The sequence below is a fragment of the Affinundibacterium amnicola genome, from assembly GCF_014284275.1.
Lineage (GTDB): Bacteria > Pseudomonadota > Gammaproteobacteria > Burkholderiales > Burkholderiaceae_D > Undibacterium > Undibacterium amnicola.
The window spans coordinates 346030-576715 of sequence record NZ_JACOFU010000001.1 but is presented as its reverse complement, the minus strand read 5'-3'; the positions used below and the strand labels follow the sequence as shown (position 1 = coordinate 576715).

The following is a 230686-nucleotide window of genomic DNA, read 5'->3' as shown; positions in this document are numbered from 1 at the left end:
CCATACGTCCATGTTCGAAGATGAAGTTACCTTTAATATCATCGATGACTGGCCAAAACGGTGCGACACCATCCTTAGCATATTCACCTGGCAGAAAATTCAATTTTCCGCCATGGATTTTGCCTTTAACGAGAAACTCGCCTTGGCGTTCTGGATCGCGGGAATTGTGTTCAAAAGGAAATTCCGCTAATGCCCCTTTCATACGAAAGACCACATCATTCGCTTTGCCGTCTAACAAAGCGGCACTCAACCAAGCACGCAAATGCTCAGGAGTTTGCGCTGGAATATAACGATTAATTGTTTTGAGATCAAAGCCCTGAACTCGACCGGTCAAATTTACTTCACCCAAATCAGATTCTCGCATCGATAAACTATGCTGACCACTCAGGCTTCCAACTGCACCATCCTGTTCAAAATCCATCTCTTGAATTTGCATTTGAAGGCGATCGTCATTTTGCAATTGCCAACGTGCTCGCATTTTGAGCCGATTAAAAGGCATCACCGGATCGACAAAATAACTCGATAGCTGCAACGTCAGATCGGTCGAATCAAGCGTGAAACTGCCACCTTTATCATTGGCGTCGATGGACCCAGATAAATTATCAAAGCCAGGGATGGCGGGAAACGCAACTTTCGCTGGTATCTTTCCTTGTTTAGGACGAGCCAGCTGTGCCTTTAATGGCTGCATTTCCAAATTACGAAACTCGCCTTGAATACGATAACTAGAAATATCCGGAAAACTACCCTGCCAACTCGCGGTAAAATTTTTAAGCACGCCTTTGGGCGCGACATCAATTAACAAACGTCGCTGATCCAAAGGAATCGGCAAATGTTCGGCAAAATTCGCCAGTGAGGCCAAATCTAAAGATTCTGCATACAGTTCAACTTTTTCCCCTTGCCCGTTTTCACCTGGGATAAAAGTTTCTTTCAAAGTCGTTGCGGGCAACACCAAACCATCTCTGGTTTGCATAGAAAAATTAACCAAGGCCAAACTATGCCCTGCTTGCCTAGACAACAGCGGCAAATATTTACGCTGCCGCGACACTTGTTCGGTGGCGATAAAACGCCCGCGTACTTGCGCCATATCCAATACTGGCAAGTCTTTTCTAAATTTTCCCAGTACATCTTGCAGATACAAATCGGCGGTAAAGTCCGCTAAACGCCCACGCTCCAGCTTAGTCCACGAACGAACACTCCCGATGCCTTTATTTAACTGAAACGGAAAAGGGAAATATTGATGGATCGCTGGCAAATCGGCTTTATTCAAATCTGAATACAATTCACCAGACCAAGTCGACAAACCCGACTTTTTCAACGCAAACACAGATTGTTGAAATTTCCCACGAACGTCTATCGGCGATGCTAAGCGAGCAGGTGGCACCGCCCTTAATGCAAACTGATGCTGATGCCAATGATTATTTAACACAAAATTGACTGAACTTAACTGCAGTGCAGGCTGCGCACGCAGTTGATCATCCCAAGTCACTTGCCCTTCTCGTATACTAATTTCGTGCTGTGCTAACACCCAGTTCAGACCAGCGTCATTCGCCGCCTTGCCATCAGTGATTTGAAGTGGAAAGCCCGCAACTTGAATTACACCAGATTTATTTCTAGACACTTGCAAATCAGGCTTAACCAACTCAACTGCTGCAAAACGAGCATCCAATACCACAATCGACCACCAAGACAAAGTAGTATTAATTTCTGGCAGGCTCAATGCTGGTTTGGCATTTTGGTCGTAAATCACCACATCACGTAAAGCGATGCGCGGATTAAATCCTTGCCAGCTTGCCTGCAGCTGCGCAATTTTTATTTGCCTACCAATCTTCTCAGAAACCAATTGCTCAATTTCTGGCTTGTAATTTTCTACATTTGGCAAAACAAGATGACGCAAACATAAGAACAAAACTGCGAAAATAAAATAGCAAACCAGTAAAAACTTGAAAGTGATTCGCAAGGACTTGCGTAAGCCGCGTCCACCATGAAATGCGGCGACAACGCAAGTCGTACGCGTCTGATGCGCGAGGCGACGCCAGCCGGACGGCGATGGTTCTTGGGATATTACCGGATCAGGGTGATTCAAAGAATTTTCCACTTTCAATGTGGAACGATCAGTGATGGCATGTCGCCAATGATGGGGCAGTCGTCTTTTAGCGTCTGCACGTTTAATCCTTCAAACAACAAGCTCATCCCCCGATTCACAACAAAAAAATGAAATCATTTAACAACAATGATCGTCTTAAAGCCTCGATAAAAATTTGCCCAAAATATACCGCGACTACGCACAATTTCAAAGCATATTTGTGATTTTTCAAATATGCTTACAATGCTGCACCGCAAATCCTCGTGCCTCATTGACTTCTTAGCGATCCGCCTCATGAATATGCATTCAACATCCAGTAGTTCACTCGACCATTCTCGCTTTGTAACACGCTGGCTTAACGCCAAAGCGAGCCGCCTGCAAGAGCTTGAGAATATATCGCAATTTGCCATCAGCAAAACAAGTTTTACTGATTTTTTACAAAATGAAATGAATCAAGGAACTTCCCTCAACGCCGCCATGCGGCGCTTGAGAAACCTGGTGTTAGCATGCCTGATCAAGCGCGACTTGAACGGATTAGCGAACTTGCATGAGGTTATTACTACAATCAGTGATTTTGCTGACTTCGTGATTCAAACCCATTTACAGCATTTGATGAACGATATGCTTGCCGCTCATGGTCAGCCAATAGGCGAGGACAGTGGAGAAACTCAGCAGTTAATCGTTCTTGGCATGGGTAAACTTGGTGGACATGAGTTAAACGTATCTTCCGATATTGATCTGATTTTTTGTTACAGCGAAGACGGTGAAACACTGGCTGGAGAAAACCAACGTAGCTTATCAAATCATGAATTCTTCAGCCGATTAGGAAAAAAACTGATCGCTGCGATTTCCGAAATTACCGAAGATGGCTTTTCGTTTCGGGTTGATATGGCTTTGCGTCCGAACGGCAATTCCGGTCCATTGGTTGCCAGCTTTGGTATGGTAGAAGACTATTTCTTAGTTCAAGGTCGTGAGTGGGAACGCTATGCTTGGGTAAAAGCCCGGGCAATCACTGGTAAGCCTGAACATATTGCCATGCTCGAAAAAATTATCTTCCCCTTTGTGTACCGACGCTACCTTGACTATGGCGTAATTGATTCACTACGCAATATGCATCATCAAATTCGTGCGGAAGTCGTACGTCAAGAAACTCGACATCCAGAACGTGGCATCAATGTTAAATTGGGGCGCGGTGGGATTCGTGAAGTTGAATTTTTAGCGCAAGTATTTCAGCTAATACGCGGTGGACGAGAAGCGATCTTACGTGACCGATCAACTCGCAACACTTTAAAAACACTGGCTGAAAAAAATATTCTTGACCAAGAAATCATTGATCAACTGATGAAGGCTTATGTGTTTTTACGCGATGTTGAACATCGATTGCAATACTTAGATGATGCACAAACCCATATCTTCCCTGCGAATCGCGCAGACCAAGACATCGTCGCTCAAATGATGGGCTACCAAGATGTGATTTCACTCAATGCTGTGCTCATCCCACATATGCAATTTGTAGCTGAACAATTCGATGCGATTTTCAAAGACAAATCGGAACAACAAGATGACGCTCTCAATACGACAAACATGTCAGCGACTGACGCCAATGAAACGATCATCTCACATTTGCAAACGCTTCATTTTAATGATGCTGAACAGGTCGCCGTACGACTAAGTAACACCTGGCAATCGGCAAAAATGCAAACCTTACCTGAAGCTAGTCAGGTAAAGCTCGCAGCCCTGATTCATAGCGCACTAAAAACAATTTCAAAGCAGGCTGAAGGACAAGCATGCACTGTTGACCGCTTATTAAATTTTATGGAGCACATCGCCCGTCGCACCGCTTACTTATCGCTTCTAAGTGAATTTCCACATGCACTACAACGGGTGATTAGAATGATGAGTGCTAGTGATTGGGCTGCAAAATTTCTCAACCGCCACCCAATTTTATTAGATGAGTTGTTAGACGAATCCGTTCTACACCAAGCGCCCGATTGGCAAGACTTTACGCTCGAAGTACAAACAGTCATGCGCGAACAACTTGGTGATGTGGAGGCACAACTAGATAGCTTACGAGAACTACACCACGCCCTATTGTTTCGATTGCTTGCGCAAGATTTGGAAGGCAAAGTCAGTGTCGAGCATTTAGCAGATTCGCTATCGAAATTGGCCGACATCATGGTGGAAGCAGTGGTTCAAGCTGCTTGGCAAACCATCGCTAGCAAACACAGGGAGACGCCGAAATTTGCTGTGATCGCGTACGGAAAATTAGGTGGAAAAGAGCTCAGTTACGCGTCGGACTTAGATCTCATTTTTTTATATGACGATGATGATCAAGACGCGCCCGCCGCATACGCGAAGTTAGCGCAACGCTTTATTACTTGGATGACGACACATACATCATCAGGGATTTTATTTGATATCGATATTGCGCTGCGCCCTGATGGCGCAAGTGGACTGATGGTGTCATCAGTGCAAGCCTTCGAGCGTTATCAAGAAAAATCTGCCTGGCTATGGGAACACCAGGCGCTAACCAGAGCGCGCTTTTGCGCCGGTGATGCGGAAATTGGCAAGACATTTGAAGCGATACGGGAAAAAGTTCTGTGCTTACCTCGCGATCCACTACAGCTAAAGAGTGAAGTAATCAATATGCGTAAAAAAATGCGTGATGCGAATCCAAATAGAAGCGAACTATTTGATCTCAAGCACGATCACGGCGGCATGATTGATATTGAATTCATGGTTCAATATTTAGTACTCCGCTACGCCAATCTACATCCTGAACTGTGCGGCAATATTGGCAATATTGCGCTATTACAGCGCTGTGGAAACTTGGGATTAATTGACTCAAAACTCGCAACGGAAACCGCTAACAGCTATCGTCTACTGCGTAAATTTCAGCATAATATTCGACTACAGGGTGAGGAGCGTGCGCGCATACAAAAAGAAAAAGTCGCCGCAGCAGTGCACTATAGTGAAGCTTTGTGGAATGATTTATTCGAAGCCGACATTTAACCCAGATTTTCCATTAGGCGCGTCTTCGAGTCTATTTGAGACGATGGTGGAAATTCTGGATTAAACGCTGTTAGTTTTTCTCATTCTTTACACAATTCTTCCACGCATAAAAAAAGCTTTGCAACGCAAAGCTTTTTTTATGCACACCAGTATCTCTGAATTTATCCCTGTGGTCGCATTCCTTGAATCAATTTCTTAACGCGACTAGCATCTGCCATACGTGAATATTTACCTTTAGAATCCAAAAACACCATCACCACGGCGCGTCCTTCAATAATTGCCTGCATGACCAAGCAACGACCAGCTTCTGCAATGTATCCGGTTTTTTGCAAACCAATATTCCAGTCAGATTTATCAACCAAATGGTTGGTTGTACCATACTCTAACAATCGTTTTCCCTTAGGATTCACAACATACTTTGTGTCGGTTGAATACTCACGAATAAGTGGATATTGATAAGCAGCGTTAATCAGTTTAACCAAATCACGCGCACTTGCTACATTCTTACTTGATAAGCCACTAGAATCGACATAATAAGTGTCATTCATGCCAAGCTGCTTGGCTTTGACATTCATCGCAGCGACAAATGCAGACAAACCACCTGGATAACTTCTTCCCAGTGCTGATGCCGCACGATTTTCTGAACTCATCAAAGCAATATGCAAAAGATCCGCACGGGATAGTTTTGCACCAATCGCCAAACGAGAACCGGTTCCTTTTTCACGATCAAGATCATCCGTGGTAATTTCTATCACCTCATCAAGATCTTGCTTTGCTTCGACAACGATTAAGCTGGTCATCAACTTAGTGATCGATGCGATAGGTAAAGATACTTCTGCATTTTTTTCAAACAAGACTTTAGAACTATCTTGATCAACGACAAATGCCGCGTTTGAAGACAAGGAAAGCGCGTCTTTAGACTGCTTCAATCCAACCGCGTCGCCCACGCTTGGGCCTTCATTATCCAAGGCTGCATAACGTATGGCTGCTTTGGATTTGGTGGTTTTTTTAGATTTTGAGACGATGAGCGTCTGCTTACTGCGTTTTGTTGATTTTTTCGCTTTGACTGATTTTGCCTGTACCAAACTACTCTTTTTCAGACTGGTTTTTTTAGAGCGCACCTGCGTATCACTCGCAGCACTGACTTGGGACACAGCAAAAACAGAAGCTAATGCAAATGCAGACAAAACCGTTTTATTCAACGAAAAACTGAACATAGATTTCACCATAGACTTCAAACGTAGTGCAACCATGTATTACTCCTTGAGGCAAAAATTTCCTAATGGAACGAAGTGTAGCAAATTCTTGATAATTCGCAAGAGAATTAAAGACTTAGCGTCACATCCTCACCAGAATTCTTCACATTTGAATCAAACGTATGCAAATGATATAAATTTTTTACACTCATTCTAGAAATTGGACAAAATCTTCGAGCCGAGCACGTTCAGTTTGTAAAGAATTTTCAATCTTATGCATGTCTGCAAACCCCAAAGACATTCCACAAACCAGCATTTCTTGTTCTGGCAATGCCAATTCCTCTTGAATGATTTTGTGGTATTGGGTAAATGCCGCCTGCGGACAAGTATCTAATCCTCGCGCCTTCGCGGCTAACATAATATTTTGCAGAAACATTCCATAATCCAGCCAAGAACCCTGCTCCATGACTCTATCGATCGTAAAAATCAAGCCTACTGGCGCATCAAAAAAACAATAGTTGCGGCCATGTTGGGCATGCATACCCTCCTTATTTTCACGTGCCAAACCAAGCAATGCATATAAGTCCCAACCAACTTTACGTCGTCTATCAATATAAGGGCTACGCCATTCGACCGGATAGTATCGATATTCTTCCGTATGCAATTTCGCTATCTCGGGGTTATTGTGCGCAGCCAAAATCTTACTCGACAGTTGTTGTAGCCGATCACCAGTCAGCACGTACACTTTCCATGGTTGCGTATTTGTCCCAGAAGGCGCGCGAGCTGCCACATCCAGAATTGCACGGATGTCCTCGACAGCAACGGGCGTGTTGAGAAATGCGCGTAAAGAACGGCGTGAACGAATAACTTGATCAACGGTCTCTTGTACTAAATTCGAAATCATCGGCTAACTCCTAAAACTCATTGTGTATAACTGGCGTATCATTGGCGTATATAAAGTGCGCAAATTTGCTCATGTAGATATGTTCTAGTCTATTGATGATTTCTGTCGCGACAGGGCTAGGTCTGAGAAAAATTTCAGCACGACAGGCAATTCTCGTGTCCGCGCAAACGCCGGCAAACTTTGCCAAATACGCTTACCATAAGGCTTAGAGATCAATCGTGGATCGCAAATCATGAGCACACCGCGATCAGTTTCATCGCGAATTAATCGGCCTGCACCCTGCTTCAAATTAATAATCGCTTCGGGTAACTGGTGATGCACAAAACCATTTAAACCCTTCTTTTCCATCGCCTCAATTCGCGCCGCTAACACGGGGTCGTCTGGTGGTGCGAATGGTAACTTATCGATCACCACCAAGGAAAGTGCCTCGCCGCGTACATCCACGCCCTCCCAAAAACTTTGCGAGCCAATGAGGACACCATTTCCCGCAGCTCGGAACCGATCTAATAATTCTGTACGTCCGGCATCACCTTGTACAAACAAGGGAAAATTTAATCCTCGTTGAGTGAATTCATCTTTCAAACGTTCTGCACAATGTTTGACCGCCTTGTTGGTTGTGCACAGTAAAAACGTGCGACCTCCAGCCGCTTCAATAATTGGCAAAGCCGCATCCACTACCGCATCGGTATACTCTCTCGAATTAGGCTGCGGCATCCCTTCTGGCACGTAAAGTACGCCCTGCTCTTGATAATTAAACGGACTCGGCCAAGTACGAGCAGGCTCATCCCATAAACCCATCTGGGACACGTAATGACTAAAATCATTTTTCACAGCCATGGTTGCGGAAGCAAAAATCCATGTGCGTGGTACGCCTTCACGCTGCTTGTTAAAAATTGGCGCGATAGATAACGGCGTCCGATGCAATTGCAACGAGACCGAATAAGCCTCAACCCATAAAACACATTCAGGCTTCGCTTTGGCAGCTTTCGAATCAGGTTCAAGTTCACGCCAATCGTCTAGCTGATCTTGCAAATCGATAGCGCGCACACGACATTGTTCAATTGTCTCAGCTCGTTCGGCTTGTTTCTCTAAAACTTGGATCAAATCACCCAGAGAGTCTTTTAATGTCTCCAGATTTGGAAAGAAATCACTAGACGGTGCAATTTGTTGCAATGACAAACGAATCGAATCTTGCGGGAAAGATAGGCGTAAATCGCGTGCAGCACGCTCAACTGGTGCAACTATCTTTGCCCATTCGGCACCATCTCGTGCATGTGATAAACCTTCAGCTAAAGTATCACGGCACAACTCAAGAATCTGCGAAGTAGAAATCGAGTCTCCAAAAAATAAGGTGGCGGTCTCAGGCAGTTGATGTGCTTCGTCAAAAATCACTGTATTGGCGGATGGTAGTAACTCAGCTATTCCAGTGTCTTTCAAAGCCAAATCAGCAAAAAACAGATGATGATTTACCACGACGACATCTGCTTGCTGCGCCTCTTTGCGCGCTTTCATAACGAAACAGTCTTGGTAGTATTGACACTCAGAGCCCATACAATTGTCTTTGGTCGAAGTCACCAAACTCCACACCGGGGCGGTCTCTGGCACTCGCGTCAACTCGGCTTTATCACCACTACTCGTCGTCTTAATAAAGCGTGAAATATCACGTAAGTAACCCACATCTTCCCGCGATGTTAGGCGACCATTTTGCAATGTGCGTTCGAGATGAAAATGGCAGAGATAGTTTGCACGCCCTTTTAATAAGGCAACAGAAACCGGAGCCCGCAACACCTTTTTGATGGTCGGGATATCGCGCAGATACAATTGATCTTGGAGATTTTTTGTCCCAGTAGAGACAATGACCTTACCGCCCCAAAGCAAGGCTGGAATAAGATACGCAAAGGTTTTACCGGTTCCGGTTCCAGCTTCTGCCAATAAAGTTTGCTGTCCAGCAATCGCTTGTCCAATCGCCTTTGCCATTTCAATTTGCGCTTGACGCGACCGATATCCTTGGATCGACGAACTCAAAAGTCCGCTATCACCAAAGATTCGTTCTACTTCAGAGTCATGAATGCCAGTGCCATTCGGTATTAAATTATGTTCAGTCAAAATAAAATGCAATCAAATACAACAAGTAGCGAGCAAGCGAATAACAAAAAATGTTTTTTCATCTTAGGCAGGAATATCTGGAGACAATTGCATTTTTAGTAGCGCAATATAGTCTTTCAACTGTAACTTACGTTTTTTCAGACGGCGCAATTGTAATTCATCATGATTTGGATCTTTAATAATTGCCTCAATCACAGAATCAAGGTCTCGATGTTCAACTTCTAATTCACAAATGCGCATTCGAATTTGATTTGTATGGTCCATAAGCTTTAAGAGCGAGTAAAATACAGCAAGTTTATTTAAAAAATTCGGAATTTCCGACTAGTGTAATCTACCACGACGTATGAGCCAATATAAGATCGAAGCAGGCACCGCTCAGCATATCGGTGATCGTAAAGAACAACAAGACCGCGTCGCACTTTTCGCAGCTCCACATGCACCAGGCCATATGATGGCTGTCGTTGCAGATGGGATGGGCGGCAAGAGCGGTGGTGCTATCGCAGCAGAACAAGTTATTCGTTCGGCCAAAATGTTATTTGATGAATTCTTCCCGGGCAATGACATCAAAAAAATGTTAGAGGCGATCGTACACGAAGCCCATACCGTCATTAAGTTATCGGCAGTTTCATCTGAAAAAGAACCTCATAGCACTTTTGTTGCGATTGTTATTTCCCCACAAAAAGCAGTTTGGGCTCATGTGGGTGATTCACGGATGTATCGCTTTGATGGCCCCAACTATGCAGAGAGGACCAAAGACCATTCTTATGTAGAGCGCTTGGTTGATGAGGGCTCCATTACGGCGGAAGAGGCAAAAAATCACAAAATGTCGAATGTCTTGGTGAATGTACTTGGATCAAAGAATGCTATTCCCTACGTCAGTTTCGGAGAAAAAGATAATCTCACCGCTGGCGATTCATTTTTATTGTGCTCAGATGGTTTGTGGCACTATTTTGCGGATATCGAGCTATCAGTTGCCGTTGGCGCAAGCACGCCACGTCAGGCTTCAGAGCTATTAATCAAAAAAGCACGTGACCGTGCAAACTCGCAAGGCGATAACGTCTCTTTTGCAATCGTTAAGTTAGTTGAACCACCTGTTGAACAGAAAACTTACATTGCTGAGAAAATGACTAGGGCTATCTAAGTTAAGCTCAAAGAAGCAATAAAAAAGCCTCACTAATTTATTTTAGTGAGGCTTTTTCTAATTCAATCTAGTAAAAATTCCGCTAGATCATCAAATTAGTTGATGTAGTTAAACAGCGACAACGATGAGGTTTTTACAAATGATTGCTGCGCGGCCTGCAATACAACCTGATTTTGATTCAACTCAGTGATTGCCTTCGCATAATCTAAATCTTGGAGCGCGGATAATTCTTGTTTATAAATCACCCCCATACTCTCACCAGCATTATTCAAATTCTCTAGCTCTTTTAGGGCGGTACCTAAACCAGTGCGCGCCAACAATACATTAGACAAGGATTTATCAATATTCGAATTAGCTTGGCTAAGATTTGCAGTTAATTCAAGCTTTTGAGGCACATTTCCTGCTGGACTCTTTAGGGTGTTAATTAAGTCCGTCAAGGTTTCAAAAATATTTTGATTACCTGGCTGAATCGAAAACTTATCATCAGGTCCCGGAGCACCAGGCGTATTGGTTAATGTGATGTCCATACCATCAACAGTCACTGTCTGCGGGCTTGTGTATGCAGTACTTGGAACCACAACCACACCAGTGGTTTTATTCGTAATTGTAAAATTCGCTCCCGTACCATCGAAAGCAACTTCATAGTTATTGCCAGTCAAATTTGCTGTCGTAGGAACATTAATTGCTGCTGTCGCCACCGCTTGACCGACATTTGATGGATTTGGCCTAACATTGAATTGCCCAGCTGACGTACGAATATTCCCAAAGATAGCGGAGCCAATATCACTGATAGGAATTTGTCGTGAGGTGTCTACCTGCAAAAACCGAGGTCCCTGATCGCCATTGTATTGCGCACCACCTTGTGTTTTGGTGTAGGGCGCGATCGTCGAAGAAAAACCAGAAAAAAGGTAAGCATCGGTACCGTCCGTTGCATTTGCAAATCCAAACAACTGGTCTAGACTTCCCTGCAATTCGTTCGCAATATAGCCGCGTTCTTGATCAGTTAAAGTGCCGTTACCTGCACTGACCACAAGTGTTTTCACATTGTGCAAAACAGTCGTGACGTTGCTTAAGGTATCCTCAGCAATACTCAAGGTATTTGTTGCATTTTTCCGATTCACCGCATACTGGTCGTTGACAGCATCTGTTTGGGAAATCACCAAAGCACGTGCTGAGCCAATTGGATCATCAGATGGATTAAGAATACGACGTCCGGATGCAATTTGCTGTTGCGTTCGATTCAAACTCACCTGCAAATCGCTGATACGCGCGCCACCGGATTCGTAGATCGTGTTGGTGCTAATACGCATAATTATTCCTCTTATCTTCCCAACGCCAATAGAGCATCAAACAACTGACTGGCAATTTGCATCAACTTTCCTGCGGCTTGATAGGCCTGTTGGTAGCGCAATAAATTTGCAGCCTCTTCATCTAAATTAACACCAGATTCGGATTGCTGTGCTTGTAATGCCTGTGTCAATAACTTGGTTTCAGCTTTGGTCGTCACTTCCATCTCGTGTGCTTTGTTACCGACATTACTGACAAATTGTCCGTAAGCACCTTGAAAACTTGTTGTGCCCGAGGCCATTGTGTTCTTGGTTTGTAATCCGGCTAAAAAAGTCGCATTTCGATTATCCCCAGAACCAGAAGGATTTCCCGTAATCTTAACGACATCACCATTTGCATATGCACCTGACACATTAAAACTTAAACCATTGAAACTGATGGTTGATCCCTCGATATAGGGAATTGGAGACCCGGCAACATACGACGTTGTCGTGCCACCATTTTTTACTGTCACGTTGGCATTGGCTGGAAAGCCAGTAAAATTATTTCCAGCAGAATTATAGGTTAAGGTCGTCGGCGTAATAGGCAAAGAACTGGCAAGTGTGAAAGTATCGCCTGCAGTTGGCGCAGCTGGATTGTCTTTGATCACAAAACTAACGCCACCATAAGTTACGGTAGCACCACTGGTATATGGCACATTGACTACTTGAGGCGGTGTTGCAGCTGGCGCTGCTGCTGCGGCAACTTCATAATTTGAAGTGACACCGCCGTTTGTTACCGAAACCAATGCACCAATAGGAAAACCAGCCAAGCTATTTGGTGCTGTCGCAAAAGTTAAATTCAGTGGCGCTGCCAAAGTGGTACTTTTATAAGAGTCACCTACGGTCACGAACCCAATCACCGCATTCGCAGAATTGCTGGTGGTAGAAACCAACGAGTTGACTACACCAGTACTAAACTTTCCACTACCTAAATTTGTACTTGGTAAGCTGGTAGTAACGGGAGTTGCCGCAGCAATTTTCGAAATATCTGTGATTGCCAAACTAATTGACGACGCCGCTTGCGCCGTTGGTCTCACCATAAACTCATCGTTGACAGTAGGCGTTACTACTGTAGGGGGAGCACCAATTGCTGCCAGATTAAAACTTAAGCCATCGACAACAGCAGGCAATGTCTCCGATGTCTGCACACTACCGTCCGACACACGCGTTATTTTGTAGTAGTTAGCCGCAGGCCCCACACCCGCTAGGTACTGGACACGATAATCACTAGTCGTCAATGCGCCAACGTCAGAAAAAGAAACAGCCATATTCGCAGTGCCAAGATTCGCACCACTAGGTGTCGAAACTGGTCCAGCAATCGAAAAGAAATCTTTACCTACCTGCCCATTTAGGTCTTGTCCTAATTTATGTTGATCATTAAATTCAGTCGCAATCGAGACAGCAACGCGGCCCAATGAATTCTTAGCCATGTCCAGTGTATTCGAACGGAACGCGAATAGACCGCCAAGTTCACCACCGGTGATGCTTTTCTCATTCAATTGAATTAAGGCGCCATTACTTTCATAAGAAACTTGAAGTCTACTTGGATCAGTTAGCGAACTTGTTGGCTGTAACACACTAACACTCGCACCCAGTACCAAAGGCTGACCAGTTCCCATGAAAATATTATATTTTCCGCCTTGATTCACGACAGAAACACTCACTAATTTACTCAATTCAGTAACCGCATTATCGCGCTGATCGAGCAAATCATTTGGTGCTGCACCACCAGATACAGATTGAGCAGTTTCAATAAAATCATTTAAATCAGCAATTTGCTTCGCATAACCATTAATACTTGTAACCGTTTGACCAATCCGATTGCTGACATCATCTGATATTTGGTCTAAACGCGCGCCCATGCTTTGAATTCTGGACGCCAGTGAGGAGCCATTCGAGAGAACTGCTTGGCGAGCGGCTGCCCCAGCAGTACCATTTGGACTGGTTGCTAGATTTTGTATAGAGCTGAAGAATTCTTGCATGGCCGGAGAGATCCCTGCAGTAGGATCCGCGACCAAATTATTAATTTGCTGGACTTGATTTAAATAAGCTGCCGCATAATTTTTTGAGGATTGGGTTGCATTAACTTGCTGTCCAATAAATTCATTGTAAATACGTCGTACTTCTCCGACAACAGTTCCTTGCCCAATAAAACTGCCGCCAACATTCTGCGCAGCCGCTGCACTTTGCAGCATTACCTGACGACTATAACCTGGAGTATTAACGTTGGAGATATTATGTCCAGCCGTGGCTATGCCCATCTGAGCCGCTGCCAACGCACTTTGCCCAATTCCTAGAATATTGGTACCCATAATTCAACCTATTCACTCAAATATAATCTTCACACTACCGTATGGAGAAAGCTTTTCTGGCTTCCGACTCTTATTTTAACGGGCCATAACAAGAAAACTTTAATTCAACAAAGATTCCGAACTAGCCTGAAAATGATTGTTGTATCACTTTCGTCAACTTTTGAGCGTATTGTGGATCCGTTGCATAACCGGCTTTTTGCAAGGCATGTGCGAACTGAGAGGCATCACCGCCATTTTGCAGCACGGATTGATAACGAGGATTATCACGAATCAATTTTGCATAATCTTTAAACGCGTCACCGTAATTATCGTAAGCGCGGAACTTCTCCACCTTCTGATATGCAACACCATTAACATACTCAGTAGTTAATGCATCAACTGTACGACCTCTCCAGTTTCCGCTAGCTTTAATTCCAAACACGTTGTGACTAGTCGAGCCATCAAGTGCTTTAATTTCATGCTTTCCCCAGCCCGACTCTAAAGCTGCTTGCCCGAGCATAAATTTGGCAGGAATACCAGTTCCCTGACTTGCCAATTCAGCATGTACTCCTAATTTCCGGGTAAATTCTTGAACATGACGAGCACTTGAATTGGATTCGATCCCGCCAGTTGAGCTAAGTAACTGCTCCGATTTTGCGGCGTAACTTTGTTGTTGTATGTATTGATTCACGCCGCCCAAACCACCTAAAGCTAAGGGTGGTGCATTTTCAGTTTGCAAAACCTGATTCATTGCATTATTCGACAGCTGTCTGACCATCGCATCTGCCAAGCCAATTCCGCGACTTGCCATTTTTTGCGACAATTGTTGATCGAGCATTGATGTGTACATACGGCTTTGTTCATTATCGAACATCCCCTCTTGGCTACCAGCTTGTCGCATCGACTTTAACATCATGCTGACAAAGAGCGCTTCAAACTGCGTTGCCGCGGCCTTCAATGCTTCGGGAGAATTATCCTTTGATGCGTGACGCAATGCGTCAAGCCCCTTGCTATCAAATGCAAGTTTTTCGGATAAATCTGCACGACCAATCATCACTTCTCCTGTTTAAATTAGGATTTACACAAATTTGCGCGGACTAAACGCGGTGCCGAAGTCAGTTCCATTGAACGGCGAGGCAAGCCCAAGAACGCCAGTGCCGATTTTACTAAACCCTATAAATTTGCTTTGCTTATCTAGGGCGTGTTGACCTAGCATCAATTCAATTAAATAATTTCTAGATCTGCACGCAAGGCACCTGAAGATTTCATCGCCTGCAAAATAGCTAATAAATCTTGCGGGGTTGCTCCAATTGAATTTAAAGCCTTCACCACATCCGCTAAAGATGCTCCCGCTTTTAGCATCAACAATTGACCACCCTCTTTCGTAATCGAAATATTTGAATTTGGTGTTGCTGCGGTTTGTCCGTTGCTCAAAGCATTTGGCTGGCTAACGGCATTGTCGGTATTGATGACGACACTCAAATTACCATGAGCGACAGCACAGGTCTCTAAGCTAACAGACTGATTCATTACAATTGAACCAGTGCGCGCGTTCAAAATTACTTTCGCAGCTGTCTGCGCAGGCGTCACTTCGATACTTTCTAATGCGCCGAGAAAAGCGACACGCTGATCATTTACCTGAGGGGCTTTCACCTGTATCACCCGACCATCAACTGCCGCAGCTGTTTCTGGACCAAATCGCTTGTTAATCGCTTCCACAACACGACTAGCTGTTGAAAAATCAGCGGTATTTAACTCAAGCTGAATTGAATTTCCATGACCTATCGGTGATGGCACAGCGCGTTCCACTGTCGCACCGCCGGATATTTTACCGACACTCAAATGATTCACCTGTGTCTGACTGCCATTGGCAGAAGCGCCAACACCGCCGACCAGAATATTTCCTTGCGCAATCGCGTAAATTTGATTGTCAGCGCCTTTAAGCGGAGTCATTAATAAAGTTCCACCTTTAAGGCTTTTCGCATTTCCCATTGATGACACAGTTATGTCTAATGTTTGCCCTGGTTGTGAAAATGGCGGTAAAGATGTTGTCACCATGACTGCCGCCACGTTCTTTAATTGCAAACTGGTACCGACAGGAATAGTTACGCCCATCTGCTGCATCATGCTAATAATACTTTGCACAGTAAATGGCGTTTGGGTGGTCTGGTCACCACTGCCATCCAAACCAACAACCAAGCCGTAACCCATTAATTGATTTTGTCGCACTCCTTGAATACCAGCCAAGTCTTTCAAACGCTCAGCATGACTTGGCGCACTCAAGACTACACAAATAGTCAAGGCCATTAATTGCCACAGCAAACGACGATATCGCTTGATGTGCAATTCAGAAAATTTAAATTTATCCATAGCACACGCTCACTTTAAAATGGTAATACGCTAAGGAAGAATCTGGTCAGCAAAGAACTTACCTCCGCCAGATCAACACGTGAAGTTGAACGATACTCAAATCTCGCGTCGGCAACCTGCGTCGAAGAGACTTGATTTGATGCGGTAATTGTTTGTGGATTCACCACACCAGAAAAACGCACAAACTCGGCGCCCTTATTGAAGGCGATTTGCTTTTCACCGCTTACCAATAAATTGCCATTTGGCAGAACATCAATCACCGTCGCGGCAATTGTGCCAGTAAATGAATTGCTGGCAGTCTCTGCACCTTTTTCATCAAACTTGGTAGAGGCATTAGTAGCAATGGAGGCCTTGGCTGTCGTCGTCGTCGGAATACCAAATATCGTTGGCGCAGCAAACGCCGCACTTCCGGATTTACTACCTGAGGAGCCAGCAGCTTTGGTTGCAGAAGTGTTTTCACTAATCGCGATCGTTAATACATCGCCTATCATGCGTGCCTTTACATCTTCAAACAAAGGTCGATAACTGGCCGCTTGAAAAATTGCGCCATTTGTTTCACGTTGATTTTTTGCACTCTGTGAATGTACTACCCCAGTCTGATGCACAATTGCTGGAGGTGTCGTACTACAAGCAGACAACACCATTCCCCCAACCATCAACCAAATCCATTTTAATATTTTCATTTTGCACTTTCTAACTGGGCGAAGACTTGACTAGCGTACTGAATCAAATAAATAAGCAAGCAGTCCATCCAATTAATCTCGCATCATAGCTGCGACAAACGTTGCAACATTTGATCAGAGGTCGTAATCGCCTTACTGTTAATTTCATAGGCACGCTGAGTTTGAATCATGCTCACGAGCTCTTCGGCCACATTCACATTTGAAGTTTCGATAAATGACTGCACCAAGAGACCGGCGCCATTCGTACCAGGTGCATTTGTTCCTGGATTGCCAGATGCTGCGGTCTCTACGTACAGATTTTCACCCAAGCTCATCAAGCCAGCAGGATTAATAAATGAGGCCAATTGAATAGACCCCACTTGAACTGGGGCGGCAGAGCCTGGTTGTGTCACAGATACCGTACCATCACGCGCTACAGTAATCGACTGTGCATTTGCGGGAATCGTAATCGCTGGTTGAATGACGAAGCCACTTGATGTCACCATCTGGCCTTGGCTGTCTACCTGAAATGAGCCATCTCGGGTATAGCCAGTCGTACCGTCCGGCATCAACACTTGAAAAAAACCCTGCCCATTGATTGCAAGATCTTTGCTATTACCTGTTTGTTGCAGATTACCTTGCGTAAAAATACGCTCAGTCGCAACAGGTCGAACACCGACACCCAGTTGCAATCCAGAAGGCAATTGCGTTTGCTGAGAACTTTGCGCGCCTGGTTGACGCACTGTTTGATATAACAAATCTTCAAAAACCGCACGTGAACGTTTAAATCCAGTGGTGCTAACGTTTGCCAGATTATTCGTGATGACATCCATTTGCGTCTGTTGCGCATCGAGGCCAGTTTTTGCAATCCATAATGAGCGTATCATGCGCTTCTCCTGTTCATTTGCAGTGTGAGATTTCGTCGCAAAACGATGACTTCACACAAATTCATGCTTTGCGATATTCTGCAATGTTTTGCATTAACTCAATGCGAGGATTTGACTAGCTTTTGTAGCGTTACTCTCGGCATTACTCAATAGCTTCATTTGCATTTCGAACTGACGAGCCAGATTAATCATCGTCACCATAGACTCAACCACATTGACATTGCTACCTTCAAGCATGCCACCCGCTACAGAAACGGCTGCATCAGCAACTGGAGCGACACCATCTTTTGTTTTAAACAGGCCATCGGCATCGCGTACAATATTTGCCTCTGGAGGGTTCACCAATTTCAAGCGTCCTAACACTTGCACCGCATTGGGTTTTGTTCCCATAGGAATACTGGAAACAGTGCCATCCTTAGCGATCGCAATCGTGACTTCTGGCGGGATTGTGATGGGGCCGGCATCCCCCATTACTGTCAAACCGCTGTGTGTTTGTAGTACACCATTTTCACTAATCTTCAAGCTGCCATGTCGCGTCATTTTTTCGCTGCCATCTTCTGCTTGCACAGCCAACCAACCTTTGCCCTGAATCGCAACATCAAGTTCTCGACCTGTATTTTGCAAACTCCCACTGGAAAAGTCTGTTCCGACAGTCGCGTCAACGACAAATGCACGAGTTGGAAGTCCTTCACTAATCACAGGTACGGCACGAAAAGAATCAATCTGCGCACGAAACCCTGTCGTTGTTGCATTCGCGAGATTATGCGATGTCGTCGCTTGCTGCTCCAGGATATGTTTAGCTCCTGTCATCGCGGTATAAATTAGTCGATCCATCGCATACCTCCCACCTCAATTTCCAAACAAAAACAGAGCACAAAATTATCGTAAATTGACCAAAGTCTGCAAAATCTGATCGATAGTTTTAATCGTTTGTGCATTGGCCTGATACACGCGCTGTGCGGTGATCATATTAACCAACTCACCGGTTAAATCGGTATTAGAATCCTCTGTGGCGTTCGAAGTTAGCAAACCCAAACTACCAGAACCTGGTGGCCCAACCAAGGCAGCTCCAGATGTGGCTGTCTCTGTCCACTGGTTGTCGCCTAGCGACTGCAAACCATTAGCATTGGTAAAATTCGCCATTACTACTTGTCCTAGCACTGATGTTTTACCGTTCGTATAGCTACCGACAATCGTGCCATCTTTCGCAGTATTAAATTTTGATAATTTGCCAGATGTGTATCCATCTTGCTTAATCGCATTCACACTAAATACCGCACCAAATTGCGTCGTCCCTGTTAAGTCATATTTCACAACAAATGGCGTTGCTGCACCCGTTAAAACAGGGATTGAAATTGAAAATGCATTTGGATCTGTCGCTGCGAATGGCGGCGTAGCGCCTGTCAACTTACCGAGGTTGTCGAATCCAACACGTCCAATAGGTACAGGTGGAGCAGGCAACACGGAACCGATCGACAAACCATCAACAGCAGCATAAACATCCCACTCAGATGTTGCTGGTGCGGTTGGAGGCGTTGCTATAGGATCTCTGCGCACATAGAAGGTTTGTAGCACATGGGAATTACCTAAGCTGTCAAACACCGCAACCGAGGTAGCATTGTTATACGACAGCGGATCTGTCAACGAGAATGCAATCGGAGTGATAACAGGTGGAGACGCAACTGGAAGTTGGGTGCCAGGAACCAAGGCACGAGAATCAAGATTCAATAATGCCGATACCGAGTCGGTGACTTTTGGAGGAATATCACTGGTATTAATATTCAAGGGAACAGCTGAACCCGTTGACAGCACGCCGTTCGTGTCAGCAGCATAACCCGTCAACTTTGCCCCTTGGGCATTCACAATATTACCTTCTTTGTCCAACGAGAACTGTCCATTTCGGCTATAGGTAATTGCACCGTTTGTCGACATCCTGAAAAAACCTGCACCGTTAATCGCGATATCCAGCGGATTATTAGTAGAGGAGATATTTCCTTGCGTGAACAGCTGTGCCACCGTCTGCACTTTGACACCAATCCCTGCACCGCCACCACCTGCACCGCTGAGAGAATTCGCATACACATCGGCAAACTGTGCTTGCGCCATCTTAAATCCAACCGTGTTTGCATTGGAAATATTATTACCAATTACGTCTAGTGATTTGGATGCAGCATTTAATCCACTCAATCCTTGTTGAAAACCCATGATACTTCTCCTCTACTTTGGACATATATTGCAAATAATGAAATCCAATTACTTGCGACTGTCTGACATATAAATAGCTCGCTTAATCAAGCTCGCCAATTCACACAAAAAAATCAAATACTTTCTTTTTCATCAAATCATGTCGATGAAAAAAACTTCATCCTCAAAACATTTGTCGCACATCAGACAGAGCCACTTCACCACCGTTCAAAATACTCAACATTGTTCCTTGTCCACCAAAAGATACGCTGGAAACAAGTCCAAAACTCAAAGGCGTCACATCAAGTTTCGTGTCACCAGCATTTGCTTTCACTTCGAAACTGTAATTACCATTCGCAGCGACCGCACCCAACTCATTTTTGCCGTCCCAGCTAACTGAATTAAACCCACTCGTCATATTATTAAAATCGAGCGTTTTTACTAAGGCGCCACTCTGATCTCGGATCTTTACCTGAATCTTGTCCGCATTTTGTGGCAAGTCGAAACCCAATACAGACTTACCATCTTTTAATTCAACATTGGTACCTGGCACCACCACGCCATGCCCGATCAGTGAAGCTGCTTGCATACTCTGGCTACTTTTAAAACTGCCGCTCATCGCGGACATCGTCTCATTTAACTTATCAATTCCAGTGACGGTTGAAAGCTGTGCCAATTGGCTAGTTATCTGCGCATTATCTAAAGGATTAAGTGGATCTTGATTTTTCATCTGCGTAACAAGCAAGGTCATAAACTTATCTTGTGCATCTTGCGCAGCACTTTTAGTTGTGCGCGAACCATTCATCGATGCGAGCAAACTTGGATCGACTGTTTGTGTTTGGGTATTGATAGTGCTCATCTTTTTTGCCTCTCTACGAGATCAGGTTTATTGACCGATACTCAAAGTCTTCAACAGCATCGACTTTGCAGCATTCATCGTTTCAACATTCGTTTGATATGAACGCGAAGCAGAAATCATATTCACCATTTCCTCAACCACATTCACATTTGGCATCGCCACATAACCCTTTTCATCCGCCAATGGGTGCTTAGGGTCATACATCATCTTTGGCGGATTTGGGTCCTCCACCACTTGTGAAACTTTCACTGCAGTAGAAGCTGGATTTGAAGTTGGCATCGCGCTAAACACCACCTGCTTTGCCTTATACGCCTGCCCATTTGAACTAGTGACGCTATCCGCGTTTGCCAGATTGCTTGAGACCACATTCAAACGCTGTGCTTGAGCACTCATCGCTGAACCGGAAACATCGAATATCTTAAATAAGGACATGATTTTTACCCTTGTGCCTTTGTATTTAACCTTGAATTGCGGAAAGCAGACCTTTGATTTGCATGTTAATCATCGTCAGGCTAGCTTCATAACGCAGTGCATTTTCTGTAAACTCATTACGTTCAACATCCATATCAACCGTATTGCCATCGACATTCCCTTGCACCTCTGGGCGAAATGCCGGCGGCAAACCTGCCACTGTTCCCGCGCGACTCATATGGGCATCAACGGTTTTACTCAGATCTGCTGCATTATTGGTTTTCAAAAGCGCTGCATTCATCGCCGCACCAAAATCAACGTCACGCGCTTTATAATTAGGCGTGTCGGCATTAGCGATATTTGAAGCAAGCAATTGCTGACGCTGCCCCCTCACGGATAAGGCGAGCTGATGAAAGCGCATATAGTCGTCTAGCTTATTCATAAACCCTCTCCGATCTAACTCAAAACATTCTGCATGACCACCAAGCAAACTTGATGGCGGTTTCCGTTAAGGTGCATAGTAAGTTGGTCGCGTCTATTTTGATCCGTAGATAAAACACGGAAAGACCTGCTTATTCTGACTTTCGAGTTCAACCACTCCGCCTAAAATACACTTACTCACTAAGCCAGTGAATCAAGTAGTTAGTCATCACTAATCGTAGCAATTGAGTTGCAACTGAGCTGCAATAACACAGCAAGCGAATGCAAAAGGGAAAAGGGAATTGAAGTGAAACACTTAAGCCGCTTAATATTCGCCATCATTATTTTGACAATGCACGCCAAGGCACTTGGACAAATTGCAACAACGCAAAGCGAACAATCGATAGCGATTTCCAAAGAAGTCGAGCGTTTTTTACGATTACAGACAAGCCAACTAAACAACGATATCGAAATTGGCGTCAAACCAATTGACTCTCGACTAAAACTACAGAGTTGTGATGAGTTAGTCGGTTTTCTTCCACCCGGCACAAAAGCTTGGGGAAAATTAACGGTTGGGGTCCGTTGCACCAAACCAAAAGCGTGGACCATTTATGTTGCCGCGCAAGTGCGTGTTTTTGGCGATTACTACGCAACCAAAAGTCCAGTTAATGCTGGACAAAAAATAACAGAGAAAGATGTAGTGAAGATTCGCGGTGAAATTAGCAATCAAGCTCCTGGCGTCATTCTGTCTATCGACAATGCAATCGGAAAGACAATGCAGTCAGGCTACCCTGCCGGCGTGAGTTTGCGAGCAGACATGTTCAAACTAATACCAATAATTCAACAAGGTCAAAGTATCAAAATTATTAGTCAAGGTGCTGGATTTCGGGTTTCAAATGACGCCATTGCACTCAACAATGCCAGCGAAGGACAGATAACTAAAGCGAAAACACAGTCTGGCGTTTTAGTGAGTGGAATTGCACGTTCTGGCGGATTCATTGAAGTTCAGTAAAGCTTACAAAAGCAATACTTTTAAATCAACATAAGAATTACTGAAATAAGGTTAAAGTTTAAAATAAGCGAGCCGTTATAAAGAGTGTAGATGTATGTTAATCCAACCTCAAAGGTAACATCGTGAAAATTAATGATTCGCTAAACTCAACCCAAGGACTTCCTAGCAGTCCTCCGGCGCCACGTGCGGATAAAGCTGGCGACAATGCGAAGGTGGTTACCACACCTTCGATCAATGTGCAGATTTCGCCCATGTCCGTGCAATTACAAACCATGCAACGCACTCAGGCAACTGGTGCGGTATTTGAAGCAAAAAAGGTCGAAGAGATCAAATTAGCAATAGCCGAGGGACGTTTCCAAGTCGATGCAGAAAAGGTCGCAGATGGATTATTGGAAACTGTCAAAGATTTACTGAATGCCAGAAGACAACCAACATGAATCAATCATTGAACAATACCGCACAAGTTTTGCAGATCATCCATCATGAAATTGATGTCATGCAGTCTTTGGCTCAACTCTTAGAAGAAGAGCAATTGGTATTGATCGATAACGAATCTGATAAATTGGAAGTTATTACGCCGAACAAAAATAGCTTGCTGAGCAAAGTTGTTGAACTGGAAAAAAGTCGAAGCCAAGTATTAGCGCAACTTGGCTTAAGCAATGATGCGGTTGGTATGAGCCAATTCCTCGCCATGAATTCGCATAACGCGGAATTAGAATTGGCATGGAAGTCGCTGCTAGCGATTTCCAGTGCTGCGCAAGAACAAAATAAAAATAATGGGCAGTTAATCAATCGCCAACTGAGTAAAAATCAAGCAGCATTAAATGTGCTACAAAGTGGCAGCGCTCATCAGGCTGGTTCTATGTATGGTGCTGATGGACAATCCAAAGTCAAATCTAACGCAAATCGTGGCATTGTTGCAGGCTAGCCATTAGACGCAATTTGCGGAATTTATAGCGCCGCCCCCTCTCAAACCTTAGCAGTCAATACGCTTCTTTAGCTGAAGTAACTTCAGTCATATCCAACTTCAAATCAAAAAAGTAAATCTGCTAGCTTAAGGCTTGATGCTAGCCTAAGGCTTGATTCCAGGGGAAACTGGAACATCAACAGGTGTTTCTGGCAATACCGAAAGAATAGTAATCGCGACACGCCGATTTCTAGCTCGCCCTTCCGCAGTTTCGTTTGAACCCACAGGAAACTTCGGACCTTGACCGACTGCCGTGATACGATTTTCGTCTACGCCATTTTCCATAAACAGACGCGCAACGGTACTTGCTCTCGTTGCCGATAATTCCCAATTTGATGGGAAAGTTGAGTTTTTAATCGGAAGATTATCGGTAAAGCCCTCAACCTGTATTGCATGACTATCTAATTTCAGTACCTCAGCAATGGCCTTCAATGCTTCAAGTGAATCAGTATTGAGCTTCGCCTCGCCCTGAGCAAAAAGCAAACTGGCATTAATTTCAATGGAAACACCGCGACTTGTTTGAGTAACACGCACTTTACCTTCGCGTACAAGTGGCTCCAGCACACTCATAATATCGCGTGCGACTTGGGTCATTTTTTCGCGCTCTTTTTTTAATGGTTCTGTATTTCTAGGGCGAATGAGCGGTAGGGTATCAATCACCGCATTTTGATGTTTTTTCAAATCCGGAATTTCGCCTGCAGCGACAACGTTTGCGCCAAATGCACCAGTCAATGAACTAGACAATACCCTGTACTTACCTTCATTAAGTGAAGAGATTGCATACATAACCACAAAAAAAGCAAAGAGCAAGGTCATGAAGTCAGCGTAAGAGACTAGCCAACGATCATGATTATCGGGTTCTTCCTGATACTTCTTACGTGCCATATAGAGAAATCAATCTAAATATTTGTGATTTGTGACTTGAGATTTCAATTAAACAAATTACGAAGCAATCATTTTTCTAGCTAGGATTTTTTCTGCCGATGATTGGACAGACGCTCTTCAACTATTCTCGGACTATCGCCTTGTGCGATACTAAAAAAGATATCCGCCAGCATTTCTCTGCGCACGACCTCTTTTCCGACAATCTCTTTGAGCTTATTCGCAATCGGCAAGAAAAACAGATTCGCCAAGCCCACGCCATAAATCGTTGCGACGAATGCAACGGCAATGCCGCTGCCCAGCTTACTTGGGTCGGTCAAGTTTTCCATGACGTGAATTAAGCCTAGTACAGCACCTAAAATCCCAATGGTCGGAGCATATCCACCTGCTGCATCCCAAATCTTGATTGCTTGACGCTGTTCCATTTCGTAAAAAGAAATATCGACATCAAGAACATCTTTAATACGCTCGGGATCAATCCCATCAACGACCAATTTCAAACCTTTTTCAATGAACGGATCTTTAACTGAATCGATATAGCGTTCCAAACTTAAAAATCCCTCACGTCGCGCCACGACACTCCAAACCAAAGCATCTTGTACATTTTTACGACTTTTATCTTCTGGCAACAACACAATCCATTTCAACAATTTAATGCCACGAATAAAGGTCGACATTCGACTTTGAAGCAATACTGCGCCAATCGTACTAACCACCACGATAACGAATGCCGCAGGCTGAACCAAAGAGGACAGCTGCCCTCCTTCAAGTAACTGTCCAGAGAGAATGCCTGTAACAACAAGAATAATTCCGATTAAGCTAGCCCGGTCCACGCCCGCTCCCTTAAAGATGCACGCAGCCGGCCGACAGCTTGGCTATGCAATTGAGAAACGCGAGATTCAGAAACACCCATCACCGCGCCAATTTCTTTCAAATTCAATTCCTGTTCGTAATACAAACCCATTAATAACTTTTCACGCTCAGGCAAACTATTAATGGCAAAAACCACCGCGTCACGAAAATCTCCGTGCAATAAGTCCTGCAACGGATCACCGGAACGGTCGTCATTACAAAAATGATCGAGAAAGTGTTCCTTGGTATCCGCATCATGAAAATCTTCGTAATACAATAATTGATGACCACCGCTTTCACCGAGTAATTCTTGGTAATCGACCAGCGTCAACTTTAAATGTTTGGCTAACTCAGTTTCCATAGGCGGCCGCCCAAGCTTTTGCTGCAGCTCGTTCATCGCATTTTCAATCTTACGCATATTTTGCCGAACGCCACGAGGTAGCCAATCACTACTACGCAATTCATCCAACATCGCACCACGAATTCGTTGAATCGCATAGGTTTCAAATTGCGCGCCATGGTTATCTTCATAGCGGTTAACAGCATCTAGCAATCCAATCATGCCGGCTTGAACCAAATCATCAACTTCAACACTAGGTGGCAATCTCGCTTTTAATTGATAAGCCAAACGCTTCACCAAGGGCGCATGCTCGGTGAGTATTGAGTTCTTATCTGATTTACCACTTGCTGTGTACATAAATTAATTAATATTCTAATGGAGCGCCTAGCTGTGACATTGCATCAAAGCGAAAACCCTGACTAGCCGTCGAAACTAATTTTTCTGCCATACGCACGAACGCATTTGCCGCTTTCGACAATGGAAAAGCATCAATGACGGCACGCCCGGACTCTGTAGCCCGAACTAAATGAACATCCGCTGGCACAAAGCCTACAAAATTTAAGTCCACCGCCAAATAACGGCGTGCGGTCACAGACAAATTTGAAAAAATCTTTTGTGCTTGCTCTCCATCGACACCAGAAACAACGATGCCGTAATTCCGTCGCCCTAAACGATTACTTAATCGCTTAATCAAGGCATAAGCATTGGTGATCGTTTTAGAGTCTGCAGAAACCTGAATAATTAACTCACTCTCGTCAAACGACGACAATAAAAAAGTATCATCTGCATTTAACGCACAATCAACCACCACCAAATCGGAACGGCTAGCAGCTAAATCAAATACTTTCGATAATTCTCGATATCCACTTTGCGGCAAACCCAAATTTTTAGGCATTACATGGGCTACTTTGGTTATCGACAATCGTGGAGAAATTTGTTTGATCACGACGTCCATTGTACGCTGTTGTCGTGCGACCTCCAACAGTGTCTGATCTGATTTTAAATTTAGCCACGCACTTAGGCTGGAATCTGTCAATTTTGCATCAACCATCAAGGTATTTTTTCCTCGATTTGCCAAAGTCGCTGACAAGTTTATCAGCATGCCATTGCTGTCAGAATCAGGTAAGGCTGAAAGAAACGTTAACACCTTCAACTTTGGCATTTCCAGCATGCGACGCAGGCCTTCCGCTTGATCACAATTAACCAAAATGCACCTCCGGTTTTCCGATTGAAGCACCTTGCTTGCCCGAAGCCATAGTTGACATTAGGAGAGGCAATTCATCATTCTGAAATTTATACGCAGAAGTTTCACGCTTCAACTTAAATGCGCGATCAACCAAATACTGTTTATTCGCGACATGTAAGTCTTCTGGAACTCGTTGACCACTCGCGACGTAATAAAGATTTAATTTCTGACGTATCACAATATCAAGCGCACCGCCTATCGTTGCGGCCTCGTCCAGCTTCGTTAAAATACATCCAGACAAACCTTCACCACGATAAGCACGCACGACTTCAGTCAAGGTTTCGCCAGTGGATGTCGCATTTAAGCAAAGTAAACGTTTCACATCGACTCCCGATCCAGACAACATTGCCACTTGTTGCGTCACCATTTTGTCGCGCTGACTTACGCCAACAGTATCAATCAACACAGTATGCTTGTTCTTTAACTCTGCTAATGCAATTTTCAGATCAGATTCATCTTTCACTGAGTGCACCATCACACCCAAAATCTTCCCGTAAATTCTTAACTGTTCATAGCCGCCAATACGATAACCATCTGTCGTGATTAAAGCGAGTTTTGATGGGCCATGACGCATCACGCAACGTGCAGCAAGCTTGGCCGTTGTTGTTGTTTTTCCGACACCCGTTGGCCCAACCAGTGCATATACACCACCTTGCTCAAGGATTTCGTTCTCATTACTGATTGTCGATAAGTTCTTCACCATGATCGACTTAACCCAATCTAGCCCTGCTTCTGCATTACCACACTCTGGCATTTTTTCCATCATATGACGTGACAAGCTCGCGCTCAAGCCAGTTGCCAGCATCTCACGTAATACATCTGATTTATAAGGCGTTTTTTGCTGCGTATTAAGCCAAGACATCTCAGACATTTTGCCTTCCAGCATATCTCTCATTGAACGAATTTCGCTCATCATTGATGCTACTTCAGCTTGACTGGGAGCCGCGAAGGCGTCTTCTTTCTTCAATACACTAGCAGGAGACTTCGCTTCAACCGACAGAAACTCAATTGATGACTTCGCGTTGGGATTAAATTGCATTGCGGTTGCAGTTGCGGTTTGCTGCGCGACGCCAGCTTCTGACGCAATTCCCGTCAAAGCTTGATCGTTCATAGCAAGAATTTCTACCTGGCCATCGACATTGCGATTCGACAGAATTACCGCGTCTTCACCCAACATCGCACGTACTTTACGCAATGCTTCTCGTGAGCTCGGTGCTATAAATTTTTTGACGTTCATCATTGCCCTCCTACCTGGCTAGTCACTCTAATTGTTTTTGTTTCTGGAAGCTCCGCATGCGACAGCACTTTCACTTGCGGCAAAGTACGTCTCAGGAAGCGTGCAAGCAATGCGCGTAAGGGTGCGGGAACCAACAAAACTGGCGTCAAGCCTAACTGTTGTTGATGCTGTGCTGCGGCTTCGGTTTGCAGTGCCAAAGTATCGGCCAAACCTGGCTCCATACTGGCGCCTTCGGCTCCATGGCCTTGTAAAGTCTGCATTAATAAACGTTCTAGACGATTATCCAAAGTCATCACCGCCAATTCATTTCCGGTCGGGAAAATCTGCTGCACAATCGCTCGTCCCAACACCACGCGAACTTGTGCGGTCAATTCGTTTGGATCTTGGGTATGCGCGCCAAATTCACTCAAGGTCTCAACAATCGAACGCATGTCGCGAATATGTACACCTTCAATTAATAAGTTTTGCAAGACCTTCTGAATGACAGAAAGCGGCAATAAACGCGGAGTTAAATCTTCAATCATCTTAGGCGACTCCTTTGCCAGATGATCGAGTAACTGTTGAACCTCATGGCGACCTAAAAGCTCTGCGGCGTTCGATGTAATCAAATGATTTAAGTGCGTCGCGATCACGGTTCCAGCATCTACGACGGTGTACCCCATTGCTTGCGCCTGTTCACGCATGGACGCATCAATCCAAACTGCTGGCAATCCAAAGGCCGGATCAGTCGTAGGCATGCCTGGCAAGCTACCCGATACCATGCCTGGATCAATTGCCAAGAATTGCCCCATGTTGGCATCGCCAGAGCCGACTTCGACGCCTTTCAAGGCGATACGATATGAGCTTGGTTTTAATTCGAGATTATCGCGAATGTGTACTGGAGGAGATAAAAAACCGATATCTTGTGCAAATTTTTTGCGAATGCCTTTGATACGTCTTAGTAACTCACCACCTTGATTCTTATCAACCAAAGGAATCAGACGATAGCCCACTTCTAATCCTAAAGTATCAACTGGCAAAATATCCTGCCAGGTTGCTTCTTCCATTTCAGGTGCCGTGGGCATTGGAGCGGGTTGATCTGCCAGCGGCACTGCCTCTGCACGCTTCTTCAGTAAATATCCAGCACCTGCCAAACTACCCGCCAAAAGGATAAAGGCGACATGTGGCATACCAGGAATGATTCCCATGCCACCAATAATCGCGGCAGTGATATACATGACTTCAGGCTTAGAAAACAGCTGATTAATAAACTGATTTCCAATATCTTGATCACTCGCTACGCGCGACACAACAATACCTGCAGCAGTGGAGATAATCAGCGAGGGAATCTGTGCTACCAAGCCATCACCAATCGCCAATAATGCATAAACCTTCGATGCTTCAGAAAAATTCATATCATGCTGAACCATGCCGACAATCAATCCGCCAACCAGGTTAATAATTGTGACCAAAATACCAGCAACCGCATCACCTTTGACATACTTACTAGCACCATCCATCGCGCCATAAAATTCTGCTTCTTGCGCTACTTCAGTGCGGCGACGACGAGCCTCATCCTCAGCAATCAATCCTGCATTCAAATCAGCATCAATCGCCATCTGCTTACCTGGCATTGCATCTAAGGCGAATCGCGCGCCAACTTCTGCGATACGTCCAGCACCTTTTGTCACAACCGAGAAGTTAATGATGGTCAAAATAATGAACACCACAATACCGACTGCATAGTTCCCGCCAATCAAAAAATGACCAAAAGCCTCAATCACTTTACCTGCGGCATCCGGACCATTATGTCCCTCAGTCAAGACCACACGAGTGGACGCCACATTCAATGACAAACGCAACATCGTGCTCACCAATAAGACAGTTGGAAAAACCATGAAATCAAGCGGTTTAACGGTGTACAAACTAGTCAATAAAATGATGATCGCCAGTGCGATATTAAAGCTAAAGAAGATATCCAAAGCAAACGCTGGCAGAGGCAAAATCATCATCGCTAACATCATGACGATCAGAACTGGGCCAGCTAAGGCTCTGGTGCCAATCCCACTCAACCATGCGGGCAGTTTTAGCGAGTTCATACAGGTGCTCCTACTTCATTTGACAATGGATCCAATCCCGTCGGGACTTGAATATTTTTAGGTTCAATAGGCGCGATGCCGCCAGATTTACGATAAGTGCGTAATTGGAAAACATAAGCAAGAATTTCCGCAACTGCGGCATATAAAGATTCTGGAATTTCATCACCTAATTCAGTGTGCTTATAAAGCGCACGAGCCAATGGTGGGGCTTCCAAAATAGGCACATTATTTTCTTTAGCGAGCTCTCGAATCTTGGCAGCAACTGCATCAGCGCCCTTCGCAATGACGCGTGGCGCACCATTACTACCATCGGCGTATTTCAGCGCCACAGAAAAGTGCGTCGGATTGGTCACAACCACATCAGCTGTCGGCACTTCAGACATCATGCGACGACGCGCCATTTCTCTCTGTTGTTGACGGATCTTCGCTTTGATTTGAGGATTACCATTTGCTTCTTTTGATTCTTGAATGACTTCCTGATGCGTCATTTTTAATTTTTCTGCATACGACCACATTTGATAAGGAGCATCAATCAATGCAATCAATACTAAACCGCCCACAATCGCAAGAAAACAGACGCCGAGCATATGTCCCATATGCGCACTTGCCTTGTCTAAAGGTTCGTAGATCAAGCCGAAAATTGCATCTTTTTGCTGCGCCACCACCAACCACGCAATCACACCCACCAAGATCGTCTTTAAAATTGCTTTCACCAATTCGATAGCCGATCTTGACGACACCATGTTGCCCATTCCGGTAATCGGATTCATACGTGAGAACTTCGGTTCCAAAGACTTGAAACTAAATAGCCAACCACCAATCAACAATGGTGATCCAAGCGCAGCAAGCAACAACAAGCCCGCGATAGGTAAAAAAGCGAGCATGACATCAATCACTGAGTCGAGTAATTGCATCGTTAGAAAATTGGCGTCAAAGGCGGCACTGCGCTCAAATGACAGACCACGCGCGAAATTTTTAGAGAGATTATGGAATAGTGTTTCGCCATAAAAATACAAGCCACCGCCCGCCGCTAGCAATACGGTGCAGGTAGATAGCTCTCTTGAACGTGGTACATCGCCCTCTTCGCGCGCCTTTTCTAGTCGCTGGGGCGAAGCTGGTTCGGTCCGTTCTAATCCGCTGTCATCAGCCATATCTTCTGTCCAATTAGATCGAAATCTAAATTAATTACCTCAGGACAAATTATTCACGAAAGTGCTCGTGACAGATCGTTTGAATAGAATGGGATTAACCCCTTATTTCAAGAACAATAGAGATCTGAAATTAGTGGATGCAGAAATGAAAAAAACTCAAACAACTGACAAATATCAATCGTTTGAGTTTTTTATGTGTAGCGAGTAAATATGGCGAAAATGATTTTGCTTTATTTACCTAATTGAATATGTTTTCTTTCAACCCACTCAATTAAGCCATAGCCATTGATTTTAGACCGCAGCAGAAATATTTTTTGCCCATACCAGTGCAGAAAGGTGGGCTTTATTGACATCAACCGGAGAAACTTTCAAGGTCTCTGCAATGGAAGAAACCAACATACTGTTAAGCTCGCATGCTTCAGCCAACGCTAGGAAAGGTCCGTAGAGACCACTTCGTGAAACTAGCGCTTCAACCACAGGTTCAGGCAATTGTATCGTCGACAAAACTTCTTCCATCGGAATACCCAATAGTCGATCTAACAGCGAAAACATACCTGCAACAAACAAGTTTTCAGCGTCACTCTTGGACATAAATGGCTGCCCAAGAATTTCAGCAAATCGACCGCGAACGATTGCGGTTTCCAATAAAACCGGTGAATTCCCACTCGTGCTAGCGGTAGCCAACAATAAAGAAAGCCAACGATAAAGCGGGCTATATCCTAAAATTGTGACCGCATGCTTTAAAGACTGTACCTCAGTGCGCAATCCAAAGCCAGCCGAATTGATGTAGCGAAGTAATTTATAAGCGAGTGCCGCATCACGCTTTACAACGGTCTCTAATTGCTGAATATCTGCATTCTTACGAATCATTTCCATTAACTGGAGTATCGTCGTCTGCGTTGTATTCAAACCTTTTTGCGCAATATTTGGTCGTGGAGTTAAATGCAACTTTCCGACAAAACTAGATAAGCCTAATGCTGCACAAGCGTCAAAATCCTGCCAGTTACCAACATTGCGTGCAATCATTTGCACGTTAGATTGTTTCAATGCGGCATACATTTTTGCCTGCGCACCCAAATTACTCGCATCAAGCTGAACTTCAAAATGGGTAATCAGCGAGAAAAACGAACGTTCAAGCGCAGAAATATCGGCATTTTTTAGACAAATTCCAAAGCCTAATGCACGCAATTCTTTAATCGCTGCAATTGATACTTCATCGGCGAAATAACGTTTAGAAAATATGAGAACCGTATTTTTCGGAGAAAGTTGACGTAAACCTTCCGCTTGTAACAAGCCAGGCACAGCCTCTAGAAAAATAACACTATCGCCAAGTAGAAAGCCTTTTTCCTCATCGTTCAATTCGTTCGCAACAAACGACATAAGAGCGCTTAATTCATCACTATCTAACTCTGCCGCCTTTACGTTATTTTGCCAAGACAATTGAAAACCAATCACGCGTTGTGAAGGGTCAAGCAGCGGCTCTCTAAGGATAAACTTTACATCACTCATAAATAATTAACTTCTCTAATGATTAAAATCCGAGACTTCCCAACAAATCATTAAGCTAGCTTTGATAATTAAGAAACGCTGACTTGTTGTCTGGATTAACTTGAGCCTCGCTTTAACTAAGCATTCTGTAAAGCTAGCTGCTTCATTTGCTTCTAAATACTGCCGCCAAAACTGCATCGATCGCTGTTCAACATCCGTGTGACATATTCACTGCATTCACTACGCTAAAGCCTGTTCTCGACGACCCACGCCAAATAGTAATGAGCTGATCGACGTAAACTATTTTTTAACAAGCAGACAAATTGCAATCACACCAAGAGCGCATCAATTCATCAGCTCATACGGAGACGCGATTACCAGCTCTCGTTATGCAATCTCAGTCGAAGAGACTTCACAAAATTAAGCAGGTTTGCCTAATTTCTCAAAAATCTTTGAAAGCTTTTCATCGAGCGTTGCAGCCGTAAATGGTTTCACCACATAGCCATTCGCACCCGCTTGAGCAGCAGCAATAATATTTTCTTTCTTTGCTTCCGCGGTCACCATTAACACTGGTAGTTTGGCTAACGCTGGATCAGCACGGATGTGTTGCAACATCGTGAGACCATCCATGTTTGGCATATTCCAGTCGGAGATCACAAAGTCAAAATCACCACTCTTCAATTTTGCCAAACCAAGCGCACCATCCTCCGCTTCGTCAACATTGGAATATCCGAGTTCTTTCAACAAATTACGCACAATCCGGCGCATTGTCGAAAAATCGTCAACTACTAAAAATTTGAGGTTTTGATCAGCCATAACTTACTCCATAAATTCACAAAGGACCGTAGTGCATATTATCGGTTATATAGACATCATTTAGTACTTCATTTACTTCCGTTACCACATTTTTTATTTTAAACACGCAATGCGCGACTGCCATGTTGGTCTAAATACTGTAATACTCTATGCGGCAATTCATTCAATGGTGCGATTTCATTAACAGCACCAACGGCAATTGCCTCTCTCGGCATACCAAATACTACACAGCTTGCCTCGTCTTGCGCAAAATTAAACGCTCCAGCATTTTTCATTTCGAGCATACCTTCTGCACCATCTTTACCCATACCTGTGAGTATTACACCAACCGCATTCTTACCAGCAAATTTTGCGGCAGATCGAAATAAAACATCAACGGATGGTCTGTGTCTATTCACAGGAGGTCCATCGTTAATTTCAGTCACATAATTCGCACCACTTCGGGCAAGTAACAAGTGCGAATGTCCAGGGGCGATATACGCATGCCCTGGCAAAATACGCTCTCCGCCCTCGGCTTCTGAAACCGATATCTTACATAAGCCATCCAAACGTTTCGCAAATGATTTGGTAAACCCCTCAGGCATATGCTGCGTAATCAAAATACCAGGACAATCGGATGGCATTTGACTTAAGAAATTCTTAATCGCTTCTGTGCCACCAGTAGAGGCACCGACAATAATCAATTTTTCACTACTGATCAGTGGATTGCGAACAGAGGGTAATACAGAAGTCGCATGCGCGCCCACCGCGCTTGTGGCAACTGGCCTTGCACGAATTTTTGCTTTTGATGCAGCGCGAATTTTATCGGTAATAATATGCGCATATTCCAACATGCCACTTTGAATTGACAACTTTGGTTTTGTAACAAAATCAACAGCGCCTAATTCTAAAGCCCGCATCGTAATTTCAGACCCTCGCTCAGTCAACGATGAAACCATAATGACTGGCATTGGGCGAAGTCGCATCAATTTTTCTAAAAAATCGAGCCCATCCATTTTGGGCATTTCCACATCTAAAGTTAAGACATCTGGATTACATTGCTTAATCAACTCGCGTGCAACTAACGGGTCGGGCGCAACCCCAACCACTTCCATATCACTCTCGGCACGAATAATCTCACTCAAAATACTTCGTATCAGTGCAGAATCATCAATGATTAATACTTTAATTTTCATTCTGCCCTCACAGTACACAATGCGCAATTTCAAAAATGAAACCTAGCGGTGCTCTCTTTATCAACATCTAAAATAAGTCAACATCACCACCAACAGGTGCACTCTTTAGTCGACTTGCGTAATCGAGCTCACGTTTTTTCAGTGTATCGTTGTGTTCCACTTTCAATTTCTTCACCAGAACTTTTCCGGTTCTCGGAAAAAAATAAACTTTTCTTGGGAAGATATCATTTAAGTCTTCAGCGATTACTCGCATGCGTTCCATACGCAAGTAATCCAACACAAACTTCGCATTTCTTTCACCCACATTAATTGCGGTAAAGCCACGTAAAACATTACCACCGCCAAACACTTTCGCTTCCATGTTTTCACGGCGAGCACCCGCTTTGAGCAATTCATTGATCAACACTTCCATGGCATAAGTACCATAACGCATGGAAGCTGATACAGGGTTATCTGAATTCTCACCACCATCTGGCAGCATAAAGTGATTCATTCCACCCACACCAGAAACACGATCACGAATGCATGCTGAAACACAAGAACCTAAAACGGTCACAATTAACATGTCTTTTCCGGTGAAATAAAATTCACCAGGCAAAATCTTTGCAGCATCACAATCAAAAGTGCGATCATAATAAACGTTAGTCGCAAAGTGCTCTTCACTAAACTGGCTCATGGATCACCCTTTATTTAAATCGTAAGAACTCGATTTCTTACTCTTCTCTTCTTTACTCGCCAGCACATAAACTGTTTTACCGCGCAATTTGAAATCATCAGAAACATAAAGAAAATTTTCTGAGTGCCCGGCAAACAAAAGTCCATCTGATTTCAACAAGGGCACAAATTTTTTCAGAATGCTTGATTGTGTCGGTTTATCAAAATAAATCATCACATTTCGACAAAAAATCACATCAAATTCACCACTCAAAGCCCAACGATCTTCAAGTAAATTTAATGACTCAAAATGAATTAAGTTCCGTAATTCTGGCCGAACCAAAACAGAGCCTTCGTTTTTCCCACGTCCTTTTAAGAAATACTTGCGAACGATATCATTTGGCAATTTCTCAATGCGATCAAGGTTATACACACCACGCGCCGCGACACTCAATACATTGGTGTCGATATCCGTCGCGATAATTTCTACATTAGGTTTAAGCGTTCCAAGTGCCTCACAAATACAAATTGCAATCGAATATGGTTCCTCACCGGTAGAACTAGCCGAACACCATACCCGCAAAGGGCCAGATTTCTTTTTTACATGTTCCGCTAAAATCGGGAAGTGATGCTCTTCACGAAAAAAAGACGTTAAGTTCGTGGTCAAAGCATTAGTAAATGACTCCCATTCATTACTACCGATCTCACGTTCCAGCATATCGAGGTAAACCGAAAACGAATTGATGCCTGTCGCGCGCAGTCTTCTTGCTAAACGGCTATACACCATTTCTTGTTTACTATCAGAAAGCGAAATACCAGCTCGCTGATAAATCAGTCCACGCACACGATCGAAATCACGTTGATTGAATGCAAATTCCTTTTCACCATCTGATCGCTCTGCTGGCTTAGCCATGCGCAATTCCTATCTAGAAGAAAACAAGGTAAGCTTTTTTAGTTCGACTAATCAGCGTTGTCCATCAATCCCATTTCTGGACTCGACATCAGCTTTTCAATGTCCACTAAAATCAACATACGCTCTTCCAGTGTTCCCAAACCAATCAAGAAATCATTATTGAACGTCGTATTCATCTCTGGCGCAGGACGAACTTGTTCCGGCAATAAAGTCATCACATCGGAGACGCTATCAACCACCATTCCAACCACTCTCACGCCAATATTGAGAATAATAACGACGGTCAGCTGATCATAGGTTGGCTCACCCAAGTTAAACTTGATGCGCATATCTACGATGGGAACAATGATCCCGCGCAAATTAATGACGCCCTTGAGAAAATCTGGTGCATTCGCAATTCGTGTAACCGCTTCATAGCCACGAATCTCTTGAACTTTCAGAATATCAATGCCATATTCTTCGTTACCAAGTGTAAAGGCCAAAAACTCATGGGTCGTGAGATCACCTTTTTCGGATTGCGACTTTTTAGATAAGTCATCAGAGCTTTGTATCATGATTCATTCCTTTTAAATCTTGTTAAACCCAAAATCTACCGTACTGAACGCAGTATTGCAGCGACATCGAGGATAAATGAAACACCACCATCACCCAATATTGTTGCGCCCGAAATACCGGGAATTTTTCTGTAATTTGATTCTATGTTTTTGACGACAACTTGTTGTTGCCCTACCAAGTCATCCACAAATAGCGCTGCTTTTTTGCCGTCAACCTCAACGATCACCGTAATCCCATTTGCAGGATCAACGTGCTTAGGCTCGATATTAAAAGTCTCAAACAAAGGAATCAAAGGTAAATATTCTTGCCGCACTTTGATCACTCTACCTTTACCGCTAATCTCTTTAATATCGTCAGATTGAGGTTGCAGAGATTCCACCACAAACCCTAAAGGCAAAATATAAATTTCTTCTCCGACCTTAATCGACATGCCATCAAGAATCGCCAAAGTCAAAGGTAAAGAAATTGTGATCGTGGTACCAAACCCTCTGGCTGAGCGAATATCAACTACACCGCCCATTTGCGTAATGTTTCGTTTTACAACGTCCATACCAACGCCGCGTCCCGAAACATCGGTGACCACGTCAGCGGTAGAAAAACCTGGTGCAAAAATTAACTGCCAGACTTCCGGATCAGACATTGAATCTGAAACATTCAAGCCGCTTTGCTTTGCCTTGGCGAGAATTTTTTCACGATGCAAACCACCGCCATCATCGCAAACTTCAATCACGATATTGCCACCCTGATGTACTGCGGACAGCGATAATTTACCAATTTCACTTTTCCCGTTCTCGAGACGGGTGGATGGCATTTCAATGCCGTGATCAATACTATTTCTGACCAAATGTGTGAGAGGATCGACGATTCTCTCAATCAATCCTTTATCTAATTCGGTGGACGCGCCGTAAGTGACAAACTCAACCTTCTTACCCAATTTATTGGCAAGATCTCGAACCATTCGAGGAAACCGGGAAAACACATAATCCATCGGCATCATTCGAATTGACATTACAGCTTCCTGAAGATCACGAGTATTGCGTGTCAAATGCGCGACACTACTCAACAATCGTTCATTTGAGACCGGATCGAGATCTTGGGTGCGTTGGGTAAGCATCGCTTGAGTAATCACCAACTCACCAATCAAATTAATAATTTGATCGACCTTTTCAATTCCTACCCGAATCGTAGTAGATTCATGACCAGCAGAATTCTTTTCTGTATCTTTCTTCACTGGATTTTTTCCAGCACTCACAATCGAATCTGGCACGGATGCTTTTTCTTGTTCTGTGCCTACCGTTGCCACAACAGCTTGATTTTCTTCTGGTGGGAACATTGATTCAATTGGCTCAAAAAAACCATATCCCAATTCATCTTCACTTAACTGTTTTTCAGCACTACTTTGTACAAACTCTTCTGCCGTAATTGTCATATTCTCGGCATCAACAATAAACGAACAAACCGCAGAAATATCATCTTCCTTACTATTCGTTTTCAGTATGATCGAATCCCAGCCTTGATTTGTTTTCTCGGTGGTTGTTGATCCCAAAAGACCAAGCTCAGAGGTCAATAAAACAAAGTCCGACGCCTTCACATGATGAAAGCTGACTCTAAAACAATGCGTATACTTTTCCAAACTTTGATCTGATTGATTCACTGGCGCCAAGGTTGGGGCAGAAACAACTTTAGGCTTCAGCTCACCTTGCACGAAGGATTGCAGCAACATCCTCACATCACCCACCGCATCTAAATCAACGGGTGTTCCCAGGCGATGCCCGTCCAGCTGCATCTTTAAAATGTCTTTTGCCGCAAGAAACGCATCGACGTGCTCGGCCGTCAAGGACATTTCACCTTTACGAATTTTATCGAGTAAAGACTCCAGTATGTGTGTCACATCAGACATGTCACTTAAGCCAAATGTTGATGCGCCACCTTTTATAGAATGCGCTGCACGAAAAATAGCGTTCAAATCTTCTGGATCTGGAGATGAGATATCAACACCCAACAATAACTTCTCTTTTTCTGCGAGAAGTTCTTCAGCCTCATCAAAAAAAACTTGGAAGAACTGACTCATGTCAATCGTCATTATTTCACCCCGTTAGTCACACAAATATCTCGCAAAATTCACTGCTTGATTAATGTTCATTCACTTCGTAGTGATTTCTTCATTAATGCTCAATCGCGACTAATTCACCAACAATTATCCAATAACTTTCTTTACTACCTCAGTCAGCTTCTGCGGATCAAAAGGTTTCACTAACCAACCATTAGCACCAGCCGCACGGCCCTTCGCCTTCATTTCATCGCTAGACTCCGTCGTCAGCATTAAAATAGGCACACGCTGATAAGTCGCCAAAGCACGCAAAGATTTAATCAGTGTCAAGCCATCCATACGTGGCATATTTTGATCCGTCAACACCAAATCTACTACTTGCCCCTTCGCTTTCTCAAGCCCATCTTGACCATCTACCGCTTCAATCACTTGATATCCAGCTGCCTTCAAACTAAATGCAACCATTTGGCGCAGGGATCCAGAATCGTCCACTGCTAAAATTGTTTTGGCCATCATTACTCCATTCAGAAAATTGAGAAGAATTCTTCACTCAACCGATACTTAAAATAACTCGATATCACCACTATTTAAATGCTGTTGATTCACTGTTTTCCGCAACAAACTTTTTAATTCAACGCTCTGTTGCTCAAGTTTTTCAGTGATTTCGTCTAAAACAACTGCAATTTCATCCATACCACCGTCAGAAGGAATAACATTCCCCACCATATCCAAGGTCGATAAAAGCTCTCGCAGTCCAGCGCTTCTTTGCACAGTTCGTGAAATCAATTGATTTGTTAAGTCTTGAAATTGAAGACTAGTCACAGCACGACTAATATGTACTGCGATGTCAGATTGAATTTGCGCTAGTTTCTCTACGTTTGCTTGCGGTATCAGTCCTGTATCAACCAAGCCTAAAATTTGTTCTTCTTGAGAGGTGATCGAGGCATGTAAATCTAAAAAATTCTCGCCTAATTTCTCAATCGCTTCGGCCAACAACAAGGTTGTCTGAATCAAATCAGTTTCAACTTCCAAAAGATGAGCAGCACCGTGATCTGAGACACCAGATAAAAGTTGCTTAACCTGTGAACCCAAGTTTTTTCTCTTTGACATGTTCAGCGTCCCATTCTGCAAACCAAACGTTGTAATTCATGCTGCATGAGTGATGCATTCAATGCGCTAAATTATTTTTTTATTTCAAGAGCTTGCTCAGTCGAACTACCTAGATCAACTTCCCCACCATCCTGTGATGCAGACAATTCAGCTTTCTTGTTCATCACAATAATACTAATGCGACGGTTAATAGGGTTCAATGGATCGTCTTTATCAAACAAAACTGACGATGAAAGACCAACGATTCTTAAAACTTTCTTTTCATCCATACCACCATAAATCAACTCACGTCTTGATGCATTTGCGCGATCAGCCGACAGTTCCCAGTTACTGTATCCAAACTCGCCACTTCCGTAAGGTGCGGCATCAGTATGACCAGATAAACTAATTCTATTCGGAACATCATTTAGTGCAAGTCCAATTTCATGCAAAATGACTTTAGTATAGGGCTGCAAATCCGCTTTAGCCGATGCAAACATAGGCCGATTTTTTTCATCAACAATCTGAATCCGCAGCCCTTCTGTTGTGATATCAAGCAAAAGTTGCTTTTTGAATTGTTTTAGTGTCGGGTTTGACTCTATCGCTGCCTCAATTTTTTCCTTTAGACCTTTAAGACGCTCCGCATCAGCCCTTGCTAACGCAGCTTCCGCTGCTTGCAAATTGTAGGTTTTCTTAACAGCCTCAATTTCACCTTTTCTAGTTTGCCCGTCACGAATGGACAAATCTTTTCCACCACCTTTAATCACACTTGAACTATCGCCACTACCATCACCACCGGCCATCGCAACTTTTAAAGGCGTCTGAAAATATTCGGCAATCCCCTGCAAATTACCTTTTGCCGTTGAGCCTAGCAGCCACATCAATAAAAAGAACGCCATCATCGCCGTAACAAAATCTGCGTATGCGATTTTCCATGCACCTCCGTGATGCCCTCCAGCGACTTTTTTAATCCGTTTAACGACAATTGGACGTAGCTCTTCATTTGCCATGATCGATCACCAATTATCTACTTCGATTTGGACTGCTTAATATGTTCTTCCAACTCAGAGAACGTTGGTCGTTCCGTTGAATAAAGCACTTTTCGGCCAAACTCAACTGATAATGCAGGAGCATATCCGTTAAGACTCGCCAACAAAGTCACTTTCACACATTGAAAAGTTTTCGAAGACTCATCTAATTTCTGCTCCAGCAAACTAGCGAGAGGTCCAACAAATCCGTAAGCTAACAGGATACCCAGGAAAGTACCAACCAAAGCTTTCGCAATCAGGATACCTAACTCAGCTGGCGGAATACCAACCGATTCCATTGTATGAACCACTCCCATAACCGCCGCAACGATACCAAAAGCAGGCAAACCATCACCAAGCTTCGCCATAAAATGGGCAGGTATAGCACCTTCATGATGGTGCGTTTCTAATTCGTTATCCATCAAATTTTCAATTTGAAAAGCATCCATATTTCCAGATACCATCAAACGCAAGTAATCGCTCAAAAATTCCATCAAATGATGATCAGACACCACCAAAGGATATTTGCTAAACAGTGGACTTTCCTCTGGCTTTTCAATATCACCTTCAATTGACATCAAGCCTTCTTTACGTATTTTAGTCAGAACGTCAAACAACATCGTCATCAGTTCCATATACATGGCTTTATTGTATTTTGATCCTTGAAAAACGGAAGGCAGCGCCTTCAATGACGCCTTAAGAGTTTTAGAATTATTGCCCACCAACGATGCCCCAACTGCGGCACCGCCAATCATCAAAAGTTCGATTGGCTGGAATAACACGGCCATGTGACCACCGGCCAGAACAAATCCACCAAACACCGAACCGCAAACAACGATATAACCCACAATAACTAACACGAGTTAAACTCCTTAATCAGTATGAACTCGACAATCTACTCATTCGAGCAACAACTCAAGAATACCAGCGATCTCATAACATTAGGCAACATTTTCCCCGATATTGCCCAAAAAATATATTTTTGTTGTTTCATTATATGCGCCAGCCATATAAATATACTCCGCCAAACTCAATTTTCACAACGATATCCGGTGTTACATCGGGAACAATAAACTCATAGCTTAAGAAAAGTGAACCTGGCGCCATTTCAGACTTCACTTTCTGCCATACAGTTAACATTGCAGCCGGGGATAAATAACAAAAAACCACATTAAATTGCGAAAGATCCAGCTGATAAAAATTACCCAATGCAAATCTCACATTTGAACGACTCACCTTCCCTCTCAAGAAACTGATCAGCCACGGTAATGGTGCAATTTCTATCCCAACAAATTGCCCATCAACTCGCCGCTCTGATAACTTAATAAGAAGCCCCCCCATCCCGCTCCCGATATCAACAAATCGAAGATCATCAACATCAGATAGTGCATCTAGCACCGGATTTAAAAGTTCTGATCTTGATGGGAAATAGGGAACTTGCGTTCTGTATGTTGACCAAAAAAGGAGAGAAGAAGCGAGCAATATACCCAAATAGAAATGAGGAGATATTTGCTGCTGAAACAAGAAATAAGCAAGAAGGGGAAAAGCGAACTGAATCGGAGCCCACCACCAATCAAATCTTAATAGCAGGGTGACGAAAGCAGCCAGAGAAGCATGCCAGAACAAGAGGGATAAAACTGAAAAAGAGACCTGAAGCTTTAATTTGATTAGGCTTAAAACTATAAATGTTATAGCCAACGAACCCAATTGTAGAATCAAGGAACGAATTCCAACTGAAAGCTTCAAAGCATTTACCTCACATGATTACCCTCATAAAATCATATCATTAGAAATCAAGCTTGAACCTACAATCTATTAATTTAACACTCGCTCAGCATCCAAAGCACGCTGTTTTTTGGTCTTACCTGCACGCGATGGCATATGGCAAAGCCCACAAGCATAATGATCATGCAAATCGAGAGAATGCCCAACAAATTGACCACCGCAATGAGTACACTTAACGAAAGAAAGCATATTTCCCTCAAAAAAGCGAACCAAAGTCCAAGCACGTGTCAGTGACAGCACTGGCTCTTCACCTTCTGGCGTTGGCATTTGCTCCTGATAGAGCTTATAGGCTTTAACAACCGCATGAATACCATCAATATCTGCATGATCACGCAGATACTTGAAAATATTCATAAATAATGAAGAGTGAATATTAGGCTGCCACGTGACAAACCAATCCGTCGAAAAAGGCAACATCCCCTTTGGAGGAGAGACACCCTTAAGCTCCTTATAAATCTTCAACAAGCGCTCTCTAGAAAGAGAGGTTTCAGATTCAAGTAACTGCAAACGCGCACCCAATTTCACCAAATCAACCGCCAACTGAATTTCATTAGCTTCATTTACGATACTTTTCGTTGCCATGTCACACCTCGATTAAATTCAAACCAAAAAACTAATTAAGCGATTTCTTCTACTTTTTGACCAGCCATCAAAATAGCTGCGTGAGAATGTGCCAGGCTGCGTTCTTTATTGTAATTTGTCAGCATACAGAGAATCGCACTATCCTCGAAACGGAAACGAGCAAGCATCATGTTGGAACCTGCCAATTTCAATATTTGCGAATTATTCATTCCCTCAATCAAATCAGCAATTTCCTTACTAATACCCAAGCGGAAAATTGCAGTTGCCTTGTCAGAACGGATCATTTGTTGCGCAAGCATCAAGTAGCTTAAATTTGCGTCACGGATCTCAGCCATCATGTCATTTGGTGTCATTTTTGCACTCCCACTTATTTGCCCTAGCGAAATGTGTTGCCAGTGAGATAGATTGTGGTGCTTAGCGAAAAATGGGTGTATCAGCGAAACTAGGGAATTGAATGCGGAAAAACGAGAAAAATCCAATAGGAGTTCATCCTACTTTGGATTATTTTAGATAAGCCATTAAAAATTTAACGACTTTTAATTTGATAGTTTTGTCTAAGACAAAATAAAGCTAAGTCAAATAAACACTGTAAAAACAAGCACTTACTAAACAAGAGAAAGATTATCTCTTAACTTCTATAAACATTATCGGCACAACTTTAGAAAACTTTAGGGTTCGCACGAAATATTTTTAAACTTTTTTTCTTACATCACTTATTTAGATTAACGGCAAAAAAAATCGCCACTTTAGGGTGGCGATAAGAAATATTTTAATAAATTATGTTGGTTTTTCGTCGAACAATATTAAATCAACATTAAAAATTGATACTCGAACGAAGTCGAAATGGATTTCCAAACACTTAGCAATTTTTGAGAATGTTTCACTGAATTTAAAAATGCTTGTAAAGCATGAAAAAGTTAGCTGAATAAATTAGGTTTGAGTTGAATCCAAGGCTGAGTCCAGCTGCCAGGCGCAGTTTCCTTGCGATGCCTTCCCAATATCTAAAATCAAATCGGCATGCGCGCGCTGCTCATGCTCATCCGCAAACAATATCGCAACATGTCTATCCTGCTCATCTAACTCAATGGTATCTACAACGACGACTTGTGCTTCAGGTTCAACTTCGATACTAAAGCTATTTTGCCCACGCGACATCGCCAAAAAAACATCCGCCAGTAACTCAGCGTCAAGTAATGCGCCGTGCAACTTACGATGCGAATTGGAAATCTCATAACGATCACACAAAGCATCCAAAGAGTTTCGCTTCCCTGGATGCAATTCCTTCGCTTGAACAAGAGTATCGACCACACCATCAACGTAGATATCTAACTTGCCTAGCCCTAATTTTTCAAATTCAGCATTCAGAAACCCCATATCAAATGGGGCATTATGAATAACCAATTCGGCACCACGCACAAATTCTAGGAATTCGTCTGCCACATTAGCAAACGTCGGTTTATCGCTTAAAAACTCAGTCGTTAAACCATGCACTGCCAAAGCGCCCTCCTCGGAATCTCGCTCTGGGTTTATGTACCGATGAAAATTATTACCTGTAAGCTTGCGGTTGACTAACTCAACACAACCTATCTCAATTACACGATTTCCTAATCGAGGATTCAAACCTGTTGTCTCAGTATCAAGAACAATTTGTCTAGTCATTGTCAAACTCAACTCTCAATTATTTACACACATCAAACACACATATCAATCTGGAACCCAAATCAATTCAATTTTAATATCGTCACCGCCAGATTCCGCCGCCTTCGACTCAATAAATGCAGCATCCATCCCAAGCAAGCCAACAAAGAATAGTTGGTCTTCAATATAAATATAAGGTAATTTTTCTCGCTGCCAAAATGGAATCTTGGCAGTTTGAAAGTGACTCTTTAGGTCACGAGATGGTCGATTTTTCCCCAGTCGCAAACGCGCCCCAACTTGGCGTTGGCGAATCACCATCGTAGACTCTCGCAGAGTATTAACAGCAACGCCACTGTCACCAGGGTGAAATCTCAATATCCCTTTAAGTTCAGGAAAATATATAGACTCTTCCCCGTTCCAAATAAAACTCAGCTCGCCTTGATGAGCACTCACATTCTGATGATCAATGAGATAAATTTTATGCTGATATCGGCAAATCGAAAAATGGCCATGACGAATCTGCACACGCGCATCGTCCCGCGCAGTCCATAGCTGCGCTTGAATTTCTGCAATTTTTGAGGTCGATGGAAGTTGTACTAAATTGCGAGACAACCAATAACGAAACAAGTGGGTTGCCCGGTCTGAATCCAGTTGATTCATCTGCGTCAAATTCAGCACATTATCCTGACCGCAACGAATCAAATCATCAGCAGCAATCTCATCCAACAGATGCTGAGCAGCGCGCACATGCTGCGATGTTCGCATCAACCGTGTTGGGAAGCCGGGAAACAATTCTTCGATCAAGGGCATTAAACGAAGTCGTACAACATTACGCGTGTAACCCGTATCCAGATTAGACTCGTCTTCCACATTGACTAACCGATTCGCCACTGCATAATTTTGTATATCCAGCTTTGATCGAGACAATAGAGGACGTCCAAGTAGCGTCAGTTTCGTTCCAAGCAGCGTTGGCGCAAAATTGCACTCATCCATGCCAGACAGCCCGCGAAGCCCAGTACCACGAAACAATTGCATCAACATGGTTTCAGCTTGATCATCTAGATGATGGGCAACTAACAGCAAGCTTACCTGATCCAGTTCGCACATACGTCCCAAAGCTTGGTAACGCTTCTGCCGGGCGACCGCCTCTATCCCCTGTCCTTCGTTCTTAACAGAAATTAATTCACATCGATATTGAACATTCAGTTCTTCGCAAATTTGCGCGCAATGCTGTTGCCATTGCTGCGCATTTGAACTCAGTCCGTGATTGACGTGATAGGCAAAGACAGGAATTTGGTTTTGCGTCGCATAACGCGAAGTCAATGCGAGAAGTACCGTAGAATCAAGGCCTCCACTGAAAGCAACTGCGATACCAGTTTGCCTGCAATCAAGACCTTGTGTTTGAATAATGCTAGTGAGTTTAGCAAAGAATATTTGCGCTAAGTCTTCGGCACTTTGGCAGTGCATTGTGCTCATTCAGAAACTCTGGTTTCCTTAAATTTGCCGTAACTCATCAACTTCTCATGCCGATTCGCCAGCAGCTCCTTGGTTTTCATCCCTTGGAACTGACGAAGCGTATCCGCTAATGCACGTTTAACTAAAGCACACATTTGCTTAGGATCTCGATGTGCGCCACCTAATGGTTCATTAATGATTTTATCGATTAATCCCATAGCTTTTAAGCGATTTGCAGTCAGGCCTAAGGCTTCAGCGGCATCGGACGCACGCTCGGAAGTCTTCCACAAAATAGACGCACAGCCTTCTGGAGAAATAACCGAATACGTTGCGTACTGAAGCATCAAGACAGCATCGCCAACCGCTAAAGCAAGCGCACCACCAGAACCGCCTTCGCCGATAATGGTCGCAATCAAAGGGACTTTAAGTTCAGCCATGACATATAAATTGTGGCCGATCGCTTCTGATTGTCCGCGCTCTTCTGCATCGATACCCGGCCACGCACCAGTTGTGTCAACAAAGGTAAACACGGGAATATCAAATTTTTCTGCCAATTTCATCAAACGCATCGCTTTGCGATAGCCTTCAGGTTTAGGCATACCAAAATTACGCATTGCGCGTTCTTTTGTATCGCGTCCTTTTTGATGACCAATCACCATACACGCCTGACCATTAAAACGTGCTAAACCACCCACAATCGCTAAATCATCCGCAAACGCGCGATCGCCATGCAATTCATGGAAGTCAGTAAATATTTGAGAAATGTAATCTAAGGTGTATGGACGCTGTGGATGGCGAGAGATTTGAGATACTTGCCATGGGGTTAGCTTGGCATAGATATCTTTGGTCAACATCTGGCTTTTCTGAGAGAGGCGATCAATTTCTTCCGAAATATCGACCGCAGAGTCATCTTGCACAAAGCGCAACTCTTCAATTTTTGTTTCGAGTTCAGCAATAGACTGCTCAAATCCCAGGAATGTCGTTTTAGTCATCGTGCCTCCTTAAAAATTCCACACGAGTTAAAGAAATAAGCTTGATTAATCAAGTTAAGCTATTTTTTTCATCCAAACTTCGCCACATATACCATGTCGCGACAGTACGCCAAGGTTCCCAATTTGCTGCGACTTCACGAATATCAATGCGTGAAACAGGCTCACAGGAAAAATAGTTCTTACTAATACCGCTTACTAGCCCCACATCATCCAAAGGCAAGATATTAGGGCGTAACAAATTAAAAATCAAAAACATTTCAGCAGTCCATCGACTAATGCCTCGTATTTGGATCAGTTCAGAGATAACAGCTTCGTCACTCATGTCGACCCAATTATCAACGTGCACCCTACCATCTTTAAAGTGGCCAGCCAAATCAAGAATATAGTCTGTTTTGCGCTTCGACAAACCTGCATCTAATAAACGCTCTTTACCAGCACTGATCACCTCGGCAGGGTTAGACTTTGGACAAACAGTTAAATACTTTTCCCACAAAACGTTGGCAGAGGTACCTGAAATCTGCTGCGCAATGATCGAGCGCGTTAGTGTCGTGAAAGGATCATCTCGACCTAGCAAATACAAATCTCCGAATTGCGGAATCAACTTGCGCAAAATACGATCACGCTTCATGAGCTCTATTTTTGCGCTTTCCCAATATTCTGGGACATGCAATTCGACATTACTACGGACGTGACTATTTTTATTCATTTATTGATCTTCCGTAATACAAAACTATACTGCGCGCACCATCTAGCCAATATCTTTTATAACAACATGCCGTGGTTATAAGGATTCAAGAAAACCGTTAATTTTACATGATAAAGCCCCGGAAAGGACTAATTTTGCCTTTAGCTTCACCAAGAAGTTTAAAATCATGCATTAAACAAATAATTAAATTAAAAGATTAATCGCATTCAAATTGCCATTCGGATCATCAGAAAAAATCAAACTAGGTAGTCTTCTATACCGAAAAATCAAGACGACACACGGTTTGTATACGAACAGTCCAAATTTTCGTATCAATCATGAGAACAATCTTACTTTTTCGCTTCAATATGACAAACTCTGCAACGCGAGCCCAAGTTTATTTGTTAAGATTGCGCCTGACCAATTTAGCAAACAAAATTGCGATTTCAATCGATCTCCAAAGACTAATTATTAGAAAAGACATTAAGTTAAATTATGCGACATTCAATAAAAACCGCATTTGCTGCAATTGCTCTCACCATTGGTTTATCCCCGCTTGCGTTTGCAGATGACGCAAGTGATGCTGGAAAGCTTTATAAGGCCGGGCAACTCAATGAAGCCATTAAAAAGATTGATGCGGTGTTGGCACAACGACCTAAAGACGCACAAATGCGCTTCTTGAAAGGCATCATCTTAACTGAACAAAATAAACAGGCAGAAGCCATCACCATCTTTAGCAAGTTAACGGATGACTATCCAGAACTGCCAGAGCCATATAATAATCTTGCTGTTTTATACGCATCGAATGGGCAATTTTTAAAAGCAAGCGCCGCATTGGAAATGGCAATCCGAACCAACCCAACGTATGGCACAGCACATGAGAATTTGGGCGATGTCTATGCGAAATTGGCTAGCCAATCCTATGACAAAGCATTGCAACTTGATTCCGGGAACCCAACTGCCAAACTAAAATTAAATTTAGTGAAAAATTTGATTGGCAACACAACTGGCGGAGTAAACCCGAAAACAGCGGTGAATAATCCAGCACCAATCGCAACAATACCGAATACACCAACCATTGCGGCGGCGCCGCCCAGCCGTGCAGCTGAACCCAAAACAACTACAGCACCAGCAACGGCGGTGGCAAAACAACCTGCCGTGAGTAACGAAAAAGAAGTCGTGCTTGATGTGGTCGAAGCATGGGCGAAAGCTTGGAGTAGCCAAAATGTCGCAAAGTATCTAGGCTACTATGCGAAAGATTTTCAAACACCCAATAAGCAATCGCGCTCAGCCTGGGCTGAAGATCGTCGTTCTAGAATTGAAGGAAAAGGCAAAATTGGTGTACGTATCGATGATGCTAACATTAGCATCGACGGCAATTCTGCAACCGTAAAGTTCAAACAATTCTACACCTCGGATCGACTCTCTTCTACTAGTCGAAAAACCTTAGTGTTGACTAAGCAAGATGGCAAATGGCTAATCAAGCAGGAGCGTTCGGGTAGCTGATGTCTTTATTCTCTCGTAGCATAGCTCCAACATCGCGGTTTGTTGGAGCCATTCCATTTTTATCTATTCCGCTCACTGCTTTTTTCTATTTTGGATCAGTTGAATTCGCCTTTGGCAATAACCATCCAAATAACAAGGTTCAATTTGTCAGCAGTAGCAAACCTGGACCAAATCCAGATTTATTGCTCATTGAAACCTATAAGCATCTCGCCAATAATGAATTAGATAAAGCACAAACAAAAGTCGACGAACTTTTACTCGCCTACCCTAACTTTCATTTAGCCTACCTGATTCGTGGTGATTTGATTGCCATGCGAACGCGTCCGGTAACGCGCTTTGGTGCAGCGAATAACGCACCAAATGACAAGCTTAAAGACTTACATGAAGAAGCAATCGCTCGCTTAAAAGCCATCACAGAGCGCCCGAACAAAGATCTTGTGCCAAGCGTGCTGCTACAAATGAGCGAAGAACAGCGTTACTCGCTTGTGATGGATGCCAAACGGGCACGCCTTTATCTTTATGAGAATATAGGCGGCATTCCCACGCTTCTCAGCGACTATTACGTCAGTCAAGGCAAACTGGGAATGGATAAATTTAAAGAGGGGGATCAACGTACTCCTTTGGGTGTTTATTACATTACCAATCGACTCCCAGGCGCCAAACTTCCGGACTTTTACGGACCGGGTGCCCTTCCCCTGAACTACCCCAACGAATGGGATAAATTGAACGGTCGAGGTGGCTCTGGCATTTGGCTCCATGGCGTACCATCAACCAATTACAGCCGCGCACCACTTGCGTCTGATGGATGCATCGTGCTTTCCAATCCCGATTTTTTGAAGATCGCGGCTACCGTTGATATAACGAAGACACCTGTGATTATCAGCGAGAAAATCAATTTCATTCCACGTGCAAATTGGCAGTCCGAAAAACTCAATGCCCGTAAATTAGTAGATAGCTGGCAGCAAAATATCGCATCCAACACGCCTGCCAATGCTATACAGCTGTACAGCAAAAATTTCAAAAATACGGCGAATGAACCTGCGTTAACTTGGCTGACAAAACAAGCATTAATGACGAGCAAACCTGTTGGAAGTATGAAGTTTCGAGAGCTATCTCAATTCAAATACCCGGGCCGCGATGAGATTATTGTCAGTAATTTTATTGTTGATATCCAGACCAGTAGAGGAGTATCCTCAAGTAAGCGACGTCAATATTGGATGAAGGAAGCAAATCTCTGGCGTATTATTTACGAGGATAACAGTCAAATTGCAGGACCGCGTGTAGAGCCTGAGCAGCTCAAAGAACTAGCTCAAACTGCGTCAAAAGAAATCTTGATACCGCCGACAAATTCGCAAGTGTCATCAGCGCAACCGGACAAGAAGACGACTACAAGCAGTCAAGTAGAAAAATCTTCTTCTGGAAAAGCAAATCAGGCGCACACTGAAATTGCACAAACTGTCAACCGCTGGCTAAATGTATGGAGCGCCAAAAATACCAAGGCTTATTTAGCGCATTACGCAAAGGATTTTCAGACGCCTAATGGCGAGACGCGAAAATCTTGGATGGAAGAACGTCGTTCGCGAATAGAGGGTAAAGGGAAAATTACCGTTAAAATTGATACGCCAACGATTGTTGTTGATGGGAATACCGCAACAGTCAAATTCAGACAAAATTATCAATCGGGCGCATTAACCGCCTCCAGCAGAAAAACGCTGACCATGATAAAACAAGATGGCAAATGGCTGATTAAACAAGAGCGCACAGGCAGTTAATTCAATACAATTTGACATTTATTACCAGAGGGATCAATTATGTTTGTTCATCTTCGTCGATATTTTCTGCAGTTTGGTATCACTGCCACATTAAGCCTTGTCGCTAGCTTTGCTTATGCACAGGCACTTCCGAAAGTGAATATCAAGACATCTGAGGGAGATATTGTATTAGAACTGTACCCTGAAAAAGCGCCAAAAACTGTGGCGAATTTTTTACGCTATGTACAAAAAGGGCACTATAACAAAACCATATTTCACCGGGTAATTGATAACTTCATGATACAAGGTGGTGGAATGACCGCTGCGATGCAAGAAAAGCCAACAGACAAACCAGTACCGTCCGAAGCAAAACTCGCCTTCGAACAAGAGCTAAAGAACGATATCGGCACCATCGCAATGGCAAGAACCAACGATCCTAATTCAGCGCGTGCGCAGTTCTATATCAATGTCAACAATAATGATTTCCTCAACTATCAGCCAATTCCTGACGGAGATCCTGTTCAAGTGTTAAAAAATGGCGAACCACTAACCCTACCTCGTTCACGCGCACTTATTTTTGCTGCGGGTTACACACCATTTGGTAAAGTAATTGAAGGATGGGATGTCGTAGAAAAAATCAAATCAACGCCAACTTCTGATGCAGGAATACATCAAAATGTACCCGTAAAACCAATCACCATTATTTCGATAAAATTACTCAAATAAATGGCTAGGTATTCCCGAGTTTGCATTGAAGTTGAAAGACGCATGCAATAACACCCATAGACCACAAAGTATTTACTTCTTACAGAGGATCATCATGGCCGTACTCCTGACTACTAACTTAGGCACAATTAAAATTGAGCTCAATGCCGAAAAAGCACCTAAGACTGTCGCAAATTTTTTATCTTACGTAGAGTCGGGTCATTACGTTGGCACGATTTTTCATCGCGTCATCGCTGGATTTATGATTCAGGGCGGTGGCTTTGAAGTTGGAATGAAACAAAAACCTACGCATAGTAATGTTGAAAATGAAGCGAGTAATGGCTTAAAAAATGTTCGTTATGCTTTAGCGATGGCACGAACCAGCGAACCACATTCCGCTTCGGCACAATTTTTTATCAATACTACTGACAATTCATTTCTAGACTATCCCGGGCAAGATGGCTGGGGATATTGTGTATTTGGTGAAGTGACTCAAGGAAAAGATATTGTGGATAAAATCTCTTCTTCTAAAACCACTCGGTCAGGTATGTTTTCTGATGTACCAGTTGAAAATATCCTGATCGAAAAAGTAGAAATCGTCTAGGCTCACGAAAAATAGCGTTTTCAGACACATTACGCTGACTAATCTATGTCAACTTCATCCCACTGCGAAACACCATCCGCAAAAGCGCAATCGGAGCCGATTGCGCTTTTTGTTTCCGATATTCACTTGTCCGAAGCATTACCAAAAACGACCACCAGTTTTCTCAATTTTTTAAATACACATGCTATTCATGCTGAACATGTGTATTTATTGGGTGATTTATTTGAGTATTGGGCCGGCGATGATGACTGTGATTCTTCGTATCATCAACAAATCATTCAGGCTTTACGCACACTGACAGATCGCGGTGTGCAAATGTATTGGATTGCAGGAAACCGTGATTTCTTGATAGGTGAACATTTTGCCAGCTTAACAGGCATTCAAATGTTAAACGATCCATGCCAACTGCTGCTTGCAGGACGACAACTCCTTGTTTCTCACGGTGATGCGCTTTGCACCGACGATGTCGATTACATGGCATTTCGATCCGCCGTACGCCAATCAGCCTGGCAGGCTCAATTTCTTACCAAACCTTTGCCTGAACGCAAAGCGATCATTGAAGGCATGCGCCACGCAAGCAATAGCGAGCAGCAGAACAAGAGTATGGCAATTATGGATGTCAATCTAAGCGCTGTATCCAAGTTGCACCAACAATTTCCCAATAGCGTCTTAATTCACGGACATACGCATCGCACGGCACTGCATCATGAGGCGGAAGGACTGCGTTATGTTCTGCCAGATTGGGATTGTGATCATGCTGACAAACCACGAGGCGGCTGGTTACAATTGACACCCGATGGTATCTTAAATTTTGTGCATCTGTAATTCGCCTCGCAAAAAACATTCTGAGTGACATCGCTTGATATGCTCTGCCAATTATGCAAGCATCGGTTTAATTGACGCGCCCCCATACACTTTTCTGCTCGCTACGGAGAATCATGAACTCACCACTTCAAACCGAACATCTCTGGATGCCTTTCACAGCGAACCGTCAATTTAAGGAAAAACCACGCCTTCTGTCTAAGGCCGAGGGTATGTATTATCAAAGTTCAGACGGACGTCAGATACTTGATGGAACTGCAGGTTTATGGTGTGTGAACGCTGGACATAACCATCCCAAGATCGTTGCGGCAATTCAGCAGCAAGCCGCCACAATGGATTTTGCCCCCACATTTCAAATGGGACATCCACTCGCTTTTGAAGCAGCCACAAAGCTGGCTGAAATAACGCCGACTGGAATGGATCGGGTATTTTTTTGTAACGATGGATCGGAAGGTGTTGATACTGCCTTGAAAATTGCACTTGCCTATCACCGGATACGTGGTGAAGCAGGACGCTTTCGTTTGATTGGACGAGAACGTGGCTACCACGGCGTTGGTTTTGGCGGCATTTCCGTCGGTGGTATTGCTGGAAATCGTAAGCAGTTTGGACCTGGGCTAAGCGGTATCGATCACTTACCTCATCCATTAGACATAACCAGAAACGCCTTCAGCAAAGGGCTACCAGTCCATGGTGAAGAGCTGGCAGGTATATTAGAAACCAGACTGTTAGCCTTACACGATCCGACAACCGTCGCTGCCGTTATTGTTGAACCAATTCAGGGTTCGACTGGCGTCATCATCCCACCAAAAGATTATCTACGACGTCTGCGCGATATCTGCAGTAAGCATGGCATTCTCTTGATTTTTGATGAAGTCATAACAGGGTTTGGTCGTCTAGGCACGGCATTTGGCGCAGACTACTTTGATGTCATACCAGATATGATCATTTGCGCCAAAGGTTTAACCAATGCGGCCGTTCCTATGGGTGCAGTTGTCGTGAATACGGCGATCTATGATAGTTTTATGGCTTCATCTCCCAAGGATAGTATTGAACTATTTCATGGTTATACCTATAGCGCGCATCCACTAGCTTGTGCGGCAGCGATTGCAACTTTAGAGGTCTATCAAGAAGAACAATTATTTGAACGTGCAGCGCAGATTGCGCCCTACTTCGAAGCCGCAGCGCATCAACTACGCGACTTACCCCATGTGAGAGATATTCGCAACCTTGGTTTAGTATGTGGCATCGAACTTAGTCCTCAAGCGGGAAAAACCACGACGCGGGCATTCGATATTTTCGAAAAATGTTTCTGGGAAAAAGATCTACTGATTCGCACCACCGGCGATATTATTGCTCTCTCGCCACCGCTCATCATTAACCATGCACAGATTGAGCAATTATTTTCAAAACTTGCCGAAGCGATTCGGGAGCACGCTAATAAAGCCAATACATCAATATAACCGCTAAACGACTGCAATAAAAAACGCTACCGAGACCTAATCCACAAATTTGTGCACTAGTTCCCTGTAGCATTTTTATCAGTCCAATATTACCAACGGGTGTAAGGATGTTTAAACAGATTCGCGTTAGCGTAGCGATGATCATGACTAACCTCCTCGCCTACCCAATTGGGAAGAATGACACTCTGCTCTTCTGAAAGTAATTCCACTTCAGCGATAATCAAACCAGCGTTATCGCCCAAAAATTCATCCACTTCCCAAACCAAGCCATCGATCGCAATCCGATAACGTTTCTTTTCGATTAGCGGCTGTTCACACAAATTGCGCAACAACTCTTCCGCATCCATTAAAGGAATCGCATATTCCCATTCACCGCGTGAAATGCCAGAAGATTTCCCCTTCATTGTCAACATGGCAGAATCTGCCTCAATTCTGACTCTAACCACACGCCCTGGTAATGAACAGATATACCCTTGCCGCATAAACACTGGTTCAGCTAGTCGTTTCCACTCATCAGAAACGACCAGGAATTTTCGCTCGATTTCTATTCCCACTACAATTAACTCTTCAAAGAAGTTAAGATGGGTTGCAACATCGCCTCACCCAGTTTCATACTACGCGCACCATCCCAACCCACTTCCAGATCTGGCATGTTCGCATTATCTTTGAACGGCAATTCCAAGGTTAATGAAACACACTTATACGTGTGTCCGATATACTTGGAAGCTAATTTAAGTAGATCTTCATTGTACTTACTGGCTTCATAACCAAACTCAGTTTGAAAATCTGGACTTGCAGCACAGAAGCTATTCACAAAAGCATTTTGCTCTTGAATTTGCTTCTCACTAAACCCCTCCAACATTTCACTTCCAGCCACAAACACATAAGGTAAGCCTTCGTCGCCATGGATATCTAAGAACAAATCGCAACCAACTTCTTCGATTTTTTTCTTAACGTAATAAACCTCAGGACTGGTTTCAATGGACGGTGTCATCCACTCGCGATTCAAATTGGCACCCGCTGCATTCGTACGCAAATTTCCGCGTACAGATCCATCAGGATTCATATTAGGCACCACGTACAAAACCGCTTTATCTAAAATTGCTCGGGCAATTGGATTAGACAAATCCAATAAGGCATTTAAAGTACCTTCCACCAACCATTCCGCCATGGTTTCACCCGGATGTTGGCGCGCGACAATCCATACTTTTTTCTCTGCTGAAGGGTTACCAACCACAACAACATTTAAATCTCGACCATCAACGGTGCTTCCCAAATCTTCCACACGAACTTGTTCAGACTGCGCAACGCTGCCTAGTAAAGCTAGGTGGCGTTCCCAGCTATAGGGTTCGAAATAGGCGTAATACACACTATCTGTTTCCGGCGTATGCTTGATCGTCATCACCTTGCCATCAAACTCCGTCTCAACACGGAACCAGTTTTCGCGATCATAACTAGCGACCGCACGATAGTTCATCCAACCATCAGGATAAGTTGCGTCACCAGCATTCAATATACGCATGGTGGCATCCTGATCGCGCGCACCTTGCAAACGGAAATAAAACCACTGCGTAAAATCAGCGTTCGAATCCTTGCGCAAATTTAATTCAATATTCTCGACATTGAGCGTACTAATCACTTCAATCGCACCGGCGTCAAAGTTTTGGCTAATCTTTATGGACATAGTCATCTCTTTTAAAAGAGTGTTCCGATAGAACACGATGGGATAATTTGCGCAATTGTCATGCACACAGCCATTATTGTGACCGCTTTTCAGGCACACTGACAATCATTAAAGTCAAATAAGAATGACTATTTTTAGTATTGACTTGAATCTTAACAATTCAATCGAAATTTCAGCAATATGCGATATGAAATTGCGTCAACAAAATGCATCCCTCACATTTTTTGATAGCGAAACAACAGCCAATGCCCTATAATTGCAGCCTCAAAGTCGGGGCGTAGCGCAGCCTGGTAGCGTACATGCATGGGGTGCATGGGGTCGCAAGTTCGAATCTTGCCGTCCCGACCAGTCATTCAAAAACTTTCTGGAAATTGATCCAGACTGCATCTGATTCAAGCAATCACTTTTTAAATCACAGCAAAAAAATCGTTCTTAATGCGTGCAGTCTTTGCACCAGTAAATTGAGCTCGCCACCATAAAACAACGCGCCGAAACGGGAGAGCTCTACCACAGAAGGTCGATACATTTACTTTTTAACTGGTTTCACGATGTGGCAATTTTCTTGCAAAAAACGTAGCGCTCCACTGTAATTAGTATCCCAATCATCCAATAAATAGGTTTGCGCTTCAGCAGAAAATTCTTGCCAATCCTCAAGTAAGCCTTCCTGCTTTTCATGCGGAACAGTGGTCTTGATCCACACTACTGCTTTTTGCACATCCAAGCCCTGTTCACGAATTTTCTTCACTATCGATTTGGCTGTCTTTTCAGGCAAACTTGTTTTTGCTGGTACATCGGTCGCAATACACAAAAGCAAGGTCAACAAAGAATCAATATCGGTTTTACCTTTAGTCAGCTTTGACCATTCTTTCGACACCAAAGCATCATAATCGGAAGTATCTTCCATTTCGTGAGCACAAATAAAATAGCGCTCTTTCAATTCGAACACCAAACGATCTAGTGAATTTTTGGCGTCAAGAATTAGCGGTAAATCACGACTTAAAATCTCATCCAACACTTGCTGGCACAAGGCTTGAAATTGATCTGGAACGTACTCTTCAGACAACAACGCGCGGGCCTGATTAGGATCAAATAGCGCACATTTATTGACTTTGTTTTTTGACTTTGCCTGCGCCCGTACCGCTTCAATAATCATCGCAAATTCAACTTGATTCTCTATTGGCGCATCAGCATCACCAAGCAAACGTTTGAGGACTCCTGTACGAATAACCGCGCCAGCCTCGACGTCTTCTTCTTGCAATTCGGATTGCGTCAGATCCATGCTGCGACCAAACCAAAATCCAGCTTCAATTTCTAAGGCATTTTGCTGGCGGTGTGCCAATAGATTACGATATTCTTGCGGCTTATCTTTCAGCGACCAGATTTCGAGAAACTCTTCCACCGAGCTCTTTTGCTCTCGTCCAAGCAAGGAATATTCAGGCATTGCATACAATGCCTTAAGCAAACCAGATCCACCGCGGGACAAACTCAGAAATGTATTATCTCGAATGATTTTTGCAGCAATATCTAAATCACCTTTTGAAGTTTCAAGTAAATACAGACTAGCCAAATTGACGATACGCTTGCGCGCTATTTCAATTTCTGGGCGCAAATACTTGCTACCAAATGCGTCGGCGATTTGCACCAGTCCTTTCGGTGCCTCTGCTTCTATTGCGTCAAGTTTGGCACGAGGAATAATGGCAAAGCGCAATCCATGACGTAGTGCCGTTTCAAAAAACGGTCGTCCATCATAGAGCGCGATAGCTTGAGATGTTTCAGACATAATCGACTCAATCAATTACAAAGCAGATTCTTCATCATCAACATCATCACCATCGTCGGTATTTTTCTTAGGAACATTAGACTCGTCATCTTCGCTCTCTTCACTGACGACCGTTTCAGCAAATTCATCGTTCTGCAAGTTGCGCAAATACACTTGATAACGAGCGCGTAACTTCATTAAGACTTCACGGAAAATTTCAGGCAATTCATAGCGTAATAAATACGTCACTTCCATCCAGTCATGGTCTTCCACACTGGCACGGTCAATTGCAGAAGCACGGGTTTCCGTATCGCGCGTCAGGCTCAATAAATCATCGTCAATCGCCTGCGTTTTATTGTCGTCGCCATATTCATACAAATCAAACGTCGCATAACGATAAAAATGCTCGACCATCTGTGTACGATCTTGCAGGTAATCCGCAATCGCGTCATAGCCGCCTTCTACTTCTGCGATTTCATACAGAAATTCAGCGGCATCAGCACCGTCACGAAATATCACAGAATTAATCATGCCACGCAGTTGCTCATGGGTCAGATCAGCATAACGCTTCTCTAATACGACCGCTTGTGCGAATTGTTCTGGGGTGACCAGCAAGTTCACTAATGACTCTTTGGACGCATCGTATTCACGAATAATCGCGAGCAAATCCTTTGCCGGAAATTCATCCAAAGCTGCCACCAGTGCTTGATCGCCCTCTGTTTCGGCTAAGGTAGCTAATGCATGTTCTGCACCGGCAATATCGCCTACCTGAATCAAACTTTGCGCTTCAATTAATGCTGGGACACTCATGTCTCTTCCTTTTTCGGTAGTTATTTTCTTCAATAACGAATTCAATATGTGATGTAACAAACAAACACCAAGCTATTTCGCTGCAATTTAATCTTTGCGATCAAAGCCTTGCTCTGCAAGCCAGTCGGCACCAGCCTCTTCAAGATCGACATCGTCACCGTCATCGCCGTCATCTCGACCATGACGACCATAATTACCATCCAGATCGCCATTTTCATGGAGCTCAGCATCTTCGGTATCTTGCTCGTCAGCGTCATCATCGTGCTCATTACTTGTCGTCGCACGTGTGTGATGACTACGACTTAAATATTCGAGGCAAGCGGTGGTCACCAAAAAGACGTCACCAGCATCTTCTGCCAATACCATCTGCGCCATTTTTTCTGCCCATGGTTCCAACTTGACAGCACTCGACAAGCTTTTCCAGCTTGGCAATTTATTCGCTTCTTTGGAGGCTAATCCCTCAAAACTTAATGGATTCATGAATAAAAAAGCGTCATGGAACGCTGGTGCCAGCATTTCTGGATTGCTTGCCATCATCGGCAAAAGAAACGCCAATTGCTCGCGTTTTTCCTTGAGGCGATGACGCATCACATCTTTACCTTCTGAATCAGAACGTAAATCGTCTAACTCAGCCTTATAGGCCAACATTAATTCTTGAAAATAGCGTGAGAATTTCACTGCAATACTCCTGACAAATAGTTCTTCCAGATTTCAGTCGCGGTCTCTAGCGGCGACTCCAACAAATTACGTCGGCGATTTTCATCATAAGACGCACGTGCCGCATCATCCGATAGCACGTCATACGCCTCTTTTACCGCATGAAATTTGATTGGTGCCAATTCCGAACTGTTGCGATCAGGATGGAACTCAGCTGCTTTTACCCGATAGGCTTTTTTGATATCGGCCAACGACGCATTAGTCGCAACACCGAGAATAAAGTAATAGTCTTTCATGTCTTATTTACTCACAATGAAAGTCATTTGAGTGACAAAACGCACTCCCCTTAAAAAAAGAAAGTGCTTATGCCCACTATAAAATACAAGAGTATCGATAAAGCACGGTAAAGCGTTTTTCAAACGCGCGCTGATCACACTCTTGATAGGATTACTCGTCGTGATGATGTCCGTGTTCGCCATGAACATGACCATGCGCAATTTCTTCTTCCGTTGCAGCACGAACCGATAAAATTTCTGCATCAAATCGCAATTTCATACCAGCCAAAGGATGATTACCATCGACAGTGACAAGACCGGCATCGATGCCAGTCACGCGAAATTGCGCTGCTTCACCTGTTTCTGGATCGCGAGTTTCAAACATCATCCCCACTTCGAGATCAGGTGGAAATAAGCCGACATCTTCCTCATGCACCAAGCTTGGATCTATCTCACCAAAAGCCTCGTCTGCTTCCATTGTAACAGTCACTGTTTGACCAATAGACTGCCCCTCTAAAGCAGCTTCCACTGCAGGTAAAATATTGTCGTAGCCACCATGCAAATACACGATAGGGTCATGATTTTTATCGATAATATTGCCTTGCGCATCGAACATGGTGTAGTTCAACGTAACTACGGAGTCTTGAGAAATTTGCATAGAAAATAATTTTAAAATAATAAATAAGTGAAAGACGAGTTTCACTGAAGTATGCATTGTAACAGAGCGTCGCCCTCTCGAATTGAGCAAAAATAAAGCAGCAAAACTGATTTGCGTTAAAGAAAAGCCTAGAAAACCCTAATAATCATGGGTTTTTCCATCATGACAAGCCAAAAAAAGAGCGCCTAGGGTAGAATTGCGCCTGTAGAAATTTTGCAGCGCCGATTGAGAATAATAGAAAGCATAATTAGAAATCGAACTCTAGTTAAGAATCTGCAAAAAGATTCAAATAACTCATGAGATTAACGAGATTACATAAGGCTGCACAAAGCTACATTACATACTGACAGTGCGAAAAATAGTAAGCCACAAACAATAAAAGCACCGCGACATAATTTAAATACCAGAGTTGTCCAAGGAAAATAATGAAACGTGTAGATGATTTTCGCCTGCGCTTAGGCAAACATGAACTTGTCCCAATTATGATTGGCGGCATGGGCGTGGACATTTCGACCGCAGAATTAGCTTTAGTTGCAGCACGTTTAAATGGCATCGGCCATATCTCCGATGCGCTGGTTCACGATGTCTCTGATCGTCGCTTTGATACCAGTTTCATCAAAGACAAAACAAAATTATACAAATACAACATCAATAATTCCGACAAAACGGATATCAAGTTCGATTTAGATTTGCTCGCTGAAGCGACCAAATTGCACGTAGGTCGCACGATGGAAGCCAAACAAGGTGACGGCATGATCTTCGTCAACTGCATGGAAAAACTCACCATGAATGGCCCGCGCGATACTTTGCGAGTACGACTGGCATCTGCACTAGATGCTGGAATCGATGGAATTACATTAAGCGCTGGCCTGCACTTAGGCTCATTTGGCTTGATGGAAGATCATCCTCGTTTCCGCGATGCCAAATTGGGAATTATCGTTTCCTCAGTTCGTGCTCTACAGTTATTTTTGCGAAAAAATGCCAAACTCAATCGCTTACCTGACTACGTGATTGTTGAAGGCCCCTTAGCGGGCGGTCATTTAGGTTTTGGTTTAGATTGGGCGAAATATGATTTACACACCATCGTCGCTGAAGTTTTGCAATATCTAAAAGACGAAAACTTGGGCATCCCAGTGATCGCGGCAGGCGGCATTTTTACTGGTAGTGATGCGGTCTCTTTTTTAGAAGCTGGTGCTGGTGGTGTGCAAGTTGCTACTCGCTTCACGGTGACCAAAGAATGTGGATTACCTGACGATGTCAAACAGGAATATTTCAAAGCCCAAGAAGAACAAATTATCGTCAATACGATTTCTCCTACCGGTTATCCTATGCGTATGCTGAGCAATACGCCAGCAATTGGTTCCAATATTCGTCCTGGCTGTGAAGCTTACGGTTACTTATTGGACGGCAATGGTGGCTGCTCATACATCGACGCCTACAATCGCGAGTTGGAAGCCAATCCTGACAATAAAGATTTTAAAGTCATGGATAAAACCTGCCTATGTACTCATATGCGAAACTTTAAATGCTGGACTTGTGGTCAAACAACTTCTCGACTGAAGGATACGACACGTCAATTGGCTGATGGCAGTTATGAATTATTGACGGCAGAACATGTGTTCCGTGACTATCAATTTAGCACCAATAACGAAGTTGCCTTGCCAATCTAGCAGATCAAAAACACCTTCGATACGCTCAATAAAAAACCCATCATGATGATGGGTTTTTTACTTTCAGGCGGTGATTAGTTTTAGCAAAGTCTCAGCGCCCTTGAATATTGTCGGACAGAGACCTTTGTTCAACTATTATGCTTTCGGCAGCAACTGCTCAATGCCACCCATGTAAGGGCGTAGCGCTTCTGGAACAAGCACACTGCCATCTTCTTGTTGATAGTTTTCCAATACAGCAACCAGCGTCCGCCCAACCGCTAATGCAGAGCCATTCAAGGTATGCACAAACTCCGTTTTACCTTGCGCGTTACGGAATCGTGCTTGCATACGACGCGCTTGGAAAGCGCCCATATTAGAAATCGAAGAAATCTCACGATAGGTATTTTGGGCTGGCAACCAAACTTCCAAATCATACGTCTTGGTTGCACCAAAGCCCATATCACCGGTGCATAAACTCATCACACGATATGGCAAGCCAAGTTTCTGCAGAATCATTTCCGCATGCCCTACCATCTCCTCCAAGGCTTCAAATGATTTCTCTGGGTGCGCCACTTGCACCAACTCGACTTTATCAAACTGATGCTGACGAATCATGCCACGCGTATCACGACCATAACTACCCGCTTCGGAACGGAAGCAAGGTGTGTGTGCCGTCATCTTAATCGGCAAACTCTCTAAAGGAAGGATCTCATCACGAACGGTATTCGTTAAGGTCACCTCCGCAGTAGGGATTAAATACAATGACTCGCCCTCGCCGTCTTGTCCGCCTTTTTTGACCGCAAATAAATCTTCTTCAAACTTCGGCAATTGCCCTGTGCCACGCATAGAATCTGCATTCACCATATACGGCGTGTAGTGTTCTGTGTAGGCATTTTCCATAGTTTGCGTATCAAGCATGAACTGCGCAAGGGCACGATGCAAACGCGCGATTCCGCCTTTCAACACCGCAAAACGCGAACCCGTTAATTTCACGGCAACGTCAAATTCCAATCCCAACTTTGCACCGACATCCACATGATCTTTAACCTCAAAGGAAAAACTTGGCGGCGTACCAAAACTGCGAACCACAACATTACCGGTTTCATCATTACCGACAGGAACTGACTCGTCCGGCAAATTTGGAATCGTCAACATAAAATCACTGAGTGCAGCTTGCACTTCACCTAAGCGTACCTCAGAAGATTTCAGCTCATCGGCAATTGCTGCCACTTCAGCCATGACTGAAGAAGCATCTTCGCCCTTGCCTTTTAACATGCCAACTTGTTTGGATAAAGAATTCCGCTTTCCTTGCAATTCTTCAGTGCGCATCTGAATTTGTTTGCGCTCATTTTCTAAAGTATTAAAGGTTGAAACGTCTAACACAAATTTACGCGTTGCCAAACGCACTGCCACAGCGTCGATGTCTTTACGGAGTAGTTGAATATCAATCATGATCTAAAAAAGAAAGTGGTGAATTGCGAACTCGGTTTTTGCACTTAAAAAACGACGAATACACAAATAAACAGGTATTGTAACAAGGCTCATGCGTTTCCTCTACGATTTCATCTGGAATCACCAAACTGAAAGAAATATGGTTCATGAAAGAACACGAAGTACGCCCAAACCAACATGCTAGTCAAAATCAGGTACTTAATATTTAATCTTTCGCAACACAACAAAAAGTTCATTGCGTTTTTTCCAAGGCATCAGATAAAACTATGTCAAATTAAGTGAAACTCTTCAAACAAAATGCGGGTAATGCTTGTCAAGAATAGGTAAGCCGTGGATAATCCCGACCTCGCATAAAAATACGCAAAAAAAATCAATTTAATTTACCTGCCCGCAATCGCGGGTTTTTTATTTAATTGATTCAGTGACTCACTAATAGGCTTTTGGATTTTTCGAAAGACCCTGGTTCGATCAAAACACTGTATTTGTTCATTTTCGCACTTTTGCTTTTGTTGTTGCCATCCAAATTTGATTGGCATTTTGTTGTCGCACTTGATTTGTTACATGAAAAACAGCTTAACACCATCCGAATCGCACATTAGCACTACGACTGTCGCTCCAGCTTCCAAGACACTCAAATTAGGCAAACCGCTCTCCATTTCAAAAAGTAAGACGCCAACGATTCAATCGGAGACTCGCACTTTTGCATTGCCCATGTTGGCAGATTCACCTGAATTAGACTCCGGTGAAATTATTAAAACACAAGTTCAGTCCGTCACAGTCGTCACCAAGCGTCGTTCACGCTTGGCGATCGTCGGTAACACTGATAGTACAAATGTGGCTGCAACAGAAGCAACTGCCATCGACATGGAAGTGCCTAGTTTAGAGAGCACAAATGTCAGCATCGTCGAATCCAATACTGAAATTGATGTAAGCAGTATTCTGGTAGTGAACGAGGAAACTCAAGCAGACCTTAGCAATGAACATGCGTATGACAATTTGCCAGCGACTTCGATGCCAACAGGTCCGGCACCCGTGATCAAAGTAAAGAAAAAGAAAATCATTGCAAAACTCACCGATGCTGCTCCTGAACAGATTCCTAGCACTGGGGACGTCGCACCGAGCGCGCCTGAAACTGCAACAGCAATCGAGACAACAAACAGAACAACGCAAGCTGCATCTGAAAAAGCGGTGACAAAAGCCCGTGTTGCAAAGGCACCGATTATCGGCAATGTAACATCGGTCACAAGTGCAGAAGTTGATACATCGGCTTACGCCTTCCCAACGGTAAAAGAAGCGGCTCGTCGTGGACGCAAACCATCGTCTCCGCAAGTTTACAACGAAGAAATTCATGCGTTTAATGCGCTTGAGTCAGCAGAATTAAAACGTGCTGCGCGTGTGCGTTCTGGTAAAGCCAGTACGAATAATGCCAGCAAAGAGCAATTAGAAGAATATCGCCAACGCTTAACCAAGTTAATTCAACTTGGTAAGGATCGCAGTTATCTCACACATGCTGAAATTAACGATCATCTGCCAGAAAATGTCGATGATCCAGAAATGATTCAAAGCATCATTAGTACATTAAATGATGTTGGTATTGCGGTTTATGATCAAGCACCTGATGCCACGATGCTACTATTGTCCGACAATGTCGCTAGCTCTGTTAGCGATGACGATGCGGAAGCAACCGCGGCAGTCGCCTTATCGACAGTTGATTCAGATTTTGGTCGCACCACAGATCCTGTTCGCATGTATATGCGCGAAATGGGTAGCGCGGAACTTCTTACGCGCAGCGGTGAAATTGACATTGCGAAACGTATTGAATCTGGTTTGAAAGACATGTTGCAAGCAATTTCTGCGTGCCCATCTGTCATTCAAGAAGTTTTAGTCACCGCAGAAAAAGTAAAATCTGATGATGTCATTATTGATGACATCATCGATGGTTTCCACGTCCCTGATAGTTTGGATATTCCAGCGCCAGTCATCTTAGCGAATGCAGATGATGACGAAGAAGAGGATGACGACGACGAAGGCGGCGCGGCAGAAACCAGCAACACGCTCAGCGCTGAGCAATTAGCGCAGATGAAAGCAACGGCCTTAGAAAAATTTGCGGCGATTAAAACTAGCTTCGATGATATGTTTGCACAAATCGAGAAGAATGCATATCAATCACCTGCCTATCAAAGCGCGCAAGAAAACGTCGCGAAAGAAATGGAAAGCATTCGTTTCAGTGTAAAAACAACTGAAAAGTGGTGCGATATTTTGCGCAAACAAATGACTGAATTACGTCAGACCGAAAAGCGCATGTTGGAATTATTGGTTGATCGCTGCGGCATGCCGCGTGCGTACTTCATCAATCATTTCATCAAAAACGCCACTAATCGTGATTGGTTAGAGCAAGAGATGGAATCCCGCGAAGCTTATGGCGCGGTGTTAAAACGTCATATTCACGCAGCTCGCGAATTGCAAGGCCGTCTGATCGTACTCGAACAAACCGCGAAATTGCCACTAGGTGATTTACGTGCGATTCATAAAAAAATGATCTCGGCCGAAAAACGTACACGCGACGCCAAAGCTGCAATGACCGAGGCAAACTTGCGCTTGGTTATTTCTATCGCGAAAAAATACATTAATCGTGGCATGCAATTTCTGGACTTAATCCAGGAAGGCAATATTGGCTTGCTCAAAGCGGTTGATAAATTTGAATATCGTCGCGGATATAAATTCTCAACCTATGCAACTTGGTGGATACGTCAGGCGATTTCACGAGCCATTGCAGATCAGGCTAGAACGATTCGTGTACCGGTTCATATGATTGAAACCATCAATAAGCTAAACCGAATTAAGCGTCAATGTTTGCAACAAAATGGTACGGAACCTGACCCAGCGTTAATCGCTGAAAAAATGGACTTACCAGAAATTAAAGTACGCGAGATCTTAAAGATTGCGAAAGAACCAGTATCTCTCGACGTACCGATTGGTGACGATGGCGATTCTCAATTGGGCGACTTCATTGAAGACAACATCACACTATCACCAATGCAAGCAGCGATGCAGGCATCGGTACAAGGCAAGCTCAAAGAAATTTTAGATGCGTTAAGTCCACGTGAGGCAAAAGTATTGCGTATGCGTTTTGGTTTAGAAATGGCTAGCGATCATACTTTAGAAGAAGTCGGCAATCAATTCGATGTGACGCGTGAACGCATTCGTCAAATTGAAGCAAAGGCGATGAAAAAATTGCGCCACCCTTCCCGTCTCGAACAGTTGAAGAGCTTACTCGAAAATAGTTAATCGAGAAAATTCAACATCGATTCATTCATTGGTCGGCAAGAAAACTACTAGCTCCCCGATTTGCTTCTATCGCGAATCGGGGAGTTTTAGTTATCAATTCAGATTACTTTAACTCAAAAATTCCAAGGTAAATTGCACCTGTAGTAAGCGCTCATGTAAAGCGCCTTCAAGCAATACAAATGGAATCCCCAGTGTATCTAAACGATTGACCAATTCATCGTGAATAATCTGACGTACAGCTGGCGATTCTCTTTGCAATCCATCTGCAATCCAAGGAAAATCAGGTGCGGTAACCAGCGTTAACGCATAGTCATGTTGCAATGCTATCCGCTGCAACTCTGGATCAACCTGCTTAAAATAGAACTGACTATACAAGGCCGTCATCAATGGCGTTGTATCACAAAATAACCATTGTTTAGCTTGTGGCAATAAGCTCTCTTCATTATTTAATTGGGTTAATGCAATCTGCAATTGATCATCTTCAAGCGGAACTCGCTTATTCAACGCAACAAATTCGCGTAAATATTCTGGCACCCAGACGGTTTTATAATGCGTCGCCAAGGCTTCAGCCAATTGTGATTTCCCTGATGATTCTGCGCCAAGAATAGCAATTCGATTCACCGCCGTCGTGCGCGTTACTTCCGACATAAAGCACTCCATGCGCGGGCACCAGCTATCGCCATTACAACAAAAATTGCATATAACAAAGCCGTGAGCATCAAGCCTTTATACAAATACAAACCAACGTATAAAACGTCAACGAGAATCCAGACATACCAATTTTCCAATTTCTTACGAGACAAAAGCAATTGTCCCAGCAAACTGCCCGCGGTCAAAAAACCATCGGCCATCGGCACATCGGTATCGGTGAATAATTTCAAGAAAAAATAAAGCAAAACAAAAATCCCGCACCAAGCTAACACAGCAATGATTCGCTCTGGCGCACGTAATCGTGTCACTGAAATGGTTTGCTGATTTTCTCCTCGCCACACCCACTGAGTCCAACCCCAAATAGAAACCAAAATAAACACAATCTGCAAGCCACTGTCGCCATACAACTTGGCATCAAAAAACACCAGGCAATACAAGGCCGATGACAAAATCGAAAACAGCCAGGCCCAGTGTATCTGCTTAATATTGAGCGCAACTGTAATGATCGATAAGATAAATGAGCTCAACTCCAGAGGACTCGTGACCCAACCCCATGCAAGTGGCAGACTTTGATTCATTGATGACTTTGCAGTAAAAATTCGTAGCGCAGCATAACAAATTTTGCATAAAAAAACATGTAATTACCTGAAAGTCATTATCTAAGCTGTAACAATGTTTGACGATCATTCGGTCCCGATCAATATACAATTCTAACTTCAATCATTTAAATCATTTACATTTATCAACTCACAATAAGGAAGTAACATGAAAAAAATTGCTTTAGCGATTGCACTCATTGGCAGCACTTGCAGCGCATCTGTGCTCGCACAAAATTCCGAAGTCAATCCATCATGGTACATTGCACCGAGCTTAAACTATACAAATACCGACAATGGTTTTGGCTTGACTAAGGATGGTCAAGGTCTAGGCTTACGATTTGGCAAAATGCTGAATCAAAGTTGGGATATTCAACTTGGTGGCATTGCCGCACGAACCAAGCAATCTGGCACCACTTACAAACAAAATTTATTAAGCGTTGACGCGCTCTATTTGCAATCTCGTGAAGCAGTGCGTCCATTCTTATTGTTTAGCGTCGGTGGACAGCACGATAAGCTTTCAAACGCGCTAAAAACAAAATCCAAGAGCTCTCCTTTTGTTGGCGCAGGTATTGGCTTGCAAGCTGCGCTCACAGAGCAATTAACACTGCAAGCAGATGTTCGTCGCAACATGGCTTACGTTAGCGGTAACGACTATAACTTCAATCGCGCCTATACCACCTATGCATCAATTGGCTTAAATTACTTCTTCGATAAAGTAGCAAAGCCAGCACCGGTTGTTGTGCCAACTCCTGCACCAGCACCAGTGGCTGAACCAACTCCAGCGCCGGTGGCACCGCCACCACCAGCACCAAAATTTGAAAAATATACTTTATCGTCAACCGAGCTATTTGCTTTTGACAGCGCAGTTTTAGCAAGTTCTCAGCCAAAATTAGATGAAATCGCCACAGCATTAAAAGCATCACCAAGCGTATCGAATGTTGTCATCAGCGGCTTCACCGATCGTTTGGGATCAGATAAATACAATCAAAAACTCTCTGAAAAACGTGCCAGTGCAGTACGTGACTATTTGGTGAGTGCGGGCGTAACAGCAGATCGCTTGAATGCCGTAGGTAAAGGCGAAGCAAATCCTGTGGTTACTTGCACAAACAAAAAGCGCACAGATTTGATCAAATGTTTAGAACCAAACCGTCGTGTTGAAATTGAACAAATGACTTTTGAACGTCGCGTGAAATAAATTCTCGCAAACGAGTAATTAGTTCGATATGTAAAAAATGGCGCTCAAGTTGAGCGCCATTTTTTCGCATGACACTTACTGTGCGGCTTTCCCTTTAACACCAGCACAATAATCTTTGCTGGCAATTGCCCCAGTAAACCAATAAAGATCCGCTTTACCAGCCTTTTTGATATAGCTATGTAAATCCAAATTATTTTCCTGAACTTCGAGCAATTGAATAATAAAAATATCTGCCTGCGGGTTTCTCTTCAATAAATGCCAAGGCGCGCCAGTATCACCCCGCACATGCTCTCCCCCAGCAATCAACATCGCTGCACTTGTTCGCAACATTGCCGTCGCCATGCTGGCGTCTTTTGCCAATTGTATGTGTAACATAGGCGTTAAAGTTTCCCGACTTTGCATACCGCAATGTGAAGTAAATATTTGATCCAGCAAATAATTTTTTAAAAAATCTGGGGGATTAACTGCGGAAGAAAATCTATCAACATCGACAAAATTCTTCTCGCCATGTTTATATACCGCACCAATAAACGCTCTGTCGATATTTCCTGCAGCGAGTGCCGATCGCTTCAAGGCTTCTTGAAAAGTGGGAGCATAAACCGCCCAATCCCAACTTCCTTTTTCGGGCCAGTTCAGAATCTTTTTCATTTGATCTAAGCTATCTACGGTCTGCAATTTACTAATTGCAAATTCGTGACTAGTATCAAGCATTTCAAATACGACTTTCCCTTGAACGCTTTGATCAACATTAGAAAAACGCTCTTGAATAAATCGACGCTCTAATTGATGATGCTCAGGGTTATCGTGTTTTTCGCCTACGAAGACATATCGATGTTGGCGCAGTAAGTCCAGTGCCTTCTTTTCTTCAACAAACTGGGCTTGAGCATTAACAATCTTACCGACCAAACTCTGTACAGTTTTACTCGATGCCTGCGATTGAGACGAGGTAATCACCAAAGTGCAGAAGAACAAAAATAAAGAATGTTTGCGCATAGTCAACTTTTCCACAAAAGAAAAATTCACTATATCTCGACGAGATGATCATCGCAAGCCATCTCATCAATTCAACATCAGATCAGCAATTGACTCGCACTAATTTATGCAAAGGTGTGAAGAGAGTGGTTTTTCGAACCGACAGAGGAAACGGTCGGTGAACTACCCGGAAAAAACCGGGCAGCACCCACCTGTCTGCCATCATACATATCGGTTGTATGTACAGCAGATAAGAATAATTTTAGAATTTTTTTATGACTAGCACATGACAAGAAACACAAAAAAACCAAACAAAAAGCCCACTAAAAAGTGGGCTTTTTGTTTAATTCGGTGGGGTGGACGATGGGGCTCGAACCCACGACAACAGGAATCACAATCCTGGACTCTACCAACTGAGCTACGACCACCACTGAATCACATGTTTCGTGCACAAGTGCACTGCAAGTGAGCCTCGCATTATACGAGGATTTGCCAATTCAAGCAAATGTTTTCAAGAATCAAGTGACAAACTTTACATTTCCCTTGTACATAAAAAAAGCCCGCTAAATACTAGCGGGCCAACATCCTATCAACAATAGGATTACAACAAACTCAACAAACAGCGTAACTATAGGGTTTTACTTACTTATTAATTTAATTTATTACAAATTATTACGAATTCAAGAATATCGATACAAGAATCTCTGCGGCAAACTATGATGATCCATACATTCGAAAAAACATCAATGAATCAACTAGCATCAGGAAGGCCACCTGGCTCCTTCTGTTGAATTTCCCATTCCATCCAGTCATCACCAAATAGTTCCGCAGGATGCGCCGTCCGATCTGCGCCGTTACCACATGCCATCGACGATGCGGCACAATACAAATCACATCCCCAGCATAAGCGTTCAGGATTTTTAGGATGGATGGGGAATTTCTTCGCCACGTTGACCTCAACAATTCAAAGAATTGGTGAAATCTACATTGGGCGCTAATAAAAACGCAATCAATACGCTGAATTGACCTGAGAAAAATTGTTTTAGCCCAAGAAAGCGCAGCAACATTGGACACTGCTTGCCAAGCGTGATTTAAACTAAGATCAGAAAACTACTGATTCTTTACAAAAAACTTAGATTGAGGCACCATGATTAGCATCTTTAACTTTGAGTAGAGCCTCTAGCAATAATGACGGATTACCAATCGCAAGTTTTTTTGTATCTGACAAGGTTTGACGGAAAGCGCGTGCGCCAATCAAACCAAAGGTTAAACCTAGCATATGTCGAGTGACACTATTTAACTTTAAGCCTTTACCACTATCACCATATTTTTCGAGCTGCTGAGAAATATAAGGCAGCATTGCCAGCACAACCTCTTCACGCGTTTTTGATGGATTCTGATCACCGTAATAGCGAGAATCAAAACTACTTAAGATGTAAGGATTATGATAAGCCTCTCTTCCCAACATCACGCCATCGACATGCAAGAGATGTTGATCAATTTCTTCAAGCGTTTTGATTCCACCATTAATAATGATTTCTAAGGTCGGAAAATCTTTCTTTAGCTGATAAGCATAAGCATATTTAAGCGGAGGAACTTCGCGATTCTCTTTTGGTGAAAGGCCTTTTAAGATTGCATTCCGTGCATGCACGACAAATGTGCGGCAACCAGCATCCGCGATCTCACCAACAAAATCACGCACAAATCCATATGAATCGACGTCATTAATTCCTATCCTATGCTTTACCGTGACGTCGATATCAACGACATCACGCATTGCTTTTACACAATCGGCAACCAAAGCTGGCTCAGCCATTAAACAAGCACCGAATGCGCCTTTCTGCACACGTTCGGACGGGCAGCCACAGTTAAGATTAATTTCGTCGTAACCCCACTCTTGACCGCGTTTTGCGGCAATAGCCAAATCAGCGGGTTCACTTCCACCTAATTGCAATGCAACGGGATGTTCCTCTTGATTAAAGTCCAAGTGCCTACCGACATCACCATGCAAAATGGCGCCAGTAGTAACCATTTCTGTATATAACCAAGTATGGCGAGAAATATGACGATGGAATAAACGACAATGTCGATCTGACCAATCCATCATGGGGGCAATAGAAATACGACGAGAGGGAATAAGAGGGAGTTTCACGGCATTAACAACGAAAAATCAAATAGGCGATATTGTACCGCGTGTCGAAATCAAACGTTCGAATATCGCCCTGATGTGATAGTCAATGATATGGATATTAGTTAATTAATCAACCAACTGAGAAATTTCCTCAGCATCGATACGTTTTTCATTCAACGATTTTTCACAAACGATACCTGCAACTTGAATCGCCGCACGCAGCTTTTCAATTTGTTCTTGCTGCGAACAGACATGTTCGGTTAACTGACGAAATGCTTTGGAAATTGGATCATCTCCATTCGCACTTAATCCATAGGCACTAAAACTCAAGATATCGCCTTCTGCATCTTTTTCTTTCACTGATTTCACGATATGTGCAGGATTACCCACCGCGGTTGCGCCAGCCGGAACTGGCTTAATCACTACCGAATTAGAACCAATTTTTGCGCCCGCCCCCACCGAAAATCCACCAAGTACTTTGGCTCCGGCGCCGACAATCACCCCCTGCTCTAAAGTTGGGTGGCGTTTCGCACCTTTTGTGAGAGATGTTCCCCCTAAAGTCACACCTTGGTAAATCGTACAATCATCACCAACGACCGCAGTCTCACCAATCACAACACCAAAGCCATGATCAATAAAAACGCGTTTTCCAATTGTGGCGCCAGGATGAATTTCGATGCCTGTGAAAATACGTGCGAGATGGGCGATAAAGCGTCCCAACCATTTCATGCCATGCGTCCAGCACCACTGCGCCCACGTATGCATCACAATCGCTTGTAAGCCCGGATAGCAGGTAATCACCTCCCAGGTATTACGAGCAGCGGGGTCACGTTGAATGATGCTAGCGATATCTTCGCGTAATTGCTTAAACATGGTAATGAAATGAATATATAGAAATTGTGCAGAGCTGCACGTTGGATAAAAAACCAAACACGAGTGTAATGTTTTTTTAGAATTGTCGCTGAACGCTGTTTAATTTCTGCATCTCTACAAATGAAATATGGACAGCGCCCAGAGAAATAATTGACTTACTGAGCTGCAATACGCTGGCGGCGTGCCTCATATAAACACACGCCAGAAGCGACTGAGACATTTAAGCTCTCGACTGAGCCCATCATAGGAATTTGCACTAACATGTCGCAGTTCTCGCGCGTCAAACGGCGCATACCTTCGCCCTCATTTCCCATCACGATCGCGATACCACCCTTAAAATCCACGTCGTATATCGTTTTTTCTACATCATCCGATGTACCAATAATCCAGATATCACGTTCTTTCAAATCACGAATCGTACGCGCCAAATTAGTGACTGTGATGTATGGCACGGTTTCGGCCGCACCACTGGCAACTTTTTCGGCTGTGGCATTTAATCCGACTGCACGATCTTTTGGTGCAATCACTGCATGTGCACCAACACCATCAGCGACACGCAAACAAGCGCCAAGATTATGAGGGTCGGTAATACCATCCAAAATCAACAGCAATGGTGGACCTTCAATTGCATCGAGCAATTCGTCCAGATTGCGTGCTAATGATAACTCCCCTGCTTTTGCCACCACACCTTGATGACGTCGCGTGCCCACGATGTTTGACAGACGCTGATCATCTGCTTGAATAATCCGAATACCAGCAGATTTTGCGGCGTGGATTAACTCTTGCATACGACGATCAGAGCGATCATTGTCGACATAAATTTCTTCTACCGACGAAGCTTCATGACGAATACGGGACGTGACGGCGTGAAAGCCAAAAATCATTTTACTTTTCATTGTGTATTTCTCTAACAGGTTTAATTCTTGGATTCGCGAAAGCGAAGACCGCCCAAACTTCAGCCGTATTCTTCAATGCTTCTTCGTAAGTCCTAAATTCTTTACTTGTGCTTTAAAAGCACTTAATTTATTTCGTTTTTTCGACGCACGTATTGAGTTGATATTTCCCTAAAAAACGATCAACGCTTTTTACGACTACTTTGAGTCGTCTTTACTTTACGTTCACTACGACTTGGTGCAACGCCAACTTTCTTGCGTTTGGTTTTATTCACTGTTGCCTCAGCGTAGACGCTCGTTTCTTTTGCCGCTTTGCCAGGTACAGATTTTACCGTCTTACTCGCAGCGCTGCGTTTAACTTGGCGCGTTTCAGCGACCTCATCCAACTCGCGTGTCTTTGGAAACCGATGGGGAACCGCGCTGCTTGCCAATGATAAATCGATTTTCCGCGCATCGATATCAACACGACTCACCACCACTTTGACTTTATCAGTCAACTGATAACGCTTACCACTGCGCTCGCCGCGCAGCTCATGGCGTGCTTCGTCGAATTGAAAATAATCTGCGCCAAGCTCAGTGATATGCACTAAGCCCTCAACGAACATTTCATCTAATTGCACAAACAGACCAAATTGCGTAACACCAGAAATCGTGCCGGTAAACTCTTCACCCAATTTACTCTTCATGTAATAACACTTGAGCCAAGCTTCAACATCGCGCGAGGCTTCATCGGCACGTCGCTCGTTGGCAGAGCAATGGGTTCCCAACATATCCCAAATAGTTTGCTCTTTTTGTTGACGCTCTTTACCGGCTGCACGATCTGCGGCCATTTGTTTGCGGGCGGCATTCGAAATAGTAGTATTCAGAATGCTGGTATCGATACCTTTTGGCTCGTACTTTTTACCTTGCAAAATCGCCTTAATGGCACGGTGCGTGAGCAAATCAGGATAGCGACGGATCGGACTTGTGAAATGCGCATAAGCATCATAAGACAAACCAAAGTGGCCAATATTATCCGGGCTATACACAGCTTGCTGCATAGAACGCAGCAGCATGGTTTGTAGCAATTGCGAGTCTGGCCGACTCTTAATCTTATCCATCAATTGCGCATAATCTGAGGCAGAAGGCTTGTCGCCGCCCATCAAATTTAATCCAACTTGGCGCAAGAAATTACGTACCTGCGTGAGTTTTTCTTTGGTTGGTCCAGCATGAATACGATACACGCCGAGATGTTCAAATTCCTGCAACAAGCTTGCTGCACAAACGTTTGCAGCCAACATACATTCTTCGATCAAACGATGGGCATCATTTCGAGTGCGCGGTAGAATTTTTTCGATTTTGCCCGCAGCATTGGCGACGATATAAGTTTCGGTCGTTTCAAAATCAATTGCACCACGGCGATGACGCGCTTTCAGTAAAACCTGGAACACTTCATACAAATGCAATAAGTGTGGCACCAAAGGCAGACGCTTATGTGCTTCTGGGCCTTTGGTATTACCTAAAATCGCCGCGACTTCGGTGTAAGTAAACCGTGCGGTGGAATGAATCACCGCAGGATAAAACTGATAGGCAGTTACCTCACCATCAAGTGAAATCACCATATCGCAAACCAGCGTCAATCGATCGACGTTCGGATTCAAAGAACACAAACCATTCGACAGTTTTTCCGGCAACATCGGGATCACGCGACGCGGGAAATAGACTGAAGTACTGCGCAATAAGGCATCTTCATCAATCGCGTCATTCGGTTTCACATAATGACTAACATCAGCGATTGCCACCAACAAACGATAGCCCTTCTCACGACCAATTTTGCATGGCTCGCAATACACAGCATCATCAAAATCACGTGCATCTTCACCATCAATCGTCACCAATGCGATATCACGCAGATCGACCCTATCCTCTAAGTCTTTAGGACCAACATCAAATGGTAGCTTGCTAGCAGCCTTTTGCGCCGCATCGGAAAACTCATGTGGCACGCCGAACTTACGCACAGCGATTTCTATCTCAATTCCTGGATCATCAATCTCGCCAAGAATTTCAACGACTTTACCAATCGCTTGTGAATATTTGGTCGGCTGCTCTACCAATTCAACACTCACCACCTGCCCGGCTTTTGCCTTTCCTGGAGAGCCTGCGAGTAAGATGTCTTGATTGATTCGATTGTCTTCTGGTGCAATGAGCCAAATACCATTTTCTTGAATCAGGCGACCAATGATATGGGTATTCGCACGTTCAAGAATTTCCGACACACTACCTTCTAAACGGCCTTTTCGATCAGTGCCAACGACACGTGCACTAACCCGATCGCCATTTAAAATACGTCCCATCTCACGTTCAGATAAGAACAAATCTGGACTGCCGTCATCCGGGGTCAAGAAACCGTAACCATCACGATGACTACTGACGCGCCCGACGATTAAATTATCTTGTGCCAATGCAGAAATATTGCCTAACTTATCCTGCGCGATCTGACCTTCGCGCTCCATTGCTTTCAGCCTTTTTGCCATGCCGTCGATCTCCTCAGGTTTCACGCCTAATTTTTTTGCAATCGATGCTGCCTTCAAACTTGTTTTTGAAGCGCGCAAGACGCCGAGAATATCTTCGCGGCTGGGGATGGGATAAAGATGTTTGTTCAAAACGGTGGTATCTCTTTTTAATGAAAGTAAAGCACATTACTTGGTAAAGACAGCCTCAACTGTCAACACAGTTTATCGGGTTAATTTAAAAATACCTAGCTTTTGCGCACTTGAATCGCTCTATCGCGGTGATTTTTTAATGCGTGAATTTTACGAATGTTCGGATGAAAGACAAACGCGCTGAGGAAGGAATTAAATCCATTGACTTTGCAGGGCATTACTTTATAATCTCGGTCTTCGTTGCCCACGTGGCGGAATTGGTAGACGCGCATGGTTCAGGTCCATGTGCCTTCGGGTGTGGGGGTTCGAGTCCCTCCGTGGGCACCACAGCATTAATTAAGAAAGCCGTTGATTCGTCAGCGGCTTTTTTTATGTAAAAAAATTAAAGTTCTACTTTAAATTTAATCAGCACAATCACAACACGATCAAACCAGCAAGCCATCGAGGAAAAAAGCGATTCAATCCATTGACTGACCGCCTCCATCCATCTGCACTCAACGATTATTTAATTTCTGCTCAAATCAGCATTTCCAATCTCTTCTAAACGCAAAGTGTCATAAATCTCGAACGGCTGATGTATCCACGGCGCGCCCTCCAAATACTCAAGATAGATATCTGGCACCACCACCGAAACGGATTTAACCCAAATCACGGCACTGGTAATGTCACTGATCTCTGGATAATGCTTACGCAACCAAGGCTGAACTTCTCTAAAGGTAATGCCGGAATCAACCAAATCATCAACCAACAACACGCGTCCACGCAAAGTTTTCTCAACACTAGCAACGCTTCCGCCGATCTGTATTTGCCCTTGGTCTTGACCAGATGATCCACGATAGGAACTAACAGAAAGTATGCTTAATGGCAGTTTAAACAGACGCGAGAAAACATCGCCTATGCGAAGCCCCCCGCGCGCCAAGCACAAAATATGGTCAAACTGTAGACCAGATTCGTGGATTTTTAATGCTAAGAGTTCAATCGAGCGATGATACTCATCCCAGGAAACCCACAAATCTTTTTGTTCAGTATTCAAGATCAACAATTTCTCAAAGTCAGTTATACAATCGGCTACAGATTTAATTACAGAAATGGGTGACGTAACACGATCGTTTCTTCACGATCAGGGCCAGTGGAAACCATATCAATCGGGACGCCCACTAATTCTTCGATACGCTTAATGTAATTACGTGCATTGACTGGCAAAGCTTCCATCGTCTGCGCTCCGACTGTGGATTCAGACCAACCTGGCATTTCTTCGTACACAGCAACACAACGTGCTGCCTCTTCGGCACCAACTGGGAAAATATCGACGGCTTTACCATCAATCGTATAGCCAGTACACAACTTAAGAGATTCCAAACCATCCAACACGTCTAGCTTAGTCAAGCACATGCCAGACACGCCATTGATTTGCACGGAACGCTTCAACAAAGCTGCATCAAACCAACCGCAACGACGCGCACGACCAGTGACCGTGCCAAATTCATGGCCCACACTCGCCAGATGCTTACCGACACCTTGGTCGGTTGGCAGTTCAGATGGGAACGGACCTGAACCTACACGTGTCGTATAAGCTTTAGTGATACCCAAAATGTAATGCAACATACTAGGACCAACACCTGAACCCGCGGACGCATTACCAGCAACACAGTTACTTGAAGTGACGAAGGGATAAGTGCCATGATCGATATCGAGCAAACTTCCTTGTGCGCCTTCGAACAACAAACTTGCGCCGTTTTTATAGGCTGCATGTAAAGCACTAGAAACGTCAGTCACCATAGGACGGATACGTGCGACATCGCGCATTGCATCGTCATAGGTTTTTTGGAAATCGACCGCTTCAGCTTTCAAGTAATTAACCAGAACATAATTGTGATATTCGAGGTTTTCTTTGAGTTTTTCAGCAAAGCGCTCTGGATTTAATAAGTCAGCGACACGAATCGCACGACGCGCGACTTTATCTTCGTAAGCAGGACCAATGCCCTTACCCGTAGTACCAATTTTCGCTGCGCCGCGAGCCGCTTCGCGCGCTGCATCCAATGCCGTGTGATAAGGCAAGATTACAGGACAAGCTTCGGAGATTTTTAAACGTGAGCAAACTTCAACACCATTCGCTTCCAACTTATCAATTTCACGCAACAAATCCGGAACCGACAAGACCACGCCATTGCCAATATAGCAGGCGGTGCCAGCACGCATAATTCCAGAGGGAATTAATTGCAAAGCCGTCTTTTGACCACCGATTACCAAAGTATGGCCGGCATTATGACCGCCCTGAAAACGCACAACGCCTTGCGCATGATCTGTCAACCAATCGACGATTTTACCTTTACCTTCATCGCCCCACTGGGTACCAATGACAACTACGTTTTTTGCTGGTTTATTTTGTGACATCGCTCATCAACCTACAGTTTTTAAAATCCATTGACTACCATCGAATTCGACCATGCGCGTGCATTCAAATTCGTCCTGTTCATTCTCGTGACCCGGCAGGTTTTGTATCACCACTTCGCCTGCCTGGCGTAATTCAATTATCTTATGACGCAAAGCTGGATCTTGACTCCACGGTGCCAAAATCGCATTCTTCCGCTCTGCGGAAGGCATCAAGCGCGCGAGTTCGCGCAAATCTAAAGAGAAACCTGTTGCTGGGCGCGCACGTCCAAATGCCTCACCCACATGATCATAGCGACCACCACGCGCAACTGCGTTTGGCAAGCCCGGAACGAAGGCATTAAACATCACGCCGCTGTGGTAGTGATAACCACGCAAATCCGCCAAATCGACAGTCACTTTGGCATTACCCGCCAAATCGACCAAATAAGCCAATTCGTCCAATGCTATCGCAATCCCATCAAGTTTGGGCAAAATTTCACGGGCTTTTTGAATAATCGTTTTATCGCCATATAAATTTGGCAAATCCAATAATGCTTGACGAATTTCTGGTTGAAAGTCTTTTGTGAGCTCTTTCAATGCAGGCAAATCTTTCGCTTCTAACAAGGCAAATAATTGTGATTCATGCCGCTTAGCGGCCGCATCGCTATTCAACAGTGCGCGCAATACTCCAACGTGACATAAGTCCAAACGCACTTCTGAAATATTCGCCAACGCCAATGACGCTAACATCAGCTCTTGAATTTCCGCGTCAGCTTCGAGACCTGCATGTCCATAAATCTCGCCGCCGATTTGCAAAGGCTCGCGTGTTGCATGTAAGCCTGATGGGCGCGTATGCAAAACACTACCGGCATAACACAGACGCGTAACCGATTTACGATTCAGCAAATGCGCATCAATCCGCGCTACTTGCGTCGTCATATCGGCGCGCACACCCATAGTGCGGCCAGATAATTGATCGACCAATTTAAAAGTACGCAAATCCATATCCTGCCCTGCTCCAGTCAATAAAGACTCGATGTACTCAAGCAAAGGCGGCATGACTAATTCATAGCCATAGCAACGGAAGTTATCTAGTAAAACACGGCGCAATTCTTCTATCTTGCGCGCTTCTGAGGGCAAGACGTCGGCAATGTTTTCTGGGAGTAGCCAATTTGGCATAAGAAACAATCTTCAGTAGTAACAATACTGCAAACATTAATGGATCGGGCAAAAACTAGAAAGACTGCAGTTCGAAATGAAATGCAGTCTATCTAACGACACCCACTTTTAACACATATTATTTTTTCGGTGCAGCTCCGGCAGCCCCTGCTCCTGGTGCTTTAAAATACTTAAAGAATTCAGAGCTTTGATCAACCACCATCATGTCAGTCTTATTCTTAAAGCTAGCACGATAGGCTTCCAAACTGCGGTAGAACTTGTAGAACTCCGCATTCTGACTAAAAGCTTGCGAATAGATTTTCGCCGCTTCTGCATCACCAGCACCGCTCACCGTTTGCGCTTCTTTATAGGCCTCAGCCAAAATAACGATGCGTTGACGATCAGCGTCTGCACGAATTTTTTCTGAATCAGCAAAACCAGTTGAACGCAATTCATTTGCTACGCGACTACGCTCAGCCTTCATACGCTCATAAACGGAATTGTTGATCTGTTCAACATAATCAACACGCTGTAAGCGGACATCGACGATTTCCACGCCAATTTGCTTCGCTTCATCGGTAACTTTTTTACGAATTGCCTGCATCACTTTATCGCGTTCACCAGAAATCACATCACGTACAGAGCGCTTAGTAATTTCTTCATTCAAAGCAGCTTTAACAATTTGTGATAAACGATCGCGCGCGCGGCTTTCCTCACCACCAAAGCTGACAAAATACAATTTTGGTTCTGTGATATGCCACTTCACATAGGTATCAACCAAAATATTTTTCTTTTCAGCCGTAATAAAACGATCAGCCTCTGGGGACTCAATCGTCAAAATGCGCTTATCTAAAAACATCACATTTTGAAATGGCGGTGGCAATTTAAAATGCAAGCCTGGCTCACTGATCACAGCCTTCACTTCACCCAAGGCAAACACAATCGCATGTGATCTTTGATCGACCACGAAAATCGTCGAATACAAAACCACACCAGCAATAGCTAGGGCAATTAAAGAAGAAATAAACTTATTCATTAACGTGACTCCCTGTCGCGAGAATCGCGAATTCGACCATCTTTATTTCCTCTGACTTCTACCGTACTCATGGTATCGGCTGGTACGCTATTGGATACCGCTGGCGCACTTGTACGGGCACCGTTCTCACCTTGAGAATTGAGCTTATCCAAAGGCAGATAAATCATATTGTTGGCATTTTTTGTATCCATCATCAACTTGGTGGTGCTGGAGAAAATTTGCTGCATGGTTTCCAAATACATACGATCACGTGTCACTGCTGGTGCTTTTTGATATTCGACCAAAACCTGCTTAAAACGTGCAGCATTACCCTCAGCGTTTGCGACGACTTTTGAACGATAACCTTCAGCGTCCTGCAACATACGAGAGGCTTCACCACGTGCTTTCGGAATCACATCATTCGCATATGCCTGACCTTCATTTTTCTGACGCTCTTTATCCTGACCAGCTTTGACAGCATCATCAAATGCCGCTTGCACTTGCTCTGGCGGCTGCACTGCCTGCATCGTTACATTCGTAATCTGCGCACCGGAGTCATAACGATCTAAGACTTGCTGCATCAATAAATTGACATCAAGCGCGACTTTTTCACGGCCTTCATACAGAACAAAATCCATCTTGCTACGACCAACGATTTCACGAATCGCTGTTTCTGCAACTTGGCGGATCATTTCTTCTTGATCGCGATTGCTATACAACCATTTCGCCGCATCTTTCAATTTGTATTGAACCGCAAATTGAATATCAATAATATTTTCGTCGTCAGTCAACATCAAGGCTTCTTTTGCCTGTTTGTTTTTGACATTATTTCTATAGCCAACTTCGACCGTACGCACCTGCTGTACATTCACAATCTCATGTGCTTGTATCGGTGCTGGCCAACGCCAATTAAAACCAGGGCTAGTTTGATAGCTATATTTACCAAAGGTAGTAACCACGCCAGTTTGGCCTTCTTGAACGATGAAAAAACCGCTGATCATCCAGAAAAAAGCAAGTACGGCAACAATTACACCAAAGCCAATTTTTGCGAACAGAGAATCCGCAGGAGATCCACCACCATTACCACCATCACCGCCGCCATTTTTACCAAACATGCGCGCGATAGATTGATTGAAATCACGCCACAATTGATCCAAATCTGGAGGACCATCTTCTGGCTTCTTACCATCTTGCTTATCGCCCTTTGAACCACGACCCCATTGAGGATCATTCAAAGAGAGCAATGGCCTTAAGCGATTTAAAAAAGGAATTCGCATTCGTTGATTACCCGATAAATTGTTGAATTTAATAACCAAAATAAATCAAAAGAAATATAAACCGAAACATGTTATTCATCGAACACAACTTCGGCACTGGATTCGAAACTGACAGCTTCTTTTTGCATCAGCTCAACTATTGCATCACGCAACAAATCAATACCCTGACCATTTTTTGCACTAAGAAAAACTCTGTTAATTTTACCATATTCGTCCCGCTCTATCGCAGGAGCCAAATCAGCCTGGTCGATCTTATTCCATACCAATAACTGAGGAATATGATCTGCCCCGATTTCTTTAAGCACATGATTCACCTGATCAATTTGATCATTTCGAACCGCACTTCCGCCATCAACCACATGCAATAACAAATCAGCATGTATCGTTTCTTCCAAAGTCGCTCTAAACGAGGCCACTAATTGATGTGGTAAATCCCGGATAAAACCAACTGTATCTGACACCACAATATTACCAACACCTTCCAGATACAAACGACGCGAGGTAGTATCCAAAGTTGCAAATAATTGATTTGCCGCATAGGTGCCCGCCTTAGTCAAAGTATTGAACAAGGTCGATTTACCGGCATTTGTATATCCAACTAAAGAAACCGTGAAAGTGTTACTTCTTCCTCTGGAGCGGCGCTGCGTTTCTCGCTGCTTATGCAACTTTTCCATCTTTGCTTTGAGCATTTTCACACGCTCGCCCAACAAACGACGATCCGTTTCCAACTGCGTCTCACCAGGCCCACGCAAACCGATACCACCTTTTTGTCGCTCAAGGTGAGTCCAGCCACGAACCAAACGCGTTGCTAAATGCTGCAACTGCGCAAGTTCAACTTGAACCTTGCCTTCATGACTCTTGGCTCGCTGCGCAAAAATATCCAAAATCAGACTAGTGCGATCAACAACCCGTATCTTTAAATGACGCTCGAGATTCCTCTGCTGCGCCGGTGATAGAGCATGATTAAAAATGACGAGATCGAGACTGAGATCAGTGACAGCATGAGCGACTTCATCAGCCTTACCAGAGCCTATGAATAAGGCCGCATCAGGACTGGATCGCTTACATACAATGCTTGTGATAGTCTCAGCCCCCGCAGACAGCGCGAGCTGAGAAAGTTCATCTAAACTTGCGGCAAAGTCTCCTTTGCCGAAGTCCACGCCAACTAGTGCAGCGCGCATATAAACCTAAAATAAATACAAAAACTTGAGAAGTTCAACAATAATTACTCTGCTTCTGAATCAGAATTAATACTCACCGCACGCGCTGGAACCACGGTAGAGATAGCGTGCTTATAAACCATCTGAGTTACAGTATTACGTAACAACACGACATACTGATCAAATGATTCAACGTGACCTTGCAACTTAATGCCGTTGACCAGATAAATTGAAACAGGAATGTGTTCTTTTCTTAACGCATTCAAAAATGGGTCTTGTAACAGTTGCCCTTTATTGCTCATAACAGCTCCATTGTGTTGTTGTGATTAGGAGTTGGGGACACCTTTTATTATTTCAAGTGTCCAAAAGATAATTAAGATACCACGAGAAATTAATTTTTAAAATACTTCCAAGAAATTTAACGAAGTAAAGTTTGTATCTGCTATTTTTTTACTTCGAATCTTTGGTAAAAGGATTTTTTCCCGAACGCATTTCTATGCGCAAAGGTGTTCCAGTTAAATTAAACGTTTCTCTAAAATGCTTTTCTAAGTAGCGTTTATAAACATCGCCAATCGCATCCAAGGCATTACCGTGAATCACAATGATAGGAGGATTTTGACCACCTTGATGCGCATAACGCATCTTAGGACGAATCGAACCCTTACGTTTCGGCTGTTGATGTTCAACTGCTTCAATCAAGGCACGAGTCAATTTTGGTGTCGACAAATTCGCCATCGCCGCTTCGTATGCCGAATCAATCGACTTCATCAACGGAGCAATCCCGGTAGATTTCAGGGCTGATATAAAATGAAATTTAGCAAACGTCAGAAAATTCAACTTGCGTTCAATATCCATCTTAATTTCATCACGCCTATCACTCTGCAAACCATCCCATTTATTCACACCGACTACAAGGGCGCGACCAGATTCCAAGATAAAACCTGCAATATGCGCATCTTGCTCAGAAATATCTTGCTGCGCATCGAGTAACAACAAGACTACATTTGCTTCAGATACTGACTGCAAGGTTTTCACTACAGAGAACTTCTCGATCGCTTCAAACACCTTACCACGTCGACGAATACCGGCAGTATCGATCAAAGTATATTGCTGACCATCGCGCTCAAAAGGAATTTCAATTGAATCACGGGTAGTTCCGGGCATATCGAATGCAATCACGCGCTCTTCGCCAAGCAAAGTATTCACCAAAGTTGATTTACCAACATTTGGACGCCCCACAATCGCAATCTTGATACCCTTTGCTGCATCTACATTCTCTTCTGGCTCATCAGGTCGAGACGCATAAGCGATATTTAAGGCTTCTTCCACCAAATCGTTAACGCCATCACCATGCGCCGAAGAAATGACATAGGGATCTCCCAAGCCAAGCTCGTAGAAATCTGCAGCGACGCTGGTATAACGCATACCTTCTGCTTTATTCACCACCAACATAACTGAACGACCAGACTTACGTAAAAAATCCGTAATGGTTTTATCGTGCGGGGTCAAACCTTGACGACCATCGACCAGAAAAATAATGACATCGGCTTCCGCTACGGCTTGCTTGGTTTGCTTCGCCATTTCATGCATGATGCCTTCTTTGGCAACTGGCTCAAAACCACCTGTATCAATCGCTAAAAAAGGACGTTCACCAACCCGTCCTTCACCATAGTGACGATCACGGGTTAGCCCTGGCAAATCCGCCACCAAGGCGTCACGAGTACGCGTCAGGCGATTAAACAGTGTGGATTTACCGACATTTGGTCGGCCGATTAAAGCGATAACTGGTTTCATTAATTTATTCCGTCGCAAATGCGACAACAGCACCTGATTTCGTTTGCACAATCAGGTTATTACCGACAATTGCCGGCGCAGACATAATCTTGCTTCCATCCGTCGGCATACGCGCCAGGAAAGAACCATCTTCTCTCGATAAAAAGTGCAGGAAGCCCAAACGATCACCGATCACTACTGCACGACCAAACGAAGTTGGCGTTGCCAATCCACGATTCGTCAATTTATCATTTTTCCAAACTGTAGCACCACCATTGATGTCATAGCCAAATACACCGCCAGTGTTATCCGCCGCAAACGCAAAACGCTCATCTGCCGCTACACCAACTTCACTTGAAATATTTTTCGCCCATTTAGCAGTACCATTTGCCGCATCAAAACAAGCGACACGACCTTGATAACTAGCTGCACAAGTTGTATTACCCACCAAAGCAGGTGCGCCAGACATGTCAACGATGCGCTCTAACTCAGTAGCACCTTTTGCTTCGGCTGCAGTTGCTTCCCAACGCAAGCCACCATTTTGCAATGCTAATGCGATTAACTTGCCACCCGGTGTAGAGATAATCGCCATCTGATCTTTGATCGTAATTCCAGTCGCCATACGCAAAGTTAACACTGGCAATGGGCGCTCAACAGCCCACTTCATTGCACCAGTTTCCAAATCAAATGCCGTCACGCGATTATCGATACTGTGCACCAATATCAAACTTTCAGTCACAGCCGGAGCCGATAAAATTTCGCTACTAGCTTGCGCTTTCCAACGCAATTTCCCCTGCCCGTCAAATGCGAACAGCACGCCTTTCTGACCAGCGACTGCAACAGCTTTTGTGCTGGCACCAACGCCTGCCGTTAAAGGTAGTTCTGCTTTAATTTTCCAGATAACTTGGCCACTAGATGCATTAATTTTAGCAACTGAACCATCGGCACTGGCAGCATATACGTCCGCACCAACCACCGCAGGGCTGAAAAAATAATCGCCAGACGAACCCAGACTCACAGTCCACGCACTCTTCACTGACATGCTAGAAGTAAAGTTTTGCAATGCTGCGGGTGCTGTCTTTGCATCTTCTTTAGCAAATGGATTGAGCCAGGACAAGCTAGAACAAGCGCTCAACAATCCTATACTCAACACTGATACTAATAAGCCACGTGGAAACATATTCAATTTCATATTATTTCTTGTCTGTAGTTACAGCAACTTTCGTTTCAATCGCGCCGCCTAATGCATCCAACTTAATTTGCACCAGTTGCTTCCCAACGTGCTTATCGCCCATCTTATCTAAGGCACTCTTGTAGGTTTCGCGCGCTTCTTTCAGCTTATTTTGTGCGACAAAAACATCTGCTTTTTTATCCAAAACATCCACCTCAAATTCTGGCAAGAACTCACTAGCAAGCACTTTTAAAGCTTCATCATAATTTTTCTCATCGAGCAAAATAGATGTCAGACGTAATTTCGCAATAGCCTGAAATTCTTTTGTATAAGCGTGCTCTACCACCCAACTTAACTGTGTTTTCGCCGTTTTTAAATCACTCGCGTCAAATGCGCTTTTCGCCGCGGTTAAGGCTGCCATCGTTGCATACGATGTTGCACCAAACTTTGTCGTTAAATTTGCCGTCGCACCTTGCACTTTTGCATTATCTTTCAAGCCCGCCGCACGTTGCACTTCTTCATAAATTGAAGAAGCTTGTGTTGCTTGACCACGCTGGTAATTAGTCCAAGCGGTCCATGCTGCAAAACTGGAAAGTGCCGCAATTAATAACCAGGTAACCAGATTACCGTATTGTTTCCACCAAGCTTTAAGGGTGTCAATTTGTTCTTGCTCTTCGAGATCGTATGCCATTTTTTATTAATGATGAATGTGAATATGATTAGGATTATCGCACTGGGATTCGTCGTGGTCAGCACCAACGATTTGATCGACTAAATAATCAACTGCGGTATCGAAAGGAACGCTGGTTTGATTATTCGCAAAGTCGTCTGAACGCATAGACTTGACAGTGACTGTTTCTGCCGCAGCTTCGTCTTCGCCAATAATGACGGCAAATGCGGCACCACTTGCATCTGCTTTCTTCATTTGCGATTTAAAACTACCGATTCCCGTAGCAGATGCGCAATGTAACACAACATCTAAGCCTGCATCACGTAAACGCTCTCCCAAAACGAAAGATTGCATTTGCGCTTGCTCACCTTGATGTACTAAATAGACATCACAGCTATTCGTAACTTCAGCGTCGCCATTGAGCTTCATTAATTCCAACAAACGTTCGACGCCCATTGCGAATCCACATGCTGGCGTATGTTTGCCGCCAAAAATCGTGAACAAAGTATCGTAACGACCACCGGCGCACACAGTACCTTGCGCGCCCAATTCGTCAGTAACCCACTCAAATACTGTGCGATTGTAGTAATCCATACCGCGCACCAATCTTGGATTGATCGTGAACGGGATGCTATTGTGACGCAATATTTTTTGCACGCCTTCAAAATGCGCTTTGGATTCTTCACCTAAGAAATCCAATAATTTCGGGGCATTGTTTACCAAGTCTTGCATTGCTGGATTCTTAGTATCAAGAATGCGCAGTGGATTAGTGTACAGACGACGTTGCGCCTCTGCATCCAACTGTTCTTTGTGCTGTTCAAAATAAGCAATCAATTCTGCACGATGTTGATTACGCTCGGCGGCATCACCAATCGAGTTTAATTCTAAGCGAACATTTGTTAAGCCAAGGTCATCCCACAAACGCTGGCACATCGCGATCAATTCAGCATCAATATCAGGACCTGCGAAGCCCAAGGCCTCTGCACCGACTTGATGAAATTGACGATAGCGACCACGTTGCGGTTTTTCATGACGGAACATAGGGCCGTTATACCAAACGCGCTTAGGCCCTTCATAAGTAATATTGTGCTCTAAAGCTGCGCGTACGATACCTGCCGTATTCTCAGGGCGCAAAGTGAGCTTATCGCCATTCATTGCATCTTCAAAAGAATACATTTCTTTTTCAACGATATCGGTCACTGCACCCAAACCGCGCGCAAATAATGGCGTGGCTTCTACGATAGGTGTACGCATTTGCTGAAAGCCATAGCTCTTCAATACCGATTGCACCGTATTTTCAAATAATTCCCAGAGCGCAGCTTGTTCGGGTAGAACATCATTCATCCCTTTAATACCGCTGATCTTTTCTACTTTTTTATCTTCAGACATGCGCTTATTTCCACTTTCAATTCCACTTTACTTCCGATTGATTTTCTAAATCTTCACTACAAAATTCTTAGACTTTTGGTGCATAGTTTGTTTGAACATATTCCAGTACGATTTGCTGAAAATCCTGTGCAATATTTTCACCACGCAAAGTCATCGCCTTCACACCATCAATAAATACCGGTGCAGCTGGCGATTCACCTGTACCTGGCAAACTAATACCGATATGTGCATGTTTTGATTCACCAGGGCCATTTACGATACAGCCCATCACTGCGACATTCATACCTTCGACACCCGGATACTGGACTTTCCACGTCGGCATTTGTTCACGCAGATACGATTGAATATCGTCTGCCAACTCTTGAAACACCGTCGAGGTAGTACGTCCACAACCAGGGCAAGCAATTACCATAGGCATAAATTTGCGCAAGCCCATGGTCTGTAAAATTTCTTGTGCGACAAACACTTCTTTACAACGATCACCACCAGGTTCTGGTGTTAAAGAAATACGAATCGTATCGCCGATACCCTCTTGCAACAGCACCGACAAGGCCGCTGTTGAAGCGACAATACCTTTACTTCCCATACCTGCTTCAGTCAATCCCAAATGCAAAGGATAATCACAATGCTTGCCAATTTCACGATACACAGAGATCAAGTCCTGCACACCAGAAACCTTGCACGACAAAATAATTTGATCGCCCGGCAAGCCCAATTCTTCTGCACGATGCGCACTTTCTATCGCGGAAGTAATCAAGGCTTGATACATCACGGTTTGAGCACTGAAAGGAACAGCGCGTTGGGAATTCTCATCCATAATACGCGCCAACAATGCCTGATCCAGACTCCCCCAATTCACACCGATACGCACAGGCTTCTGATGCAAACAAGCCATTTCTATCATCTGCGCAAATTGAGTATCGCGCTTCGCACCTTGCCCGACATTTCCTGGATTAATTCTATATTTCGATAATGCTTTTGCACATTCAGGAAATTCTTTCAACAGACTATGTCCGTTGTAATGAAAGTCGCCTACCAAAGGCACATCAACACCCATGCGATCGAGTTGTTCACGGATCGCGGGAACCGCTTGTGCGGCTTCTGCATTATTCACGGTGATACGAACCAACTCGGAGCCCGCCCGAGCCAATTCTTTAATTTGAATCGCGGTACCTATGGCGTCAGCGGTATCCGTATTGGTCATCGACTGAATAACAACAGGTGCATTACCACCAACCACCACGATCCGATCTCGATGACGAATTTGCACCGAGCGCGAAGAACGTCTGGCACCAGAACCGCAAGCAATTTCTTTTAAATCAAGCAACATATTTACTTCACAACGAGATTAGCGACATTATTACCGCGCTCAGAGGATATCGTAAGCGGCGCACCACGCAACACCGCATCTACGCCAGCAGCGTTACCAAGCTTCACATAAAGTGACTGCTTCACACTAAATGCTTCTTCAGTTCCGGCTCTAGCCAAATGTGAACTCAAAATAGTTCCTGACTCCGTTTTAACCTGAATCCAAGAATCCTGACGGAACTTCAATACAAACAATTCATTCACAGGAGGCAGACTCACCGGCTCAGCGCCAGTAACAGAACTAGCAGCGACAACATCTGTTGTCGCTGCAATGGTTTGTGACGCCGGACTCGCCGCCAAAACTTCTGCCGTTTTATCTATCGGATTCTGTACAATATTTTGCGAAGCAGGGGCATCTAAATTTGTTATCGCACTTACTTTTTCAGCAGAATTATTGTCCACTGCTGGCTCAACAACGGGCGATTTCGATGCATCAAGCTCAGGATTGCTCACAGCCTTGTTACCCATGAGCGACTGAAAATTCTTACCGAATTCAGTCGCTTGCAACAACAAAAACAAGCCAACAATCAGCACCAAAATAATCGCCCCGATAATATACCGACGGTTATTATCGTGATTTCCCTGCAATGACAACCGCGAATCAACGAATGGTGTTGACAATGCTGGACGCAGCGCAGCTTCTAACTGAACAGGCTCAACATCCTTAGGCAACAGTGCAATCAAGCCATCAGCGTCAATCTTCAACAGCTTTGCATAAGCGCGGACAAAGCCACGTACGATTACCATTTTGGGCAGGACTGCAAAATTATCTGATTCTAAAGCGACAATTTGCGCTTGCGAGAGCTTCAATTGGTCTGCTACAAATGCAATAGTCCAGTTTTTACTTTGACGAGCCGCTGCTAGTTGCGCTCCTGCTGTCGCTGCAAGATGCACATGATTCAATTCCACTTTTTCTTCCTGTGATTCGGTCGCCACAGCTTGCATTGCATCATTCATTAAAAGCACCTTTTTGGAACAAAGCAAACTCCTTTGAATTTGGATGTCGACGACGTAATTGTGTCCCTAAGCCCGTCACCGAAGCTTGATCACCAAGTTTGTGATCGATTTTGATCGCGATCCACAACACATCCGCAGCAAAAATTTCTTCTTTTAACACGCGTTGAATATAAGGTCTGGCTTTCTCAAATTGCGACTTATCGTAGTAAACCTTTGCCAAATTCGCATTCACAGAAGGATTGCCAGGATCAAGCTGAAACGCCATCAAAAAATATTTCTCTGCGGTTGCGATATCCTTCATGCGCAGACTACAAACACCTGCACTCATCATTGCCTTTAACGGCGTTGGATAACTGCGATCCATCAAGATTCGGTCATACAGCGGCAAAGCCTGCTTTTCTCGGCCATTCTGGCAAAGGAACCAAGCGTAGTTATTTCGTATTTCGGAATTAGTAGGCTCCAGCTTCAATGCATGAAGAAAATTTTCTTCCGCTCGTTGAGGATCACTCATTTCCATTTGTATCAATGCGCGCAAACTATACGCATTCGCAAACTGCGGAGAAATTGTAATAACGTTTCTGATCTCTTCCAAAGCAAGCTTGAGTTGCCCTTCTTTAAAATAATCAACAGCAAGCTGCATACGAATTGAAACACGACGCTGCAAATCTGGATTTTCAGTCGCAACAGTTTCGTCATCAAGAGCATTCGAAGACTTTGTGCTCGAACAAGCCGACAGCAATATCGTACAAAACATCATAAGCAATACAAAAGCCGACTGATTCAATTTCATTATTTTATCTCCGTAATTTTTCCAAAATTTGGACCAAATTTCTTCTGATACTCTGACATTTGCTGCATACGTTCTTGCACTCGGGTTCTATCCTGCACTTCACCAGCTAGCTGACCACAGGCAGCATCAATATCATCACCGCGCGTTTTTCGCACAGTCGTGACAATACCAGCGTCCATCAAGATTTGTGCAAACAATTTAATGCGCACATTGGGTGAACGTTTTAAACCGGATTCAGGAAAAGGATTAAACGGGATTAAGTTAAATTTGCACGGAACTGTTTTCACCAAAGCCACCAGTTCACGCGCATGCTGATCGGTATCATTTACACCGTCCAACATACAATATTCAAAAGTAATGAAGTCGCGCGGCGCGAACTCCAAATAACGACGACAAGCGTCCATTAATTCATGCAGTGGGTACTTCTTATTCAATGGCACCAAGCCATCGCGCAACTGGTCGTTCGACGCATGCAGCGACACTGCCATCGCCACCGGACATTCTTTCGATAGCTTGTCTATCATGGGCACGACGCCACTGGTTGACAAAGTCACGCGACGACGTGACAAGCCATAGGCATTATCATCCAGCATCAATTTCAATGCGGTGACAGTTGGCTCAAAGTTCAATAGCGGCTCGCCCATCCCCATCATCACAACGTTGGTGATTTGGCGTTCACCTTTAGGACCTGGCTCTATGCCTTTAGTCCGGCGCAACTCAAACTCAGCCATCCACAACTGACCGATGATTTCACCTACGCTTAAATTACGATTAAATCCTTGCTTACCGGTAGAACAAAAACGGCAATTAACTGCGCAGCCCGCTTGCGTAGAAATACACAAGGTGCCACGATTTTCTTCTGGAATGAATACGGTCTCAACCGCATTTCCATTACCGACATCGACGAGCCACTTACGGGTTCCGTCAGTCGATGTGTGATCACTGATCACTGCTGGCGCGGAAATATGCGCACGGCCAGCCAACTTCTCTCGCAATGATTTTGCCAGATCCGTCATTTCATCAAAATTGCTAGCGCCGAATTGGTGTATCCAGCGCTGCAATTGTTTCGCGCGAAACGGCTTCTCACCCAGCTCGCCGCAATAAGCCACGAGTTGTGCAGGATCAAAATCCAATAAGTTGGTGAGTGCCGTCATTTAAATCTTCTCAATTAAATCTTCGCAGATAAATTTTTCTCGCGCCTGAGGCTCGCGCCCCAGTTAAAACGAATAATTACAAATACATTTACTTCAATACAGATTAACGTGAATACACGTTCAATGCTGGGAAGAAGTAAGCGATTTCGTTTGCAGCTGTTTCAGCAGCATCAGAACCGTGAACTGCGTTTGCATCGATAGATTCAGCGAAATCAGCGCGGATTGTGCCTTTTTCTGCTTTCTTAGGATCCGTTGCGCCCATCAAATCACGATTTGTCAAAATCGCGTTTTCGCCTTCCAAAACTTGTACGAAAACTGGACCAGAGATCATGAAATCGACCAAATCTTTGAAGAATGGACGTGCAGCGTGCACAGCGTAGAAACCTTCTGCTTCAGCGCGGGACAATTGTGTCAAGCGAGCTGCAACAACTTTCAAGCCAGCGCCTTCAAAGCGGCTGACGATTTGACCGATAACGTTTTTTGCAACTGCGTCAGGTTTGATGATTGATAATGTACGTTCGATAGCCATCTAAAAACTCCAATAAAAAGAAAGGGTTAAGACAAAATTTCAAGAATTCATCTAACCTTAGATTTTAGCACGAAACCACTTCAGCTAGGAAACATGTCGATTTTCTATTTCTATGAAATTCACATTAATTTTTCTAACAAATGCTAGGTCAATTTCAAAAACCTACCAATACACTTACCAAAGTAACCAGAAAACAATCAATCACAGCAAAAATTTCACCTTGGAGTATTTCTAGAGCACCGCAAACATGGTGCTAGCTAGCCGCAACTGTTAGACTTCGCGCTTCAATCTGCATATAGAAATACGAGCAATAACATGACGCATACAGCAAAACGCTTCTCCGATTTACCGCTAAATCCAGCGCTAATCAGCAATCTCGAAAGCTTAGCTTATCTGGAAATGACAGAAATTCAAGCAAGTAGCATCCCCGTCATGCTTGAGCATCGTGACTTGATTGCCCAAGCCAAAACCGGTAGCGGTAAAACTGCCGCTTTTGGCATCGGCATATTAAGCAAGTTAAACCCCAGCTATTTTGCTACACAGGCCTTGGTAGTTTGCCCGACACGCGAGCTAGCGGATCAAGTTTCGAATGAATTGCGTCGTTTAGCACGTGCCACGCCCAACGTGAAGATTTTGACTTTATGCGGCGGCACGCCTATGCGCCCTCAAATTGCCTCACTTGAACATGGTGCGCACATCGTTGTTGGCACACCAGGTCGCTTACTCGATCACATAGGTCGCAACAGCATCAATCTAGCCACCGTACAAACCCTCGTTCTGGATGAAGCAGATCGCATGGTCGACATGGGTTTTTTTGAGGATATTGTGGGCATCGTCGCCGCTTGCTCCCCACGTCGTCAGACACTATTATTTTCCGCAACTTATCCTAACGACATGCGTCACGCGACTTCCAGTTTTTTGCGCGACCCCGTTGAAATCAAAGTCGAAAGCCAGCACGCCAGTCAGCAGATTGAACAATTTTTCTTTGAAGTTACACCAGAAAGCAGAAATACTGCGGTCAGCCAGTTGCTTTTTCATTACCAACCAATTTCCACTATCGCATTTTGCAATACCAAAATTCACTGCGACGAGCTAGCGGAAGAACTACAGCAACAAGGGATTACTGCCCTCGCCCTACATGGCGACATGGAACAACGCGACCGTGACGAAATTTTGGTTTTATTTGCTAATCAGAGTTGCTCTGTACTGGTAGCGACTGATGTTGCCGCTCGCGGTATCGATATTCAATCTTTAGGCGCCGTTATTAACGTTGACGTTTCTAAAGATACCGAAGTGCATATTCATCGTATCGGCAGAACTGGTCGCGCTGGTGAGCGCGGATTAGCACTAACACTCGCTGCGCCCAATGAAAAAAAATGGGTGCGTCTGATTGAAGAATATCAACATCAAAGTGTCACGTGGAAATCCATCAATGAGCTTAGTCTCAATCAAACAGCCTTAATTGCGCCGAAAATTAGCATCTGCATTTCTGGTGGCAAAAAAGATAAATTACGCCCTGGGGATATTTTGGGTGCACTCACTGGTGATGTTGGCGTTAGCAAAGATCAAGTTGGAAAAATTAATGTTTTTGAGTTTATGTCTTATGTCGCCGTTGATCGTAACATTGCGGAACAAGTGTTAAGTCAACTTGGGCGCTGCAATATCAAAGGTCGACAATTTAAAATCCGCGAGATCACCTGAAACAAGTATTTCAACATCCAAAAAGAATTAAGAAAAGATAGCTTTTTATGATAAGAATTTTAATCGCTGACGACCACACCATTATGCGTGAAGGCTTAAAACGTATTTTGGATGGAATCGAGGATATACAAGTCATTGGGGAGGCAATCGATGGACACGACACAATTACCAAAGTTCGCTCTGAGGATTTCGATGTACTCTTGCTCGACTTATCAATGCCGGGTCGTAGCGGCGTAGATCTCATTCATCAGATTAAAGAAGAGTTTCCCAAGCTGCCTATCCTTATCCTGACCATGCACGAAGAAGAACAATATGCAGTAAGAGCCATCCGCGCTGGTGCAAACGGTTACCTGACCAAAGAGAGTGCCGGAACACAACTTGTTACTGCACTAAGAAAAGTAGCGTCTGGCCGCCCCTACATCAGCATGGAAGTTGCTGAGCAATTAGCGATGTCTGCGATGCCTTCCAACAAAACCGATTTAACGCATAGCGCTTTGTCAGATCGTGAATTCGAAGTTTTTTGCTACTTAGCTAAAGGAAAAACGATTACCGAGATAGGCGAAATGTTACATCTGAGTGTAAAGACTGTGAGCACACATAAAACCCGCATCATGCAGAAAATGGAATTGCAGTCAATTTCTGAATTAGTGCAATACGCCATGGCGCACCATCTGCTTTAACTCCTTTGCACTAAAACTCCCTCGTTACTGAGAAGGGCACTCTGCCCTTCGTCCCCCATCCACCGAAGATCCGCAAATCACTAGCGCAATTGTTGCGCTAGGAATATTCCTACAAATCGCTGGAAAACTCCCATACTTTAAATCAGCAAACACTGATTTAAGTCAAACGCCCACTTGTCCATAATGAGCACATGCAGATAACGCAAGTCCATTAGAGATTAAAACGCGCCATGAATTTGTTTATTGTTGAAGATTCACTCTTGATTCAGAACCGATTGGTAAGGTTCATTGAGGAATTGCACGATATAAGTATTGTCGGCATTTCCCCTGATATCGGCAGTGCATATAACAAAATTATTGATGCTCACGCGGATGCCATGATTCTCGACATTCAACTCAGCGACGGCAATGGTTTGGTCTTGCTCAAAAAAATTAAGAATACGCATCCAGAAATTCGTATCGTCGTTCTGACCAATCATTCGAGTGAAGCCAATCGCATGCAAGCCTTGCGCGCCGGTGCTGATAGCTTTCTCGACAAATCGACAGATTTCGAGCAGATCCCCAGTATTTTGCATCGCTGGCAGACATCTGGATCAACACATTAAAGCAATTTGACAAGCATCCATTCAGAATTTAGAAATCCACTTTATAGAGAGTAAATCATGTCGAACTTATCTACACTTTCTCAAGCAAATCGTTTTGCTGACATTTCCACTTTATCCGACAGCGCATGGCGCCAGCAAGGTAGCTTGTGGTCTAATCTACGCCAAGTTTGTGAATTACTCACAATCCCAGCACCAGCAACAGTTGATGAAGAAGATACGCTATTTCAACATGTACGCTTTAAAGCTGGTCAAAGAATTCATCGCATCGGACAAGCTTTTGACACCTTGTACATTGTCAACTCTGGTTTTCTAAAAACGGTGCACATTGACGAATATGGAAACGAGCAGGTACTAAGTTTTCCCATGAAAGGTGATTTACTCGGCATTGATGGCATACACAAACAGCACTATGCGTCCGAAGCAATTGCTTTGAGCGACTGCGATATGATTTTGGTGCCATATAAAACCTTCACCTCACTCGGTCGCATCCACATTGAATTAGAACAAGCAATGTTCAGTGTCATGAGCAGAGAAATCGTACGCGAACAAATGATGATCAGCATGCTTAGCGCGCTAAGCGCAGAAGCCAAGGTTGCGCGCTTCCTCACCAATCTGGGTGAACGCTTTAACCAGATGGGGTACTCAGGTCGCAGTTTCAATTTACGGATGACTCGTCAAGAAATCGGTAGCTATTTAGGTCTCACCTTAGAAACGGTCAGCCGCACTTTATCTGCACTCAATGAATTAGGCATGATCTCAGTAGAACAGCGCGAAATTAATTTATTAGATCCTGTCGCACTCAAAACACTACGTCGCTTGCCACCAGCGAAAGCTCGGATTAAAGTAGCGGAGAAAGTCAGTGCACTTGTCAATAAGAACTTGCTTCCGCAATGGAATGGCGAATTGGCAGCTGCATTAAATTAGTTATCATTCAACTCTTAACGTGAGGTGTGCGATGTCCTATAAGACGATATTGGTCCATATTGATGAATCAAAGAGTGCTATTAAACGTACGCAAATCGCTCATCAGATCGCCGCCAAATTTGATGCCCACATCACTGGCGTTGCCTTAACTGGCATCTCACGTTATATCTTTGAAAGCACCGATCTCGGCGTTGGCGATCCGAATATTATGCTGCACCTGAGCGCATTGCGAGAACGCGCCGAAAAAGCCATTGCGCAATTTACGCAAGCGAGCGCCAACTTTGGCGTGGCAACCACGGAAAGTTTGATTGCCAACGATGAGGCAAATGGTGGTTTGGGTTTACGTGCTCGCTACGCAGACTTAATTATCATCGGACAAACTAATCGCAATGAACCATCGCCGTCTGTTTTATCTGACTTTCCGGAATTCATGATAGTCAATTCAGGTCGTCCCGTTTTAGTGACGCCGCATACTAGCGAAACCCTGACTGTTGGAGAACGTTGCGTAGTCGCTTGGGATGGAAGCCGTGAAGCGGCGCGCGCGTTAACGGATGCGCTGCCGCTGCTGAAAGCGAGTCAATTGGTACAGTTGCTGATTATCAATCCAGAAAAGCGCAGCGAAACACATGGTGAGGAACCTGGAGCCGACATCGCACTGTATTTGAGCAGACATGGGGTTAATATTGAAATCGCCACTCGTTTTAGCACACAAGATACTGGCACCGCGGTTCTGCATGCTTGCAAAGAATTAGGCGCCGACTTACTTGTGATGGGCGGTTATGGTCACTCCAGATTCCGAGAAATGATTATGGGCGGCACAACGCGAACCATCTTGGAAAAAATGACGATCCCCGTTTTAATGTCACATTAAATTCGTGGATCTATTTTGTAGATCTACATGGTTAATGTCTTCCTTGCCCCAAAAAATACTAAGAGACGAGCTTAGAGGAATTCAATCCGTTTCAATCACCATCCGTCTCATCAATTGAGGGCGAAGCCTGTATACTGAATGCTCATCAAAAGAAAACGTCTAAACAACCCAAATAGCCTCCACAGAAGTGGATCAGATCAAGCTATTGAGTTTTCGGTATTTTATCAATGATGAATTAAGGTATCGCTAATAGCTTGCTCGCAAAGGCTTGGTCTGGGATCTGAATCTAAGTAAATGCGAAAAGAAAAGCGTAAGCCTGCCTTGATATACGCGGCAACACAATACCATCTTAACCTCATCTACTGCGCTTACTGAATATGACAAATGCCAATACACTAGAACTCAAGCGGATCACTTGGATTAGTGTGGTGCTTTTGATTTTGTCTGGCTTCATGTGGTCGCAACAAAAATACTTCGCTGAATTAAGTGTACCCAATGCCTTAATCATTCACACTGGTTTGGAAACGGCAACCATCATCATCTTCACATCTGTGTTCATCGTCTGCTGGAATGCATTTGGAAATTTACGCAAATTAAGTAGCTTAATTCTAGCGGTCACCTTTCTCAGCGCCTCTATATTTGGTTTTTTCCACGCCATTTCGTTTCAGGGCATGCCAGGTTTTCCGGCACCCGTTGACATGCATAAGTCATTAAGTTTTTGGTTGCTTTCACGTTATCTCATCAGCTTCACGCTACTAGGCCTGGTACTCCAAACACGCGATACCGATATTTCTGAAGCCTATTCGAAAATCAGTGTTTATTTTGGTCTGTTCTTAACGATTGTCACGACCATCATTATTTTCAACTATCCGGAAATTCTGCCCACTACCTATTTGGCAGGCGTTGGCCAGACAGAATTCAAAATCCAATGCGAAATTGTTCTGGTAGCGACCAATTCATTGACGGCATTACTGTTTTATCGGCAAATCATTGCGACAAAAAACATCGATACCGAAGGACATCTAAAAATCAAAAGAAGCCTACTATTTTTCTCAGCCACGATGATGGCAATTTCTGAAACCTATTTTTCTTTATACCGACTTCCAGACGAAATTTTTGTGGTTATTGGACATGTGTTTCAAGTACTGTCCGCACTCGCGATTTATCGTGGCATGGTGGGCATCACGATTCACGCGCCCTACTCCAGCTTGATTCAAAGTACCAAAGATTTGCAACAAGCGGCAGACGATCTACTCATCCACAAACAAAGACTGACAGGTGTTATCGAAACGGCGATGGATGGAATTATCACGATCAACGATCAACATCAGATTATTTTAGTGAATCCAGCAGCAGCAAGTATTTTTGGCTATGACGTGAATGATTTGATGGGTGCTTCGCTCGATATCGTGATCCCGATGCGACACCGACACGTGCACGGTAGTCATGTCAATCAATTCGGTGAGCGAGGTACAACCCGACGCAAAATGGGTAGTCGTTTTGACGATTACTATGTGACAGGATTACACGCAGACGGCACAGAATTCCCACTCGAAGCATCTATTTCTAGTTTGATAGAAAACGAGAAACGCTTCTTCACTGTGATTTTCCGTGACATCAGTGAACGTAAGGCGGCAAAAGAAAAAATGGCGCAATACCATTCTGAACTGACGCAATTATCATCTGCATTACAAAGCATACGAGAAGAAGAGCGTAAGCATATTGCGCGCGAACTGCATGATGATCTTGGTCAATTACTTGCCGCTTTACGAATGGACTTATCACTACTTCAACGCGACCAAAGTATGACTGATAAGTCTCGTACGACCGTGAACAGCATGGATCAACTATTGCTGACGTCAATCACCACCTTACGTCGTATCGCAACCGACCTACGGCCTCGAGCACTAGATGAAGGTGGCTTGTTCTTTGCATTACAAACACTGCAAAAAGAATTTTCGCAAAGACATGGCGTGCACTGCGATTTAATCGCTGATGAAGAACAACTCATCTTAGATGATGAACGCAGTACCGCAATCTATCGGATTATTCAAGAGTCTCTGACCAATGTCGCTCGTCACGCAAAAGCGAGTCACGTCGACATTCAATTTGAACGCAAACAAGATGAGCTCACCTTCACCATACAGGATGACGGCCGTGGGATAGAAGAAGGCGCGATGAATAAAACACGTTCTTTTGGCTTGGTCGGCATGCGAGAAAGAATCAAAGCCATGCAAGGTGATTTCAAAGTCCGCAGTGAAGTTGGCAAAGGCACGCAAATTCAGATTCGCATTCCTTTAGATCTTCCCCTTTCAAATCTAGAAAACACAGCAATAAAGTTGCAATGATTGCACACTGCATTCAGGAATATCATTGATGTTTAGGTCTCCACACAAAAAATTAATTGGCGGTTCCTAAGAATTCCAGCTATCCTTAAAAAACTCATTGCATCCTATCTCTTAGCCTACTTCTTTTCTGGAGTTATCATCATGGCCATATCTAGTTTGAATATTGGTATTTCTGGCATGAAAGCCTATCAAGGCGCCTTAGATAGCAGCGCAAATAACGTCGCGAATGCGCAAACAAAATCGTTTAAACCGGAAGTTACCAGTTTTCAGGAAAATGCGAACGGTGGCGTACGTGTGAGCATCAGCAAAGAAAGTCAGGCATTGGCGGCACAAGAGAATCAGAGCGAATTGAGTGGCACCGATTTAGCGACAGAAATAACCAATAGTTTGCAATACAAAGCAGGTTTTCAATTGTCGGCACAAGTCGTCAAGACAGCGGATGAAGTTTTATCCACCCTGCTAGATATCCAAAAATAAAGCTCAAAATATACCTAGCTGACCGAGCCAGATCTGCTAGGCATAATTAGGTGTCACACACAAGAAGTCTGGCATGCTTTTCATATCAAAGTAGTACAAGCCAAACAGTCCGAAACCAATCAGTACCAAGGCAAACACTATTTGAACAGTCAACATCAAGCCATGTTGCTTCATTTGTCGCGACATAGTCTGCGCGATCAATAAATGTGGCAATGCAGCCAATCCAAACAACAACATCAATAGCGCTCCTGACCATGCGGCGCCAGATAGCAGCGCAAATGGCGCAATTGCGTAAGACAAGCCGCAAGGCAATCCTCCCCAAGCCATTCCAAGTAAATAAGGATTAGTGCGCGCTGTCTGGGCGGCCGGCATCCAATTTGAATAGATAAAATTGATTTTAGTGCTAATGAAGCTTGGAATAAACGCGTGCATGCGCAAACCAAGCAATCGCAAACCTAGAAAAATTAAGGCTAAGTTGCCGAGCACGAAAAAAAATGTGGTGATTGGTAGTTCAGTTTTCCAACGCAAACTTGCTGCGCCCATACCACCAAAAAAAGCACCGATGAGCATGTACGTAGTCAAACGTCCACCGTGCAATTTACATAGATAAACAAAGGAATTTTCTTTCAGTTGTGAATGCGCAGTCACACTCGGTACTTCACCGGAAGCCGGCAAAATTGCAATCACTTTTTGAGAAAATTTAGCAGAGGAAGGTTTTTTCGGGTTGATCGTGAATTGCGGCAATCGGCTTAGTAAGCTGGCTATACCGCCGCACATGCCAACACAGTGAAAGCCACCAATCAGTCCCGCTGATAGTGCCGCAATAATCAGTGGCAGTGTTAACATGAATTAAATCAACTTAGAATATCTGGCGCCGCTTTGTCGAGATAAGTACTGATCAAAGATCATGCTAAAAGCGCGAACAAACATACGACCTTTCGCCGTCACGCTAACTGTAGCTTCGCCTGCGTTCATTAAACCTTCATCGACGTATGGCGCGATACGTGCTAACTCATCTCGAAAATACTCTGCGAAATGGATTTGATATTTCTTCTCGATTTCAGGAATATTCAGCGTCGTACTACACATCAAATCCATAATAATTTCACGACGCAACAAATCATCTGGGCTCAAATGAAAACCTTTTTCAACGGGTAATTGATCTTGATCCAGTGCCGCGTAGTACTCATCTAAAGTACGCAAATTTTGCACGTAAGATGCACCAATTTTACCAATCGAAGATAATCCCAATGCAATCAGATCACAATCAGCCCGTGTGGTGTAGCCTTGAAAATTTCTATGCAGGGATTTGTCTTTCACCGCTAAAGCCAAACTATCATCAGGCTTGGCAAAGTGATCTAATCCAATATAGACATAACCCTCAGCCAACAGACGACGTAATGACATCAGGAAAATTTGCAATCGCTGTTCCGCTGACGGCAAATCGGCCTCATTGATTCGACGCTGAGGTTTGAAACGTGTCGGTAAATGCGCATAGTTATACAATGCGATACGCGCTGGCGACAACGCGATAACCTGATCCAAGGTGCGGGAAAAACTCTCCAAATCTTGCTTTGGCAGACCGTAGATCAAATCAAAATTAATTGACTGAAATCCGACTGCACGACTTTCTTCAATACATTTTTTCACCATATCGTAAGGCTGAATACGATGCACGGCGATCTGCACTTGCTCATCAAAATCTTGTACACCTAAACTAGTACGATTGAATCCAACATCGGCTAGTAATTGCAAGGTATGTGAAGTCACAGTGCGTGGATCAATTTCTATCGAGATTTCGGCATCATCAGCAAAATCGAAATTTTCCCGCAGCAGTGCCATCAGTCCGCGCATCTCATCTTCGCTCAAAAATGTAGGCGTACCACCGCCAAGATGCAGCTGCGAAATTGTTTCACGTACTGTCAGATGCTGCTTCACTAACTGCAGTTCTCGCGCCAGATAGTTCAAGTAAATTGCTGACTTGCTACGGTCTTTTGTTATCACCTTATTGCAAGCACAGTAATAGCAAAGCGACGCGCAAAACGGTATATGAATATATAGCGACAACGGCGGTTTATTTTGCGCCTGATTACGTTGCTGCAAATATTGAATATAAGATGTTGCTGTGAAATCTGAATGAAATCGATCAGCAGTAGGATAAGAGGTATAACGCGGTCCCAAAGAATCAAAACGCCGAATCAGATCTTCGGAAATTTCCAAGTGATCGTTGTGATGTTTCACCGCCGGTACCGCTTCGAATGAGGGAATAGTAAGTGCCATTTTTAAGGTATTTTTTGTAGAAGTAAAGCGGTCAACCAACTTGAGAATGCACCAAGTACCCAGAAAATTAGAAAGCCTATCGTATAAGCACCAAGCATATGAACCTGCACACGCTCATCTAATACGATCAGTTCCATCGGATCCACTAGGCTAAAGAACACACCAGTCGCGACACACGCCATTAAAAATGCTGGCCACAAGACCACCATTAATATCGATTTTAAAGAAGTTTTTTCTTGTTGCACATTGCTAGGTTTCAAACTCAACTCCTCTGCCAATTACTGATTTATCATTCGAGAAACAGCCGATCATAACTTCACAACGATACAACAAATTGATCACTTGGAACAACTAAGGTAGCGGTGATAAACGTAAATTTCTTTGCAATGGTTCAAGCCAGTCACCAGTCAAGCGCCATTCATTCGTTTCTAACTTCACGTGCAAAATCTGCAGCGTTCCTGCATTGATCGCCTGCTCAAATTTCTTATCCTGGAATAAATCTCCCTCGTACTTTCCGGCAGCAATTTGCTTTAAAGGTAAACGACGAATCACTTCTTCCACAGACCCACTTGCAGCACCAGAACTTGCCAAACTAACTTGTACTGATTCTGGCAAACTCTGCTTAGATGTTAAATGCATTAAGATTTTCTTATTGGCCAAATCAAATTGAATATTCGCATTCAAAGCTAACTCACGCGCTTTCGCATCACGCTGTAGATTTGTGTTGATCATCAACCCTTGACGATAATAGTCCTTGGCGACTACCTGATCTGCACCGCGAAATGCAATAAATCCAGTAATCACACTCGCACAGACCACCAGCAAGGGTCCACCGACGACCAATAACAACCAAGGCTCTTTGTACCATACGTCTTTTTTAAGCGCTTGCGTCAAAATTCCAGAATTCATTATTCTTCCTTCAATTAGGGACTAAGAAAACAGCTTTTTCAGTCACTGAAACTTTTTCTTTTTCGACATCTGTAATCACAAAACGTATGCGATTTGATCCTTTTGGTACAACACCTGCAGGCACGCGAACCCGAACCGGGAATGCCAAGCTGGTAGCAGACTTAATCGTCACCTTGTCTTCATTAACGATTATTGCGCCGGAAATTCCCTTCACACTAATTGTAAATGTACGTTCTGCTTCTTGCGTATTCATAATCTGTAAGCGATATACATTTTCGATGTCGCCAACTTCGGTGATTTTAGGCATCGCACGATCACGCAACACATCAACTTTTAATGGCACACGATAAGCCAAAGATGCGGCAGCAACCAAAATAATCAAACCAAGTATCGCCCCATAAACTAAAGTGCGAAGCCGGAAAACTCGCTTCCACATCGCATCTTTCGTCATTTTCTCCGTCAAGGCATGTTCGGTTGTATAACGAATCAGGCCACGTTCATAACCCATTTTATCCATCACCTGATCACAGCCATCAATACATGCGCCACAAGCGATGCATTCATACTGCAATCCTTGACGAATATCAATTCCCGTCGGACAAACCTGAACACAGATACCACAATCAACACAGGAGCCTAAGCCTTGCTGTTTGAAATCTACTTTTTTATTCCGAGATCCACGTGGCTCACCGCGCTCGGTATCATATGTCACGATCAAAGTATCTTTATCAAACATCGCGCTTTGGAATCGTGCGTATGGGCACATGTATTTACAAACCTGCTCACGCATAAAACCCGCATTACCATAGGTCGCAAATGCGTAAAACAAGAACCAGAAGGTTTCCCACGGTCCTAGATTGAAGGTGAATACTTCAGCAGCTAAGGTTTGAATAGGGGTGAAATAACCAACAAATGTAAATCCAGTCCATAAAGCAATTGCCAGCCAAATCAAATGCTTGGTCGATTTCACACGCAACTTATGGAAGGACATGGGCGCCTGATCCAATTTCATGCGTGCATTTCTGTCGCCCTCAATCTTGGCTTCTACCCACATAAAAATTTCGGTGTAGACAGTTTGAGGACAAGCATAGCCGCAAAACAGTCGGCCAGCGATTGCGGTAAAGAGAAATAGGGAAAGCGCGGATATAACCAGAAGTACCGCTAAATAAATAAAATCTTGCGGCCACAAGACCAAACCGAAAATATAGAATTTTCGATTCACCAAATCAAATAGAACCGCTTGCCTATCATTCCAGTTCAGCCAGGCCGCACCGTAAAACAATATCTGCGTAAAAAACACCAACATCCAACGCCAAGATTGAAACCAACCTTTTTGAGAACGCATGTAAATCTTTTTTCGTTCTTCAAATAAAGCTAACTCTGCTTCATCACTCGGAACTGGGATAATGGGTATTTTTTTCATTGGCAACAACTACACTTTCGATTTTTTACCTGCCTGGTTTCCACCAGGCAGGCGAAACAAGTATTTTCATCACTTCACAATACAACTTACTTGCTTGCTGGCGCAACTTCAGCACTTGTTTGTACAGGGTTAGCGATCTGCTTCAACGCACTAGTTTCTGCTTCCGTCATTGCACTTCCAGAATTTGACAAACCCCAAACATAGGCAGTCAACAAGTGGATTTTTGCATCCGTCAAAATTGCCTTGTGTGCTGGCATTTGATTCGCACGTCCCTTGTTAATCGACTCCATAATATTCTCTACGCCGCCGCCATACAACCACACTTTATCGGTGAGATTTGGAGAACCCAAAGCTTGATTACCTTTACCATCAGCACCGTGACATGCTGCACAGACGCCAAACTTTGATTTACCAATTGCTGCTTTAATTGGATCATGTGCTGCTCCGGACAAACTCATCACGTAATTGGCGACATTCTTCACATCATCATCAGAACCAATGGCTGCGCCCATTGGCGGCATTTGCCCATGGCGACCTTCTTGCAAAGTAGTCTTGATCACTTCTGGCGCTCCGCCATATAACCAATCGGAATCGGTCAAATTTGGATAGCCTTTGCCACCTTGCGCATCTGAACCATGGCATTGCGCACAACTATTCAAAAACAAACGCTGACCAATTTCAATTGCTTGCGGGTCTTTTGCAACGGTCTTGATATCTGTGTTCAAATATTTATTAAACAAAGGGCCGTATTGTTTTTCACCATCGGTCATTTCTTTGGCATAAGCACCCTCTTGACTCCAGCCAAAAGTGCCCTGATACGAGCCCATTCCTGGATAAACAATCAAATAGCCAATGCTGTAAATGATCGTCAGATAAAACAACCACATCCACCATTTTGGTAATGGATTGTTTTGTTCCATCAACGATTCATCCCAAACGTGCCCAGTTGTTTCCGCTGGCAAGGGTTTTCCATCCGCACCAATTTTTACCTTCACTTTGGATTGTGACCACAATAATAATCCACACGCCAAAATACTGATGCCTGTCAGTACTGCGATCGCAGTACTCCACCATTCGCTAATAAAATCTGCCATGGCTATTTTCCATTCTCATTATCAAGTGGCAACTTTGCCAATTCTTCAAAACGGGCTTTGTTCTTAGAACTAAATGCCCAGTAAAGGATGCCAATGAAAGCGACAAGACTAATCACTGTCATCACGCTACTTAAAATAGTAAAGTTCATCTTCAATTCTCCTGAAAGATTTCCGACACCTTAGTTCTTGTTTTTAATTGCTGTACCCAAGACCTGCAGATAAGCAATCAAGGCTTCCATTTCCGTTTTTCCGGTCACTTCTTCCGCTGCTTTTGCAATTTGCTCGTCTGTATATGGCACACCCAAAGTTTTCATTGCCTGCATTCTCGGCGCCATGCCAGCACCATCAACCGTTGCTTTCAACAACCATGGGTAAGCGGGCATATTGGACTCTGGCACCACAGAACGCGGGTCAGTCAAATGATCCTTATGCCAAGTGTCACTGTAACGACCGCCGACACGCGCCAAATCTGGACCAGTACGCTTACTACCCCATTGAAATGGATGATCATAAACAGATTCACCCGCAACAGAATAATGACCATAACGCTCAGTCTCAGCACGGAATGGGCGAATCATCTGTGAGTGGCAGCCATAGCAACCCTCACGCAGATACACATCACGTCCAGCCAACTCTAAGGCGCTATAAGGCTTCATGCCCTGTACCGCCTGTGTCGTAGTTTTTTGGAAAAACAGCGGCACGATTTCAACCAAACCACCGATACTGATCGTCAAAATGACCAGAACTAACATAAGACCGATATTGCGCTCGATCAAATCATGAGTAAATTTACGCATTGAGATTCTCCTGATGATTACTCGAGATTAGGCGTGAGCCGAATGTGCTGGCAATGCAGGAATCGCATTGTTCACAGGTTTTGCGAGCATCATCGTTTTAGCAACGTTGTACACCATCAACAGCATACCGCCCAAATACAAGACACCACCGGCCAGTCGAATTACATAGTACGGATAAGTTGCTTTAACAGACTCAACGAAGGAATAAGTCAAAGTACCGTCTTCATTCACTGCACGCCACATCAGACCCTGCATCACACCAGCGATCCACATCGCAGCGATATACAAAACAATACCGATCGTCGCAATCCAGAAATGCATTTCAATCAAACGCTTGCTATACATTTCAGTTTGACCAAATAAGCGTGGAACCAGATAGTACAAACTGCCGATAGAAATAAAACCAACCCAACCCAAAGCACCTGAGTGCACATGGCCAATAGTCCAATCAGTGTAATGTGACAATGCGTTCACCGTTTTAATTGCCATCATCGGGCCTTCGAATGTCGACATACCATAGAATGACAAGGACACAATCAAGAAGCGCAAGATAGGATCAGAACGCAACTTACTCCAAGCACCCGACAAAGTCATAATGCCGTTGACCATACCGCCCCAAGAAGGCGCTAACAAAATCAGTGAAAACAACATACCAATAGATTGTGCCCAATCAGGCAACGCCGTGTAGTGCAAGTGATGCGGACCGGCCCACATGTAAGTGAAAATCAATGCCCAGAAATGCACGATAGACAAACGATAGGAATACACAGGACGACCAATTTGCTTAGGCACGAAGTAATACATCATTCCCAAGAAGCCCGCAGTCAAGAAGAAACCCACCGCATTGTGTCCGTACCACCACTGCACCATCGCATCCTGCACACCAGAATAAGCGGAATATGACTTCATGAACGACACTGGCATCGCCGCACTATTCACGATATGTAAAACTGCTACAGCAACGATGAACGCGCCGTAAAACCAGTTCGCAACATAGATATGTTCTACCTTACGCTTAACGATGGTTCCAAAGAACACAATTGCGTAAGATACCCAAACTACCGCAATCAGGATGTCAATCGGCCATTCCAACTCGGCATACTCCTTGCCTTGGGTAAAACCCAATGGCAAACTGACTGCAGCAGCAACAATCACCAACTGCCATCCCCAGAAGACAAACTCAATCAAGGGTCCACCGAATAAACGTGCATTCGTGGTGCGCTGAACAACGTAGAAAGAAGTGGCAAATAAGGCGCAACCACCAAAGGCAAAGATCACCGCATTGGTATGCAAAGGACGCAATCGCCCATAGCTCAACCAAGAAATACCGGATAAAAATTCTGGCCAGGCAAGTTGAGTTGCAATCAATACGCCAACCAGCATACCGACTACGCCCCAAACTACTGCCATGACAGAAAATTGGCGAACAACTCTATAGTTGTAGGTGTTTTCATTGTTTATTGTCATGATCTCACTCGGTTAAAAAAATACAGTTGCAGGATAACAATCGTTCCTATGAGCTACATTGATACAAATCAAATATAACCTGTATTGCAAAGCAACTTTTCATTGTTTTCCCTATTTCACCGAGATCGCTGCCAAAACACCACAAAATCAAGCTTTTAGTACGTAAAAAAAGACAAAAAAAAAAGACAGCACTCAGGCTGTCTTTTTTTCAAAACAAGGATAACTAATTAAGGTGCATTTGCTGCTGTTTTACTATTTAATGCGGCCTTATTAATCTCAACTTTCGATTTCTTTTTCAGCGCTTCAACGTAGCTATAAACATCTTGCTGAGCGGCTGCATTTTCCAACTGTTGCGCTTCGCTTGCGCGACGAGCTGGATCAGGAGTGCCGGCAGATACTTTGGCAATACGATAGACGCTGTAGCCAACACCAGGGACATCCACACCAACATAAGCAGGTAATTTAGCAGTATCGGCCTTCATGATCGCTAACAAAGCATCATTGCTCAAATCAGCCTTCTTTAAACGCGAAACTGTCTTAACCTCAGCAAAGCCATTCACATTGTCAGCTGATTTTAAAGCTGCTAATTTTGCCTCGCCAGATTTTTTAGCCAACGCCAAAGCTTCTGTCTCTAACACTTTTGCTTGAATCACGGCCTTCACTTCTTCGAACGGACGCTTAGATGCTGGCTTATATTCCACCACGCGACCAGAAACCAAGGTACTTGGTGCGATTTCTGTCGCCTCAATATTATTCTTTTTCTTCAATGCGTCTTCAGAAAAAATCGCACTCAAAAATTTAGGATTATTTGCAACCATTGTTGCTGGCAATCCGGGAATCGGCTGACGATTCAAATTCGAAACTTTCTCAATTTTCAACTTCAATTTATCAGCGACTGGCTGCAAACTATCAGCTTGCTCATAAACGGTATTGGTAAAGGTCTCAGCTGCTTCAGCATAAGCTTTACCAGCTTTTTGTTTTTTGATGTCGCTGATTAATTGTGCCTTCACTTCATCTAAAGATTTCACTGCGGCGGGTTTGATCGCTGTCAATTGAATGATATGAATACCAAAATCAGTTTGCACCAATCCACTGATCTCGCCTTCTTTCAATTTAAATGCAGTCTCATCAAAGGCCTTAACCATCGCACCACGCGCAAAGAAATCGAGATCACCACCGCGCTCAGCAGAACCTGGATCTTGTGAATTTTCTTTCGCCAACTTGGCAAACTGTGATGGGTCTTTACGCACTTGCGCTAACAGAGCTTCAGCCTTTGCATTAACAGCTTTTACTTCCGCCTCAGCAGCATCTTTTTTCAGATTCAATAAAATATGACTAGCACGACGCTGCTCATCCGTTGAGTAATTCTTTGTATTCTGTTCGTAGTGCGCTTTCACTTCTGCATCCGTTACGACAATTTGCTCTGCCAAGACTTCGTTGTTCAAAACAACATATTCGGCATTGACCAGCTCAGGAATTTCGAATTGCTTCGCATTTTTTTCGTAGTAGGCACGCAACATATCGTCAGTGACTTTGATCGAAGCCGCAAAGTCTTTTGCATTAAAACTCAAGGCCTGCACTTCGCGCTCTTGCTCTGAAATGAGTGCAATACGATTTGCGATGGATTTTGAATTAATTGCCGTATTTTGTATTGAACCTATCAGTTGCTGCATCGTCATGTCTTGACGCAAACTAGCCTCATACATGGCCGGAGTCATCCCCTGCATCGCAAGCAAACTCTTATAACGCTCACCGTCAAAAGAATTATCTTCCTTCTTTAAACCTGGTGTTTCAAGAATACTTTGCTGCAAAACCTGATCAGAAACTGTCAACTTGCTTTTCACCGTCTCGACAGTCAAAGCCTTACGTGCGATTAAGTCATCCAATACACCCTGACGCGCCTCTGGCGTGTTCAGCATCTGCGCATCAAAATCCTGACCATACGCTTGCTTCAAACGGTCCAATTGATTACTCAATGCCTGATCAAATTCTTGCTGACTGATTGCTTGTCCGGCAACCGTTGCAACAGTCGCTCTCACATCGCGCTGTGTGAAACTTTCAATGCCAAAAAAAGCAAATGAAGGAAAAATAATCACCAACAGCACGCCTTGCATGATGCGTTTATGGGTACGGATATACTCAAACATGATTGACCGATCAATTCGAAAATTTACGACAAAAATAAATATAAAAAAAGGCGAACATATGTTCGCCTTTTAGATGTTGGCGGAGCGGACGGGGCTCGAACCCGCGACCCCCGGCGTGACAGGCCGGTATTCTAACCAACTGAACTACCACTCCAAATTCTTGCTGTCTTGATGTCTGGTGGGCGCTGAGAGGCTCGAACTCCCGACCTAAGCCTTGTAAGGGCTCCGCTCTACCAACTGAGCTAAGCGCCCGACATTTAAACAATTTGTGATCTGATTACTCAAATCACGAAGAGCATTAGTTTACCGCATCTTTCAAAGCTTTGCCAGGCTTAAATTTAGGAACCTTAGCAGATTTAATCTTGATCGCCTCGCCAGTACGTGGATTACGACCAGTACGGGCTGCACGTTTACCCACAGAGAAAGTACCAAAACCAACCAAGGTAACAGTACCGTTCTTTTTCAATGTCGTTTTTACCGCAGCAATCATTGCATCCAATGCACGAGCAGAAGCTGCTTTAGATAAATCGGCAGATTTAGCGATGTGGTCGATCAATTCAGTTTTATTCACTTACGGTCCCCTCACAAAAAATTAAGACTACGATGATATTTTCGACTTTTTACTTCAACCCGCAACTACTGTGCGGGCTAGCGGAAATTTTGCATCCGGTATTAGATCAATTCGTTCCGTGTTGTGTCAAGCGGTTTGCTGGCTTTTTTAGATCGCATATCAAAAAAAGCGGGGAAATCCACGACAAACAAGGCTTTAAAGAAATATAGGCAGCAAAAAATCACTACTGTAGTGAACAAAAAATACAGGCTAGAAAGACCCAATTTCCTGTTATACACATCTTTTACTCACATTGAGCATTCACATAGAGATAAAAAAATCGCATATAGTTGAGTCCTTTCAAGCTTAATATTTACGGTTTACTCTCATGATGAAATTTGATGTCGCTATTGTCGGAAGTGGTTTAGCTGGATTATCTGTCGCACTGCATTTAGCAAAAACACGTAAAGTCGCAATCATTTCAAAACGCACATTACTAGACGGTGCAAGCAACTGGGCACAAGGCGGCATTGCGGCAGTATTAGACTCACATGACAGCCACGAACAACATATCGCAGACACTATTATTGCAGGAGGCGGCCTATGCGATGAAGCCGCTACTCGCACCATTATCGAACAAGGCCGCGCGGCGATTGACTGGTTGATCGAACAAGGCGTTCCATTCACTAAAGATCAACACGCTGAGCTAGGTTTTCATCTGACTCGTGAAGGCGGACATAGTCAACGACGCATCATTCACGCTGCCGATGCCACAGGTCATGCGGTACAGGTAACGCTAGAACAATTGGTCAGAAATCATCCGAACATCAGTTTGTTTGAACATCACTACGCAATTGATGTCATCACGTCCAGCAAGATTGGCGATACTTCGGCAACTCCGCGCTGCTTAGGCTTATACGTTCAAGATGTAAAAACCGGCACGGTTCATACTGTGGGCGCACAACATACCGTGATGGCAACTGGCGGCGCAGGTAAAGTCTACCTTTATACGACTAATCCAGATACTGCCACTGGCGATGGCATTGCCATGGCATGGCGCGCAGGTTGCCGAGTTTCGAACATGGAATTTATGCAGTTCCATCCGACATGTTTATATCATCCGTATGCGAAATCTTTTCTGGTCACTGAAGCAGTACGCGGTGAAGGTGGTGTTTTGAAACTACCTCCAGAAGCTGGTGCAGCCGCAGGCACACGCTTTATGCTTGCGCATGATGAACGGGCAGAACTTGCACCGCGCGATGTAGTAGCTCGCGCGATAGATTTCGAAATGAAGAAGCGCGGCCTTGATTACGTCGAGCTGGATATTAGCCATCAAGCCCCTGAATTTTTAAAAGAGCATTTCCCAACAATCTATGCGCGCTGTCTGGAACTTGGTATAGACATTACTAAGCAAGCGATCCCGGTTGTTCCGGCAGTCCATTTCACCTGTGGCGGAGTGGTCACAGATACTTTAGGTCGCACCGATATTCCTGCACTATATGCAGTTGGCGAGACCGCATACACGGGCTTACATGGCGCCAATCGCCTTGCAAGCAACTCCCTTTTAGAATGTCTGGTCATCGGTAAAGCAGCTGCACAACACATTACCGAGCAAGCTGACTTTGCTATCCCAGACCTACCGGCATGGGATGAAAGCCGGGTATCCGACGCCGATGAAGAAGTGGTGATCGCCAATAACTGGGATGAATTGCGTCGCTTTATGTGGAATTATGTCGGCATTGTCCGCACCACAAAACGCTTGGAAAGAGCCAAGCACCGAATCAAATTATTGAAAGAAGAAATTGATGAGTACTACGCCAATTTCCGCATCTCGAATAATCTATTAGAGCTTCGCAATTTGGTTGAAGTCGCATCACTCATCGTCAATAGCGCATTATCACGTCGAGAAAGTCGTGGCTTGCATTTTAGTCGCGATTATCCGAATACACTTCCCAAAGCATTACCGACGGTGCTATCCCCAAAACAAAAAATCAAGCCAATGAAGAAGTAAATTGCTTGATTGCAGCAGACAGTTGTCGAATACAAAAAAGCCCCATTTCAATTAGAAAGACATGGGGCTTTAAACTGATACACGTGCAGGTCATTGATTGATTGATTGATTGATCGTTCGTTCGAGCCTTCAATTATTCGACCAAGCCATCAACATCGCGAATTTTATTTAAGGCTTCATCAATCCGATCGACCGCAATAATTTGCAAGCCTTCAATTTTTTGTTTAGGGGCATTTGATTTCGGAATCATTGCGATTGAAAAACCTAATTTTGCCGCTTCACGCAAGCGCTCTTGACCACGTGGTGCTGGTCGAATTTCACCCGCCAAACCAACCTCGCCAAAGACCACCAAACCACGTGGCAAAGGCTTATTTCGCATCGAAGAATTAATCGCCAACAAAACTGCAAGATCGGCAGCTGGTTCGGTAATTTTGACACCGCCAACTGCGTTAATAAAAACATCTTGATCAAATGCAGCGACACCCGCATGGCGATGCAGAACAGCCAGTAACATGGCCAAACGATTCTGCTCCAAACCCACCGATAAACGTTTCGCATTAGGTGCGTGCGAGGTATCGACCAAAGCTTGAATTTCAACCAACAGCGGGCGAGTTCCCTCTTGCGTCACCATCACACAAGAACCAGGCACCTGTGTGTCATGTTGCGACAAGAAAAGTGCTGATGGATTCGATACGCCTTTCAAGCCGCGTTCAGTCATCGCAAACACACCTAATTCATTTACTGCGCCAAAGCGATTCTTGATAGCTCTGACCAAACGAAAACTAGAATGTGTATCACCTTCAAAATACAACACTGTATCTACAATATGCTCTAATACGCGCGGCCCAGCAAGTGCGCCCTCTTTGGTTACATGTCCAACCAAAATCATCGTGATATTCATGGTTTTGGCGACACGCGTTAATTGCGCCGCACATTCCCGCACTTGCGCCACTGAACCTGGTGCCGAGCTCAAGGCATCTGAGTACATGGTTTGAATTGAATCGATTACCACGACCTGTGGCTTGTGCTCTGCCAATGTGTTCAGAATTTTTTCTAACTGAATCTCAGCCTGCAATGAGACACCCTTGGCATCAACAGCTAAACGCTTGGCACGCAAAGCGATCTGCGCGCCAGATTCTTCACCACTTACATACAATACTTTTTTGATTTTGGTGAGATTGGAAAGTGCCTGCAACAGCAAGGTTGATTTCCCGATTCCAGGATCGCCACCAATAAGTACCACGCCACCAGGCACAAGACCACCACCCAGCACCCGATCAAACTCTTCAATGTCGGTACCAAAACGAGGAATATCTTCCGCCTCAATGTCAGCCAAATTTAGCACCGGTGCAGTTTGTGCTATACCTTGATATTTATTCGAAAAACGATTGCCAGCCTCTTCCACCACTGTCTCAACCAAGGTGTTCCATTGCTGACAAGACGGGCACTGACCAGCCCATTTACTTTGGACACCACCACATTCTGTACAGGTGTAATTTGTTTTTTGTTTAGCCATATTAGAAGCACATAAATTAGAGTGGCGACTCAGTCAAAATCAGAAAGAAAGAAATACTGTTATTTTACCCAGTATTACTAACGCATTACATTATTTGCTTGCGCCATTTCAAGAATCCTAGCCGTATTTCGTGGTATAAAGCATGCCTGCCGGACAAAGCAAATCCCAAAAGCAAAGGTCAACAGAACGAATGAAACGCGGTTTTTATACAATTATGGCGGCGCAATTTTTCTCGTCGCTGGCCGACAATGCACTGCTAATCGCAGCGATAGCACTCTTAGTCACTATGGACGCTCCGCAATGGATGACACCTCTACTTAAATGGAGTTTCGCACTATCTTATGTTTTGTTAGCGGCTTTCGTCGGTGCGTTCGCAGATTCACGCCCCAAAGGCAAAGTGATGTTTTTCACGAATCTAATTAAGATTGCTGGTTGCGCATTAATGTTTTTTGATGTCCACCCGGTGATTGCTTATGGTGTCGTGGGATTCGGTGCTGCCGCCTATTCACCCGCAAAATATGGTATTTTGACCGAGTTGCTTCCAGCTGAAAAATTAGTCGCAGCGAATGGTTGGATCGAAGGTTTAACAATTAGCTCCATCATTTTGGGCGTAGTCTTAGGTGGCAAACTAGTTGACCCGCAAATTTCCGACAAGCTTTTAAGTTTCGACTTCCCTTTAATCAGTACCGGCATCAACACAACCAATCAATCTGCCTTGTGTGCAATTACCGTTTGCTACATTATCGCCGCGATCTTCAATCGTTACATTCCAGATACTGGAGCAAAATATCAAAAGCAAGAATCTAATCCAATTTGCCTTTTACGCGATTTCACACATTGCTCGATTAAGCTTTGGCGTGACAAGCTTGGGCAAATTTCACTCGCAGTAACAACACTATTCTGGGGTGCTGGCGCAACCTTGCAATACCTCGTGCTCAAGTGGGCCGAAGTCAATTTACATATGCCTTTAAACAAAGGGAGTGAATTACAAGGCGTGTTTGCCGTCGGTATCGCCATTGGCGCTTTGTTTGCTGCGCGGATTATCCCGCTAAAAAAATCTTTATCCGTGATGCCGCTCGGTGTATTAATGGGACTGGTCGTAACCACCATGATCTTTGTTACGAATGTCTGGCTGGCCTATCCGCTATTGATCTTCATTGGTGGATTAGCGGGCTTCTTTGTGGTGCCTATGAACGCACTATTACAACATCGAGGTCATGTTTTGATGAGCGCCGGACATTCGATCGCCGTTCAAAACTTCAATGAAAATTTATCTATTCTGGTGCTGTTATCGATTTACGCCCTAATGGTTTCTTTCAATTTACCGACAAATGTCGTGATTGTCATATTTGGTTTATTTGTCGCCTCAACCATGTATGCGGTGATGCTAAAGCATAAAGCAAATCAAAAAATATTTGATTCAGTTGCCTTAATCGGCGAAGCAAAACATTAACACCATCTACTGTATCCGCTGCATTTGACTGGCCTTCTCTGGCCAGTCATTAGGCACCACCATACCACGACAAAATTCCTGCATCAGATCACCATTTTTCTTCATAATTGCAACCAGAACTGGTGTGGAATCAGTATGAAAATAACGCTGCAGAGTATCCAAAATCATACTCTTATCCATGACCTCATCAAGACTCACTTGCGCTGGCGCTAACCACTGTAAGCGCTCTAATTTCAAAGCGTAAGGCACGGCGAGCTGTTCAAATTCTGCGAGAGTCCACCAAAATCCTAAACAGTGATTCGACGCGATGCCTGGCACCAACTGCTTAGGCTCTGAGCTACGATAAAACAACCAGCCTTTAATCAATGCACGCGCAGCAACGACTCGTGTTTGAATTAATTTTCGAGCGGAATCATGCTGCGATAAGATCAGCTGGCGTTGCAAAATCTTTTGCATCTTCGCTCCCAAACTATCATTCAAGTTTGGTCCCAGATAGTCATACACATCTGGCAATCGGCGCATATGCTCATGTGCCGTCATCGGCTGATGAAACAGGTAGAATTTTGTTGCAAGCTCTAGATGCAATAATCCGCCTTGCGCGAAGAGAAGATAATCGAACTCGCCAATGGTCTCTGCCTTTTCATTGTGAACTTGCAATCCATGTCCATACAAAAGACCTTCATGCGCAAAATAGAAAGCCAGCAGATTTTCCGCATAGTGCCCGAGACGCAAAAATCGGTGAATTTTTAAGGCTTCATGCAAAGTACTTGGATGTTGATCGAGATTAAACAACCAAGTTCGCACCTTACTCAGATCCGGTGTTTCAAGCGAACCGATCTGACGCCACCAGATCGCTGATTCTTTATCCAGCAAATCAGGGGAGGTAATTAGCCAAGCAAGTGCGCGAACATGTGGATCGTTTAAATGAGACCATTCTCGATGAAATTTATCTTGATAAGTATTCATAACTTGTCTCTACCGAATAGTTACGCCATGAACGAATACCAATTCAATTGTGCAGCATAAATTGAGCTGCATAATATGGCGACCTCAGTCAACAACTGACACAGAATACAGAATTAAAGCAACGCTTTAAGCCTGCAAAAATCAGTCCATACTTCATATTTACAATTGGGATCAGACAACATTTCTTCACAGCTATATGTCACGATAACAGGGATATCTAAATATGAGTGTTGTATCTTGCGCAAATCTGACATTTTTGGTTGCGCTAGCAAATTTAACAATGTGGTAGCAACCCGCTCACCGAACAAAACAATCGCACGTGGCTGGATTGCGCGGATTTCTTGAAGCAGAAATGGTAAGCAGGTGTCAGCATGATCTTGCTTGAAGTTCGAATCAAGCACTGAGAAATGTGGCTCTCTTGCCTTGAACAATGAACAGCGATAACTACGAGCATTTCGTCCCCCCTCACCTAATGACAAAGCAGCTAATGCATTGCGCAATAACTTCTCACTCTCACTGATTTGCTCGGGTGCGGCATACTCTGTGACAACGACTACATCAATCGCCTCAATTTCTGAATGGGATTGATCTTGCGACTTACCAAGTAACTGACATTGGGGACACTTTTCACAACGGAGAATCTCTGCTTGAATATCACGCCAAGTGGACTGACTCTCACTCACTGGCAACACCTGTCTTACAACCGCACTCGCCTCAAACGCACTTTGTGCCGACTCAGTGACGGACAGTTCAGCATCAACCAGCGCATCGGCATGACGAAGCATCCAAACTTCGCCAATGCCTAGGTTCTGTAAATAGTAATTACGAATGTCATTCATGATCGCTCAATCGGAAGTAGAAAGATGATCGGTTTGTGTCAAGATACGCATCACAATCGCATCTTCTCTAAGTAAATCTTGCACTGGATAATAGCCTTTGCGACGCCCTATCTCGACAAATCCAAAGCGTTGATAAACCGCAATTGCCCGCGTATTACTGACTCGCACTTCAAGCATGATTGACGCGAATTTTTTTTCGCGCGCCAATGCCATCATTTTTCTTAATAAGATATATCCATATCCTAATTTTTGCTTTTTTGCGTCGACCGCAAACGTCAGAAGATGTAACTCATCGACTACTGGCATTAAGAAAAAATATGCGACCAAATGACCTTGATCATCACGTATCCCACAGGCTTCATGCTCATGTTGAAAAGTATCAACAAAATTTCCATAAGTCCACGGATGCGTGTACACCGCCTGCTCTATCGCCAAAATCTGATCCAGATCGGATAAACCAAGTTGACAAAATTCGTAACCGCCAAACTCAGCAATAGACTGATGTATCGTGTTCATACACTCGCCGCCAGAATGCGCTCGGCAGTAGTTAGTGCAATCTTATTTCTCAGATAAAGTGGCTGTGCTTGCGTCGCGTCAAATCGTAATCCATCTTGCAAATATTTTTCAGCGATTGTTAATGCCGATCTCGCATGTGGCATTTGGATTACTAGCCTCAAATTTGCATGCGCTTGGGGCAAGGACAAACCCACACCAAAAACCAGATCTAATTGCAAACCTTGTGCATAATCTAATGCGGCATCCAAATTACTCAAAGCCGGTGCATACAATTCCTGCCATGCACCCTCGTGAAATCCATAATGCGCCCAGTAAACTTCACCCATGCGGGCATCTAGGCAACATACAACATTCTGCAACTGATGATGGTTTTTTGCGGCCTCCGCCATGGCTAACAAACTAATCACCGGCAAGACGGGAATCTGCAATCCAAATGCTAGTCCTTGAACTACACCACAGGCAGTACGAACACCAGTGAAAGCACCAGGACCACAACCAAAAGCAATTGCATCAAGCTGATCGAGCGTAATCCCCGACGCATGCAATAAATCCTGCACAGCGGGCAACAGACCAAAAGAGTGTGTTTGGACTCCCGACAAATCACGATAAGTAATTTGTCGATCAGAGATCAGTGCAACCGATGCGAGATCAGTTGAAGTTTCAATTGCTAGTAATATCGTCATATTGTTATTTTACCCTGTACCAAGCTCCGCTCACATCGGTTTTTCAGCTAGATTTGATAGCACCTGTGTCAACGCCAAGCTTGATCGGTTAAAATAAAAGGCATGAATACACAAATTTACCCGAGCACCGATTTGCTCGTCATTCAACGGAAAATTCAAGAAACACCTTGGCTAATAGCCTGCCTTTGTGCGGCATGGTGTGGCACATGCAAATCTTATCAAGACGATTTTGAGCAATTACAAACAGCACATCAAGACAAATGTTTTGCGTGGATAGATATTGAAGATCATGCGGATCTGGTTGATGATCTCGACATCGAAAATTTTCCCACTATCTTAATTGAGTATCAGAACAAAGTATTATTTTTAGGAACAATGTTGCCGGATACGAGCTTAGTCCATCGATTGATTCAATCTTACGAAAGCGATCTACAAAGAATCGGCATTAAACAGATGACAAGAACAATTCAAAACTCAGATTATCCGCTAGCCACAGATTGGAGCTTGCGAAAAGCAATCGAAAACATCACAAAATAATTAAATCCACAGCAAAAACGAAAAAAGGAGTTAGATTTTCATCTAACTCCTTAAATCTGGTGCGGCTGGCAGGAATCGAACCCACGACCCCTTGGTTCGTAGCCAAGTACTCTATCCAGCTGAGCTACAGCCGCGAAGAAAAAGATTATAGCAGAGTACAAATAAAATATGAAGCCCCAAAAGCTAAGGATTTAGCTGGAAGCTCAGGAATGTACAAATGACGCAAAAATTCTCGATAGCACGTTCAATTAAGAAACTGAGAAACTTAAAAACGAAAAAAGGAGTTAGATTTTCATCTAACTCCTTAAATCTGGTGCGGCTGGCAGGAATCGAACCCACGACCCCTTGGTTCGTAGCCAAGTACTCTATCCAGCTGAGCTACAGCCGCGAAAAACAAAATTATAGCATAGCTATTTGGTTTTTATAAGCCCCTCGGGCAACAAACCTGCAAGTCCGACCGAAATACCCCTTAAATCTCGACCTGCGCCCCCACCTCAATAACCCGATTACTTGGGATCTGGTAGTAATCTGCTGCATCACGTGCATTTCTAGACATGGTCACAAACAGACCCTCACGCCACATCGACATACCGCCACCTGGACTAGAAATAATCGTTTGTCTAGAGATGAAATAAGATGTTTCCAAAGGTTCAAACTCCAAACCGAAAGGTGCGCACAATGCCAAGGCATTTGGAATATCGGGCTCATTTTTAAAACCATAATACACATCAACTTGAAAACAATTATTTTTCAAATCAGTAACTTTGATACGCTCAGAGAATGGTACCCATGGTATTTCTTTGTTATGCAAAGTAATAAAGATTACCCGCTCATGCAGGATCTTATTGTGCGAGAGATTATGCAATAAAGCATGCGGAACACCGTCGGCCTCACCACGCAAAAACACCGCTGTACCTGCCACCCTCACAGGCGGAGAAATAAACAAGGATTCCAAAAATTCTTCCAAAGGAATTGCATGCTTTTTCAAATTATCAAATACCAAGGAGCGACCACGACGCCAAGTCAGCATCACCACACAGATACAGAATCCAAGTGCGATTGGGAACCAGCCACCACTAAAGAATTTCAATGCGTTTGATGAGAACAAAGAAATATCGATCAACAGGAAAAATGAGGTTGAAGCAATACACAATGCTAAATTGTATTTCCAACCATAGCGAATAACGAAGAAAGTCAAAATCGAAGTCACCAACATCGTGCCCGTATTTGCAATCCCATAGGCAGATGCCAAATTAGTAGCAGAACCAAATCCAACGACAGCACCGACAACTGCAGCTAACTGCAGCCAGTTCACAACCGGAATATAGATCTGACCTATTTCCTTGGAAGAAGTATGAATGATCTTCATGCGAGGCAAAAATCCCAGGGAAATTGCCTGCTTGGTCATCGAAAACGCACCAGATATCGTCGCTTGAGAAGCAATCACAGCAGCCATGGTTGAAAGCACAACCAAAGGATAAATACTCCAATCACCAAGTTGGTTAAAAAACGGATTAGAAACAGCGCTTGGCTCTATCATCAACAAAGCCCCCTGCCCCAAATAATTTAAACCTAAGGCTGGAAAGACGATAAAGAACCAAGCAGCACGGATAGGTTTAGGGCCAAAATGCCCCATATCCGCATACAAAGCTTCAGAACCCGTAAACGCCAAAACGACAGCCCCCAGAGCGATGAACGCCGCCCAACGGTGGAAATATAAAAACTCTAAAGCATGGATAGGATTAAATGCCTCCAAAATCGCGGGCACACGTAAAATATTGTATATACCCATCGCAGCCAACACCGCAAACCAAATAACCATCACAGGCCCGAAGAACTTACCTATCGTCGCCGTTCCGCGCGATTGCACCGCATACAAACAGATCAAAATAACCAAAGTAATCGGCACGACAAACGGCTTTAACGCGGGAGTCGCAACCTTTATCCCCTCAATCGCCGACAGCACCGTCATCGCAGGAGTGACGACGCCATCCCCATAAAAAAGGGAAGCGCCAATCACGCCCAAAATCACTAAAGGGAAATACATTTTGGAATTCTTACCTACCGATTCCAAGGTCAGCGCCGCCAACGCCATAATCCCGCCCTCGCCACGATTATTGGCACGCAGCACCAGCGTCACATACTTTAAAGAGACGATAAAAATAAGCCCCCAAAGAATCAATGAAACAATGCCAAGTATGTTTTCAGGATTAAGGGCGAGACCATGCTTATGATCAAAAACTTCTTGCATGGTGTAGAGAGGACTAGTACCGATATCGCCATAAACGATACCGATTGCAGCTAATGTCAGCGCAGACAAGCTGCTCTTGGTGTGTTCGTGAGCCAATTGCATTCCTTGTTATTATTGGTGCATTGCACAATAGACGAAGCTGAAATGAATTTCAAGACACATTTACTGAAAAAAGACAGCCTACACGCAAAATAAATTTTATGTAAGTCGCTTAATGCATGCGCACCAAAGAAAAATGCCCGCTTAACTTTCATTAAGCGGGCATTTTTCTTTGGTGAAGACTACGAATTCTATAAACTAATTTGCTTAGAATAAAAATAAATAAATTAACTACTTAAAAAATTAATTACCTCTAAATTCGTTGATCTAAAATTATTTAAAAACAAAATCTCCAAAATGGCGTTTTTTATTAAAAATTCAACTACAGTGACGGTCGATTTACTAAAGTGAAAATTCAATAAAGAACATGACAATCACAGCATTCAAGTAACAACCGTACGCAATCCTAGCACTCCCATTCAAAATTAATAGGAGTGCTAATTAGACATCAACAACAATCAATTCACCCTTTGTAAAACAACTCTAAAAATGAATACAGATCACATCAATCGTACTGATGCATCTTGAAGGCTGGTCGTAGACTGCAATGCTTGCGCACTATTTCCATACTGCGCACTCGATAACAAAGCCTGAGCTGGTGTCATCGAGAATGCAGAAAGATTACCGCTCTTCGCATACTGATAAGCTAGATCACCACCAATTGCAGCCGTATCACTGCTATTCAAATAAAATTCAAGTAGCGATGAAGACAAAGCCCAACTTGTTAAAGAAGGATTGGCAGCGCGAGCTTGATCAAACTTAGTCACCAAACCATCGAAATTAAACTGTTCAATTTTCTTATTGTTCAATTTATTCGTCGAGGCAGCGTTGTAGTCTGTCGTACCCTCAATCACAATCTGCAAGTTAGCGATACTACGATTATTGACATTGGTGTACCAGTCTTTCATCGTGACTTGCTCACTGGTGCCAGTAACTAAGATCAGATCATTACCAGATTTCTTGAATAGCAGATCAGCATATTTAATCCCTTTACCCAACGATAAAGTATTATCTTTTCCGGTACTTGCGACCAAGGTATCCATGCCATCACCACGATTAAAAGCAACCACATCAACACCTGTGCTGGTAGTGATTGTATCGTTACCGAGTCCGCCAACGATGAAATCATTGCCTATACCCGCGGTGATCACGTCGATACCAGCACCGCCATCAAAGATATTGTTTCCCGTAGTATCGGTCAGCGTATCGTCACCTGCAACTCCTTGCAAAATATCATTGCCAGCACCACCGTTTAAGACGTTCTTTCCACTATTCCCAATAAGCAGATTATCCAGCGCATTGCCTGTGCCGTTGATCGCTGTGGTGCCTGTCAACAACAAAGATTCTAAATTCGCGATTAAGGTATAAGTGAGTGATGATTTGACTTGGTCAATTCCTTCACTCCCGTTTTCCGTAATCACGTCACTAGCATTGTCGAGCACGTAAATATCATTGCCAGCACCACCAGACATAGCGTCCGCACCAGCGCCACCATCCAAGACATTATTGCCACTGTTGCCGAACAAAATATTGGCAGCGGTATTGCCTGTAGCATTGATATTCGCTGTGCCTGTCAGGGTCAGATTTTCTAGATTCGTACCCAAAGAGTAACTGACACTACTTTGCACCATATCGGTACCAGCATTTGCTGCTTCGGTGACAGTATCACCGCTACTATCAACCACATAGGTATCATTGCCCGCACCACCAGCCATGCTGTCATTGCCTGCACCACCGTCGATGACATTGTTGCCTGCATTACCGGTTAAGGTATTGACGGCGGTATTACCAGTAGCGTTGATACTCGCGGTTCCAGTCAATGTCAAATTCTCGGTATTGGCACTCAAGGTGAAGCTAACCGAGCTAGAGACCTGATCAGTTCCTTCATTGGCGCTTTCAACAATCATATCGTTGATGTTGTCGACCACATAGATATCATTGCCAGCAGCACCCGCTAAAGTATCGGCACCAACTCCACCGTTAAGCGTGTTGACGGCGCTATTACCAGTCAAGACATTGTTTAACGCATTGCCCGTGCCATTGATGGCTGTGGTACCGCTTAAGGTGAGGTTTTCAACATTAGCTGCCAGAGTTAAGGTGACGCTACTCTTGATCGTGTCAGTCCCTTCATTCGCATTTTCTGTCACGACATCGGTAGTCACATCAACGATGTAAATGTCATCACCCAAACCACCAATCAGCGTATCGGAACCTGCACCGCCGTCGAGTGAATCATTACCTGCATTGCCAGTTAATTTGTCGTTGCCTGCGAGTCCGCTTAGCGAATCATTGCCGACGCCTCCAGTAAGGGTGTCTGCACCAGTGGTACCTGTCAAATTGAGATTAGAAACATTGACAGTCAAATCGAAAACATCGGAAGCATTTAGATTGCCGCTGTCCTTCGCAGTCACCTTAATGCTCAATGTTCCGACCGATATTGGTGTACCGCTAAAAGCACCAGTTGTGGCGTTCAATGTTAACCAAGATGGTAAGGCGGTGCCATCTACCAATGTTGCGCTATACGTCAAGACATCACCAACATCAGGATCACTAAAACTATTGCTTGGTATCGTATAGTTAAACGCCGCACCTTGGCTTGCCATCTGATCTGGCACATTGACCGCAACGACTGGTGCGCGATTGGCTGGATTAACTGTCATGCTGAGGTTTTGCCCAAGAGCAGTACCGTAGTTGTCAGTGCCCCACAAAGTCAAACTTAGGCTACCCAAATTACTCAATGTTGGCGTACCAGAGATGATTCGCGTCGCCGCGTTAAAACTTAACCAAGTAGGCAAGGCAGAACCATCTTGCATCTTCAAGCTATAGGTCACAGTATCGCCTACATCGGCATCGACAATAGTATTCACTGGAACAGTGAAGCTATAGGCGACATCGACTTTACTATTTTGATTCGGCACCGCTGTACCTAAAGTCGGTGCCTTATTATTGGTCGCTCGATCAACCATCGTTTGTATCATGGATTGATTCCAACTAACCGCGTTGGAGAACTCGACTTTATCGATTTTGTAATCAGCAGCCTGTCCATTTATAGTGGTATTCGCCGCATAATAGTTGGCGATCACGACCTGGTCAGTACTATTTTTTAGCTTAAACGCTAGATGGTTTCCTGACTTGAATGCCAACACATCAGTATCGATCACGCCCGTCGCGAAACGCAATGTATCTGTCCCAGTCAACAGGTCAAGGTTGTCAATCGTGTCCTGACCATCGCCACGGTTAAAGACATAAATATCATTGCCACGTCCACCGAATAACGCGTCATTGCCCGCAAATCCAGTCAGAGTATCATTACCGATATTGCCAATAAGATTGTCTGTCCCATTTGTTCCATTGAGAACTTGATTTGATGAGCCAACTACGATATTGAACGCATCAGAAACAGCTAAACCTTCTTTATCTCTAACCGTCACTTTTACGCCAACAGTGCTCAAAACTGTTGGCGTACCACTAAATGTTTTGGTGCTCGCATTAAATTTAAGCCAAGATGGAAGTGCCGAACCATTTGACAAACTAGCTGAATATGTTAGTACGTCAGTAGTATCAAGATCTTTGAATGCAGCATCAGGAATGGCAAAGTTAAATAAAATATTTTGCTTTGCAGCTTGGTCAGCGATCGGCTCTGAAACTATTGGTGCGCGATTCGCAACTGGTGTACTTAAGTCCTTTATTTGCTCGGCATTCCAAATTGTACCGTCAGCAAACAAAATTTCTTGTCGCATACTGGGATTAAGTTCAGTGCCATAAAAGTACGGGTAAATTTTTAACGAACTTGAGCTACCAGCAATCGAAATTACAAGTCCGATATTTGATCCACTACCATCTCTACTAAGACTAATATCTGCTGGAGCAATGTCCGAATCCAAAACTATTTGATCTCGACGAATGACACTTTGATTGTCGCCATCGTTAATCAAGTCATTTCCAGACTGTCGACCAAAAATATATTGATCAAATCCATCGCCACCTCGGAGCTCATCGTTACCAGAATTTCCGTCAACAATATCGTCGCCGTCGCCGCCTACAACTGTATCGTTACCATCACCGCCATATAGTCGATCATTTCCTCCAGCGCCGAAAACAAGATCGTTTCCGCCAAATCCATTTATCGTGTCATCTGTCTCTTTTCCATAGATACTATCGTCACCATTTGTTCCACGCATAAAGGCGGCAAGCACAGCGCTATAATCCCAAACGATACCATTCTCAAATTGGATTTTTTCTATCTGAAACGGACTCGCACCGTTTGCCCAAACTGGCTTATCAAAATATCGGTAAATCGTCAGTTTATCGGCAGTACCTTGAATAGTTAAAATTAGGCTTTCATTGCTATCCCTTGATACAAGTACATCTTCGGGGAGAACACCAGCAGCAAGCTTAACAACGTCTAAGTCATTACTGCTTCCGATGCCTGCTTGATCGTAATCCTCAATAAAATCGTTTCCATAGTTTCTGCCAAAGATATATGTATCAGAACCATCATATCCTTCCATCCGATCATTTCCGCCTGCACCGTCCAGCTCATCGTCACTATCGATAAAACCATTAATGATATCGTCAGTATTTGTGCCTTGACTTACTTTTTGCTTAATGGCACTCCAATTCCATTCCGTACCATCAGCAAATCGAATAGTTTCAATTGCATAATTAAAAGAACCGTCATAATTTTGTGTTAGACCGCTCTGAATTGTCAACGTACTGGCTGAACCAGAAATGCTCAATAAAATATCGTTTGGAGACATCGAACTTTGGCGTCTCAGTTTCACATCTGATGGCAGAATTCCAACACCTAATTGAACTTTATCGGAGTTGTTTAATACTAAACTATCGCCACGATCAAGGATCGTATCATTACCCGAATTGCGATCGAACAGATAGGTATCTCCTCCTGCGCCGCCTTCGATACGATCATCACCACCAAGTCCATCAAACGTTTCATCTGCGCTTGTGCCAACGATAAGGTCTACAGCAGAAGTTCCTAAATTTACTCTTCTAAATACTTCGTTGTAATCCCACGAAGTACCATCAGAAAATTGTATTTTACCCAAATAAAAATGCCCTAAATGTCTTTGCAATCTTAAAGTATTTGAAGAACCCGAAATACTTAACAGCACATCTTCCTCTTGCAAGGTATCTCGTTTCAATTGAACATCTTCAGGTTTAACATCGTTATCTAGCAAGATGATATTTTGAGATTTAAAAAGATCATAGTACAACTCGAAAAAAGTATCATTTCCAGAGCTTCGTCCGAATTTATATACGTCATCACCCAAGTAACCCTCAATAGTATCGTCTCCGGCACCACCCTCCAAGACATCTGATCCTTCAAAACCATGAATAACATCATTGCCAGCTGTAATCTGCCGCTGAATCAATGATTGCCGAATTTCATCTCGAGTAATCGATGTACCATCTGAAAATACTAACTGAGAAATACCAATGCTTCGCTCACCATTACTGAGCTTATATTCTCGAAAGAAATTTTTCACTACTACAGAACTGCTGGTGTCTCTTATTTTGATCAGCAAATCGTCAACAGTACTTCCATTTTCAACCATATCAAATGAAATGTCTGAAAGTGAGATCCCGGGTTCAAATTGAATCACATTCAAATCTCTATGATCTAAGTCGTTACTTTCATGAATTACGTCGTTACCAGAAACACGTCCAAAAATATACGTATCACTTCCCCATCCACCTGACATCTGATCATTCCCAGTACCTCCATCTAACGTATCACGACCAACGCCTGCAAACAGGGTATCATCGCCACCATTGCCTCCAAGAACATCGTCACTTTCAAATCCAAAGATTTCTTCATCATTTTCTGTGCCGATCAAACTCATTGTTTTTAGGTCCGCATGCGTCCAAACAGTTCCATCCGCAAATATAAACTCTTGAATAACTCCTGCAGTATTCAAAAGATCAAATCCACCGAAAATCGTAAACGTATCTTCCTTATTTTTAACGCCTAAAATTACACTTTGAGTAGCCCTTTCATTTCTTACCCAAAGATCACTTGGGCGGATTCCTTCACCAATCTTAAGGACGTTTTTCCTTCCAATCGTGATTTCTTCATTAGTGACCATGTCTTTACCAGAACCAATTCCCCAAAGATAAGTGTCATTTCCGAATCCGCCACGTAAATAGTCATTGCCGGCACCGCCATCTAAAACATCATCACCATCACCACCTGCTAAATAATCATCGCCAAGACCTCCGATGACAGTATCATTGCCAAAACCACCATCCAATTGATCATCGCCTACACCACCATCGATATAATCAGCTCCATCGCCACCAATAATTTCATCCTTACCAGCGTCACCAAATAAGCGGTCGTTTCCAACATCGCCAACAATATAGTCGCTACCCTCACCTCCTCCAACAAAGTCATCACCTTGTTGACCAAAGATGGTGTCGTTTCCAGCGTCGCCCAGAACAACATCTGAACCAATACCTCCACGAATTACATCATCACCATCACGTCCGTTAATAAGATCATTGCCGATATCGCCAAATAATTGATCATTGCCTACACCACCATCTATAAGATCTGCCCCGTCACCACCTTGAATCAAATCATTTCCGTCGTCACCAGATAAGTCATCATCTCCGCTGCCACCACTAATACTATCGTTACCCTGATAGCCACGCAAAATATCATCGTCTGCAGTACCCACCATTACATCGGCATGAATGAACAATACTCCGATTAATTTTTCACGAACATCAGGCTCAAACAGTTCAGCCACAGACAAAATATCAGCTCTTAATTGATTAGAAAGAGATGTATCATAAGGATTGAGTCCAGAAACCACACTCATATAGTCAAGCAATCTCTCGACGGCAAATGAGTCTGCGTTTTTAAATGCATACGCAAAGTGAACTGCCGCATCGCGAAAATCTCCAACCCATTTTCCGTCTATTTTTGTAAAAGTGGCGCGTTTTATCAATGAAGCAAAATGCGAGTTCACCATTAATTGCGAATAAGTAGATCGTTCTAGTTGGTCATAAGCTTGCTGCACGCTTGCGCCGTAGCTGCCGGTCGGATCGCGATCAAGAGTTGCCTGCCCCCAAAAAGACTCCAAAACGCCAACTTTGCGAGCGTCAACCACCCCACCCCGACTCAAAGGATCAATGCCTGTTTGTTTAGTCCATAAAAATAGAATTTCAGTCACTAACAGTTGGCGTTTTGCAGGATCATTTTCGGCAACAAATGCTTCAACTTTGGCCTGTAACTGCCCGGTATTATCAAGAGCCATCGCATGATGTAAAGAGTGCGTATTACCAAACCCAACAACGTTTGGTAGCTTATTGATGGCCTCGCTCACTACAATACCGTCACCAATCAATTCATCTACTGGAATTGTCTGGCGTTTATCAATATCAAACCAAAGAGTATTAGTCACTGCGCTTGTTCCATCTTCTAGAACATAGGTAGCATTCTCACGATGTTGTACGTCGTTGGTATCAGTCCACAAATTATTTTGATAAGCCAGATTAACTTGTTTGATACCGATTGAGGCTAACGTTTTTAATTCGCCCTCTTCGGCAATGCCATTGACATTACTATCCTGCCAGATCCTTAACTCAGAAAAGACTGTGTCATTTACGTTAATGACGCCGTCTTTATTCAAATCGAATTCAGCAAGTGCGTCAAAACCGTTGGTGGCGAATTTACCCGTTTTCAACAACGTTTCTGTACCAAATAATTCACCACCACCGTCAATTTTTCCGTTCAAATTACGGTCTAATACTAGCAGTGCATCATTACTTCCCACCCAACTTGTGCGTTCAGCAAATCCATTATTATCCAAGTCGAAATTAACGCCATTGTCTTTCGAAACAGTTTCAACCACACCATCACGATTCAAATCGAAAGCCAAAGGATCGCGGCGAGGAGCTGGCGGTGGTGGCGGCGGAGGTGGCGGCGGATATGGTCGCGGTCCTGGATTCGGCCCTGGATTTGGGGTCGGATTCGGCGTCGGAATTGGATCAGGTGTTGGATCGGGCTCAGGGGTAGGATCTGGCTCTGGTTCAGGATAAGAATCCTCCTGATCATCGTCATAATGATCATCAGGGTTATCGTTCTTTGGGAAATCGTTATTAGGAAGTTCCTTTGGTTTCTCTGGCGGAGTAGGTTCACCTTTTGGATCTTTCTTCTGCTTAAGCGCAGGAATTTCGCCTGGCCCGAATTCTTTTCTCTCCGTTCTCCCATCTGGCCCAGTGTAATACTCCACGCCACTGCCATCTGGATTTCGTTCAGTCACACGGTTAGAAATGATGCCGATACCATCCACACCATAAGTTGTCTCAATTTTATTAACACCATCGTTATAACTTCCACCCATCGTGCCATCAGGCTTACGATACTCTGTCCGAGTCACGCCATTCTGTTCGGTTTCTTTGCTATATTCACTCTTAGTGTCAATCTTTTTTTGATACAGTTTGATCGTGCCAGCATCAACACTCTCTCTTGTTACTCGTCCATCTTTATCTGTCCGATAAATCACGCCACTGCCATCTGGCTTATATTCAATAAAAGTCGTTCCAACGATACCGACACCATCTGCGCCATAAGTTATCTCATCGCGTCGACCATTTCTATCATCCCCCATAGACGTAATCGTGCCATCAGGGTTCGTAATTGTCTTGCGTACGACTCCTTTATCGAGATCGCCATTTTCATCTAAGTCTTTGCCACTCCACTCAGTACGGGTCCCATTCTCAATCTTCACGTAAGTGACGGCTCCATTTGCCCCTCGCGTTTCCGACCTCGTCATATTGTTTTTAGCGTCATAAAATTTATAGCTGTAGGTATCATCCTTTCCATCGGAGACGGATTTCATATAGCTACCATTTGCATTACGATGAAAAATTTCCCTTTTCTTAGTCACGGAATTGGTGATCTCGACGCGATAAGTGTTGTCTTTATAAATCGATATTAGTTGGGTGATTGTTCCTTCCTTATTGGAAATTTTGGTTTGACCATTGCCTTCACCATCGGTGTAAGTTGTTTGCACACTTCCATCTGGCTTACTAATTTGTTGCGTAGTCTTTTTGCCGTCGTAAAACTCTGATCCCTTAGTGCCATCAGGAGAAGTCCAAGATTTTGCGTTTTTATAACCCCAGTTCGTAACATAATCTGTCGTTATCACACCATTTTGATCTTTTACAGTAAATTGTTTAGACCTATCCGGCATTACCGTAGTCGATGTATAAGTTCCATCAGATCGCTGATTTATTTCACCAGATGTATCCTTATTTGCATCGTTCCATACAATATTTTTATTTTTATCTGGTGCAGTGGTTATTTTCTGATCATAACCAGCACCATCATTAATATGCTCGATACGAGTTCCGTTAATGACTTCAAAATCACCAAAACTGCCATTATTTTTACCCCATTCCCCATTTGTAGCTTGTCCATCGCGATCATATTGAATGTCACTCCAATTTCCTTTTCCATCATCTAAAAATTGCGAGCTATTCTTATCCCTATCAACGATAAGTTCTTTTCTTTCCCCTGTTTCGGGATCGAATTCGCGTTTTACATAACTACCATCAGATTTATTGCTTTCAAAATAAGTTTCATTGCTTTTCCCATCGATTTTTTGAACTGTTTCAGTTTTATATGCATCAATGGATTGAATCTCTTTAGACTTGTCTGCATTTATTTTTGTTAGGGTACGAGCACTCGATCCAGGGTCAATCACCAATTCTTCACTGGAATTATCTGATGTATTCTTAACAAATTGACGAACCATCACGTTATTTTTATCATAATCTATTTCTATTGATCGATTAGCATTCTTATCAAAAGTAAAAGTGCCATGGGAATTATCAAGTTTATTTACCCACTCTGCATTTGTTTTGACACCATTCTCATCAAATCTCGTATGAGATTCCCGAGAGGAACTAAAGAAATCAATAACCTTCGGTCCACCTTCTTGACTCGTTTCTACTAATTTGTAAATTGAGTTTCCGTCGTCTTTTGAAATATGCTCAGTGGTTTTAACTGAAACTTTATCGGCATTCGGTTCGTCCGTAATTACAACTTCCCGAACGGTTTCCCCTTCTCTTGTCACGAAGTCCGATGCATATGAACTCTCAAGCAACTGTCCATCGCCAGCTACCCCGCCCGACCACAAATAGGTAGACACATCACCGGTGTCAAAATTGCTTTCACCAACGATGGTGCCACGAGGATCTGGAGCACTCCATTTAAAATCAACCACACCAGACTCGATAGTCTGCAATTCTCTTGTAATTAATCCGCTTGAATACTGTGTGACTTTCCAATCACCTTCAATTCGTACTGTGGGTATCTCACCCGTCTCTCTATCTAGAAGATTTTTCACAGCAGACACTGCTTCAATTCCAGCCCAAATACCAGCCCCGATCGCAACGCCGCTTGCGATTGCCAGAGTAATAGGATTCGCAATTGAAATCCCTGAAATGAATCCCATCCCCAGTGCAACCACTGCATCACCTACAGCAAGTCCTGCTAATAGCTCAACCGTACCGTTTGCAAGAATCTTATCCGCACGAGTATTATCTCCTTGGTCAATCGCCTCCTTTACCTCATTAGCGAGAACTCCTATCCCAATAGTAAGTCCAAGACCTTTCACGCCAAGCTCCTTCCAACTTGCCTTAGAAACATATCTAATGTCATCTACTGGAAGCGCTTTTGCCGCATTGGCAGCAGCAACGATGTCATCGCGCCCCTGTTCGAGCGCGCGAGCGAATGCGCCCTGTGCATTGATCAAATCCTTTTTTATAGTATCGTCGATCAAGTTTTCTAGTTTTATACCAACAGTCGGGGTGCGGTTAACCACAATCCCAGTACCATCGAAAAATTCACCTGCTGAAACACCCGTCACTTTCAATTTTTGAACACCATTGGTGTCATATATTGGATCACCGTTAGCCTTAAAAAGAGGCTGAGTTTCCAGCCTCATATTTCTCATCAAGGCCTGTGATGACCACGCAACGGCATTATTTACGCGAGTCAATCCTGTTGTTGGATTCGAGTCTAAAATCGTCTTAAATATTGATTTCGGAATGCCATTAATATGCGTAACCTTTGTGTTTTCCAGCAATGCTGGTAACTCATCGATTGCCAGAATTCGCGAAGGGTCAGAGAATGGTGCAAGTATGCGCACATCACCAGCGGCAGAACTTGCAAATCGCACTGAACCTTCCGCCCACAGCCCCGTTTTGGCTGCATTCATGAACTTATTCGCTGGGTGATCTTTCTGGTCAATATCATTAAGAGTGATAACATCGACTGGCTTAGACGGTGTACTAAACGCCTGAGCGACAGCTTTTTGAAATTGCTCATCCTCAAGGAATTTATATAGTTCAGTTTGCGAAATCGCGCGGACGGCTGTTTTTTGTTCGACCAGACCGCTGACAATTCCTCCACCACTAATTGCACCAGCTACATTACCACTATATAAAACAGTGACCTTATTGAGATTCGATATCTCGACATGGACACGATTCGCTAGTGCCCTTAATTGCTCCTCTGTTACATAGTCTCCTGGATTTTTTTTTAGTAAATCAAGCGCATCGGCGGCTGTTAAGTTTGACATTTTTCGACCCCCTTAAAAATCAAATTCAACAACATAGGAATCAAATGGCGAACCAAGCCCTGAAGATTTATATAAGGTCAAAGCCTCCTTCAAATCTGCGTGAAACTCGTTTATATAAGGTCTTAAATTCACAGGCAAGGGATCGCCACCACCGTATCTCCATTTCACTTTCACATCTCTTGGTGTGATGTACTCTAACCTACAATCAAAACAAATCGCTAGTAAAGCGCCGCGCCAGAAACAGTGAAACTCCATTACGTAAGGATCATCACGCCGCCTTCCCCCTAATTTTCTAAAATACATGTTCCGTTCACGATCTATCAGCCACTCATTTGACTGTACACTGTTATAAGTAAATGGATTTTTGTCCGTCAATTGATATTTTTCATGATCAGATGGTGAAATTTCTTCTAATACGAATGTCATTTTATGATTCCTTAAAGATTAAAATAGTTACTGTTTTTTGAGAATTTTTAAGTTTTTTCGTCTTTGCTAAACAAATGTAAAAATGAGACGTTACACTTGCTTTGAATATTTCTTCACACGACAGTCAAAATCTCGACATGCACGCTCCTCGCCAGATCGGCTAGCTGTTGTGGTGTTATATATTTCTCTGGATTATTTTTAAGTAATTCCAGCGCTTTATTTGATGTTAAGTTTGGCATTTTTCGAACCAAAGAGGTCAGCATCACATTGCTTTTCAAGTCGTTCAGTTTCATTTTCAATTCTCTCAAAGATTAAAATCCAAAATCCGTTTGCTCTGATTCTTCCGCAGCATCACGCATCAAATTGATCGGCCACCCTCGCCGACTTTGCGTTCACCTAACACCACTTACAACACTCATCGCTGCTTTGAATTTTTCGCTGCCAACAGCCAGCCCTTACTGCAAAGCGAGGCGAATATCATCAATTACTTTTCCTTCTAAAGAAATCTCTTGTGACGAATTGTCAATTGACAGATTTCTGAAATCAATAACGCAAATCACTTAATCCTCATTCAACATCACTGCGCATAATTAAACTCTCGCCGTACGTTATTCACCATGCCGCTAAACACTCTATTCTTAGATGTCGGTTTAATGGCTTCGCATCTATCATCCTCAGGTGAACGAGTCTTAATCGTGCAAGAAATTTCTACATTTGGACACGTTTTACTAATCTGCGCTATCAAGCCACGCTCTTTGCCACTGACCTCTCCATACGCTTTAGAAACACGCGCGTACTCTTTTGCATAAGCGATACATTGATTGATTGCGGCTACTGGAATCCCATGTTTTGGATCGATTTCCACCTCTTTCTTCTTACTTTCAGCAACGTTTTTTTTCGCCGTTTCAGGTATTTTCGGTGAATCGATTGAATAGCCTGAACGATTCGCATTCACTTGCACCGACTCACTTTTCGATGGCGCATTCATGGCATCTCCATAATGCACTTTACCGTCTTTATCCACCCATTTTTTCACTTGCTGTGCGTGTGTAAGCGGTGATACTGCTATTACCGCTATCATCATCGCAATTGCAAAAATTAATTTAGTCATTAACGCTCTCCGTTCCTTAAAATATTCAACTTAATACAGTTAATAAAATCTATCTTTCCCGCCCAGCTTCATTCACCGCTTTCTGCACAGGCGACAGTAAATACGCCAATACACTACGTCTGCCCTGATGAATCTCCGCCACGATTTGCATGCCTGCATTGAGCTGATGTTTTTTTCCCTGCGCATCGATCAAACTCTGTTGATCTAACTGAATACGTGCTTTGTAGGTCGCTATCGTGCTGGCATTGTTTTCATTCGTGCCTGCCGCATTCGGGTTGTTGCTTGTTGTATTGGGTTTGTTGACTTCGGTCGCATCGGCGCTCAAATGGGTGAGCTTGCCGCTTAACATGCCGAATCGTTGGAACGGATAGGTAGCGACTTTGATTTGCACTTTTTGTCCGACTTCAACAAAGCCGACGTCTTCGTTTTTGATACCAACATCGGCATACAGTTGTTCGTCTTTCGGCACTAAAGTCATGACGACACTGCCTGGTTGCACTACTGCGCCGACTGTGGTGGTAGCGATGTCTTTGATGGTGCCGTCTTGCGGGGCTTTGAGTTCCATTAGGCCTTGTTTGTAATTGCTTTTAGCGAGTGTAGGCTGGAGCTGTCCGATCTTTTGTTGGATGTCGGCGAGTTCTTTTTGCAATTCAGATTGATAGTTGCTTTTGAGTTGGGTGATGCGTTTTTGTTGGGCGCTAATGGTGGCGTTGAGGGCGGCCACCGTGGCTTGTTGGGCGTCGAGGTTCTTTTGTGTTTCGATGGCGGCGCGCTGCTTTTCTGCACTGAGTGAATTGGCGACGATGCCTTCTTTTTCTAATTCAGCGAAAGTGTCGGCTGTCTTTTTGTGGGACGGTAAAGTCTGTTCGTATTTGCTTAAAATTTCCAATGCGCTTTTGCGTTCGTGTTCGGCCTTTTGGAGTAGAGATAATTCTTGATCTAAGCTATCGCGCAAGGATTTTCTGTGTGCTAAGTATTGATTATAGACTTGACTAAAGAGCACATTGTCGTCACCTGTTTTGCTCGTCATCGGTGCATCGTTAAGTTCTGCTTGAATTCGGCGCACTTGCATTTGTTGGGTGTACAGATCACTACTGACGCTACTTTGGTCGGCGTTGGCCAACGTGGTGTCGAGGCGTACGATGACTTGACCGGCTTTAACGTCGTCACCTTCTCTGACTAAGAGTTCTTTGATGATGCCGGACTCGGCTGGTTGTACGATTTTGACTAGGGTTTGTGGGACTAATTTACCTTCGCTGCTAGCGATGATGTCGAGCTTACCGAAAGCTGCCCAAATGATGAGGATAAAGACTAGTATTGATACTGACCATAGAACGATGCGCCCTGTTTGACTTGGTGGATTGTTTTGAATCAGTTGCAAGGGATCGTGCCAACGCGTAGGTGGACACAGTTGGATGACTTGGGCGCTTGGTGCTGCTTGTTTTTCTGACGCTGTATTATTAATGTTTGCTTGATTCATTTTTTACTTTGTTTTGTTTTGCATCAGTTATGTCGAAGTGTTGATGAATTTCATGAATTAAGTATTGCTGCTCACCGCAGGCGCTAATGCAACTTTTTGTGCGCCTTGAGCACCTAATCGATACACAGCATCAACATGCAAGCCTTTTGGCAATCCATGCGTAATAAAAAGCATGGTGACTTTGCCGCGCAGGCTATTGATAGTTTGTGCGAAGTGCTCAGCGGTGTTGGTATCTAATGCGCTGGTGGCTTCGTCGAAGACTAAGATACTCGGGCGTTTGAGTAAGGCTCTGGCAATGGCGATGCGTTGCTTTTGTCCGCCTGACAAACCTGCACCACGTTCACCGATTTCGGTTTGGTAGCCTTTGGGGAGAGCTTCTATGGTTTGATGAATCTCGGCCATTTTGCAGGCAGCGGCGATTTGTTCGAAAGTGGCATCTGGGCTGGCCATTTGTAGATTGTCGTAAATGGTGCCAGAGAATAGCGTTGTCTCTTGGGGCACCACGCCAAAGTGGGCGCGTAGCTCGTTAGCGGATAAATAGCGGATATCCACACCATCGACCAAGATACGTCCAGCAGTCGGTTGATAGAAGCCTTGTAGTAATTTTGCTAGCGTGCTTTTGCCGCAGCCAGATGGTCCCATGATGCCGATGGTTTGGCCTGGCTCTACCGTCAGGCTAAGGTTGTCATACACGAGCGGTAATTCTTCGGCGTATTTAAAAGCGATTTGTTCTATCTGGACTTTTCCATTTTTTTTACCATCGCGACTTGGTACCATGGAGTACGGTTCTGTTGGGGCATTCATCAAATCGCCTAAGCGATCCACAGATAAGCGGGCTTGTTGAAACTGCTGCCATAAGCCGACTAAGCGCAACATCGGCTGCGATAAACGTCCTGAAAACATTTGAAAGGCGACCAACATCCCTATGGTAAATTCGGTGCTGTGCATGACGGTGTAAGCGCCAATGGCTAGGATGAGCAGAGTCATGATTTGCTCTAGCAGATTAGAGACGGTGTTATAGGTATTGGCAAGTTGCTTGGTGTCGAAACCAGCTTGTAAATAGCTGGCTAAGTAGCCGCTGTATTTGCTATTGAGTTGGGGTTCTAGTTGTAGTGATTTGACCGTTTCTAAACCGACGATGTATTCCGTCATGAAGGCTTGATTACGGGCGCCAAGTTGAAATTGTTGTTGCAACTTAGTTTGGAACATCGGTGCGACGATGGCACTGAGCACGACAATTACGGTGAGTATCGCTAATACAATTAAGGTCAAAGTCACACTGTAATAAAACATGATCGCGACAAAGATCAATAAGAACGGAAGATCTAAAATGATCGTGACGGCGGCACTAGCAATGAATTCACGTATCGTTTCGACCCCATGCATACGAGCAGAGATCACCCCAGTAGAACGATGTTGAAAGTACAGTGGTGGAAGCTTAAACAGGCGCTCAAACACAGCGGAACCCAAGACGGCATCGACCCGATTGCCGGTGTGCAGTACCAGATATTGCCTTAGCCATGATAGGCCTGCCGAAAAAATCATAAAGACCAACATACCAATCGCGATGACGATCAAGGTACTTTGGGTCCGATGAACAACAACTTTGTCGATGATCGCTTGGGTGAATAGCGGTGTCGCAAGAGCGATCAGCTGTATCACCAATGAGGCTAATAAAATTTCTTGCCAGAGTTTTTTATGCTTTAAGAGTTCGGGAACGAACCAACTAAAGCCGAAAGGTCGTGCCTGACGTTCTTGCTCGGCGCTATCTGCATCGATGCCGGGATCAATCTTGGGTGTGACGCGGGTGATTTGACCTGTGTAACGCTGTTGAAAATGCTCTAAGGAGATGGTTTGGGGCGCACTATCTGAATGTTCGACGATTAAGACATTGTGTTCGTCGGCTTGCAATACAAGTGCGGGGGACACAAAACTTGAATTGTCATTCGAGTTAACATCAGAACTGATGGCAATTTCTACATTGATAGGCTCACGACACCAAGCGACTAAAGGGAATGACTCTTTATATAGTTTCTTCGCAGAGCATTTGTGAACAGTTGATAATAAACCCACCTGATCTAATGCACTTTGTAGAGACTGATTACTATAAGGTGCTGCGCACTGCTGTTGAGCTAGTTCTAAAGAAAAGGGTTTGCGGTGTAAGGCACAGAGGCCTTGCAATGTCCAAAAGAAGGACGTCTGACTAAGTTCTTGATAATTCATGCGTTTCACGTCCGTTACAACTTTTACATTCAAAAACGTGACGTTATAGCAATGTCTTTTTTTTATCAATAGCAATCAGACACTATCTAGAAAAAAATTTAATTTTAATATCCAAGTAATCCACTATAAAAAAACTACATATTATTCAAACCAAACTAACTTGGATTAATAATTGACATACCAGATGAGACGCTAAGGAGAAAAAGAAAAATGCCCGCTTAACTTTCATTAAGCGGGCACCAATTCTTTGGCGGAGACGGTGAGATTCGAACTCACGATCCAGGTTACCCCAGATGCTTCCTTAGCAGGGAAGTGCCTTCGGCCACTCGGCCACGTCTCCACACTCTCACAACGCTATGCTTACGCAAGGCATTACAAGCGAGACCGTGATCATAGCGGGTAGTTCATCTTTGGTCAACTACTTGCAATGAAAATCTCACATGGAAATCGTAATTACGCTGCTTCCAATTCAAATGCTTTATGCAAAGCACGTACCGCTAATTCCATATACTTCTCATCAATCAACACGGAAATTTTGATTTCTGATGTAGAGATCATTTGAATGTTGATTCCCTCATCTGACAAGGTACGGAACATCTGAGACGCGATACCAACGTGGCTACGCATACCTACGCCCACCACGGATACTTTCGACACCTTAGCATCACCAATAATATTACCCGCGCCAATGTGCTCTTTAACACTCGCATTCAATACATCCATCGCTTTGTTGTAATCACCGCGCGGCACAGTAAAGGTGAAGTCCGTTTTACCATCAACAGATTGATTTTGAATAATCATATCGACTTCAATATTCGCGTCAGCGATAGGACCAAGAATTTGATAAGCAATGCCTGGCTTGTCTGGTACGCCAAACACAGTGAGTTTTGCTTCGTCGCGATTGAATGCGATGCCAGTAATAGTGGCTTGTTCCATATTTGTATCTTCCTCAAACGAAATCAGGGTGCCGGAAATAATTTCTTCGGCCAAAGGCATTAATGGGTCAGTCAATGATGACAATACGCGGGTCGGCATGCGGTAATTGCCAGCGAATTCTACAGAACGTATCTGCAAAACTTTGGAGCCCAACGATGCCATTTCCAACATCTCTTCAAAAGTCACGGTATTCAACTTGCGCGCTTCCGACACAACACGTGGATCGGTTGTATACACACCATCAACGTCGGTATAAATCAAACATTCTTGCGCCTTCAATGCCGCAGCTATCGCCACTGCAGAAGTATCAGAACCACCGCGACCTAGCGTGGTGATATTACCCAACTCATCAACACCTTGAAAGCCAGTGATAATAACAATCTTACCCTCAGCCAGATCCGCATTTACTTTAGCATCATCAATTGAAGCGATACGTGCTTTGGTATAGGAAGAATCTGTCTTAATTGGCACTTGCCAACCAGCGTAAGAAACCGCTTTTTTACCTAGAGCCTGCAAAGCAATCGCTAACAAACCAACTGATACTTGTTCGCCCGTGGAGGCAATCATATCAAGCTCACGCGGATCAGGATCGGCCATAATTTCTTTAGCCAAACCAATAATTCGATTCGTTTCGCCTGACATCGCAGACGGCACAACTACGATTTGATAACCTGCATCATGCCATTTGGCGACGCGCTTAGCGACGTTCTTGATACGATCCGTAGACCCCATCGAAGTACCGCCGTATTTGTGGACAATTAAAGCCATAACATTTCAAAAAGAGTGACGAAAAAGGGAGTAAAGCGAGAAAAAGAACGCATGACTTTACATGTTGCTCTGCAAAATAACAAGGCGCGTATGCCTGTTTTTTAAGCGTAAGAAATCGAGGGAAAGTGAAAACAAAGGAAATTCTTAGAAAAACCGATGAAAACTGGCAATGGTTCTGTAAGAAAAGGAAAGTTGTAAGAGCCAGAAAAATCAAAGCAGCCAAACAACAAAACCAAAGAATTGGTGATATTTAATGACAATTGAATGACAGTAGCCCGATTTTACATTCATCCCATAATAAAACGAATATCAAACAAATTAAATTTCGATGCGATATTTATCAGCAGCCGAACTTCATTTCGAAGTGCATTCAATCGAAAAAAAGAAATTCACACATAACCAAAACAAATATCGATATAAGGAAAGAATCGCTGGCGTGCATCTTTAATGGAGTTTATGTGCTGCATCAACAAAAGCGGAGAAAGACACGATTGCCCTTCCCCTGCTTTCACGCCCACAAATAGCTCAAATAAAAAGCTTCTTCCAAGCATCGTGCCCTAATGCGCGCAGCGTTTGCATATTTTTTTCGTAAATTTGTTCCGCTTCAGGAAAAGCTTCTACAGCCTTATCAATACTCTCTTCGCGCAGCAAATGCAGCGTTGGAAATGGCGAACGATTCGTATAATTATCGATATCGTCCGGTGCGGCGTCTTCAAATTGATATTGCGGATGGAAACTCGCCACTTGCAAAATTCCGTCTAAATCCAACTCTTCCAAAGTCGCATCCGCCACTTCTAAGAAATCGTTATAGTCGAGAAAATCTTGCATCACGAAAGGATGAATCAGCAGCGTAGTATCGATTTTTTCTGGATTTGCTTCAGCCAGCACTTCCAATTCGGCCATTAAGTCTTTAATTAACTCTTCAGTTGTGGTCGCATGACTCACAAAATAGCGAATCTGATCCTTAATATGTACACCTTTAGCAAACGGACAAAGATTTAAGCCGATAACAGCTTTCTCCAGCCACAGTTTCGTTTGTGCGATGACTGCGTCATCTTTAATTTGTACATCGACCATCTGCTTACCCCTAAATTACTACCAAAATTATTAATGTTACTAAAATTTAAAATCGTAAAGTCTTGACGCCATCTTCAGTGCCGAGCAGACAAACATTCGCGCCTTGTGCAGCAAATAATCCAACAGTCACTACGCCAACGATATTGTTAATCTGCGCCTCTAAAGCAATAGGATCAGCGATTTGCAATCCATGTATATCGACAATAATATTGCCGTTATCAGTCAATAAGGCCGCCCCGTCTTTCATACGTAATTTGGCTTCGCCTCCGATCGCATTCAATGCACGTGTCACGGATTCACGCGCCATAGGAATGACTTCGACTGGTAAAGGGAATTTACCTAGCAAATTAACCAATTTAGATCCGTCGGCGATACAAACAAAGGATTTGGCTACCGATGCAACGATTTTTTCACGAGTCAAGGCAGCGCCGCCGCCCTTGATCATGGCACCACTTGCTGTGATCTCGTCCGCACCATCGATATAGACCGACATAGAACTAACTTCATTCAAATCAAATACCGCAATACCGTGGCCACGTAAGCGACTTGCCGTTGCTTCCGAGGATGCGACTGCGCCTTTGATTTTGTGTTTAATTTTCGCCAATTCATCGATAAAAAAATTCGCGGTGGAACCTGTGCCAACGCCAATAATTTCACCTTCAACGACGTACGCTATCGCGGCTTGCGCGACCGCGAGTTTTAATTCATCTTGTGTCATAGTTATCACATAAAAGAAAATAATCAGAATGGCGTCATTGTAAACGATGGAGGCTAACAAATAGGCGGGAAACAAAGCCACCAAGCACAATTTATCAGACCCGCAGTGGCGCTTCGTCCATCAATGCAATTTGTTCACGCATTTCTAAAATACGATCCTGCCAGTAGCGCTGCGTATTAAACCAAGGAAACGCTTGCTTAAAAGCAGGATCACTCCAACGCTGTGCCAGCCACGCTGAATAATGCAATAAACGCAAGCTACGTAAGGCTTCGATCAAGTGCAATTCGGCAGTATTAAAGCTATAAAAATCTTCGTAGCCCATCAAAATATCGCATAGCTGCTCTTGCATTTCTTGGCGCGAACCAGATAGCAGCATCCACAAGTCCTGCATCGCTGGCCCCATGCGGCTATCATCAAAATCTACAAAATGGGGTCCCGGATGTGCACCCGCCTCGGTCCACAATACATTTCCCATGTGGCAGTCACCATGCAAGCGTAGGTTTTGCACCTCACCTGCTTGCTGATACGCATTGCTAACTGCAGCCAACATCATACGTGCGGTAGCTTCATAGGCATTTAAAATATCCGAGGGAATAAAGTCATGCTGAAGAAGATACTCTAACGATGCATCACCATAGGTCTGTTGGTTTATCTTCGGCCGATGCTGATAAGAGTCCCGCGCACCTACCGCATGAATTCGTCCTAAAAAACGCCCTATCCACTCTAGAGTGCCAGCACGATCTAATTCAGGAGCGCGTCCGCCTTGCCTAGCAAATACCGCAAAGCGAAAACCCGAAAATTCACGCAAACTATTGCCATTCGCATCTAGCAAAGCAGGCACAACAGGTATCTCTGCTGCTTCAAGCTGCGTCACAAATTGATGCTCTTCTTTAATCTGCGCATCTCTCCAACGCAATGGCCGATAAAATTTCACGACCAAAGGTGATGCATCATCCATACCCAATTGATAAACCCGATTTTCATAGCTATTCAAAGCCAATAGTCGTCCATCGCAATGAAAGCCCTGCGCGTGCATGGCATCAAATACGCAGTCAGGGCTTAAGTTTGAAAAATCAACAGGATTTGACTGGCGATCCGAGTCATCCTCTGACTGATTTTCAGTGTAGTTTTCAGGCAAATGATCGCCGGGGATTAGAATATTTGAGCTCATAGCCCGCATTGTACGTGCTTTCTCACCACGAACTAGGAACAAAGCGCTACACTTCCGTTATTAGAATCAGCGTTAAGATCGCCGTACAAAATACGCAGCGATTACATCCGAAAACCACCTTTAAACGAGCAAGCATCATGCATCTGGATGAACCCCTCAGCGACAAAGAGTTTAACGAACTCGATAAATTTTTGATGTCAGACGCCGTTGGCGATGACGGCATGACCATGGACGCCCTGCACGGCTATCTGACGGCAATAGCACTTGGACCTGAAGTGATTGCCATGACTGAATGGCTACCTCTTGTGTGGGGACTGCCCGATGATGGAGAGCCGAAATTTAAGAACCCCAAAGAAATGCAGCGGATCACGAATTTGATCGCTCGCTTCATGAATGAGATTCAAATCACCTTCGAAGTTGCGCCACAAGAATTCGAACCCCTATTTTGCGTGATGGAAGAAAACGGCAAAGAATTAATCGATGGTGAAACCTGGGCCTGGGGCTTTTGGGAAGGTATGCAATTACGTGCAGAAGCTTGGGAAGCCGCATGGGAATCACCAACTATTGCACCATTGCTAGAACCGATTTACCTGCTAGGTGCAGAAGAGATTGAAGAGGAAGAAACTAAGCTAGTGGATACGCCAGAGAAATGCCATCAACTAGCCTTAAAACTGGAAGCGTCAATCGGGGAAATCCGACGCTTTTGGGCACCATTGCGAAAGTCTGGCGTTGCCACTGTGAAACGCGATGCGCCAAAAGTCGGCAGAAACGATCCCTGCCCTTGCGGTAGCGGCAAGAAATATAAAGTATGTTGCGGCGCAGAGCCGACCATACATTAACTGAATCACCTTAACCGCTTCACGAAAACGCCAGAAGTCTCTGGCGTTTTTTACTACTAGCCTCCGCGCGCGCAAAAGCGTTTTTCAGTTTGAGGAAATCTTCTATAGGAAGGAACATGACTGTTAAGCTAGAATGCAAAAGCAGAACAATATCAAATGATATTGAAAATCACATTTAAGTTTCCAGTACTTCCATCCCTTTCCAGCATCAGGAGATCTTATGAGCCTCGTCGACCAATTTAATCAAGCTCAGGCTGATTCCAAAAATTTACCGGAACGTCCTGATAATATGACTTTATTGAAGATTTATGCCCTCTTCAAACAAGCTAGTTCAGGCGATGCCAGCGGCGAACGTCCGGGCATGACCGACTTCGTTGCACGCGCCAAATTTGATGCTTGGGCCGAATTAAAAGGCACATCAAAAGACACGGCGATGCAGGAATATATTGATTTGATCGAATCGTTAAAAGACTAAGAACTTTTAAGATTCCCTAAGTAGAAAAAAGCAGGCGCCACGCTGTCACTGAGCAGCAATGAGCAGAGATGTTGGCGCCTGTTTCTTTTGACCGTACGACATTACACTTCAAGTACATCACGGTTGAGCAAGTCTGGCGGCACCTCGCCACGTACGGCCGCAATCACATTCGTGATCGCGCGATTGACCATTGCCCTGCGGGTTCTCTCTGACGCGCTAGCGATATGCGGTGTTAGTACAACGTTTTTCAATTCTAAAAAATCAGGGTGGAAACGTGGCTCATTTTCAAACACGTCCAATCCTGCGCCAGCAATTTGTCGATTTCGCAAAGCAGCGATTAAAGCGACATCATCCACAATCCCACCACGTGCGATATTAATCAAAGTCGCACTAGACTTCATTTGTGCAAGCTCCGCGGCGGCAATACTATGATGCGATTCGGGCGAATAAGGCAAAGCCAAAATCAAATGATCGGATTCACGTAATAAGCTTTCTTTATCGACATAACGCGCACGATGCGCGGCCGTCTCTTGTTCGGCGCTGAGTCGACTTCGATTGTGATAAATCACGTCCATGCCGAAACCAGCAGCACGTCGTGCAATTGCTTGGCCGATGCGTCCCATCCCTAAAATTCCCAGACGAGATCCGTGGATATCAGCACCAACGAAAAAATCGACGCCCCACTTTTGCCACTCTCCGTTACGCAAGAAATGCTCCGCTTCAGTCACCCTGCGTGCAGTTGCCATCATCAACGCCCAAGCGAAATCTGCAGTAGTTTCATTCAACACATCTGGCGCATTCGTCGCCATTACCTGATACTGCGTACAGGCTTGCAAGTCAAAATTGTCGTAACCAACTGCTATCGTGGAAATAATTTTTAGCTCAGGAAGCTTGGAAAGTAACTCTTGGTTAACTTTGGCACTTGAGGTGCAAATCATGCCAAACTTGCCTTGCAAACGCTCTGTCAGCTCCTCTGGCGAAAAAATGCGATCCTCTTGATTTAGCTCAAGCTCAAAATAATCATTCAAGCGAGCCAATACATCTGGGAACATGGCTCGAGCAACTAAGAGTTTTGGCTTAGGAGATTTCATAGTTTTTTACAGTAAATAGACGAAATTTAGGAGACAAAGCCGATTATACGGCAGCAGACTGCACATGCCTGCCATCCTTATCCAAAAGCGAAGAACAGCTACTCCGGCAGGAGCGATTGCCGAATACTACATTTACTTATGCTAATTTTATCTAAGCCGCAATTGTGAGTTAGGGCGATTTGCCTTAAAATACAAGGCTTTGCAGCTACGTCGACATTTCCAGTAGCGCTTCACCCCCGATTTTTTTATTGATAGGCCTGTTATGACCCACGTTGTGACCGAATCCTGCATCCGCTGCCGTTACACTGACTGCGTTGATGTTTGCCCAGTGGACTGCTTCCGTGCAGGTCCAAATTTTCTCGTGATTGACCCAGATGAATGTATCGATTGCGCAGTCTGCGTTGCCGAATGCCCAGTCAATGCGATTTATGCCGAAGAAGATGTGCCACAAGATCAAATGCCATTCATCAAAATCAACGCCGATTTAATTCGCAGCTGGCCGTCGATCACGAAAACAACTACACCGTTGGCGGATGCTGATGAGTGGAAAGATGTGAAAGACAAATTGCAATATCTCGAGCGTTAATTTTTTCGCTTGTTTTTTTGCGTGATCAGCACAGCGGTTCCAATGAACCGATTTGCCCAATTTTCTAAAGAATATAAAGTCGTATGGACAACAAACAAAATTCAGCAGTGACCGGCGTAATTGAAGCCGACGCAGTCATCATTGGCGCAGGTCCGGTTGGTCTGTTCCAAGTCTTTGAACTTGGCTTACTCGAAATCAAAGCACACGTGATTGATTCTCTGCCAGTCGTTGGCGGTCAGTGCGTGGAATTGTATCCAGACAAACCTATCTACGATATTCCTGCGGTGCCTGTGTGTACAGGTCAAGAGTTGACAGACAATTTGCTCAAACAAATTGAACCGTTTGAACCGACCTTTCACTTAAATCAAGAAGTCACTTTGGTTCAACGTCGCGCCGATGGTCGCTTTGATCTGGAAACCTCTTTGGGCACCAAGTTCATCACCAAAACCATTTTCATCGCTGCTGGCGTTGGCTCTTTCCAACCACGCACTTTGAAAGTAGAAGGCATTGAGACATTTGAAGGTTCACAAGTTTTCTATCGCGTCAAAGACCCTAGCCGTTTTGAAGGCCGCAATCTAGTCATTTGCGGTGGCGGTGATTCCGCTTTAGACTGGGCTTTGGCATTGGCTGGTAAAGCAGAATCCGTCATCGTATTGCACCGTCGTGATGACTTCCGCGCTGCACCAGCATCTGTCGCCAAAATGAAAGAAATGTGCGACAACTACGAAATGCAATTGATCATCGGTCAAGTCACCGGTATCGAAACCAAAGACGACAAATTATCAGAGATCAAAGTGACAGGCGCAGACGGCGTAACGCGTCGCTTGCCGTTGGATGATTTGTTGGTGTTCTTTGGTTTGTCACCAAAACTCGGCCCTATCGCTGACTGGGGTTTAGAGATCGAACGCAAACAATTAAAAGTCATGGACACCGAAAAGTTTGAAACCAACGTACCGGGCATTTTCGCAGTGGGTGATATCAATACTTATCCTGGTAAGAAAAAATTGATTTTGTCAGGCTTCCACGAAGCGGCTTTAGCTGCATTTGGCGCGGCACCGTATATTTTCCCTGAAAAGAAAATCCACATGCAATACACGACGACTTCACCTAAGTTGCATAAGATCCTTGGTGTTGAGTCCCCAGTTTTTGATTAAGCAAATCAGTGCACGAAAAATAAAAAAGCGCAAAATATTTTGCGCTTTTTTATTTGTGAAACGAAATCAATAAATCTCTGTTTCGCCAGCTTCGCTCTCCCGATATCGCATCGCAATCTCTCTAAATTCGTCTGTGATCTTTAAGAATACGTCTAGAATATCTGGATCGAAATGACTTCCTCGCCCTTTGCGCATAATATCGATCGCTTCTTCATGCGTAAATGCTGGCTTATAAACGCGTCTTGAAATTAGCGCATCGTAGACATCCGCAACGGCCATAAGTCGAGCCGAGATGGGTATCGCATCTCCAGACAAATTTTCGGGATAACCTGAGCCATCCCACTTTTCTTGATGCGAATAAGTGATCTCGCGGGCAAATCGTAAAAATTCATTACTTTCGCCAAGATAACGTTCGACGGATAAAATCGTCTCACGTCCATAGTTCGTATGTAATTTCATGACTTCAAATTCTTCTGAAGTCAGCTTACCGGGTTTTAACAGAATGTTATCTGGAATGCCGACTTTGCCGATATCATGCAAAGGCGCAGATTTATATAATAATTCAATATTCTCATCGGTTAATTCAGAAGAAAAACGCGGCAAATCTTTCAATTGGCGCGCTAATGCAGCAACATAATTCTGGGTACGACGAATATGATTACCAGTTTCATTATCCCGTGTCTCGGCCAGCGATGCCATCGCCATAATGATCGCATCCTGCATCTTCGCCAATTTTCTCGTCCGGTCTTTAACTAAACCTTCTAGATTTTTATTTTGATCTTGCAGTAAATTACGTGCGCGCACTAAATTAAGTTGCGTGGCGACGCGTGCTAACACGATTGGTGGACTTACAGGTTTGCTGATGTAATCTACAGCGCCCAATTTCAATCCCATTTCTTCATCTGATACTTGACTTTTTGCCGTTAGAAAAATCACTGGTATTTGATTTGTCTGCGGATTTTCTTTTAAGCGCCGACATGTCTCGTAACCATCCATCTCAGGCATCATCACATCAAGTAAAATCAAATCGGGACTTGGATCAATCGATGCAATATGCAAAGCCTTTAATCCGTTTGTCGCAATCTTAATTTTGTACTTATCTTTGAGCAGTGCAGAAAGCAAAGTTATGTTATCGGGCGTGTCGTCCACAATTAAAATAACTTGCTTCACGTCTTGATCGTGAGCTTCATTCATATTTCACCTTAGAATAAATTAAGCGTTCTATTCGTCATCACCAATTCAAAACATCATCTACCACTATCTAAAATATCTGTGCCACATTATTCAAGACTCAGTCCTATCATATGCGCATTGCCTTTCATAATCGACTGAATCACATCAAAATCGTACTGAGACGCCGCGCGCATAATTTGCTTTTGCACGTCAGAACCAAAAGCAATATTGAGTTCATCGATCGAAGCATTAAGCATGTCCATTGCATCACCATCAAAATTAGCAATCAGCTTGTAACAGGCACGTAACTTCTCATGCACATTTTCAGTCGATAAGTTTTTATCCATTGATGAAGAATGCAATTCCCCCGAATCTTGCTCAGACTGGAGACTTTTCTCAATTTCCACAATCGTCGACTGAAGTTGGCGTTCGGCATTGTCTAACAATGCTGTCATTTGTTCGATAGAAGTCAGCCCCTCGATTTGTGACTCAATTCTCGCTGCCAGCAACTGAACATCCGCACCAATCAAACCAGCAACACCTTTGAGTGTATGCGCAATCATTTCCGCTGTTTTGTAATCTGATTCCAGTAAAGCTTCACGCACTTTACTAATCGCAGATCGTTGATCCAGTACAAACAATCTTAGCAATTTGAAGTAAAGCTGACGGTCCCCCATTGTTCGACTTAGTCCAAGCCGCGTATCAACGCCAGCGATGCTCAATGATTTATCGCTGATCGTAGCGGCTGATCCGTTCCTATGCTCATTATTAACCATCACATATGAACTACACCAATCGGCGACGGTTTGATACAACTCATTCGGATTAATTGGTTTTGCCACGTGGGCATTCATTCCAGAATCAAAACATTTTTCACGCTCAATTAGTAATGCGTGTGCAGTCATTGCAATAATTGGCAAATCTTGAAACTGTGGATTTTGACGAATTAACTTAGTCGCTTCATGCCCATCCATTTCAGGCATCTGCACGTCCATTAATACCAAGCCATAATAGTTTGGTTCTGCGGCAAACAAGCGTTCAACGGCAGCGCGTCCATTCACTGCAACGTCAACAATAATCTCTGCCGCCTCAAGCAGCTCTTTGGCGATTTGCTGATTAACCAAATTATCTTCAACTAATAAGACATGCAGGTTCTTGCATTTAAACGCACCATGTAGTGAACTAGATGCATTAAAGTGACGATGAAATGCAAACATATTCACGAGACAATCAAAAACATTGGAAGAATTAAATGGTTTATCTAGGTAGGCGTCGGTAATCGTCGCTTCCTCGCGATAGTTCAGGCTCTCACGCGCGGTAGCGCCAACAAGCGCAATTTTAGGAAGCATGCGTAATGGTGATTGACGAATTTGTGCGATCAATTCTGCGCCATCCATGTAGGGCATATGCAAATCCACAAAGATCGCATCAAACTGACGATTTTCTCGTTCTGCCTCATTTAGCACCGTCATCGCTTCTTGACCTGAATAAGTCAAAATACTCCGAATGCCATAATGTGCGAGCTTAGCGCCCAACAACTTTGCAGCATGGGGATGATCATCAACAATCAACATGTTTAACTGATCAAATAACTCACGTTCGGCTTCTACCAAACTTGCCTCAACTATGCCAAATGGAATTTCAAAACTAACGATCGTGCCTTTGCCAAATTCACTTTGCAATGCGATTTCACCAGACATCAAATTCACCATGCCTTTTGAGATCGACAATCCTAGACCGGTGCCGCCAAATTTTCGGGTAGTCGATTCGTCCCCCTGACTAAAAGGCATGAACAACTTGGATGACTGCGACTCGCTCATACCAAGTCCACTGTCCTTCACTTCAAAACGCAAACGCACCTGCTCGGCGTCACTGGCAACCACGCGACATTGCACACAAACTTCCCCCTCTTCTGTAAATTTGATCGCGTTATTAATCAAATTGATCAATACTTGCCCAAGTCGTAAAGGGTCACCTTTCAATCGTTTTGGCACGTTTGTGTCGACATCAAATAAATATTCCAATCCCTTTTGTTCCGCTTTTTCGCTGGTAACAACGGCGACACTATTAAAAACCTCATCTAAATCAAATTCAAGCGTTTCAATATCGAGCTTGCCAGCTTCAATTTTTGAAAAATCTAAAATGTCATTGATAATCCCCATCAATGACAAACCTGCTTTATGGATTTTTTCGACATAATCCTTCTGTTTTACTGACAGCTCGGTCTTCAAAGCGAGATGAGCCATTCCAATAATGGCATTCATCGGTGTCCGGATTTCGTGACTCATGTTCGCTAAGAATAAGGATTTAGCCTCGGTCGTTTCTTCAGCATGACGACGTGCCAATTCTGAGACCTTCAATTCATTCTGCATTTGCAAAGTTTGCAAACGCATTTGCTCATCCATACTTGCTTTGAGTTGAGACTCTAGTAGTTTTCTTTGCGTTAAGTCTGACACGAAGGACAAAGTCGCTGGTTGACCTTCCCATTCAATCAATACTGAGGAGATTTCAACCCAGATAAGTTGTTTACTATAACGATGTTGCAATCGGATTTGATAGTACTGTTCCACAGGTTCACCGAGCAGGCGACGATTATGGCGCTCGACAACGACAGGCACATCGTCCATATAGATCGAGGAGGTAAATTGCATGCCTATCAATTCATCATGCGAATGTCCAGTTAATGACTGGATCATGCGATTTGCAAAAGCGATTTTTGCGTTCTGCACCACCACAATGCCTTCAGTGACGTTATCAATTAAAAGCCGATAGTTGTACTCTGACTTATGCAAATCATCTTCTAATTGGCGGCGAGCTGAGATGTCCATCACAACCCACACGGTTCCGTAAGACAAATCATTTTTATTGACAGCACGTCCGGAAAACTGCACCCAAAATAAACTTCCATCACTACGGCGCATCTTTAGCTCAGTCTCAAAAGCCTCGCCACGCAACACCGCCTGACTAACCGCGGCACCACTCTCCAGATAACTTTCACGCGACTCATAAAATGGTTCTAATGAAGCACCAAGTACCTGCTCTCTTTCCACATCAAAAATCTGACACAAGGGCGTATTCACCCATTGCACACGCCCCTGACTATTGAGAAAAATCATACCAACGATGGAATTTTCCAAAATAGTTTCGCGTTCAGTCAGCATCCGCTGTAGTTCATCAGCAAGCGTCTTACGCTCTATCGTCATCAACTCATTCATACGACGATCATGTTCTGCTTCTTTGAATTCTCCACGAATTTTTAAATTCTCAACTTGAATCTTGCTCGCATTTTCTTGCAATCGCAGGTACAAAGTTTGATGTCGCTTTTGTTCTTGGTATGCTTCTTTCCAACGACCTAGTTCTGCGTAAATCTCTGAGAGTTCATTAATCGCACATAGCGGCAAATGGTTATAACCACTATCGCCAATTTCATCGATTGCGTTTCTTAGCTGTGCGATCGCTTGATCATATTGTCCAAATTGCCGATGCAAATATCCACTCACCCACCAAATGTAAGGCTTAAGATGTCTATCCTCAATCGCGTCCATTGAAGCTAAAGCGTTCTCGCTGAAATTCATGGCATCAGACAAATGTCCACGCATCGCCAAAGTGTAGGCGGCCACTGAGAGATAAAACGAACGGTAGGAATTAATATATACAGTATGAATGTGGTCATTCTCGATGTACTGAGCAATCACCTTATAAGCTTCATCGACCTTACCTAATGCAATCTTACATAAGGCCAGCATGGTGGAGCTAAATGGTAGCAACCATTTTTCAGAAGATGAAGGCGCTACATCACAAGCGATTTGCAAAAATTCTTCCGCATCAATAGGATTTCCAGTGACGTATAACACCTCACCAAGATTGGCTGCAATTTGCGCAATCCGACTGGCAGAATCAATTTTTCTTGCTTCATCTAATGCGCGATAAAAAAATCTGATTGCCTCTAAAGTCTGACCACGTTCCTGACAAAGAATAGCAACAATATTGAGTGCCAGAATGAGTAAGCGTGGTGGCACTAAATCGAGTCTAGGTAGTAGTTTTTGTTCTGATAATTCAGAAGCGATCTTCACTTGTCCAAGCTTTCGATACACGATAACCAAACCAGTATCTGCAAAAAAGACACCTTCAGATAAATCATGTTCGGCAAACCAGGCAGACAGTCGACGAAATGAATCAACCGATTGCTCAAGATTATTTTGAAAATAGTCAGCAAAAGCAAAAATAATATCTGCTGCCGCTAGCAACAAAACATCGTCGGCTGCGCGGCCATCTTCCCGCATTTTATGCGCGGCAGCACAACCATCAGGAATGGAATCTCTAAGAATATCCAGACCATCCAAGGTTTGCCCAACCCAACTGTTCTTAGTATGAAGAGAAATTCCGTGCATAGCCCGATTAAGTCATTAAGGAAAACTTGCGATCGATTCTATCTTGAAAGAAGCAATAAATACATTGATCACACCAGCAAGATCGAAATTTCAGAAATAAGAAATCTCCAATACAACATTCGATTGACATTTAACTACGCATTCCGCTGAACAAGTAGCTAAAAAGTACCCACACCGGCTCAGGCTGGCATATAGTTCAATTGCTCTTTCATTTTATGAAATGACAGAAAACTCAAGCAGAAATTTGATGGCATGTGTCGAATTTCAAGATGGCAGCTGTTAATATCAAGCCAGATAAACTTCACTCTCCAAAATAAATTGCACATTGATCCCACTATTAAGAGAATTCTGTTGGCCGAAGATGACGACTTCAATCAGGAGATTGCAGCGGAATTATTAAGCCAACGTGGATATGAGCTCACTGCGACAAATAATGGTCAGCAGCTACTCGCCGAGCTACTCGCCAGGCCAATTGGATTTTATCCTTTGATACTGATGGATATAGAGATGCCAGTGATGGATGGTTACCAAGCAACTCAAGAGATTCGGAAAAATTCTTTATACGAATACATTCCTATCGTTGCCTTAACTGCGCATCATTCAGAAGCGACAAGAACGCGTTGCCGGGAAGTTGGTATGCAAGACTTCATCAGTAAACCTTTCGACCCTGAAGTCCTATATGAGAAATTGGAAAAATGGTTAGGCAACAAAGGCAATAGTGAATTCGAAATAGCGAGCAACGCAATTCCTCACGACAGTAAATTTCCGTTTCTACCTAAATTGGTGCACATCGATACGGAACGTGGTTTCCAACTTTCTGGAAGCAATCAACAACTCTACCTACAATTACTGAAGCGCTTTGTCGAAACTCAGCCAACTACCGTGAATCAGTTAACGCATGCTTCCATATCCGAAGTATCAACTGAAAACTTTAAGCGCTTAATTCACACCACAAAAAGTATCTGCGCCACGATAGGCGCAAGCAATACAGCAAGCAGATTCGAAGAACTAGAAAACTTATTGAGAGACGCAGCAGTCAATCATCATACGAGTGAGTTAAGTAGTTATCTCGATGACGCTAAGACATCTTTAGAACACGCTATTGCAGAAGTGCTCCACTATTTACACTCGCAAGAAAAAACAGCAGTGACAAGCACTCAACAAACAAGCGCTTTAATCAATCTACCTGCTCTTTCAGAGCAGTTTATTGCCCTACTTCAAGCAGCCGACACTGAGGCGATTGATTTTTTTCAAAAGTACAAAGCTGACTTAATGATGGCCTTGAGCACATCGACATTTGCTGCATTATCGGATGCTGTTTCTGAGTATGATTTTGACAAAGCGATTCTTCTGATGAGCAATGCTGACCGTGCAGATAATGCAAGCAATGAGATTAAAGGGAATAAAATTCCCAATAAAGAATCAAATTAAAAACCCAATTTAATAACATGCGCGAGGAAAAATATATTTATGACGCACCGCAATAATTTTAGCGTTATACTAGGCTCATCTTGTCCATTGCTAGAATCCAAAAAATCAATGCAATAGGAAAGCAATTCCGTCAACAACAGGGAAAATGCGAACATGCTTTATCAATTTCATGAATTAAATCGCTCTTTTTTGACACCTCTCACAAAATGGGCAGAGGCATCATCAAAATTATTTGCGAATCCTATCTCTCCACTAGCATATACCCCGTATTCGCAGAGAATGGCCGCTGCTTACGAGTTGGTATATCGTCTTGGTAAAGAATATGAAAAACCACAGTTCAACATTCAATCAACCAAGATCGCAGACGAGACGATCGAGATCATTGAAGAAATAGCGCTCGCAAAACCATTTTGTAAGCTCATCAATTTCAAGAAAAATTCTACCGACAGTAAACGTAAAGCCAACAAGCTTCAACAACCAAAAGTATTAATCGTTGCACCATTATCTGGTCACCATGCGACCTTATTGCGTGACACGGTTCGAAGTTTATTGCCTACGCATGATGTGTATATTACCGACTGGATCGATGCAAGAATGGTCCCCCTTTCGGCTGGGCCATTTCACTTGCACGACTACATCTACTATGTACAAGAATTCATTCGTCACCTAGCTCCAGACTTGCACGTTATTTCAGTTTGTCAGCCGACTGTTCCTGTATTAGCTGCAATTTCCTTGATGGCAAGTGAGAATGATCCTGCATTACCAAAAACAATGACGATGATGGGTGGACCAATTGATCCGCGCAAATCACCAACACAGGTCAATACACTGGCAACCGAGAAGAAATTTTCTTGGTTTGAAAATTCCGTCATTTACAATGTTCCTGCCAATTACCCTGGTTTCGGACGCAAAGTTTATCCAGGCTTTTTACAGCACGCCGGATTCGTCGCAATGAATCCAGACCGTCATGCACAAAGTCATTGGGATTTTTATCAACATCTGATTCAAGGTGATGATGAGTCAGCTGAACAACATCGAAAATTCTACAATGAATACAATGCCGTATTAGATTTGCCGGCAGAGTATTATCTGGAAACGATCAAAACAGTTTTCCAAGAATTTAGCTTACCGCGCGGTACTTGGGATGTGCAGGGAAAGCTAGTCCGCCCGCAAGATATCAAAACAGTCGCACTATTTACGGTTGAAGGTGAGCTTGACGATATTTCAGGTGCTGGCCAGACTCAAGCTGCGCATGAGCTTTGCAGCAATATTCCTGCGTCCATGAAACAAGATTTTGTAGCGCCAGGATGTGGTCACTATGGTATTTTTTCAGGTCGAAAATGGCGAGAAATTGTATGCCCTAAAGTGATCGCTTTCATGGAAAAGCACGCTTAATCTTCGAGAAATACTTGCACCAAAGAGCAGCTTCGGCTGCTCTTTTTTATTTGCATAAAGGTCAATTAGCCCAAGACTTTAATCTACGTTATACTCAACCCTTTCCGTAAACCAAAATTGATCGAACTCAATAGCAAGAACCACACTCGTTCTTGATGATTGTTTCATCATTTTTTGATAATTCATGAAAAAATTTAGTGCTCTTTTTGTTTCTATCGCATTCGGACTTTGCTGGTCTAATGTGCACGCACAATCAGAAACACCAGCAGAAAGCTCGACAACGTTTTCCGCTTTAAAAGACTTACGAGATCGCACCTCCGACCTCACCATCAATGCGATGAGCCTGCTTGGCATTAAATATAAACGCGGTGGCGACAGCCCAGAAAATGGCTTGGATTGCAGCGGTTTTGTGCGATTCGTATTTAGAAATTCAAGCGAGACAGAACTTCCAAGAACGGCAAAAGAAATTAGTAATAAAGGTGATAAGGTTGCGCCAAAAGACATTAAGCCCGGAGACCTTGTGTTCTTTAATACACTAAAAAAAAGCTTCTCCCATGTTGGGATCTATTTAGGGGATAGCAAGTTTATCCACGCACCATCTGCGGGTGGCAAGGTGCGGATAGAGAGTATGAATGTCGCGTATTGGAAAAAACGGTTTAACGGTGCACGAAGAATTAACGAAGACGAAGTCAAAAATTAAGTTTTACTTCTCTTGAAATGCCCTAATTTTCTCTTTCAACTCAGGAATTATCGCATTTGCAGCACGCTCCCCAGCCAAAATGGCAAGATTGCGACCGTTGAAATCATTTCCCTTCATACTGGGAAGATCAGGCTTGATCACCACATCAGCGTTCTTCAACTCAAACTGATTCAAACTTTGTCCCATAATAGTAAAAGTTTGCATCAGAATTTCTAAAGAGCTGCTCGCGGCTTGCCCTTCTGGCGCAGACGAAATATTCACTGCGATAACAATATCTGCCCCCATATCACGCGCAAACCGAACTGGCACAGGCGAAACTAATCCGCCATCAACATAATATCGATCATTGATTTTCACCGGTTGAAACACCCCGGGCACGGAGGATGATGCGCGTACAGCTAAGCCTGTATTACCTCTCTGAAAAAGAATAGGCGTACCAGTATTTAAGTCAGTAGCAACGGCACCAAAAGGTTTCTTTAATTTTTCAATTGAGGATTGCCCCACCATGCGATTCACATAATGTTGTAATGCCTCACCTTTAAGAACACCACTACTTTTAGAGAAGAATGGCAAAGACCAATCGGAAATTGTCGCCTCATCCATATCTAATGCCATCTTCTGCAAAGCAAATCCATTGTTACCCGCAGCATACATAGCACCGACCACACTTCCAGCACTGGTTCCCACAATTAAATCAGGAAATATTCCTTGAGCTTCCAGCACTTTAATGACGCCGATATGCGCAAATCCTCGAGCAGCTCCACCACCCAAAGCCAAACCAATACGCACTGGTTTGAGCACTTTCGGTGCGGGGGATAACTCGATCTTCGCTGGTAATTTTGGCACAGACACTGGCACAGGTGCTGGACTCGCACATCCCAAAAGTATCAATGCAGAAAACCATAGAAAAACAGCCTGACTTGAGTAGACAGTAAGCAACTTGCGCATAAATAAAAAATGGAATTTTGAGATGGTCGTTTCCTGCACTGAAAGCACTAAGGAAAGAGAAATATCGGTAGAGGAAAGAATCGCTAAATTGGCGGAAGCGGTGAGATTCGAACTCACGAAGGGCTCTCACCCTCGCTAGTTTTCAAGACTAGTGCCTTCAACCGCTCGGCCACACTTCCGTCTTTAGCAACTAAGGAGATCAGCTGCTTTCACAACCAATCTTCTAAGCCCAAGATTATATCTGAATTTTAAAAATTTAGGCAGATTTTTGTAATTTTTGTGCGAGATACTTTCAGAATACTATCCAGATCAAAATATGATCGACGGTAAGCTAATCTTTTTTGAAATCAAGTCAGAAAAAACATCGACATTTAAAGGGCGAGAAAATAAATAGCCTTGAATTTCATCACAACCCATTTTTTGCAAGAAAGCGAACTGCTCTCTGTTTTCAACACCCTCTGCAATAACGCGATGTTTCATTTGCTTCGCCATGCTAATAATCGCGCTGGCGATCGCACAATCGTCGATATCATCAGGAATACCTTGGATAAAAGAGCGATCAATTTTTAACGTATCTATCGGAAATTTCTTCAAATACGACAAACTAGAATAACCAGTACCAAAATCATCTAAAGCCAGCTTAACGCCTTGCGCGGTAATCTCCGACATAATTTTCACAACGCCATCAGCATTTTGCATCAACATGCTTTCGGTTATTTCCAACTCCAACCAATGCGGTGAGATTTGGTGTCGCGCCAATGCTTGCTTCACACGTTCAGCCAGAGAATCTGTAAACTCTTTAGCCGACACATTGACCGCTATGCGAAATGGCGCAATACCCGCATCTTGCCAAATCTTAGCCTGAGCGCATGCGGTATCAAGTACCCACGCATCAATTTGCAAAATGAGATTCGTCTCCTCGGCGACCGAAATAAATTCGATGGGCGAAATAATCCCATCTTTCGGATGAGCCCAACGAATCAACGCTTCGGCACCCAGCACTTGTCCAGTATGAATATCGACCTTAGGTTGATATAAAAGGAAAAATTCATCTCGCTGCAACGCACGCCGCATTCCAGACTCAAGATAAAGACGACCAGCAATTAAACGATTCATCTCAACGTCGTAAAAAGCATAACTACCGCTGGCTTTTTCACTTTGTCGTTTTGCCTTAAACATGGCGATATCTGCTTTTTGCAGAAGTTCTTCGGCATCACTACCATCTTGCGGATAGATGCTAATACCAATACTGGCACCAAGGCGCAATTCATGACCATCAATCTGAAAAACCGATTCCAGTGTAGCCAACATTTTTTGCGCCACCAAACCAGTATGAAAATGCTGCTTAACATCGTGCAATGCAACCGCAAATTCATCACTTCCCAAACGCGCAATGACATCATTCTCACGCAGTGCAGAGCGAAAACGTTCTGCAACCTGTCTTAACAACAGATCTCCAATGCGATGTCCTAGTGTGTCATTAATTGGCTTAAACCGATTTAAATCAATGAACATTACAGAAATGGACACATCATTTCTTTGTCCCTGCTGCAAAGCATTGTCGATTAGTTTTTTAAATAAGGTGCGGTTTGGCAAATCAGTGAGAGGATCGTAATACGCCAAATGATTGATTTTTTCCTCTGAACGTTTTCTTTCGGTGATATCGCTCAAATAACCAATCATTCCAATTGGCTGCGACTTTTCGTCATAGAGCGTAGACAAACTCAAACTAGCCCAGAATATCTCACCAGTTTTTTTGCGACGGCGCACTTCCATCTCGCGCCCACCACGCTCCAAAAAAATATCGTGATTTAAGCCATCTTCTTCATCGGCATCATAAAGAAATAAGATATTTTCGCCAATTGCCTCTTGCGCGGCATATCCAAACAGACGCTCCGCCCCCAAATTCCAACTCAAAATAAAACCAGCGAGATCCATCGTAATTACAGATTCGTGAATTTGATCAAGTATTTGAGTGTGTATCGATTGTGCTCGTATTGCGGCATCAAATCGTGCATGCAGCGCTAACCTAGAATTAAATAGCTTCGCGGTCATCGAAGTCAGGAAATTGAGTTTTTCCAGATCATCTTCAGAAATATGGCCATGCTTACCTGACAGAACATAATAATGTTCTGCATAAATTTGCCGACAAATTACATCACTCGAACCAGGTATTTGTTTAGTGAATCTCAGGTCCGACTCAATAAAAATCAATTGCCCGACTCGACTGACTGCCCGATTGACTGCATCAACTAACTCATCATCTGCGTAACATAAAATCGCCTCGCAAAGCTCGCTACCGATTGAGAATTCATGTTGCAAATCAAGCGTGGGACGCATCACATATCCTGACAAACTTGATTGACCCAAGCATATGCATGGATCAAATGATTGTAGTAACTTTCAAGCGAAAGCTCGCAAATATTCATCGTTGCAGCATGCTCCGTGGATATCAAACGATCAGAGGCTTCCACTAATCGCAAACATTCACCGAGAGAACCATTCTTTTCAATTAATGCGTTACGCACCTCATCAGACAAACTAAGTGGTTTAACGATTTCCCACAACGGACAGGCAAACAACAAATCCAATAAAGAGAACATACCAACCATGAATGCTGCATCTTGCGCATCTCGATCGCCACCTTGCTCGCGACACATCGCTTCCATCATACTTGCCCGATAGGCTGCTCGCAGCATCAAGGGATTCAAACTCGTTCCCTGTCCACTTTGACGAGCATAGAGGAGCAATTGCAACCAACGCTGTAACTGTCGGCGTCCCAATAGGTTAATCGCCTGCACAAAACTATTCACTGTGACAGTCTGTGCGAACGCAGCGGAACTCACTAACTTAAACAACATATAAGACAAGCTTGGATCTTGTTTAAAGAGGCTTTCTAATTCTTTCGCATCAGCATCCTTCGACACCAAACCCAACAATTTCAAGAGACGCGACCTGGCACTGGGATCTGCGCTACGCGCCTGATTGGAAGGAGAAAATGCAAAATCACCAGAGAAAAAACTAAATCCTGCGTTTTGCGCTTGTTCGAAACTTTGAATTGTCGATAAATTCTTAGCCAGATGTTGACTGTGCTGAAGACTGAGAATCCAAGGCTGAACATGTGAGGGAACACCAGCGCCACAATTAGCTGCGATTCCACGCGTATCGGGCCATAGCAATTGAGATTTAGAATTAAATTCATCCATCATCAGCCTGGCACCAGATTGATGCAAATGCTTTAAAAACTGCTGAGACTCTTTCGATTCACAGTTCGATTCGCGAAAACAGAGAACCACGTATTTAAGGTAGTCACGCTTTTCAAAATCAAGCGGTAAACTTAAAGGATTATCGAAGGGAACGAAAAATAAAAGAGGAGAAAGCGATTCAAAAAAATTAATTTGACTTAAATAAGAGAGCAATGCCAAAGATTGCTCATCACTATTTTCAATAAAGCTAGGTATCAACCCAAGTATTTTTTGCTGATTGCTCACGACCGGCAATAAAGTAGCAATTGGAATCATTAAATCCACATTCCCTATTATCTAATTTTTATAATCAAGTGCTATAAAGCAATTTATCTCTTGATAGTAAGTTGAAAATTACACAATTGCAAGTGCATTTCCAGCAAAAATTAGAAAAACTCGACTTTATTATTGATACAACTAAAAAATAGAAACAGATTGTCAAATATGGCTAAGAAATACAGCTCAAATTACTGCCTGAAAATCACAAAAAGATCGACTGCAAATCATTTAAAAAACGACGTCCAAGTTCTGTTGGTTGTATTTTCAAATGATCTCGTAAAAGCAAACCGCGTTGCTCTGCTTGGTTGAGTGGCGTTTCAATGGAGTTAAGTAGTAATCCAGTACGCTCATAAAAAAGCGCAGCATCGAAACCTTGATTCAACCGTAAAGTATTTAACATAAACTCAAACGCCAAATCATTTTTCGAAATTTCATGGCTCTCTTGAACTGGATGTCCACCTGCTACCGCATCCATATACATCTTAGGTTGCTTATGTCGGACTTGCCGGATAATGCGGTTAGGAAATGACAATTTTGAATGCGCGCCAGCACCGATCCCAAGATAATCACCAAAATTCCAATAATTTAAATTGTGGCGCGACGCCTTACCTGCTTTTGCGAACGCGGAAACTTCGTAATGCTCATATCCTGCAGCCGCCATTCTTAGCTGTATTTGCTCTTGCATCTCGGCACTGAGATCATCGTCAGGAATTGCGGGAGGATACTTTGCAAAATAAGTATTTGGTTCTAGGGTTAAATGATAAAGCGATAAGTGATTAGCTTGAAAACTTAAGGCTATTTCTAAATCAGCGATTGATTCTGCGATGGTCTGCGAAGGCAAGGCAAACATCAAATCTAAATTGAAATTGTCAAAATTTTCCTGCGCGATAGCAATTGCACGTTGCGCTTCATCACCGTTGTGGATGCGTCCCAATGCCGATAAATGCTTGGAATCAAAACTTTGAATACCAATCGACAAACGATTAACACCACTACGTCGATACTGCTTGAATTTTTCAGCTTCGAAAGTACCAGGATTTGCTTCCATCGTAATTTCTGCTGCAGAATCAATCGGTAACAAGGTACGCACATCAGAAAACAAACGATCGAGGCCAGCCGCTGACATCAAACTTGGGGTTCCTCCGCCGATAAAGATCGTATAAATCTTTCGTCCCCAGATCATCGGCAAAGCTGCCTCTAAATCTGAGCGCACCGCATCTAAGTAAGCCTGTTCATCAAACTGATTTTTCACTTCGTGCGAATTGAAGTCACAGTAAGGACATTTCTTCACGCACCATGGAAAGTGTATGTACAAAGATAATGGTGGCAAGGATTGCAGGCTGATAGCGCCGGGGGTCAGGTATTGTTGCTGCACTAAAGCAGGAACTTCACTGATATTCGTTCGCCTGCCCTTTCCAGTTTCGTCAGAACTTGTTTGAGAAACTGGTATAGGCTTAATCGGGATCATTGTAATTTTTTAAGTAATTCTTGTAGGGCTAGAGCACGGTGCGACAGGCTGTTTTTTTGCAGAGAATCTAATTGCGCGACGGTTTTTTTCAATTCAGGCAGATAAAAATAAGGGTCATAACCGAAGCCACCATCACCACTTGGGGTGTCAACAATCTCGCCATGCCAACGCCCATCCGCAATCACGGGTTGTGGATCTTGAGCGGAGCGCACATACACCAAAACACAATAATAGTAAGCAGATCGATCTTCATTATCTGCGAGCGCCTGAATCAACTTTTCATTATTACGCTGATCGGATTTTGGTTCTCCTGCATATCGCGCAGAAAACACACCTGGAGCTCCGCCTAAGGCGTTGACGCAGATTCCAGAATCATCTGCGATCGCTGGTAAACCAGTGAGCTGGGATGCATGTCTTGCCTTCGCTAATGCATTCTCAACAAAGGTAAAGAATGGTTCTGGCGCATCAGGCACACCCAATTGCGCCTGCGCATACAAATCCATTCCCAACGGTGACAGAATTTGCTGAAATTCTTTCAACTTCCCAGCATTATTGGAAGCTAATACGATTTTTTGTTTCATGATACTTTTACTTGAATCTAGACCATTATCAGCCACGAAATTGATCAACACATTGGCCCCTCAATGAACCATTCATATTAGGGCGTGTTGACCTAACTACTTATATCGATAATATTTGTTTTTGTTTTGTGATGATGTCTTGAATGCCTATTTGTGCCAAATCCAGCAATTGATTCAGCACTTGGCGATTAAATGCAGCACCCTCTGCTGTTCCCTGCACTTCAATAAAATGATTATTTTCATCCATGACCACATTCATATCAGTATCACAAGCAGAGTCTTCCGGATAATCAAGATCTAAAACTGGAACGCCCTTGAAAACACCCACTGAAATCGCAGCCACAAAATGCTTCACTGGAATAGCGCTAATTACGCCTTGTGCCTGTAATTTTGCAAACGCATCGTAAGCGGCAACCATCGCACCAGAAATCGCTGCAGTACGTGTGCCACCATCGGCTTGAATGACATCACAATCCAGATGAAGTGTTCGTTCACCGAATTTTTCCAAATCAAATGCTGCACGTAGTGAGCGACCTATCAGACGCTGAATCTCTTGGGTTCGTCCAGATTGCTTGCCTTTCGCAGCTTCTCTATCCATACGCGTATGAGTAGAACGTGGCAACATGCCATATTCAGCGGTCAACCACCCTTGGCCTTTGCCCTTCAGAAAACCAGGCACTTTATCTTCGATTGAAGCGGTGCAAATCACTTTGGTATCGCCAAATTCAACCAGAACAGAGCCCTCTGCATGTTTCGTAAATTGTCTGGTGAAGCAAACTGTCCGCATAGAATTGGCGGCACGTCCACTTGGACGCAATAAATCGGTCATAAATTTAACTCTTATTTGTTATTTTGGTTGAATTGTGAATTGCATTTCGAATTTCATCGATCGCTTTCTCAATTTCTTCATCATTAAAAATATCGTCTTCGCTCGCGCCATCTTCACCGTCCATGGGGACTTGAATCGTGGTCGCAATTGAACCAACTGGTAAAGTGTTCGTTGAAATAATAGAAGAGTTTTCCAAGATATCATTCCCTTCCCACATCATTGCTAATGCCGTTGCATTGTCACCCTGCCGTCCTGCGATTTCAACCGCAGATCTGACTAGCTCAGGAATCGCACGCACAATTGTTTGCTCATGTAATTTCTGCGCCAAAATATGATCTGGCAACACGCCCCACAATCCATCTGAACACAACAACATCAAATCACCGGCTTGCAAAGATGCTCTGCGCGAAAGTTCAACAATCGGCGCGTTCGGCGCACCAAGGCAGTTAAACAGTTTATTGCGATCTGGATGCGTGTTTCGCTCCGAAGGATCTACTTTACCTTGCTCGATTAAAGTCTCTAAACGAGAATGATCTTTAGTCCGCAAGAGTATCTGTCCGTCACGCATCCAATACAAACGCGAATCACCGCAATGTGCCCAATACGCATTTCCATTTTGAATCAGACAGGCGACGATCGTGGTGCGCGGCGTTTCGGGTAAATTCTTTAATTGGCGAAAGCGATGAATTTCATTGTGCGCAGACAAAAAACCTTTTTCCAAAAAGCGCTCAGGCTTATCGATCATTGGATGCGCTTGTTTTTGAAATAGACTACCGATGGTTTGCATGGCAATCGTTGCGGCCATCTCGCCCATAATATGGCCACCCATACCATCCGCAAGTAACAATAGAATTGCATCACGAGTAAAACTATACCCCATGCGATCCTGATTGACCTTACGTCCGCCGATGTGACTTTCTTGATAGACTGAAAAGCGCATAAATTTATTATCTAAAGGATCAAATAACTTCAAAAATCAAATACGCTGAGCGATTGCAAGTTGTCAGCAATATTGGCGTTCTCGGAACAGTAAGCCTTAAATGGCCGGATAACATCAAGAAATCGTATCTTCTTGTATGGTTGTAAAATCCTTGTCGTCGGAATCCTTGTTATTTTTTCCGATCAAGGCAGAAATCTTCATCTTTGTACGCTCAAAAAAACCGATTTCCCGCTGTGGCGGAGCCTTCGTAGTGAGCGCCTTTTGCAAGGCAAAAACACTCTGAGGACGCTCCATTGGGTCAAGCTTCAAACACATACGAACCACATCAATCAGCTCAGAAGAATAAGTTCCTTCTAACTTCTTATAATGTGCTTCCATTTTATCGTTAGTTTTGCGTTGATCGGCGGGTTGAGGTGGCGCCCCGACCATACAGGCAAACATCGATGCACCAATACTATAAATATCAGTCCAAGGTCCTAAATTGCTGTTCTTTACATATAACTCTGGTGCAGCAAATCCTGGCGTGTACATAGGATATAGCTTGGGCATATCAGTTTTTAAAGTCTGACGAGCAGCACCAAAATCCAAAAGAATCGGCGTGCCGTCCATACGCAAATAAATATTGGCAGGTTTTAGATCAAGATGCAGCAACTTATTGGTGTGTACTTCACGTAAGCCATTCATCACCAAATTAAACATTTTGCGAATAAACCGTTCAGAAACCAATGGCTTTTCACCTTTATCACGGCGACGCAAGATATGCTCCTGCAAAGATCGTCCCGACTCATAGGCCATGACCATGTATACTGTCTCATTGGCACGAAAAAAGTTAATGACGCTAACCACATTCGGATGAGAAATACGCGCCAGCGCTCTGCCCTCTTCGAAAAAACATTTTAAGCCGATACGATAGACAGGAAAGTTTTCAGCAGAAATGGCTGGAACCAACTCACCAACTTGTCGTAACGCTAAAGAACTCGGTAAATACTCTTTAATCGCCACCGCATTACCATCTTCGTCGGACGCCAGATAAACAATACTAAAGCCACCAGAAGCAATTTTCTTTACAATACGGTATCCGGCGATTTCTAAACCATCCGGCAAAGGTGCGTTATTTTGTGCTGCCATAATAATTGTGATCCTACCCGGGAAGATTGCTGAAGCAAATTAGCTGAGAAAATACTACCTACATTGTACAGTGTCACTTTTGTGGCATCGAGATTTGCAAGATAAATAATCAATCAAATAATTAACAATTCGCATAATCGCAACACGAATCAAAGGAATTCAATTGAGCATTTTTAGCATGACTGGCTACGCTACCAGCACCAAAGAAACTGAGAACGGCACAATAACGATAGAAGTGAAGAGTGTCAATTCACGTTTTCTCGATTTGCAGTTTCGCATTAATGATGAGTTTCGCGCAATTGAACCCTTGTTTCGCGATGCATTAACGAAGAAACTAGTGCGGGGCAAAGTTGAATGCCGCTTTAGCTTTGGCAAGAAAAATGCCGACAATCATCAAAAATCTTTGAATCAATCCATCTTAGCGCAGTTAAAAGAGTTCCAAGATAATTTAAAGACCCACTTCCCTAACTCGCCTGAATTGAGTATTAATGATTTATTGCGTTGGCCAGGCGTCATCGAAGAAACAGAAATAAATTCTGAGCACTTACAAGACGAAATTAATAATGTGATTGCGCTAACAATACAAGAATTCATTGCGAGTCGTGAACGCGAAGGTGCTGCATTAACACAGGTATTACTACGTTGCGTTGACGAAATGGAATCGATTGTATTGAGAATTACACCTTTACTACCAACGGTACTTCAGCAATTCCAACAAAAATCCATCAATCGCTTAGAAGAAGCACTTGGCTTGGCCTTAGATAAACCAGATGGCAGCAACACACCAAGCATCTCACGCGACGAAGTGATGGACAGAATTCGCCAAGAAGTTACCATGTATGGCATTCGCATCGATGTCAACGAAGAGCTTGCGCGCTTGTCTGGTCACTTAACTGAAACTCGTCAGATCCTCAAAAAAGGTGGCCAAGTTGGAAAACGATTAGATTTTATGATGCAAGAATTAAATCGCGAGGCCAATACACTAGGCTCGAAAGCAGCACTCAAAGAATTAGCAGATGCATCAATGGAATTAAAATTATTGATTGAACAAATGCGTGAGCAAGTCCAAAATCTTGAATAAAGACATCGTAACTTTGCTGCTGACTAACACATTTTGATTGCGAATTGATATGCCACCTAGCCAACCTACTTCCGGTAGTCTGTTTATGGTTTCTGCCCCTTCTGGTGCAGGTAAATCGTCTTTAGTTAACGGTCTATTGAAGTTAGAACCTCAACTAAAATTATCAATCTCATTCACGACCAGAGCACCTCGCCCCGGAGAGGAAAATGGTCGTGAATACCACTTTATTTCTCCTGACGATTTTTTGATTCGTAAAAATCGCGGCGAATTTCTTGAGTTTGCCGAAGTGCATGGCAATTATTACGGCACTTCGAAAATTTTAATTCAAGAAGCCATGCGTGCCGGCACGGATATCTTGCTAGAAATCGACTGGCAAGGCGCTCAGCAAGTGAAGAAGCAATTTGCCTATGTGGCAAGCATCTTTATTTTGCCGCCGTCGATTGATGCACTGGAAGAACGCTTAAACAAGCGCGGACAAGACTCTCAAGAGGTGATCACGCGGAGAATTTTGGCTGCTGGAGGAGAAATGGCACACGCTCCAGAGTTCGAATATGTTATCATCAACCAAGATTTTGATTTAGCGTTATCAGAATTGAGTGCTATCGTTAAAGCCACTCGCTGCCGTACCTCTCAGCAAATCGTGCGCAATGCCGCCGTTTTTTCGCAGTTAGGCATACAAATCAATACCACGTTTTAAGGAAATATCATGGCTCGTATTACCGTTGAAGACTCTCTCAAACAAATCCCAAATCGCTTCCAATTGACTTTGTGCGCAACCTATCGTGCACGTCAATTATTGCAAGGTCACACGCCAAAAGTAGACGCAAAAAATAAACCTACTGTCGTTGCTTTACGTGAAATTGCTGAAGGCAAAATCGGCATTGAAATGTTGAAAAAAGTCCCATTCTAATTCTGGATTGCGCGACTCAAGTGAAACGGCCATGGATAACAAGTTATGAATTTGCAAGACGACAAATTATCCATTGCCATTTCAACTGCAGCTGAGCACCTCACAGTTGCACCCACTGCTGCAATCGCGGCAAACACAAAAAAACCTCGCATCAATAATCACTCTCCGATTTCTCCCACCCCGAATTCTGCCGTTGCCTCAATTACCGATCTGACTACGCGCTTAGCAGAATATTTGTCGCCTGTTGACTTGAAACAGGTGAGAGAAGCTTACCGCTTTTCCGACGAAATGCATTTAGGCCAAGTACGCAAATCGGGCGAGCCTTATATTTCACATCCAATCGCCGTCGCAGAGATCTGCGCTGAATGGAAGCTAGACGTGCAGGCCATCATGGCGGCCTTACTGCACGATGTGATGGAAGATCAGGATGTAAAAAAAGAAGAGTTGATTGAACGATTTGGCGCACCAGTTGCCGCCTTGGTTGATGGTTTATCCAAACTCGAAAAAATTGAGTTTCAAAGCCACATCGAAGCCCAAGCCGAAAACTTCCGTAAGATGTTGCTGGCAATGGCACGTGATGTACGTGTGATTTTGGTCAAACTTGCAGACCGATTGCATAATATGCGAACGCTAGGTGTGATGTCACCGGAAAAGCAGCGACGCATCGCCAGCGAAACGATGGAAGTGTATGTGCCAATCGCGCACCGTCTTGGCCTGAATAATATTTATCGTGAATTACAAGATTTAGCATTTGCGCATATTTATCCGATGCGCTATCGCACATTAGCAAAAGCGATTAAAGCGGCACGTGGCAATCGACGCGAAGTCGTGAATAAAATTATGGCCGCGGTCAAAACCACGCTTGCTGAGGCTGGCCTTGAAGCACAGGTCGATGGCAGAGAAAAAACCCTATACGGAATCTACTGCAAAATGCGCGACAAGCAATTAAGCTTTTCGCAGGTATTAGATATCTATGGATTTCGAATTGTCGTTGATAACTTCCAGAACAGCTATTTTGCGCTTGGAACTTTGCATGCTTTATATAAGCCTATGCCAGGTAAATTTAAAGATTACATCGCTATTCCGAAATCCAACGGTTATCAATCCTTACATACCACGCTAATTGGTCCGTATGGCACGCCAGTTGAATTTCAAATACGCACCAAGGAAATGCACAGAGTGGCAGAATCCGGCGTTGCCGCGCACTGGTTGTATAAGAACGAAGATGCCAGCCTTACAGACCTGCAACAACGCACACATGCCTGGCTCCAATCCTTGCTTGACATACAAAAACAAACTGGCGACTCTGCAGAATTTTTAGAGCATGTGAAGGTCGATTTATTTCCGGATTCTGTCTACGTCTTTACACCAAAATCCAAGATTTTTGCACTGCCACGCGGAGCTACAGCGCTTGACTTCGCCTACAACATTCATACCGATATTGGTGATCAAGCAATCGCTACACGGATCAATAATGAACCAGTGCCATTGAGAACCGAATTGAAGAATGGTGACATTATTGAGATCATCACTTCACCGAATTCTCGCCCAACACCCAATTGGCTAACCTATGTCAGAACTGGAAAAGCGCGGTCGGCTATCCGTCATTATCTGCGCACCATCAATCTCAATGAATCAACAGAGCTCGGCAAACAGTTGTTAGCACAAGCATTGGTTTCCTTACACCTGAATCCTGATTTGCCTGAGAGCTTAGTCGACAAATTGCTCAATGAATCGAGTGCGAATACCTTAGAGGAGTTACATACCGATATTGGTATTGGCAAACGTATGGCTGCCTTGGTTGCACGTCATATTTTAGATTTAGTGGAAAATGATTCTCCATCCATTCCATTCCAACATATAGGCGATGAGAAACTCAGCAAACCTGATCCCGTCATCATTTATGGCAGTGAAGGTATTTCTGTTCAACTCTCGCCGTGTTGCTTACCAATTCCAGGCGACAGTATTGTGGGACAACTAAAGCGCGATCAAGGCTTAGTGGTACACAGCAGTGACTGCAAGAATGCGAAACGCTTGCAGGTGAAAGAACCAGATCGTTGGATTGATGTTACCTGGGGTGAAGATTTAAACCGTCGCTTTGATTGTCGAATTTCTGTGATCGTCAATAATGAACGCGGAGCCTTAGCACGGATCGCCGCGGAGATTGGTGAAGCCGATGCCAACATCATTCATGTCAACATGGAAGATGGCGAATCCAAAGATATGACGAAGATTCATTTCACCATCCAAATCGATGATCGCGTCCACTTAGCTAAAATTTTACGCAACGTCAAACATCTCAACGGTGTCAGCAAAATCCGACGCGAATACTCGTAAATTGATCTCGAGTTGATCGCATTAAGATTTTGCTGGATATTGCACATCCAATACCACCAGTTCATCCGTCCCCTGCGGAGTTTTCAAGCTAACGGCATCCCCTACTCTCGCTTTAGTCAAAGCGCGCGCAACTGGAGAGATCCAACTAATTTTTCCGTTTAAAGGATCAAATTCATCGACACCGACGATGCGTATAACGGTTACCTCACCGTGTTGATTTTCGTATTCAACTGTCGCGCCAAAAAAAACCTGATCAGTACCAAAGTGTACGGACGGATCAACAATTTCAGCCAAATCCAATCGTTTTGTTAAAAAGCGGATTCGTCTGTCAATTTCTCGTAATCGGCGCTTCCCATAGATGTAATCCCCATTCTCTGAACGATCGCCATTTGAGGCTGCCCAAGACACAATTTTGACAACTTCTGGGCGTTGATTATCAATCAAATCCAATAATTCGGTCTTCATTCTATGATGACCTTCTGGCGTCAAATAATTCTTAACACCAGCAGGAATTGGCGGGGCACCAAATTCCTCTTCGTCATCTTGATCACTCTCTTTAACAAATGCTTTGCTCACTTATTTTCTTTCTGATTAAACAGCGTGCCGAAATCATGCCAATGGTCGGACAGCTTCGCACAGCTCTCACAATTTTACCTTGTAAGTTAACACATACCTCGCATTCCTAAGCAAATACTGCAACATACTTTATTTCCTAGATGCATCATGCAATAATGCTCAGATACTACTACCGTAAAAAAACAAGCAAAGTAATCAAAGTCGCCGCAATAATCAGTAATAAAACGCCCTATGCGTATATCCAAAATTTGAAGATATATGCTTTAATTAAATGATTATTGAGCAGACAAGTGATGAACTTGGATACACAAAAGTTCTCATTGGGGCGAAATAGCGATACGATGATCTGCGAAGTTACGCAATAGAAAAACAGCCAAGAAAGATTTTGCATGACTCAAAATGCGCGCATCAAATTATTGATTGTGGATCCACATCCGGTCGTACGGGCCGGCATTCGTTTTTTTTTACAAGATAGTAAAAACTGCACGGTTATCGGCGAAGCGCTCAATGGTCAGGATGCCATACGACTAGCCCGACAAATCGAAGTGAATATTATTTTGATAGAAATTGCATTGCATGACAGGAACGGCATCGATGTTATCAAGCAGATTAAACGTGAATTCCCAGAAATAGCGTTAATCGTTTTCTCTTCCCATAGAGAAGATCAATATGCGATACGCGCACTGAAAGCTGGTGCCTCAGGTTTTTTGAGCAAGCATTGTGAACAGCTTGAATTACTGACTGCCATTGAACAAGTCGCTTCTGGTCTCAAATTTGTCAGCCCAGAACTGGCGCAAGAGCTGGCAAATAATCTGAATAATGAACACGCCAGTGAACCACATAAATTGTTGTCGGACAGGGAATACCAAACGATGATGATGATTGCATCAGGGAAAAGTGTCAGCGACATCGCGAGAGAACTGTCTTTATCCGTCAAAACGATTAGCGAGTATCGAGCACGGATTTTGATTAAGATGAAATTACGCCACAACGCAGAATTAACGCACTATGCAATTAAGAATGAACTGGTAGAATAAAATAATGTTTTACACTGCCCTTCAGATTGCAAGTTTAACTTGCAAAATTAGCTGCAAGTTTGGCTGTGTGCCTAGTTGCATTTCGCTGAAAGAATGCCATGTCCGATAAGTCGAATCACAGCGCGCCCAAAAGTCCAACCGATATCGCTCGGGAGACATTTAAACGGCTTGCATTAGAACGAATTGCACCGACGCCAGCAGCCTATCGTAAGCTTTATGTTGAAATATCTGGTGTAGACGACGAAGAAGTAGTCAAAGTTGAAGTTCCAAAAATTCATTCAGTCGATGAATTAAGTCCGCACGAAGCAGAGAACGTGCTGACAGATTTCGCAAAATCACTACAGAAATCAAGCGGTGAACTTGCCAATTTCGGTCATCGCTTCAGCCGAGCATTAAAAGGCAAGGACTGGGATGATTACGCGCAAGGCTTAAGCGAACTCGCCAACAAAGTCAGCAGCAAACCGACCATGAGTCTTGTTGATCCGATTCCACCACTACCAGCTACCGTTAATGCACTGCCGAAACGTATTTCTTTGGTCGATGACGAGCCAGAAGAGAATCAAAGAGAAAACATACTCAAAGATTTACTCTTTAGAACGCTCGGTATGGCACTAAGCTCGCTACTCAAACCAAATCCTGCGCTGGCATCCGAATCGGAGTCTATTGCCAATGCAGTCAAAACTGCTGTCAATGAAACTGAATTAAACAGCATCAGTTCACGACTGAAGCAATTATGCTTCCAAATTGAATTGAAGAGCGGCGATACCGCTGAACAACAAGAACTTTTGCTACGCCTGTTTTCACTACTGTTAGAAAACGTCAGGGAACTACTTGATGACGACAACTGGTTGCGCGGACAGATCGAAGTCGTGCAAAATTTGATCGCTGGCCCTATCGACCACCGTGCATTACAAGAAGCGACACGCAGCCTCAAGGATGTGATTTACAAACAAGGTGCACTCAAGCATAGCCTTGCGGAATCAAAAACATCGGTCAAAAACATGATGGCGACGTTTATTGATCGTCTTGATGTGATGACCAGCACCACGACAACTTATCAAGAAAAAATTAGTGGCTTTTCGAAAGAGATAAGTAATACGCGAAATACCGCCGAAGTAGAAAGCATCATTCGCGAAATTTTGAACGAAACGCAAACCATACAATCGGAGGCGAGTCGATCACAACAGATTATGCTGGCGGCGCAGAAAGAAGTAAAAGAAGCAGAAATTCGCATCAAAGAATTAGAAGATAAACTCACCCAAATGAGCGAGTTAGTGCGCGAGGATCAACTGACCGGCAGCCTAAACAGGCGTGGTCTCGATGATATTTTTGAGCGTGAGGCAGATCGGGCCGATCGACGTGGTACCTCGCTATGTGCAGCAATGCTGGATCTCGATAACTTCAAAAAACTCAATGATACTCATGGTCATGCTGCTGGCGATGAAGCCCTGATTCATGTCGTCAGAATCGTTAAGCAAACCCTACGCTCAATTGATGTGATTGCACGCTATGGAGGTGAAGAATTTCTTATCGTCATGCCAGAAACTAGTTTAGATGAAGCCGCGAAGGCAATGACCAGAGTGCAACGTGAACTGACCACGCACTTTTTCACCGCGAACGATCAGCGCTTATTTATTACATTTAGCGCAGGTGTCGCATTACGTGCACCACATGAAGCACAAGAGTCAGTTGTAAAACGGGCCGATAAAGCGATGTATGAGGCGAAAAAAACAGGCAAAAATCGCGTGATCGTGGCGAAGTGAAACGATCTATTAATGTATCGCATGGATCAAACAAAAAGCGGCTTGATAGCCGCTTTTTTGCTTTTAAAACGCTAAGCTAAAAATCAAGCTTTCAGCTTAGAACAATTCACTCGAGTGACATCTTCAAACAAACCACCTAGGTAATCTTCCAAATAATATATCTAAATAATGCATCTAAGCGATTCGCTTTAAAAATCCATCTGGCGCAACTGTGATCTGCAACTTATGGTGCATATTTTTATCGATGACAAATTCAGCATGTGATTCGAGATAGGCATGCACCGCGGTCTTAGGACTGTTCCCCGGATTCCATGGGCGATTATCAAAAACATCCGCAGGAACATCCTCGACAAAGGTATCAAAGACCACGCAATAACTGTCTTTGCTGACCAAGCCTGCATAGGCATTTAACTCGGCAAGGACATGTTCATGGGTATGATTAGAATCCAAAAATACCAGAACCTTCTTTTTATCTTTGACGAGTTCACGGACTTGACTAACAATCTCTGGTGCCACACTGGATCCTTGTAACATCTTAATGCGTTTAGACATGGGATGCTGCAATATCGCTTCACGGTTATGTTCTCGGATATCAATGTCAATACCAATAACAAACGCATCAGAGTTACCGCCGCAAGCGGCATTCAACTCCAACAGCGAAGCTGAATAAATAATTGATCCACCGTGCGCGATTCCTGTTTCGATAATCACATCTGGCTGAACTGTCCAGATCAATTCCTGCATCGCGATCATATCGATAGGATTCTGAATAATAGGCCGGCCTAGCCAAGAAAAATTATAAACATATTGGCGGCGCATGCTCTGCTCCAGCCAATCTCTCGACTGCTTTTGAAATTCGACATCTTGTGCCAAAGCCTCAACGCGTGCTTCTCTCTCTTTTTCAAATTGCTGTATAGGATTCATAGCGCCTCGCCATAATGTTGAAGAAGACTTGGCAAATCCTGCACCAAATCACAAGTTTTCATTCCAAATAATGATTCTACTTTTTTTGTTTCTATACGCGGGAATTTTATTGCAGGGGCATTAGGCTGAAACGCACAAATCACGCCAGATTTTGTCAAAAAATCAGCGATCATTTGATTCGAAATGTTTTTGCCAGATGCCAAATTAAAAATCCCACTTTCGCCTACCAAAGCAATGCGTGGCAAAGCTAGTGCTACATCTTTCACTGAAATATAATCTTTTTCAGATTCAGGCGCGGTAAAAAACTCGACCGTTTTAAGACGAGCCGCCGCACTTAAAATTTCCGACAAAAAATTCTGACTTGGCATCTGTTCGCCATAGACATTCGAGAGTCGCGCGATTTTGACTGGACGACCACTTTGCAAACACAAGCTCTCGCCCATCAATTTAGAGAGATTATAAAGATCGCCAGCCAATTCAGGATTCACCAATAGCGTACTTGTTTCGGCAGTTGAGGAAGCATTTGCGTACACACGTGTGCTGGAAAGATAGGTTAAGGAATCAAACTTCGCAGCTTGTAACCAATGCGCTAAGTAACTCACATGCGCCTCGACTGTATCGAATGGCCTCTGCCTAAAGTCAGCAGTTAAACCAGCACAATAAAAGACATGCCCATAATGTCGATCCAAGATCGGCATATCATTCCTTGCAATTAAGTCGCAGAGCCATCCAGTTGAGCGAAGATGTGCATCCAAATGACGTCCAACAAAGCCATGACCACCAATTAAAGTCGCGTGTAAAACCTTACTCATTCACGCCATCCTAAATGTCGTAAAGGATTTCCCGCTTGGATCGAGTAAGCAGGAATCTCACCACGCACAAGCGAACCAGCGCCGATCACGCATCCGGTGCGCAATATCGCACCATCAAGAATGACCACATTCGCGCCGATCCACACGTCATCTTCAATCACGATTCCACCACGACTAGGCAAGAATCCTTGCTGATTGATTCTGCGAGACTTATCTTTGTAAGCATGATTGACTGGGGCAAAAGTGCAATTGGCCGCGATCGCTACGTCATTCCCTATCAGTACACCATTCCCTGTATATAAAACACAACCAGAGTTAATGACCGTTCTGTCGCCAACTACTAAGTCACCATTTCCACCAGCGGGTTTCACTTTCACAAAACTATCGATACTGGCGTGAGCTCCAATCACAATTCGAGTTCCACGTGTCGAATCTTCGATATCAGCGAACTTAGACACTTTAGCCAGTGGATGAATTTCAATCAAAGTAATGCTCCTTATCCAAAGTCAGAAAATTCGCAACTCAGGAATCGCAATCACAAATTGTGCTCCCCAAGAACGCACAAACGATAATTCTTGTGTGATTTCCTGTTCCAAATTCCAAGGAAAAATAATGATGCGATCTGGACGTTGCTGTTTCAAGTAGTCGATATCGACAATCGGCAGGCGACTACCCGGCAAATATTTCCCCTGTTTTTGTGGATTTTTATCGACCACATACTGAATCAAATCACCGCGAACTCCCGCAAAATTTAACAGCGTATTACCTTTTGCTGCCGCACCATAAGCAGCAACCGTCAAGCCCTCTCGCTTGAACTGAATTAACTGTTCAAGTAAAGCATATTTAGCGCGATCTGCATCGCTCTGCAAGCGTCGATAGAAGTCATGACCTAACATACCGGCCATTTCTTCTTGCTGCAGGCAGTCGGCGACTCGATCAGAAATCAAATGATGTGAACTAATTTGCGCAAAAACTCTGAGACTTCCACCATGGGTAGGCAACTGTTCAACGTCAAAGATAAATAAACCGTTGGCTTCGAATATTTTTTTTACGGCAGTTAAGGATAAGTATGAATAGTGCTCATGATATGCGGTGTCAAACTGATTCAATTGCACCATATTTAGTAAATGGGGAAATTCAAAAGTCACGACGCCAGTCGGCTTCAACAACTTCACAAACCCGCGCACAAAATCGTTAATATCTGGCACATGTGCTAGGACATTGTTCGCTGCAATCAAATCTGCTTGCTTGCCGAGCTGTCCTAACTGAATAGCCAGAGATTCACCGAAAAACACCTCAAGAATTTCAATGCCGCGTTGCCTCGCCATCGCCGCTGTACTACTGGTTGGCTCGATACCGTAGCAAGGAATTCCCAGCGCCTGTACATACTGCAAAAGATAACCGTCGTTGGCAGCAACTTCAACCACTACGCTATCTGCAGTCAAGCCAAAACGCTGTTGCATCGCCTGCACATAATTTTTCGCGTGCGTTAACCATGAGCTTGAGTAAGAACTGAAATAAGCATAGTCCTCAGTGAATAAGGATTCGCGCTGTGCAAAATCTTCGGTCTGTACTAACAAGCAAGATTGGCAGAGCAATAATCTCAAAGGAAAATAAGATTCAGGAAGAGATAATTGGGCTTGCGTCAAATAGGAATTTGAAGGCGGAGCAGTGCCTAAATCCAGACAGGCAAAATCAAGTTGGCTTGAACAATGACGGCATTTCAAAGTTTGACTCCTTCAAAATCTTCTGTGAGAAAAGCGAATGCAACATCTCGCTCGGATCTTTGTGTAACGGGTAAGGGCCACTGTAATTGCAAGCGCACATCCAAGACATTTAATCCGGCTTCAAACTGTGGTGCATAAGTCCTACTATGGCAATAAAACATATCGACGTTTTCTGTTAATGTTTGAAATCCGTGCGCGCACCCCGGCGGTACAAGTAAGCTTTGTTGGTTCTGGGCCGACAATTCAATTGCAACATGCTGTAAGAAACTTGGCGAACCATGTCGCAAATCGACAATCACGTCCCATACGGCACCACGAAAGCAAGTTACGAGTTTACTTTCGGCATAAGGAGGCAGTTGATAATGCAAACCCCGCACCGTACCTTTCTGCGCGGTAAAGCTATGATTAAGCTGTGCGATAGGATCATTCCAGCCCAATCCCTGCATGGTTTCAGCACAATAGATACGCTCAAAAAAACCGCGATCATCGCCGCGCTGAAGACGCTCTATCAGATAAACACCTGCGATTGCTGTTGGCTTACTGATTAATCCATTCTGCGTACCCACATTGATCCCTTTTAACTCACTTCATTTATTGCCTATCTGCTGCTCACTTGATCAGAATTACGCCATTTACGCCATTTACGCCATTTCGCAATTCAAATAAGCTTCGATATCCGCGGCACACAATGCATCTGCGTTTGCCCCAGCCAGATAAGATTTGTACCAATGCATGCTCCTGGTAACCGCTTCTGACAAATGCCAGCGAGCTTGCACTCCCAACTGCTGTCGTGCCAAGCCATTATCAAGCTGCAATAAGCCAGCCTCGTGCGGGCCTTCAATCTGATCTGCAAACCTACTTGTTCCAGATCCAAACACTCGCTGTGCATGCTCGATGACCGTGCGCACAGTCACTGCATCCGCGGGATCTGGACCGAAATTGTAAGCATCATTTAATCCATTTTGGGTCGCCAATTTTTGTGCCAATAAAAGATAGCCACATAGAGGCTCTAACACATGCTGCCATGGTCTAATTGCATCGGGTCGCCGGATGTCTAGCACTTGATTTCGCTGCCAAGCACGTACTGCATCAGGAATTAGGCGATCTGCAGACCAATCTCCTCCACCAATCACATTGCCGGCCCGCGCGGTCGCCACCCCGATATGCTGCAAAAAACATTGCTTGTAACTACTCACCAAAATCTCACATGCTGCTTTACTTGCACTATAGGGGTCGTGTCCACCTAATGAATCGTTTTCTTGATAAGCGCGACCAGTTTCATTGTTTTTATACACTTTATCAGTCGTCACGATCACCATCGAACGAATCGAAGCTTGCGCTCGTGCTGCTTCCAATAAATTCAAAGTTCCGACAAAATTACTCGTCATCGTCGCAACTGGGTCAAGATAACTTTGCCTAACCAAGGCTTGCGCCGCAAAATGAAATACGAATTCAGGATTGACTCTTTGCAACCACGACTTCAATGAGTCGACATCGCGAATGTCATCAATTTGACTATCTACCTGCTGTGCAACTTGCGCACTTGTGTATAAATTAGGTTCAGTATTTGGCGCTAACGCGTAGCCATAAACCTGCGCACCTAATCGGGTTAACAACAAAGCCATCCAGCTCCCTTTAAAGCCGGTATGTCCCGTCAAAGCGACGCGGCGCCCGCGCCAGAATTGTGGGTCTGGATTCACGAAGATAGAGCTCACCAGCATTTCCACGGTGCTCTCCCGCTCTGCCATAAATCTTCCAGCATATTTTTTTCGCGCAGCGTATCCATGGGCTGCCAAAAACCAGAATGTTCATATGCCATCAATTCTTTACTCTGCGCCAAGCTTGTCAGAGGCTCAGATTCCCAACTAGTCGAATCTTCAGCAATCAAACTAATGACCTTTGGTGACAACACAAAAAAACCACCATTGATCCAACCACCATCACCACGCGGTTTTTCAATAAATCCCTTGACGAAATCACCATCACGTTCGAGTGCGCCAAAACGACCTGGTGGCAAAACGGCGGTTACGGTTGCCAATTTCCCGTGCTGTTTATGGAATGCCAATTGTGCAGTAATGTTCACATCGGACAAACCATCACCATAAGTAAAACAAAATGCTTCTTCATCTTTCAAATACTGCGCCACACGCTTCAGACGCCCACCAGTCATGGTGTCTTCACCAGTATCAACCAGCGTCACTCGCCAAGGCTCAGCATGATGTTCGTGGACTTCAACCTGATTGGTCTTCATATCAAAAGTGACGTCCGACATATGCAGAAAATAATTCGCGAAATATTCTTTGATCAGATAACCTTTATAACCGCAGCAGATAACAAAATCATTCACACCATGCGCAGAATAAGTTTTCATGATGTGCCAAAGAATGGGATGCCCGCCAATATCAATCATTGGTTTAGGCTTTAAATGCGTTTCTTCAGAAATTCGCGTTCCCAATCCACCCGCCAAGATCACTGCTTTCATGCTGAACCTTTCTCACAATAGATTTGCCACATTTGACGATAGGCTTTTTCGACAGACCTTGCGAACGCATCTTCGTTCATCAGCATAGATGCTTCCATTTCTTGCCGCATGGTTTTGCGCATATGTACTAATCCTTCGATATCATGCGCAAGAATGATCGCCTTTTGCGCATATTCTTCCTCGCTAGTAGCAATCCATTCCGGACGTCCCATACCCATCAACACACTAGATCCGATGCGTCCAACTGGTGGTCTGTCCTGCAAAGTAATGAATGGAATTCCCATATATAAGGTTTCCAACAAGGTCGTTCCGGAGTTGTGTGGAAAACAATCTAGACCAATATCAATACGCTTTAACACCTCCCAAGATGGCGAACTAAAGCCAATATCTAAACGATTACGCTCTATCCCAAATTGCATAAAGCGTGACGCCATCTCATCTTGAACTAACGGGTCTTTGAAATCTCCACTGTTAATTACTAAACGAGAATTAGGCATAGCATCCAAAATTGCCGCCCAAATTCGTACCACACGATGATTAATCCTGGTTGTACGAGACAAACTACCAAAGGTGACGATACCTGTCTGGCTCGCAGGTGATTCATTCAGAATAGCCAAGCGCGTATCCGGTCTATAAACATATGCAGGCCCGTCCAATCGCCAAATCTGCTCAGAAAATAAATGGTCGCAATCCCCAGTAACACTTGGACTATCGGTCATAAAGTAATCGACCGCGCTTAAGCCTGTGGTGTAACCATATTCCAGCCAATGCAAGGAGACTGGTGCGGGTTTTTGCGCAAAAATCATCAATCGATTTGAATTTGTATGACCAGATACGTCGATCAAAATATCAATTTCATCGGCACGAATTCGCTCTACCGCCTGATCATCCGTCATGCCGCGAATCGGAATCCAATGATCAACAATCTTTTTGTAATGCTCGGTGACTTCATCCTCAAATGGAATTTGCGCATAGGCAAAAATCTCAACCTGAGCTCGATCATGTTTTTCCAACAATGGAATCAGGAAGTATTTGCAGACTTGGTTATAGAAGGACTGGCAGACGTATCCGATCTTTAAACGCTTTCCAGGTAGTTTCGCATTATTAAATGGCAGCCATCGGTCTTTCAGCAGCACAGCAAATCGCTGATCAAATTCACGATAGGCATTAAAAATCACTTCTGCCGATAAATCGGGATGATAATTCAGACAGAATAAAATGTTTGTATAGACTTTTCGATTGAAACTCGAATGCTCATCCGTTCTGAAAGATACCGCTTGAATATATGCTTCAATTGCTGCATCCAAATAGCCCCCGTCTCTTAAGGCATCACCGTAAGCGGCCCAAATTTCTGGAATCTGGTCAGTGAGTTGCAGCGCACTGCGGCTACAATCAATCGCTTGTTGAATTTGTCCAGCATGACGATAAGCTTCAATCAAATTCGGATAAACCTGATGTAAGTCTGGTTGAATCTGTAAAGCCTGATGATAAACTTCGATTGCTGACTGGCAGCGATCCAGAGCACGGTAGGTTAATCCTAAATTATTATATAAATAAGCGATCCCGGGCGCTAACTGAATCGCTTTAGTGAAACTCTCTATCGCCTCGTCGTACTGTCCAAGAAATCGATACGCGTTTCCAAGATTATTATAGGCAGTCGCCATGTCGGGCGCTAACTGTACTGTGCGCTGAAGAATCTCCAAGGATTCTGAACATCGCTCTAATGATGTTAATGCACATGCCAAATTATTGAGTACATGTGGATTATTCGGTAGTATTTTTGCTGCGTGAAGGGCAGCCTCATATGCGGCGTCATATTTCTGCTGCTCGAGACAAGCGATCGACAGATAATCCCAAGCAATTCCATCCTTCGGACGTAACTTCACTAACCAACGGCTAGCTTGCTCCAGCAAATCATAAGATTTTCGGGAAACGAAACGATTCAAGATGGTGTAATACGCCTTTGAATCAATCACCGTTTTATGCGCAATCGAAAATGCCTTCTGCAAATAGGAAATCGCCTTTTCATCCTGGTCAAGATTAAAGTAAATCTTAGCCAGCAACAAATTCGCCTCCTCATTTAAGGGAAAACGTTGTGTCACACGTGATGCTGCGCTAATTGCGTCCTCCAATTTACCTGCTTTAAGCAAAGTCTGTGCTTCACGCATCGCAGATTTCACGTCGAACCCTGTTTTACTCATCACATCCTCTTTCTTATATTAGTACTTCTGTTTTACCAGCTAATTCCAAGTTCCACAATTCACCAGACTGAATGAACAACAGAACATGATAAAAATTTTAATTACGGAATAGAGAATTGCCTATTTTTAGTATTTTACAAATAAAACTCAACAGTAAATTACCTAAAAAGAAGTGGAAATCTTGTTCAAATTAGCCCTTAAGTATTTAAAAAACTTGCCGTATAGCGGAAGAACAAGAAAAACTTAAGCACAAAAAATAATATTTATTTTGAGCAATTTCCTCAATTTTTTAAAATACCGCCCGTTACCTGATTCAACGACGGTGCAATGGTCAATAAGACAGACCGAAGTTCAAGCTAAACGTCGAGTTGAATTAACCAAGTTAGGAGAACCATCATGGCTTCATATATCAATACCAACATCGCGTCCTTAAATGCACAACGCAATTTATCGACATCCCAAAGTTCATTGAACACATCCTTGCAACGTTTGTCTTCTGGCTTGCGTATTAACAGCGCAAAAGACGATGCTGCAGGTTTGGCGATCTCTGAACGTATGACTTCACAAATCGGCGGTTTGAATCAAGCTGCTCGTAATGCTAATGACGGTATCTCTTTAGCGCAAACAGCTGAGGGCGCATTAAGCCAAATCGGTGCAAACTTGCAACGTATTCGTGACTTGGCAGTTCAATCAGCCAATGCCTCTAATAGTATTTCAGATCGTGCTGCTTTGAATAATGAAGCATCTCAGTTGATTTCTGAAATTAATCGTGTAGCAAGTAACACGAACTTCAACGGTGTTAATTTGTTAGATGGTTCTTTTGCCGCACAAACTTTCCAAGTTGGCGCAAATGGCACAGCCAATGATCAGATCAGTATCTCTTCTATTGCTAGTGCAAAATCCTCTGCTTTAGGTGTAGGCGCATCATCTAGCTACGCAACAACGGTTGCTGGCGCAGGTGCAGTTACAACAACAGCATTGGCGTCTGGCGACTTATCAATTAACGGCTTCCAAGTCGGTGCTTCTGCAGCTGATGGCGTTTCTTTCTCTAATTCCACAGGTAGCGGTATCTCCAAAGCTGCGGCAATTAATGCAATCAGCGGTAGCACAGGTGTGACAGCAACGGTTGGAGCAACAGCCATCGCAGGTACAGCATCTACTTCTGCAACAGCAATTGCGTCTGGCGATATCACAATCAATGGTGTGAACTTAGGTGCATTGTCTGCATCAACATCTGGCGCTCAACGTGGTGCTCAAGTAGCTGCGGCAGTTAATGCGATTGCTACACAAACAGGTGTTACAGCAACGTTCAATACCACAACTGGCGCTGTAGCTTTAGCTGCCGCTGATGGTCGCAACATCACAGTCACTGCAAGTACCAATGCTGCTGCAGCCGCTGCAAACACAGGTATCACAGTGTCCGCTACTGGTGCAACTGACGTCTCAACTTCTACCTTGAGCTTATCATCATCCAGCTCTGCTGGTATTACATTAGCAAACGGTACAGGTACTGGTTTGACTGCAGCTAACTTAACTGGTGGATTTACTTCGGCAACAACGACTGTTGGCGCAGGTGTTTCTTCACTGAATTTGGGTACAGCAGCGGGGGCGACGGCGGCATTAACCACCATCGATGCCGCACTGCAGTCAATTAACAGCTCACGTGCATCCTTAGGTGCTTACCAAAATCGTTTCTCTTCAGCAGTTGCAAGCTTGCAGACAAATTCTGAAAACTTATCAGCATCACGTAGCCGTATCCGTGACGCAGACTTTGCTTCAGAAACAGCAACACTGACTCGTGGTCAAGTATTGCAACAAGCAGGTACAGCGATCTTGGCACAGGCAAACGCATTACCACAAGGCGTGTTGGCACTGTTAAGAGGTTAAACAATAATGTAGTTCACCACATTATTCTCTGATGTAGACTGTCCCCTGCCCAAACTTTTTTGGTCAGGGGAATTTTACTTAAAGGAAAGATCATGGACATTCAATCGATAGGCAGAAATTCGCCGTCTGGATCATTGATCGCAGAAAAACTCCCACCACCACCTTCTCCGTCGGTCGCTAACACGCAAAATTCCACAGGGGCACAAACGGCAGTTGCACTTACGCAGGCCGCCAAGTCACCAAGCACAAGTGAAATTAATAAAGCGGTAAGTGACATCAACAAAACAATTCAAGCGAGCTCTCAAAATCTTGAATTCACGGTTGATACCGATGCTGACGAAGTCGTTGTCAAGGTGATCGATCAGCAAACCAGAGAAGTGCTGCGGCAAATTCCCACAGTGGAAGCTTTAGAAATTGCAAAATCTTTAGATAAATTACAAGGTCTGTTAATTAAGCAAGAAGCATAAGATTTGTGCTTGAGGCAAACCAATCAATGCAATTCATAGCTAACAAGTGTTGCAAGATGAAAATAGAAAGGGAAATGCCCCTCTAAAGTCTGATTTGCTTTTGCCGTTAAACTTGTACAGTGTCGATACTTACAAAAGGGGAACGTTGTGGCCATACAATCAACTGGGGTGGGCTCTAATCTAGATGTCAACAGCTTGATCAGCAAGCTGATGCAGGTAGAAAGCCAGCCGTTAACTTCCCTTGCAAAAAAAGAAGCCAGCTATCTGGCAAAACTCACAGCATATGGGTCACTCAATGGTGCGCTCAGTTCATTTCAAAGTGCCTTTGTCGGACTTGGAAGCACATCAACGTTTCAAAATTTAAGTGCAAATGTTGGCGATGGGACGATATTAAACGCAACCACAACTAGTGTGGCTTCCGCAGGCAACTACAACATCAATGTTACGCAATTAGCAAAAGCACAGACGATTTCGGGTGCGGGCCAGGTAAGTACTACCGACACAATTGGCTCCGGAGCAAGCACGACTATTACATTTCAATTTGGAACGATTAGCGGTGGCAGCTTAACAAATGGTGTATACACAGGCGCTAGCTTTGCACAGGACGCTGATCAAGCGATTGGAACGGTCACCATCGATAGTTCCAATAATTCATTGCAAGGCATTCGCGATGCAATTAATGCTGCAGGCAAAGGTGTCACAGCGTCAATTGTGGGCGACGGTTCTGCCACTCCTTATCACTTGGTTTTAAGCTCAAACAAGACAGGTGCAACATCTAGCCTGAAGATTGATGTGAGTGGTGATGCCGCACTACAATCCTTGTTGTCCTACGATCCTGCAGGAACACAAAACCTAAAAGAAACCACCACCGGACAAAATGCCAATTTGTCGATTAACGGTATTAATATTACCAGCGCCTCTAATACAGTGAACGATGCGGTACAAGGCGCCGCAATCACGCTATCTAAAGTTGGAAGCACAACACTGAATTTAAGTAATAATACTTCTGGCGTACAGAATTCAATTAATGGATTTGTTAAGGCCTACAACGATCTTCAAGCAACATTTAAATCGCTAACAGGCTTCGATGCGGCAACGAAAAAAGGCGGCGTACTAACAGGTGATGCTGCCGCACGCGGTGCCCAAAGTCAGGTGAGAAATGCTTTATCCTCAGCGGTCAACGGCTTGGGTGGAAACATCACAACGCTGTCATCAATTGGCATCAGCTTTCAAAAGGATGGAACATTAAGTGTAGATTCCACAAAGTTGCAAAATGCATTGACTAATAATTTCAAAGATATCAGTGGATTATTTGCGACGATTGGTAAAGCAACCGATAGCTTGGTTAGCTATAGCACTTCAACAAGTGCTACGACACAAGGGAATTATGCATTAAATGTGACTGCACTAGCGACTCAAGGAAACTTAACTGGTGATTTGGATTTAAATGCTGGCAATACCACAATCGACCCTAGCACCAGCATCAATGTCACAATTGATGGAACTTCAGCTTCCGTATCACTTGTTGCTGGGAGTTATACAGCAAGTCAACTGACCACGTTAATACAAACCTCCATAAATGGAACCTCAGCGTTCAGTGCTGCAGGCATTAAAATTAACGCCTCAGTAACGGGTGGTGGCTTCCTCAAATTAACCTCCAATAGTTATGGCAGCACTTCCAATATTTCTCTCAATAATGGCACAGGCACAGCAGTTTCTGCACTTACTGGGACTATTTCTAGCGGCACAGCAGGCACAAATGTTACAGGCTCGTTAAACGGTGTCTCGGCAGTTGGGTCTGGGCAATTTTTAACTGGATCAGGCGGCTCTGCGTCTGAAGGCTTAAAAATTCTCGTCTCTGGTGGAGCAACTGGCGATCGCGGAACCATCCACTTCTCTAAAGGTTACGCTAGCCAATTAAGCAATTTGTTTTCTTCCATTCTTGGAAGTAGTGGCAGCATTTCCAGCACAACCGATGGTGTTAACCGAACCATCAAAGATATCGGAAAGCAGCGTGACATATTGAATAGTCGTTTGATCGACACTGAAGCACGTTATCGTGCACAATTCACCGCTTTAGATACCATCATTAGCGGATTAAACAATACAAGTAGTTTTCTCACCCAGCAACTTTCTGCATTAACTGGCAGCAATACCAAATAACTGAGGATTTTTATGTTTGGCACATCTAATTCACATGGCGCAAATGCCTATGCAAAAGTTGGCATTGAGACTGGAGTCATTTCTGCCAGCCCACACAAATTAATCGTCATGCTGTATGACGGCGCGATCGTTGCATTAAATAACGCAACTCAGCACATGAAGAATAGTGATATCCCCGCAAAAGGACATTCAATTTCTAAAGCAATTGCGATTATTGAAAATGGCCTTCGTGCAAGTTTAGATAAAAAAGCAGGTGGAGAAATTGCCACAAGCTTGGATGCCTTGTATGAGTACATGAGTAATCGTCTGTTACAAGCAAATATCAATAATCAAGCTGAAGGTGTCGTAGAAGTTCAAAATTTACTGCGTGATTTGAAATCGTCATGGGAAGCAATTGCTCCGGACAATAACAATTTGAAACAGGAAGCACCAGTACCGCAACTTGACCCACTCGCCCCACGCCGCGCGAATTTTTTTGAGGCATAAACCATGAATAGTTTCGAACTGTTAAACGTGTATGAAAAAGTGGCCCATATCACTTCAGAAATGTTGGATGCGGCACGTGCCAATGATTGGGAATTATTGGCCAAACTTGAGGGTGATTGCAGTAAACAGGTCAGTACGCTAAGAGAATTCGAAGGTCCAACTGAATTGCCGGGCGAAATGAGAGCAAAAAAAATCTCGATCATCAAACAGATTCTTGCGGATGATCGGGCAATACGTGACATCACAGAACCATGGATGCAAAATCTGGCAAATCTGATTAAAAGTTCTGGCACCACTCGCAAGTTATCACAAAGTTATGGTGCTAACCAATTGGGCTAATTTATGTCCAGTATCTTTCCACGCTTGGATCCCAATCTGGTCATAACAACTGGCGTGGAAGGACCTACTGCTGTGAGAGCAGTGGAAGCGATTAAACAAGAAATCGTTCAAAAGCTCAGTCAATTTGGTGTTGGCAAACAACTGCAAGCGGAAGTCATCGCCAAGCTGAATGATGGCAGTTACATCGCAAAGATCGATGGAACGCCAATGCGTCTTGCACTACCTGAAAATATTCAGGTCGGTCAAAAACTGCTATTAACCCTACTCCACCTGACACCTCGTCCGATGTTTTTAATGGATGGACAAAATCAGGTAGCCTTACTTGATCCTCAAAAAAAACCAAAATCAACTGAACTTTTCCGGCCAAGTTCAATTGGAGTTGAAGAGCAAAATTCAAGCTCCTCGGAATCAGACGCCACCTCGGTGACGCTCTCTAAATATTCTTCCGCACAAACATTGGCAAGTGGTAATCAACAATCCCAATCCACATCAATCCAGACGACACAAATCACTTCGCAACAAATGCTAGTTCCAGGCAAAGACTTTGCAAATCAATACCTAGGCACAACGTCCATTGACAATAGTGCTCAGACAGAATTAAGCCCAACTGGACAGCTAATTAATGCCTTGTTACAAGAAACCAATAATCCCAAAGATAAACTCGGCATTAGAGCAAGCGCGTCTCTTCTGGAGACCGACACCAATATTATTCCAGAGAAACAGATAGCGAAGCAAATAGAATCGCACTTGCGACAAAGTATTACCAGTAGCGGCCTATTTTACGAATCTCATATAACACAATGGCTAACTGGTCAGAAAAGCAAAGCTGAGATTGAATTAGAACCTCAAGCGAAGATTGCATTAGCACAGGAAAACTCTGTGTTAATGAACAAAGACGAACGTAACCACACCGCTTTAGCACAAATTATTCACCAACAACTGGATATTCTTGATCAGCAAAAATTCACATGGTTAGGATTACTTGCACCCAACATGCCGATGGAGTGGGATGTCAGCAAACCACCAAAACAAGACACCCAATCTGATCAAACTGAACAAGAAACGCAGAGCTGGCAAAGTCAGTTGCGTTTGCAATTGCCGCACCTAGGCAATATCGATATTCAACTGCAACTACGCAATAATCAATTGCAACTGGCCATTAAAGGCCAACAACAAAATGCGATTGAATTACTACAAGCAGCCTACCCTGCGCTTCAACAAACACTTGAAAGTACTGGCACGTTTATACAATCCTTTAAAATCAAGCAAGATGAACAAGCCTAACTCAGAACAAAAGGCATCACTCACCAGTGCAGTGGCATTAAGCTATCTGGCCGATAAAGGTGCACCTCGTGTGGTCGCGAAAGGGAAAGGCTTAGTTGCCGAAGAAATCATTGCGAGAGCAAATGAGCATGGCGTTTTTATTCATCAATCAAAGGAATTAGTGAATCTTTTGATGAAAGTTGATTTAGACGACAACATCCCACCAGCCCTCTACACAGTTGTTGCAGAACTACTCGCTTGGCTATACCATATTGAAACCGAGATAAAGACAAAACAACAAGTCTCGCCGCCCGTTCACCCGATTATCACTGAATAAAGCAATATGTCATTAACGCTCCCCTCTTTAGGAACAGAAAATCAAAGTCCCTATCAAGTTGAATCCAGACGCGAAATTCTGGCTCTGCTAAAAGGATTCAGAGATAAGTCTCAGTTAATCAGCTTAATGATTAACAATGGGAACGAAGCATTCATCACCTCGGTGTTGGATATTGACGACAGCAATAACACCGTAATTATTGATAGTGCGCCGGGGAACGAAGCAAATCAACGCATCGTGGAAGCCTCGAGTGTTTTTTTTGACGGCTTACTTGATCGCATTAGCATTCAATTTTCATCATCAAAATTACAACGCACACAATTTGAAGGTCGCCCTGCTCTGCAAATGCCAGTACCGACTTCGGTCATTCGCCTGCAACGCAGAGAAAATTATCGAATTAATACACCAGTTTCAACACCGGTGAAATGTCTGATACCAATTGAGACAGAATTGGGTAAGCAGAATCAATTATTCTCTTTGGTAGATATTAGCTGTGGCGGAATCGCCATCTTAGATGATCGTAATTTAGTGAATCTCGCAATTGGCACGAGTTATGAACTCTGCCAAATCGATGTCCCCGGCATTGGGGTAATTGATCTGAGTTTACAAATCCGTAATTCGCAAGAGTTAACTCTGCTAAACGGGAAAACAACACGCCGGATAGGCTGCGCATTTCTCAATTTATCCAATCGCACTTTAACCGCAGTGCAACGATATATTATGAAATTAGAGCGCGAACGAAATGCCAAAATGACTGGCATCTAATATTTTATCGCGGCGTTTTCAGCAATTTAGCATTCGCATATTTCAGCCTATCTATCGCAGCCTATATTTGCATATTCATAATGTCCTGATAGGCTGAGATCAACTTATTTCGCACTTGCACGGTTGCTTGGAACGAAATGCTCGCTTTTTGCATGGAAATCATCATGTCCGACATATTGACACTGTCGTCCCCCATCGCAAATCGTTTACCCAAAGCTTGCGAAGCACTTTGTGCTGCACTCACCTGTTCTAACGAAGATTTTAGCGCATCAGCAAAATCCAACTTCGGCGTTCCGACAGCACTTCCGACAACTGGATTTGGCGCCACATTTTCCATCTTCGCCGAGGCGGCTCTTAACTGTGCCACCATCGCATCAATTCGGCTTTTATCAATTCCACCAATATTCACGTTAGCTCTCCGCATCTTCAGATAGCGCAAGAATATCAGTTGTCAAAAAAAGCTTAGACACGATTAGAGAGGTGAATCCCACGTTTTTCTAGCGTTTGAATTCATCGGTCTGTAGCACAATTGCTAGCAAGGAAAAAACCTTCACGGGGAAGAAAATGCTTCAGCAAGAACGAAATCAACATAGCGATAGTTACGGGGGCAACAATGGCAACCGCAAATGATGCAACACTAGACGGACCACAAGTACCGGTCGTATTTGGCATTCCACAAACGCCAGCCGTTCGGACCATCGCATTAGCGGTTGGTGCTGCGCTCACCATCGCGATTATGGTTGGCGTGTGGTTATGGAGTCAGGCACCAGACTATCGCGTACTTTTTTCTAACTTCAATGACCGAGATGGCGGTGCCATTGTCGCGTCCTTACAGCAACTCAATATTCCCTACAAATATTCAGAAGGTGGCAGCGCCATTCTGGTACCCGCAAACCAAGTTCATGATGCACGTTTAAAACTAGCATCGCAAGGCTTACCTAAAGGCGGTAATGTGGGCTTCGAGTTAATGGAAAATCAAAAACTCGGCATCTCTCAATTTTTAGAGCAAGTTAATTTTCAACGCGCACTTGAAGGCGAATTAGCGCGTTCAATTCAAGCTGTCTCTGCAGTACAAACAGCCCGCGTTCATCTGGCTATTCCCAAAGCATCGGTTTTTGTAAGAGAACAACAAAAGCCAACTGCCTCTGTACTATTAAACCTTTACCCAAGTCGGGTGCTTGATCAACAACAAGTAAGTGCAATCATTCATCTGGTTGCCAGCAGCATTCCTGAATTACCTGCAAAGAACGTGACTATTATTGATCAGAATGGCAATTTACTGTCTGATCCAAGTAAACAAACAGCGACCAACAATCTCGATCCTTCACAACTCAAATACGTCCAAGAGTTTCAACAGAGCGTTGTGAAAAAAGTGGAATCAATTATTTCTCCAATTGTCGGCATTCAAAACGTTCGCGCTGAAGCAACTGCAGATATCGACTTCTCACGTAGTGAACAAGCAGCCGAAAGTTATCGCCCTAATTCACCACCAGAAGCGACAACTATTCGCAGTCAACAAACTAGTGAAAGCTATGGAAAACCAGCAAATGCCTCCGGTATTCCTGGTGCCTTAAGTAATCAGCCACCCGTACCAGCAACAGCACCAATCACCGCTGCCGCGAATGCCAATGATGCGCAAGCAAATGCGGCTAACAATGGTTTAACCCAGAAAGATGCGACTCTTAATTACGAGGTTGATAAGACCATACGTTATACACAACAAGCGATGGGTGGGTTAAAACGCTTGTCGGTTGCCGTCGTAGTCAACTATAAAACGGAGACTGACAAATCAGGCAAAACAATTACGCGAGCACTCACCGAAGTGGAGAAAAATCAAATTATTGATTTGGCACGCGAGGCGATGGGATTTAGTAAAGAACGTGGCGACACTTTAAATGTGGTGAACAGCCCATTTGCAACGCCTGAAAAAGTAACAGCCGAAGATATTCCGTTATGGAAGCAAGCGGATGTACTTCAAACCGCAAAAGAAATTGGAAAATATGTGGTTGGTGGTTTATTGTTACTGTATCTTTTCTTTGGCTACCTAAAACCGACGCTCAACAAGCTCATGGGCAAAGATGCCGCATCGATCAAAAAAGAAAAAGAGCGTCTGCGCAAGGAAGAGGAAGAAGAGGAAAAGAAAAGAATTGAAGAGGAAGAAGCTGCTATCGTGAACATTAACGGTGAGGCAGAAGCAAAAAGTAAACAACATTATTCAAGCTACGAAGCAAACATGGACATGGCCAAACAATTGGCCTCCAGCGATCCAAAAATCGTAGCCAACGTCATTAAATCTTGGGTGAGCAATGAGTGAAGACGGCGTACAAAAAGCAGCAACTTTAATGCTTGCTTTGGGTGAAGATGGTGCGGCTGAAGTGATGAAACACCTCGGCCCGCGAGAAGTGCAAAAAATCGGCGCAGCGATGGCGTCGATTGGCGCGATCCCACACGAATCCATCGCTAAAGTATTAGAAGATTTTAAATCAGAGGCAGATCTGAGCTCATCAGTTGGACTCGATTCTGATGAATACATTCGCAACGTGTTAACCAAAGCACTTGGTGATGATAAAGCCTCTTCTTTGCTCAATCGGATTTTGGGCGGGAAAGATGCGAGCGGCATCGAAAGTTTAAAATGGATGGATTCTGCTTCAGTTGCTGAATTGATTAAAAATGAACATCCCCAGATTATCGCTACTATTTTAGTCCACCTAGAAAGTGATCAAGCTAGTGAAATTCTGAATAATTTCAGCGAACGTTTACGTAATGATGCGGTACTAAGAATCGCGACTTTAGATGGCATTCAACCTACTGCCTTACGTGAACTAAATGACGTATTAACGAAATTATTGACAGGCAACGAAAGTCTGAAGAAGAAGTCTATCGGTGGTGTAAGAGCAGCCGCTGAAATTCTCAATTTCATGAGCGGTGAAAATGAAACATCGATCATGGAAAATTTACGCAAATATGATGGTGACATGGCTGAGAAAATCATGGATGAGATGTTCGTCTTTGACAATATTCTCGAAATTGATGACAGAGGAATCCAATTACTTTTACGTGAAGTTCAATCGGACTCCTTAATCATTGCATTGAAGGGAGCGAATGCCGATATGCGTGAAAAAATCTTCAAAAACATGTCACAACGTGCCGCCGAAATGATGCGTGAAGATCTCGAATCCAAGGGTCCTGTGCGCTTGTCCGAAGTCGAAGCACAACAAAAACAAATTTTACTCATTGTCCGCAGGCTTGCCGACGAAGGTCAGATTATGTTAGGCGCAAAAGGCGAAGATTCCTATGTCTAGTGTGATCCCAAAAGAGAAGTTAACCGCATTCCAACGCTGGGAAATGACTTCCTTTGGCGATCTTCGCCCTTCACATATCGAGCGCGCAGCAGAAGCAGAAAGAATCACGCAAACTGAACTTGCTGCCATCAAAGAACAAGCAAGAAATGAAGCATACACGGCGGCCTACAAAGAAGCCTATGCAGTGGGCTATCAAGAAGGACAAGCTGCTGGCACGCACGACATGCTAGAACAAGCGGCTAAAATTTTAGAACCCCTAGAACAACTCAAAGATAATTTCAAAGAGCAGTTGTCGAGAGCACACAATGATATTGGCAATGACTTGATTCGTTTGGCAGTCGATTTGGCGAGCGCGATGACCAAGCACAAATTCGCACATGAGTCTGACGCTATTTTAGAGATCGTGAAAGAATCGATAGAAATGCTGCCAGCAATTCATCAGCCGGCACAAATATTTTTGCATCCGGAAGATCTTCGCTTGTTAAAAGAATTGATGGGCACAGAACTTGAAAAAGATGGTTGGCGATTAATTCAAGATAGCCATTTGACGCGTGGCGGCTGTCGAATTGAAACGGCACAAAACTTGATCGATGCCACCTATGAAACACGTTGGACGCGCTTAACTGAGGCACTAAACCATCCAGGTAACGACCACATTGCAACATGAATGACACGCTTACTCCGCAACGTTGGAAAGATCAGTTTATCGCAAGTGCGAAAAGTATTTCGCACATCAAGAGCGAGAATATTTCTGGTCGCATTGTCAAAGTCACCGGCTTGGTGATGGAGGCGGTGGGCATCAAATTGCCAGTCGGCAGTGCCTGTCTGATCCATCTGCAAAATGGTGTAAAGATTGAGGCAGAAGTTGTTGGTTTTGATGGTGATCGTCTATTTTTAATGCCCCAAAGTGACTTGGATGGCGTCATTCCTGGTGCCCCTGTATTTCCTGTCGTCGCACAAGCAAGTGCTGACGATAATACGCCACATCGACGAAATACCGACAGAACCAAACATCTTCCAGTTGGCGAAGAATTACTCGGTCGTGTGCTAGATGCTAACGGACGTCCCTTAGATTCCCTAGGCCCGCTGATTTGCCGCGCCACCGCGCCCTTGGGAGCAAGAATCTACAATCCGCTATCTCGCGCTCCAATTAAAGAGAAACTCGATGTCGGCGTCAGAGCAATTAATAGCATGCTGACAGTGGGACGCGGCCAACGACTAGGTTTGTTCGCTGGATCTGGCGTAGGCAAAAGTGTTTTGCTAGGAATGATGGCGCGCTACACGACGGCAGATGTGATTGTGGTCGGATTAATTGGCGAACGGGGTCGCGAGGTAAAAGAATTCATTGAAGAAATCCTAGGCGAGGAAGGATTAGCTCGTTCTGTTGTCGTTGCGGCACCTGCTGATGCCCCTCCTTTGATGCGGATGCAAGGCGCTGCATATGCGACCACGATCGCTGAATACTTTCGAGATCAGGACAAAAATGTCTTGTTAATCATGGACTCATTAACTCGCTACGCGATGGCACAACGTGAGATTGCGCTCGCCATTGGTGAGCCGCCCGCAACGAAAGGATATCCACCTTCGGTATTTGCTAAGTTACCAATTCTGGTCGAACGTGCTGGTAATGGTCGACTTGGTGGTGGTTCGATTACTGCTTTTTACACCGTATTAACCGAAGGTGACGATCAACAAGATCCTATTGCCGATGCCGCACGAGCAATTTTGGACGGACACATCGTACTCAACCGAACCTTGGCAGAAAGCGGTCATTACCCGGCGATTGATATCGAACAATCGATTAGCCGGGCGATGCATGGTATTACATCGCCAGATCATCAAAGATTGTCGCGAAAACTTAAACAACTTTATTCACGTTACGAACGTAGTCGAGACTTAATTAATGTTGGCGCCTACTCTGCCGGATCAGATCCTATATTAGATGAGGCAATTAGAAAGTATCCACAAATACAAGCTTTTCTACAGCAAGAAATCACTGAAAAATCATCCATAACCGAGAGCTTAGCGGGTCTTTCCGCTCTATTCGACGTTTAAAAAAAGTCGGTATTCCGTAAAATGGATACAAGGTAAAAAAGATTATGGCTAGCTCAGCATTAACAACATTAATCGAATTAGCTGAAAACGATGTCGAAAACGCAGCCAAAAATTTAGGTCGGATGATTAAGGCGAGAGATGATGCTAACGAACAGCTCAAGCTACTACATCAGTATCGAGACGATTATGAAGGTCGACTACAGTCAAACGCACAACAAGGATTAAGTGTGACGCAGTTTGCCAATTTTCGCGCATTCATCGTCAAACTTGATCAAGCTGTCGACGGTCAAAAAAAGATAATTTTAGATGCAGAATATCGTATTGAAGTCGCAAAAAAAGCTTGGCAAGAATGTGAAAAAAAACGCCTCTCTTATAAAACTTTAATCGATAGAAATGCCGCAGTTGAATTAAAAAAAGAAAACAAGCGCGATCAAAAACAAACCGACGAACGCGCGACACGAACGCTATTTTATAAAAAGTAATCCAACCGATTTACTTCGACAACGTAGGTGACAACATGCCCAACCCGCCAACCATCAATCAAGCTCTGCCTACGATTGTCTCGAACAAAACATCCAGCTCGGCTATTGAATCAAAGAACAACAGTACTTTCAATCAAGTATTGAAAAATGAAGTCGCGCTAAAAACAAAAAAAGTGGCGTCAGAACAACTGGCAAATTCGCACATCAATAGAACCAACGAAGCTACTGGAACCAATAACACAAAAAGTGTCGATCAAAAGGATAACTCAGGAAACCAAGACTTCAATCAAATTATTGAGAATGAATTTCAACCAGAGGATGACATTTCAATCATTCCTGGGGATACTAGCTCGTTAATCGCCTTTGTCAATAACTTCCCAAATATCGCCCAAGTTGAAATCCAAGTATCTGAATCATCTGCGCCACCGGCAATTTCTTTGAAATCTGAATTCAATCAAATGAAAGCCCCAGTGTTCGATCGATCGAAAGTGAGCGATGACAATAAAAGATTTGGAATAAACGATACGATCACGAGTGAAGAGTCAGCTCTACTGCGCCCCCCCGAACTTCCTGTCCAAGCATCAAGTGATACTATTGTTAATGCAAATAATCAAAATGCTTTTATCTCAACGTCACGCCACCATCCAATTGAATCAATCCAAACAGATTCCGGTGAACAGCCAATTTCATTTTCATCAAATGTCGTCAATGCAAATCCACCTTTTGCAAGTGATGATAAAGAGAGCAATCACAACATTAATACCGATACGAAACAAACTGGAGTTGAATTAAATCTGTCTGCGATGGACAAAGCCAATAAAAATGAATCTTCGATTCAAGAGAATAAGTCAAATTTCCCTCTATCCATCGATAAAACATCGTCTGTTGATTCTTTGGATACGGATAAATTCAATTTAACGGAGCGAATGAGCCAAGGAGTAGAAGCTGGGGCAAAGGGTGAAATGGAGCATAAATTTCCCTCTCAAAATAACGACCGCGTATTAGAAGTAACGGAGCAACTAAGTCCAAGGCCGCCGTCACCCCAAATTGTGAACCAATTCACCACCAATGTAGCTTCTTCGAACGAGTCGACGCTTACACAATTTGAGATCAGCCAATCATTGGGACATAGTATTGATCTAGGAGATCGGTTATCAGAACCTAGATCACAATCGAATTCAGCATCAGGTAGCTTCGAAAAGTCTCAAACCGAATTCCAAGTTCCAACATCTCAAAAATACCAAGACAATTTATTGTTGAAAGATTCAATGGCACTCAATGAAGTTCACAGCAATGAATTCATCAGCACGCCTAGTACGAATTTTCAGCCACCAGCAGCCAACACGACGATCGGAAACATACATGCACCTGTACTATCCGATCACATAGGTCCACGCGTAGGCGCAAAAGGATGGGATCAGGCAATCGGCCAGAAAATAGTTTGGATGGTTGCAGGAGGTGAACAAAGTGCTCAACTGACTTTAAATCCCCCCGATTTGGGACCCGTTCAGGTTGTTTTAAGCATTAGCGATAATTTCGTCGACGCCAGTTTTGTCTCCTCGCACCTAGATGTCAGAGAGGCGATTGAGTCCGCTGCACCTAAACTACGCGAAATGATGGATAACGCTGGCATTTCATTGTCAGGCTTTTCTGTCAGTGCAGAATCTGCGCAATCGCATAATCAATTTGGTGCAGAGAAATCAAGCCGAGGCGGCGGTTCGCAAGCAGCTATGCCATCTGGCACCGAAAGTGAAACAGATAACACTGCAATGTCGCTGATAGCACGCAATACTGGCAAGGAATTAGGCTTAGTCGACACATTTGCTTAATTTCAGCAAGCTCCCTCCTCCAGTGATTGTCTATTGTTGCCTTTTGTTGCCTATGCGTGATGAAAATCAGTGAATTTCATCACGTGCATTGCTTTCTAGGCTAGGCTCTTAAAAACGATACTATAATTGTGTGCGTGAATATTTCCACAGTGAAATTAGCCATGAAGGCCAACTTCGTATTGAATGTCAGGTCAAACGATTGCATCATGGCGCTAAATAATCAAAGTAAATCCAATGGATACCGCTAGGATCATCAGGGATTGAATAGAATCAAAAAAGTAGAGTTAAGCAATAAATCTGGCTCTATTTCAAAGATCAAATTCAAACCAAATGCGCGATAATTTTTTTCAATAAGAAACACAATCAGAATCGGTGAGAAATCAATATGTCAAAAGCACCAGAAAAACCAACAGACGCGCCAGCTGGCAAATCTAAAAAGAAGTTAATCATCATGATCGCAGCCGCCGTACTTCTTTTAGGTGGTGTCGGCGGAGGTGCCGCAATGTTCTTATCTAAGAAGAAACCAGCGAAAGAAGAAAAGACAGAAGTCGCAAAAGCACCAGTCTTTTTGCCATTAGAGCCCTTCGTAGTGAATCTTCAATCGGAGCTCGGTGAAAAATATTTACAAGTGCAAATGACTTTACAGGTCGAAGATGAAGCACAGGTCAATGTGATTAAAGCGAATTTGCCGCAGGTTAAGAGCCGACTGATTATGCTGTTATCGAGCAAAAATGCAGAAGGTTTATTAACGCCTGAAGGTAAAGACGAATTAATTAAAGAAATTACTGAACAGGTCAATTTGCCGTTTGTTCCGAAAGGTGAGCCACAGAAAGTCAGTGGCGTATTCTTTACCTCTTTTGTTGTTCAATAAAAACCGTGTCTGATAATTTCCTTTCACAAGAAGAAGTTGATGCCCTTTTAAAGGGTGTCACCGGCGATCAAGACGAATCAGAGGCGAATGAAGATACCTCTGGCGTCCGGCCGTACAATCTGGCGACCCAGGAACGTATTGTTCGTGGTCGCATGCCGACCTTGGAAATTATCAATGAACGATTTGCCAGACTACTACGGATAGGTCTGTTTAACTTTCTTCGTCGCAGCGCAGAGGTCTCTGTCGGCACTGTGAAAGTGTCAAAATATAGTGAATTTATTCGTAATCTGGTGGTACCGACTAATTTGAATCTCACCCATATGAAACCGCTACGCGGAACTTCATTAATTGTGTTGGATCCAGGTTTAGTTTTTCTATTGGTCGATAATTTATTTGGTGGTGATGGCCGCTTTCACACACGTGTTGAAGGACGCGATTTCACCCAAACTGAGCAAAGAATTATTCAAAGAATTTTGGAAATCATTTACGAGACTTATGCAAAATCATGGGAGCCAGTCTATCCAGTTCAGTTTGAGTATATACGTTCAGAAATGAACACACAGTTTGCAAATATTGCGACACCAAATGAAGTCGTCGTATCCACCACATTTACCATTGAATTAGGTCCAGTCAGCGGTGAAATGCATATGTGTATGCCCTACTCAATGATAGAACCAATACGTGATTTATTAACGAGTAGTCTGCAAGGCGAGACTTTAGAAATTGATAAACGCTGGGTGCGCTTAATGACCCAGCAAATCCAGATTGCTGAAGTAGAAATCGTCGCGGATTTAGGCACTACCAGAATGTCCTTAGGTGACATCTTGAATATGAAAGTGGGCGATGTCATTCCCATTTCTGTTCCAGACATTATTTCAGCAAAAGTAGACGGTACCCCCGTCATGGAATGTAAATATGGTCTATTCAATGGGCAATATGCATTGCGTGTCGACAAAATGCTGGGTTCCAGTGTCAATGATATAGCGCATGAGTCGCTCAATGGAGAAAACAATGGATGACAATAACGATAGCCCTATTAGTGAAGACGATTGGGGTGCCGCGATTGCTGAACAAGAAAAAGCGGATGCAGAAGCTGCCGCTCGGGCTGCGACGGCCGCAGCACAACCCGCACCAGCTGTACAGTCTGGCGCGAGCATGTTTCAGGAGTTTGGTAAAAGCCCACCGACTCAAACACATAATGATATCGACTTTATTCTCGATATTCCTGTACAACTGACCGTCGAACTTGGGCGTACAAAAATCGCGATCAAGAATTTACTGCAATTAGCACAGGGTTCCGTGGTCGAACTTGACGGCATGGCGGGTGAACCAATGGATGTGTTAGTCAATGGCTGCTTAATTGCGCAAGGTGAAGTGGTCGTGGTTAACGATAAATTTGGTATTCGTTTAACAGATATCGTCACGCCAGCCGAACGCATTCGTAAGCTGAACAAATAATGCACAATATGTTTAAATCATCAGCTGCTTTGGCGACCTTACCTATTAAATTATTGGCTCTATCCGCATCCATATGGAGCAATCAGGTACAAGCGCAATCATCGCCAGCATCTGTTTCTGCCAGCACAGGTTTATTACAGATCTTCCTGGCATTGGCTTTTGTGATCGCAATTATGCTGTTGTTTGCGTGGTTAGTGAAACGTGTTGGACCTATCGCAAGTGGACACAAGTTACCCGTCAAAATTATCGGCGGTATTAGTTTAGGAAATCGTGAACGAGTCATGGTGATTGAAGTTGCAGATCAATGGTTGGTTCTGGGTGTCACCGCACAACAGATCAATACACTCTCAACGATGCCTAAACAGGCACTGCCCGAAAATGACGCCGGATCGACTCAATTGAGTGCGCCATTTGCAGACTGGCTCAAGAAAACCATAGAAAAGCGCAACCCGCCACAGAACTAAAGTAGCTTATGAAAAACTTGCGCAACACATTCCATCGATATCTACCCTTATTCGGATTTTTATTGCTTTCGGGAATCTCACAAGCTGCATTGGCACAATCAGGTGGACTCCCAGCAATCACTAGCTCTCCATCTTCTGGTGGCGGACAAAATTACTCGCTGAGTATTCAAACGCTGATTTTTTTAAGCTCGCTGGCGTTTATCCCTGCCGCTTTATTAATGATGACCAGTTTCACTCGGATCATCATCGTTCTCTCTTTATTACGACAAGCACTTGGCACTCAATCTGCGCCACCAAATCAAGTATTGGTTGGATTAGCACTTTTCCTGACCTTGTTTGTCATGGGCCCGGTATTCGATAAAATTTATGCGGATGCCTATCTGCCTTTTTCAGAAAATAAAATAACGATGCAACAGGCAATGGAGAAAGGTGTTGAACCTTTAAAAGGCTTCATGCTGAAACAAACGCGTGAGTCTGATATTGCCTTGTACGTAAAACTATCAAACACGCCAGCATTGCAAGGCCCCGAAGATATTCCGCTACGTGTTCTGATTCCCGCATTCATTACCAGCGAATTAAAGACCGCGTTTCAAATTAGTTTTGCGATTTTTATCCCCTTCCTGATTATTGATATGGTGGTCGCCAGTGTCTTAATGGCGATGGGTATGATGATGGTGTCACCATCTATCGTATCGCTACCATTTAAATTAATGCTATTTGTTTTAGTCGATGGCTGGCAGTTATTGATCGGCTCATTAGCACGTAGCTTTTACTAAAGATAGAGGTAAATTATGACTCCCGATAGCGTGATGACAATGGGACGCCATGCGATGGAAATCACCTTAATGATTTCCGCCCCACTATTATTGGTGGCGCTTGGAATTGGTCTGATCGTTAGTATTTTTCAGGCAGCGACACAAATCAATGAAACAACCTTGTCTTTCATTCCAAAATTAGTGGGAATCTTTGTCACCCTCATCATTGCCGGACCTTGGATGTTGAGCGTGCTCGGCGACTATATGCGTGAAGTATTCACGGGTATCGCCTTAATGGCTGGTTAGTGACTACTTATTGGCTACTTATTTGCTACATAGTGACTACTTAATGACTCGCTTTATACCTCTAAGTCACATTCATGATCTCTATCAACAGCAATGAATTAATCGCATTAATCGCCGCATTTATGTGGCCATTAACGCGTATTCTTGGCTTTATTGCGATCGCACCTCCGTTTGGTAACAATGGTGTTCCTGTGCGGGTTAAGATTGCGCTCGGCGTGTTTCTTTCACTAATCGTGGCACCCAGCATCCCACCGTTAAACAACGTTGATCCCTTATCCATCACTGGCATTGCGGTACTGATGCAACAACTGATTATCGGGCTGGCAATGGGCTTTATCGTGCGCGTCATTTTTGCGGGAGTCGAAATGGCCGGTGAGGTGATTGGCTTAACAATGGGTTTAGGCTTTGCTACTTTTTATGATCCGCAAACACGCGGCCGTTCATCTGCAATTTCACAGTTCTTGGTCATCATTACGACACTTCTATTTTTAAGTCTCAATGTGCATTTAGCGATGTTTGAAGCTTTGATCAATAGCTTCAAAAATATTCCTATCTCAACTTCGTTAAACATGGGCTTTAGTGTGCAAAGATTAGCGATATGGGGAGAGGAAATATTCAAGATCGGCATGTTACTTTCTATGCCCTTAGTCGCTGCACTCTTAATTACGAATATCGCACTTGGGATTTTGACGCGTGCAGCACCTCAATTGAATATCTTTGGTATTGGTTTCCCTATCACAATTATGGTAGGTTTTTTAATGTTGACCATGATCTTGCCTTACCTAATGCTGCCATTAGAGAACATTTTCCAACATAGCGTAGATACGATCAATAATCTAGGAAGCTCCCCCACGAGCAGTCCGATGAGAAAGCCATAAAGTAATCTGAACTATGCCAACCACAACGCCAAATAGCCATGAGATTGCTGAAACACACTTAACAACGCTCTATCGATGTGAACAAATCCGATCCATTGAACTGGACGCAAAGAAGCGACTACCATCAGGCGCATTAATGCGTGCTGCAGGCATTGCAGCAACACGACTAGCACTGAGTTTATTAAGTCATAAAAAAGGACGAGTCCTCATTTTGGCTGGTGCTGGTGACAACGGTGGAGATGCCTTAGAAACTGCGCATCAACTAGCTAAAGAATCTATCGACGTTCACATCATCCTGTTAGGTCATGGAGAAAATTATTCCACCGAAGCCAATCAAAGTTTGCAGCGCGCAAAACAGAGCAAGCTGCACTGGACTTCGGTAGAGGAATGTAAAAATCACCCACTTACTTATTGGGATTTAATCATTGATGGCCTATTTGGGATTGGACTAAACAGCGCTATTGAAGGCGATGCAGCAGACCTAATTCAATTGATCAATCTTCATAACCATCAACAAAAAACGCCGGTTCTATCACTAGATGTCCCCAGTGGATTAAATGCCGATACTGGACAGCTATTTGCGGGAAAAGAGATCGCGATTCGGGCAACGCACACACTAAGCTTTATTGCAAACAAAGTTGGTCTACACACTGCGAAAGCGAAAGACTATGCCGGGCAGGTACTAACTGATTCATTGAGTCTAGACCAAACCACCTACCCTGCTCCCTACGCGCATCTTCTCACCGAAAGATCGTTTAAGCTAAGAATGGCTGAGCGGCAACAAGATAGCCATAAAGGTTCATATGGTGAAGTCCTGATCATTGGTGGAAGTACAGGTATGGTAGGAGCGCCAATTCTTGCAGGAAGAGCCGCACTGTTATGTGGCAGCGGCCGCGTCTACCTGGGAATGATAGACAAACAATTTCCTGCTTTAGATATTGTTCATCCAGAGCTGATGATTGCTAGTGCGCAATCATCTAACCTCGTCCGTCCTGTCGTTGTGATTGGACCTGGACTAAGCACATCTGAAGACGCAAGGGACATACTTCAAAAAACGCTACAAGAAAGTCATACATTGGTGATCGATGCCGATGCTCTGAATTTAATTGCAGTGCATGAAGAACTCAAAAATCTTGTAAGGCTACGCGCGCAAAAAAAATGGCGAACAATCCTAACGCCACACCCATTAGAAGCCGCTCGCTTACTAGGAGCGACGGTAGAGGAAATACAAGCAGATCGATGCAAAGCAGCCGAAAATTTAGCAAGTAATTTTCAAGCATGCGTGGTTTTAAAAGGTGCTGGCAGCATCATTGCTGACTCAACATCTATCTGGATTAATAGCAGCGGTAACGCTAGCCTGGCAACGGCTGGCACCGGAGATGTGTTGGCTGGAGTTTGTGCAGCAATGTTAGCACAAGGATTAAGTTCTACGCACGCGGCATGTCTCGCCGTTTATTTGCATGGCAAGGCCGCAGACAATTGTCTTGTTAATGGTTTAGGTCCAGTTGGACTAACTGCCAGTGAACTAATTCCTGCAATACGTACCGCTTTGAATGCAATACAAAAAACCTAAATTACAGTTTCAGCAAGCCTAGCAAAGACTGTAATTCACGACGAATTTGTATCACGTTGAAAGTCGTTTCGTCGCGTACTTCGACCGCGACTTCATCATGAGCAGGCTGATTATTCAACTTATTGCGAGCACCGTTGATCGTAAATCCTTGATCGTATAAAAGTTCACGGATACGACGAATCAACAAGACTTCATGATGCTGATAATAACGACGATTTCCGCGTCGTTTAACCGGTTTAAGTTGTGCAAACTCCTGTTCCCAATAACGCAAAACGTGCGGTTTTACGCCACATAAATCACTGACCTCACCGATAGTGAAATAGCGTTTGGCGGGAATCGGAGGTAACACAAAATTTTCCATACAGATATCACTCATTCGAGAACTTACGCTGGATTAGTACCGTTGAACTGGTGCGGAGCATGCAGGTCATCAACCATCGCTTTCAACTTCTGGCTTGCGTGGAAAGTAACAACACGGCGTGCGGTGATGGGAATTTCTTCGCCAGTTTTTGGATTACGTCCTGGGCGCTGTGGCTTATCACGTAACTGAAAATTACCAAAACCTGAAAGTTTAACTTCAGCACCACGCTCCAAAGCATCGCGAATCTCACCAAAGAAAGTTTCTACCATGTCTTTAGCTTCACGCTTATTCAATCCAACTTGCTCAAACAATAGCTCAGCCAGTTCCGCTTTGGTCAAGGTTGGCAAATCTTTTTCCGCTTTCGAACGCGCCTGCGCTTCATGCATTGCACGTTTTAAATCTTCATCCAACAATGTTTGAAAATCAGCAGAAGTTACATCGTTCATCATCATTTACCTATTCTTTATCCCACTAAATTTGTAGGATCGACATTGTCTACTTACAGAACCCAACACGACAAACTTTAGTCCGCTCACTTAAATGCTTTGACGCCCCTACCTGCCATGATGCAATGGCATTCAGAGCGTCAAAAAACAGTGAATTTAACGAAGTCTGGCTGAAACACCCGCAGTTGCAGCGGCGACTAAAGCTGCCATTGCCAACTCGACCGTTTCGTCTTGTAGCGTATTCTGAGTATCTTGCAAGCTAAAGCGGAAAGCAAGACTTTTCTCGTCATTTTCCAAACCTTTACCACGATATTCATCAAATAAAACAAGGTCTTGCACGATTTTGCAAGATTCTGCTTTGTTTATTTCCGCGTGGAAAACGTCGATTAAATCTTGCGCAGCAACTGTCTGTTTAACAACCAGCGCCAGATCGCGAGTCACCGCCTGAAACTTAGAAATATCGCGGTGGGTTGGCAAATTCACTGTTTGCAAAGCCATAGCTTCGACTTCAAAAACGATAGGCGCTAATGGTAAATCATATTTCTGTTGCAAACGTGGATGCAACTCACCAATCAAGCCAATGACTTTACCATCACACTCAACTTGTGCAGAACGTCCTGGATGCAAAGCTGGATGGCCCAGCTTATTGAAGCGCAAAACTTTGGGAGCAAATAAATTTTCCAGATCTGACTTCAGATCAAAGAAATCCACGTTGCGTGTCGCTTGCCCCCATTGCTCCGCTGCGACTGGACCATACGCTAATGCCGCCAAGCGTTTAGGTTGATCATAGCCCGCAAGCGTTAATGCGCCATCAACAACAGATTCGTCACGTAAATACACCGCTGCCAATTCAAAAATACGCACACGATTCAGTTTGCGATTGAGGTTGTATCGCGTATTCGCCACCAGGCTTGCTATCAGACTGGTACGCATTACGCTCATTTGGCTGGCGATAGGGTTTTGCAGTTTGATCGGGTTATCGTTACCGCAGAAATCTTTTTCCCACGCTTCTTCTACGAAGCTATAGTTGACGACTTCTTGGAAATCCAAATCAGCAATCTGACGACGCAGAGTGAACGCAGAACGGGTATTTTCTGGCGCAATTAACATCGCGTTCGGCGCAACTGGCGGTAGGGATGGAATATTCTCAAACCCATATACACGAACGACTTCTTCGATCAAATCTTCTTCAATTTCAATATCGAAACGGTAGGATGGCGGTGTTACTGAGAACAAGCCGGGCTCTTGCGTAAACTGCAAACCAAGGCGAGTAAAAATATCAGCAATTTGGGCGTCAGTGAATGGCACACCAATCACTTTATTGGCACGTGCTGTGCGTAATTTCACAGGCAGACGTTTTGGCAAATTCACGACCAGATCATCCACCGGACCAACTTTTACATGCTCAGTGCCACCACAGATTTCTACGATCAATGCAGTGATGCGCTCCACATGTTCAACGATGGATGCGAAATCTACACCACGTTCATAGCGATGCGCGGCATCCGTAGAGAAATTATATTTACGGGCACGACCTTGTATCGCCTGCGGCCACCAAAATGCAGATTCGAGATAGATGTTTTCTGTTTCTAATGTTACGGCTGTTGAATCGCCACCCATAATGCCAGCTAAAGATTCGATTTCCTGATGATCCGCAATTACGCCGACCCACTCATCGACCGCCACTGTGTTGCCGTTCAACAGTTTTAAGGACTCGCCCGTTTTGCCCCAACGTACATCTAGGCCACCGTGAATTTTGTCCAGATCAAACACGTGGCTAGGGCGACCAAGCTCTAACATCACGTAGTTAGAGATATCGACCAACGCAGAAATTGGTCGCTGACCACTGCGCTCCAAGCGTTGCTTCATCCAATCTGGCGTTGGTGCTTTCGCATTCACACCGCGAATCACACGTCCAACGAAACGACCACACAAATCGGGTGCGCTGATTTTGACTGGTAATTTTTCCGTCAAACTCACCGGCACAATATGCGCTTCTGGCACATGCATAGGCGTGCCAGTCAATGCAGACACCTCGCGTGCCACGCCCAGAACAGACAAACAATCTGCTTTATTTGGCGTCAGCTTGATCGTGAATTTCAAATCGTTTAATTGATAATAGTCACGGAAATTTTGACCTACCTGCGCATCAGCAGGCAAGTCCATCAAACCGCCACCGTCTTCGGATAATTTCAATTCACGTGCTGAGCACAACATGCCCTGTGATTCAACACCACGTAACTTACCCACTTTAATCAAAAATGGTTTGCCGTCAGCACCGGGCGGCAACACTGCACCAGCCGTAGCACAAGGAACTTTCATACCGACGCGCACATTTGGCGCGCCACAAACGATGTTTAACAAGGTGCCGGTACCAACATCAACCTGACAGACATTTAAGCGATCCGCATCCGGATGCTTAGCGATTTCGCGAATCTCAGCGACAACCACATTGCTAAACGGCGGAGCAACTGGCTCCACTTCTTCTACTTCCAAACCTGCCATCGTGAGAAGATGAGACAACTCGTCCGAAGTCATGTTCGGATCAGCCATGGTACGTAACCAGTTTTCAGAAAATTGCATAATTCAACCGTGATGTTGGTTAATATTTGGCGCAAATGCGCATCAATATAATAAAAAGCTTTGAATCGCAGAGGCGCAGATTTCGCGGAGAAAGAGAAAGAAGAAACTCTGCGTTCTCTGCGCCTCTGCGGCTAATTGTTTTTAGTTAAACTGCTTCAAGAATCGCAGATCACCCTCGTAAAACAGGCGCAAATCGCTCACGCCATAACGCAGCATCGTTAAGCGCTCTAAACCTGAGCCAAATGCGAAACCGATATATTGTTCAGGATCGAGACCCATGTTTTTAATGACAGATGGATGCACCTGACCTGAGCCAGAAATTTCTAACCAACGCCCTTTTAAAGGACCACTGCCGAACGCGATATCGATCTCTGCCGATGGTTCAGTGAACGGGAAATACGATGGACGGAAACGCACTTGCAAATCATCTGTTTCAAAGAAGGCTTTCACGAAATTCAGATACACGCCTTTCAGATCAGCGAAGCTGATGTCTTCGGCAATCCACAAGCCTTCGACTTGATGAAACATCGGTGAATGCGTGGCATCGCTATCGACGCGATATGTACGACCCGGTGCGATCACTTTAATCGGCGGCTTGTTCATGCGTGCATAACGTACTTGCATAGGGCTGGTGTGCGTACGCAGTAGCAAAGGCTTGCCAGACGTGTCGTTACCTTCGACATAGAAGGTATCTTGCATAGAACGTGCAGGATGATTTTCTGGACTGTTTAAAGCGGTGAAGTTAGTCCAATCGTTTTCAATTTCTGGACCATCAGCCACATCAAAACCTATCGAACGGAAGATTTCCTCCACACGCTGCCAAGTACGCATCACTGGATGGATACCGCCCATGCCATGACCACGGCCTGGCAAAGTCACGTCAATCGCCTCAGCATTCAAACGTGCTTCCATTTGCGCATTGGCTAATGCATCACGGCGGGCAGTTAGAGCATTTTCGATTTTTTCTTTGGCGACATTAATTACCGCTCCCTGAACTTTACGTTCGTCTGGAGCAAGCTTGCCCAGGCTTTTCATTTGTTCAGTAATTTGGCCAGATTTACCTAGGTACAAAGCCTTGGCATTTTCCAAAGCAGCAGCATCTGGTGCCGCTGCAAAATCAGCGATAGCTTGGGTGACAATTTGATCTAAGGGATTCATGCGATTTTTTCCCACTTCGTGTGGATGATAGAAAATTACGAGTCTCGATATTTAACTAAAGTATCAACATACAAAGCAAAAAAAACTAACCGCAGAGACGCAGAGTACGCAGAGAAAAACATTTGCTTTCTCTGCGTACTCCGCGCCTCAGCGGTTCAAGCTTTTGACTTGTACAGCTTGAATACCACAGTCTCGTAGGGCGGGTGCAACCCGCACCGCCAAGCCATCGAGTATCTGAGCAGCGCGGGTTGCACCCGCCCTACAACACAAAAGACTCACACAAAATAAACTGAACGAAGTTAGATTATTTTGTATAAGCCCTCCAGAAAAACAAACGGGGCACAGGATTGAACCTCTGCCCCGCTCATATTGCAGCTTCGCATGCAGCGAAACTACAGACTATGACTAATTAAGCAGCCAAAGTCGTTTTTACTTGATTAACAATCGCAGCAAATGCTGGTTTGTCCATCACAGCCATGTCAGCCAACACTTTACGGTCGAGTTCGATGTTCGCTTTTTTCAAGCCATTCATGAACACACTGTAAGTCAAACCATGTTGACGAGATGCTGCATTGATACGCGTAATCCACAATGCGCGGAATACACGTTTTTTGTTACGACGATCACGGTATGCATATTGACCAGCGCGCATAACTGCTTGCTTAGCAATACGGAATACCTTACTACGACGACCACGATAGCCTTTGGCTAAATCGAGAACTTTCTTATGACGGGCACGAGCGGTAACCCCACGTTTTACTCTAGGCATGATAACTCCTTAAAATAGTGAGTAGAGGTTAAGCTGTTGGCATCATGCGCATGACTGATGTTACGTCAGACGCGTTGATGTTACGGGTGCCACGCAATTGGCGTTTGTTCTTAGTGGTTTTTTTAGTCAAGATATGGCGCTTGAAAGCATGACCACTCTTCACTGTTCCACCTGGGCGTACACGAAAGCGCTTCTTTGCAGAGCTCTTTGTTTTCATTTTAGGCATAACATCTCTGTCTTTTACGACAGCTCCTTTTTATATGATGGTAGGTGGCAACAATGACGTTACTCTTGGATGCCTACTTCTCACTTAGTTTGGGCTTGAAATCGAGTCCAATGCCCTTTGTGAGAATCGCGAATTTTACAACTCTCGACTTCCACAAATTCTTTACATTTGCATGGCGGGTTACAACCCGCCCTACAAATCATTTCTTCTTCTTAGGCGAAAGGATCATAACCATTTGGCGTCCTTCCATCTTAGGAAACTGTTCAACCTGACCGTAAGGCTCAAGATCGAGTTTCAAACGCTCTAACATGCGCATACCAATTTCTTGATGTGCCATTTCACGTCCACGGAAACGCAAAGTAATTTTTGTCTTATCGCCGTCATCCAAGAATTTGGTCAAATTACGTAACTTAATGTTGTAATCACCATCATCTGTACCTGGACGGAATTTTACTTCCTTGACCAAAATAACCTTTTGCTTCAGCTTGGCTTCGTGCGCCTTCTTCTGCTCTTGGTACTTAAATTTGCCGTAATCCATCAATCGGCAAACAGGTGGCTGCGCCGTCGGCGCGATTTCCACCAAATCTACTTCGGCCTCTTCGGCTAAGCGAAATGCTTCACTTAATTTAACAATGCCTAAAGGCTCGTTCTCAACGCCGGACAGACGCACTTCTATCGCTGTAATCTCGCCGTTGATGCGATGTGACTTATCGGTAGCTATCTTAGTTTCCTTCAAAAATTTAAATAAACAGGCTGTGCTTTTTTGCGGGCAAAAGCTGGTTAAGCCTTGGTTTCCAAGTCGTTTTTAAGGCGATCCAAGAAGGCTTCCTGAGTCATTACACCCAAGTCCAGATTACCGCGCGTACGCACAGCCACTGTATTTGCATCCCGTTCTTTATCACCGACTACGATGATATAAGGCAATTTTTGCATAGAATGTTCGCGTATTTTATAGGTAATCTTCTCATTACGCAAATCTGTATGTACTCTAAAGCCTTGTTTTTTCAGGTTTTCTGCGACAGATTTCGCATATTCGGCCTGAGATTCAGAAATATTCAAGACCGCAACTTGCACAGGAGCTAACCAAGTTGGCAAAGCGCCAGCATGATTTTCGATCAAAATACCAATAAATCTTTCCATCGAACCAACAATCGCACGATGCAACATCACTGGCACTTTGCGCGAATTATCATCTGATACATATTCCGCATTCAAGCGACCAGGCATAGAAAAATCGACCTGCATAGTACCGACTTGCCATGGACGACCGAGACTATCTTTTAAATGATACTCAATTTTAGGACCGTAGAAAGCACCCTCACCTGGCAATTCTTCCCAAGTCATGCCGCAATTACGCAAAGCAGCGCGCAAAGTATCTTCAGCTTTATCCCAAATTTCTTCAGAGCCGATACGATTTTCAGGACGCAAGGCCAACTTAATTTGAATATTTTCAAAACCGAAGTCGTCATACACCTTCATCGCTTGTGGATGAAAGGCCATCACTTCATCTTGAATCTGATCTTCAGTACAGAAAATATGACCATCATCTTGCGTAAAGCCGCGGACGCGCATAATACCGTGCAAAGCACCAGAAGGTTCGTTGCGATGACATTGACCGAACTCACCGTAACGCAATGGCAATTCACGATAACTGCGCATATTCGAATTAAAAATCTGCACATGACCAGGGCAGTTCATCGGCTTCAAAGCGTAATTACGATTTTCAGACTCTGTACTGAACATATTTTCGCGATAGTTTTCCCAATGGCCGGTTTTTTCCCACAAAGTACGATCCAAAATCTGCGGCGCTTTGACTTCTTGATAGCCGCAATCTTGATAAACCTTACGCATGTATTGCTCAACCTGCTGCCAGATCGTCCAGCCCTTTGGATGCCAGAAAATCAAACCTGGCGCTTCGTCCTGGAAATGGAACAAATCTAAAGTTTTACCCAATTTGCGATGATCGCGTTTTTCTGCCTCTTCCAGCATATGCAGATACTGTTCTTGATCTTCTTTCTTCACAAATGCTGTGCCGTACACACGTTGCAACATTTCGTTTTTAGAGTCACCGCGCCAATAAGCTCCAGCCAATTTCATCAACTTAAATACTTTAAGTTTGCCAGTTGATGGCACGTGAGGACCGCGGCACAAATCTGTGAAATTACCTTCAGTGTACAAAGACACATCTTGATCTGCAGGAATCGATTCTATGATCTCCGCTTTGTAAGCTTCACCGATAGACTTAAAGTAAGCAACCGCCTCATCACGCGGCAACACTTTGCGAGTGACTAGCTCATCTTTCTTCGCCAATTCCGTCATTTTCTTTTCAATCGCCACCAGATCATCCGGTGTAAATGGGCGCTTGTAAGAAAAATCGTAGTAGAAACCGTTCTCGATCACAGGACCGATAGTCACTTGCGCCTCAGGGAACAATTCCTTAACTGCATACGCCAATAAATGCGCAGTCGAGTGACGAATCACTTCCAAACCATCGGCATCTTTGTCGGTGACAATCGCTAAATCGGCATCAGCTTCAATCAGATGTGAGGTATCGACCAACTTGCCATTGACTTTACCAGCCAAGGCCGCTTTCGCTAAACCCGTACCGATGCTGGCGGCAACTTGAGCCACCGTAACAGCGGACTCGAATTGTCGTTGCGAACCATCGGGCAATCGAATTGAAATCATATTCATCTCCATACGGGCCTAAGCCAAAAAATTACAAGTTTAAAATTGGAACAAATCTTTAGACGAAAAAAAACGCGGACTAGCCGCGTTTTTCTGAATACTTCAAAGACGAAAAAACACCTCGACTAGCGTCGCTCACAAAGGAATGTGATCGTAGTTCGCGGTGTCATAACCATGGTGCCTTTCTCGCTCTTACAAAGTACTACATTTTTACTAAATTCTGGTGGGCGGTGCAGAATTCGAATCTGCGACCCCTTGGATGTCGACCAAGTATTCTAACCAGCTGAACTAACCGCCCGAAGAGCCGAGACTATAGCAAACATCGCCGCAATCGTAAAGTGCTTTTTAGTGCTTTTGCACAAAACCAAACTCGAAGCTCGATGCATTGATCTCCAAACGGGACTTAGAATCCATCATCTCGGCTCCACCTTTACCTGCCTTGAGCGCATAAATCCCTTACAATGCGGCATCTATCACACGACACCATTTGCACATGCCTCACGATTCACACATTCATAAGAAGCAAGATACGCAAGACAAAAGCGCGCATTTGCATGCACATAGACATGGTGATGCAGAGCATCAACATTACTTTGCCGATCGCAGTCAATCAATATTGGCATGGGCATTAGGCTTAACCTTATTTTTTGCTGGTGTCGAAGTTGTATTCGGTTTTTTATCCAATTCTTTGGCTTTAATATCTGATGCAGGTCATATGGTGACCGATTCAGCTGCACTTGGACTCGCACTTCTCGCACAATTAATCGCTAAGCGCCCACCAACAGCAAGACACACCTTCGGTTTCGGTCGCTCAGAAGCACTAGCGGCTTTTGTTAATGGTCTAATCATGCTAGGCGTAGTCGCCTGGATCAGCTTTGAGGCCTTACAAAGACTTGCATCGCCAGAGAAAGTACAAGGTGGCATCGTCATGATCGTTGCTGCAATTGGTTTGGCAATCAATATCATTGTCGCTTGGGTTTTATCGCACGACAAAGAAAGCATGAATACACGTGCGGCATTAATTCATGTTATGGGCGATTTATTAGGATCGCTAGCCGCCATCATTTCTGGTGCCATTATTTATTACACAGGCTGGATGCCAATCGATCCTATATTGTCAATTTTCGTATCTCTACTTATTTTAAAATCGACGATCAGTGTCCTCAAAGAATCCTTCCATTTCCTCATGAAAGGTGTGCCACATCAGATCAATTACATACAGATCGGTAACGACCTAGAAGCAACGCCAGGTGTCGCTTCGGTCCATGACTTACACGTTTGGGATATGTCGCCTGGTCAACCAGCGTTAATCGGACACTTAGAGATTGATGATCTAAGCGCCTGGCCGCGAATTTTAGAGAGCATTAAGAAGATGCTGCTGGAAAAACATGGTATCGACCACATCACTTTGCAAGCCGAAGTTTTGCGAGATGACGAGTTCGGCACAGACACATAGCGACATTTCAATCATCTTCACGCAGCATCCAAGCCTTAAGTCCATTAACCCAAATTGGCGCCTGCAATTTGTAGTTAACTCGCAAAATTGCAGCACGTTGATACAAAATCTCAAAGTCAATTTCGGGGGCAGTCTTAAACGCAATCGCGACAACATTAGCGTCATGCACTTCTGGAAGCCAAACCACCACATCAAAAAAGCGCTGCATTGCTTCGATATTTTTTCTACGCTGCACATCATTGGCGAATAAATTCACCGTCATCATACCTTCCGAAGTCAAACAAGCTGCGCAAGCTTCGTAAAATTCAGGGCTATCTAATACCGGCCCTTCTGCCTCTGCATCATACAAATCAACTTGAAGCACATCCATTTTTCCATGGCGCACAGGATTTCGAACATAATCTAAAGCATCCATTTCAAACACTTGCAAGCGCTCATCGTCTTCAGGAAGTTTAAATTGTTCGCGACACATCTTAATCACTTTTGGATTCAAATCTACCGCAGTAACCAAAGAATCCGGAAAATTTCTATAACAAAATTTAGTCAGTGAGGCGGCGCCTAAACCCAGTTGCACAATATGTTTTGGCAGCATATTAAACAACATCCACAGATTCATTTGCTGCACGTATTCCAACTCAATTTGATCAGGAACGGCAAGTCGCATCGATCCTTGAATTGGCGCGCAGCTCACATCAGCATTGATATCACTTGCCAAATGCAAGGAGCGCACGCCTCTAAATTCGGAAACAAAAACATCTGGATGCTCATTCACAGATGTGCTTACTAGGTTTTTTCTTTTCATATTTACTCGGCAAATTTTTCGCGCCATGCACAGTCATGCGCATGATCATTCACCATACCAATTGCCTGCATATATGCATAAATTATCGTCGAGCCGACAAACTTAAATCCGCGCCTCTTTAAATCTTTAGAAATCTGATCTGACAACGCCGTTGTAATAATCCGCTCACCACTATTAACAATGGGTTTACCGTCTACATACGCCCAAAGATAAGCATCCAGTCCACCACAATTCTCAAGTAGTTGCAAATACGCTTTCGCATTTGAAATCGCAGCCAGTATCTTCAATCGGTTTCGAATAATTCCCGCATTTTGCATCAGGCTTTCCACTTTTGCGTCATCATAATTCGCAATTTTTCTAGCATCCCAAAAATCAAAAGCTAAACGATAATTTTCACGCTTATTTAGCACAGTCTCCCAACTTAAACCCGCCTGAGCCCCTTCTAAGTTAAGCATTTCAAACAAGCACAAATCGTCATGACAGGGAATTCCCCATTCATGATCATGGTAGTGCAAATATAAAGGGTTAGCTGGGTTAGCCCATCCACAACGTTGCTTGCTCATATATTTCCAATAGAGTCAAAATGAACCACAATCAAAAAATGAAACGATATCAATACATGTACTAGAAATGCATCCCGAATTCATATGCCTTTTCCTATTAACTTACTATTTTTGTTTTTTAGATACGCTTGCAATCTACGACAAACAAGTTCGATTATACTTCTCAACGAATATTCATAAAAACGAAGAGCAAAATACTCTCAAGAATTTCGACGACGAATACAAAGGTCAAGCGATGTCAAAACAAAAAACAATCCAATTCACCAAGCTATTTGCTACCTTATTCATTGCGAGTTTAAGTGCTTGTGGAGGCGGCGGCAATGGAGGCGGAAGTGACAATCTTAGCCTGTGTAATAATGGAACTGGTGCGTGCTCTGTAACTGGCAACAATAATTCTAATGGCAGCACTGGCAACTCCGGCAATGGGAGTTCAACAGGCTCGACGACAGAAATTGGTTTACCAACTACCTACGCAAATATTTGCACTCCAAGTGTCGAAAAAACTTGGGTTCGCGCTCACCTGCATGACGTCTATTATTGGTATAAACAAATTGTCGAGGTACCCGTAGCCAATTACAGCACACCGCAATCTTATTTCGATGCACTACTTGTAAAACCAAATGACCGCTTTAGTTTTACTGCAGACAAAGATGAAATCGATGGTTATTTTGAGGCGGGTGAAGATGTCAGTTTTGGCTATAAGCTAGTCAATCAAAGTAATAAACTTCGCGTTTCATTTGTCCAACCGAATTCTCCGGCTGACTTACAACAAATTAAACGTGGCGCTCAAATAGTTGGATTAAACGGCGTCCCTATTGAGCAAGTTAATTATGACAATCAAGTTGCTGCACTTTATCCGACAAGTTCACAAACCACCACTAAATTCGAAATCAAAGACAATGGCGCGAGCACCACGCGCATAGTTGAGATGAAGGCCACAAAGGTAACAACAAAGCCCGTTTTACAAAACAAGATCATCACAACGCAAGATAATCGTCGCCTCGGTTACCTTGTTTTTACCGACCATATTGCAACAGCATCCGACCCACTGGTTGAAAGCTTGCGCGAATTTAAACAGCAAGGAATTGACGATCTAGTTTTAGACTTAAGATACAACGGCGGTGGCTATATTTATATCGCCAATGAAGTTGCTTCCATGATTGCAGGCACTAAAGCGCAGGGTCGAGTATTTGAACAACTTCAATATAACGATAAGCATCCTGATTGGACCGCAGAAAGCAAATTTTTCTTCACAAATAAATCACGCTCAGGCCAAGATTTACCGCAATTAAATCTAAGCCGTGTTTTCGTACTAACAAGCGCACGCACATGCTCTGCTAGTGAATCCATCATCAATGGCTTAGCGCCGTTTGTTCAAGTGATAATCATAGGTGGCACCACTTGTGGCAAACCTTATGGATTCAGCCAGAAAGACAATTGTGGCACTGCTTACTTCGCGATCGAGTTTAGCGGCATCAATGATGCAGGAACAGGTGGATATGTGAATGGATTTGCAGCAACATGCCCTGCAAGTGATGACTTAGAAAATGAACTGGGATCTTTAAACGAGCGTCTCTTAGCCAATGCCGCAAGCTATAGTAAATCGGGCGTTTGTGGTGCAAGTGGCTACGTTCCGGCACCGTCATTCAGCATCAGTAGTAGCCGAATCATCGAAATAGACCCACACCCACTGAGAAATAATCGCATTCGAAAGTAAGGAATCATCTATTTTTTAATAAAGCCCTCAAAATGAGGGCTTTTTTTATTTACCCGTAAGTTTTTAGCCTTACTTACGACTAATAATAAATTTCAACTTAGCAAAGATATCTATGTCCAAATTACTTTTGCAGCTATGTACGCTTTTCGTCGTGCTCGCTTTCAATACGAGCACTTTTGCCCAACAAATCAAGGCCACACCTAAGCTCACTTTAATTGGAACAAGCTATAGCGGCAAAAAAATTGACTTACGCAACTTTGCAGGAAAAACCATATTAATAAGTTTTTATTCTGCTGGATGCAGCGTATGTGCGCGTGATCTAAAATTAATGCGAGAATTCTATCGAGATAACAGCAATAAGAATTTTGTTTTGATTGGTGTAAATCTTGACAAATCCAAGGCTGATTTCGATCTGTACACCCAGATAGTTTCCGCAAGTATTCCCAAAAACCAACAATTTCCCTTAATCTGGCGCGGAAATGCAGAGTCAATTGAAGGATTTGGGATTATGACCACAGACCCTACACATTACTTGATTGCAGCGGATGGAAGTTTAAGCTTAAAACGTGAAGGCACATTCAAAGCAGAAGACTGGGATAATTTATGGGAGTCCTTAAACCTATAAAAACAGTATTAAGGTCACATGCGCAACTAATCGCATGAATAACTTCATTACTCACTTCCATTCTCGCTTACGAGTATAAAAAAACCAGACTCCTTACGGAATCTGGTTTTTTATTATCGGCATCGGCCTTTCATCTTTACAACGTAGCTTAGCTCGACGAAAACTCCATGCTCAATGCGTTTAATGCTTGATCGTAGAGGTATCTGCGGCTTCGGCTTTCGCCACCGCAGGAACTGCCATTTCCTCTTCAGTCAACGCTACTGGCTGACGTTCCAAAGCGATCTCTAACACTTTATCAATCCAACGTACAGGAATGATCTCTAACTTATTTTTCACGTTATCTGGAATTTCAGTTAAATCCTTCGCATTTTCTTCAGGGATTAAAACGGTCTTAATTCCGCCGCGATGCGCTGCCAACAATTTCTCTTTCAATCCACCGATTGGGAGCACTTCGCCACGTAGAGTAATTTCCCCTGTCATCGCAACATCAGCACGCACTGGAATACCCGTAAAAATAGAAACCATCGCCGTTGTCATTGCGATACCCGCAGATGGGCCGTCTTTCGGTGTAGCACCTTCAGGTACATGAATATGCACATCAGTTTTTTCAAAAACATCTGCTTTAATACCTAAACGTGCGGCACGACTACGAACCACCGTGCGAGCGGCCTCAATCGATTCTTTCATCACATCACCAAGTGTACCAGTGCGGATAGTTGCTCCCTTACCTGGCATAGATACTGCCTCGATGGTCAACAAATCACCACCAACTTCTGTCCATGCCAAGCCAACAACTTGTCCAACTTGATTTTCTTTGGTTGCGACACCAAAATCATAACGACGGACGCCCAAAAACTTATCCAGATTTTTCGAAGAAATGGTGGCTTTCTTTTCACTTTTCTTCAACAACAACATCTTCACAACCTTACGACAAATCTTGGAGATTTCACGTTCCAATGAACGCACACCAGCTTCACGCGTGTAATAACGAATGATGTCGCGGATCGCAGATTCAGAAACCGAAATCTCTTCTTCTTTCAATCCGTTATTTTTCACCTGTTTTGGCAATAAATAACGCAATGCAATGCTAGCTTTTTCATCCTCTGTGTAGCCCGATAAACGAATCACTTCCATGCGATCCAACAATGGTGCAGGAATATTATATGAATTCGAAGTTGCCACAAACATGACATCTGACAAATCAAAATCAACTTCGATGTAGTGATCAGAGAAAGTATGATTCTGTTCCGGATCTAAAACCTCCAACAGAGCGGATGATGGATCACCACGGAAATCGGCTCCCATCTTATCGACTTCATCTAACAGGAATAATGGATTACGCACACCTGCTTTCGATAAGCTTTGTAAAATCTTACCTGGCATAGAACCGATGTAAGTACGACGATGGCCGCGAATTTCTGCTTCATCACGCACGCCACCCAAGGCCATACGAACAAACTTACGATTTGTTGCACGCGCAATCGATTGACCGAGTGAAGTCTTACCCACGCCTGGAGGGCCAACCAGACACAAAATCGGTGCCTTTAATTTATCAACACGCTGTTGAACCGCGAGATATTCCAAAATACGTTCTTTGACTTTATCCAAACCGTAATGATCATCACTCAATACTTTTTCTGCATTACTCAAATCATTATTGACTTTGGATTTTTTCTTCCAAGGTAAATTCACGATGGTATCAATGTAGTTGCGCACGACGGTGGCTTCAGCTGACATTGGCGACATCATTTTGAGTTTCTTCAACTCATTCATCGCTTTATCGCGAGCTTCCTTCGGCATCTTCGCTGCAGTGATTTTCTTTTCCAGCTCATCAATGTCCGCGCCCTCTTCCCCCTCACCGAGTTCTTTTTGAATCGCTTTAACTTGCTCATTCAAATAGTACTCACGCTGAGACTTTTCCATCTGACGTTTTACACGTCCACGGATGCGCTTCTCGACTTGAAGAATATCCAACTCACCTTCAAGCTGCCCCAACAAATGCTCGAGACGTTTAGCTACACTAAATATCTCCAAGATAACCTGTTTTTGCTCCAACTTCAGCGGCAGATGCGCCGCAATGGTATCTGCCAGACGACCGGCGTCATCTATCCCTGACAATGAGGCTAAAATCTCTGGTGGGATCTTTTTATTTAATTTCACATACTGATCAAACTGCTGCACGATCGCGCGACGCATTGCTTCAACTTCTGCATCTTCACCATCTTCCGCCGCTATTGGCGTCAAATCTGCAATAAAGTGCGACTCAGAATCGGTAATTTTATGAATTCGAGCACGTTGCGCCCCTTCAACCAATACCTTCACGGTACCGTCAGGCAATTTCAACATCTGCAAAATATTAGCAATACAGCCTATTTCATAAATATCTTCAGCCGACGGCTCATCTTTTGCAGCGGCCTTCTGTGCTGCCAGCATAATGCTCTTGCCCTGCTCCATCGCAGCTTCTAATGCTTTGATAGATTTTGGACGGCCGACAAATAATGGGATCACCATGTGTGGGAATACCACGACATCGCGCAAAGGCAATAATGGTAATTCTGTACGTTCAGTAATTGTGGAAGTTGTCATGGCGCACCTTTAAAAAAATACTTTCAATAACTAGATTGGCGCACTAGGCTAAAACTCAAGCCCGTTATCCCAAAAAAACAATAAAAAAAGCCACACAGAGAAATTCCCTGGGTAGCTTTTCGATTGAAGCCAGATATTTCTATTGTTTCAGTAAATTGTACTGCTTATTTATGCGATTCAAAGGAAAAAACCAATGAATCGCTCAATCTTTCGTGAAATCTGTGGCGATGTAACTTAAGCCCCAGCAACCTTTGGCTGCTCGTTATAAATTAACAAGGGTTTACCACCATTATTAATGGTATTTTCATCAATCACGACCTTAGAAACATTCTTCTCGCTTGGCAGCTCGAACATAATATCTAACAAAGCGTGCTCCAGAATGGAACGCAAACCACGTGCACCAGTTTTACGTGCAATCGCCTTCTTAGCGATCGCTTGCAAAGCAGATGGACGTATCTCAAGCTCACAACCTTCCATCTCAAGCAATTTTGCATATTGCTTGATTAGTGCATTCTTAGGCTCGACCAAGATTTGAATCAATGCAGTTTCATCCAACTCCATCAAGGTCGCAATGACTGGCAAGCGACCTACCAGCTCGGGAATAATACCGAACTTGATTAAGTCCTGCGGCTCGGCATCCAAAATCACTTCGCTCGCGCTCTTTTGACTTTCGCTCTTCACGCTTGCACCAAATCCAATGCCGCCCTTTTCTGAACGATCAGAAATGATTTTAGCCAATCCATCAAACGCCCCACCACAAATAAACATGATGTTGGTGGTATCAATTTGAATGAAATCTTGGTTTGGGTGTTTGCGACCACCTTGTGGTGGCACTGACGCCATCGTACCTTCAATTAATTTCAATAAGGCTTGCTGAACACCCTCACCAGACACGTCACGCGTAATAGAAGGATTTTCCGCCTTGCGTGAAATCTTATCAATTTCATCAATATAGACAATTCCCTTTTGTGCACGCTCAACTTCATAATTACAGTTTTGCAGCAACTTCTGAATAATATTCTCTACGTCCTCACCAACATACCCAGCCTCAGTCAAGGTTGTCGCATCAGCGATCACGAACGGGACATTCAACATCCTAGCCAGTGTCTGCGCCAACAAAGTTTTACCAGAACCTGTCGGCCCTACTAGCAAAATATTACTCTTGGCGAGCTCAACTTCGTCTTTTTTGCCGAGGTGTTTTAGTCGCTTATAGTGGTTATAGACCGCCACCGCCAAAATACGCTTGGCCTTTTCTTGGCCGATTACATATTGATCAAGCAATTCTGTAATTTCAACGGGTGTTGGCAGATCGGATTTTGAGGAGGCGATTGGCTCCAATGCACTCATTTCGTCACGAATAATATCGTTACATAAGTCGATACACTCATCACAAATAAACACTGAAGGACCAGCGATCAGTTTTTTAACTTCATGCTGGCTTTTGCCACAAAATGAGCAATAAAGTAATTTTTCGGCGGAGGTACTTTTTTTATCTGACATAATACTTTTTAATAATTTTAACGAAGTAGTCTATGACCGTTATATTACTGCAAAAAAACGAATCATCACCGCAATCCCCTACACAAAACCGATGTTTTTCGCGCACACCAATTGAGCTTTCGGCGCAAAAATAAAAAACGCCCGCACCTGATGGTTGCGGGCGTTTTCACTGAAACCCAAATAAAAATATTAAACGCGATGTGTTAATACTTTATCGATCAAGCCATACTCTGCGGCTGCATCAGCAGACATAAAATTGTCACGATCGGTATCTTTCGCTATCTGCTCAATAGTCTGACCTGTTTTTTCGGCCAAAATACCGTTCAAACGTTCACGCAAATACAAAATTTCGCGTGCCTGAATCTCTATATCAGATGCCTGTCCCTGCGCACCGCCCAGCGGTTGATGAATCATGATACGAGAATTTGGCAAAGAAAAACGCTTTCCTTTAGCACCAGCCGCGAGCAAAAACGCTCCCATGGATGCTGCCAAACCGGTACACAAAGTCGATACATCAGGCTTAATGAACTGCATCGTATCAAAAATCGCCATACCAGCAGAAACTGAGCCACCAGGTGAATTAATGTAGAGTGAAATATCCTTGTCTGGATTCTCACTCTCCAAAAACAACAGTTGAGCGACGATCAAATTCGCTGCCTGATCATTTACTGGACCAACCAAGAAAATGACACGCTCTTTGAGCAAACGGGAGTAGATATCATACGCACGTTCTCCACGCCCACTTTGCTCAACGACCATTGGCACCATGCCAAGCATATTTGTTTCTAAACCAGAGTTATGAATGATGCCTGTCATGAATATTCCTATCTTATTGTGCTGCGTTGTTACCCATCAGTTCGTCGAATGGCAAAACTGAATCACTTACTTTTGCCTTACCCAACACATAGTTGACGACGTTTTCTTCTAATACAAGGGCTTCAACTTCAGCTAAACGATTACGATCACTATAGTAGTACTTCACTACTTGCTGTGGATCTTCATAGCTTTGTGCGAAATCTTCAACCTGTGCTTTGATTTGATCAGCAGTAGCTTGCAACTGATTAGCTTTGACCAATTCAGCCAAAATCAAACCTAAACGTACGCGACGTTCTGCTTGCGCAGTAAACAATTCTGTTGGGAATGGAACGCCTTGTACATTCATGCCGCGTTGCGCCATGTCTTGACGTGTCATTTCAGCCAAACGCTCAGCGTCTTGATCAACCAAAGCTTTCGGCGCATCAAATTCAACTGCCTTCACTAAAGCATCCATCACGCTATCTTTAGTTTTTGCTTTAACGCGACCTTTAACTTCGCGCTCAAGATTTTCTTTGATATCTGTGCGCATTTTAGCGAGATCGCCATCTTCCACGCCCAGCATCTTCGCGAATTCGGCATCAACCTCAGGCAAATGCGCCCATTCCAGTTTCGTCAAAGTCACAGTGAATTCTGCTGTTTTACCAGCAACATCTTTGCTGTGATAATCTTCTGGGAAAGATAAAGGGAAAACTTTAGATTCGCCTACCTTCAAACCCAAAGTTGCGACTTCAAATTCTGGCAACATGCGGCCTTCACCAAGTACAAAAGCAAATCCTTCTGCTTTACCACCAGCAAATTCAACGCCATCCAAAGTACCAGTAAAGTCAACAGTCGCACGATCACCAGCTTGCGCAGATTGATCTGCACCGCCATCACCATGCGCACTTTGCTCACCCTTGACGTGGAAATGCACACGCTGCTTACGCAAAATATCAATTGTTTTGTCGATTTCGGCATCTGTCACATCAGTTTTTACCTGAGTCACTTCAACGCCAGACAATTCACCAATAACTACTTCTGGATACACTTCGAAAGTAGCATCAAATGTTAAGTAATTATCAGAATAACTTTTCTTTGGCTCGATGCGCGGGTAACCTGCAACACGCAGGCTATTTTCTTTCACCGCTTCTGCGAACGCAAAGCCAACTTTATCATTGAGAACTTCATTCTCAATTTGATAACCATATTGTGCCGCAACCATTTTCATCGGCACTTTACCTGGACGGAAGCCAGGCGCTTTTGCTGTACGGGCACGTACTTTCAAACGCTTTTCAATTTCCGGTTGCATTTCTGCAATAGGGAATGTGATCGTAATACGGCGTTCTAATTTTTCTAAAGTTTCGACTGCAATTGCCATGAAAATCGTCCAAATATAAAGAATCTGTGGTGCGAGGAGGGGGACTCGAACCCCCACACCATTGCTGGCGTCAGGACCTAAACCTGGTGCGTCTACCAATTTCGCCATCCTCGCGGGATGAAAACACCTTCCGGTAGAAAGACCAGCACAAAAGCAAAGGGCGACTTCAAATACATTGTCGCCCATAACTAGTACTGTGGCATTTCAACTTCAACCAACTATTCTACTAGATTTTATCCAGACTTGTCTCGAATTTTTTGTATTGAAATTGAAACTACCGCATTTTTTGCTGGCATCTGGCTTTTTCAATCAAAACCAAGTGCCTAGCAAATATGCAGTATTGTCTTTTTAAACTGGCTTAACAGATTTACCTGGTTCCTTAATTCTGAACCAAGCTGCGTACAAGGCTGGTAAGAATAACAAAGTCAATGCAGTCGCAATAATTAATCCACCCATAATAGCCACGGCCATCGGCCCCCAAAACACGGAGCGTGACAATGGAATCATCGCCAACACCGCTGCTGCGGCCGTCAAAATAATTGGTCGGAATCGGCGCACTGCAGCTTCCACGATGGCATCCCATGCTGGCACACCTGCGGCTCTATCTTGTTCAATCTGATCAATCAATATCACTGAATTTCGGATAATCATACCGAACAGGGCAATCACGCCAAGCTGCGCAACAAACCCAAACGGACGCTGCAATATTAACAGTGCCATTGCGGCTCCAGCCACACCCAGAGGCCCTGTCAAAAATACCAACACCGAGCGTGAAAAACTATGTAACTGCAACATCAACAAAGTGAAAATAATAAAGATTACTAGGGGAACATTGGCCGCAATTGACTCTTGCGCTTTACCACTATCAGCCGCAGCACCTGCCAATTCAATTTTATAGCCCGGCAACAAACTTGCGCGGATAGCATCCAATTTTGGATTGATTTGCGCAGATACCGTTGGACCTTGAATTCCATCGACCACATCTGATTGAACGGTGACTGCCCATTCTCGCCCTTCCCGCCAAACCACACCTGGCTCCCAAGCTAATGAAATTTTTGCGACTTGCGACAATGGCACCGTCTTACCACTCGCAGTAGGAATATTCGCATTACTCAATGCCTGCACCGTCGAGCGCTCATCTACCGGTTGGCGAACAACAATATCAATCAATTTATTAGATTCCCTAAATTGACCAACCGTTGTGCCTGTCAATATCGTATTGGCAGCGCGCATCACGTTTTGCGAGGTCACACCTAGTGCACGCAATTTGTCTTGATCCATATCGATACGAACTGTTTTAACCGACTCATTCCAGTTGTCGTTCACACCGATTGCATTTGGATTTGCATGCATCACCGCCTTAACGCGATCTGCAACTTCACGCACCTTCTCCACCTCCAAACCTGTCACGCGGAACTGAACGGGATATGGCACTGGTGGTCCATTCGGCAGCAACTTCACACGGCCACGCACCTCTGGAAAATCCTCTTTAAATGCTTGATTAATTTTCAAACGTAAGGCTTCACGTGATTTCAGATCCTTTGGCAACACGACAATTTGCGTCACGTTCGTTTGCGGGAATATCTGATCCAAGGGCAAATAGAAACGCGGGCTACCAGTACCAACATAGCTAGTAACGCTCTCGACACCCTGCTGTTTCTGTATGAAAGCTTCAAATTTTTTCGCTTGCGCCTCTGTCGCTGCAAACGAAGAACCTTCTGGCAACCACAATTCCACCATCAACTCAGGACGACTAGAATCCGGGAAAAACTGTTGTTCAATAAACTTGAATCCAAACACACCCAATCCAAATACCGCCAAGGTGATCGCAATCGTCGTTTTACGCCAAGTGACACACCAATTGACCAATACTCTGAAACGCGAATAGAACGGAGTATCAAACAATTCGTGATGTCCATCGGCACCAGAGTGCGGTTTTACTCGCAATAACAAATAACCCAAATAAGGCGTGAACAATACCGCAGCCAGCCAAGAAATAATTAATGCCAAAGCATTTACAGAAAACATAGAAAAGGTATATTCGCCGGCAGCAGACTCTGCCAATCCAATTGGCAAAAATCCAGCGGCTGTAATGAGCGTTCCTGTCAACATCGGCATCGCTGTTGAGGTATAGGCAAAGGTGGCGGCATCGAATCGCGAAAACCCCTCCTCCATTTTACGCACCATCATTTCGACGGCAATGATGGCGTCATCCACCAACAAACCCAAAGCAATAATTAAGGCACCAAGTGAAATTTTATGCAAATCAATATTAAGAATACGCATAAACAAAAAGGTCACGGCCAACACCAGAGGTATCGTCAATCCAACAACCAAGCCCGGCCATACATCCAAGCGCCATGGCTTGGTATGCAATCCCAAGGATAAGAAGCTGACCGCCAATACAATAACCACTGCTTCAATCAAGGTGTTCACGAACTCACCAACCGAAGAAGCGACAATCTTCGGTTGATCAGAAACACGATCTAGCTGAATACCAACTGGCAACTGAGATTTGACGGAAGCGACCTCTTTATCGAGATTTTTACCGAGCTCAATAATATTTCCGCCCTTTTCCATCGAGATGCCAAGACCAATCACTTCCTTACCATTAAAGCGCATTTTATCCACTGGTGGATTTTTGTATTCACGCTTGATGTTGGCAAAATCGCCTAAACGAAAGGTCGTTCCATTTGCACGCAATTGCAAATTCTCAAGATCTTTAACTGTGAGCAGTGCTCCCGATATACGAACTTGCAGATTACTTGAAGACGTTGTTAACACGCCCGTCGCGTCAATCGTGTTTTGAGAATTAATTTGTGCGACGATGGTTTCAAATGGCACACCTAACTGAGAAAACTTCTTTTGCGAAAACTCAATATTAATTTTTTCTTCTTGCACGCCAAACATCTCAACCTTGGCAACTTTTGGTATGCGCAAGAATTGCTGTCTTACGAAGTCTGCGTATTCGCGCATCTCTTCATAATTAAAACCATCGGCGGAAATAGCAAAGATAGAGCCATAGGTATCACCGAATTCATCATTAAAAAATGGACCAATCACACCAGCAGGCAAAGTCGCTTTGATATCCCCAATTTTCTTACGCACTTGATACCAAGTCTGCGAAGTTTCTTTCGGTGGTGTTGATTCGCGCAACTGCAAAATGATTAAAGTCTCGCCTGGCTTCGAATAGCTACGAATTTTGTCAACATACGGCGCTTCTTGCAGCTTCTTTTCCAACTTATCAGTCACCTGCTCTGCCATTTGCAAAGCGGTTGCGCCTGGCCATACGGCGCGCACCACCATCGCTCTAAAAGTAAATGGTGGATCTTCATCCTGACCTAATTTCGCAAAACTAAATATCCCACCTAACAATAAGGCGACCATCAAATAACGCGTTAAGGGAATATGCTCTAAAGCCCAGCGAGACAGATTAAATCCGCCTTTATCTTGAAGTTCTTGACTCATTTATTGGCTCCTGAGGCTGCAGTAGATGCAGCAGCGTTTGCTGCACTAGCAACTGGTGCAGATTCCATGCCAAGAATGCGCACTTTTTGTCCTGCCTTCAATAAATTGACACCCGCAGTGACGATGATCTGCCCGGCCTGAATTCCACCAGAAATCAACACATCTTCACCACTTGTTGAGCCGATTTGAACTGGAACAAGTCTGACCACGCCGGATTCCACAATCCAAACAGAACTCACATTTTTTTCTTGAAACAATGCAGTTAGAGGTACACGTATCATTGCCATCGGATTTTTCATGCCGAATAACACGGTCGCAGTCATCCCTAAACGCACATCTTTTGCGGTATCTGGCAAAGCAACTTTAGCGACAAATGTTCGTGTGACAGGATCCGCAATTGGCGATAATTCACGCAACTTAGCAGCATAAACTTCGCCACTGTTTGCCCACAATTTGACCTTTAGATCGCTCATCTGGCGAATAGAATTAATCTTATCCTCGGGAACTCCAACAATGACATCCATATCGCCGGCTTTTGCAACGCGCACTACTGGCGTGCCAGCGGCAACCACCTGCCCTACTTCAGCATCAATCGCAGTCACCACACCATCAATGTCCGCTGTCAAATTGGCATATGCAGCCTGATTCGATTGATTAGAGAATCCTGCCTTCGCTTGCTCGTAGCTCGCTTGTGCTGCTTTATAAGTCGTTTCTTTGGCATCTAACACCGCTTGCGCGACAAAATTCTTGTCACGTAGCTCTTGGTAACGCTTCAATTCAGCCTTCGCCAAATCACGATTGCTCTCAGCCGCGCTCAAGCCCGCTTTGGCTTGCGTCTGCCCCAATAGGAGATCTTGCGGATCTAACTGCATCAGTACCTGCCCACGCTTTACCAAAGTACCCAGTTCCACATGACGTGCTACGATTTTACCTGGTACACGAAAGCCCAAACGCGACTCCACGCGAGCTCGAACCTCACCGGAAAGTTCGGCAACAAATTCACTAGCTTGCAGTTGTGCCTGAATTGTTCTCACTGGACGAATATCTTCGGTTTTTTCCGCTTTCTTTGAGCACGCGCTTAACAAAATCAAACTTAACAAAACAAGTATTGAGAATGCGATTGCTCTTGCCTTAGAGGTCTTTGTTGATAGCGCAATGATTTGGCGCGGACGAGATGGTGAAATTAACACGAGAATTTTCCTTTACGATTCCGTCACATAAAAAGCGGAGAATGATTTGTTTAGACGCCATGCCAGCACATCAACAAAGCCAAAATACAAGACCAAAATAAATAACAGCATTCGCTGATCTACAAACTCAATAGAAACAATCCAGATTACACTAGCTGAATTGGCAAATAAAATAAGTTAATCCCATTTAATTTGCCGCTGACACAAATACAGCTCGATCAATTTATTTAAATAATAGCTTTTTAATTATATTTCAGTCGAACATGCTTACTGACTCTTGGGTTAGTAATTATAATCAGGAATGTTTTACTTGCCAATGACTTTCGGGTCATTTATTTTTCATTATCTTTAATATTACAAATTTCAATTCTCTTTTATGAGCGTAGATCACTACGAAAACTTCCCTGTTGCGTCATGGCTCATGCCTGCACACTTACGCCCAGCGGTCAAAGTCATTTACGCTTTCGCCCGCAGTGCAGATGATCTGGCAGATGAAGGTGATGCCAGCGACGAACAGCGATTAAACGCACTGACTGATTACGAAGCGCAGCTACACATCATTCAGTCAAAACACGCAAGTGAACAAGCGCTTTTTCAAGCCTTAGCCAAAGTAATCCATGATTACCAGCTGCCTATTTCGCCATTCTTCGATCTGCTTGACGCCTTCAAGCAAGACGTCCGATGCAAACGTTACGACAATTACGTCTCTCTGATTCATTACTGTGAGCGATCAGCCAATCCTGTTGGTCGTATCATGCTCCATTTATTCCACGCCGATACAGCACAAAATTTGCTCGAGTCAGATCAAATTTGTACAGCACTACAACTGATTAATTTCTGGCAAGATGTCGCCATTGACTGGAAAAAATCTCGTGTCTATTTACCGCAAGAAGATCTGCAAAGGTTTCAAGTGACAGAGCAACAAATTGCAAACGAAGATTGCGATCAAGCTTGGCGAGATTTAATGCAGTTTCAAATTAGCAGAGCACGAGAAATGATGCTCGCGGGTAGCCCACTATGCAAAAAATTGCCGGGCCGCTTTGGATTTGAACTACGCTTAGTCGTTCAAGGTGGCTTGAGAATTTTAGAGAAAATAGAAAATGTTGAAATGGATATATTTCAACATCGCCCAACCATTAAATCCTCTGATTCTGCGCTGCTGTTTTGGCGAGCATT

At 43.8% G+C, this 230686-nt stretch carries 200 protein-coding genes and 11 tRNA genes (2 of these 211 running past the window's edge); 65 read left to right on the top strand and 146 right to left on the bottom strand.

What is annotated here, in order from left to right; genetic code table 11:
* Positions 1-2083, bottom strand: partial view of a YhdP family protein gene (locus H8K33_RS02595; RefSeq protein WP_186889402.1) — the 5' end (the start) only. Its footprint begins 2150 nt before the window's first position; 2083 of the gene's 4233 nt are visible here — the first part of the coding sequence; it begins with the start codon at positions 2081-2083; the stop codon falls past the left edge of the window.
* Positions 2084-2383: 300 nt separating this feature from the next.
* Here H8K33_RS02595 and glnE point away from each other — a divergent pair, with 300 nt between their 5' ends.
* Positions 2384-5095 carry a bifunctional [glutamate--ammonia ligase]-adenylyl-L-tyrosine phosphorylase/[glutamate--ammonia-ligase] adenylyltransferase gene (glnE, locus tag H8K33_RS02590; protein WP_186889755.1) on the top strand — a complete coding sequence of 904 codons (2712 nt, stop codon included), beginning with the start codon at positions 2384-2386 and terminating at the stop codon, positions 5093-5095.
* Positions 5096-5256: 161 nt separating this feature from the next.
* On the opposite strand, the gene pbpG is transcribed toward glnE, so the two are convergent.
* The 4 genes from pbpG to H8K33_RS02570 all read right to left on the bottom strand — a co-directional run bounded on the left by pbpG (position 5257) and on the right by H8K33_RS02570 (position 9565).
* On the bottom strand, positions 5257-6348 hold the full coding sequence (gene pbpG / locus H8K33_RS02585) for a D-alanyl-D-alanine endopeptidase (RefSeq protein WP_246443232.1): 1092 nt from the start codon (positions 6346-6348) through the stop codon (positions 5257-5259).
* Between the two features lie 151 nt (positions 6349-6499).
* Positions 6500-7195 carry a nitroreductase gene (locus H8K33_RS02580; RefSeq protein WP_186889401.1) on the bottom strand — a complete coding sequence of 232 codons (696 nt, stop codon included), beginning with the start codon at positions 7193-7195 and terminating at the stop codon, positions 6500-6502.
* An 84-nt stretch (positions 7196-7279) separates the two neighbouring features.
* Positions 7280-9301 carry an ATP-dependent DNA helicase gene (locus tag H8K33_RS02575; protein ID WP_186889400.1) on the bottom strand — a complete coding sequence of 674 codons (2022 nt, stop codon included), beginning with the start codon at positions 9299-9301 and terminating at the stop codon, positions 7280-7282.
* Positions 9302-9364: 63 nt separating this feature from the next.
* Positions 9365-9565 (bottom strand): YdcH family protein, encoded by a 201-nt coding sequence (locus H8K33_RS02570; RefSeq protein WP_186889399.1) that lies wholly within the window; start codon positions 9563-9565, stop codon positions 9365-9367.
* Between the two features lie 79 nt (positions 9566-9644).
* Here H8K33_RS02570 and H8K33_RS02565 point away from each other — a divergent pair, with 79 nt between their 5' ends.
* Entirely contained in the window at positions 9645-10442 is a 798-nt protein-coding gene (locus H8K33_RS02565) for a PP2C family protein-serine/threonine phosphatase (RefSeq protein ID WP_186889398.1), read from the top strand.
* Positions 10443-10537: 95 nt separating this feature from the next.
* Here the strand turns inward: H8K33_RS02565 and flgL are convergent, their stop codons facing one another.
* The 11 genes from flgL to flgB form a co-directional block, all read right to left on the bottom strand.
* Positions 10538-11752 (bottom strand): flagellar hook-associated protein FlgL, encoded by a 1215-nt coding sequence (gene flgL / locus H8K33_RS02560; RefSeq protein WP_186889397.1) that lies wholly within the window; start codon positions 11750-11752, stop codon positions 10538-10540.
* 11 nt (positions 11753-11763) lie between these two features.
* Positions 11764-14082 carry a flagellar hook-associated protein FlgK gene (flgK, locus tag H8K33_RS02555; RefSeq protein WP_186889396.1) on the bottom strand — a complete coding sequence of 773 codons (2319 nt, stop codon included), beginning with the start codon at positions 14080-14082 and terminating at the stop codon, positions 11764-11766.
* Between the two features lie 121 nt (positions 14083-14203).
* Complete coding sequence (gene flgJ, locus H8K33_RS02550; protein WP_186889395.1) at positions 14204-15115, bottom strand: flagellar assembly peptidoglycan hydrolase FlgJ; 912 nt, start codon at positions 15113-15115, stop codon at positions 14204-14206.
* 170 nt (positions 15116-15285) lie between these two features.
* Positions 15286-16368, bottom strand: coding sequence for a flagellar basal body P-ring protein FlgI (locus H8K33_RS02545; protein ID WP_281387252.1), 1083 nt, complete (start codon positions 16366-16368; stop codon positions 15286-15288).
* A 77-nt stretch (positions 16369-16445) separates the two neighbouring features.
* A complete protein-coding gene (locus tag H8K33_RS02540) occupies positions 16446-17114 on the bottom strand; it encodes a flagellar basal body L-ring protein FlgH (protein WP_186889394.1) in 669 nt (222 codons plus the stop codon).
* A gap of 83 nt (positions 17115-17197) precedes the next feature.
* Positions 17198-17980 carry a flagellar basal-body rod protein FlgG gene (gene flgG, locus H8K33_RS02535; protein WP_186889393.1) on the bottom strand — a complete coding sequence of 261 codons (783 nt, stop codon included), beginning with the start codon at positions 17978-17980 and terminating at the stop codon, positions 17198-17200.
* Positions 17981-18073: 93 nt separating this feature from the next.
* Positions 18074-18814 carry a flagellar basal-body rod protein FlgF gene (gene flgF / locus H8K33_RS02530; RefSeq protein WP_186889392.1) on the bottom strand — a complete coding sequence of 247 codons (741 nt, stop codon included), beginning with the start codon at positions 18812-18814 and terminating at the stop codon, positions 18074-18076.
* Positions 18815-18859: 45 nt separating this feature from the next.
* Positions 18860-20185 (bottom strand): flagellar hook protein FlgE, encoded by a 1326-nt coding sequence (gene flgE / locus H8K33_RS02525; protein WP_186889391.1) that lies wholly within the window; start codon positions 20183-20185, stop codon positions 18860-18862.
* A 163-nt stretch (positions 20186-20348) separates the two neighbouring features.
* On the bottom strand, positions 20349-21023 hold the full coding sequence (locus H8K33_RS02520; RefSeq protein ID WP_186889390.1) for a flagellar hook assembly protein FlgD: 675 nt from the start codon (positions 21021-21023) through the stop codon (positions 20349-20351).
* 27 nt (positions 21024-21050) lie between these two features.
* Positions 21051-21455, bottom strand: coding sequence for a flagellar basal body rod protein FlgC (flgC, locus tag H8K33_RS02515; RefSeq protein ID WP_186889389.1), 405 nt, complete (start codon positions 21453-21455; stop codon positions 21051-21053).
* Positions 21456-21480: 25 nt separating this feature from the next.
* Positions 21481-21876, bottom strand: a complete 396-nt coding sequence (gene flgB, locus H8K33_RS02510; RefSeq protein WP_186889388.1) for a flagellar basal body rod protein FlgB — start codon at positions 21874-21876, stop codon at positions 21481-21483.
* A 285-nt stretch (positions 21877-22161) separates the two neighbouring features.
* Here flgB and flgA point away from each other — a divergent pair, with 285 nt between their 5' ends.
* From flgA to H8K33_RS02495, 3 genes are all read left to right on the top strand, one after another.
* The gene (gene flgA / locus H8K33_RS02505; protein ID WP_186889387.1) at positions 22162-22866 is read left to right on the top strand and encodes a flagellar basal body P-ring formation chaperone FlgA; all 705 of its coding nucleotides are present in this window, start codon (positions 22162-22164) and stop codon (positions 22864-22866) included.
* Positions 22867-22988: 122 nt separating this feature from the next.
* Positions 22989-23303 (top strand): flagellar biosynthesis anti-sigma factor FlgM, encoded by a 315-nt coding sequence (flgM, locus tag H8K33_RS02500; RefSeq protein WP_186889386.1) that lies wholly within the window; start codon positions 22989-22991, stop codon positions 23301-23303.
* Complete coding sequence (locus H8K33_RS02495) at positions 23300-23794, top strand: flagella synthesis protein FlgN (protein ID WP_186889385.1); 495 nt, start codon at positions 23300-23302, stop codon at positions 23792-23794. The genes flgM and H8K33_RS02495 overlap by 4 nt, the downstream gene beginning before the upstream one ends.
* 144 nt (positions 23795-23938) lie before the next feature.
* On the opposite strand, the gene motD is transcribed toward H8K33_RS02495, so the two are convergent.
* The 25 genes from motD to H8K33_RS02370 form a co-directional block, all read right to left on the bottom strand.
* On the bottom strand, positions 23939-24718 hold the full coding sequence (motD, locus tag H8K33_RS02490) for a flagellar motor protein MotD (protein ID WP_186889384.1): 780 nt from the start codon (positions 24716-24718) through the stop codon (positions 23939-23941).
* Positions 24719-24798: 80 nt separating this feature from the next.
* Positions 24799-25548 (bottom strand): flagellar motor protein, encoded by a 750-nt coding sequence (locus H8K33_RS02485; RefSeq protein WP_186889383.1) that lies wholly within the window; start codon positions 25546-25548, stop codon positions 24799-24801.
* Positions 25530-26264, bottom strand: coding sequence for an RNA polymerase sigma factor FliA (locus H8K33_RS02480; protein ID WP_186889382.1), 735 nt, complete (start codon positions 26262-26264; stop codon positions 25530-25532). The genes H8K33_RS02485 and H8K33_RS02480 overlap by 19 nt, the downstream gene beginning before the upstream one ends.
* Before the next feature lie 7 nt (positions 26265-26271).
* A complete protein-coding gene (locus H8K33_RS02475) occupies positions 26272-27114 on the bottom strand; it encodes a MinD/ParA family ATP-binding protein (protein WP_186889381.1) in 843 nt (280 codons plus the stop codon).
* Entirely contained in the window at positions 27107-28390 is a 1284-nt protein-coding gene (flhF, locus tag H8K33_RS02470; RefSeq protein ID WP_186889380.1) for a flagellar biosynthesis protein FlhF, read from the bottom strand. The genes H8K33_RS02475 and flhF overlap by 8 nt, the downstream gene beginning before the upstream one ends.
* A complete protein-coding gene (gene flhA / locus H8K33_RS02465) occupies positions 28390-30468 on the bottom strand; it encodes a flagellar biosynthesis protein FlhA (protein ID WP_186889379.1) in 2079 nt (692 codons plus the stop codon). Before flhA ends, flhF begins: the two co-directional genes overlap by 1 nt.
* Positions 30465-31619 carry a flagellar biosynthesis protein FlhB gene (gene flhB, locus H8K33_RS02460; protein ID WP_186889378.1) on the bottom strand — a complete coding sequence of 385 codons (1155 nt, stop codon included), beginning with the start codon at positions 31617-31619 and terminating at the stop codon, positions 30465-30467. Before flhB ends, flhA begins: the two co-directional genes overlap by 4 nt.
* 291 nt (positions 31620-31910) lie before the next feature.
* Positions 31911-33128: an EAL and HDOD domain-containing protein gene (locus tag H8K33_RS02455; protein WP_186889377.1), complete on the bottom strand. Its 1218-nt coding sequence runs from the start codon at positions 33126-33128 to the stop codon at positions 31911-31913.
* A 399-nt stretch (positions 33129-33527) separates the two neighbouring features.
* Positions 33528-33923 (bottom strand): chemotaxis response regulator CheY, encoded by a 396-nt coding sequence (cheY, locus tag H8K33_RS02450; protein WP_186889376.1) that lies wholly within the window; start codon positions 33921-33923, stop codon positions 33528-33530.
* A 98-nt stretch (positions 33924-34021) separates the two neighbouring features.
* Positions 34022-35098, bottom strand: coding sequence for a protein-glutamate methylesterase/protein-glutamine glutaminase (locus H8K33_RS02445; protein ID WP_186889375.1), 1077 nt, complete (start codon positions 35096-35098; stop codon positions 34022-34024).
* A 67-nt stretch (positions 35099-35165) separates the two neighbouring features.
* A complete protein-coding gene (gene cheD / locus H8K33_RS02440) occupies positions 35166-35774 on the bottom strand; it encodes a chemoreceptor glutamine deamidase CheD (protein WP_186889374.1) in 609 nt (202 codons plus the stop codon).
* Positions 35775-35777: 3 nt separating this feature from the next.
* Positions 35778-36665 (bottom strand): CheR family methyltransferase, encoded by an 888-nt coding sequence (locus H8K33_RS02435; RefSeq protein WP_186889373.1) that lies wholly within the window; start codon positions 36663-36665, stop codon positions 35778-35780.
* Positions 36666-36712: 47 nt separating this feature from the next.
* Complete coding sequence (locus tag H8K33_RS02430; protein WP_186889372.1) at positions 36713-37219, bottom strand: chemotaxis protein CheW; 507 nt, start codon at positions 37217-37219, stop codon at positions 36713-36715.
* Between the two features lie 35 nt (positions 37220-37254).
* A complete protein-coding gene (gene cheA / locus H8K33_RS02425; RefSeq protein WP_186889371.1) occupies positions 37255-39303 on the bottom strand; it encodes a chemotaxis protein CheA in 2049 nt (682 codons plus the stop codon).
* 114 nt (positions 39304-39417) lie between these two features.
* Entirely contained in the window at positions 39418-39783 is a 366-nt protein-coding gene (locus H8K33_RS02420) for a response regulator (RefSeq protein ID WP_186889370.1), read from the bottom strand.
* Positions 39784-39831: 48 nt separating this feature from the next.
* Entirely contained in the window at positions 39832-40380 is a 549-nt protein-coding gene (locus H8K33_RS02415; RefSeq protein WP_186889369.1) for a chemotaxis protein, read from the bottom strand.
* Positions 40381-40451: 71 nt separating this feature from the next.
* Positions 40452-41369, bottom strand: a complete 918-nt coding sequence (gene motB, locus H8K33_RS02410; RefSeq protein ID WP_186889368.1) for a flagellar motor protein MotB — start codon at positions 41367-41369, stop codon at positions 40452-40454.
* A 17-nt stretch (positions 41370-41386) separates the two neighbouring features.
* Positions 41387-42247, bottom strand: a complete 861-nt coding sequence (gene motA, locus H8K33_RS02405) for a flagellar motor stator protein MotA (RefSeq protein ID WP_186889367.1) — start codon at positions 42245-42247, stop codon at positions 41387-41389.
* A 133-nt stretch (positions 42248-42380) separates the two neighbouring features.
* Complete coding sequence (locus tag H8K33_RS02400) at positions 42381-43133, bottom strand: class I SAM-dependent methyltransferase (protein ID WP_186889366.1); 753 nt, start codon at positions 43131-43133, stop codon at positions 42381-42383.
* A gap of 69 nt (positions 43134-43202) precedes the next feature.
* Positions 43203-43754 (bottom strand): flagellar transcriptional regulator FlhC, encoded by a 552-nt coding sequence (gene flhC / locus H8K33_RS02395; RefSeq protein WP_186889365.1) that lies wholly within the window; start codon positions 43752-43754, stop codon positions 43203-43205.
* Between the two features lie 35 nt (positions 43755-43789).
* Positions 43790-44107 carry a flagellar transcriptional regulator FlhD gene (gene flhD, locus H8K33_RS02390; protein WP_186889364.1) on the bottom strand — a complete coding sequence of 106 codons (318 nt, stop codon included), beginning with the start codon at positions 44105-44107 and terminating at the stop codon, positions 43790-43792.
* Between the two features lie 577 nt (positions 44108-44684).
* Positions 44685-45413, bottom strand: a complete 729-nt coding sequence (dnaQ, locus tag H8K33_RS02385; RefSeq protein ID WP_186889363.1) for a DNA polymerase III subunit epsilon — start codon at positions 45411-45413, stop codon at positions 44685-44687.
* Between the two features lie 45 nt (positions 45414-45458).
* Positions 45459-46868: a tRNA lysidine(34) synthetase TilS gene (gene tilS / locus H8K33_RS02380; protein ID WP_186889362.1), complete on the bottom strand. Its 1410-nt coding sequence runs from the start codon at positions 46866-46868 to the stop codon at positions 45459-45461.
* On the bottom strand, positions 46865-47839 hold the full coding sequence (locus H8K33_RS02375) for an acetyl-CoA carboxylase carboxyltransferase subunit alpha (RefSeq protein WP_186889361.1): 975 nt from the start codon (positions 47837-47839) through the stop codon (positions 46865-46867). Before H8K33_RS02375 ends, tilS begins: the two co-directional genes overlap by 4 nt.
* A gap of 49 nt (positions 47840-47888) precedes the next feature.
* On the bottom strand, positions 47889-48545 hold the full coding sequence (locus H8K33_RS02370; protein ID WP_186889360.1) for a DNA-3-methyladenine glycosylase family protein: 657 nt from the start codon (positions 48543-48545) through the stop codon (positions 47889-47891).
* A 474-nt stretch (positions 48546-49019) separates the two neighbouring features.
* Between H8K33_RS02370 and H8K33_RS02365 the strand changes: the two genes are divergently transcribed.
* The 6 genes from H8K33_RS02365 (at position 49020) to aptA (ending at position 55372) form a co-directional block, all read left to right on the top strand.
* Complete coding sequence (locus H8K33_RS02365) at positions 49020-50030, top strand: nuclear transport factor 2 family protein (protein WP_186889359.1); 1011 nt, start codon at positions 49020-49022, stop codon at positions 50028-50030.
* The gene (locus tag H8K33_RS02360; RefSeq protein WP_186889358.1) at positions 50030-51802 is read left to right on the top strand and encodes a L,D-transpeptidase family protein; all 1773 of its coding nucleotides are present in this window, start codon (positions 50030-50032) and stop codon (positions 51800-51802) included. The genes H8K33_RS02365 and H8K33_RS02360 overlap by 1 nt, the downstream gene beginning before the upstream one ends.
* A gap of 39 nt (positions 51803-51841) precedes the next feature.
* Entirely contained in the window at positions 51842-52507 is a 666-nt protein-coding gene (locus tag H8K33_RS02355) for a peptidylprolyl isomerase (RefSeq protein WP_186889357.1), read from the top strand.
* A 94-nt stretch (positions 52508-52601) separates the two neighbouring features.
* Positions 52602-53090, top strand: coding sequence for a peptidylprolyl isomerase (locus H8K33_RS02350; protein WP_186889356.1), 489 nt, complete (start codon positions 52602-52604; stop codon positions 53088-53090).
* A 45-nt stretch (positions 53091-53135) separates the two neighbouring features.
* A complete protein-coding gene (locus H8K33_RS02345) occupies positions 53136-53915 on the top strand; it encodes a UDP-2,3-diacylglucosamine diphosphatase (protein ID WP_186889355.1) in 780 nt (259 codons plus the stop codon).
* 113 nt (positions 53916-54028) lie between these two features.
* Positions 54029-55372 carry an omega-aminotransferase AptA gene (gene aptA / locus H8K33_RS02340; protein WP_186889354.1) on the top strand — a complete coding sequence of 448 codons (1344 nt, stop codon included), beginning with the start codon at positions 54029-54031 and terminating at the stop codon, positions 55370-55372.
* 89 nt (positions 55373-55461) lie between these two features.
* Here aptA and H8K33_RS02335 read toward each other — a convergent pair whose 3' ends face one another.
* Both H8K33_RS02335 and H8K33_RS02330 read right to left on the bottom strand, forming a co-directional pair.
* On the bottom strand, positions 55462-55926 hold the full coding sequence (locus tag H8K33_RS02335; RefSeq protein ID WP_186889353.1) for a CYTH domain-containing protein: 465 nt from the start codon (positions 55924-55926) through the stop codon (positions 55462-55464).
* Between the two features lie 5 nt (positions 55927-55931).
* On the bottom strand, positions 55932-57056 hold the full coding sequence (locus H8K33_RS02330) for a M14 family metallopeptidase (RefSeq protein WP_186889352.1): 1125 nt from the start codon (positions 57054-57056) through the stop codon (positions 55932-55934).
* Positions 57057-57327: 271 nt separating this feature from the next.
* Between H8K33_RS02330 and H8K33_RS02325 the strand changes: the two genes are divergently transcribed.
* Positions 57328-57404: transfer RNA gene (locus H8K33_RS02325), tRNA-Pro, on the top strand.
* A gap of 178 nt (positions 57405-57582) precedes the next feature.
* Here H8K33_RS02325 and H8K33_RS02320 read toward each other — a convergent pair.
* From H8K33_RS02320 to H8K33_RS02300, 5 genes are all read right to left on the bottom strand, one after another.
* The gene (locus tag H8K33_RS02320) at positions 57583-58836 is read right to left on the bottom strand and encodes a hypothetical protein (RefSeq protein ID WP_186889351.1); all 1254 of its coding nucleotides are present in this window, start codon (positions 58834-58836) and stop codon (positions 57583-57585) included.
* A gap of 15 nt (positions 58837-58851) precedes the next feature.
* On the bottom strand, positions 58852-59625 hold the full coding sequence (locus tag H8K33_RS02315) for a hypothetical protein (RefSeq protein ID WP_186889350.1): 774 nt from the start codon (positions 59623-59625) through the stop codon (positions 58852-58854).
* An 87-nt stretch (positions 59626-59712) separates the two neighbouring features.
* The gene (locus tag H8K33_RS02310; RefSeq protein ID WP_186889349.1) at positions 59713-60303 is read right to left on the bottom strand and encodes an SIR2 family protein; all 591 of its coding nucleotides are present in this window, start codon (positions 60301-60303) and stop codon (positions 59713-59715) included.
* Positions 60300-60578, bottom strand: coding sequence for a DnaJ domain-containing protein (locus tag H8K33_RS02305; RefSeq protein WP_186889348.1), 279 nt, complete (start codon positions 60576-60578; stop codon positions 60300-60302). The genes H8K33_RS02310 and H8K33_RS02305 overlap by 4 nt, the downstream gene beginning before the upstream one ends.
* 151 nt (positions 60579-60729) lie before the next feature.
* Positions 60730-61215: an FKBP-type peptidyl-prolyl cis-trans isomerase gene (locus H8K33_RS02300; protein WP_186889347.1), complete on the bottom strand. Its 486-nt coding sequence runs from the start codon at positions 61213-61215 to the stop codon at positions 60730-60732.
* Between the two features lie 425 nt (positions 61216-61640).
* Between H8K33_RS02300 and H8K33_RS02295 the strand changes: the two genes are divergently transcribed.
* Complete coding sequence (locus tag H8K33_RS02295) at positions 61641-62885, top strand: nitronate monooxygenase (protein WP_186889346.1); 1245 nt, start codon at positions 61641-61643, stop codon at positions 62883-62885.
* 135 nt (positions 62886-63020) lie between these two features.
* Here the strand turns inward: H8K33_RS02295 and serS are convergent, their stop codons facing one another.
* Positions 63021-64316 (bottom strand): serine--tRNA ligase, encoded by a 1296-nt coding sequence (gene serS / locus H8K33_RS02290; RefSeq protein WP_186889345.1) that lies wholly within the window; start codon positions 64314-64316, stop codon positions 63021-63023.
* A gap of 1092 nt (positions 64317-65408) precedes the next feature.
* Between serS and rpoD the strand changes: the two genes are divergently transcribed.
* Complete coding sequence (rpoD, locus tag H8K33_RS02285; RefSeq protein WP_425507814.1) at positions 65409-67604, top strand: RNA polymerase sigma factor RpoD; 2196 nt, start codon at positions 65409-65411, stop codon at positions 67602-67604.
* Positions 67605-67712: 108 nt separating this feature from the next.
* Here rpoD and H8K33_RS02280 read toward each other — a convergent pair whose 3' ends face one another.
* Positions 67713-68252, bottom strand: a complete 540-nt coding sequence (locus tag H8K33_RS02280) for an AAA family ATPase (RefSeq protein ID WP_186889344.1) — start codon at positions 68250-68252, stop codon at positions 67713-67715.
* Entirely contained in the window at positions 68240-68833 is a 594-nt protein-coding gene (pnuC, locus tag H8K33_RS02275) for a nicotinamide riboside transporter PnuC (protein ID WP_186889343.1), read from the bottom strand. Before pnuC ends, H8K33_RS02280 begins: the two co-directional genes overlap by 13 nt.
* Before the next feature lie 187 nt (positions 68834-69020).
* On the opposite strand from pnuC, the gene H8K33_RS02270 reads away from it, so the two are divergent.
* A complete protein-coding gene (locus H8K33_RS02270) occupies positions 69021-70049 on the top strand; it encodes an OmpA family protein (RefSeq protein WP_186889342.1) in 1029 nt (342 codons plus the stop codon).
* A 75-nt stretch (positions 70050-70124) separates the two neighbouring features.
* Here the strand turns inward: H8K33_RS02270 and H8K33_RS02265 are convergent, their stop codons facing one another.
* The 7 genes from H8K33_RS02265 to rnr all read right to left on the bottom strand — a co-directional run bounded on the left by H8K33_RS02265 (position 70125) and on the right by rnr (position 77560).
* A complete protein-coding gene (locus H8K33_RS02265) occupies positions 70125-71042 on the bottom strand; it encodes a ChaN family lipoprotein (protein ID WP_186889341.1) in 918 nt (305 codons plus the stop codon).
* A 331-nt stretch (positions 71043-71373) separates the two neighbouring features.
* Positions 71374-71449: transfer RNA gene (locus H8K33_RS02260), tRNA-His, on the bottom strand.
* A 323-nt stretch (positions 71450-71772) separates the two neighbouring features.
* Positions 71773-71970, bottom strand: a complete 198-nt coding sequence (locus H8K33_RS02255) for a DUF3079 domain-containing protein (protein WP_186889340.1) — start codon at positions 71968-71970, stop codon at positions 71773-71775.
* A gap of 183 nt (positions 71971-72153) precedes the next feature.
* Positions 72154-73173, bottom strand: coding sequence for a tRNA dihydrouridine(20/20a) synthase DusA (gene dusA, locus H8K33_RS02250; protein ID WP_343043772.1), 1020 nt, complete (start codon positions 73171-73173; stop codon positions 72154-72156).
* A gap of 105 nt (positions 73174-73278) precedes the next feature.
* Positions 73279-74025 carry a serine O-acetyltransferase gene (gene cysE / locus H8K33_RS02245; RefSeq protein ID WP_186889339.1) on the bottom strand — a complete coding sequence of 249 codons (747 nt, stop codon included), beginning with the start codon at positions 74023-74025 and terminating at the stop codon, positions 73279-73281.
* 155 nt (positions 74026-74180) lie between these two features.
* The gene (gene rlmB, locus H8K33_RS02240; protein ID WP_186889338.1) at positions 74181-74921 is read right to left on the bottom strand and encodes a 23S rRNA (guanosine(2251)-2'-O)-methyltransferase RlmB; all 741 of its coding nucleotides are present in this window, start codon (positions 74919-74921) and stop codon (positions 74181-74183) included.
* A 179-nt stretch (positions 74922-75100) separates the two neighbouring features.
* Positions 75101-77560, bottom strand: coding sequence for a ribonuclease R (rnr, locus tag H8K33_RS02235; RefSeq protein WP_186889337.1), 2460 nt, complete (start codon positions 77558-77560; stop codon positions 75101-75103).
* A gap of 242 nt (positions 77561-77802) precedes the next feature.
* Here rnr and H8K33_RS02230 point away from each other — a divergent pair.
* A tRNA-Leu gene (locus tag H8K33_RS02230) sits at positions 77803-77887 on the top strand.
* Positions 77888-78065: 178 nt separating this feature from the next.
* On the opposite strand, the gene H8K33_RS02225 is transcribed toward H8K33_RS02230, so the two are convergent.
* The 16 genes from H8K33_RS02225 to ndk form a co-directional block, all read right to left on the bottom strand.
* On the bottom strand, positions 78066-78593 hold the full coding sequence (locus H8K33_RS02225; RefSeq protein WP_246443231.1) for a phosphoribosyltransferase: 528 nt from the start codon (positions 78591-78593) through the stop codon (positions 78066-78068).
* Positions 78594-78640: 47 nt separating this feature from the next.
* Positions 78641-79954, bottom strand: coding sequence for an adenylosuccinate synthase (locus H8K33_RS02220; RefSeq protein WP_186889336.1), 1314 nt, complete (start codon positions 79952-79954; stop codon positions 78641-78643).
* A gap of 6 nt (positions 79955-79960) precedes the next feature.
* Positions 79961-81112, bottom strand: a complete 1152-nt coding sequence (locus H8K33_RS02215; protein ID WP_186889335.1) for an ATP phosphoribosyltransferase regulatory subunit — start codon at positions 81110-81112, stop codon at positions 79961-79963.
* 118 nt (positions 81113-81230) lie between these two features.
* The gene (gene hflC, locus H8K33_RS02210; protein WP_186889334.1) at positions 81231-82127 is read right to left on the bottom strand and encodes a protease modulator HflC; all 897 of its coding nucleotides are present in this window, start codon (positions 82125-82127) and stop codon (positions 81231-81233) included.
* Positions 82127-83383, bottom strand: a complete 1257-nt coding sequence (hflK, locus tag H8K33_RS02205; protein ID WP_186889333.1) for an FtsH protease activity modulator HflK — start codon at positions 83381-83383, stop codon at positions 82127-82129. The genes hflC and hflK overlap by 1 nt, the downstream gene beginning before the upstream one ends.
* Positions 83384-83454: 71 nt before the next feature.
* Entirely contained in the window at positions 83455-84564 is a 1110-nt protein-coding gene (gene hflX, locus H8K33_RS02200) for a GTPase HflX (protein WP_186889332.1), read from the bottom strand.
* A gap of 44 nt (positions 84565-84608) precedes the next feature.
* Positions 84609-84845 (bottom strand): RNA chaperone Hfq, encoded by a 237-nt coding sequence (hfq, locus tag H8K33_RS02195; protein ID WP_186889331.1) that lies wholly within the window; start codon positions 84843-84845, stop codon positions 84609-84611.
* Between the two features lie 148 nt (positions 84846-84993).
* Positions 84994-86337, bottom strand: coding sequence for a ribosome biogenesis GTPase Der (gene der / locus H8K33_RS02190; RefSeq protein ID WP_186889330.1), 1344 nt, complete (start codon positions 86335-86337; stop codon positions 84994-84996).
* A 4-nt stretch (positions 86338-86341) separates the two neighbouring features.
* Entirely contained in the window at positions 86342-87508 is a 1167-nt protein-coding gene (gene bamB, locus H8K33_RS02185) for an outer membrane protein assembly factor BamB (RefSeq protein WP_246443230.1), read from the bottom strand.
* Position 87509: 1 nt separating this feature from the next.
* Positions 87510-88178 carry a YfgM family protein gene (locus H8K33_RS02180; RefSeq protein WP_186889329.1) on the bottom strand — a complete coding sequence of 223 codons (669 nt, stop codon included), beginning with the start codon at positions 88176-88178 and terminating at the stop codon, positions 87510-87512.
* A 6-nt stretch (positions 88179-88184) separates the two neighbouring features.
* Positions 88185-89546: a histidine--tRNA ligase gene (gene hisS / locus H8K33_RS02175; RefSeq protein WP_186889328.1), complete on the bottom strand. Its 1362-nt coding sequence runs from the start codon at positions 89544-89546 to the stop codon at positions 88185-88187.
* Between the two features lie 67 nt (positions 89547-89613).
* Positions 89614-90876, bottom strand: coding sequence for a flavodoxin-dependent (E)-4-hydroxy-3-methylbut-2-enyl-diphosphate synthase (gene ispG / locus H8K33_RS02170; protein ID WP_186889327.1), 1263 nt, complete (start codon positions 90874-90876; stop codon positions 89614-89616).
* A 2-nt stretch (positions 90877-90878) separates the two neighbouring features.
* The gene (locus H8K33_RS02165; protein WP_186889326.1) at positions 90879-91871 is read right to left on the bottom strand and encodes a helix-turn-helix domain-containing protein; all 993 of its coding nucleotides are present in this window, start codon (positions 91869-91871) and stop codon (positions 90879-90881) included.
* A complete protein-coding gene (gene pilW / locus H8K33_RS02160; RefSeq protein WP_186889325.1) occupies positions 91864-92661 on the bottom strand; it encodes a type IV pilus biogenesis/stability protein PilW in 798 nt (265 codons plus the stop codon). Before pilW ends, H8K33_RS02165 begins: the two co-directional genes overlap by 8 nt.
* A complete protein-coding gene (gene rlmN / locus H8K33_RS02155) occupies positions 92661-93815 on the bottom strand; it encodes a dual-specificity RNA methyltransferase RlmN (protein ID WP_186889324.1) in 1155 nt (384 codons plus the stop codon). The genes pilW and rlmN overlap by 1 nt, the downstream gene beginning before the upstream one ends.
* Positions 93816-93918: 103 nt before the next feature.
* Entirely contained in the window at positions 93919-94344 is a 426-nt protein-coding gene (gene ndk, locus H8K33_RS02150; protein WP_186889323.1) for a nucleoside-diphosphate kinase, read from the bottom strand.
* 315 nt (positions 94345-94659) lie between these two features.
* Between ndk and dbpA the strand changes: the two genes are divergently transcribed.
* The 7 genes from dbpA (at position 94660) to H8K33_RS02115 (ending at position 101950) form a co-directional block, all read left to right on the top strand.
* Positions 94660-96045, top strand: coding sequence for an ATP-dependent RNA helicase DbpA (gene dbpA / locus H8K33_RS02145; RefSeq protein WP_186889322.1), 1386 nt, complete (start codon positions 94660-94662; stop codon positions 96043-96045).
* A gap of 47 nt (positions 96046-96092) precedes the next feature.
* Entirely contained in the window at positions 96093-96725 is a 633-nt protein-coding gene (locus H8K33_RS02140) for a response regulator (protein WP_186889321.1), read from the top strand.
* Between the two features lie 230 nt (positions 96726-96955).
* The gene (locus tag H8K33_RS02135; protein WP_186889320.1) at positions 96956-97330 is read left to right on the top strand and encodes a response regulator; all 375 of its coding nucleotides are present in this window, start codon (positions 96956-96958) and stop codon (positions 97328-97330) included.
* Positions 97331-97387: 57 nt separating this feature from the next.
* A complete protein-coding gene (locus tag H8K33_RS02130; protein WP_186889319.1) occupies positions 97388-98254 on the top strand; it encodes a Crp/Fnr family transcriptional regulator in 867 nt (288 codons plus the stop codon).
* 31 nt (positions 98255-98285) lie between these two features.
* The gene (locus H8K33_RS02125; RefSeq protein WP_186889318.1) at positions 98286-99125 is read left to right on the top strand and encodes a universal stress protein; all 840 of its coding nucleotides are present in this window, start codon (positions 98286-98288) and stop codon (positions 99123-99125) included.
* 377 nt (positions 99126-99502) lie between these two features.
* The gene (locus H8K33_RS02120) at positions 99503-101473 is read left to right on the top strand and encodes an MASE3 domain-containing protein (RefSeq protein WP_186889317.1); all 1971 of its coding nucleotides are present in this window, start codon (positions 99503-99505) and stop codon (positions 101471-101473) included.
* A gap of 141 nt (positions 101474-101614) precedes the next feature.
* Positions 101615-101950, top strand: coding sequence for a flagellar basal body rod C-terminal domain-containing protein (locus H8K33_RS02115; RefSeq protein ID WP_186889316.1), 336 nt, complete (start codon positions 101615-101617; stop codon positions 101948-101950).
* Between the two features lie 36 nt (positions 101951-101986).
* Here H8K33_RS02115 and H8K33_RS02110 read toward each other — a convergent pair whose 3' ends face one another.
* The 13 genes from H8K33_RS02110 to H8K33_RS02050 all read right to left on the bottom strand — a co-directional run bounded on the left by H8K33_RS02110 (position 101987) and on the right by H8K33_RS02050 (position 112638).
* Entirely contained in the window at positions 101987-102796 is an 810-nt protein-coding gene (locus tag H8K33_RS02110; RefSeq protein ID WP_186889315.1) for a sulfite exporter TauE/SafE family protein, read from the bottom strand.
* Between the two features lie 3 nt (positions 102797-102799).
* Complete coding sequence (hemN, locus tag H8K33_RS02105; RefSeq protein ID WP_186889314.1) at positions 102800-104230, bottom strand: oxygen-independent coproporphyrinogen III oxidase; 1431 nt, start codon at positions 104228-104230, stop codon at positions 102800-102802.
* A 2-nt stretch (positions 104231-104232) separates the two neighbouring features.
* Positions 104233-104490 (bottom strand): hypothetical protein, encoded by a 258-nt coding sequence (locus H8K33_RS02100; RefSeq protein ID WP_246443229.1) that lies wholly within the window; start codon positions 104488-104490, stop codon positions 104233-104235.
* Between the two features lie 91 nt (positions 104491-104581).
* Complete coding sequence (locus tag H8K33_RS02095) at positions 104582-105139, bottom strand: FixH family protein (RefSeq protein ID WP_186889313.1); 558 nt, start codon at positions 105137-105139, stop codon at positions 104582-104584.
* Between the two features lie 10 nt (positions 105140-105149).
* Positions 105150-106562: a cytochrome c oxidase accessory protein CcoG gene (gene ccoG / locus H8K33_RS02090; protein WP_186889312.1), complete on the bottom strand. Its 1413-nt coding sequence runs from the start codon at positions 106560-106562 to the stop codon at positions 105150-105152.
* An 86-nt stretch (positions 106563-106648) separates the two neighbouring features.
* Positions 106649-107656, bottom strand: coding sequence for a cytochrome-c oxidase, cbb3-type subunit III (gene ccoP / locus H8K33_RS02085; RefSeq protein WP_186889311.1), 1008 nt, complete (start codon positions 107654-107656; stop codon positions 106649-106651).
* Positions 107657-107658: 2 nt separating this feature from the next.
* A complete protein-coding gene (locus H8K33_RS02080) occupies positions 107659-107805 on the bottom strand; it encodes a cbb3-type cytochrome oxidase subunit 3 (protein ID WP_186889310.1) in 147 nt (48 codons plus the stop codon).
* 30 nt (positions 107806-107835) lie between these two features.
* Positions 107836-108453, bottom strand: a complete 618-nt coding sequence (gene ccoO, locus H8K33_RS02075) for a cytochrome-c oxidase, cbb3-type subunit II (protein ID WP_186889309.1) — start codon at positions 108451-108453, stop codon at positions 107836-107838.
* 27 nt (positions 108454-108480) lie between these two features.
* Positions 108481-109920: a cytochrome-c oxidase, cbb3-type subunit I gene (gene ccoN, locus H8K33_RS02070; RefSeq protein ID WP_186889308.1), complete on the bottom strand. Its 1440-nt coding sequence runs from the start codon at positions 109918-109920 to the stop codon at positions 108481-108483.
* 227 nt (positions 109921-110147) lie between these two features.
* The gene (locus H8K33_RS02065) at positions 110148-112067 is read right to left on the bottom strand and encodes a SurA N-terminal domain-containing protein (protein ID WP_186889307.1); all 1920 of its coding nucleotides are present in this window, start codon (positions 112065-112067) and stop codon (positions 110148-110150) included.
* Positions 112068-112144: 77 nt separating this feature from the next.
* Positions 112145-112221: transfer RNA gene (locus H8K33_RS02060), tRNA-Asp, on the bottom strand.
* A 22-nt stretch (positions 112222-112243) separates the two neighbouring features.
* Positions 112244-112319, bottom strand: a tRNA-Val gene (locus H8K33_RS02055).
* Between the two features lie 46 nt (positions 112320-112365).
* On the bottom strand, positions 112366-112638 hold the full coding sequence (locus H8K33_RS02050) for an HU family DNA-binding protein (protein ID WP_186889306.1): 273 nt from the start codon (positions 112636-112638) through the stop codon (positions 112366-112368).
* Positions 112639-113008: 370 nt separating this feature from the next.
* On the opposite strand from H8K33_RS02050, the gene nadB reads away from it, so the two are divergent.
* Positions 113009-114628, top strand: coding sequence for an L-aspartate oxidase (gene nadB, locus H8K33_RS02045; protein WP_186889747.1), 1620 nt, complete (start codon positions 113009-113011; stop codon positions 114626-114628).
* A 133-nt stretch (positions 114629-114761) separates the two neighbouring features.
* Here nadB and radA read toward each other — a convergent pair whose 3' ends face one another.
* The gene (gene radA / locus H8K33_RS02040; protein WP_186889305.1) at positions 114762-116144 is read right to left on the bottom strand and encodes a DNA repair protein RadA; all 1383 of its coding nucleotides are present in this window, start codon (positions 116142-116144) and stop codon (positions 114762-114764) included.
* A 190-nt stretch (positions 116145-116334) separates the two neighbouring features.
* Between radA and lplT the strand changes: the two genes are divergently transcribed.
* Complete coding sequence (lplT, locus tag H8K33_RS02035) at positions 116335-117597, top strand: lysophospholipid transporter LplT (protein ID WP_186889304.1); 1263 nt, start codon at positions 116335-116337, stop codon at positions 117595-117597.
* Between the two features lie 6 nt (positions 117598-117603).
* On the opposite strand, the gene H8K33_RS02030 is transcribed toward lplT, so the two are convergent.
* From H8K33_RS02030 to tsaB, 4 genes are all read right to left on the bottom strand, one after another.
* Positions 117604-118563: a DUF1853 family protein gene (locus H8K33_RS02030; protein WP_186889303.1), complete on the bottom strand. Its 960-nt coding sequence runs from the start codon at positions 118561-118563 to the stop codon at positions 117604-117606.
* A gap of 113 nt (positions 118564-118676) precedes the next feature.
* Entirely contained in the window at positions 118677-119402 is a 726-nt protein-coding gene (locus tag H8K33_RS02025) for a uracil-DNA glycosylase family protein (RefSeq protein WP_186889302.1), read from the bottom strand.
* Positions 119403-119408: 6 nt separating this feature from the next.
* On the bottom strand, positions 119409-119918 hold the full coding sequence (gene rimI / locus H8K33_RS02020) for a ribosomal protein S18-alanine N-acetyltransferase (protein WP_186889301.1): 510 nt from the start codon (positions 119916-119918) through the stop codon (positions 119409-119411).
* Positions 119915-120601 (bottom strand): tRNA (adenosine(37)-N6)-threonylcarbamoyltransferase complex dimerization subunit type 1 TsaB, encoded by a 687-nt coding sequence (gene tsaB / locus H8K33_RS02015; RefSeq protein ID WP_186889300.1) that lies wholly within the window; start codon positions 120599-120601, stop codon positions 119915-119917. The genes rimI and tsaB overlap by 4 nt, the downstream gene beginning before the upstream one ends.
* Positions 120602-120703: 102 nt before the next feature.
* Between tsaB and H8K33_RS02010 the strand changes: the two genes are divergently transcribed.
* Entirely contained in the window at positions 120704-121138 is a 435-nt protein-coding gene (locus tag H8K33_RS02010; RefSeq protein ID WP_186889299.1) for a thioredoxin family protein, read from the top strand.
* Positions 121139-121195: 57 nt separating this feature from the next.
* Here the strand turns inward: H8K33_RS02010 and H8K33_RS02005 are convergent.
* From H8K33_RS02005 to H8K33_RS01940, 14 genes are all read right to left on the bottom strand, one after another.
* Positions 121196-121272, bottom strand: a tRNA-Arg gene (locus H8K33_RS02005).
* Positions 121273-121449: 177 nt separating this feature from the next.
* Positions 121450-121526: transfer RNA gene (locus H8K33_RS02000), tRNA-Arg, on the bottom strand.
* 81 nt (positions 121527-121607) lie between these two features.
* The gene (locus H8K33_RS01995; RefSeq protein ID WP_186889298.1) at positions 121608-123491 is read right to left on the bottom strand and encodes a potassium transporter Kup; all 1884 of its coding nucleotides are present in this window, start codon (positions 123489-123491) and stop codon (positions 121608-121610) included.
* A 497-nt stretch (positions 123492-123988) separates the two neighbouring features.
* Positions 123989-135106, bottom strand: coding sequence for a calcium-binding protein (locus tag H8K33_RS01990; RefSeq protein ID WP_186889297.1), 11118 nt, complete (start codon positions 135104-135106; stop codon positions 123989-123991).
* Positions 135107-135118: 12 nt separating this feature from the next.
* Positions 135119-135532, bottom strand: a complete 414-nt coding sequence (locus tag H8K33_RS01985) for a hypothetical protein (protein ID WP_186889296.1) — start codon at positions 135530-135532, stop codon at positions 135119-135121.
* A 113-nt stretch (positions 135533-135645) separates the two neighbouring features.
* Positions 135646-135825, bottom strand: coding sequence for a hypothetical protein (locus H8K33_RS01980; RefSeq protein WP_186889295.1), 180 nt, complete (start codon positions 135823-135825; stop codon positions 135646-135648).
* 284 nt (positions 135826-136109) lie between these two features.
* Complete coding sequence (locus H8K33_RS01975; RefSeq protein ID WP_186889294.1) at positions 136110-136643, bottom strand: DUF4124 domain-containing protein; 534 nt, start codon at positions 136641-136643, stop codon at positions 136110-136112.
* 49 nt (positions 136644-136692) lie between these two features.
* A complete protein-coding gene (locus H8K33_RS01970) occupies positions 136693-138123 on the bottom strand; it encodes an HlyD family type I secretion periplasmic adaptor subunit (protein WP_186889293.1) in 1431 nt (476 codons plus the stop codon).
* A gap of 57 nt (positions 138124-138180) precedes the next feature.
* On the bottom strand, positions 138181-140346 hold the full coding sequence (locus H8K33_RS01965; RefSeq protein ID WP_186889292.1) for a peptidase domain-containing ABC transporter: 2166 nt from the start codon (positions 140344-140346) through the stop codon (positions 138181-138183).
* Between the two features lie 248 nt (positions 140347-140594).
* Positions 140595-140686: transfer RNA gene (locus tag H8K33_RS01960), tRNA-Ser, on the bottom strand.
* Positions 140687-140799: 113 nt separating this feature from the next.
* Positions 140800-142050, bottom strand: coding sequence for an aspartate kinase (locus tag H8K33_RS01955; protein WP_186889291.1), 1251 nt, complete (start codon positions 142048-142050; stop codon positions 140800-140802).
* Positions 142051-142575: 525 nt separating this feature from the next.
* On the bottom strand, positions 142576-143127 hold the full coding sequence (locus H8K33_RS01950) for a DUF1415 domain-containing protein (RefSeq protein ID WP_186889290.1): 552 nt from the start codon (positions 143125-143127) through the stop codon (positions 142576-142578).
* A gap of 46 nt (positions 143128-143173) precedes the next feature.
* Positions 143174-143845, bottom strand: coding sequence for a ribose-5-phosphate isomerase RpiA (rpiA, locus tag H8K33_RS01945; RefSeq protein ID WP_186889289.1), 672 nt, complete (start codon positions 143843-143845; stop codon positions 143174-143176).
* 94 nt (positions 143846-143939) lie between these two features.
* Positions 143940-145016 carry a serine/threonine protein kinase gene (locus tag H8K33_RS01940; RefSeq protein WP_186889288.1) on the bottom strand — a complete coding sequence of 359 codons (1077 nt, stop codon included), beginning with the start codon at positions 145014-145016 and terminating at the stop codon, positions 143940-143942.
* Between the two features lie 137 nt (positions 145017-145153).
* On the opposite strand from H8K33_RS01940, the gene H8K33_RS01935 reads away from it, so the two are divergent.
* Positions 145154-145855 (top strand): UPF0149 family protein, encoded by a 702-nt coding sequence (locus tag H8K33_RS01935; RefSeq protein ID WP_186889287.1) that lies wholly within the window; start codon positions 145154-145156, stop codon positions 145853-145855.
* Positions 145856-146075: 220 nt separating this feature from the next.
* Positions 146076-146330 (top strand): acyl-CoA-binding protein, encoded by a 255-nt coding sequence (locus tag H8K33_RS01930; protein ID WP_186889286.1) that lies wholly within the window; start codon positions 146076-146078, stop codon positions 146328-146330.
* A 101-nt stretch (positions 146331-146431) separates the two neighbouring features.
* Here the strand turns inward: H8K33_RS01930 and H8K33_RS01925 are convergent, their stop codons facing one another.
* On the bottom strand, positions 146432-147421 hold the full coding sequence (locus H8K33_RS01925) for a 2-hydroxyacid dehydrogenase (protein WP_186889285.1): 990 nt from the start codon (positions 147419-147421) through the stop codon (positions 146432-146434).
* Between the two features lie 262 nt (positions 147422-147683).
* Here H8K33_RS01925 and fdxA point away from each other — a divergent pair, with 262 nt between their 5' ends.
* Together fdxA and H8K33_RS01915 are read left to right on the top strand one after the other, a co-directional pair.
* Positions 147684-148007 carry a ferredoxin FdxA gene (fdxA, locus tag H8K33_RS01920; protein WP_186889284.1) on the top strand — a complete coding sequence of 108 codons (324 nt, stop codon included), beginning with the start codon at positions 147684-147686 and terminating at the stop codon, positions 148005-148007.
* Between the two features lie 83 nt (positions 148008-148090).
* Complete coding sequence (locus H8K33_RS01915; RefSeq protein WP_186889283.1) at positions 148091-149161, top strand: NAD(P)/FAD-dependent oxidoreductase; 1071 nt, start codon at positions 148091-148093, stop codon at positions 149159-149161.
* 66 nt (positions 149162-149227) lie between these two features.
* Here H8K33_RS01915 and H8K33_RS01910 read toward each other — a convergent pair whose 3' ends face one another.
* Positions 149228-150355, bottom strand: a complete 1128-nt coding sequence (locus H8K33_RS01910; protein WP_186889282.1) for a response regulator — start codon at positions 150353-150355, stop codon at positions 149228-149230.
* Between the two features lie 86 nt (positions 150356-150441).
* Positions 150442-154725: a response regulator gene (locus H8K33_RS01905; protein ID WP_186889281.1), complete on the bottom strand. Its 4284-nt coding sequence runs from the start codon at positions 154723-154725 to the stop codon at positions 150442-150444.
* 351 nt (positions 154726-155076) lie between these two features.
* Here H8K33_RS01905 and H8K33_RS01900 point away from each other — a divergent pair, with 351 nt between their 5' ends.
* From H8K33_RS01900 to H8K33_RS01890, 3 genes are all read left to right on the top strand, one after another.
* Positions 155077-156156 (top strand): response regulator, encoded by a 1080-nt coding sequence (locus tag H8K33_RS01900; RefSeq protein ID WP_186889280.1) that lies wholly within the window; start codon positions 155077-155079, stop codon positions 156154-156156.
* A gap of 153 nt (positions 156157-156309) precedes the next feature.
* Positions 156310-157551: a polyhydroxyalkanoate depolymerase gene (locus H8K33_RS01895; protein ID WP_186889279.1), complete on the top strand. Its 1242-nt coding sequence runs from the start codon at positions 156310-156312 to the stop codon at positions 157549-157551.
* 184 nt (positions 157552-157735) lie between these two features.
* On the top strand, positions 157736-158251 hold the full coding sequence (locus H8K33_RS01890) for a C40 family peptidase (RefSeq protein WP_186889278.1): 516 nt from the start codon (positions 157736-157738) through the stop codon (positions 158249-158251).
* 3 nt (positions 158252-158254) lie between these two features.
* On the opposite strand, the gene H8K33_RS01885 is transcribed toward H8K33_RS01890, so the two are convergent.
* From H8K33_RS01885 to H8K33_RS01845, 9 genes are all read right to left on the bottom strand, one after another.
* Positions 158255-159199, bottom strand: coding sequence for a patatin-like phospholipase family protein (locus tag H8K33_RS01885; protein WP_186889746.1), 945 nt, complete (start codon positions 159197-159199; stop codon positions 158255-158257).
* 89 nt (positions 159200-159288) lie between these two features.
* Positions 159289-159378 (bottom strand) — tRNA-Ser (locus H8K33_RS01880).
* 130 nt (positions 159379-159508) lie between these two features.
* Positions 159509-161539 (bottom strand): putative bifunctional diguanylate cyclase/phosphodiesterase, encoded by a 2031-nt coding sequence (locus tag H8K33_RS01875; protein ID WP_186889277.1) that lies wholly within the window; start codon positions 161537-161539, stop codon positions 159509-159511.
* Positions 161539-162720 carry an EAL and HDOD domain-containing protein gene (locus tag H8K33_RS01870; RefSeq protein ID WP_186889276.1) on the bottom strand — a complete coding sequence of 394 codons (1182 nt, stop codon included), beginning with the start codon at positions 162718-162720 and terminating at the stop codon, positions 161539-161541. The genes H8K33_RS01875 and H8K33_RS01870 overlap by 1 nt, the downstream gene beginning before the upstream one ends.
* A gap of 205 nt (positions 162721-162925) precedes the next feature.
* Positions 162926-164191, bottom strand: coding sequence for a radical SAM family heme chaperone HemW (gene hemW / locus H8K33_RS01865; RefSeq protein ID WP_186889275.1), 1266 nt, complete (start codon positions 164189-164191; stop codon positions 162926-162928).
* On the bottom strand, positions 164188-164772 hold the full coding sequence (gene rdgB / locus H8K33_RS01860; RefSeq protein ID WP_186889274.1) for an RdgB/HAM1 family non-canonical purine NTP pyrophosphatase: 585 nt from the start codon (positions 164770-164772) through the stop codon (positions 164188-164190). The genes hemW and rdgB overlap by 4 nt, the downstream gene beginning before the upstream one ends.
* Positions 164773-164872: 100 nt before the next feature.
* On the bottom strand, positions 164873-165601 hold the full coding sequence (gene rph, locus H8K33_RS01855) for a ribonuclease PH (protein WP_186889273.1): 729 nt from the start codon (positions 165599-165601) through the stop codon (positions 164873-164875).
* 4 nt (positions 165602-165605) lie between these two features.
* Positions 165606-166541, bottom strand: coding sequence for a PP2C family protein-serine/threonine phosphatase (locus H8K33_RS01850; protein ID WP_186889272.1), 936 nt, complete (start codon positions 166539-166541; stop codon positions 165606-165608).
* A 114-nt stretch (positions 166542-166655) separates the two neighbouring features.
* A complete protein-coding gene (locus H8K33_RS01845) occupies positions 166656-167669 on the bottom strand; it encodes a serine/threonine protein kinase (RefSeq protein ID WP_186889271.1) in 1014 nt (337 codons plus the stop codon).
* A 178-nt stretch (positions 167670-167847) separates the two neighbouring features.
* On the opposite strand from H8K33_RS01845, the gene H8K33_RS01840 reads away from it, so the two are divergent.
* Genes H8K33_RS01840 through H8K33_RS01825 form a run of 4 tightly spaced genes read left to right on the top strand, consistent with a single transcriptional unit; the run spans position 167848 to position 171997 of the window.
* Positions 167848-168750, top strand: a complete 903-nt coding sequence (locus H8K33_RS01840; protein WP_186889745.1) for a YicC/YloC family endoribonuclease — start codon at positions 167848-167850, stop codon at positions 168748-168750.
* 49 nt (positions 168751-168799) lie between these two features.
* Complete coding sequence (gene gmk, locus H8K33_RS01835; RefSeq protein ID WP_186889270.1) at positions 168800-169447, top strand: guanylate kinase; 648 nt, start codon at positions 168800-168802, stop codon at positions 169445-169447.
* 9 nt (positions 169448-169456) lie between these two features.
* Entirely contained in the window at positions 169457-169660 is a 204-nt protein-coding gene (rpoZ, locus tag H8K33_RS01830; protein ID WP_186889269.1) for a DNA-directed RNA polymerase subunit omega, read from the top strand.
* A gap of 45 nt (positions 169661-169705) precedes the next feature.
* Positions 169706-171997, top strand: coding sequence for a RelA/SpoT family protein (locus H8K33_RS01825; protein ID WP_186889268.1), 2292 nt, complete (start codon positions 169706-169708; stop codon positions 171995-171997).
* A 21-nt stretch (positions 171998-172018) separates the two neighbouring features.
* Here H8K33_RS01825 and greB read toward each other — a convergent pair whose 3' ends face one another.
* Positions 172019-172573, bottom strand: a complete 555-nt coding sequence (gene greB / locus H8K33_RS01820; protein ID WP_186889267.1) for a transcription elongation factor GreB — start codon at positions 172571-172573, stop codon at positions 172019-172021.
* 389 nt (positions 172574-172962) lie between these two features.
* On the opposite strand from greB, the gene H8K33_RS01815 reads away from it, so the two are divergent.
* Together H8K33_RS01815 and H8K33_RS01810 are read left to right on the top strand one after the other, a co-directional pair.
* Positions 172963-173610, top strand: a complete 648-nt coding sequence (locus H8K33_RS01815) for a response regulator (RefSeq protein ID WP_186889266.1) — start codon at positions 172963-172965, stop codon at positions 173608-173610.
* Positions 173611-173708: 98 nt separating this feature from the next.
* Positions 173709-175373, top strand: coding sequence for a GGDEF domain-containing protein (locus H8K33_RS01810; protein WP_186889265.1), 1665 nt, complete (start codon positions 173709-173711; stop codon positions 175371-175373).
* A gap of 174 nt (positions 175374-175547) precedes the next feature.
* Here the strand turns inward: H8K33_RS01810 and H8K33_RS01805 are convergent, their stop codons facing one another.
* From H8K33_RS01805 to H8K33_RS01770, 8 genes are all read right to left on the bottom strand, one after another.
* On the bottom strand, positions 175548-176297 hold the full coding sequence (locus tag H8K33_RS01805) for a cephalosporin hydroxylase family protein (RefSeq protein ID WP_186889264.1): 750 nt from the start codon (positions 176295-176297) through the stop codon (positions 175548-175550).
* Positions 176294-177109 carry an NAD-dependent epimerase/dehydratase family protein gene (locus tag H8K33_RS01800; RefSeq protein ID WP_186889263.1) on the bottom strand — a complete coding sequence of 272 codons (816 nt, stop codon included), beginning with the start codon at positions 177107-177109 and terminating at the stop codon, positions 176294-176296. Before H8K33_RS01800 ends, H8K33_RS01805 begins: the two co-directional genes overlap by 4 nt.
* Complete coding sequence (locus tag H8K33_RS01795; RefSeq protein ID WP_186889262.1) at positions 177106-177594, bottom strand: acyltransferase; 489 nt, start codon at positions 177592-177594, stop codon at positions 177106-177108. The genes H8K33_RS01800 and H8K33_RS01795 overlap by 4 nt, the downstream gene beginning before the upstream one ends.
* A 21-nt stretch (positions 177595-177615) precedes the next feature.
* A complete protein-coding gene (locus H8K33_RS01790; protein ID WP_186889261.1) occupies positions 177616-178836 on the bottom strand; it encodes a class I SAM-dependent methyltransferase in 1221 nt (406 codons plus the stop codon).
* Positions 178833-179402 (bottom strand): dTDP-4-dehydrorhamnose 3,5-epimerase family protein, encoded by a 570-nt coding sequence (locus tag H8K33_RS01785; RefSeq protein ID WP_186889260.1) that lies wholly within the window; start codon positions 179400-179402, stop codon positions 178833-178835. Before H8K33_RS01785 ends, H8K33_RS01790 begins: the two co-directional genes overlap by 4 nt.
* Positions 179403-179477: 75 nt before the next feature.
* The gene (gene rfbG / locus H8K33_RS01780; RefSeq protein WP_246443228.1) at positions 179478-180584 is read right to left on the bottom strand and encodes a CDP-glucose 4,6-dehydratase; all 1107 of its coding nucleotides are present in this window, start codon (positions 180582-180584) and stop codon (positions 179478-179480) included.
* Entirely contained in the window at positions 180548-181318 is a 771-nt protein-coding gene (gene rfbF, locus H8K33_RS01775; RefSeq protein ID WP_186889259.1) for a glucose-1-phosphate cytidylyltransferase, read from the bottom strand. Before rfbF ends, rfbG begins: the two co-directional genes overlap by 37 nt.
* The gene (locus tag H8K33_RS01770; RefSeq protein WP_186889258.1) at positions 181315-183519 is read right to left on the bottom strand and encodes a tetratricopeptide repeat protein; all 2205 of its coding nucleotides are present in this window, start codon (positions 183517-183519) and stop codon (positions 181315-181317) included. Before H8K33_RS01770 ends, rfbF begins: the two co-directional genes overlap by 4 nt.
* 396 nt (positions 183520-183915) lie before the next feature.
* Here H8K33_RS01770 and H8K33_RS01765 point away from each other — a divergent pair, with 396 nt between their 5' ends.
* From H8K33_RS01765 to H8K33_RS01730, 8 genes are all read left to right on the top strand, one after another.
* Positions 183916-185406 (top strand): flagellin N-terminal helical domain-containing protein, encoded by a 1491-nt coding sequence (locus H8K33_RS01765; protein WP_186889257.1) that lies wholly within the window; start codon positions 183916-183918, stop codon positions 185404-185406.
* Between the two features lie 92 nt (positions 185407-185498).
* Positions 185499-185873 (top strand): flagellar protein FlaG, encoded by a 375-nt coding sequence (locus H8K33_RS01760; protein WP_186889256.1) that lies wholly within the window; start codon positions 185499-185501, stop codon positions 185871-185873.
* Positions 185874-186020: 147 nt separating this feature from the next.
* The gene (gene fliD / locus H8K33_RS01755; RefSeq protein ID WP_186889255.1) at positions 186021-188036 is read left to right on the top strand and encodes a flagellar filament capping protein FliD; all 2016 of its coding nucleotides are present in this window, start codon (positions 186021-186023) and stop codon (positions 188034-188036) included.
* Between the two features lie 12 nt (positions 188037-188048).
* On the top strand, positions 188049-188522 hold the full coding sequence (fliS, locus tag H8K33_RS01750; protein WP_186889254.1) for a flagellar export chaperone FliS: 474 nt from the start codon (positions 188049-188051) through the stop codon (positions 188520-188522).
* Positions 188523-188525: 3 nt separating this feature from the next.
* Positions 188526-188861 carry a flagellar protein FliT gene (locus tag H8K33_RS01745; RefSeq protein WP_186889253.1) on the top strand — a complete coding sequence of 112 codons (336 nt, stop codon included), beginning with the start codon at positions 188526-188528 and terminating at the stop codon, positions 188859-188861.
* A 3-nt stretch (positions 188862-188864) separates the two neighbouring features.
* Entirely contained in the window at positions 188865-190145 is a 1281-nt protein-coding gene (gene fliK, locus H8K33_RS01740) for a flagellar hook-length control protein FliK (protein WP_186889252.1), read from the top strand.
* Complete coding sequence (locus H8K33_RS01735) at positions 190132-190461, top strand: EscU/YscU/HrcU family type III secretion system export apparatus switch protein (protein WP_186889251.1); 330 nt, start codon at positions 190132-190134, stop codon at positions 190459-190461. The genes fliK and H8K33_RS01735 overlap by 14 nt, the downstream gene beginning before the upstream one ends.
* Positions 190462-190467: 6 nt before the next feature.
* Positions 190468-191226: a flagellar brake protein gene (locus H8K33_RS01730; RefSeq protein ID WP_186889250.1), complete on the top strand. Its 759-nt coding sequence runs from the start codon at positions 190468-190470 to the stop codon at positions 191224-191226.
* 61 nt (positions 191227-191287) lie between these two features.
* On the opposite strand, the gene fliE is transcribed toward H8K33_RS01730, so the two are convergent.
* Entirely contained in the window at positions 191288-191635 is a 348-nt protein-coding gene (gene fliE / locus H8K33_RS01725) for a flagellar hook-basal body complex protein FliE (protein WP_186889249.1), read from the bottom strand.
* A gap of 204 nt (positions 191636-191839) precedes the next feature.
* On the opposite strand from fliE, the gene fliF reads away from it, so the two are divergent.
* The 14 genes from fliF (at position 191840) to H8K33_RS01655 (ending at position 205199) form a co-directional block, all read left to right on the top strand.
* Positions 191840-193540 (top strand): flagellar basal-body MS-ring/collar protein FliF, encoded by a 1701-nt coding sequence (gene fliF, locus H8K33_RS01720; RefSeq protein WP_186889248.1) that lies wholly within the window; start codon positions 191840-191842, stop codon positions 193538-193540.
* Entirely contained in the window at positions 193533-194528 is a 996-nt protein-coding gene (gene fliG, locus H8K33_RS01715) for a flagellar motor switch protein FliG (RefSeq protein WP_186889247.1), read from the top strand. The genes fliF and fliG overlap by 8 nt, the downstream gene beginning before the upstream one ends.
* Positions 194521-195195, top strand: coding sequence for a flagellar assembly protein FliH (locus H8K33_RS01710; protein WP_186889246.1), 675 nt, complete (start codon positions 194521-194523; stop codon positions 195193-195195). The genes fliG and H8K33_RS01710 overlap by 8 nt, the downstream gene beginning before the upstream one ends.
* Entirely contained in the window at positions 195192-196583 is a 1392-nt protein-coding gene (fliI, locus tag H8K33_RS01705; protein WP_186889245.1) for a flagellar protein export ATPase FliI, read from the top strand. Before H8K33_RS01710 ends, fliI begins: the two co-directional genes overlap by 4 nt.
* A 44-nt stretch (positions 196584-196627) precedes the next feature.
* On the top strand, positions 196628-197065 hold the full coding sequence (fliJ, locus tag H8K33_RS01700; protein ID WP_186889244.1) for a flagellar export protein FliJ: 438 nt from the start codon (positions 196628-196630) through the stop codon (positions 197063-197065).
* A gap of 35 nt (positions 197066-197100) precedes the next feature.
* Positions 197101-198894, top strand: coding sequence for a flagellar hook-length control protein FliK (locus tag H8K33_RS01695; RefSeq protein ID WP_186889243.1), 1794 nt, complete (start codon positions 197101-197103; stop codon positions 198892-198894).
* 385 nt (positions 198895-199279) lie between these two features.
* The gene (gene fliL, locus H8K33_RS01690; RefSeq protein ID WP_186889242.1) at positions 199280-199765 is read left to right on the top strand and encodes a flagellar basal body-associated protein FliL; all 486 of its coding nucleotides are present in this window, start codon (positions 199280-199282) and stop codon (positions 199763-199765) included.
* Positions 199766-199770: 5 nt separating this feature from the next.
* On the top strand, positions 199771-200784 hold the full coding sequence (fliM, locus tag H8K33_RS01685; protein WP_186889241.1) for a flagellar motor switch protein FliM: 1014 nt from the start codon (positions 199771-199773) through the stop codon (positions 200782-200784).
* Positions 200777-201223, top strand: a complete 447-nt coding sequence (gene fliN, locus H8K33_RS01680; protein ID WP_186889240.1) for a flagellar motor switch protein FliN — start codon at positions 200777-200779, stop codon at positions 201221-201223. Before fliM ends, fliN begins: the two co-directional genes overlap by 8 nt.
* An 8-nt stretch (positions 201224-201231) precedes the next feature.
* Positions 201232-201687, top strand: coding sequence for a flagellar biosynthetic protein FliO (fliO, locus tag H8K33_RS01675; protein ID WP_186889239.1), 456 nt, complete (start codon positions 201232-201234; stop codon positions 201685-201687).
* A 17-nt stretch (positions 201688-201704) separates the two neighbouring features.
* Positions 201705-202463: a flagellar type III secretion system pore protein FliP gene (gene fliP / locus H8K33_RS01670; RefSeq protein WP_390320207.1), complete on the top strand. Its 759-nt coding sequence runs from the start codon at positions 201705-201707 to the stop codon at positions 202461-202463.
* Positions 202464-202478: 15 nt separating this feature from the next.
* Positions 202479-202748 carry a flagellar biosynthesis protein FliQ gene (gene fliQ, locus H8K33_RS01665; protein ID WP_186889237.1) on the top strand — a complete coding sequence of 90 codons (270 nt, stop codon included), beginning with the start codon at positions 202479-202481 and terminating at the stop codon, positions 202746-202748.
* Between the two features lie 74 nt (positions 202749-202822).
* Positions 202823-203626, top strand: coding sequence for a flagellar biosynthetic protein FliR (gene fliR / locus H8K33_RS01660; RefSeq protein WP_186889236.1), 804 nt, complete (start codon positions 202823-202825; stop codon positions 203624-203626).
* A 13-nt stretch (positions 203627-203639) separates the two neighbouring features.
* On the top strand, positions 203640-205199 hold the full coding sequence (locus H8K33_RS01655; RefSeq protein ID WP_186889235.1) for an NAD(P)H-hydrate dehydratase: 1560 nt from the start codon (positions 203640-203642) through the stop codon (positions 205197-205199).
* A 1-nt stretch (position 205200) separates the two neighbouring features.
* Here the strand turns inward: H8K33_RS01655 and H8K33_RS01650 are convergent, their stop codons facing one another.
* The 9 genes from H8K33_RS01650 to H8K33_RS01610 form a co-directional block, all read right to left on the bottom strand.
* The gene (locus tag H8K33_RS01650; RefSeq protein ID WP_186889234.1) at positions 205201-205560 is read right to left on the bottom strand and encodes a MerR family transcriptional regulator; all 360 of its coding nucleotides are present in this window, start codon (positions 205558-205560) and stop codon (positions 205201-205203) included.
* Positions 205561-205583: 23 nt separating this feature from the next.
* Positions 205584-205946 (bottom strand): integration host factor subunit alpha, encoded by a 363-nt coding sequence (locus H8K33_RS01645; protein WP_449364210.1) that lies wholly within the window; start codon positions 205944-205946, stop codon positions 205584-205586.
* 216 nt (positions 205947-206162) lie between these two features.
* Positions 206163-208589 carry a phenylalanine--tRNA ligase subunit beta gene (gene pheT / locus H8K33_RS01640; RefSeq protein ID WP_186889232.1) on the bottom strand — a complete coding sequence of 809 codons (2427 nt, stop codon included), beginning with the start codon at positions 208587-208589 and terminating at the stop codon, positions 206163-206165.
* Between the two features lie 141 nt (positions 208590-208730).
* Positions 208731-209747 carry a phenylalanine--tRNA ligase subunit alpha gene (gene pheS, locus H8K33_RS01635; RefSeq protein ID WP_186889231.1) on the bottom strand — a complete coding sequence of 339 codons (1017 nt, stop codon included), beginning with the start codon at positions 209745-209747 and terminating at the stop codon, positions 208731-208733.
* A gap of 409 nt (positions 209748-210156) precedes the next feature.
* Positions 210157-210516 (bottom strand): 50S ribosomal protein L20, encoded by a 360-nt coding sequence (gene rplT / locus H8K33_RS01630; RefSeq protein ID WP_186889230.1) that lies wholly within the window; start codon positions 210514-210516, stop codon positions 210157-210159.
* 28 nt (positions 210517-210544) lie between these two features.
* On the bottom strand, positions 210545-210742 hold the full coding sequence (gene rpmI, locus H8K33_RS01625) for a 50S ribosomal protein L35 (RefSeq protein WP_038493025.1): 198 nt from the start codon (positions 210740-210742) through the stop codon (positions 210545-210547).
* Between the two features lie 199 nt (positions 210743-210941).
* On the bottom strand, positions 210942-211478 hold the full coding sequence (infC, locus tag H8K33_RS01620; protein WP_186889229.1) for a translation initiation factor IF-3: 537 nt from the start codon (positions 211476-211478) through the stop codon (positions 210942-210944).
* A 44-nt stretch (positions 211479-211522) separates the two neighbouring features.
* On the bottom strand, positions 211523-213430 hold the full coding sequence (gene thrS, locus H8K33_RS01615; protein WP_186889228.1) for a threonine--tRNA ligase: 1908 nt from the start codon (positions 213428-213430) through the stop codon (positions 211523-211525).
* A gap of 221 nt (positions 213431-213651) precedes the next feature.
* Positions 213652-213728, bottom strand: a tRNA-Val gene (locus H8K33_RS01610).
* A 195-nt stretch (positions 213729-213923) separates the two neighbouring features.
* On the opposite strand from H8K33_RS01610, the gene H8K33_RS01605 reads away from it, so the two are divergent.
* Positions 213924-214886, top strand: a complete 963-nt coding sequence (locus H8K33_RS01605; RefSeq protein ID WP_186889227.1) for a cation diffusion facilitator family transporter — start codon at positions 213924-213926, stop codon at positions 214884-214886.
* Positions 214887-214893: 7 nt separating this feature from the next.
* Here the strand turns inward: H8K33_RS01605 and H8K33_RS01600 are convergent, their stop codons facing one another.
* Positions 214894-215688 (bottom strand): spermine/spermidine synthase domain-containing protein, encoded by a 795-nt coding sequence (locus tag H8K33_RS01600; protein WP_186889226.1) that lies wholly within the window; start codon positions 215686-215688, stop codon positions 214894-214896.
* 2 nt (positions 215689-215690) lie between these two features.
* A complete protein-coding gene (locus tag H8K33_RS01595) occupies positions 215691-216251 on the bottom strand; it encodes a DNA-3-methyladenine glycosylase I (protein WP_186889225.1) in 561 nt (186 codons plus the stop codon).
* 67 nt (positions 216252-216318) lie between these two features.
* Here H8K33_RS01595 and H8K33_RS01590 point away from each other — a divergent pair, with 67 nt between their 5' ends.
* On the top strand, positions 216319-217968 hold the full coding sequence (locus H8K33_RS01590; protein WP_186889224.1) for a S41 family peptidase: 1650 nt from the start codon (positions 216319-216321) through the stop codon (positions 217966-217968).
* A 112-nt stretch (positions 217969-218080) separates the two neighbouring features.
* Entirely contained in the window at positions 218081-218593 is a 513-nt protein-coding gene (locus H8K33_RS01585) for a peroxiredoxin family protein (RefSeq protein ID WP_186889223.1), read from the top strand.
* A 180-nt stretch (positions 218594-218773) separates the two neighbouring features.
* Here the strand turns inward: H8K33_RS01585 and lon are convergent, their stop codons facing one another.
* The 7 genes from lon to H8K33_RS01550 form a co-directional block, all read right to left on the bottom strand.
* On the bottom strand, positions 218774-221179 hold the full coding sequence (lon, locus tag H8K33_RS01580; protein WP_186889222.1) for an endopeptidase La: 2406 nt from the start codon (positions 221177-221179) through the stop codon (positions 218774-218776).
* A 234-nt stretch (positions 221180-221413) separates the two neighbouring features.
* Complete coding sequence (gene clpX / locus H8K33_RS01575) at positions 221414-222679, bottom strand: ATP-dependent Clp protease ATP-binding subunit ClpX (protein WP_186889221.1); 1266 nt, start codon at positions 222677-222679, stop codon at positions 221414-221416.
* Between the two features lie 189 nt (positions 222680-222868).
* Positions 222869-223495, bottom strand: coding sequence for an ATP-dependent Clp endopeptidase proteolytic subunit ClpP (gene clpP / locus H8K33_RS01570; RefSeq protein WP_281387217.1), 627 nt, complete (start codon positions 223493-223495; stop codon positions 222869-222871).
* A gap of 13 nt (positions 223496-223508) precedes the next feature.
* A complete protein-coding gene (gene tig, locus H8K33_RS01565; RefSeq protein WP_186889220.1) occupies positions 223509-224852 on the bottom strand; it encodes a trigger factor in 1344 nt (447 codons plus the stop codon).
* Between the two features lie 27 nt (positions 224853-224879).
* Positions 224880-224966, bottom strand: a tRNA-Leu gene (locus H8K33_RS01560).
* Between the two features lie 234 nt (positions 224967-225200).
* Positions 225201-228320, bottom strand: coding sequence for an efflux RND transporter permease subunit (locus tag H8K33_RS01555; RefSeq protein WP_186889219.1), 3120 nt, complete (start codon positions 228318-228320; stop codon positions 225201-225203).
* Positions 228317-229510, bottom strand: coding sequence for an efflux RND transporter periplasmic adaptor subunit (locus H8K33_RS01550; RefSeq protein ID WP_343043770.1), 1194 nt, complete (start codon positions 229508-229510; stop codon positions 228317-228319). Before H8K33_RS01550 ends, H8K33_RS01555 begins: the two co-directional genes overlap by 4 nt.
* Positions 229511-229886: 376 nt before the next feature.
* Here H8K33_RS01550 and hpnC point away from each other — a divergent pair, with 376 nt between their 5' ends.
* Positions 229887-230686, top strand: the 5' portion of a protein-coding gene (gene hpnC, locus H8K33_RS01545) for a squalene synthase HpnC (protein ID WP_186889218.1). Its footprint extends 10 nt past the window's final position; 800 of the gene's 810 nt are visible here — the first part of the coding sequence; its start codon is at positions 229887-229889; the stop codon falls past the right edge of the window.

Excerpts from the sequence above, each read along its gene's own strand:
- glnE (WP_186889755.1), top strand. The coding sequence starts at position 2,384 with ATGCATTCAACATCCAGTAGTTCACTCGACCATTCTCGCTTTGTAACA.
- pbpG (WP_246443232.1), bottom strand. The coding sequence starts at position 6,348 with ATGGTTGCACTACGTTTGAAGTCTATGGTGAAATCTATGTTCAGTTTT.
- H8K33_RS02580 (WP_186889401.1), bottom strand. The coding sequence starts at position 7,195 with ATGATTTCGAATTTAGTACAAGAGACCGTTGATCAAGTTATTCGTTCA.
- H8K33_RS02570 (WP_186889399.1), bottom strand. The coding sequence starts at position 9,565 with ATGGACCATACAAATCAAATTCGAATGCGCATTTGTGAATTAGAAGTT.
- H8K33_RS02565 (WP_186889398.1), top strand. The coding sequence starts at position 9,645 with ATGAGCCAATATAAGATCGAAGCAGGCACCGCTCAGCATATCGGTGAT.
- flgL (WP_186889397.1), bottom strand. The coding sequence starts at position 11,752 with ATGCGTATTAGCACCAACACGATCTACGAATCCGGTGGCGCGCGTATC.
- flgK (WP_186889396.1), bottom strand. The coding sequence starts at position 14,082 with ATGGGTACCAATATTCTAGGAATTGGGCAAAGTGCGTTGGCAGCGGCT.
- flgJ (WP_186889395.1), bottom strand. The coding sequence starts at position 15,115 with ATGATTGGTCGTGCAGATTTATCCGAAAAACTTGCATTTGATAGCAAG.
- H8K33_RS02545 (WP_281387252.1), bottom strand. The coding sequence starts at position 16,368 with ATGGCCTTGACTATTTGTGTAGTCTTGAGTGCGCCAAGTCATGCTGAG.
- H8K33_RS02540 (WP_186889394.1), bottom strand. The coding sequence starts at position 17,114 with ATGAAAATATTAAAATGGATTTGGTTGATGGTTGGGGGAATGGTGTTG.
- flgG (WP_186889393.1), bottom strand. The coding sequence starts at position 17,980 with ATGATACGCTCATTATGGATTGCAAAAACTGGCCTCGATGCGCAACAG.
- flgF (WP_186889392.1), bottom strand. The coding sequence starts at position 18,814 with ATGGATCGACTAATTTATACCGCGATGACAGGAGCTAAACATATCCTG.
- flgE (WP_186889391.1), bottom strand. The coding sequence starts at position 20,185 with ATGGGTTTTCAACAAGGATTGAGTGGATTAAATGCTGCATCCAAATCA.
- H8K33_RS02520 (WP_186889390.1), bottom strand. The coding sequence starts at position 21,023 with ATGAGCACTATCAATACCCAAACACAAACAGTCGATCCAAGTTTGCTC.
- flgC (WP_186889389.1), bottom strand. The coding sequence starts at position 21,455 with ATGTCCTTATTTAAGATATTCGATGTTTCCGGTTCAGCGATGAGTGCT.
- flgB (WP_186889388.1), bottom strand. The coding sequence starts at position 21,876 with ATGAATAAGCTAGACGACTATATGCGCTTTCATCAGCTCGCCTTATCC.
- H8K33_RS02495 (WP_186889385.1), top strand. The coding sequence starts at position 23,300 with ATGAATCAATCATTGAACAATACCGCACAAGTTTTGCAGATCATCCAT.
- motD (WP_186889384.1), bottom strand. The coding sequence starts at position 24,718 with ATGGCACGTAAGAAGTATCAGGAAGAACCCGATAATCATGATCGTTGG.
- H8K33_RS02480 (WP_186889382.1), bottom strand. The coding sequence starts at position 26,264 with ATGTACACAGCAAGTGGTAAATCAGATAAGAACTCAATACTCACCGAG.
- flhF (WP_186889380.1), bottom strand. The coding sequence starts at position 28,390 with ATGAACGTCAAAAAATTTATAGCACCGAGCTCACGAGAAGCATTGCGT.
- flhA (WP_186889379.1), bottom strand. The coding sequence starts at position 30,468 with ATGAACTCGCTAAAACTGCCCGCATGGTTGAGTGGGATTGGCACCAGA.
- flhB (WP_186889378.1), bottom strand. The coding sequence starts at position 31,619 with ATGGCTGATGACAGCGGATTAGAACGGACCGAACCAGCTTCGCCCCAG.
- H8K33_RS02455 (WP_186889377.1), bottom strand. The coding sequence starts at position 33,128 with ATGAGTGATGTAAAGTTTATCCTTAGAGAGCCGCTGCTTGACCCTTCA.
- cheY (WP_186889376.1), bottom strand. The coding sequence starts at position 33,923 with ATGGCTGATCAAAACCTCAAATTTTTAGTAGTTGACGATTTTTCGACA.
- H8K33_RS02445 (WP_186889375.1), bottom strand. The coding sequence starts at position 35,098 with ATGAAAATTAAAGTATTAATCATTGATGATTCTGCACTGATACGAAGT.
- cheD (WP_186889374.1), bottom strand. The coding sequence starts at position 35,774 with ATGAGCCAGTTTAGTGAAGAGCACTTTGCGACTAACGTTTATTATGAT.
- H8K33_RS02435 (WP_186889373.1), bottom strand. The coding sequence starts at position 36,665 with ATGGCTAAGCCAGCAGAGCGATCAGATGGTGAAAAGGAATTTGCATTC.
- H8K33_RS02430 (WP_186889372.1), bottom strand. The coding sequence starts at position 37,219 with ATGATACAAAGCTCTGATGACTTATCTAAAAAGTCGCAATCCGAAAAA.
- cheA (WP_186889371.1), bottom strand. The coding sequence starts at position 39,303 with ATGACGATTGACATGAGTCAGTTCTTCCAAGTTTTTTTTGATGAGGCT.
- H8K33_RS02420 (WP_186889370.1), bottom strand. The coding sequence starts at position 39,783 with ATGGCCAAAACAATTTTAGCAGTGGACGATTCTGGATCCCTGCGCCAA.
- H8K33_RS02415 (WP_186889369.1), bottom strand. The coding sequence starts at position 40,380 with ATGTCAAAGAGAAAAAACTTGGGTTCACAGGTTAAGCAACTTTTATCT.
- motB (WP_186889368.1), bottom strand. The coding sequence starts at position 41,369 with ATGGCAAATGAAGAGCTACGTCCAATTGTCGTTAAACGGATTAAAAAA.
- flhC (WP_186889365.1), bottom strand. The coding sequence starts at position 43,754 with ATGGCAACGAAAAGTATCGTAAATGAAGCTAATGAAATTCAGTTGGCG.
- flhD (WP_186889364.1), bottom strand. The coding sequence starts at position 44,107 with ATGACACCAAATGACATGATGGCTGAGATCCGTGACGCAAATTTAAGC.
- dnaQ (WP_186889363.1), bottom strand. The coding sequence starts at position 45,413 with ATGACTAGACAAATTGTTCTTGATACTGAGACAACAGGTTTGAATCCT.
- tilS (WP_186889362.1), bottom strand. The coding sequence starts at position 46,868 with ATGAGCACAATGCACTGCCAAAGTGCCGAAGACTTAGCGCAAATATTC.
- H8K33_RS02375 (WP_186889361.1), bottom strand. The coding sequence starts at position 47,839 with ATGACTAAAACGACATTCCTGGGATTTGAGCAGTCTATTGCTGAACTC.
- H8K33_RS02370 (WP_186889360.1), bottom strand. The coding sequence starts at position 48,545 with ATGAATAAAAATAGTCACGTCCGTAGTAATGTCGAATTGCATGTCCCA.
- H8K33_RS02365 (WP_186889359.1), top strand. The coding sequence starts at position 49,020 with ATGCGACATTCAATAAAAACCGCATTTGCTGCAATTGCTCTCACCATT.
- H8K33_RS02360 (WP_186889358.1), top strand. The coding sequence starts at position 50,030 with ATGTCTTTATTCTCTCGTAGCATAGCTCCAACATCGCGGTTTGTTGGA.
- H8K33_RS02355 (WP_186889357.1), top strand. The coding sequence starts at position 51,842 with ATGTTTGTTCATCTTCGTCGATATTTTCTGCAGTTTGGTATCACTGCC.
- H8K33_RS02350 (WP_186889356.1), top strand. The coding sequence starts at position 52,602 with ATGGCCGTACTCCTGACTACTAACTTAGGCACAATTAAAATTGAGCTC.
- H8K33_RS02345 (WP_186889355.1), top strand. The coding sequence starts at position 53,136 with ATGTCAACTTCATCCCACTGCGAAACACCATCCGCAAAAGCGCAATCG.
- aptA (WP_186889354.1), top strand. The coding sequence starts at position 54,029 with ATGAACTCACCACTTCAAACCGAACATCTCTGGATGCCTTTCACAGCG.
- H8K33_RS02330 (WP_186889352.1), bottom strand. The coding sequence starts at position 57,056 with ATGTCCATAAAGATTAGCCAAAACTTTGACGCCGGTGCGATTGAAGTG.
- H8K33_RS02320 (WP_186889351.1), bottom strand. The coding sequence starts at position 58,836 with ATGTCTGAAACATCTCAAGCTATCGCGCTCTATGATGGACGACCGTTT.
- H8K33_RS02315 (WP_186889350.1), bottom strand. The coding sequence starts at position 59,625 with ATGAGTGTCCCAGCATTAATTGAAGCGCAAAGTTTGATTCAGGTAGGC.
- H8K33_RS02305 (WP_186889348.1), bottom strand. The coding sequence starts at position 60,578 with ATGAAAGACTATTACTTTATTCTCGGTGTTGCGACTAATGCGTCGTTG.
- H8K33_RS02300 (WP_186889347.1), bottom strand. The coding sequence starts at position 61,215 with ATGCAAATTTCTCAAGACTCCGTAGTTACGTTGAACTACACCATGTTC.
- H8K33_RS02295 (WP_186889346.1), top strand. The coding sequence starts at position 61,641 with ATGAAACGTGTAGATGATTTTCGCCTGCGCTTAGGCAAACATGAACTT.
- serS (WP_186889345.1), bottom strand. The coding sequence starts at position 64,316 with ATGATTGATATTCAACTACTCCGTAAAGACATCGACGCTGTGGCAGTG.
- H8K33_RS02280 (WP_186889344.1), bottom strand. The coding sequence starts at position 68,252 with ATGTCGGAAGTAACGCGCACGACGGCGGTGAATCGAATTGCTATTCTT.
- pnuC (WP_186889343.1), bottom strand. The coding sequence starts at position 68,833 with ATGAATCAAAGTCTGCCACTTGCATGGGGTTGGGTCACGAGTCCTCTG.
- H8K33_RS02270 (WP_186889342.1), top strand. The coding sequence starts at position 69,021 with ATGAAAAAAATTGCTTTAGCGATTGCACTCATTGGCAGCACTTGCAGC.
- H8K33_RS02265 (WP_186889341.1), bottom strand. The coding sequence starts at position 71,042 with ATGCGCAAACATTCTTTATTTTTGTTCTTCTGCACTTTGGTGATTACC.
- cysE (WP_186889339.1), bottom strand. The coding sequence starts at position 74,025 with ATGTTTAAGCAATTACGCGAAGATATCGCTAGCATCATTCAACGTGAC.
- rlmB (WP_186889338.1), bottom strand. The coding sequence starts at position 74,921 with ATGAAAAGTAAAATGATTTTTGGCTTTCACGCCGTCACGTCCCGTATT.
- H8K33_RS02220 (WP_186889336.1), bottom strand. The coding sequence starts at position 79,954 with ATGTCACAAAATAAACCAGCAAAAAACGTAGTTGTCATTGGTACCCAG.
- H8K33_RS02215 (WP_186889335.1), bottom strand. The coding sequence starts at position 81,112 with ATGCCAAATTGGCTACTCCCAGAAAACATTGCCGACGTCTTGCCCTCA.
- hflC (WP_186889334.1), bottom strand. The coding sequence starts at position 82,127 with ATGAATAAGTTTATTTCTTCTTTAATTGCCCTAGCTATTGCTGGTGTG.
- hflK (WP_186889333.1), bottom strand. The coding sequence starts at position 83,383 with ATGCGAATTCCTTTTTTAAATCGCTTAAGGCCATTGCTCTCTTTGAAT.
- hflX (WP_186889332.1), bottom strand. The coding sequence starts at position 84,564 with ATGCGCGCTGCACTAGTTGGCGTGGACTTCGGCAAAGGAGACTTTGCC.
- hfq (WP_186889331.1), bottom strand. The coding sequence starts at position 84,845 with ATGAGCAATAAAGGGCAACTGTTACAAGACCCATTTTTGAATGCGTTA.
- der (WP_186889330.1), bottom strand. The coding sequence starts at position 86,337 with ATGAAACCAGTTATCGCTTTAATCGGCCGACCAAATGTCGGTAAATCC.
- bamB (WP_246443230.1), bottom strand. The coding sequence starts at position 87,508 with ATGAAATTGAATATGTTTCCACGTGGCTTATTAGTATCAGTGTTGAGT.
- H8K33_RS02180 (WP_186889329.1), bottom strand. The coding sequence starts at position 88,178 with ATGGCATACGATCTCGAAGAGCAAGAACAAATTGACACCCTTAAAGCT.
- hisS (WP_186889328.1), bottom strand. The coding sequence starts at position 89,546 with ATGTCTGAAGATAAAAAAGTAGAAAAGATCAGCGGTATTAAAGGGATG.
- ispG (WP_186889327.1), bottom strand. The coding sequence starts at position 90,876 with ATGTTGCTTGATTTAAAAGAAATTGCTTGCGGTTCTGGTGCCAGACGT.
- H8K33_RS02165 (WP_186889326.1), bottom strand. The coding sequence starts at position 91,871 with ATGAATGATGCAATGCAAGCTGTGGCGACCGAATCACAGGAAGAAAAA.
- pilW (WP_186889325.1), bottom strand. The coding sequence starts at position 92,661 with ATGAAATTGAATCAGTCGGCTTTTGTATTGCTTATGATGTTTTGTACG.
- rlmN (WP_186889324.1), bottom strand. The coding sequence starts at position 93,815 with ATGACGGCACTCACCAACTTATTGGATTTTGATCCTGCACAACTCGTG.
- ndk (WP_186889323.1), bottom strand. The coding sequence starts at position 94,344 with ATGGCTATCGAACGTACATTATCAATCATCAAACCTGACGCAGTTGCA.
- dbpA (WP_186889322.1), top strand. The coding sequence starts at position 94,660 with ATGACGCATACAGCAAAACGCTTCTCCGATTTACCGCTAAATCCAGCG.
- H8K33_RS02140 (WP_186889321.1), top strand. The coding sequence starts at position 96,093 with ATGATAAGAATTTTAATCGCTGACGACCACACCATTATGCGTGAAGGC.
- H8K33_RS02135 (WP_186889320.1), top strand. The coding sequence starts at position 96,956 with ATGAATTTGTTTATTGTTGAAGATTCACTCTTGATTCAGAACCGATTG.
- H8K33_RS02130 (WP_186889319.1), top strand. The coding sequence starts at position 97,388 with ATGTCGAACTTATCTACACTTTCTCAAGCAAATCGTTTTGCTGACATT.
- H8K33_RS02125 (WP_186889318.1), top strand. The coding sequence starts at position 98,286 with ATGTCCTATAAGACGATATTGGTCCATATTGATGAATCAAAGAGTGCT.
- H8K33_RS02120 (WP_186889317.1), top strand. The coding sequence starts at position 99,503 with ATGACAAATGCCAATACACTAGAACTCAAGCGGATCACTTGGATTAGT.
- H8K33_RS02115 (WP_186889316.1), top strand. The coding sequence starts at position 101,615 with ATGGCCATATCTAGTTTGAATATTGGTATTTCTGGCATGAAAGCCTAT.
- H8K33_RS02110 (WP_186889315.1), bottom strand. The coding sequence starts at position 102,796 with ATGTTAACACTGCCACTGATTATTGCGGCACTATCAGCGGGACTGATT.
- hemN (WP_186889314.1), bottom strand. The coding sequence starts at position 104,230 with ATGGCACTTACTATTCCCTCATTCGAAGCGGTACCGGCGGTGAAACAT.
- H8K33_RS02095 (WP_186889313.1), bottom strand. The coding sequence starts at position 105,139 with ATGAATTCTGGAATTTTGACGCAAGCGCTTAAAAAAGACGTATGGTAC.
- ccoG (WP_186889312.1), bottom strand. The coding sequence starts at position 106,562 with ATGAAAAAAATACCCATTATCCCAGTTCCGAGTGATGAAGCAGAGTTA.
- ccoP (WP_186889311.1), bottom strand. The coding sequence starts at position 107,656 with ATGGCAGATTTTATTAGCGAATGGTGGAGTACTGCGATCGCAGTACTG.
- H8K33_RS02080 (WP_186889310.1), bottom strand. The coding sequence starts at position 107,805 with ATGAACTTTACTATTTTAAGTAGCGTGATGACAGTGATTAGTCTTGTC.
- ccoO (WP_186889309.1), bottom strand. The coding sequence starts at position 108,453 with ATGCGTAAATTTACTCATGATTTGATCGAGCGCAATATCGGTCTTATG.
- ccoN (WP_186889308.1), bottom strand. The coding sequence starts at position 109,920 with ATGACAATAAACAATGAAAACACCTACAACTATAGAGTTGTTCGCCAA.
- H8K33_RS02065 (WP_186889307.1), bottom strand. The coding sequence starts at position 112,067 with ATGTTTGAGTATATCCGTACCCATAAACGCATCATGCAAGGCGTGCTG.
- nadB (WP_186889747.1), top strand. The coding sequence starts at position 113,009 with ATGAAATTTGATGTCGCTATTGTCGGAAGTGGTTTAGCTGGATTATCT.
- radA (WP_186889305.1), bottom strand. The coding sequence starts at position 116,144 with ATGGCTAAACAAAAAACAAATTACACCTGTACAGAATGTGGTGGTGTC.
- lplT (WP_186889304.1), top strand. The coding sequence starts at position 116,335 with ATGAAACGCGGTTTTTATACAATTATGGCGGCGCAATTTTTCTCGTCG.
- H8K33_RS02030 (WP_186889303.1), bottom strand. The coding sequence starts at position 118,563 with ATGAATACTTATCAAGATAAATTTCATCGAGAATGGTCTCATTTAAAC.
- H8K33_RS02025 (WP_186889302.1), bottom strand. The coding sequence starts at position 119,402 with ATGAATGACATTCGTAATTACTATTTACAGAACCTAGGCATTGGCGAA.
- rimI (WP_186889301.1), bottom strand. The coding sequence starts at position 119,918 with ATGAACACGATACATCAGTCTATTGCTGAGTTTGGCGGTTACGAATTT.
- tsaB (WP_186889300.1), bottom strand. The coding sequence starts at position 120,601 with ATGACGATATTACTAGCAATTGAAACTTCAACTGATCTCGCATCGGTT.
- H8K33_RS02010 (WP_186889299.1), top strand. The coding sequence starts at position 120,704 with ATGAATACACAAATTTACCCGAGCACCGATTTGCTCGTCATTCAACGG.
- H8K33_RS01995 (WP_186889298.1), bottom strand. The coding sequence starts at position 123,491 with ATGCAATTGGCTCACGAACACACCAAGAGCAGCTTGTCTGCGCTGACA.
- H8K33_RS01990 (WP_186889297.1), bottom strand. The coding sequence starts at position 135,106 with ATGTCAAACTTAACAGCCGCCGATGCGCTTGATTTACTAAAAAAAAAT.
- H8K33_RS01985 (WP_186889296.1), bottom strand. The coding sequence starts at position 135,532 with ATGACATTCGTATTAGAAGAAATTTCACCATCTGATCATGAAAAATAT.
- H8K33_RS01980 (WP_186889295.1), bottom strand. The coding sequence starts at position 135,825 with ATGAAACTGAACGACTTGAAAAGCAATGTGATGCTGACCTCTTTGGTT.
- H8K33_RS01975 (WP_186889294.1), bottom strand. The coding sequence starts at position 136,643 with ATGACTAAATTAATTTTTGCAATTGCGATGATGATAGCGGTAATAGCA.
- H8K33_RS01970 (WP_186889293.1), bottom strand. The coding sequence starts at position 138,123 with ATGAATCAAGCAAACATTAATAATACAGCGTCAGAAAAACAAGCAGCA.
- H8K33_RS01965 (WP_186889292.1), bottom strand. The coding sequence starts at position 140,346 with ATGAATTATCAAGAACTTAGTCAGACGTCCTTCTTTTGGACATTGCAA.
- H8K33_RS01955 (WP_186889291.1), bottom strand. The coding sequence starts at position 142,050 with ATGGCTTTAATTGTCCACAAATACGGCGGTACTTCGATGGGGTCTACG.
- H8K33_RS01950 (WP_186889290.1), bottom strand. The coding sequence starts at position 143,127 with ATGGTCGATGTACAAATTAAAGATGACGCAGTCATCGCACAAACGAAA.
- rpiA (WP_186889289.1), bottom strand. The coding sequence starts at position 143,845 with ATGACACAAGATGAATTAAAACTCGCGGTCGCGCAAGCCGCGATAGCG.
- H8K33_RS01940 (WP_186889288.1), bottom strand. The coding sequence starts at position 145,016 with ATGAGCTCAAATATTCTAATCCCCGGCGATCATTTGCCTGAAAACTAC.
- H8K33_RS01935 (WP_186889287.1), top strand. The coding sequence starts at position 145,154 with ATGCATCTGGATGAACCCCTCAGCGACAAAGAGTTTAACGAACTCGAT.
- H8K33_RS01930 (WP_186889286.1), top strand. The coding sequence starts at position 146,076 with ATGAGCCTCGTCGACCAATTTAATCAAGCTCAGGCTGATTCCAAAAAT.
- H8K33_RS01925 (WP_186889285.1), bottom strand. The coding sequence starts at position 147,421 with ATGAAATCTCCTAAGCCAAAACTCTTAGTTGCTCGAGCCATGTTCCCA.
- fdxA (WP_186889284.1), top strand. The coding sequence starts at position 147,684 with ATGACCCACGTTGTGACCGAATCCTGCATCCGCTGCCGTTACACTGAC.
- H8K33_RS01915 (WP_186889283.1), top strand. The coding sequence starts at position 148,091 with ATGGACAACAAACAAAATTCAGCAGTGACCGGCGTAATTGAAGCCGAC.
- H8K33_RS01910 (WP_186889282.1), bottom strand. The coding sequence starts at position 150,355 with ATGAATGAAGCTCACGATCAAGACGTGAAGCAAGTTATTTTAATTGTG.
- H8K33_RS01905 (WP_186889281.1), bottom strand. The coding sequence starts at position 154,725 with ATGCACGGAATTTCTCTTCATACTAAGAACAGTTGGGTTGGGCAAACC.
- H8K33_RS01895 (WP_186889279.1), top strand. The coding sequence starts at position 156,310 with ATGCTTTATCAATTTCATGAATTAAATCGCTCTTTTTTGACACCTCTC.
- H8K33_RS01890 (WP_186889278.1), top strand. The coding sequence starts at position 157,736 with ATGAAAAAATTTAGTGCTCTTTTTGTTTCTATCGCATTCGGACTTTGC.
- H8K33_RS01885 (WP_186889746.1), bottom strand. The coding sequence starts at position 159,199 with ATGCGCAAGTTGCTTACTGTCTACTCAAGTCAGGCTGTTTTTCTATGG.
- H8K33_RS01875 (WP_186889277.1), bottom strand. The coding sequence starts at position 161,539 with ATGCGTCCCACGCTTGATTTGCAACATGAATTCTCAATCGGTAGCGAG.
- H8K33_RS01870 (WP_186889276.1), bottom strand. The coding sequence starts at position 162,720 with ATGATTCCAATTGCTACTTTATTGCCGGTCGTGAGCAATCAGCAAAAA.
- hemW (WP_186889275.1), bottom strand. The coding sequence starts at position 164,191 with ATGATCCCGATTAAGCCTATACCAGTTTCTCAAACAAGTTCTGACGAA.
- rdgB (WP_186889274.1), bottom strand. The coding sequence starts at position 164,772 with ATGAAACAAAAAATCGTATTAGCTTCCAATAATGCTGGGAAGTTGAAA.
- rph (WP_186889273.1), bottom strand. The coding sequence starts at position 165,601 with ATGACCGATTTATTGCGTCCAAGTGGACGTGCCGCCAATTCTATGCGG.
- H8K33_RS01850 (WP_186889272.1), bottom strand. The coding sequence starts at position 166,541 with ATGCGCTTTTCAGTCTATCAAGAAAGTCACATCGGCGGACGTAAGGTC.
- H8K33_RS01845 (WP_186889271.1), bottom strand. The coding sequence starts at position 167,669 with ATGGCAGCACAAAATAACGCACCTTTGCCGGATGGTTTAGAAATCGCC.
- H8K33_RS01840 (WP_186889745.1), top strand. The coding sequence starts at position 167,848 with ATGACTGGCTACGCTACCAGCACCAAAGAAACTGAGAACGGCACAATA.
- gmk (WP_186889270.1), top strand. The coding sequence starts at position 168,800 with ATGCCACCTAGCCAACCTACTTCCGGTAGTCTGTTTATGGTTTCTGCC.
- rpoZ (WP_186889269.1), top strand. The coding sequence starts at position 169,457 with ATGGCTCGTATTACCGTTGAAGACTCTCTCAAACAAATCCCAAATCGC.
- H8K33_RS01825 (WP_186889268.1), top strand. The coding sequence starts at position 169,706 with ATGAATTTGCAAGACGACAAATTATCCATTGCCATTTCAACTGCAGCT.
- H8K33_RS01815 (WP_186889266.1), top strand. The coding sequence starts at position 172,963 with ATGACTCAAAATGCGCGCATCAAATTATTGATTGTGGATCCACATCCG.
- H8K33_RS01810 (WP_186889265.1), top strand. The coding sequence starts at position 173,709 with ATGTCCGATAAGTCGAATCACAGCGCGCCCAAAAGTCCAACCGATATC.
- H8K33_RS01805 (WP_186889264.1), bottom strand. The coding sequence starts at position 176,297 with ATGAATCCTATACAGCAATTTGAAAAAGAGAGAGAAGCACGCGTTGAG.
- H8K33_RS01800 (WP_186889263.1), bottom strand. The coding sequence starts at position 177,109 with ATGAGTAAGGTTTTACACGCGACTTTAATTGGTGGTCATGGCTTTGTT.
- rfbG (WP_246443228.1), bottom strand. The coding sequence starts at position 180,584 with ATGGCAGAGCGGGAGAGCACCGTGGAAATGCTGGTGAGCTCTATCTTC.
- rfbF (WP_186889259.1), bottom strand. The coding sequence starts at position 181,318 with ATGAAAGCAGTGATCTTGGCGGGTGGATTGGGAACGCGAATTTCTGAA.
- H8K33_RS01770 (WP_186889258.1), bottom strand. The coding sequence starts at position 183,519 with ATGAGTAAAACAGGGTTCGACGTGAAATCTGCGATGCGTGAAGCACAG.
- H8K33_RS01765 (WP_186889257.1), top strand. The coding sequence starts at position 183,916 with ATGGCTTCATATATCAATACCAACATCGCGTCCTTAAATGCACAACGC.
- H8K33_RS01760 (WP_186889256.1), top strand. The coding sequence starts at position 185,499 with ATGGACATTCAATCGATAGGCAGAAATTCGCCGTCTGGATCATTGATC.
- fliS (WP_186889254.1), top strand. The coding sequence starts at position 188,049 with ATGTTTGGCACATCTAATTCACATGGCGCAAATGCCTATGCAAAAGTT.
- H8K33_RS01745 (WP_186889253.1), top strand. The coding sequence starts at position 188,526 with ATGAATAGTTTCGAACTGTTAAACGTGTATGAAAAAGTGGCCCATATC.
- fliK (WP_186889252.1), top strand. The coding sequence starts at position 188,865 with ATGTCCAGTATCTTTCCACGCTTGGATCCCAATCTGGTCATAACAACT.
- H8K33_RS01735 (WP_186889251.1), top strand. The coding sequence starts at position 190,132 with ATGAACAAGCCTAACTCAGAACAAAAGGCATCACTCACCAGTGCAGTG.
- H8K33_RS01730 (WP_186889250.1), top strand. The coding sequence starts at position 190,468 with ATGTCATTAACGCTCCCCTCTTTAGGAACAGAAAATCAAAGTCCCTAT.
- fliF (WP_186889248.1), top strand. The coding sequence starts at position 191,840 with ATGGCAACCGCAAATGATGCAACACTAGACGGACCACAAGTACCGGTC.
- fliG (WP_186889247.1), top strand. The coding sequence starts at position 193,533 with ATGAGTGAAGACGGCGTACAAAAAGCAGCAACTTTAATGCTTGCTTTG.
- H8K33_RS01710 (WP_186889246.1), top strand. The coding sequence starts at position 194,521 with ATGTCTAGTGTGATCCCAAAAGAGAAGTTAACCGCATTCCAACGCTGG.
- fliI (WP_186889245.1), top strand. The coding sequence starts at position 195,192 with ATGAATGACACGCTTACTCCGCAACGTTGGAAAGATCAGTTTATCGCA.
- fliJ (WP_186889244.1), top strand. The coding sequence starts at position 196,628 with ATGGCTAGCTCAGCATTAACAACATTAATCGAATTAGCTGAAAACGAT.
- H8K33_RS01695 (WP_186889243.1), top strand. The coding sequence starts at position 197,101 with ATGCCCAACCCGCCAACCATCAATCAAGCTCTGCCTACGATTGTCTCG.
- fliL (WP_186889242.1), top strand. The coding sequence starts at position 199,280 with ATGTCAAAAGCACCAGAAAAACCAACAGACGCGCCAGCTGGCAAATCT.
- fliN (WP_186889240.1), top strand. The coding sequence starts at position 200,777 with ATGGATGACAATAACGATAGCCCTATTAGTGAAGACGATTGGGGTGCC.
- fliO (WP_186889239.1), top strand. The coding sequence starts at position 201,232 with ATGTTTAAATCATCAGCTGCTTTGGCGACCTTACCTATTAAATTATTG.
- fliQ (WP_186889237.1), top strand. The coding sequence starts at position 202,479 with ATGACTCCCGATAGCGTGATGACAATGGGACGCCATGCGATGGAAATC.
- fliR (WP_186889236.1), top strand. The coding sequence starts at position 202,823 with ATGATCTCTATCAACAGCAATGAATTAATCGCATTAATCGCCGCATTT.
- H8K33_RS01655 (WP_186889235.1), top strand. The coding sequence starts at position 203,640 with ATGCCAACCACAACGCCAAATAGCCATGAGATTGCTGAAACACACTTA.
- H8K33_RS01650 (WP_186889234.1), bottom strand. The coding sequence starts at position 205,560 with ATGGAAAATTTTGTGTTACCTCCGATTCCCGCCAAACGCTATTTCACT.
- H8K33_RS01645 (WP_449364210.1), bottom strand. The coding sequence starts at position 205,946 with ATGCATGAAGCGCAGGCGCGTTCGAAAGCGGAAAAAGATTTGCCAACC.
- pheT (WP_186889232.1), bottom strand. The coding sequence starts at position 208,589 with ATGCAATTTTCTGAAAACTGGTTACGTACCATGGCTGATCCGAACATG.
- pheS (WP_186889231.1), bottom strand. The coding sequence starts at position 209,747 with ATGAATCCCTTAGATCAAATTGTCACCCAAGCTATCGCTGATTTTGCA.
- rplT (WP_186889230.1), bottom strand. The coding sequence starts at position 210,516 with ATGCCTAGAGTAAAACGTGGGGTTACCGCTCGTGCCCGTCATAAGAAA.
- rpmI (WP_038493025.1), bottom strand. The coding sequence starts at position 210,742 with ATGCCTAAAATGAAAACAAAGAGCTCTGCAAAGAAGCGCTTTCGTGTA.
- thrS (WP_186889228.1), bottom strand. The coding sequence starts at position 213,430 with ATGATTTCAATTCGATTGCCCGATGGTTCGCAACGACAATTCGAGTCC.
- H8K33_RS01605 (WP_186889227.1), top strand. The coding sequence starts at position 213,924 with ATGCCTCACGATTCACACATTCATAAGAAGCAAGATACGCAAGACAAA.
- H8K33_RS01600 (WP_186889226.1), bottom strand. The coding sequence starts at position 215,688 with ATGAAAAGAAAAAACCTAGTAAGCACATCTGTGAATGAGCATCCAGAT.
- H8K33_RS01595 (WP_186889225.1), bottom strand. The coding sequence starts at position 216,251 with ATGAGCAAGCAACGTTGTGGATGGGCTAACCCAGCTAACCCTTTATAT.
- H8K33_RS01590 (WP_186889224.1), top strand. The coding sequence starts at position 216,319 with ATGCATCCCGAATTCATATGCCTTTTCCTATTAACTTACTATTTTTGT.
- H8K33_RS01585 (WP_186889223.1), top strand. The coding sequence starts at position 218,081 with ATGTCCAAATTACTTTTGCAGCTATGTACGCTTTTCGTCGTGCTCGCT.
- lon (WP_186889222.1), bottom strand. The coding sequence starts at position 221,179 with ATGACAACTTCCACAATTACTGAACGTACAGAATTACCATTATTGCCT.
- clpX (WP_186889221.1), bottom strand. The coding sequence starts at position 222,679 with ATGTCAGATAAAAAAAGTACCTCCGCCGAAAAATTACTTTATTGCTCA.
- clpP (WP_281387217.1), bottom strand. The coding sequence starts at position 223,495 with ATGACAGGCATCATTCATAACTCTGGTTTAGAAACAAATATGCTTGGC.
- tig (WP_186889220.1), bottom strand. The coding sequence starts at position 224,852 with ATGGCAATTGCAGTCGAAACTTTAGAAAAATTAGAACGCCGTATTACG.
- H8K33_RS01555 (WP_186889219.1), bottom strand. The coding sequence starts at position 228,320 with ATGAGTCAAGAACTTCAAGATAAAGGCGGATTTAATCTGTCTCGCTGG.